The 230,686-nt window shown below is 40.6% G+C and carries 209 protein-coding genes, 4 tRNA genes and 1 pseudogene (2 of these 214 running past the window's edge); 153 read left to right on the top strand and 61 right to left on the bottom strand.

The features are described from left to right. Together dnaX and QQK06_RS03520 are read left to right on the top strand one after the other, a co-directional pair. Window positions 1–567: the end of a DNA polymerase III subunit gamma/tau gene (dnaX, locus tag QQK06_RS03525; protein WP_284243222.1), read on the top strand. 1,707 nt of this gene lie to the left of the window's left edge; 567 of the gene's 2,274 nt are visible here — the last part of the coding sequence; its start codon lies beyond the left edge, outside the window; it ends in the stop codon at window positions 565–567. 63 nt (window positions 568–630) lie between these two features. Next, window positions 631–960, top strand: coding sequence for a YbaB/EbfC family nucleoid-associated protein (locus QQK06_RS03520; protein ID WP_284246562.1), 330 nt, complete (start codon window positions 631–633; stop codon window positions 958–960). A 55-nt stretch (window positions 961–1,015) separates the two neighbouring features. Here QQK06_RS03520 and QQK06_RS03515 read toward each other — a convergent pair whose 3' ends face one another. The 6 genes from QQK06_RS03515 to QQK06_RS03490 are packed head-to-tail and all read right to left on the bottom strand — an operon-like array spanning window position 1,016 to window position 11,416. Next, entirely contained in the window at window positions 1,016–3,268 is a 2,253-nt protein-coding gene (locus QQK06_RS03515) for a GH92 family glycosyl hydrolase (RefSeq protein WP_284243221.1), read from the bottom strand. 2 nt (window positions 3,269–3,270) lie between these two features. Next, window positions 3,271–5,559: a GH92 family glycosyl hydrolase gene (locus tag QQK06_RS03510; RefSeq protein ID WP_284243220.1), complete on the bottom strand. Its 2,289-nt coding sequence runs from the start codon at window positions 5,557–5,559 to the stop codon at window positions 3,271–3,273. Window positions 5,560–5,574: 15 nt separating this feature from the next. Next, on the bottom strand, window positions 5,575–6,804 hold the full coding sequence (locus QQK06_RS03505) for an AGE family epimerase/isomerase (RefSeq protein ID WP_284243219.1): 1,230 nt from the start codon (window positions 6,802–6,804) through the stop codon (window positions 5,575–5,577). A gap of 15 nt (window positions 6,805–6,819) precedes the next feature. After that, window positions 6,820–7,797 carry a carbohydrate kinase family protein gene (locus tag QQK06_RS03500; protein WP_284243218.1) on the bottom strand — a complete coding sequence of 326 codons (978 nt, stop codon included), beginning with the start codon at window positions 7,795–7,797 and terminating at the stop codon, window positions 6,820–6,822. Then, complete coding sequence (locus QQK06_RS03495) at window positions 7,794–9,053, bottom strand: sugar MFS transporter (RefSeq protein ID WP_284243217.1); 1,260 nt, start codon at window positions 9,051–9,053, stop codon at window positions 7,794–7,796. Before QQK06_RS03495 ends, QQK06_RS03500 begins: the two co-directional genes overlap by 4 nt. 23 nt (window positions 9,054–9,076) lie before the next feature. After that, window positions 9,077–11,416 (bottom strand): GH92 family glycosyl hydrolase, encoded by a 2,340-nt coding sequence (locus QQK06_RS03490; protein WP_284243216.1) that lies wholly within the window; start codon window positions 11,414–11,416, stop codon window positions 9,077–9,079. 339 nt (window positions 11,417–11,755) lie between these two features. On the opposite strand from QQK06_RS03490, the gene QQK06_RS03485 reads away from it, so the two are divergent. From QQK06_RS03485 to pgi, 12 genes are all read left to right on the top strand, one after another. After that, a complete protein-coding gene (locus QQK06_RS03485; RefSeq protein WP_284243214.1) occupies window positions 11,756–12,766 on the top strand; it encodes a LacI family DNA-binding transcriptional regulator in 1,011 nt (336 codons plus the stop codon). A 468-nt stretch (window positions 12,767–13,234) separates the two neighbouring features. Next, the gene (locus tag QQK06_RS03480) at window positions 13,235–16,198 is read left to right on the top strand and encodes a TonB-dependent receptor (protein WP_284243213.1); all 2,964 of its coding nucleotides are present in this window, start codon (window positions 13,235–13,237) and stop codon (window positions 16,196–16,198) included. 80 nt (window positions 16,199–16,278) lie between these two features. After that, window positions 16,279–19,173, top strand: coding sequence for a discoidin domain-containing protein (locus QQK06_RS03475; protein ID WP_284243212.1), 2,895 nt, complete (start codon window positions 16,279–16,281; stop codon window positions 19,171–19,173). 171 nt (window positions 19,174–19,344) lie between these two features. Then, window positions 19,345–21,099 carry an endo-beta-N-acetylglucosaminidase gene (locus QQK06_RS03470; protein WP_284243211.1) on the top strand — a complete coding sequence of 585 codons (1,755 nt, stop codon included), beginning with the start codon at window positions 19,345–19,347 and terminating at the stop codon, window positions 21,097–21,099. Further along, window positions 21,099–21,836, top strand: coding sequence for a copper homeostasis protein CutC (locus QQK06_RS03465; protein WP_284243210.1), 738 nt, complete (start codon window positions 21,099–21,101; stop codon window positions 21,834–21,836). The genes QQK06_RS03470 and QQK06_RS03465 overlap by 1 nt, the downstream gene beginning before the upstream one ends. Before the next feature lie 99 nt (window positions 21,837–21,935). After that, complete coding sequence (locus tag QQK06_RS03460; protein WP_284243209.1) at window positions 21,936–24,464, top strand: beta-mannosidase; 2,529 nt, start codon at window positions 21,936–21,938, stop codon at window positions 24,462–24,464. Between the two features lie 20 nt (window positions 24,465–24,484). Next, the gene (locus QQK06_RS03455; RefSeq protein ID WP_284243208.1) at window positions 24,485–26,275 is read left to right on the top strand and encodes a sodium:solute symporter family protein; all 1,791 of its coding nucleotides are present in this window, start codon (window positions 24,485–24,487) and stop codon (window positions 26,273–26,275) included. An 85-nt stretch (window positions 26,276–26,360) separates the two neighbouring features. Continuing rightward, the gene (locus QQK06_RS03450; protein ID WP_284243207.1) at window positions 26,361–28,592 is read left to right on the top strand and encodes a GH92 family glycosyl hydrolase; all 2,232 of its coding nucleotides are present in this window, start codon (window positions 26,361–26,363) and stop codon (window positions 28,590–28,592) included. Between the two features lie 26 nt (window positions 28,593–28,618). Further along, the gene (locus QQK06_RS03445) at window positions 28,619–29,521 is read left to right on the top strand and encodes a glucosamine kinase nucleotide-binding domain-containing protein (protein ID WP_284243206.1); all 903 of its coding nucleotides are present in this window, start codon (window positions 28,619–28,621) and stop codon (window positions 29,519–29,521) included. 9 nt (window positions 29,522–29,530) lie between these two features. Beyond that, window positions 29,531–30,514, top strand: coding sequence for an isoaspartyl peptidase/L-asparaginase family protein (locus tag QQK06_RS03440; protein ID WP_284243205.1), 984 nt, complete (start codon window positions 29,531–29,533; stop codon window positions 30,512–30,514). A gap of 51 nt (window positions 30,515–30,565) precedes the next feature. Then, complete coding sequence (locus tag QQK06_RS03435) at window positions 30,566–33,142, top strand: glycoside hydrolase family 97 N-terminal domain-containing protein (RefSeq protein ID WP_284243204.1); 2,577 nt, start codon at window positions 30,566–30,568, stop codon at window positions 33,140–33,142. Window positions 33,143–33,179: 37 nt separating this feature from the next. Next, window positions 33,180–34,826, top strand: a complete 1,647-nt coding sequence (pgi, locus tag QQK06_RS03430; protein ID WP_284243203.1) for a glucose-6-phosphate isomerase — start codon at window positions 33,180–33,182, stop codon at window positions 34,824–34,826. A 100-nt stretch (window positions 34,827–34,926) separates the two neighbouring features. On the opposite strand, the gene QQK06_RS03425 is transcribed toward pgi, so the two are convergent. After that, a complete protein-coding gene (locus tag QQK06_RS03425; RefSeq protein ID WP_284243202.1) occupies window positions 34,927–35,622 on the bottom strand; it encodes an ArsR/SmtB family transcription factor in 696 nt (231 codons plus the stop codon). Window positions 35,623–35,710: 88 nt separating this feature from the next. On the opposite strand from QQK06_RS03425, the gene QQK06_RS03420 reads away from it, so the two are divergent. From QQK06_RS03420 to QQK06_RS03395, 6 genes are all read left to right on the top strand, one after another. Next, entirely contained in the window at window positions 35,711–36,049 is a 339-nt protein-coding gene (locus tag QQK06_RS03420) for an NIPSNAP family protein (RefSeq protein ID WP_284243201.1), read from the top strand. After that, a complete protein-coding gene (locus tag QQK06_RS03415; RefSeq protein ID WP_284243200.1) occupies window positions 36,046–36,375 on the top strand; it encodes an antibiotic biosynthesis monooxygenase family protein in 330 nt (109 codons plus the stop codon). The genes QQK06_RS03420 and QQK06_RS03415 overlap by 4 nt, the downstream gene beginning before the upstream one ends. Window positions 36,376–36,625: 250 nt before the next feature. Beyond that, window positions 36,626–36,820 (top strand): DUF4177 domain-containing protein, encoded by a 195-nt coding sequence (locus QQK06_RS03410; RefSeq protein WP_206482924.1) that lies wholly within the window; start codon window positions 36,626–36,628, stop codon window positions 36,818–36,820. A 572-nt stretch (window positions 36,821–37,392) separates the two neighbouring features. After that, window positions 37,393–37,797, top strand: a complete 405-nt coding sequence (locus tag QQK06_RS03405; RefSeq protein ID WP_284243198.1) for a DUF4267 domain-containing protein — start codon at window positions 37,393–37,395, stop codon at window positions 37,795–37,797. An 85-nt stretch (window positions 37,798–37,882) separates the two neighbouring features. Beyond that, on the top strand, window positions 37,883–38,155 hold the full coding sequence (locus tag QQK06_RS03400; RefSeq protein ID WP_284243197.1) for a DUF4242 domain-containing protein: 273 nt from the start codon (window positions 37,883–37,885) through the stop codon (window positions 38,153–38,155). Window positions 38,156–38,431: 276 nt separating this feature from the next. Beyond that, on the top strand, window positions 38,432–39,592 hold the full coding sequence (locus QQK06_RS03395; RefSeq protein WP_284243196.1) for a DUF5700 domain-containing putative Zn-dependent protease: 1,161 nt from the start codon (window positions 38,432–38,434) through the stop codon (window positions 39,590–39,592). 112 nt (window positions 39,593–39,704) lie between these two features. Here the strand turns inward: QQK06_RS03395 and QQK06_RS03390 are convergent, their stop codons facing one another. Together QQK06_RS03390 and QQK06_RS03385 are read right to left on the bottom strand one after the other, a co-directional pair. After that, the gene (locus QQK06_RS03390) at window positions 39,705–39,866 is read right to left on the bottom strand and encodes a hypothetical protein (RefSeq protein ID WP_284243195.1); all 162 of its coding nucleotides are present in this window, start codon (window positions 39,864–39,866) and stop codon (window positions 39,705–39,707) included. Window positions 39,867–39,868: 2 nt separating this feature from the next. After that, window positions 39,869–40,018 carry a hypothetical protein gene (locus tag QQK06_RS03385; protein WP_284243194.1) on the bottom strand — a complete coding sequence of 50 codons (150 nt, stop codon included), beginning with the start codon at window positions 40,016–40,018 and terminating at the stop codon, window positions 39,869–39,871. 121 nt (window positions 40,019–40,139) lie between these two features. Here QQK06_RS03385 and QQK06_RS03380 point away from each other — a divergent pair, with 121 nt between their 5' ends. The 7 genes from QQK06_RS03380 to QQK06_RS03350 all read left to right on the top strand — a co-directional run bounded on the left by QQK06_RS03380 (window position 40,140) and on the right by QQK06_RS03350 (window position 45,580). Further along, a complete protein-coding gene (locus tag QQK06_RS03380) occupies window positions 40,140–40,784 on the top strand; it encodes a LysE family translocator (protein ID WP_284243193.1) in 645 nt (214 codons plus the stop codon). 114 nt (window positions 40,785–40,898) lie between these two features. Beyond that, window positions 40,899–41,615 carry a CPBP family intramembrane glutamic endopeptidase gene (locus QQK06_RS03375; RefSeq protein ID WP_284243192.1) on the top strand — a complete coding sequence of 239 codons (717 nt, stop codon included), beginning with the start codon at window positions 40,899–40,901 and terminating at the stop codon, window positions 41,613–41,615. A gap of 505 nt (window positions 41,616–42,120) precedes the next feature. Further along, window positions 42,121–42,972: a hypothetical protein gene (locus tag QQK06_RS03370; RefSeq protein ID WP_284243191.1), complete on the top strand. Its 852-nt coding sequence runs from the start codon at window positions 42,121–42,123 to the stop codon at window positions 42,970–42,972. Window positions 42,973–43,192: 220 nt separating this feature from the next. Then, a complete protein-coding gene (locus tag QQK06_RS03365) occupies window positions 43,193–43,573 on the top strand; it encodes an energy transducer TonB (protein WP_284243190.1) in 381 nt (126 codons plus the stop codon). Window positions 43,574–43,778: 205 nt separating this feature from the next. Beyond that, window positions 43,779–44,066: a hypothetical protein gene (locus QQK06_RS03360; RefSeq protein ID WP_284243188.1), complete on the top strand. Its 288-nt coding sequence runs from the start codon at window positions 43,779–43,781 to the stop codon at window positions 44,064–44,066. A 146-nt stretch (window positions 44,067–44,212) separates the two neighbouring features. Next, complete coding sequence (locus QQK06_RS03355) at window positions 44,213–44,680, top strand: GNAT family N-acetyltransferase (RefSeq protein WP_284243187.1); 468 nt, start codon at window positions 44,213–44,215, stop codon at window positions 44,678–44,680. A 48-nt stretch (window positions 44,681–44,728) separates the two neighbouring features. Continuing rightward, entirely contained in the window at window positions 44,729–45,580 is an 852-nt protein-coding gene (locus QQK06_RS03350) for a TIGR04219 family outer membrane beta-barrel protein (RefSeq protein WP_284243186.1), read from the top strand. A gap of 229 nt (window positions 45,581–45,809) precedes the next feature. Here the strand turns inward: QQK06_RS03350 and QQK06_RS03345 are convergent, their stop codons facing one another. Further along, window positions 45,810–46,049, bottom strand: coding sequence for an RNA recognition motif domain-containing protein (locus tag QQK06_RS03345; RefSeq protein ID WP_284243185.1), 240 nt, complete (start codon window positions 46,047–46,049; stop codon window positions 45,810–45,812). 260 nt (window positions 46,050–46,309) lie between these two features. Beyond that, a complete protein-coding gene (locus QQK06_RS03340) occupies window positions 46,310–46,801 on the bottom strand; it encodes a DUF2938 domain-containing protein (RefSeq protein ID WP_284243184.1) in 492 nt (163 codons plus the stop codon). 79 nt (window positions 46,802–46,880) lie between these two features. Between QQK06_RS03340 and QQK06_RS03335 the strand changes: the two genes are divergently transcribed. From QQK06_RS03335 to QQK06_RS03245, 19 genes are all read left to right on the top strand, one after another. After that, window positions 46,881–47,339 carry a helix-turn-helix domain-containing protein gene (locus QQK06_RS03335; protein WP_284243183.1) on the top strand — a complete coding sequence of 153 codons (459 nt, stop codon included), beginning with the start codon at window positions 46,881–46,883 and terminating at the stop codon, window positions 47,337–47,339. 22 nt (window positions 47,340–47,361) lie between these two features. Further along, window positions 47,362–47,652 carry a helix-hairpin-helix domain-containing protein gene (locus QQK06_RS03330; protein ID WP_284243182.1) on the top strand — a complete coding sequence of 97 codons (291 nt, stop codon included), beginning with the start codon at window positions 47,362–47,364 and terminating at the stop codon, window positions 47,650–47,652. Between the two features lie 189 nt (window positions 47,653–47,841). Beyond that, window positions 47,842–48,237 carry a GFA family protein gene (locus tag QQK06_RS03325; RefSeq protein WP_284243181.1) on the top strand — a complete coding sequence of 132 codons (396 nt, stop codon included), beginning with the start codon at window positions 47,842–47,844 and terminating at the stop codon, window positions 48,235–48,237. 247 nt (window positions 48,238–48,484) lie between these two features. Continuing rightward, on the top strand, window positions 48,485–49,039 hold the full coding sequence (locus QQK06_RS03320; protein WP_284243180.1) for a nucleoside/nucleotide kinase family protein: 555 nt from the start codon (window positions 48,485–48,487) through the stop codon (window positions 49,037–49,039). Between the two features lie 158 nt (window positions 49,040–49,197). Then, window positions 49,198–49,575, top strand: coding sequence for a hypothetical protein (locus QQK06_RS03315; RefSeq protein ID WP_284243179.1), 378 nt, complete (start codon window positions 49,198–49,200; stop codon window positions 49,573–49,575). Between the two features lie 35 nt (window positions 49,576–49,610). Beyond that, window positions 49,611–50,048, top strand: coding sequence for a hypothetical protein (locus tag QQK06_RS03310; RefSeq protein WP_284243178.1), 438 nt, complete (start codon window positions 49,611–49,613; stop codon window positions 50,046–50,048). 119 nt (window positions 50,049–50,167) lie between these two features. Then, the gene (locus QQK06_RS03305) at window positions 50,168–50,467 is read left to right on the top strand and encodes a DUF2834 domain-containing protein (protein WP_284243177.1); all 300 of its coding nucleotides are present in this window, start codon (window positions 50,168–50,170) and stop codon (window positions 50,465–50,467) included. An 81-nt stretch (window positions 50,468–50,548) separates the two neighbouring features. Beyond that, entirely contained in the window at window positions 50,549–50,884 is a 336-nt protein-coding gene (locus tag QQK06_RS03300; RefSeq protein ID WP_284243176.1) for a 5-carboxymethyl-2-hydroxymuconate Delta-isomerase, read from the top strand. Window positions 50,885–51,129: 245 nt separating this feature from the next. Continuing rightward, window positions 51,130–51,600, top strand: coding sequence for an Hsp20 family protein (locus tag QQK06_RS03295; RefSeq protein WP_284246561.1), 471 nt, complete (start codon window positions 51,130–51,132; stop codon window positions 51,598–51,600). A gap of 310 nt (window positions 51,601–51,910) precedes the next feature. After that, a complete protein-coding gene (locus QQK06_RS03290; protein WP_284243175.1) occupies window positions 51,911–52,876 on the top strand; it encodes an ABC transporter ATP-binding protein in 966 nt (321 codons plus the stop codon). Then, window positions 52,866–55,775 carry a Gldg family protein gene (locus QQK06_RS03285; protein WP_284243174.1) on the top strand — a complete coding sequence of 970 codons (2,910 nt, stop codon included), beginning with the start codon at window positions 52,866–52,868 and terminating at the stop codon, window positions 55,773–55,775. Before QQK06_RS03290 ends, QQK06_RS03285 begins: the two co-directional genes overlap by 11 nt. 10 nt (window positions 55,776–55,785) lie before the next feature. After that, on the top strand, window positions 55,786–56,715 hold the full coding sequence (locus QQK06_RS03280) for a DUF4340 domain-containing protein (protein WP_284243173.1): 930 nt from the start codon (window positions 55,786–55,788) through the stop codon (window positions 56,713–56,715). Between the two features lie 103 nt (window positions 56,716–56,818). Beyond that, window positions 56,819–57,103 carry a hypothetical protein gene (locus tag QQK06_RS03275; protein WP_284243172.1) on the top strand — a complete coding sequence of 95 codons (285 nt, stop codon included), beginning with the start codon at window positions 56,819–56,821 and terminating at the stop codon, window positions 57,101–57,103. Between the two features lie 243 nt (window positions 57,104–57,346). Then, window positions 57,347–58,462, top strand: coding sequence for a S1C family serine protease (locus QQK06_RS03270; RefSeq protein ID WP_284243171.1), 1,116 nt, complete (start codon window positions 57,347–57,349; stop codon window positions 58,460–58,462). Window positions 58,463–58,596: 134 nt separating this feature from the next. Further along, window positions 58,597–59,076 carry a YybH family protein gene (locus tag QQK06_RS03265; RefSeq protein WP_284243169.1) on the top strand — a complete coding sequence of 160 codons (480 nt, stop codon included), beginning with the start codon at window positions 58,597–58,599 and terminating at the stop codon, window positions 59,074–59,076. Window positions 59,077–59,135: 59 nt separating this feature from the next. Then, window positions 59,136–59,981 carry an RNA polymerase sigma factor gene (locus QQK06_RS03260; protein WP_284243168.1) on the top strand — a complete coding sequence of 282 codons (846 nt, stop codon included), beginning with the start codon at window positions 59,136–59,138 and terminating at the stop codon, window positions 59,979–59,981. A gap of 248 nt (window positions 59,982–60,229) precedes the next feature. Continuing rightward, window positions 60,230–60,640 carry a DoxX family protein gene (locus QQK06_RS03255; RefSeq protein WP_284243167.1) on the top strand — a complete coding sequence of 137 codons (411 nt, stop codon included), beginning with the start codon at window positions 60,230–60,232 and terminating at the stop codon, window positions 60,638–60,640. Window positions 60,641–60,681: 41 nt separating this feature from the next. Further along, window positions 60,682–61,200: a helix-turn-helix transcriptional regulator gene (locus QQK06_RS03250; RefSeq protein WP_284243166.1), complete on the top strand. Its 519-nt coding sequence runs from the start codon at window positions 60,682–60,684 to the stop codon at window positions 61,198–61,200. Between the two features lie 79 nt (window positions 61,201–61,279). After that, window positions 61,280–61,837 carry a YbhB/YbcL family Raf kinase inhibitor-like protein gene (locus QQK06_RS03245; RefSeq protein WP_284243165.1) on the top strand — a complete coding sequence of 186 codons (558 nt, stop codon included), beginning with the start codon at window positions 61,280–61,282 and terminating at the stop codon, window positions 61,835–61,837. Window positions 61,838–62,447: 610 nt separating this feature from the next. On the opposite strand, the gene QQK06_RS03240 is transcribed toward QQK06_RS03245, so the two are convergent. Beyond that, window positions 62,448–63,215, bottom strand: coding sequence for a hypothetical protein (locus tag QQK06_RS03240; protein WP_284243164.1), 768 nt, complete (start codon window positions 63,213–63,215; stop codon window positions 62,448–62,450). A 299-nt stretch (window positions 63,216–63,514) separates the two neighbouring features. Between QQK06_RS03240 and cysB the strand changes: the two genes are divergently transcribed. Next, window positions 63,515–64,489 (top strand): HTH-type transcriptional regulator CysB, encoded by a 975-nt coding sequence (cysB, locus tag QQK06_RS03235; protein WP_284243162.1) that lies wholly within the window; start codon window positions 63,515–63,517, stop codon window positions 64,487–64,489. A gap of 73 nt (window positions 64,490–64,562) precedes the next feature. Here the strand turns inward: cysB and QQK06_RS03230 are convergent, their stop codons facing one another. From QQK06_RS03230 to pabB, 3 genes are all read right to left on the bottom strand, one after another. Further along, on the bottom strand, window positions 64,563–65,939 hold the full coding sequence (locus QQK06_RS03230; protein WP_284243160.1) for an L-serine ammonia-lyase: 1,377 nt from the start codon (window positions 65,937–65,939) through the stop codon (window positions 64,563–64,565). Window positions 65,940–66,071: 132 nt separating this feature from the next. Further along, the gene (locus QQK06_RS03225; RefSeq protein WP_284243158.1) at window positions 66,072–66,653 is read right to left on the bottom strand and encodes a CoA pyrophosphatase; all 582 of its coding nucleotides are present in this window, start codon (window positions 66,651–66,653) and stop codon (window positions 66,072–66,074) included. Continuing rightward, a complete protein-coding gene (pabB, locus tag QQK06_RS03220; RefSeq protein WP_431313630.1) occupies window positions 66,654–68,075 on the bottom strand; it encodes an aminodeoxychorismate synthase component I in 1,422 nt (473 codons plus the stop codon). Between the two features lie 150 nt (window positions 68,076–68,225). On the opposite strand from pabB, the gene QQK06_RS03215 reads away from it, so the two are divergent. The 3 genes from QQK06_RS03215 to QQK06_RS03205 all read left to right on the top strand — a co-directional run bounded on the left by QQK06_RS03215 (window position 68,226) and on the right by QQK06_RS03205 (window position 71,744). After that, window positions 68,226–69,755, top strand: a complete 1,530-nt coding sequence (locus QQK06_RS03215) for a fumarate hydratase (RefSeq protein WP_284243157.1) — start codon at window positions 68,226–68,228, stop codon at window positions 69,753–69,755. Window positions 69,756–69,989: 234 nt separating this feature from the next. Further along, window positions 69,990–70,211 (top strand): TIGR02922 family protein, encoded by a 222-nt coding sequence (locus tag QQK06_RS03210; protein WP_284243156.1) that lies wholly within the window; start codon window positions 69,990–69,992, stop codon window positions 70,209–70,211. 102 nt (window positions 70,212–70,313) lie between these two features. Continuing rightward, window positions 70,314–71,744, top strand: coding sequence for a DNA recombination protein RmuC (locus QQK06_RS03205; RefSeq protein ID WP_284243154.1), 1,431 nt, complete (start codon window positions 70,314–70,316; stop codon window positions 71,742–71,744). 14 nt (window positions 71,745–71,758) lie between these two features. Here QQK06_RS03205 and QQK06_RS03200 read toward each other — a convergent pair whose 3' ends face one another. Then, the gene (locus QQK06_RS03200; RefSeq protein WP_348541179.1) at window positions 71,759–72,778 is read right to left on the bottom strand and encodes a GGDEF domain-containing protein; all 1,020 of its coding nucleotides are present in this window, start codon (window positions 72,776–72,778) and stop codon (window positions 71,759–71,761) included. Window positions 72,779–72,950: 172 nt separating this feature from the next. Here QQK06_RS03200 and QQK06_RS03195 point away from each other — a divergent pair, with 172 nt between their 5' ends. From QQK06_RS03195 to QQK06_RS03185, 3 genes are all read left to right on the top strand, one after another. Continuing rightward, complete coding sequence (locus QQK06_RS03195; RefSeq protein ID WP_284243151.1) at window positions 72,951–74,141, top strand: GGDEF domain-containing protein; 1,191 nt, start codon at window positions 72,951–72,953, stop codon at window positions 74,139–74,141. Window positions 74,142–74,201: 60 nt separating this feature from the next. After that, entirely contained in the window at window positions 74,202–74,708 is a 507-nt protein-coding gene (locus QQK06_RS03190) for a hypothetical protein (RefSeq protein ID WP_284243150.1), read from the top strand. A gap of 407 nt (window positions 74,709–75,115) precedes the next feature. After that, a complete protein-coding gene (locus QQK06_RS03185) occupies window positions 75,116–76,000 on the top strand; it encodes an SGNH/GDSL hydrolase family protein (protein WP_284243148.1) in 885 nt (294 codons plus the stop codon). Window positions 76,001–76,072: 72 nt separating this feature from the next. On the opposite strand, the gene QQK06_RS03180 is transcribed toward QQK06_RS03185, so the two are convergent. Further along, window positions 76,073–77,410 (bottom strand): sodium-dependent transporter, encoded by a 1,338-nt coding sequence (locus tag QQK06_RS03180; RefSeq protein ID WP_284243147.1) that lies wholly within the window; start codon window positions 77,408–77,410, stop codon window positions 76,073–76,075. 201 nt (window positions 77,411–77,611) lie between these two features. Here QQK06_RS03180 and QQK06_RS03175 point away from each other — a divergent pair, with 201 nt between their 5' ends. The 4 genes from QQK06_RS03175 to QQK06_RS03160 all read left to right on the top strand — a co-directional run bounded on the left by QQK06_RS03175 (window position 77,612) and on the right by QQK06_RS03160 (window position 80,998). After that, complete coding sequence (locus QQK06_RS03175) at window positions 77,612–78,250, top strand: MBL fold metallo-hydrolase (protein WP_284246559.1); 639 nt, start codon at window positions 77,612–77,614, stop codon at window positions 78,248–78,250. 159 nt (window positions 78,251–78,409) lie between these two features. After that, window positions 78,410–79,828 carry a sodium:proton antiporter NhaD gene (gene nhaD / locus QQK06_RS03170; protein ID WP_284243145.1) on the top strand — a complete coding sequence of 473 codons (1,419 nt, stop codon included), beginning with the start codon at window positions 78,410–78,412 and terminating at the stop codon, window positions 79,826–79,828. Between the two features lie 120 nt (window positions 79,829–79,948). Further along, window positions 79,949–80,245, top strand: a complete 297-nt coding sequence (locus tag QQK06_RS03165; RefSeq protein ID WP_284243144.1) for a hypothetical protein — start codon at window positions 79,949–79,951, stop codon at window positions 80,243–80,245. A 180-nt stretch (window positions 80,246–80,425) separates the two neighbouring features. Next, a complete protein-coding gene (locus QQK06_RS03160) occupies window positions 80,426–80,998 on the top strand; it encodes a CBS domain-containing protein (RefSeq protein WP_284243143.1) in 573 nt (190 codons plus the stop codon). A gap of 63 nt (window positions 80,999–81,061) precedes the next feature. Here QQK06_RS03160 and QQK06_RS03155 read toward each other — a convergent pair whose 3' ends face one another. Continuing rightward, window positions 81,062–81,853, bottom strand: coding sequence for an ion transporter (locus QQK06_RS03155; RefSeq protein WP_284243142.1), 792 nt, complete (start codon window positions 81,851–81,853; stop codon window positions 81,062–81,064). Between the two features lie 184 nt (window positions 81,854–82,037). Between QQK06_RS03155 and QQK06_RS03150 the strand changes: the two genes are divergently transcribed. Then, a complete protein-coding gene (locus QQK06_RS03150) occupies window positions 82,038–84,872 on the top strand; it encodes a tetratricopeptide repeat protein (protein WP_284243141.1) in 2,835 nt (944 codons plus the stop codon). A 96-nt stretch (window positions 84,873–84,968) separates the two neighbouring features. Here QQK06_RS03150 and QQK06_RS03145 read toward each other — a convergent pair whose 3' ends face one another. The 3 genes from QQK06_RS03145 to QQK06_RS03135 all read right to left on the bottom strand — a co-directional run bounded on the left by QQK06_RS03145 (window position 84,969) and on the right by QQK06_RS03135 (window position 86,501). Beyond that, the gene (locus QQK06_RS03145; protein ID WP_284243140.1) at window positions 84,969–85,157 is read right to left on the bottom strand and encodes a hypothetical protein; all 189 of its coding nucleotides are present in this window, start codon (window positions 85,155–85,157) and stop codon (window positions 84,969–84,971) included. Between the two features lie 395 nt (window positions 85,158–85,552). Beyond that, the gene (locus tag QQK06_RS03140; RefSeq protein WP_284243139.1) at window positions 85,553–85,858 is read right to left on the bottom strand and encodes an Mpo1-like protein; all 306 of its coding nucleotides are present in this window, start codon (window positions 85,856–85,858) and stop codon (window positions 85,553–85,555) included. Between the two features lie 16 nt (window positions 85,859–85,874). Further along, window positions 85,875–86,501, bottom strand: a complete 627-nt coding sequence (locus QQK06_RS03135) for a LysE family translocator (protein WP_284243138.1) — start codon at window positions 86,499–86,501, stop codon at window positions 85,875–85,877. A gap of 137 nt (window positions 86,502–86,638) precedes the next feature. Here QQK06_RS03135 and rsuA point away from each other — a divergent pair, with 137 nt between their 5' ends. Continuing rightward, entirely contained in the window at window positions 86,639–87,328 is a 690-nt protein-coding gene (rsuA, locus tag QQK06_RS03130; RefSeq protein ID WP_284243137.1) for a 16S rRNA pseudouridine(516) synthase RsuA, read from the top strand. A 125-nt stretch (window positions 87,329–87,453) separates the two neighbouring features. Further along, window positions 87,454–87,750 (top strand): hypothetical protein, encoded by a 297-nt coding sequence (locus QQK06_RS03125; RefSeq protein ID WP_284243136.1) that lies wholly within the window; start codon window positions 87,454–87,456, stop codon window positions 87,748–87,750. Between the two features lie 71 nt (window positions 87,751–87,821). Here the strand turns inward: QQK06_RS03125 and QQK06_RS03120 are convergent, their stop codons facing one another. From QQK06_RS03120 to mfd, 3 genes are all read right to left on the bottom strand, one after another. Beyond that, complete coding sequence (locus QQK06_RS03120; RefSeq protein WP_284243134.1) at window positions 87,822–88,109, bottom strand: DUF1244 domain-containing protein; 288 nt, start codon at window positions 88,107–88,109, stop codon at window positions 87,822–87,824. A gap of 26 nt (window positions 88,110–88,135) precedes the next feature. Then, window positions 88,136–89,698, bottom strand: coding sequence for a CsiV family protein (locus tag QQK06_RS03115; protein WP_284243133.1), 1,563 nt, complete (start codon window positions 89,696–89,698; stop codon window positions 88,136–88,138). Window positions 89,699–89,770: 72 nt separating this feature from the next. After that, on the bottom strand, window positions 89,771–93,295 hold the full coding sequence (gene mfd / locus QQK06_RS03110) for a transcription-repair coupling factor (RefSeq protein WP_284243132.1): 3,525 nt from the start codon (window positions 93,293–93,295) through the stop codon (window positions 89,771–89,773). A 235-nt stretch (window positions 93,296–93,530) separates the two neighbouring features. On the opposite strand from mfd, the gene QQK06_RS03105 reads away from it, so the two are divergent. The 10 genes from QQK06_RS03105 to QQK06_RS03060 all read left to right on the top strand — a co-directional run bounded on the left by QQK06_RS03105 (window position 93,531) and on the right by QQK06_RS03060 (window position 100,145). Beyond that, window positions 93,531–94,172, top strand: a complete 642-nt coding sequence (locus QQK06_RS03105) for a YehS family protein (RefSeq protein WP_348541173.1) — start codon at window positions 93,531–93,533, stop codon at window positions 94,170–94,172. Window positions 94,173–94,292: 120 nt separating this feature from the next. Further along, a complete protein-coding gene (locus QQK06_RS03100) occupies window positions 94,293–94,667 on the top strand; it encodes a putative zinc-binding protein (RefSeq protein ID WP_284243131.1) in 375 nt (124 codons plus the stop codon). 131 nt (window positions 94,668–94,798) lie between these two features. Then, window positions 94,799–95,398 carry a GNAT family N-acetyltransferase gene (locus QQK06_RS03095; protein WP_284243130.1) on the top strand — a complete coding sequence of 200 codons (600 nt, stop codon included), beginning with the start codon at window positions 94,799–94,801 and terminating at the stop codon, window positions 95,396–95,398. 15 nt (window positions 95,399–95,413) lie between these two features. After that, a complete protein-coding gene (locus QQK06_RS03090) occupies window positions 95,414–95,695 on the top strand; it encodes a DUF3465 domain-containing protein (protein ID WP_284243128.1) in 282 nt (93 codons plus the stop codon). Between the two features lie 97 nt (window positions 95,696–95,792). Then, window positions 95,793–96,206, top strand: a complete 414-nt coding sequence (locus QQK06_RS03085; protein WP_284243127.1) for an acyl-CoA thioesterase — start codon at window positions 95,793–95,795, stop codon at window positions 96,204–96,206. Between the two features lie 93 nt (window positions 96,207–96,299). After that, a complete protein-coding gene (locus QQK06_RS03080; RefSeq protein WP_284243126.1) occupies window positions 96,300–96,812 on the top strand; it encodes a phosphatase PAP2 family protein in 513 nt (170 codons plus the stop codon). After that, window positions 96,809–97,852 carry an MJ1255/VC2487 family glycosyltransferase gene (locus QQK06_RS03075; protein WP_284243125.1) on the top strand — a complete coding sequence of 348 codons (1,044 nt, stop codon included), beginning with the start codon at window positions 96,809–96,811 and terminating at the stop codon, window positions 97,850–97,852. The genes QQK06_RS03080 and QQK06_RS03075 overlap by 4 nt, the downstream gene beginning before the upstream one ends. 177 nt (window positions 97,853–98,029) lie before the next feature. Continuing rightward, entirely contained in the window at window positions 98,030–98,392 is a 363-nt protein-coding gene (locus tag QQK06_RS03070; RefSeq protein ID WP_284243124.1) for a GntR family transcriptional regulator, read from the top strand. Beyond that, on the top strand, window positions 98,392–99,249 hold the full coding sequence (locus QQK06_RS03065; protein WP_284243123.1) for an ABC transporter ATP-binding protein: 858 nt from the start codon (window positions 98,392–98,394) through the stop codon (window positions 99,247–99,249). Before QQK06_RS03070 ends, QQK06_RS03065 begins: the two co-directional genes overlap by 1 nt. Further along, a complete protein-coding gene (locus tag QQK06_RS03060; protein WP_284243122.1) occupies window positions 99,249–100,145 on the top strand; it encodes a hypothetical protein in 897 nt (298 codons plus the stop codon). Before QQK06_RS03065 ends, QQK06_RS03060 begins: the two co-directional genes overlap by 1 nt. Before the next feature lie 124 nt (window positions 100,146–100,269). Here QQK06_RS03060 and QQK06_RS03055 read toward each other — a convergent pair whose 3' ends face one another. From QQK06_RS03055 to QQK06_RS03040, 4 genes are all read right to left on the bottom strand, one after another. Continuing rightward, the gene (locus QQK06_RS03055) at window positions 100,270–100,863 is read right to left on the bottom strand and encodes a hypothetical protein (protein WP_284243121.1); all 594 of its coding nucleotides are present in this window, start codon (window positions 100,861–100,863) and stop codon (window positions 100,270–100,272) included. A 150-nt stretch (window positions 100,864–101,013) separates the two neighbouring features. Further along, entirely contained in the window at window positions 101,014–101,205 is a 192-nt protein-coding gene (locus QQK06_RS03050) for a hypothetical protein (protein ID WP_284243120.1), read from the bottom strand. A gap of 37 nt (window positions 101,206–101,242) precedes the next feature. After that, the gene (locus tag QQK06_RS03045; protein WP_284243119.1) at window positions 101,243–101,485 is read right to left on the bottom strand and encodes a hypothetical protein; all 243 of its coding nucleotides are present in this window, start codon (window positions 101,483–101,485) and stop codon (window positions 101,243–101,245) included. 9 nt (window positions 101,486–101,494) lie between these two features. Beyond that, window positions 101,495–102,469 (bottom strand): hypothetical protein, encoded by a 975-nt coding sequence (locus QQK06_RS03040; protein WP_284243118.1) that lies wholly within the window; start codon window positions 102,467–102,469, stop codon window positions 101,495–101,497. A gap of 172 nt (window positions 102,470–102,641) precedes the next feature. Here QQK06_RS03040 and QQK06_RS03035 point away from each other — a divergent pair, with 172 nt between their 5' ends. Then, complete coding sequence (locus QQK06_RS03035) at window positions 102,642–103,022, top strand: hypothetical protein (RefSeq protein ID WP_284243117.1); 381 nt, start codon at window positions 102,642–102,644, stop codon at window positions 103,020–103,022. Window positions 103,023–103,078: 56 nt separating this feature from the next. Next, window positions 103,079–103,324 (top strand): hypothetical protein, encoded by a 246-nt coding sequence (locus QQK06_RS03030; RefSeq protein WP_284243116.1) that lies wholly within the window; start codon window positions 103,079–103,081, stop codon window positions 103,322–103,324. Here QQK06_RS03030 and QQK06_RS03025 read toward each other — a convergent pair. Then, entirely contained in the window at window positions 103,321–104,268 is a 948-nt protein-coding gene (locus QQK06_RS03025) for a tRNA-dihydrouridine synthase (protein WP_284243115.1), read from the bottom strand. The genes QQK06_RS03030 and QQK06_RS03025 overlap by 4 nt on opposite strands. Window positions 104,269–104,473: 205 nt before the next feature. On the opposite strand from QQK06_RS03025, the gene QQK06_RS03020 reads away from it, so the two are divergent. Further along, window positions 104,474–104,884 carry an HvfA family oxazolone/thioamide-modified RiPP metallophore gene (locus QQK06_RS03020; RefSeq protein ID WP_284243114.1) on the top strand — a complete coding sequence of 137 codons (411 nt, stop codon included), beginning with the start codon at window positions 104,474–104,476 and terminating at the stop codon, window positions 104,882–104,884. A 126-nt stretch (window positions 104,885–105,010) separates the two neighbouring features. Then, window positions 105,011–106,003: a substrate-binding periplasmic protein gene (locus tag QQK06_RS03015; RefSeq protein ID WP_284243113.1), complete on the top strand. Its 993-nt coding sequence runs from the start codon at window positions 105,011–105,013 to the stop codon at window positions 106,001–106,003. A 20-nt stretch (window positions 106,004–106,023) separates the two neighbouring features. Here the strand turns inward: QQK06_RS03015 and QQK06_RS03010 are convergent, their stop codons facing one another. Then, window positions 106,024–106,593 (bottom strand): GNAT family N-acetyltransferase, encoded by a 570-nt coding sequence (locus QQK06_RS03010; RefSeq protein WP_284243112.1) that lies wholly within the window; start codon window positions 106,591–106,593, stop codon window positions 106,024–106,026. A gap of 83 nt (window positions 106,594–106,676) precedes the next feature. Between QQK06_RS03010 and QQK06_RS03005 the strand changes: the two genes are divergently transcribed. Beyond that, the gene (locus QQK06_RS03005) at window positions 106,677–107,342 is read left to right on the top strand and encodes an SDR family oxidoreductase (RefSeq protein ID WP_284243111.1); all 666 of its coding nucleotides are present in this window, start codon (window positions 106,677–106,679) and stop codon (window positions 107,340–107,342) included. 2 nt (window positions 107,343–107,344) lie between these two features. Next, a complete protein-coding gene (locus tag QQK06_RS03000) occupies window positions 107,345–107,710 on the top strand; it encodes an MGMT family protein (RefSeq protein ID WP_284243110.1) in 366 nt (121 codons plus the stop codon). Between the two features lie 8 nt (window positions 107,711–107,718). Here QQK06_RS03000 and QQK06_RS02995 read toward each other — a convergent pair whose 3' ends face one another. Next, window positions 107,719–108,507, bottom strand: a complete 789-nt coding sequence (locus tag QQK06_RS02995) for an SDR family oxidoreductase (protein WP_284243109.1) — start codon at window positions 108,505–108,507, stop codon at window positions 107,719–107,721. 162 nt (window positions 108,508–108,669) lie between these two features. Between QQK06_RS02995 and QQK06_RS02990 the strand changes: the two genes are divergently transcribed. Further along, window positions 108,670–109,434, top strand: a complete 765-nt coding sequence (locus QQK06_RS02990) for an alpha/beta fold hydrolase (RefSeq protein WP_284243108.1) — start codon at window positions 108,670–108,672, stop codon at window positions 109,432–109,434. A gap of 135 nt (window positions 109,435–109,569) precedes the next feature. On the opposite strand, the gene QQK06_RS02985 is transcribed toward QQK06_RS02990, so the two are convergent. Continuing rightward, window positions 109,570–110,025: an Hsp20 family protein gene (locus QQK06_RS02985; RefSeq protein WP_284243107.1), complete on the bottom strand. Its 456-nt coding sequence runs from the start codon at window positions 110,023–110,025 to the stop codon at window positions 109,570–109,572. 267 nt (window positions 110,026–110,292) lie between these two features. Continuing rightward, the gene (gene tpx / locus QQK06_RS02980) at window positions 110,293–110,925 is read right to left on the bottom strand and encodes a thiol peroxidase (RefSeq protein WP_284246558.1); all 633 of its coding nucleotides are present in this window, start codon (window positions 110,923–110,925) and stop codon (window positions 110,293–110,295) included. 223 nt (window positions 110,926–111,148) lie between these two features. Between tpx and QQK06_RS02975 the strand changes: the two genes are divergently transcribed. Beyond that, complete coding sequence (locus QQK06_RS02975; RefSeq protein WP_284243106.1) at window positions 111,149–112,237, top strand: response regulator; 1,089 nt, start codon at window positions 111,149–111,151, stop codon at window positions 112,235–112,237. A 2-nt stretch (window positions 112,238–112,239) separates the two neighbouring features. Further along, a complete protein-coding gene (locus tag QQK06_RS02970) occupies window positions 112,240–113,199 on the top strand; it encodes a sensor domain-containing diguanylate cyclase (RefSeq protein ID WP_284243105.1) in 960 nt (319 codons plus the stop codon). 52 nt (window positions 113,200–113,251) lie between these two features. On the opposite strand, the gene QQK06_RS02965 is transcribed toward QQK06_RS02970, so the two are convergent. Next, complete coding sequence (locus tag QQK06_RS02965) at window positions 113,252–115,384, bottom strand: TonB-dependent receptor (protein WP_284243104.1); 2,133 nt, start codon at window positions 115,382–115,384, stop codon at window positions 113,252–113,254. 169 nt (window positions 115,385–115,553) lie between these two features. Between QQK06_RS02965 and psrA the strand changes: the two genes are divergently transcribed. The 6 genes from psrA to QQK06_RS02935 all read left to right on the top strand — a co-directional run bounded on the left by psrA (window position 115,554) and on the right by QQK06_RS02935 (window position 122,862). Then, complete coding sequence (gene psrA, locus QQK06_RS02960) at window positions 115,554–116,180, top strand: TetR family transcriptional repressor PsrA (RefSeq protein ID WP_284243103.1); 627 nt, start codon at window positions 115,554–115,556, stop codon at window positions 116,178–116,180. Between the two features lie 86 nt (window positions 116,181–116,266). Then, window positions 116,267–117,283: a beta-N-acetylhexosaminidase gene (gene nagZ / locus QQK06_RS02955; protein ID WP_431313629.1), complete on the top strand. Its 1,017-nt coding sequence runs from the start codon at window positions 116,267–116,269 to the stop codon at window positions 117,281–117,283. Between the two features lie 27 nt (window positions 117,284–117,310). Further along, complete coding sequence (locus tag QQK06_RS02950; RefSeq protein ID WP_284243101.1) at window positions 117,311–118,687, top strand: SLC13 family permease; 1,377 nt, start codon at window positions 117,311–117,313, stop codon at window positions 118,685–118,687. Window positions 118,688–118,828: 141 nt separating this feature from the next. Continuing rightward, a complete protein-coding gene (locus QQK06_RS02945) occupies window positions 118,829–120,697 on the top strand; it encodes a serine/threonine protein kinase (RefSeq protein ID WP_284243100.1) in 1,869 nt (622 codons plus the stop codon). Between the two features lie 288 nt (window positions 120,698–120,985). Further along, window positions 120,986–121,771: a PhzF family phenazine biosynthesis protein gene (locus QQK06_RS02940; RefSeq protein WP_284243099.1), complete on the top strand. Its 786-nt coding sequence runs from the start codon at window positions 120,986–120,988 to the stop codon at window positions 121,769–121,771. Between the two features lie 38 nt (window positions 121,772–121,809). Then, complete coding sequence (locus tag QQK06_RS02935) at window positions 121,810–122,862, top strand: patatin-like phospholipase family protein (protein WP_284243098.1); 1,053 nt, start codon at window positions 121,810–121,812, stop codon at window positions 122,860–122,862. 24 nt (window positions 122,863–122,886) lie between these two features. Here the strand turns inward: QQK06_RS02935 and QQK06_RS02930 are convergent, their stop codons facing one another. Continuing rightward, on the bottom strand, window positions 122,887–124,233 hold the full coding sequence (locus tag QQK06_RS02930) for an anti-phage deoxyguanosine triphosphatase (RefSeq protein ID WP_284243097.1): 1,347 nt from the start codon (window positions 124,231–124,233) through the stop codon (window positions 122,887–122,889). A gap of 134 nt (window positions 124,234–124,367) precedes the next feature. On the opposite strand from QQK06_RS02930, the gene QQK06_RS02925 reads away from it, so the two are divergent. Further along, the gene (locus QQK06_RS02925; protein ID WP_284243096.1) at window positions 124,368–125,108 is read left to right on the top strand and encodes a substrate-binding periplasmic protein; all 741 of its coding nucleotides are present in this window, start codon (window positions 124,368–124,370) and stop codon (window positions 125,106–125,108) included. An 8-nt stretch (window positions 125,109–125,116) separates the two neighbouring features. Here QQK06_RS02925 and cmoB read toward each other — a convergent pair whose 3' ends face one another. After that, window positions 125,117–126,082 carry a tRNA 5-methoxyuridine(34)/uridine 5-oxyacetic acid(34) synthase CmoB gene (cmoB, locus tag QQK06_RS02920; RefSeq protein ID WP_431313653.1) on the bottom strand — a complete coding sequence of 322 codons (966 nt, stop codon included), beginning with the start codon at window positions 126,080–126,082 and terminating at the stop codon, window positions 125,117–125,119. After that, on the bottom strand, window positions 126,079–126,813 hold the full coding sequence (gene cmoA, locus QQK06_RS02915; protein WP_284243093.1) for a carboxy-S-adenosyl-L-methionine synthase CmoA: 735 nt from the start codon (window positions 126,811–126,813) through the stop codon (window positions 126,079–126,081). The genes cmoB and cmoA overlap by 4 nt, the downstream gene beginning before the upstream one ends. Window positions 126,814–126,956: 143 nt before the next feature. On the opposite strand from cmoA, the gene QQK06_RS02910 reads away from it, so the two are divergent. Together QQK06_RS02910 and aspS are read left to right on the top strand one after the other, a co-directional pair. Continuing rightward, on the top strand, window positions 126,957–129,791 hold the full coding sequence (locus QQK06_RS02910) for a transporter substrate-binding domain-containing protein (RefSeq protein WP_284243092.1): 2,835 nt from the start codon (window positions 126,957–126,959) through the stop codon (window positions 129,789–129,791). 114 nt (window positions 129,792–129,905) lie between these two features. Further along, the gene (aspS, locus tag QQK06_RS02905) at window positions 129,906–131,678 is read left to right on the top strand and encodes an aspartate--tRNA ligase (RefSeq protein ID WP_284243091.1); all 1,773 of its coding nucleotides are present in this window, start codon (window positions 129,906–129,908) and stop codon (window positions 131,676–131,678) included. A 438-nt stretch (window positions 131,679–132,116) separates the two neighbouring features. Here the strand turns inward: aspS and QQK06_RS02900 are convergent, their stop codons facing one another. Further along, entirely contained in the window at window positions 132,117–134,243 is a 2,127-nt protein-coding gene (locus QQK06_RS02900; protein WP_284243090.1) for a TonB-dependent receptor, read from the bottom strand. 254 nt (window positions 134,244–134,497) lie between these two features. Between QQK06_RS02900 and ruvC the strand changes: the two genes are divergently transcribed. The 18 genes from ruvC (at window position 134,498) to QQK06_RS02810 (ending at window position 149,063) form a co-directional block, all read left to right on the top strand. Further along, on the top strand, window positions 134,498–135,025 hold the full coding sequence (gene ruvC / locus QQK06_RS02895) for a crossover junction endodeoxyribonuclease RuvC (RefSeq protein WP_284243089.1): 528 nt from the start codon (window positions 134,498–134,500) through the stop codon (window positions 135,023–135,025). 82 nt (window positions 135,026–135,107) lie between these two features. Beyond that, window positions 135,108–135,725: a Holliday junction branch migration protein RuvA gene (gene ruvA / locus QQK06_RS02890; protein WP_284243088.1), complete on the top strand. Its 618-nt coding sequence runs from the start codon at window positions 135,108–135,110 to the stop codon at window positions 135,723–135,725. A 24-nt stretch (window positions 135,726–135,749) separates the two neighbouring features. Continuing rightward, the gene (ruvB, locus tag QQK06_RS02885; protein ID WP_284243087.1) at window positions 135,750–136,751 is read left to right on the top strand and encodes a Holliday junction branch migration DNA helicase RuvB; all 1,002 of its coding nucleotides are present in this window, start codon (window positions 135,750–135,752) and stop codon (window positions 136,749–136,751) included. Between the two features lie 512 nt (window positions 136,752–137,263). After that, complete coding sequence (ybgC, locus tag QQK06_RS02880; RefSeq protein ID WP_284243086.1) at window positions 137,264–137,674, top strand: tol-pal system-associated acyl-CoA thioesterase; 411 nt, start codon at window positions 137,264–137,266, stop codon at window positions 137,672–137,674. Next, window positions 137,664–138,347 (top strand): protein TolQ, encoded by a 684-nt coding sequence (gene tolQ / locus QQK06_RS02875; RefSeq protein ID WP_284243085.1) that lies wholly within the window; start codon window positions 137,664–137,666, stop codon window positions 138,345–138,347. Before ybgC ends, tolQ begins: the two co-directional genes overlap by 11 nt. An 8-nt stretch (window positions 138,348–138,355) precedes the next feature. Next, window positions 138,356–138,781, top strand: coding sequence for a protein TolR (gene tolR / locus QQK06_RS02870; RefSeq protein WP_284243084.1), 426 nt, complete (start codon window positions 138,356–138,358; stop codon window positions 138,779–138,781). A gap of 5 nt (window positions 138,782–138,786) precedes the next feature. Further along, complete coding sequence (gene tolA, locus QQK06_RS02865; RefSeq protein WP_284243083.1) at window positions 138,787–139,686, top strand: cell envelope integrity protein TolA; 900 nt, start codon at window positions 138,787–138,789, stop codon at window positions 139,684–139,686. A 35-nt stretch (window positions 139,687–139,721) separates the two neighbouring features. After that, window positions 139,722–141,068 (top strand): Tol-Pal system beta propeller repeat protein TolB, encoded by a 1,347-nt coding sequence (gene tolB, locus QQK06_RS02860; protein WP_284243082.1) that lies wholly within the window; start codon window positions 139,722–139,724, stop codon window positions 141,066–141,068. Window positions 141,069–141,112: 44 nt separating this feature from the next. Continuing rightward, a complete protein-coding gene (gene pal / locus QQK06_RS02855) occupies window positions 141,113–141,661 on the top strand; it encodes a peptidoglycan-associated lipoprotein Pal (protein ID WP_284243081.1) in 549 nt (182 codons plus the stop codon). A gap of 12 nt (window positions 141,662–141,673) precedes the next feature. After that, complete coding sequence (gene ybgF / locus QQK06_RS02850) at window positions 141,674–142,459, top strand: tol-pal system protein YbgF (protein ID WP_284243080.1); 786 nt, start codon at window positions 141,674–141,676, stop codon at window positions 142,457–142,459. 135 nt (window positions 142,460–142,594) lie between these two features. Then, window positions 142,595–142,670 (top strand) — tRNA-Lys (locus QQK06_RS02845). Between the two features lie 55 nt (window positions 142,671–142,725). After that, window positions 142,726–142,801: transfer RNA gene (locus QQK06_RS02840), tRNA-Lys, on the top strand. Window positions 142,802–142,882: 81 nt separating this feature from the next. Beyond that, a tRNA-Lys gene (locus QQK06_RS02835) sits at window positions 142,883–142,958 on the top strand. A 261-nt stretch (window positions 142,959–143,219) separates the two neighbouring features. Then, window positions 143,220–144,260, top strand: coding sequence for a quinolinate synthase NadA (nadA, locus tag QQK06_RS02830; protein ID WP_284243079.1), 1,041 nt, complete (start codon window positions 143,220–143,222; stop codon window positions 144,258–144,260). 371 nt (window positions 144,261–144,631) lie between these two features. Then, window positions 144,632–144,719 (top strand) — tRNA-Ser (locus QQK06_RS02825). 360 nt (window positions 144,720–145,079) lie between these two features. Continuing rightward, window positions 145,080–145,943, top strand: a complete 864-nt coding sequence (locus tag QQK06_RS02820) for a LytR/AlgR family response regulator transcription factor (protein WP_284243078.1) — start codon at window positions 145,080–145,082, stop codon at window positions 145,941–145,943. A 421-nt stretch (window positions 145,944–146,364) separates the two neighbouring features. Continuing rightward, a complete protein-coding gene (locus QQK06_RS02815; RefSeq protein WP_284243077.1) occupies window positions 146,365–146,850 on the top strand; it encodes a (2Fe-2S)-binding protein in 486 nt (161 codons plus the stop codon). 11 nt (window positions 146,851–146,861) lie between these two features. Then, window positions 146,862–149,063 (top strand): xanthine dehydrogenase family protein molybdopterin-binding subunit, encoded by a 2,202-nt coding sequence (locus QQK06_RS02810; RefSeq protein ID WP_284243076.1) that lies wholly within the window; start codon window positions 146,862–146,864, stop codon window positions 149,061–149,063. A 175-nt stretch (window positions 149,064–149,238) separates the two neighbouring features. On the opposite strand, the gene QQK06_RS02805 is transcribed toward QQK06_RS02810, so the two are convergent. Both QQK06_RS02805 and QQK06_RS02800 read right to left on the bottom strand, forming a co-directional pair. Further along, entirely contained in the window at window positions 149,239–149,658 is a 420-nt protein-coding gene (locus QQK06_RS02805; protein WP_284243075.1) for a hypothetical protein, read from the bottom strand. Between the two features lie 23 nt (window positions 149,659–149,681). Continuing rightward, on the bottom strand, window positions 149,682–150,230 hold the full coding sequence (locus QQK06_RS02800; RefSeq protein ID WP_284243074.1) for a zf-TFIIB domain-containing protein: 549 nt from the start codon (window positions 150,228–150,230) through the stop codon (window positions 149,682–149,684). Between the two features lie 259 nt (window positions 150,231–150,489). Between QQK06_RS02800 and QQK06_RS02795 the strand changes: the two genes are divergently transcribed. The 4 genes from QQK06_RS02795 (at window position 150,490) to QQK06_RS02780 (ending at window position 160,790) form a co-directional block, all read left to right on the top strand. After that, the gene (locus QQK06_RS02795; protein WP_284243073.1) at window positions 150,490–151,122 is read left to right on the top strand and encodes an OB-fold-containig protein; all 633 of its coding nucleotides are present in this window, start codon (window positions 150,490–150,492) and stop codon (window positions 151,120–151,122) included. Window positions 151,123–151,194: 72 nt separating this feature from the next. Beyond that, window positions 151,195–153,177, top strand: a complete 1,983-nt coding sequence (locus QQK06_RS02790) for a flotillin family protein (protein WP_284243072.1) — start codon at window positions 151,195–151,197, stop codon at window positions 153,175–153,177. 78 nt (window positions 153,178–153,255) lie between these two features. Continuing rightward, entirely contained in the window at window positions 153,256–158,475 is a 5,220-nt protein-coding gene (locus tag QQK06_RS02785; RefSeq protein WP_284243071.1) for a DNA repair ATPase, read from the top strand. Between the two features lie 287 nt (window positions 158,476–158,762). Further along, entirely contained in the window at window positions 158,763–160,790 is a 2,028-nt protein-coding gene (locus QQK06_RS02780; protein ID WP_284243070.1) for a fused MFS/spermidine synthase, read from the top strand. A 66-nt stretch (window positions 160,791–160,856) separates the two neighbouring features. On the opposite strand, the gene QQK06_RS02775 is transcribed toward QQK06_RS02780, so the two are convergent. The 5 genes from QQK06_RS02775 to QQK06_RS02755 all read right to left on the bottom strand — a co-directional run bounded on the left by QQK06_RS02775 (window position 160,857) and on the right by QQK06_RS02755 (window position 163,998). Further along, window positions 160,857–161,273, bottom strand: coding sequence for a VOC family protein (locus QQK06_RS02775; protein WP_284243069.1), 417 nt, complete (start codon window positions 161,271–161,273; stop codon window positions 160,857–160,859). A gap of 344 nt (window positions 161,274–161,617) precedes the next feature. After that, on the bottom strand, window positions 161,618–162,229 hold the full coding sequence (locus tag QQK06_RS02770; protein ID WP_284243068.1) for a hypothetical protein: 612 nt from the start codon (window positions 162,227–162,229) through the stop codon (window positions 161,618–161,620). Window positions 162,230–162,233: 4 nt separating this feature from the next. Next, a complete protein-coding gene (locus QQK06_RS02765) occupies window positions 162,234–162,899 on the bottom strand; it encodes a class I SAM-dependent methyltransferase (RefSeq protein ID WP_284243067.1) in 666 nt (221 codons plus the stop codon). Between the two features lie 58 nt (window positions 162,900–162,957). Then, the gene (locus QQK06_RS02760) at window positions 162,958–163,242 is read right to left on the bottom strand and encodes an ArsR/SmtB family transcription factor (protein ID WP_284243066.1); all 285 of its coding nucleotides are present in this window, start codon (window positions 163,240–163,242) and stop codon (window positions 162,958–162,960) included. A 192-nt stretch (window positions 163,243–163,434) separates the two neighbouring features. Beyond that, window positions 163,435–163,998 (bottom strand): dihydrofolate reductase family protein, encoded by a 564-nt coding sequence (locus QQK06_RS02755; protein ID WP_284243065.1) that lies wholly within the window; start codon window positions 163,996–163,998, stop codon window positions 163,435–163,437. Between the two features lie 211 nt (window positions 163,999–164,209). On the opposite strand from QQK06_RS02755, the gene QQK06_RS02750 reads away from it, so the two are divergent. Then, window positions 164,210–165,336, top strand: a protein-coding gene (locus tag QQK06_RS02750; RefSeq protein ID WP_284243064.1) for an IS3 family transposase whose coding sequence is annotated in 2 segments (ribosomal slippage) — window positions 164,210–164,435 and window positions 164,435–165,336 — 1,128 coding nt in all. Because the reading frame shifts where the segments join, the coding sequence is not laid out codon by codon here. Between the two features lie 211 nt (window positions 165,337–165,547). Here QQK06_RS02750 and QQK06_RS02745 read toward each other — a convergent pair. Continuing rightward, window positions 165,548–166,471, bottom strand: coding sequence for a LysR family transcriptional regulator (locus tag QQK06_RS02745; protein WP_284243063.1), 924 nt, complete (start codon window positions 166,469–166,471; stop codon window positions 165,548–165,550). Window positions 166,472–166,663: 192 nt separating this feature from the next. On the opposite strand from QQK06_RS02745, the gene QQK06_RS02740 reads away from it, so the two are divergent. Continuing rightward, window positions 166,664–166,963, top strand: a complete 300-nt coding sequence (locus tag QQK06_RS02740; RefSeq protein WP_284243062.1) for a DUF1330 domain-containing protein — start codon at window positions 166,664–166,666, stop codon at window positions 166,961–166,963. 230 nt (window positions 166,964–167,193) lie between these two features. Here QQK06_RS02740 and QQK06_RS02735 read toward each other — a convergent pair whose 3' ends face one another. Then, window positions 167,194–168,153: a S41 family peptidase gene (locus QQK06_RS02735; protein ID WP_284243061.1), complete on the bottom strand. Its 960-nt coding sequence runs from the start codon at window positions 168,151–168,153 to the stop codon at window positions 167,194–167,196. Further along, a complete protein-coding gene (locus tag QQK06_RS02730) occupies window positions 168,150–168,614 on the bottom strand; it encodes a hypothetical protein (protein ID WP_284243060.1) in 465 nt (154 codons plus the stop codon). The genes QQK06_RS02735 and QQK06_RS02730 overlap by 4 nt, the downstream gene beginning before the upstream one ends. Window positions 168,615–168,839: 225 nt before the next feature. Here QQK06_RS02730 and QQK06_RS02725 point away from each other — a divergent pair, with 225 nt between their 5' ends. Continuing rightward, complete coding sequence (locus QQK06_RS02725; protein WP_284243059.1) at window positions 168,840–170,000, top strand: IS30 family transposase; 1,161 nt, start codon at window positions 168,840–168,842, stop codon at window positions 169,998–170,000. Window positions 170,001–170,075: 75 nt separating this feature from the next. Here QQK06_RS02725 and nth read toward each other — a convergent pair whose 3' ends face one another. The 8 genes from nth to QQK06_RS02685 form a co-directional block, all read right to left on the bottom strand. Then, window positions 170,076–170,708, bottom strand: coding sequence for an endonuclease III (gene nth / locus QQK06_RS02720; protein WP_284243058.1), 633 nt, complete (start codon window positions 170,706–170,708; stop codon window positions 170,076–170,078). A 14-nt stretch (window positions 170,709–170,722) separates the two neighbouring features. After that, window positions 170,723–171,427, bottom strand: a complete 705-nt coding sequence (locus tag QQK06_RS02715; RefSeq protein WP_284243057.1) for an electron transport complex subunit E — start codon at window positions 171,425–171,427, stop codon at window positions 170,723–170,725. Further along, complete coding sequence (rsxG, locus tag QQK06_RS02710) at window positions 171,424–172,053, bottom strand: electron transport complex subunit RsxG (RefSeq protein ID WP_284243056.1); 630 nt, start codon at window positions 172,051–172,053, stop codon at window positions 171,424–171,426. Before rsxG ends, QQK06_RS02715 begins: the two co-directional genes overlap by 4 nt. Window positions 172,054–172,064: 11 nt before the next feature. Beyond that, a complete protein-coding gene (gene rsxD / locus QQK06_RS02705) occupies window positions 172,065–173,114 on the bottom strand; it encodes an electron transport complex subunit RsxD (protein ID WP_284243055.1) in 1,050 nt (349 codons plus the stop codon). A 3-nt stretch (window positions 173,115–173,117) separates the two neighbouring features. Further along, complete coding sequence (gene rsxC / locus QQK06_RS02700; RefSeq protein ID WP_284243054.1) at window positions 173,118–175,241, bottom strand: electron transport complex subunit RsxC; 2,124 nt, start codon at window positions 175,239–175,241, stop codon at window positions 173,118–173,120. A gap of 10 nt (window positions 175,242–175,251) precedes the next feature. Continuing rightward, entirely contained in the window at window positions 175,252–175,806 is a 555-nt protein-coding gene (rsxB, locus tag QQK06_RS02695) for an electron transport complex subunit RsxB (protein WP_284243053.1), read from the bottom strand. After that, the gene (gene rsxA, locus QQK06_RS02690; RefSeq protein ID WP_284243052.1) at window positions 175,806–176,387 is read right to left on the bottom strand and encodes an electron transport complex subunit RsxA; all 582 of its coding nucleotides are present in this window, start codon (window positions 176,385–176,387) and stop codon (window positions 175,806–175,808) included. The genes rsxB and rsxA overlap by 1 nt, the downstream gene beginning before the upstream one ends. 249 nt (window positions 176,388–176,636) lie before the next feature. Then, window positions 176,637–178,520, bottom strand: a complete 1,884-nt coding sequence (locus QQK06_RS02685; RefSeq protein WP_284243051.1) for a bifunctional diguanylate cyclase/phosphodiesterase — start codon at window positions 178,518–178,520, stop codon at window positions 176,637–176,639. 562 nt (window positions 178,521–179,082) lie between these two features. Between QQK06_RS02685 and rimP the strand changes: the two genes are divergently transcribed. The 6 genes from rimP to rpsO all read left to right on the top strand — a co-directional run bounded on the left by rimP (window position 179,083) and on the right by rpsO (window position 185,711). Then, complete coding sequence (gene rimP, locus QQK06_RS02680; RefSeq protein WP_284243050.1) at window positions 179,083–179,541, top strand: ribosome maturation factor RimP; 459 nt, start codon at window positions 179,083–179,085, stop codon at window positions 179,539–179,541. Between the two features lie 40 nt (window positions 179,542–179,581). Further along, window positions 179,582–181,078 carry a transcription termination factor NusA gene (nusA, locus tag QQK06_RS02675; protein ID WP_284243049.1) on the top strand — a complete coding sequence of 499 codons (1,497 nt, stop codon included), beginning with the start codon at window positions 179,582–179,584 and terminating at the stop codon, window positions 181,076–181,078. 23 nt (window positions 181,079–181,101) lie between these two features. Next, a complete protein-coding gene (infB, locus tag QQK06_RS02670) occupies window positions 181,102–183,774 on the top strand; it encodes a translation initiation factor IF-2 (RefSeq protein WP_284243048.1) in 2,673 nt (890 codons plus the stop codon). 170 nt (window positions 183,775–183,944) lie between these two features. Next, window positions 183,945–184,346, top strand: coding sequence for a 30S ribosome-binding factor RbfA (rbfA, locus tag QQK06_RS02665; RefSeq protein ID WP_284243047.1), 402 nt, complete (start codon window positions 183,945–183,947; stop codon window positions 184,344–184,346). An 8-nt stretch (window positions 184,347–184,354) separates the two neighbouring features. Beyond that, complete coding sequence (gene truB / locus QQK06_RS02660; RefSeq protein WP_284243045.1) at window positions 184,355–185,311, top strand: tRNA pseudouridine(55) synthase TruB; 957 nt, start codon at window positions 184,355–184,357, stop codon at window positions 185,309–185,311. Between the two features lie 130 nt (window positions 185,312–185,441). Then, the gene (rpsO, locus tag QQK06_RS02655; RefSeq protein WP_284243044.1) at window positions 185,442–185,711 is read left to right on the top strand and encodes a 30S ribosomal protein S15; all 270 of its coding nucleotides are present in this window, start codon (window positions 185,442–185,444) and stop codon (window positions 185,709–185,711) included. A gap of 511 nt (window positions 185,712–186,222) precedes the next feature. Here the strand turns inward: rpsO and QQK06_RS02650 are convergent. Next, entirely contained in the window at window positions 186,223–186,828 is a 606-nt protein-coding gene (locus QQK06_RS02650; RefSeq protein ID WP_284243043.1) for a hypothetical protein, read from the bottom strand. A 322-nt stretch (window positions 186,829–187,150) separates the two neighbouring features. Between QQK06_RS02650 and rpsB the strand changes: the two genes are divergently transcribed. From rpsB to QQK06_RS02550, 20 genes and pseudogenes are all read left to right on the top strand, one after another. After that, complete coding sequence (gene rpsB, locus QQK06_RS02645) at window positions 187,151–187,879, top strand: 30S ribosomal protein S2 (protein WP_284243042.1); 729 nt, start codon at window positions 187,151–187,153, stop codon at window positions 187,877–187,879. A gap of 90 nt (window positions 187,880–187,969) precedes the next feature. After that, the gene (gene tsf, locus QQK06_RS02640) at window positions 187,970–188,806 is read left to right on the top strand and encodes a translation elongation factor Ts (protein ID WP_284243041.1); all 837 of its coding nucleotides are present in this window, start codon (window positions 187,970–187,972) and stop codon (window positions 188,804–188,806) included. Between the two features lie 379 nt (window positions 188,807–189,185). After that, complete coding sequence (gene pyrH / locus QQK06_RS02635; RefSeq protein WP_284243040.1) at window positions 189,186–189,929, top strand: UMP kinase; 744 nt, start codon at window positions 189,186–189,188, stop codon at window positions 189,927–189,929. Between the two features lie 24 nt (window positions 189,930–189,953). Then, window positions 189,954–190,511 carry a ribosome recycling factor gene (frr, locus tag QQK06_RS02630; protein WP_284243039.1) on the top strand — a complete coding sequence of 186 codons (558 nt, stop codon included), beginning with the start codon at window positions 189,954–189,956 and terminating at the stop codon, window positions 190,509–190,511. Window positions 190,512–190,863: 352 nt separating this feature from the next. After that, window positions 190,864–191,625, top strand: a complete 762-nt coding sequence (gene uppS / locus QQK06_RS02625; RefSeq protein ID WP_284243038.1) for a polyprenyl diphosphate synthase — start codon at window positions 190,864–190,866, stop codon at window positions 191,623–191,625. A gap of 27 nt (window positions 191,626–191,652) precedes the next feature. Next, entirely contained in the window at window positions 191,653–192,522 is an 870-nt protein-coding gene (locus tag QQK06_RS02620) for a phosphatidate cytidylyltransferase (RefSeq protein ID WP_284243037.1), read from the top strand. Window positions 192,523–192,531: 9 nt separating this feature from the next. Continuing rightward, a complete protein-coding gene (ispC, locus tag QQK06_RS02615) occupies window positions 192,532–193,746 on the top strand; it encodes a 1-deoxy-D-xylulose-5-phosphate reductoisomerase (protein WP_284243036.1) in 1,215 nt (404 codons plus the stop codon). A 20-nt stretch (window positions 193,747–193,766) separates the two neighbouring features. After that, complete coding sequence (rseP, locus tag QQK06_RS02610) at window positions 193,767–195,122, top strand: sigma E protease regulator RseP (protein WP_284243035.1); 1,356 nt, start codon at window positions 193,767–193,769, stop codon at window positions 195,120–195,122. 28 nt (window positions 195,123–195,150) lie between these two features. Then, complete coding sequence (gene bamA, locus QQK06_RS02605) at window positions 195,151–197,619, top strand: outer membrane protein assembly factor BamA (protein WP_284243034.1); 2,469 nt, start codon at window positions 195,151–195,153, stop codon at window positions 197,617–197,619. A gap of 63 nt (window positions 197,620–197,682) precedes the next feature. After that, complete coding sequence (locus tag QQK06_RS02600) at window positions 197,683–198,201, top strand: OmpH/Skp family outer membrane protein (RefSeq protein ID WP_284243033.1); 519 nt, start codon at window positions 197,683–197,685, stop codon at window positions 198,199–198,201. 206 nt (window positions 198,202–198,407) lie between these two features. After that, a complete protein-coding gene (gene lpxD / locus QQK06_RS02595) occupies window positions 198,408–199,445 on the top strand; it encodes a UDP-3-O-(3-hydroxymyristoyl)glucosamine N-acyltransferase (protein WP_284243032.1) in 1,038 nt (345 codons plus the stop codon). Between the two features lie 30 nt (window positions 199,446–199,475). Then, the gene (gene fabZ / locus QQK06_RS02590) at window positions 199,476–199,928 is read left to right on the top strand and encodes a 3-hydroxyacyl-ACP dehydratase FabZ (RefSeq protein WP_284243031.1); all 453 of its coding nucleotides are present in this window, start codon (window positions 199,476–199,478) and stop codon (window positions 199,926–199,928) included. 21 nt (window positions 199,929–199,949) lie between these two features. Next, entirely contained in the window at window positions 199,950–200,720 is a 771-nt protein-coding gene (lpxA, locus tag QQK06_RS02585; protein ID WP_284243030.1) for an acyl-ACP--UDP-N-acetylglucosamine O-acyltransferase, read from the top strand. 9 nt (window positions 200,721–200,729) lie between these two features. Next, window positions 200,730–201,908, top strand: coding sequence for a lipid-A-disaccharide synthase (gene lpxB, locus QQK06_RS02580; RefSeq protein WP_284243029.1), 1,179 nt, complete (start codon window positions 200,730–200,732; stop codon window positions 201,906–201,908). A 2-nt stretch (window positions 201,909–201,910) separates the two neighbouring features. After that, window positions 201,911–202,543: a ribonuclease HII gene (rnhB, locus tag QQK06_RS02575; RefSeq protein ID WP_284243027.1), complete on the top strand. Its 633-nt coding sequence runs from the start codon at window positions 201,911–201,913 to the stop codon at window positions 202,541–202,543. Further along, window positions 202,540–206,115: a DNA polymerase III subunit alpha gene (dnaE, locus tag QQK06_RS02570; protein WP_284243025.1), complete on the top strand. Its 3,576-nt coding sequence runs from the start codon at window positions 202,540–202,542 to the stop codon at window positions 206,113–206,115. The genes rnhB and dnaE overlap by 4 nt, the downstream gene beginning before the upstream one ends. A gap of 63 nt (window positions 206,116–206,178) precedes the next feature. Continuing rightward, on the top strand, window positions 206,179–207,135 hold the full coding sequence (gene accA / locus QQK06_RS02565; protein WP_284243023.1) for an acetyl-CoA carboxylase carboxyl transferase subunit alpha: 957 nt from the start codon (window positions 206,179–206,181) through the stop codon (window positions 207,133–207,135). 46 nt (window positions 207,136–207,181) lie between these two features. Next, window positions 207,182–208,567 carry a tRNA lysidine(34) synthetase TilS gene (gene tilS, locus QQK06_RS02560; RefSeq protein WP_284243022.1) on the top strand — a complete coding sequence of 462 codons (1,386 nt, stop codon included), beginning with the start codon at window positions 207,182–207,184 and terminating at the stop codon, window positions 208,565–208,567. 91 nt (window positions 208,568–208,658) lie between these two features. After that, a complete protein-coding gene (gene sstT, locus QQK06_RS02555; protein ID WP_284243021.1) occupies window positions 208,659–209,879 on the top strand; it encodes a serine/threonine transporter SstT in 1,221 nt (406 codons plus the stop codon). A 308-nt stretch (window positions 209,880–210,187) separates the two neighbouring features. Then, a pseudogene (locus QQK06_RS02550) lies at window positions 210,188–210,310 on the top strand (PhnA domain-containing protein); the annotation flags it as partial. 90 nt (window positions 210,311–210,400) lie between these two features. On the opposite strand, the gene QQK06_RS02545 reads toward QQK06_RS02550, so the two are convergent. Together QQK06_RS02545 and lepB are read right to left on the bottom strand one after the other, a co-directional pair. After that, window positions 210,401–211,180, bottom strand: coding sequence for a peptidylprolyl isomerase (locus QQK06_RS02545; protein WP_284243020.1), 780 nt, complete (start codon window positions 211,178–211,180; stop codon window positions 210,401–210,403). 131 nt (window positions 211,181–211,311) lie between these two features. Continuing rightward, window positions 211,312–211,965 carry a signal peptidase I gene (gene lepB / locus QQK06_RS02540; protein ID WP_284243018.1) on the bottom strand — a complete coding sequence of 218 codons (654 nt, stop codon included), beginning with the start codon at window positions 211,963–211,965 and terminating at the stop codon, window positions 211,312–211,314. 223 nt (window positions 211,966–212,188) lie between these two features. Between lepB and QQK06_RS02535 the strand changes: the two genes are divergently transcribed. The 4 genes from QQK06_RS02535 to QQK06_RS02520 all read left to right on the top strand — a co-directional run bounded on the left by QQK06_RS02535 (window position 212,189) and on the right by QQK06_RS02520 (window position 215,036). Beyond that, a complete protein-coding gene (locus tag QQK06_RS02535) occupies window positions 212,189–212,710 on the top strand; it encodes an RNA methyltransferase (protein ID WP_284243017.1) in 522 nt (173 codons plus the stop codon). A gap of 196 nt (window positions 212,711–212,906) precedes the next feature. After that, window positions 212,907–213,116: a cold-shock protein gene (locus tag QQK06_RS02530; RefSeq protein ID WP_284243016.1), complete on the top strand. Its 210-nt coding sequence runs from the start codon at window positions 212,907–212,909 to the stop codon at window positions 213,114–213,116. A gap of 274 nt (window positions 213,117–213,390) precedes the next feature. Next, window positions 213,391–214,191, top strand: a complete 801-nt coding sequence (locus QQK06_RS02525) for a DUF2884 family protein (RefSeq protein WP_284243015.1) — start codon at window positions 213,391–213,393, stop codon at window positions 214,189–214,191. A gap of 110 nt (window positions 214,192–214,301) precedes the next feature. After that, the gene (locus QQK06_RS02520) at window positions 214,302–215,036 is read left to right on the top strand and encodes a tRNA-uridine aminocarboxypropyltransferase (protein WP_284243014.1); all 735 of its coding nucleotides are present in this window, start codon (window positions 214,302–214,304) and stop codon (window positions 215,034–215,036) included. A gap of 80 nt (window positions 215,037–215,116) precedes the next feature. On the opposite strand, the gene QQK06_RS02515 is transcribed toward QQK06_RS02520, so the two are convergent. Together QQK06_RS02515 and rpsT are read right to left on the bottom strand one after the other, a co-directional pair. After that, the gene (locus QQK06_RS02515; RefSeq protein WP_284243013.1) at window positions 215,117–216,772 is read right to left on the bottom strand and encodes a dipeptidyl-peptidase 3 family protein; all 1,656 of its coding nucleotides are present in this window, start codon (window positions 216,770–216,772) and stop codon (window positions 215,117–215,119) included. Between the two features lie 188 nt (window positions 216,773–216,960). Further along, a complete protein-coding gene (rpsT, locus tag QQK06_RS02510) occupies window positions 216,961–217,221 on the bottom strand; it encodes a 30S ribosomal protein S20 (protein ID WP_284243012.1) in 261 nt (86 codons plus the stop codon). 254 nt (window positions 217,222–217,475) lie between these two features. On the opposite strand from rpsT, the gene murJ reads away from it, so the two are divergent. The 10 genes from murJ to QQK06_RS02460 form a co-directional block, all read left to right on the top strand. Further along, a complete protein-coding gene (gene murJ / locus QQK06_RS02505; protein WP_284243010.1) occupies window positions 217,476–219,047 on the top strand; it encodes a murein biosynthesis integral membrane protein MurJ in 1,572 nt (523 codons plus the stop codon). A 128-nt stretch (window positions 219,048–219,175) separates the two neighbouring features. Next, on the top strand, window positions 219,176–220,126 hold the full coding sequence (gene ribF, locus QQK06_RS02500; RefSeq protein ID WP_284243009.1) for a bifunctional riboflavin kinase/FAD synthetase: 951 nt from the start codon (window positions 219,176–219,178) through the stop codon (window positions 220,124–220,126). Between the two features lie 55 nt (window positions 220,127–220,181). Beyond that, complete coding sequence (gene ileS, locus QQK06_RS02495) at window positions 220,182–223,019, top strand: isoleucine--tRNA ligase (protein ID WP_284243008.1); 2,838 nt, start codon at window positions 220,182–220,184, stop codon at window positions 223,017–223,019. Window positions 223,020–223,113: 94 nt separating this feature from the next. Beyond that, window positions 223,114–223,626, top strand: coding sequence for a signal peptidase II (lspA, locus tag QQK06_RS02490; RefSeq protein WP_284243006.1), 513 nt, complete (start codon window positions 223,114–223,116; stop codon window positions 223,624–223,626). Beyond that, window positions 223,626–224,063 carry an FKBP-type peptidyl-prolyl cis-trans isomerase gene (gene fkpB, locus QQK06_RS02485; protein WP_284246557.1) on the top strand — a complete coding sequence of 146 codons (438 nt, stop codon included), beginning with the start codon at window positions 223,626–223,628 and terminating at the stop codon, window positions 224,061–224,063. The genes lspA and fkpB overlap by 1 nt, the downstream gene beginning before the upstream one ends. A gap of 9 nt (window positions 224,064–224,072) precedes the next feature. Next, entirely contained in the window at window positions 224,073–225,002 is a 930-nt protein-coding gene (ispH, locus tag QQK06_RS02480) for a 4-hydroxy-3-methylbut-2-enyl diphosphate reductase (RefSeq protein WP_284243005.1), read from the top strand. A gap of 304 nt (window positions 225,003–225,306) precedes the next feature. Beyond that, on the top strand, window positions 225,307–225,861 hold the full coding sequence (pilV, locus tag QQK06_RS02475) for a type IV pilus modification protein PilV (protein ID WP_284243004.1): 555 nt from the start codon (window positions 225,307–225,309) through the stop codon (window positions 225,859–225,861). After that, on the top strand, window positions 225,861–226,883 hold the full coding sequence (locus tag QQK06_RS02470) for a PilW family protein (protein WP_284243003.1): 1,023 nt from the start codon (window positions 225,861–225,863) through the stop codon (window positions 226,881–226,883). The genes pilV and QQK06_RS02470 overlap by 1 nt, the downstream gene beginning before the upstream one ends. Continuing rightward, window positions 226,853–227,341, top strand: a complete 489-nt coding sequence (locus tag QQK06_RS02465) for a PilX N-terminal domain-containing pilus assembly protein (RefSeq protein WP_284243002.1) — start codon at window positions 226,853–226,855, stop codon at window positions 227,339–227,341. The genes QQK06_RS02470 and QQK06_RS02465 overlap by 31 nt, the downstream gene beginning before the upstream one ends. 24 nt (window positions 227,342–227,365) lie before the next feature. Next, window positions 227,366–230,686, top strand: partial view of a pilus assembly protein gene (locus tag QQK06_RS02460; RefSeq protein ID WP_284243001.1) — the 5' portion only. Its footprint extends 354 nt past the window's final position; only the first 3,321 of its 3,675 coding nucleotides appear in the window; its start codon is at window positions 227,366–227,368; its stop codon lies beyond the right edge, outside the window.

The raw sequence follows: 230,686 nt of genomic DNA, 5'->3' as shown, positions 1-230,686 counted from the left end.
ATGTTGCGTAGTCGAAAAAAAGCCTTGGAGCAAAGCGGAAAAAAGCCTAAAGACGCCGAAGCGCGTCAAGATAAGCAACAAACACCGTTAGTGAAAAAGCCAGCGCAAGATGTGCCGGATATCGAATTGGTACCAGATCAGTTTACGCCTGAGATTATTGATCCAAGTGTGATCAAAAAAGCGAATCAAGTGGATAAATGGGCCAACATGATAGATGCGATGGCGTTAAATGGTCGTTTAAGGCAATTGGCGCTGAATGCAACCATTGAAGGAGATCCCGAGTCTGATTCATTAGTGTTATTATTGAATCAATCAACAAAGCATTTAAAGTCAGATGCGGCACACCAGCAGTTACAACAGTTTGTTTCACAATATTTTGCCCGGCCGATGCAGGTGGAAATTAAAGTGGTCGAGCAAACCGTCGCTGATCCTGCGCAAATTCAAAGTCATATCAATGATAAGCGTTATGATTATGCGAAAGAATTACTATTAAATGATGAGTTTGTCATTGCTTTACAACAGCAATTTCAGGCGGAATTAGATGAGAAAACTATCGTTGCACGCTAACTGTTACTTGAAATTTAGCGCATTAGGCTCTATCTTTGGCGGCAACAACATTTTGGAGTATTTATTATGATGAAAGGTGGCATGGGCAACTTAATGAAACAAGCCCAGCAAATGCAAGCAAAAATGGCGAAAGCGCAAGAAGAAATCGCTAATATGGAAGTCACTGGTGAATCTGGTGCAGGCATGGTTAAAGTAACCATGACAGGTAGCCATAGTGTGCGCCGCGTCGAAATCGATGAAAGCTTGATGGAAGATGATAAAGAAATGGTGGAAGACTTAGTCGCAGCCGCTTTCAATGATGCGGTTCGACGTGTTGAAGAAGTCAATAAGGAAAAAATGGGGGCATTAACCGGTGGGATGCAAATGCCACCAGGAATGAAAATGCCGTTTTAGATTGTACTGTCTAATAGATAAAAAAGCTCAAGTTATTTCTTGAGCTTTTTTATTGTTATTTTTTTACTTTGCTCGTTAGCGTAAATATCAGCTCACCGCCGCTGACAAGCTGCTGGTGATTAATGAAATAATCGCTCAGTTCTCTCTTATTAAGATGCATTTTATCAATATAGGGCGCCTGTTGAGGTGGCTGCTGCGTTTTGAGGGTTAACGTTCGTCCAGCATAGTATGCTTGATTAAGTTGGATACTGATCTCATCAAATGAAGGCGTTACCAGAGCATAATTCATATCGCCGGGAGATACCGGGTAAAGCCCCATCATACTAAATACGAGCCAAGCAGAAAGAGTGCCGGCATCATCGTTGCCTGGAATTCCTTCAGGACTGTTGTGATAATGTGTACTGATCAACTGATTAATTTTTTGCTGACTGCGCCATTCCTCTCCTTTGACATAGTTAAATAGGAATGGATAGGTAATATCCGGCTCATTCGCCATATCAAAGTTATCTGTGGTAAAGGTTTGTGTTAACTGTTTGATAAAGTTTTGATCGCCTCCAAGCGAGTTGATCAAACCGGGTATATCATGAGGCACATAAAAGCGGTAATTCCAGGCATTGCCTTCAATATAACCAGGCGCTGGTTCAAAGTTACGACCCAGCTGTGGATCATAAGGGCTAAACCATTGACCATTGGCATATTTAGGTCTGAGCATGCCTGTTTTACTATCAAAGAGTTTTTGATAATTTTTAGCTCGTTGCAGAAACCTCTGATGATCTTGTGGGCGGTCAAGTGCTTTAGCCAATTGTGCCAAATTCCAGTCAGCAATGTAGTACTCTAAACTGGTTGAAACGCTGCCATCCCATTTGCCTTCATCATCTACAGGAACATAGCCGAGTTGGGTGTATTGCTTGTTTTCTGGTCGTAACGGATTGTTGTCTAGCGTTAATGCCGCTTTTTTTGCGTAATCATATGCGGCAATAACGTCAAAGTCTTGTATGCCTCTGAGGTAACTATCGGCGATAACAACTGTTGCGGGATCACCAACCATGACTTGTGTTTCCATCCCTAATAATTCCCATTTTGGTAACCAGCCACTTTCTTTGGCCATTGCCACCATGGAGTTAACCATTTCTGATTGTATTTCGGGATAAAGTAGGCTCAGTAGTGGATGCAAGTTCCTATTGGTGTCCCAGAGCGAGTAAACACTATAGCGTTTTTTTCCTTGAGTGTTGCCAATACCGGGTTGCCCCATCAGCGGATAATCGCCATTAATGTCCTGAATAATATTAGGGTGGATCAGGCTATGGTAGAGCGCGCTATAAAAAATAGTTTTCTTTGTTGGCTGACCTTTCACTTGAACTCGGCTTAATAGCTTTTGCCATTGTTGCTGTGCCTTATCTTTCGTTTGCTCAAAGGCGAAACCTGGTTGTTCGGCATTAAGGTTTTGTCGAGCATTTTTTATACTGACGTAAGAAATCCCTAATTTGACGGTAATAGTTTCTTGTTCATTGGTATCAAACTGGAAGTAGGCACCAATATCATCACCAGCAACCTCCTGACGATAATCTTTATATGGTTTATAGTTATCGTCATAACCGATCCATTCTGCTTCTACGCCTTGGTATTTAGGCATTTTTTTCCAGGCACCAGCGGTTTTTGCTGCTTTGCTTAACTTGGCAACAAAATATACTGGGCGAACATCTTCTGAGTGATAGCAAAAGGTGCCGAGCATCTTAAAGCCTTCCACTTCACTGTTTGAAACGACTTTTAGCATACCGCCAGTTTCATTGGTTAGGCCGAGTCCTAGGTTGAGTAGAATGTGTGATTGTCCTTTAGGAAAAGTATATCGGCTGATGCCAGTACGTAATGTACTACTGAGTTCGACATCAACCTGATATTTATCTAACGTAGTACGATAGTATCCAGGTGATGCTTGCTCGTTATGATAAGTGGAGCCATATTTTTTTGCGTCAAACTCTAATGCCCCTGTGGTTGGCATTAGTAAAATACTGCCGAGGTCAGGGCAACCAACGCCACTTAAATTGACATGACTAAAACCAGTTAAAAACTTATTTTCATGAATATAAACGCGCGAATTCCACGCTTGGTCTTTTTCAAATTTGTTTTCTTGTCCTGCGCGAAATGCAACATTAAATGGCGCTACTGACGCCATGCCATGAGGATATTGAGCGCCGGGGTGAGTCGCTCCAAAATTAGAAGTACCAATAAAAGGATTAACATATTGAGTGACATGCTCTGCCGCTAGTGACAACGAGCATAATAGTGGCACTATAAATAAAAAACGCATAATTAGTGAACTTCCGAGGTCATATTAAAAATAAGTGTGCCACCGGCCATAATATCTTGATGGCTTATGGTAATAGCAGAATAAGGTTGACCGTTTAAGGTTACTGATTTGACATAGATATTATCAGCTGACTGGTTGTTAGCAATAATGGTGAATGTTTTGTTGTCAGGTAGTTTGATTTGTGCGTGCGCAACTTCTGGGCTGCCAAGTACATATTCACCAGCAACAGGATTTACTGGGTAAAATCCTAATGCACTGAACATATACCATGCTGACATTTGTCCTGCATCTTCGTTACCTGCAAGACCATTTGGCGCTGTGTTATAAAGCTCTGCCATAATTTGGCGTACTCGCTGCTGGGTTTTATGACCTTGTCCAGTGTATTGATACAAATAGGGGACATGGTGTGCCGGCTCATTACCGTGGACATATTGTCCGATATAGCCTGAAATCCATTCTGGTAACTCACCTTTATCGTTTAATTGCTGCTTGGTGCTAAACATTTGATCTAGCTTGTTGGCAAATTTATTTCTTCCGCCATGTAACTGGATCAATCCTTTAATATCATGAGGAACAAAAAAGTTATATTGCCAGGCATTGGCCTCACAGTAGTCTTCAGGGTGATAGGCAAGCGGATCAAAGCCGCTCTTAAAAACACCAGCTTGGCTTTTAGCGCGCATAAAGCCGGTAGCTGGGTCAAAGTGCTGACGATAGTTTTGCCCGCGCTGAGTAAAGTATTTCGCGTCTTGGATTTTACCTAATGCTTGTGCCATTTGCGCAATACTCCAGTCATCAAAGGCATATTCTAGCGTTAGTGAGACGTTCCAGTTGCCGTGTTCAAATGGAACATAACCAAGTGCTTTATATGAATCGATACCAAAGTCATTTTGCATTGCACTTTTTTTCAGTGCGTTAAACAATTGTTCACTGTTGATATCCTGCTCGGAAATAATTCTCTTAAGGTAGGCATCTACCAGTACGGGCACCGCATGATAGCCCATCATCATATTGGTTTCGTTGCCCTGAAAATTCCACACAGGTAACAGACCGTATTCATGATAATGAGCAATCAGTGACATCATCATGGCTTTACTATGCTCGGTATCGGTTATGGTTTTCCATGGGTGTAGCGCACGAAAAGTATCCCATAATGAGAAAAAGGAGTAGCGAGGTGATCGAGTTGCTTGATGAATCTTGCCATCCGGACCTTTATATTGGCCATTACTGTCTGAAAATACTCGAGGTGCTAAATAAGAATGATAGAGTGCCGTGTAAAATTGCACCATATTGTCATGCTCGGCAGTCACTTTTACCTTAGCTAATGCTTGCTTCCATTGCTTTTCTGCTCGCTGGCGATAGTCAGTAAAACTGCTTTGTAGGCCATCGGTTAACAAGTTTTGCTTGGCATTTTCGATGCTCACTGAGCTAATAGCGGTTTTTACCAGCACTTGTTTTTGTTGCTTAAGGTTAAAGTCAAATAGTGCGCTTAGTCCTTGTTGACCGCTTGTTTGATAATGTTTGTCGCTGTTATTGCTGCTAGTGTTTTGGTTGTCAGCGTGGCTGACAGTATGCATGGTAAAGGGTTGAGAAAATACGCTGTAAAAATAGACTCGTTGATCTTTAGCCCAGCCGGTTGATTTACGATAACCTGCGATAGTGTGGTCATTGATGATTATTAACTCGGTCGCGATGGTTTTATCCCAGTTACGGGCATAATTAAGGTCCAATTTGACCTGGCCGGTTTGTGTGTGCTTGGCAAAAGTATATCTTTGCACCCCCGTTCTTAAGCCCGCGGTTAGCTCGACATTGATCTGGTAGTCGGTTAAAAAAACCTGATAATAGCCTGGGGTAGCCTGTTCGTTATCATGGGAAAAGCTCGAATAAATAACCGGCAGCGGATTTACCTGATCCAGCACTTTCTGCTTTGTTGGTCCGGCTAATGGCATAAAAGAAATATCATATAAATCACCAGCCCCTGTGCCTGACAGGTGGGTATGACTAAAACCTGCAATTACGTTATCTGGATAAAAATAGCCGGAGATCCAATCCCAGCCATTGCGACCATTATCTGGACTTAACTGCACCATACCGTAAGGTAGTGTCGCACCAGGGTAGGTTTTCCCTTTACCGGCAGTACCGATAAAAGGATCAACATAAGAGAGCAAAGAAGGCGTGCTTTTTGACATAGTCTTATGTTGCTGGCAAGTCGCTAGCAATGGCATTAATCCTGTGATGGTGAGCAATAATGTTGTTATGCCTTTGCTCAGTAGTTTTTTCTGCAGGTATTTCATCGATATTACTAACAGTTATTGATGTTTAAGGTTTAGCTGGCTATCACCTAGTACGCGTAGCACTTCAAAACAGGCGCCTAAGGTATGGTAATCACATTTAGCGCCAGCAGCACTTTTTTGCTCACTATATTTGCTGTTATTGCGTTTTAACACACGAAACCAAGCGCCATATTGATGGTCTACCATATGTTGCCAACAGTAGTGCCACAGTTCATTATATTTTGTTAAGTATTGTGGCTCATCCGTGACCTGATATAGCATAGCAGCCGCAGCGAAACTTTCTGCCTGCACCCAGAAGTATTTATCATCGTCACAGCATTGACCTTGTGGGTCAAAACCATAGATTAAGCCACCATATTTTTCGTCCCATGCGGTTTGATAAGCGCGATCAAACAATGATTTAGCACGTTCGACTAACCAAGGCTGTGGTTGATATCGATTTAACATTAACAGTAATTTAGTCCATTCTGTTTGATGTCCTGGTTGAAAGCCCCAGGGGCGATAAAGGTTTTTTGGATCGTCTTTATTATATTCCCAGTCAGGGAAAAACTCTGTGGTGTAATGCTCCCAAATTAAGCCATCGGTCAAATCTGCTTGGCGCACGGCAATATTTTGTGCAATTTCCATGGCGCGATTTAAAAATAATTGTTCACTTGTTGCTTCATAGGCAGCAATCATCGCTTCACATAAATGCATATTGGCATTTTGTCCACGATAGTCACTCAATGTACCGTCTGCGCTTATTTCATCGGCGTATAAACCATATTTATCTTGCCAGAAACGTTGCTCTAATAGCTGATAGGTGTGGAGTAATGCTTTATTTGACTGGATCAGTCCGGCCTTTTTCGCCGCCGCATAGGCTAATAAAACAAAGGCATAACCATAAGCCTGCTGAGTCATATCTGATGGCTGATGGTTGGTTAGCGTCCAGGCGTAATTGTTTTGTTGCCAGTGCACTTGCTCAACATAATCAAGGCCATGTTTTGCCATCGCTCGATAGTCTTCATTTTGATAAACCATGCTGGCTAAGGCATAGTTGACGATAATGCGGGTACTGCTGACTAACTGGCGAAATTCGGCATCAAAGTGCTGACCATCATCGAGAAAATTTTGATAATAGCCGCCACTGCTATCAATGACCCGGTTATGATAAAAATTAAGTATTGATTGGCCATGCTCAAGTAAAAATTCACGGCTATAAAACGGGGCATGCTCTTTAGGGGCGATATTGTTTGATATTTGCATCAGGTTCTCCAAAAACTAGCGTTGATAAAGCTCTGTTGGCCAATGGTTCTGTACATCGACAAATTTCGGTAATGCAGGAAATGCTCCCGGCAAGGTTACGGCATAGGCTCCACAATAAGAGGCAAACTGCACCAGCTTGGCTAGTACTGTCATTGAAGTTAATGCCAATTGAGGTTGAGCTAATTGACTCATTGCAAACAGCAGGGCACCACTAAAGGCATCGCCACCCGCTGTGGTGTCGACAACGTCGACGCTTGGTGCGGTAATTCTTTGCTGAACATCGGCGGTATAAATATCGATAGGATATTCGCCATCGGTTACTAGGATCACGGAGACGCCATGATCGAGACAAGATTGCAGGTAGCTATCTGTTTTTCCTTGTGCGAGGTAATCTAACTCTTCTTTAGAAAACTTAATGATATCTGAAATCGACACCAGTTCATTAACCCGCGTGATATCGGCGGCGCCTTTAGGCCATAAGTTATGACGCAGGTTGACATCAAAACTGACTATACACTGTTGTGCTTTAGCCTTCTTAATTGCCGTTTTAGTGGTAATGCAAATGTCATCATCAGTTAAGGTGTTGCTACAAAAATGAAATATCGGTTGCTCATTAAACCAGTGATCACTGATTTGTTCTGTTGAAAATAGTACATCGGCTGACTTATCGCGATAAAAGGCAAAACTTCTGTCACCTTGTTGATCAAGGGTGACAAAGGCCAACGCGGTTTTCGCACTTGAATGTTTTGCTAAAAAACGGGTATCTACCTGATAGGCTAGTAATGCTTGTTCGAGAAAATTGCCGAAACTGTCAGCACCTACCTGACCGGCAAAGTAGGCTTTACCACCTAGTTTAGCGACCGCAACGGCTGCATTGGCTGGTGCACCGCCAGGATATTGCCGGTAATTATTCAGGGTGAGTGGCCCGTCTTGCTGTTTATCGGTATTTAAAAAATCAATTAATGCTTCACCGAAACATAACACCGGTTTCATACGTTCACCTCTGCCACTTTTTGCTTATTTTCGTTATTCGCGCCTTTAAGGGCATACCAGGCGATATATAAATAGGCTAATGCCGGTACCATAAAGCTTGCCTGCACTGAGCTGGCATCTGCCGCCATTCCTTGAAACATCGGGATCACAGCACCGCCGACAATTGCCTGGCATAATAATCCTGAGCCTCGACCAGTAAGAGGTCCTAAGCCTTTTATTGCTAAGGTAAAAATAGTCGGAAACATAATCGAATTAAATAAACCGACAGTTAAAATTGACCACATGGCAACCGGTCCATCACTGTTAATAGTTAAGCTGATCAATAAAATAGCGATCACGGCGTTACTTGCTAGTAACAGTGCCGGCTTAATCACTCGCATTAACGCTGCGCCGATAAAGCGGCCTATCATGGCTGCACCCCAGTAATAAGACACCATTTTGCTCGCTTCATGCTCACTAAGGCCACCGATATGACTTTCTGCAAAAAAGTTTACTAAGAAGCTCCCGATAGACACTTCCGCACCCACGTATAGAAATATTGCTAAGGTGCCAAATACGAGTGGTGGATGTTTAAAAATTGAGTCATGGGTTTTCTCTGCCGCTTCTGGATTTTCCACGCTAGTGATCACTGGCAGCTTTATTTTATAGAATACAACCGCAGCAATTATCATGACACTTGCTAAAATCAAATATGGCAGCTGCACGGCGCTAGCTTCTATTGCTGTTGCAGCTGCGCCAAAAATTAATGCTGCGCCAAATATCGGCCCTAAAGTATGTCCTAATGAATTAATCGCTTGTGCCAGGTTTAAACGGCTGGCGGCGGTTTGTTCATCACCTAATACCGCCACATAAGGGTTAGCGGATACCTGTAAAATTGTGATACCACTGGCAAGGACAAATAACCCTAGTAAGAACACTAGATAAATTTCTACCTCTGCTGCCGGATAAAATAAGAGGCAGCCTGCCGCTATGGTTGATAAACCTATGATAATGCCTTTTTGATAACCTACTTTTTCGATCAGTTTCCCAGCAAATGGAGAGATAATAAAATAGGCACCAAAAAAGCAAAATTGCACTAACATGGCTTCGGTATAGTTGAGTTCAAATGCCGCTTTTAAATGCGGGATCAGAATATCGTTCAGTGCCGTGATGAAACCCCAAATAAAGAACAAGGTTGTCATTGCGATAAAAGCGAACTTAGTATTTGTTGCTTGTGATATTTTAAGGTTTTCCGCTGTCGGAATATTGCCTGCCATAGTCTTGCCTTAATAGTTATAAGTTATTGGTTATTTGTACTTGATAGTGAGTAGGGCACTGCATCGCTACTAGTCGCCCACTGCTTATTCGGCGTTGCTGACATGGTAAAATCTAGTGTACCGCCTGCTTGGATAGCGTGATGATCGAGCCAGGTGTTATTAAAACTTCTACCATTGAGTTTGCTTGACTGGATAAAGTGGTTTGTTGCACAGTTATTACTCGCTTTGATGACGAATTGTTTGCCATTTTCTAAGGTCATGGTGACTTTATCGAACAGCGGGCTACCAATGACATATTGAGTGGTACCGGGAGTTACCGGGTAAAAACCAAGTGAACTAAACACGTACCAGGCGGAGGTTTGACCGTTATCTTCATCGCCGGCATAACCGTCAGGTGTTGCTGCGTAAAGCTTATCCATCACTTCTCTGACCTTGGTTTGAGTCTTCCATGGCTGATTAGCATAGTTATATAAATACAACATATGCTGGATGGGTTGATTGCCGTGAGCATAATTGCCCATATTGACAATTTGCATTTCTCTTATTTCATGTATGGTAAAACCGTAATAAGAGTCATCAAATATTGGCGGCATCGCGAATACTTGGTCTAACTTATCGATAAAGCCCTGATCGCCTCCCATTAGCTGTTTTAATCCGGCAATGTCCTGAAATACCGACCAGGTATAATGCAGACTGTTGCCTTCGGTGAATGCATCTCCCCACTTTAACGGGTTGAAAGGGCTTTGAAAGCTGCCATCTTGATTTTTACCACGCATCCATTTGCTTTGTGGATCAAATAAGTGTTGGTAATTAAACGCTTTTTCACGATAGTGTTTAGCATCGTCCTCTTTTCCTAAGGCCTGTGCCAGCTGCGCGATATTAAAATCAGCAAAAGCGTATTCAAGCGTTCTGGCGGCATTCTCATGTATGCCGACATCGTAAGGTACATAACCGAGTTGGTTATAATAATTGACGCCTTCACGGCCAACAGAGCTGACCGGTCGACCCTGTTCGACAGTGGCATTTTTAATAATTGCCTGATATAAGGTGTCGATATCAAAATCACGAATCCCTTTAATATAGGCATCAGCAATATTGACTGCCGAATTTGACCCTATCATCACTCCTCGGTGACCTGGGCTGGCCCATTCCGGTAACCAGCCGGATTCTTTATAGGTATTGGCGAGCCCTTGCATGATTTGAGCGTCCATTGATGGATACATTAAGGTGAAAAATGGAAATACCGCGCGAAAAGTGTCCCAAAAGCCGTTATCAGTAAACATATAACCGGGTAAAACTTCACCGTTATAAGGGCTGTAATGGACGATTTGGTTACTCTGGTCATATTCATAAAACTTACGAGGGAATAACAGCACCCGATATAAGGTTGAATAGAAAGTACGTACTTCATCAATATTACTGTCTTCAATACGCAGGCGCGCCAATTCACTTTGCCAAGCCTGATGTGCTTTGTTTAAGGTCGTGGTAAAATTATCGCTGCCAATTTCTCGGTCAAGGTTGAGCTGCGCTTGTTCTAGACTAATAAAGGAAGAAGCAACTTTGACATGAACGGTTTCATCTTTATTGGTTTTAAAGCCAATAATTGCACCAACATGATCGCCCTGATTTTCCGTTGAGTTTTTTACCAATGTCCATTCGTCGCCCCAGGTATGAGTAAGCTCAAAGTCCTTATCAAACTCGGCGACAAAGTAGTTATGAAAATTATCAGGAACGCCGCCATGGTTATTGCGGGCATAGCCAATGATCTTTCGCTGCTCAGGAATAATTTTAACCATAGAGCCTTTATTAAAAGCATCTAAGGTTATAAAAGCTTGTTCGCTTTTTGGAAAAGTAAATTTGAAATGCGCCGCCCGCGTGGTGGGAGTAACTTCTGCGGTAACATCATAATCGGCTAAATAAACTTGATAATGATGAGGTTTAGCTTGTTCTGCTTTATGGGAAAACCAGGAAGCACGCTCATCTTCCTGATACTTGAGTTCTCCCGTGACTGCCATAAGTGAGAATGCGGCGTAATCGTTTAGCCAGGGACTAGGTTGGTGAGTTTGTTTTATACCCCGTATGGTATTGTCTGGGTATTTATAGGTCCAGCCATCTCCCATTTTTGCCGTCATCGGTGTCCAGAAATTCATGCCCCAAGGTGTCGCTATGGCGGGGTAAGTGTTACCGTTAGATAAACTGAACTTGGAATCAGTGCCCATTAATGGATTAACATATTGCACTAAATCATCGCCGACAATATTGATGTTTTGGCTGCTAAATGGCCGTCGCTCTGACTCATTAATATGATGACATGCGCCAAGCGCCAGAGAAAATATTGGAATTAAGTACGTAAACTTTTTCATTATAAAGTGTTCACCCGTTGATATATATCGTGTTACTAACAATTTTATTGTTGCTTAATCGCTGTAATGTTACACTAATTACTTGTATGTAATCGATTGCAGTTTTTACAGGTTATACTAAGGATCTGTTTTATTCAATAGCCATTTTGCTATCTAAATGATGAATTTCTTATATGCTTAGTGCTAATTCTTTTATATTGCTGATAATTTATTAAACATAGGCATAGAATTTATCACGAGTATATGTCAGATTATATGTTGATAATTTGATGGATATGTTATCGGTTACATTTTAATTCTAAAATTTGGTTATTAATTTTTTTGGGACAGTATTGGACAATGTCAACAATTAAGAAAGTCTGCCAACTTGCCGGTGTTTCTACGGCAACAGTTTCAAGGGCACTTAAAAACCCTGACATGGTGAATGTTAAAACCCGTGAACGTATTTTTAAAGCAATTGCCGAAGCTGGCTACCGACCGAACGTGCTTGCATCAAGCGTTAAAACTGGACGGTCAAACTCACTAGTTGTCTTAGTTCCTAATTTATCAAACCCATTTTTCTTAAAGATTATTCAGGGCATTGAGCAAGCAGCACAAGAAAGTGGTTACTCAGTATTGTTAGGAGATACTCAGGGGGATCCTGCTCGAGAACATGAGTATGCCGGCATGGTATTATCGAACCGTGCCGATGGCTTGATTCACTTAGATCATTCTTTTCCTTTTTCTAAAAACGACGAACGTTTAGCCGAAAACGTCGCTATGGTCAGTGTTTGTGAGCGTATTGTTGCTGATAAAAAATACCCCGTAGTTGAGTTGGATAACTACTCTGCTTGTCGGGCGCTCGCCAATCATTTAGTCAGCTATGGTCATCAGAACTTTGGCGTTATTTGTGGCCAAAAGGAAAGTCAAATCTATCGCGACCGACTTGGCGGTATTAAAAGTGTGTTAACAGAAGAAGCCATTGAGCTTGATGACAGCCTAGTCGTTGGTGGTGAATATAGTATTGAAGCGGGGGAAACTGGCGCGCGCGAACTGTTAGCCAACCCTAATCGTCCAACAGCAATTTTCTGTTTTAACGATGATATTGCCATCGGTGCGATCCATGAAATTAAAAAGCACGGGCTAAGGGTGCCGGATGATATTTCTGTGGTTGGCTTTGATAACATTAAAGTTTCTGGCTATATCGATCCGCCATTAACCACCATAGATCAACCAGCTTATGAAATGGGCCGTACAGCGGTTGAGGTGGTATTGCAGCAAATTAAAAATAAAACCTTACTTAGAGACAGAGAAATACTGCCGTTTCGCTTGTTAGAAAGAGCGAGTAGTGGTCAGGTGGCTACTCGTTAGTAACATCTAACCTAGCCTTTAAGGCTTTTCTCATTTTTAAATGCCTGAGATGGTTAGTGAGCGTAGGTTTGTCTAACTATCTGGTTATATTGGTTATTTTTTCTGTATTTTCCTATAATATCGCATATTCTTTCTATCTAGCTTTATCTTTGGTAAACAAAAAAAGCGTAATAAATAACCTGATTAGCTATTGACAGCCGAATAAATAGTCACTAGTATCAAAGTCACTGTAATCGATTGCAGTTGTGTATTTTAAGTGAATATATAGTGGAATAAGGCTATTTATGACAGTTATGGATAGCTTTTTTTATTATGGTTTGTTGCAATCGATTACAGTGTTTTGTTTAATAGTGTCTGCAGTGATGAATAATATTGGTAAGTCATTACACCAGGGCAATTTAGAGCAAACAATACTCCGGTAAAAATAATAATGTTAAAACGAAAACAAAGTATCTGGGAGAACATTACATGAAGGCGAGTAAAACTGGAAAACCAGTCCATATCCCTTTCTCTGCATCCTTTAGAAAATCTGTCATTTGCACTGCCGTTTTGTGCTCGATGGGGCTAGCGCATGCAGAAGAAGTAGAAGTTGATAAAAAGAAAGCTGATGAAAAAGAAGCAATCGAAGTAATTGAGGTGAGCGGTATTCTTGCAAGTTCCGCACGCAATTTATCAATTAAGCGTCTATCTAATGCGATGGTCGATGCGATCACCGCAGAAGATATAGGTAAATTCCCAGATAAGAACGTTGCAGATTCTTTGCAGCGGGTACCTGGGGTGGTGATTCAGCGTAGTGGGGGGGAAGGGTCAACCGTCAGCATACGCGGCTTGTCATCAGACTTAACTTTCACGCAACTTAACGGTAATTTTATTGCGTCATCGCCGGGGGAGCCATCACGATCATTTGATTATGCATTGTTGCCTTCGGCGATGATTCAGAAAGTCGAAGTATTTAAATCACCTGAGGCTCGATTAGATGAAGGTGGTGTCGGTGGTACCGTTTTGTTACATACCCGTAAGCCATTTGATATGGATGCGAATTCCGGTACTTTTGCTATTGAGTCTACTTATGCTGATGTGACTGATGACCATGAGCCGCAATTTACCGGGGTTTATTCCTGGAAAAATGATGCAGAAACCTTTGGGGTGTTAGCCGGCTATACCAAGCAAGAACGTACTAACCGTAGTCTTTCCGGTAGTGCCAATACCTGGCGTTGGACAGGACCGTCCAGTACATCAGCAGATGTAAATGGGCAGTTGGTTGAAAATACTTTAACTAATGCCTCAGTGGTAGATGCCAGAGGTCGTCAGTATGAAGGCGTTTGGGTACCACAATTTACCCGGGTTGGCGTGTTTGAAGAAACCCGTGATCGTGAAGGTTTTCAGTTTACCACTCAGTGGCGACCAACAGATAATCTAGAGCTAGCCTTTAACTATTTTGGGTTTAAGTTAGGACTTGATTCGACCTTATCAGCAATTGATATGCCTGAGTGGAGTTTGACTAATGGCACTGTCACAAATGTCAGCCTTGATGATTCAGAAACAATTATTACCGGCTTAGATTACAGCGTCGGTGCGACGGGTACTGAGGAAATGATGCATTTCCCTTGGGTGCGTGGTGTTTATAATCGTGAAGAGTCTACGTCGGATACTTTTGATTTTTCAGGGCTCTACACAGGGGATTATTTTCAGTTAAAATTTGTTGCCGGTCATACCGAAGCTGAAGGTGGACCAAAAGAGCGCTATGAAGCTGCTTATTATGCATCGAATAAAGATACCGGTGAAGCAGAGATCGAGAATGCCGCGCAATATTCGGGCTGGGCAATTAAAGATAACAAAATGACCATGTATATGGATCCGAATATTTTGACTAATCTGCAAGCGGGAATTGGCGGCGGTGTCGATCCAGGTTCATCTAATTCAAGTTTTGTTCGCAGCTCGCTTGAAGAAGATTATGCTCAACTCGATCTCGATTTCGATGTTGAATTGGGGATTTTCCACACCATTCGCGCCGGTGCTAAATATCGGAATGCTACCTTGCATCGGGAAACCCGTAATACTTTCTATTTGTCTCCTGATTTTGATATTGCCGCTGGTGAAGCTAGCGCTAACGGTATTACTCGGGCGGATAGTTATCAGTGGAATGATGGCATGCCGGATGCTGCCGCAATTATGAATTTTAACCCTATGGGGAATATTCCAGGTGGCTTTAATATCAACATTATGCCATCGATTAATTGGGATAGGTATGCCAGTTATTTAAGCGATAATTTTGTTAAATATACGCGTCGTGAGCCTAATTTTATTTATGATATTGAAGAGAAAATAACCTCGGCTTATTTGCAAGGTGATTTCCAGTCAGATCGCTATCGTGGCAACCTTGGAGTGCGTGTGGTGAAAACCGATACTACCGGGGCTTCGACTGACTTATTTACTTTCTTTAAAGATTATTGGGATGCTGATGGCAATCAGCTAAGTGGTGATGATTATTCTGAAGAAGAATATATTTTAGTCTCGCAAAATAATAGTGATACGCTGGTACTTCCTAGTTTTAATATTGCTTATGAAGCCTCTGATAAGCTAGTGATCCGTGGTGCGATTGCCAAAGTTATTTCTCGACCAGATTACAGCTCTTTAGGTAGTCAGGAGCGTTTAACTTGGATTTCCAATGAATTCGCATCTGATCGTGCTGAATTTAATACTATTCCTGGTTGGTCAGGATCTGGTGGTAATAAAAACTTAAAACCATTTGAAGCATTGCAAACAGATATCAGTTTTGAGTATTACTATGGTGAAGGCTCAGCGGTTGGTATTGCGTTTTTCAATAAAGACGTTGATAACTTTGTTGTCCCATTAACTATCGATACTACACGTGACATCCCTAGTCGCACTTTTGAGATTGCTGGACAAACCGTCACTGCTGGTGGTGATAATGTGCCACTTGAAAACTACAGTACTTCTGGTAACGGCTCAGATGCGACATCTCGTGGTGTGGAAGTTTTTATCCAACACGCGTTTGAAAACGGTTTCGGTTTCTATAGTAACTATACCCACAACAATACCAATAAAGCGGATGTTGATGTCGCCGGTAATAAAATCGGTGAATCAGGTTTAATTGGTAGCGCTGATTTTCAATTTAACTTTTCCGGTTATTTTGAAAATGAAGACTTTAGCGTGCGTGCATCTTATAACCTGCGAGGCGATACCTTACTGGGTATAGCTAATGGCATGAATGTTTATGCTGATCGTTATGATCAGATAGATATTAACGCTTCATACAATATTACCGACGATTTAGTGGCCACTGCATCTGTGATTAATTTGACTGAATCAGAGAGCTTTACTCACGTTGGTGACGATACCACAGCTAGGTATCGCAGTAATTCATATTCGGGCCGTCGTATTTATGCCGGTATTTCTTATAGCTTTTAGTCTCAATAGGGCGCAATAACAGTTGATAAAAAAACGCCCTTAACTAGAGCAATAAACACGAATTTAGAAGAGGAATAACAATGAAAAACGCGAAATTCTCATTAGTCGCGATCTCTACTGCACTAATGCTAGGAATGCTTAGTGGATGTGGCGGTAGCAATGATCCAAAGGCTGAAAGTATTCCGGTGACGATTAAAACTACCAGTGCGGGTATTACAGGTAATGCAATAAAAGGTACTTTGTCTTATGCCGACGTTAGCGTCACCGCATTAAACGGTTCACAGTTAACTATCATTGGTGGTGATGCACAGACCGATGCCCATGGCGAGAATTATCTTGAAGTTCAAGGCGAACCTGGTTTTGGTATTAGCAGCATAGTGAAAGTGACTATCACTGCCGATAACGATTCGATGATGGTCTGTGACTCTGACAATTGTGGTAATACTGCCACTGGCGGTACGATTTCTGGAGCGGCAATAGCCGGCACTAAATTAAGTACTTTAGCTTACTTATCTGTACCTTATGCCAGCAGAGCTAACGGTGAAGCTGCCGCTAATTATCACGCGAATGTCTTAACCACTTTTGCGACAAAACTTATTGAGCGTGATATTGCTGAAGGTCGTAATGTTTCGACTTTGCAATTGTTGGAATTGGCGCAGGCAGAATATTCAGCAATTGTACTGAAAGCATTAGGTATTAATGCTAATAATATTAACGTGTTCAATGAACAATTAGTCAGTGCAGAAGATTTTAATAATTTTATTACTGATAATGTCTGTGAGGACGTGGCAATTGTCGATGAAAACGATGAACCGGTATTAGATGATGATGGTAATGCAACCTATGAAGAGCAATGTCATGATGTTTATGTGTCAGATAATACGGCATTCTTATCATTCATCAATGGGGCATTTTCAAGCTTTGCAGAAGGCTATAATCAGAATGCTTCACTATTTGCGGCCTATGCTAATCTTGAGGCAGCATTAGCTGGAAATCCGGATGCCTTAGTGGCGTTACGCCAACCTTTATATAATGCATTAAACGCTAGTCCAATAGTACAAGGTTTTGGATTAACCGCTGACGATATAATGGATATCGAATTAGCCTTGTTTGATGAACAAAGCTCTTCAGGCCCGATGCAGGAAGTGACCACCAGTGAGAACATGGCAGGTGCCATTATTACTGCGCGTAATCGTATTAGTGATGGTGAATCTGAAATGATGGCGTTTGATGGTGATGTCAATACTAAGTGGCTGGATCATAATGATTGGGGCGGAGCACCAAGTGAAGAAAACCCGTCATGGCTTCAAGTGCAGTTTGCTGAACCGCATGCCGTCAGTAGCTTGTTTATTACCAGTGCCAATGATGCTGACAACAGGGATCCGGAAAACTTTAATATTGTTGCCTCTAATGATGGTGAGCATTGGGTTAAGTTAGCCGAGTTTATCGGCGAGTCATTCGACGAGCGTTTTGAGCGTAAAGAGTTTCGTTTCTCTAACGGTTTGGAATATAGCTATTACCGATTAAACATTACGAAAAACAAAGGTGATGATACCTTAATGCAGCTGGCGGAAATTGCCTTTGTTGGTCCTATCTATGCGAGTGCTGATCATACTGATGCTGCGGGGATCACAGTGACTGCGCGTAACCGTATCGGTGATGCAGAATCTGAAATGATGGCGTTTGATAATAACGCCGAAACCAAATGGCTCGATCACAACGACTGGGCGGGTGCGCCGACAGAAGAAGATCCATCTTGGGTACAGGTTGATTTTGCAGAAGCGGTGGCAGTGAACGTCTTAGGATTAACCAGTGCCAATGATGCTGATAATCGCGATCCAGAGAATTTTAACCTTCAAGGTTCAAACGATGGTGGTCAAACCTGGACGTCATTAGCGAGCTGGTTAGGCGAGTCATTCGACGAGCGTTTTGAACGCAAGTTGTTTAACTTTGGCAATAGCTTGGCTTATAGCTCTTATCGTTTGAATATCACCAAAAATAAAGGCGATGATACCTTAATGCAGGTCGGTGAAATTGAACTGATTGGTCCTAAATTGCCTGATATTAACCATGGAATGGTCGCTGGTGTTACCGTGACGGCCCGTAACCGTATTGGTGACGGTGAAGCAGAAACTAAAGCCTTTGACGGTGATATAAATACTAAATGGTTAGATCACAACGATTGGGCGGGTGCGCCAACGGAAGAAGACCCTTCTTGGGTACAAGTACAGCTACCACAAGCGGCTACAGTCAATAAGTTAGCCTTAACCAGCGCTAATGATGCTGATAATCGCGATCCGGAAAACTTCAATATTGAAGCATCACATGATGGTGAAACCTGGATGCCATTAGCCAGCTGGTTAGGTGAAAGCTTTGATGCGCGTTTTGAACGTAAAGAGTTTAGCTTTAGCAACGATCTCGCGTTCAATTATTATCGGGTTAACATCACGAAGAATAAAGGCGATGATACCTTAATGCAGGTGGCTGAAATTGAACTAATCGGCCCGCAATATTCATCGATTGACCATTCAAGCGTGCCGGGAGTGGCTATTACTGCCCGTAATCGTATCGGTGACGCGGAATCGGAAGAGAAGGTGTTTGATGATGACGTTAATACCAAATGGTTAGATCACAACGACTGGGCCGGTGCACCGACAGAAGAAAATCCAGCTTGGGTACAAGTTGACTTACCAGCAGCGAAAATTGTCAGCAGTATCGCTATCACCAGTGCCAATGATGCTGATAACCGCGATCCGGAAAACTTTAATATTCAAGGGTCAAACGATGGCGGCGCTACCTGGACGACATTAAGTTCTTGGGTAGGTGAGTCTTGGGATAATCGCTTTGAGCGTAAATTATTTGAAATGGGCAATGGTTTTGCGTTTACCAGCTATCGTATCAATATCACCAAAAATAAAGGTGATGATACCTTGATGCAAATTGCTGAAATTGAGCTGATAGGCCCAGATTTATAATGAAATGTTAGTTTGTTAAGAAATAGTGTGTGTGTATTTAGATTGTCTCCCTTACACACCAATCCTACGCTGCATGCACACTATTTCTTACTTTTTTCATGGTATTCGTTTGTTGTTTGGCAGTGCTCAGAAGACAAACGAATAAAATTGATAAGAGAATAATAGTTACCGATGAAGTTACCACAGATTTACTGCATTATTTTGGTTTGGTTAGTGCTCTCAAAAGTGGGCCGGGCCGAGATTAATCAGAATCGTCCGCCATTTTCGTTAACCATGGCGCAGGTTGAGACTTGGACGCCAGAGTCTAAATGGGCAGATAGCAACAATGTTTCCCATGTGAGTTTGCAACCGCGCTTTGTTGCTCAGCTAAGCCTTAGTGAATCTAAGCTTGATAGCAAGGTGAAAGTGCTGATCGCACCTGATGGCATGAATAACTTGGCAAATTATATCGGCGAACAGCAAAAGTTTAATCTTTATAACTTCACCCATTGGTCTCACATCGATGTGTTGAACTGGTTTGCTGGTACGGCTAATGAAACCGTAAGTTTGCCGGCAAGGCCTTGGGTGGAAACGGCTCATCGTAATGGCGTTAAAGTTATCGGCACGGTTTATTTATCAGTCGCACAATATGGCGGTGACGTGGCGACGGTTGAGCGGTTATTACAACAAGATGCCGAGGGCAATTTCATTATCGCGGATAAACTGGTCGCTATCGCACAATATTATGGTTTTGATGGCTGGTTAATTAACCCTGAAACTGATTTAACTCGGGTAAAAAATGCTAAAGGTGAGGTATTAACGGAGCAGTTTGAATATCAAAATGCTGCAATGCTTGGAAAAAAAATGCAGCATTTTATGGAATATTTAACCCAAAAAGCACCAAACGGCATGGAAATTCACTGGTATGATTCAATGTTACTCAATGGCTCAGTGCGCTGGCAAAATGAACTGAATGCTAAAAACAGCCCATTCTTTCAGGAAAAACATCGCCGTATGAGTGATGCGATGTTTATTAATTACTGGTGGGATCAGCAGATGGTGAATGATTCTCACCAGCAGGCAAAAGCGCTTAATCGCTCCCCTTATCAGTTATACTTCGGCGCTGATTTATCGCCGGCTCGCAATGCTCAACGGATATTTGAACGTAGTGACTGGCTAACCGCCTTATTTCCTGAAAATGGAGAAAAAGGGCTAAGCTCCATCGCGTTATTTGCCAGTGCAGTTAACTATAATTTTTCGGGTAACTCAAATACTCCAGCATTGAGTAACTTTAAAACCAATAAGCAGGATTATCGCCGTTTTTATCGTGCAGAAACTCAATTGTTTGCTGGCTTAGATGGTAATTTGGCGCAGCAAGATCTCGATGACCAATGGCCGGGAATTGGTCAGTATGTGCCAGCGAAATCGCCATTAACGAGTTTGCCATTTGCCACCAGTTTTAATACCGGACATGGCTTATTTAAGGCCTCAGCTGGCGTGAAAACCCAAGGAGAGTGGCATGATGTCAGTCAGCAAGATATCTTGCCCACCTGGCAATTTGCCATTGATGGCAGTGATGCGGTATCAGTGTTTTATGATTTTACTCAGGCATTTTCTGGCGGTAATTCACTCGCATTGCGTGCTAACTCTAATGTTGAATATGCCTCAATTCCTTTGTATCAAACTGCTTTTACCCTTAGACATGAACATCAGTTATCCGTAAGTTTCAAACATAATGTTGCTACCCCGGCACTTTGGCTGTGGTTGGAAATATCAGAACACGGCAAGATCAAATTTCCGCTAAGCAGCGAAGATAATAACTGGCATACCACTAACATTGATTTGTCTGCTTATCAGGGCAAGGTCATTGAAAAAGTTGGGTTGCTTATTCACGGTCATAACAGTGGTGAGTTTTCAGCTAATCTTGGCGAGATGGCAATTGACTAATGAATATTGTTGAGATTTGCTTAGCCAGTGATAACCAGGAGCGGCTGTTTCACAATGTTACTAATGTTATCCGTGGTGGCGGACAACGGATTGAACTTTGTAGTGAGATGGCGCAACAAGGCTTAACACCGAGTATTGACGCGATAATGACAGCGCGAAAAGCCATGGGACAATGCACAGGTCTGATGGTGATGATCCGGCCGCGGGCAGGTGATTTTTGCTATAACGCGCAGGAAATCAGCTTAATGACAAAACAGATTAACCAAGCGGCTCAGGCTGGTGCCGACGGGGTGGTTTTTGGTGTGCTAAGTGAAAATGGCCGCGAACTCAATATCAGCGCGATAAAACATTTAGTGGAAGTAGCGAAAAGCTTAACGTTGCAAGTAGGGATCCACCGCGCGTTTGATGCGCTAGCGGAGCAAAAAACTGCATTGTTGCAATTGATTACCCTTGGTGTTGATCGCGTGTTAACCAGTGGTACGGCTTGGGGCAGTCAATTGGGGGCATTAGCTGGTATGAGTCGGTTGCAGTCTCTGGTGAACTTAGCACAGCAGCATATGGAAATAGTCATTGCCGGCGGGGTAGCGCCAGAAAACGCCGGTGATATTTTAGCGCACTTAGCAAGTGATAAGGCAAAGCTGTCATTGCATGCCTATTCGAGTGTATTAATCAATGAACGTGTTGAATCATTAAGAGTCCGTGCGTTAGTCAACGCGGACGTTAGTCAAAACAGTTAGTTCAAGCAAGGTTAGCTATTGCACGATTCGTTTGTTTTGTAATCGATTGCAGTTGCTGGCGATGAACGAGCAAAAATATAACAGTGAAGTAATTTATCTATGCCAAATAATGAAGTTTCAAAAATGTCGAATACGTTATGCCTCAATGGATCGTGGCAGTTTCGACAAGCTGGTGATGAAAATTGGTTACCTGCAAATGTGCCAGGGTGTAATTTTACCGATTTACTGAAAAACGGTGTTATTAGCGATCCTTTTTATCGCGATCAGGAAGCGCAGTTACAATGGATTGAACATCAGGACTGGCATTACCGTAAGCAGTTTAATGTTACACAGGCCTTACTGGCTTTAGATGAAGTTGAGTTGGTGATCGATGGCCTTGATACTTATTGTCAGGTTTATCTTAATAATCACTTGATTCATCGTAATGATAATATGTTTGTCGGTTATCGAATCGGGTGTAAGCAATGGTTAGAGCCTGGTGAAAATGAACTAAGGCTAGAATTTCGCTCACCCATTAATGAAGTGATGCCGACGTTTAACCGTAATGGTTTTACCTATCCGGCAGAGAACGATAAATCACAGGAACGGCTAAGCGTTTTCACCCGTAAAGCACCGTATCATTATGGCTGGGACTGGGGCCCGCGCTTTGTGACTTCTGGCATCTGGCGCAAGATAAAATTACAGGGCATAGAGAAAGCACGGATAGAAAACGTTAATGTTAAGCAAATACAAGTATCTGAAGAAGTTGCTAAGCTGAGCTTTGATATTAGTTTACAAAATTATCAGGCATTTAGCGGGCAGCTTACCGTCAGTTGTTTGAATATTGATGGTATCACTGCGCAAATTTCACTAGTTAGTGCAGAGCAACAAACCTTTCAACTGTCGCTTAACATAGAGCATCCTAAGCTGTGGTGGCCAAATGGCCTCGGCGAGCCATTTTTATATCAGTTTGAAGTTGAGCTTGCTGATAATGGACAGGTTATTGATAGCCAGTTATTGGATATCGGTGTTAGAACCATAGAAGTGGTGAATCAACCAGATCAACATGGTGAGTCGTTTTATCTTAAGGTTAACGGCGTACCCACCTTTATGAAAGGGGCGAACTATATTCCGTCTGATAGTTTTTTGCCGCGAGTTAATGAGCAAAAATATCAGCAAATTTTCACAGACGCCGTTGCAGCAAATATGAATATGCTCCGAGTTTGGGGCGGCGGCATCTATGAAAATGATGAATTTTATCGCTTAGCGGATCAGCACGGCATTTTGATCTGGCAGGACTTTATGTTTGCCTGCAGTTTATATCCGGGCGACAGTGACTTCATCGAAAATGTTAAACAGGAAGTCACTTACAATATGAAACGCTTACGAAATCATGCTTGCTTAGCGCTATGGTGCGGTAATAATGAAACGGAAATGGGCATCGAATTTTGGCAATGGCCAGAAACCTTTAATTACTCTGATGAACTATATCAACGCTTAAAACAAGACTATGACTTGTTGTTTAAATCTGTTTTGCCTGAGTTGGTGGCTGATCTGGATGAGCAACGTTTTTATTTTTCATCATCACCGATAGGTTTTTGGGAAAACAAAGCCGATGACAACCGGGGAGATAATCATTACTGGGGCGTCTGGCATGGCGAAGAACCTTTTAGCGAGTTTAAAAACCGTGTGCCTCGTTTTATGAGTGAATTTGGTTTTCAGTCGTTTCCCTTGCTCGCCTCGGTCAAAAATTACAGCAGTGAACAAGACTGGCAGTTAGACTCCAAGGTGATGAAAACCCATCAAAAGCATCCTCGTGGTAACAGCTTAATCAAGCAATATATGCAACAAGAGTATCGTGAGCCAAAAGACTTTGAATATTTTCTATATTTAAGCCAGGTGCAACAGGGATTGGGAATGAAAGTTGCGTTTGAGGCACACCGCTCTGCTATGCCATTTTGTATGGGAAGTCTGTACTGGCAATTTAATGATTGCTGGCCGGTGGCTTCCTGGTCAGGCATTGATTATTACGGCCGCTGGAAAGCCTTGCATTATCAAGCGAAACGTAGCTTTGCGCCAATCACGGTATTTATTGATCAGCAAGACGGGCAGTTATTGACGAATATTGTGTCCGACGCGTTAACGGCAACAAAATGTCAGTTGACGGAGCGAGTATTAACCTTGGACGGAGAGGTTTTATATTCCCGCAGTGAGCAGGTAGTTGTGCCTCAATTAGCGGTTAGCCAAGTGAACTCACAGTCTGTTGCGGCTTTAGTCGCCGGTCAGGATATAACTAACCTTGTCTTTGTTGCTGAGCTTAGTTTGGTTGATACATTTAACCAACCGATAAGTGAAGCATTTCACTATTTTGCTTGTACCAAAGACTTGGCGTTGAAATTGCCGGAATTTCACTGTCACTGTCGTTATCATCAGGGAGAGTTACAGCTAACTGTTCGTGCGAATAGCTTAGCGCGTCAGGTTTATGTTTCGCTTGAGGGCTATAGCGGAAATTGGTCGGATAACTTCTTTGATTTATTACCAGGGCGTGAAAAGCAAGTTAGTCTCGCTGTTGGTGAGTTAAGTGAAGCAGAAGTTTCTTTATTGCCAGAAAAGATTAAGCTAATGTCGATTGCACAGAGCTATCAATAACAATAATTATAAGGTTCTTTATGTCGTTACATCCCATTGATCTGCTTATTATTGCGCTGTATTTACTGATCACGGTCGGGATTGGTTTTTATATCTCAAAAAAAGCAGCCTCTAACTTAGATGCCTACTTTTTAGGAGGCAACAAAATCCCTTGGTGGGCGTTAGGCGTGTCGAATGCTTCGGGGATGTTTGATATCGCAGGTACCATGTGGCTGGTGTCTATGTGCTTTGTTTATGGCTTAAAAAGTGCGTGGTTGCCTTGGATTTGGCCGATTTTCAATCAAGTGTTTTTGATGGTCTATTTATCTGCCTGGTTACGTCGTTCTAATGTTATGACAGGCGCTGAATGGTTAAAAACGCGATTTGGCACCGGCCGGGGCGCTGAGCTTTGTCATCTTGCGGTGGTGATTTTTGCAGTTGTTAGTGCTATTGGCTTTATCTCATATGCATTTAAAGGCATAGGAAAATTTGCGGTGATCTTTTTCCCCTGGCAGTTATCACCTGACACTTACGCATTAATTATTTTTGCTGTCACGACTTTATATGTGGTCAAAGGTGGCATGTATAGCGTGGTTTTTACCGAAATATTGCAGTTTATTATTATGACCATAGCAGCAATAGCCGTTGGTGTAATTGCGATGGATATGGTGAGTGCAGAGGCGTTAGCCGAGGCGACTCCTGAGGGATGGAAAGACTTGTTTTTTGGCTGGCAGCTTGATTTAAACTGGAGTGGAGTAATAGATTCGGTTAATCAGAAAATTCAGGATGATGGCTTTAGCCTGTTTGGTTTCTTTTTTATGATGATGCTGTTTAAAGGCGTTTTATCGAGCTTGGCGGGGCCTGTACCTAATTACGATATGCAGCGTATTTTAGCGGCAAAATCAGCAAAAGACGCGGCAAAAATGAGTGGAATTGTCTCGTTAGTGATGTTTTTTCCTCGTTATATGATGGTGGCGGGCTTAACTGTACTGGCGCTGGTTTATATCGGGCCTGAGCTCCAATCTAGCAATAAGATCTTTGATTTTGAACAAATTTTGCCTTATGCCATTAGTCATTTTATCCCGGTTGGCTTAAGCGGCTTACTAATTGCCGGTTTACTGGCGGCCTTTATGTCAACTTATGCTGCATCGGTTAACGCGGCTCCTGCGTATTTGGTTAACGATGTCTATAAACGCTACTTCAAGCCTGATGGCAGCGAGCGCGAATATGTACTGATGAGTTATCTGGTATCGACTTTGTTAGTGGTTGTTGGTGTTGGTGTCGGTTTTTTAATCACTAGCATTAACGACATTATGCAATGGATTTTTGGGGCGCTGTTCGGTGGCTATGCTGCGGCGAATTTACTGAAATGGCATTGGTGGCGTTTTAATGCTTATGGTTATTTTTGGGGCATGATCTCAGGGCTTGCTGCGTCATTAGCACTACCTTTATTGTTTCCGCAGCTACAACCTTTATATGCATTTCCGTTTTTATTGCTCGCTGGATTGATGGGTTCGATTGTTGGTACCTTTATGACACCGCCGGAAGATGATGAAGTGCTCATGGCATTTTATCAAAATGTCCGGCCTTGGGGCTTTTGGCAGCCTATTCATGACAAGGTAGTGGCGAAAAATCCTGACTTTAAAGGTAACCGTCATTTTTATCGTGATCTGTTTAACATTGTGGTTGGCATGACCTGGCAAATATCTTTGGTGGTATTGCCTATTTACCTAGTGATCAAAGAGCATTTTTCTATGGCAATAGCCTTGGTGGTGATGTTAGTGACTTCTTTTATTTTAAAGAAAAATTGGTACGACAAATTAGAGGATTAACCGCTTTTAGAGAGCGTCAATACGCGAGAAAGTTGTTGTTAAAATGACTAAATATTAAGTAATGAATTATAAGAATTAAGTAACTATGATGAAAAAATCGATGGCATGTTTAGGCGCAGTATTCGTATTGTTATTCGCCTGTAATAAAGAGCAAGTAGCTACAGAAAACACATCGCAACTACAAACCGAAAATGTGGCGAAGCAAGATGTACTTTCCTATGTTGATCCGTTTATTGGCACTGGTGGCCACGGTCATACTTTTCCTGGCGCTACTGTCCCCTTTGGTATGGTGCAGTTAAGCCCGGATAACTTAACGAAAGAACGATGGGACTGGACCTCAGGTTATCATTATTCCGACAGTACTTTATTGGGATTTAGTCATACCCATTTATCTGGCACTGGCGTTGGTGATTTACTGGATATTCTGGTGATGCCGTTTGTCTCAAGCTATCCGCAAAATACAGACAACGAAATGAAGCACCTTTACGCTACTTATCAAAAAGAAGATGAGCAAGCGTCAGCGGGTTATTATTCGGTGTATCTTAGTGAACCTGATATTAAAGCTGAACTTACCGCCAGTGCGCGCGTTGGCGTGCATCGATACACCTTTGGCAACAAAGGAACGCCGCAATTGTTAGTGGACTTGGGCTATGCACAAAACTATGACAAAGCGGTGGACACTTATTTTAAGGTAGAAAGTGATACTAAACTTGTTGGCTATCGTAAATCGTCCGGCTGGGCCAAGTTCCAACCGGTATATTTCACTATGGAATTCAGTCAACCGTTTAACTATCAGTTATATCAAGATAAAACTACGGTTAGTGGAGACACAGTGCAGGCTGAGAAAACGGAAGCAGTATTGAGTTTTCCGCAATCAGCAGGGAACAGTATCACGGTAAAAGTCGGCATTTCTTATGCGAGTATCGACGGTGCCGGCAAAAATATAGCGTTGGAAGCGCCGGAATTTGATTTTGAAAAAACAAAGTTGGCGGCTGAAAATTTATGGCGTAATCAACTCAATAAAATTGAGGTTAAAGATAGCGATAAGCTTTCAAAAACTAAGTTCTATACTGCGCTTTATCATGCCTTTATTGCGCCCCATCTCTTTAGTGACGCCAACGGTGAATATTATGGCGCTGATGGTAAAACTCATAAAGCAGATGGCTATAATCGATATACCCTGTTTTCATTGTGGGATACCTTTCGTGCTTTGCATCCGCTATTAACTATTACTAACCCAGAACTCGTCGATGATTTAGTCAAATCCATGGTCGCATTTTACGATGAAGCCGGCGTGTTGCCGACCTGGGATCTGATGTCGAACGAAACCGATGTCATGATCGGCTACCATGCGGTGCCAGTGCTGGTTGACGCCTACTTAAAAGGATTGACAACTGTCAGTGGCGAAAAACTGTTAGAAGCGAGTAAAACCTCGGCAATGCAAAATCGTTTTGGTATCGATTTGTTCCGTAAATACGGCTATATCCCGTCAGAGCTCGAAGTTGAAGCGGTGTCAAAAACGCTGGAGTATGCCTATGACGATTGGGCGATTGCGCAATTAGCTAAGTCTCTGGATAAAGAGAAAGATTATCAGTATTTTAGCAAGCGAGCACAGGCTTATAACCAGTTGTTTGATGCCAATGTTGGATTTATGCGCGGTAAAGATCAACATGGGCGATGGGTGAAAAACTTTAGCCCGACGCATGTTGATCATCGCACCACCGATTATACCGAAGCAAATGCTTGGCAATATACTTGGTTTGTCCCGCATGACGTTATCGGTTTAAAGGCTTTGTTTGGTGGTGAGCAGGCGTTTATCAATAAACTTGATCAACTATTTACCGTCAGTTCTGAGATGGAAGGCGATGTTTCTCCCGATATTTCTGGGCTTATCGGTCAATATGCTCATGGCAATGAACCTTGTCATCATATTCCGTATTTATATGCATTTACTCAGCAAAAATGGAAAGGTGAAGCGCGGATCAAAGAGATCAGGGAACGTATGTATCGCGCTGAACCCGATGGTTTAGCTGGTAATGATGATGTTGGACAAATGTCGTCATGGTATGTGTTAAGTGCACTGGGCTTTTATCCGGTTAACCCAGCTGATGGACGTTTTGTTTTTGGCACACCATTATTTGAGCAGGTTACGATCAAGCTGGCGGACAATAAAGAATTTGTTATTGGTGAGCAAGGTAACACAGGCGATAATTTTGTCGATGCGATTAAGCTTAACGGGCAAAGCTTAAAACGTCATTATCTGACATATGATGAAGTTATGGCAGGTGGTTCATTAAGCTTTTTATTTCAGCAGTGATAACGACAGGTTTAATGGCAAACACAATGAATACAACACACAGTGATATTTTATATGTAGGTATTGACGGTGGAGGCACTAATTGCCGGGTTCGCATTGTCGGTCCATCCGGGGAATTATTAGGTCAGGGGTTAGGCGGCACCGCCAATCCGTCTCATGGCCTGTCGACGGTGATCCAGTCAATGACTAATGCAATCAATATGGCGTTATGTCAGGCGGGTTTATCAGAACAGCATCTTAAGCGACTTGTGGTTGGTGCAGGGCTCGCTGGGCTGCATTTACCTCGTTATCGGACAATGATGGAGCAGTGGCAGCATCCGTTTCATGCGATTTATTATACCGATGATCTCCATGCTGCCACTCTTGGCGCTCATGATGGTAAAGATGGTGCGGTGGTGATTGTCGGTACCGGTTTTAGTGCCTTGTCTATGGTGAACGGGCAAAAAACAGCAATTGGTGGTTATGGCTTTTTGCAAGCGGATCATTGTAGTGGTTCCTGGCTCGGTTATCAGGCGGTTCAGGCAGCATTACTGGCTCATGATCATTTAGCACCACAAACCTTGCTCAGTGAATTGTTATTTGAGCAGCTTGAAGCTCGAGGTTATCTGTTAGCAGACAAACTGGCCGATGCGAAAGCAAGAGAATATGGCACTTTAGCGCCGTTAGTCTTTCGAGCGGCAGAGCAGGGAGATACTGTTGCTCGTCACATTATTGCTGATAGCAGCGAATTTTTAACCCGGATTATCAAACAGCTGGCACAAACCAACCCGCCGCGTATTTCGCTCATTGGCGGCGTTGCACAGCAGTTAGTGCATTATTTAGATAGCGACATAGTGACGCAATTATCAGCACCAATTCACAGTGCAGAATACGGCGCTATTTGTTTTGCCAAACAGCAACATCAGTTAATTAGCACATCATTATCATAAGGCGGGATCATGACCAGTAAACGCGCATTTTTAAAGTACTCTTTGGCTGGAGCGTCAACGCTTGGCGCCGGAATATTGTCTCGAGTAATCGCAAAGGAAAAAAAGGCCGTGCCATCACACGCTACTAAACCGATAGTGATCTCAACTTGGGAGCATGGGGTAGCGGCCAATCAGGCGGCCTGGCAAGTGTTACAACATGGCGGTAAAGCGATAGATGCGGTAGAGCAAGGTGTGCGCGTACCGGAAGCTGATCCGAATGTTCGTACGGTTGGCTTGGGCGGATATCCTGACCGGGAAGGTAACGTTACCTTAGATGCCTGTATTATGGATGAACAGCAAAACGCCGGTTCAGTCGCCTGCCTGCAACATATCAAACATCCTATTTCTGTTGCTCGTTTGGTGATGGAGAAAACCCCACATGTGATGTTAGTGGGAGAGGGCGCGTTGCAATTTGCCAAAGCGCAAGGCTTTAAGGAAGAAAACTTGCTTACTCAGCAGGCGGAAGCTGACTGGCGAGAATGGCTCAAACAATCAAAATATCAGCCGGTGATCAATATTGAAAATCACGATACCATCGGCATGTTGGCATTAGATAATAATGGCGATTTATCAGGTGCCTGCACGACCAGCGGTGCTGCCTATAAAATGGCAGGGCGAGTGGGGGATTCACCGATTATTGGCGCTGGGCTGTATGTTGATAATGAAGTGGGGGCGGCAACAGCTACTGGCATGGGCGAGTTAATGATCAAAACCGTTGGTTGTCATTTAGTGGTTGAGATGATGCGTCAAGGCATGAGTCCTACTGAGGCTTGTATGGCGGCGGTTGAACGTATCGCCGATAAACTTGGTGACTACCAAAAGTTTCAGGTTGGCTTTTTGGCATTAAGTAAATCAGGTGAGTATGGCTCTTATTGTATTCAACCGGGCTTTAATTATGCTGTAACGGCTAAATCTGGCACTGAACTTATTGATGCTAAAAGTATTTTATCTTGAGTCGGCAAATCGCTGACTCGTTCAATTCTCATTATTTTAAAAAACATACGCATGTTAAAACTTCCTGTGTTACTGACCTTGCTGATGCTAATGCTTTGCAATATGGCGATTGGCTATGGTGGAGAAAGCAAACTTATTCGCTCGCCGGATAATCATTTACAACTTGAGTTTCTAATCGATAACGGTGTCGCCAAGTATCGGGTTTTTAGCCATAAGAATGAAATTATTGCGCCGTCGAAACTTGGCTTTGAATTTTCTCAACAACCTGCGTTAACTGAAAATTTTGTCTTAGTTTCTGCGGCTGAGCGTGAGGTTAATGAAAGCTGGAAAAAATTGTGGGGACAGTCAAAACAGGCGGTAAATCATTATCGGGAATTAACGGTTAAGTTAATCGAAACTACGAAATTATCGCGTCAGTTAGAGATAGTGTTTCGCGTTTATAATGATGGTGTCGCATTTCGTTATCAATTGCCTTTGCAGCCTAACATCACAGCTTTTGCTATGACTTCAGAACAAACGGAATTTACCTTTACTGAAGATCTACAAAGTTGGTGGACGCCGGCGGATTATGATAGTTACGAAGCGCTGTATCAGCAAACGCCGTTAACAAAAGTGCAGGCGGTCAATACACCTATCACTTTTAAAAGTGCAACGGGTCAATATTTTAGTATTCATGAAGCGGCACTGACTAATTATGCCGGTATGACGTTAGTAAAAAGTAAGGGGCATCCTTATCGTTTAGTGAGTGATTTAGTTCCTTGGCCGGACGGTATTAAAGTCAAAGGTCAAACGCCGTTTAACAGCCCGTGGCGTACGATACAGGTGGCGGATAATGTTGCGAAGCTAATTGAATCCGATCTGATCGTTAACCTTAATGAACCGAGTGTGGTTGCGGATACCTCCTGGATCAAACCGATGAAATACTTAGGGATCTGGTGGGGCATGCATATGCGAAAGTATACTTGGCAGGCAGGGCCTAAACACGGCGCTACTACGGAAAATACCAAGGCCTATATGGATTTTGCCGCCCAGCACAATATTGGCGGCGTACTGGTTGAAGGCTGGAATCAAGGCTGGGAAAGCTGGCACAGCGCTTTGAATGTTCAGGATTTTACCAAGGCCTATAGAGATTTTGATCTAAAAGAAATTGTGGATTATGGCAAGCAGCGCGGCGTTGCGTTAATTGGCCATCATGAAACCGGCGGTAATATCCCGATGTATGAAAAACAGATGGATAAAGCTTTTAAGCTTTACCAAGAGGCCGGTGTCCACGCGATAAAAACTGGCTATGCCGGCCATATGGTGCCCGAAGGCATGTATCATCATGGACAGCAAATGGTCAGTCATTACCGTAAGGTGTTGGAAATGGCAGCGAAGCATCAAATTATGGTCAATGCCCATGAACCGATTAAGCCAACCGGACTGCGCCGCACCTACCCGAACATGATGACCCGTGAAGGCGCGCGCGGTATGGAATGGAATGGCTGGAGCGCTGGTAATCCACCAGAACATACAGTGACTTTACCTTTTACCCGGTTATTAGCTGGGCCATTGGATTATACGCCGGGGATTTTTAATATTTTATTTGATCCGCAGCAGCAATACCGCATTCATTCAACGTTGGCTCGGCAGTTAGCAATGTATGTCGTGCTTTATAGTCCATTGCAGATGGCGGCGGATATGATCGAAAATTATCACCAGCAACCGGCGTTTGAATTTATCGAAAAAGTGCCAACCACCTGGGATGAAACTAGAGTCTTAACGGGTGAGATTGGTGATTACATTATCACTGCCCGGCGTGCTGAACAGCAGTGGTTTATTGGCAGTATGACCGATGAGCAGCCGCGCTTACTAACTTTCTCGCTGGATTTTTTGGCTCCTGAGACGACTTATCTCGCGCGGATATTTGCCGATGCAAATAATACCAGTTATCAAGCAAATCCAACTGCTATTAACATTCAGTCATATAGAGTAAAAAAAGGTGATAAGTTAAGCGTTGCACTTGCCGGCAGTGGCGGTCATGCTATGTATCTTACGCCAGTCACGGCAAAGCCGACTGATGAGCCATTGATTGCACGGCATAATCAGCAAGCACGTGATAATTTTGAACGGTTTAAACAGGCAAAACGTTACGGTGAGATTGAAACTGTTGATCATTTGGCGGTTAATAAGCCGATAAAAATATTAAGCCAATATGATGAAAGTTATAGTGCTGGCGGTGATAATGCGTTAGTTGACGGTATTATCGGCGGAGCCGATTATCAAACGCTATGGCAAGGCTATCGTGAGAAAGATTTAGATGTGGTAATCGATCTTGGCGCGCAACAACAAATTTCATCGATTGAAATTGAATTTTTGCAAAGTGTTTTGCATTCTATTTTATTGCCAAGTCAGGTACGCTTTGCTTTATCGAGTGATGGCGAGCGCTTCAGTGGTGTTGGTGAACTGTCATATCAATCACAAGAAAATATGCCTGATTATCAGCAAAAACGTTTTTCTGTCACATTTAATCGCCAAGCTGCGCGTTATATTCGAGTGCAAGCGAAAAATCTAGCAAAATTGCCAAGTTGGCATATACGCGCTGGGCAAGAATGTTTTATCTTTGCCGATGAAATTATTGCTCATTAATACCAGGTGAAATAAATAGTTATTTTTAAGGGAAATCATGACATCTAGAACATCACTTAATAGCTGGAAAAAACTGGTCAGCCATGCTGAAGACATGAAGAGTCAACATATGAATGAGCTATTTGCTCAAGATAGCGAGCGCTTTAACAAATATTCTCTTCAATTACCCAGTATGTTGCTTGATTACTCTAAGAATTTGGTAACGAAAGACACCATGGACAAGCTGATGGCGCTTGCCCGTGAGTGTGACGTTGAGTCTTGGCGGGAAAAAATGTTCAGCGGTGAACGTATCAACCGTACGGAAGAGCGCGCGGTATTACATACTGCGTTGCGTAATCGGGCGAAAACCCCTTTATTGCTCGACGGTGAAAATGTTACTGAATGTGTGGAGTCTGCGTTAGCTAAAATGAAACAATTTAGTGACACTGTGCGTCAAGGCCATTGGCGTGGCTATTCAGGTAAACGCATTACCGATGTCGTTAATATTGGCGTCGGTGGCTCTAATCTAGGTCCGCAAATGGTCACAGAAGCATTAAAACAATACAGTGATGACAGTATTAATGTTCACTATGTCTCGAACGTCGACGGCACCCAAATTGCGAATGTACTCAGGCCGCTTAATCCTGAAAAGGTGCTGTTTATTGTGTCCAGTAAAACCTTTACTACCACAGAAACTATGACTAACGCTCGTACGGCAATGAAATGGCTGACGTCTGCTTCTTTTGATGATAAAGCCATTGCTAAGCATTTTGTCGCGGTAACGGCTAATAAAGCGAATGCCATGAGTTTTGGTATTCGTGAAGAAAATATTTTTGATATGTGGGATTGGGTTGGCGGGCGATTTTCACTGTGGTCGGCGATTGGTTTACCAATTGCGCTGGATCTAGGCTTTGATAAGTTTATTGAATTACTGGAAGGAGCGCATGCCATAGATACGCATTTTTGCCAACAACCGCTAGAGCAAAATGCACCGGTGATCATGGCACTGTTAAGTGTGTGGAACTGTACCTTTTTAGGCGCGCAGTCGCAGGCGATACTACCTTATGATCAATCACTGCATATGTTGAGTGCTTATATGCAACAGGCTGAAATGGAAAGTAATGGTAAATCGGTAACCTGGGATGGTGACAGTATTGATTATTCGACTGTACCGTCAATTTGGGGCGAGCTTGGCATTAATGGTCAGCACGCGTTTTATCAGTATTTGCATCAAAGTAATAATATAGTCCCGGCTGACTTTATTGGCTCGGTGGAAAGTGTCACTCCAGTACAAGGTCATCATGAAACGTTAATGGCGAACTTTTTTGCGCAAACTGAAGCGTTGATGTCTGGTGTGAATGAGCAGCAGGTGCGGGCTGATTTACGCGCCAGTGGACGAAATGAAGCCTATATCGATAAAGTTGCTCCACATAAAGTGCACAAAGGTAATCGTCCTACTAATACCATTTTAATGGAGCGTATTTCGCCGTATTCTTTAGGCTGTTTAATTGCACTTTATGAGCACAAAATTTTTGTTCAGGGCATTATTTTACAGATCTGTTCGTTCGATCAATGGGGCGTTGAATTGGGTAAAGGTCTAGCGAATAATATTCAGAAAGAGCTAGAGCAGGGCAGCGTTAATATGCAGCATGACAGTTCAACCAGTGGTTTAATGCAGTTCTATTTGGGCGTATTAAAGAAATAATTAACGCGAAGGCGTTTTAATAACCAGCAATACAAAAACTGTCACCCGTAGCGCGCTTAAGTTAGTTACGGGGAGACGGTTCAATGACAATGGTAAACGACTAAGCGCTTAATAACCTGCTAGAGAGTTGATAGTGTTTAATAAAAAACACCATACCTTGTTTGCTAAAAGTTATCGCTCTTGAATCTAAGTCTTTCTCTGCCCACTTTCTTGCCAATATATCATTAATTATCCATTGTCCCAGGCTGCCGGCGAGATGGTCACGGCGTTCACTCCAATCCAGACAAGCCTTACAAAGCGGGCGTTTGTTTTTATTAAGTGCATTAAAGTCTGCCCCCAGATTTGTGAAAAAGGTTTGTCCTTGCGCTGTTAATAAGGTGTCACTTGCTTGCGCAATAATATATCCGTTGTCACTTAAGGCATCATATAAGGCAACACCAGCCTCGCCTGCAAGATGATCATAACAGATCCTTGCTTTTCTCAGGCGTTGATCGCTTGGGCCTGTCGAGATTGTTGAAGTTGGAAAATTAGCGCTTATCGTTAGCAGTTGCTCCAGTAATTGTGCAATATGCTGACCTGAGAGCTGAAAATATTTGTGACGGCCTTGCTTGCGCATCCGCAGTATGTCTCCTGCTACCAGTTTGGCTAAGTGACTGCTGGCAGTTTGGGACGTGATCTCAGCTTCTAATGCTAACTCTGTTGCTGTAAGTGCTTTTCCCCCCATTAACGCAGTTAACATTCGGGCGCGGGCGTGATCACCAATCAGGCGGGCGATAAAAGCAATATCTGGTTCCAAAAATAAAATCTCTATAGTTCGATCGCTATCGAAGCATGGTTAATTAAAAGCATTAGACTGCCTTAAAAAACCATAGGAGACAATAGTAATGAAGATCACATGTTTTATTGAATATCAAATCGACCCATTTAAAGTGGAAGAGTTTCAGCAATATGCGAAAAACTGGGGAGAGATTATTCCTAGATGTGGTGGTGAGTTAGTCGGCTACTTTTTGCCTTATGAGGGTACCAATGACACCGCATATGGTTTGATCAGTTTTAATACGCTTGCTGATTATGAAGCGTATCGTGCACGATTAACTGCCGATAGTTATGGTAAGCAAAACTTTAATTTTGCCCAAAGTGCTAAGTTTATTCGCTCGGAAAAACGGACCTTTTTGCAAGTAGTGCCATCAACTTATCAGCAAGCAGCTAAGGAGTATAAATGATTGCCGTAATTTTTGAAGTAGAAATCAAAAACCAAGAAAATAAGGCACAGTATTTTGAGCGTGCCGCGGAGTTAAAAGATATTTTGCTGAAGATGCCGGGCTTTATTTCGATAGAACGTTTTCAAAGTGTCGCTAGTGCCAATCGATACTTGTCGTTATCTTTCTGGCAAGATGAAGCATCGGTGAAAGGCTGGCGTCAGCAAATGATTCATCGTGCAGCACAGCAGCAAGGAAGGGAACAACTGTTTGAGGATTATCGTATCCGCGTGGCAAATGTGATGCGTGATTATGGTATGACAGCACGAGAACAGGCGCCGGATACTTAATTTTGTTTAAGTGCTATATGAATATACAGCTTTGGTGTGTTCTCGTTTTTATCAAAAAAGCGAGAACCATTCTCCTTTCTCCGTTAAAAACGAGAATGAGCTTTAGTATCTAATTGATATGCTTGATAAGAACTGGTACTTTGGGCGAGTTAAAACAAAAAAGAAATTTATTCTCTACCGTAACTTATGAGAAGGATTCCTTCTCATAAGCGGTTAGGCATACATCATTCAATGAGGTTATGGAGAACGAATGAAAAAGTACGAATATAAAATTATTGATACTCGAGATGTCGAATCGGCGGGGCTATTCAAAGGAAGAAAACGTGAAGATGTAGAAGCCTACCTAAACTCTCTTGGAACTAAGGGGTGGGAACTTGTTAATGTCGATTTCCGTGAGCTCGAAGGTGGATTGGAATTTGCTGGCGTCATGAAAAAAGAAGTTTAGTTACCTATAGACTTTAAATGCCTAACAAGGCACGAAAGCCGGACAAAAAATACCGTTGGTTTTTACTCCTGCGTCGCCAATTTTAACCAACTATTTGTTGCCTCTTATTGAGGCGTTATTTTTCTCTGGTGGCATTTGGATAAGCATCGCAAAATACTTAGTACATTATTTTTTATCTTAGGTGGTTGCATGCTACTCTTTGTGAGTGCAATGCTTATATATAATTTTTGCTTAGGCTACCTAGAAAATGTTATGTGGAATGCTATTTTAGTTCCATTCTCAATTACGCTATTATTCTCAGGATACTGCCTAAATAGAAACAAAGAAGAGGCATATCCATATACCATCTGGGTAGCTGTTGTTAACTTGATAGTTGTACCAATAGGTACACTAGCATCAATTTACTATATTTGGTTTCACTTTAAATTTATTAAAAACAAAATATAACAAAAATTTAAAGCGGGGCTGCTAACAGTTTGCTCGGTTCCGCTACGCTTCACATTTTAGCAAACAATTATGTGCCGCTTAACGCGGCGTTAGGCTTTTCTATAATTCAGGTGAATATGGGTATTATGACAAATAAAAGTACTAAATTGGAAAAAGTAGGGTTTGTATTAGTTGCACTCATAGTTTTGTTACAGGGTTTCTATGGTACTTTTGCTTTCATTGACCCAGCTATGTTTTCTTTCGTCAGAGGCACTGAACTTTTTTCGGGTATGGATGCTGATTGGGTGAAAATATATGGTTCGCGTACAATCTTCATTACCTTAATTTTTGGTTATCTTTTATATACTCGAAATTATATTGTTTTAATGTGGGGGGCATTATTTGCAGTTGTTATGCCAATTACTGATGGGTTACTTGCATATGAAGCTCAAGCACCATTTAAGGTTGTTGCTAAGCATGTTGCGACTATTGTGTACTTATTAATTATCTTCTTCGTATTAAAAAAGGTTATTACCCAAAAAAGTCTATAAAAATAGGACATCGTGAGGCGTTATTTTACTTAGTTGTTGCTAGCTCGACTATACTTTTAACTCCCGAATAAATTGGAGAGTTAAAATGCCTAAATATGTGATTGAACGAGAACTCGATGGAGCGGGAAAACTATCTAGTAATGATTTACAAGGTATATCCCAGAAGTCCTGTGATGTATTAGAAGAGTTAGGACCTAAAATCCAATGGGTCGAAAGTTACATTACTGATAATAAAATATATTGTGTTTACATCGCTCCGGATGAAAATATGATTCGAAAGCACGCTGAAAAGGGAGAATTTCCTATTACAGCAGTAAATGAAGTTAAAAGTGTTATCGATCCAACCACAGCGGAATAAAGTAAACTAACAAGCTGTTAAAGCGGACAAAGTAAAGCTGGCTTTGTTCGCTTTGATCTTGCACCACTTTGGTGGACAGTAATTTAGCCAGCTTTATTTTGCTCATTAACAGGGCGTTAATTTTAAGTGGAATTTTGAGCCGAATTCGAAAACTAAGGATAAATAGGAATATAAACATCAATATTACATTGGTATTTGTAGGCTCTTTTGTGTTGGCGTTAATTATTGGCCGGGATGCATGCATCATTCCCCGTCATCATAATTTTGGGAGTTAACATGAACTTCTTCATAAGAAAACGTTGCCTATGCGCAATCATTACTCTAACGGTTTTTTCTGCCACTGCTGCATCCTCAACTGCGTCTGGTGATGCAAAGCCCACTGACTGTAACGCACTGACGAAAGAACAACTTGCTAGCGCCCTTGCTTTTGAATTTGGGGACATGGATAAGCTTTGGAAGATCATTGACCAGTTAAAGTCTGGTTCGGACCCTTTGCCAGAACAATGGAATTCACTTGCATCTGGTCCCGGGTATGAGAGCTTGATTAAAGAGGAGATCCCAAAGGATGTCCTACTGGAAGCTATACGCACCGCATTTTTGCCTTCTAAACAGACCCAACAAAAGCAATGGAGGGAACAGGGCAAAGCTGCGTTGCGTCTTGTTGAGCACTTTATCGAACTGGACTTGAAGCGTAGGGAAGTCACGAACCTCTTGCTTCAGCTCAAGCAGGAACAAGGTACACTGTCGCAGCACGCCACTGAACTTGCGTGTGGCTATTTTTCACATCCGGCAGGCGAAAGATGGCCCCGGTTTTCCGTCGCCTTTGCCGCCTTCCAGAAAGATGCCCGAGGGTATAGCAGCTCGATCGTGATGGATCCCCTTTTTGCACTTGAAGCGGGCGATAATCTCGTCTATTGGTTAGCCCACGAAACACATCATATATTGCGCCACACAGTAACCGTGTCGACCACACGAAATGCCATGTCTGCCACAAATGAATCACTTGTATGGGTGTTGCATCAACTGCAATCTGAAGGCATTGGTGATCAAATCGATAAACGGCATACATTCTTCAATGATGGATATCTAGCTCACTCAAAATTTGCCAAGTTTTTTCGTGACGAGGTAACCAACGCCCCAGCACGCATTGCGGAGTTAGATGTTCTAATACGTGACCTTCAGGAATGCCAGCAAGACTGCGATACCATCGATGAACGAATCCGCGAAACTGCCGTGATGGCAGGTCATCCTTTAGGTTTTTTTATGGCTGAAACAATTGACAGGACGCTAGGTCGAGAAGCGTTGCTCGCTGACATCGGTAACCCTGCGCAGTTTCTGGTGAGCTACAATCGTGCAGCCCTGAAGAGTTCAAAGGATCTTCCTTTGTTTTCAGACAGCAGCCTTGAGTATGTGTTGCGCTTATTCACTGATCTTTAAAACGGGAACTCAAGTTAAGTGGCTAATATTAGTTGACCACTACTGCATAGCGTCATTGTCTTGTTTTAAGTCACGACTTTGTAATCTTCCTGTTTAATCATCAGTGTCCAAATCAGTCGTGCATTGCTGCTTCACAAATCGCCTCGGCATCGTTATTATCTTTTTTACCGCCAGTGCGAAAAGGTTCAATGAACTTGGCGGCAATAATAGCAACTTGGTGTCCTATGGACTTAAATTCACGCGCCCATAAGTGTGCGCCACTACAAGCCCCCATAGCTATAAGGCAGGGATTAAGCTGAGTAATATAGGGAAGTTATTTTTACGAGACAGTCTCTTACGCATTACTACTTTCCCATGCTTATTCATGCCAACAAGGCTAAACAAATTTTTGGCTAAATCGATACCAAGTGTTTTAATGTTATTCATGATGGGCTCCTTTTTTTAAGTTTCGCACCTTAAGTTTGGCAAATATGCCAGAGTCAAGGGGAGTCCATCTCAGTCGTTAGTTTTTAGTGAATTTTAACATCTGCTAAAGAGGAATAAATAAGTGATAGACCTATTTTCTTTATTAAGTATTGGCCTTGCATTTTTTGTCATAGCCGTTTCACCTGGACCAGCAAATATTTCTAATGCGACCATAGCAATGAGTAAAGGTAGAAGAACTAGTTTAATTTATGGTGCTGGGCTTTCTACTGGTTTAGTGTTTTGGGGGATTATTGCTGCAAGTGGCATGGGGACTATTCTTCAAAGCTCTGTTTATTTACTAATGGCACTTAAGATTTTCGGTGGAATATATCTATTAAGACTGGCCTATCTTTCCGGTAAAGAAACTATGAAACCTAACTCAGTTAGTATTGAAATGATTGATGATAAGGTTTCAGGTAAAAGTTGGTTTTTTCGTGGTGTTATTATGAATATTTCTAACCCTAAAACGGTAATCGCTTGGATGGCTGCACTTTCTGTTGGCTTGGAGGCAAATGATGGAACTCTTTCTCTTATTGCTGGTTTGGTAATTTGTATGGTCGTCGGGTTTGCTACAAATGCTATGTATTCAATTTGCTTCTCATATTGCGGTGTTATGAACTGGTATCAACGCGCAAGTCGATGGATAAATGGTGCAACTTCATTCTTATTTTCTATTGCAGGCATCGGACTACTTCGCTCAGCCTTTAATCGTAGTTCTGTATCGTAATACAAACTAACCAGTTTCTTAAACGGAAAAATAACAGTTGACCATCGCTTCGCTATTATAGCCAACCTTTATTTTCCGCTTAGCAAAGCGTTAACTGTCTAAAGGAGTATGCAGATGAATTTAAGTGTGAAGACTATAACAACAGAAGAGAATCTGCATAAGTCACGTCCTTTGGCTTTTCTTTTAGACTTGATTATTTATATTTCGATAATGTTTTTAATAAGGGAAGTATACTTTTCACAATTCAACTTTATTACCAATGGCCTATTTTGGTCATTTTCCACATTACTTACAGCAACGATTTTAATGCGACTTAGGAAAACTACTTGGAAAGAAATAGGCTTATTTAAGCCAAAAAACTATAAGAAATCTTTGTTAGCTACTGTTTTTATTTTTGCATTCACAATTATCTCGATCTTTATTTTTCAAACGTTAAAAGATCAATTAGGCCTGCAAGTTGCCCCCGATATGTCAGGTGAAAAAGCCGTCTCTAAATTTGGGGAGCTTTCTGGTAACTGGACGCTATTTTTTACGATAATTCCATTTATATGGCTGCAATCCACATTGGAGGAAGTGCTAGACCGAGGGTTTCTTATCAATTGGATCGAAAAAACTTTATCTAGTACTTGGTTTGCAACAGCCGTTGCTGTTTTGGCTCAGGCTCTGATCTTTGGTTTTAGACACTCTTACGATATATCTGAACGTTCAATAACTGTTGCTTTAATTGGTCTTGCTATGGGGATTGGTTATGTAGCATTTGGCAGAAACTTATGGCCGCTAATTTTTGCACATTGCCTACTTAATACGATGTCTATGTTAGAAAGAGTTTAAAACTGACGTTTACAAGCCACTCAATCAGACAATTTACAGCTGGCTCAGTTCCGCTTCGCTACACAATTTTATCAAGCTATTATCAGCCTCTGAATGGGGCGTTAGTAGTCTTTATCTTTTGGAGTAAAAAACAGGAATTGCTTTTAAACAGATAAAATGGCTTTTCAGTTTAAGTCATCCACCATTTCAATGCTGTTTTTCACCTTCATCTAAAGCATCGCTGTTCTTGGCGTTATTTTTAAAGTAAGGTAAAGTCATTAAATTAATCAGCAGTTTATATGTGGTTAAAGTGGTAAACCGCGTTCATCCATTTGTAAACTGCTAATAAGTAAAATCTGGCGGACACACAACGCTTGCTCGCGCTTCGCGCAGTGTAGCAAACGTTGCTTAGCCGCTGTTTTAAGCGTTAGCTTTTCTGAGTAGATCAACTTGCAACGTAAGTGAAAATCAAAAAAGGTAACTCTGTACTAAGGGGTTATGTTTTGCATTGCATAAAGAGGGATGTATGGTTCTGGTTAAGATTATTCGAGTCGCATTTTTAGTTGTTATTTCATTGAATTTAGCAATAGCAGATGAAATTGATTTAAATCTGTTTGATCTAAAACGGTTAAACGACAATGTTTACGTGGTCAGCCAGGATTATGGGCATTCAAATATTAACTTTGCCTTTGTAATAGGGGAGCATGATGTTGCATTAATTACATCGATGATGAAAGATTACTCAAGACATGTGCAGTCATTAGTGCAAGGCATTACAGAGAAAAAAATCGAATACGTCTTTGCCTTGGACGGCGACTACTATCAGTACAATGGCAGCAGGCTTTTTGTAGAAAATGGCGCGACTTTTGTAGCAAGAGAAAACTTGATCCCCGATGCTTTTGCAAACAGGATTTTAGTCGCTTCGAAGCGTATTTTCGATCTAAAATATGAAGTGATCGAAGCAACTCCCACAAAGGCCCACACCGATGATCACATGATGCTCAAGCTGAAGAAAAGCAACATTATATTTGCAGGTGATGCAGTAGGTTTTGATTGGATTGTCTATTCGGGTAAAAATGGCCCACTGGCTCATCTTGATGCACTGAAAAGCATCCTTAGAGATGTTGATGACGAAACTAAAATATTTCCTGGAAACTGGTCCGCAAAACAATATGGGAATAAAGTCGATCTTGAAAATTTAATTGGGGTATATGAGGAGTTTGTCAATCAGGTTTTTTTGCTATCAAAACGAAATATGAAACCTGAGGACATTGCTGCTGATGAATCGATACATAGTTTGCTACGCCACCTAAACTCTTACGACTTTCAAAAAGATTATCTGGTTCATTATGTTAAAGACGTGTTAAGTGAAAAGTAAAACAAGGATACCGGAATCAAGTCTAGCAATCCTACATTCGCGGTGTTACTCATCTCTGGCGCTAGATATATCGAGAGTCTGAGTAAGGTTAAAAAAACAGCCATATAAGCCACTCAATACGGGACTGCTAACAGCTTGGCTCAGTTCCGCTTCGCTACACAATTTTGTCAAGCTATTATCAGCCCCTTATGGCGGCGTTATATTTTTAAAGGGTATCCAGATGCAACGGTTAAGCTTTTTGTTATTTATATCTTTAATTACTGTCGGCTGCAGTTCTAACAATAAGGAATTACTTAGTGAAATCGCAATAAATGTAAAAATGCATGAACTGCACAAATATTGGGTACCTAAAAAAAGTAGTATTTCATTCAACAATAATTGGGTGCCTCCACAAGAATCAGGGTTTGTTAACGTTAAAATTTTAATTGGCTCTAATGGCGAAGTTTCTAATCCAGTTATAATTGAGTCAAAAGGTGGTTGGGATAAATTTGCATTGCGTGCGGTACAGGAAAAACATTACGTCAACACTGATTTTAACCATAAAAAAACGCCTGTTTACGTAATATTAGAATTTCGATTCTCTGCTCCATCAATATTATAACAAAGCGTCTAAAAAGTCGGGCACATAAAAGCTTGCTGTGCTCCTTAGTCGCCAATTTTAGCAAGCTTTTATTAAGCCGTTTAACGCGGCGTTATATGCCAAGGAAGAATTCAAGTTGAGTATTAGCCCATGGACGAGTGAAGTTGAAGTTCAAAGTCCTAACGAAAAACATTTAGCATCTGTTTAAAATGCCTTTGAAATAGCAATGGGAGCACCCACATCAGGAGTTCTTTCAATTGACGGAAAAATTATTTCTACACGATGTAATCCCTCAATTATTTGGTCAAATGATTCAATGCATTTAGCTTTTCCTGAATGGACAAGATCGAACAGTCAGAAATTAATGGTTTATTCTGTTAAATCTAAAGAATTGAAGGTATTACCAAAAATTTATAGAATATTGGAGCTTAAAAATTTTGATGGGTTATGTATTGAAGGTGTAGATTCCCCAATTTATAAACCCAAAGATATTAATATCGAAATAGATTTTTAGTATTGATATATAACAAGCCATTGCGGTGCGGGACTTTTGCAAGTTGGTTTTCCTCGCTGCGTTCGTTATTTTAGTCCACAATTATTTGCCTGTTAACGAGGCGTAATAAGTTATTCAGGCTTGAGAGGTGAAACCTAAAATTTAATATGAAAAATAACGTAGTAATAAGAGAATCAAACGAGAATGATCGCGCGTTTATTTTTGAGCTTTCACCTTATCTAGCTGAGGTAGCAAAACTAGATTGGCATACTGAAGATGCGGTTCAAGAAATGCAGGACAATTATATTTCAGAAATGCTTGCTAACACCTCAACGCCAAGTACAACGTTGATAGCTGAAATTGAAAATTCTCCTCTAGGGTTCATTCACGTTCGTACACACAAAGATGGTATTTCGGGTGAAATTTGCGGAACAGTTCCTCTGTTAGCTGTATCACCTAAATCACAAGGTTTAGGTGTAGGTAAGCTGTTAATGGAGTCTGCTGAACAGTGGGCTAAAAATTTGGACTGTCGCTTGTTACACCTTGAAGTATTTGCAAATAATTCAAAGGCTAACAGTTTTTATAAAAAACTTGGTTTTAAGTCTGAAACTTTGCATATGGTTAAAACTATTTAGCGTAACCCGCATGAAACACGGCTATTTGTAAACAAGGAAAGTCACTAGATGAAAAAAAAGGCTTTTGCAGCAACTTTTGCTGTACTTTTTACTACTAACGTACCAGCAGATACGATTGGTTTATACCTCGGTGGCCAAATTTGGCAAAGTGAAGCAAGTGGTCTTTTGGCTGAACAAAATACAATAGGTGACTTTACTTTAAAAAAAGGGCAGCAAAATAGCTATTTTATTGCCGTTGAACACCCGATTGCTATTCTTCCTAATGTACGCATTTCAAGTGCTACGCTTGACACTACATCAGGTACAACTCATTTAACGCAAGAATATAATGCCGATAACGAAACCGCGCATGTTGATGTTCATGCTGATATTGATATTGATACCAATTTTAACGTAAGTTACGTTGATTACACCTTATATTACGAATTATTTGATAACGGCTCCTTTTCATTCGACTTGGGATTAACTGCTAGAGATTTTGGTGGTGCAGTTATTGTAACGGAGGACGCAAATATTGTGACTACAAGTCGGGATCGTATTTGGGATGGAGAAGATCACGATGATCATGATTATCATAATGTTACAGAAACAACAGAGACTGTTACTACCGATAAAATAAAGACAAACGAGGTAGAGCCTATGTTGTATGTTGCCTCTAATATTAGCTTGCCATTAAGCGGCTTAAGTTTATTTATCCAAGGTGATTTTTCATTAAAAGATGACCAAACACATTCTGATTATCAAGTTGGCTTAAGTTACGAATTAGTCGATAACAGAATGATGGATTTCTATTTGACCTTAGGCTATCGAGCCGAGAAAATGGAATTTGAAAAGTTAAATGATTTATATACCGATCTTGAGTTTAAGGGGACTTTTGTCGGCGTGACTGTACACTTTTAAAAACGCTATGATGTGTGGTGTTAATAAATAAGAAACATAACAAGTAAATTAACGTCAATAAAAAGTCGTTAGTTATTACTTTTTTCGGCTAATTTTAGCGAAAAATTTATGCGCTATATCGTTGAGTATTAGCATTGGGCACTATACTGATCCAAAGTTACCGTACAAGAAAACAGAGCCAGAAATAAGCAGCACTCTTACGGTATGCTGCTTAGTTTCTGAGCTTGAGCTATTTTTGAGCAATTTTCACTCGAATTCTATTTTTGGCAACTCTTGTTTCATGCAAAGCAGAAAGCGCTGATTGAGCTTCATTTTCATCAGGCATTTCTACAAAAGCAAAGCCTTTTGATTTAGCTGTCTCTTGGTCTAAAACTAAATTACAATCAGTGACAGTGCCATGAGTAGAAAATAAAATACGAATTTCTTGCTCTGTTGTTGAGCGTGAAAGGTTACGAACTAAAAGTTTCATAATGAGCCATGTAGTATAAAGTGCAACGCCATTGTCTCACAGTTTTTGATTAGCAGTGCATTGTTTCTTTAAGTGGGCCAGAAATAATAGCAATTGAAATAATCAGTTATTTTAATTGCTATAAATTTCTTGTGAGATGAGAGAGTTTAAGCGAGCGCGCTACAGGCCATGACGGTCAAGCGTAGCGCGCTACATATGGTTGGGAAAACGAGTGGCATTGCGCCTTTTATTTTCCCGTTTACGATTTATTAGCTTGAATTTCAAACTGAGTAGAAAAGTTGTACTACCGAGCCAGATAAATATAAACCGAGCCCAAAAACTGTGTGAGTTACTAGGCTTTGCAATCGAGCTGAAGTTGGTTTTGCTGTTCGGGCGGCAGCTAGTCCTGCCCCCATCCCTGGCTGCATTAACAAAAATGGTGCTGCAATGGTAGCAATGCCAACGGTAAGTGCAGGGCCAAGCGTTGGATTATAGAGCCACGGAACCCCCCATATGCTGATCAATAATGCAGCGAAAGCTATGCCTACCAGATAGTGAAACGTCCATCCTATAAGGTGTTCTCCACACATGGCTGGGGATGTGGCAATAGCGTTATGGCGAAACTTCCCGTAAGCCATGTAGGCTATCCAGCGTCCCACCATTTTGTAATTGGGGGCCGTACTACCGAATAGTCGCTTGCGGACAATACCCCATAAGTCCATGACGACTGTGGCTCCTATACCTATTAATACTATGGATAATAAAATGTTCATTACACACTCCGTGACTTGTATCGATTTGAAACGGGTGATAGCGTACAACTTAAAGTCGACTTGAGGTCAAGCAAAAATTATGGATATCTCCGAAGTAGCAAAACGTTCTGGTGTACCCGCCTCGACATTGCGGTTCTATGAAGAGAAAGGATTAATTAACTCTGTTGGCAGGCAAGGGTTACGTCGGGTTTTTAGCGCTAATATATTGGAGCGATTGGCCTTGATTGCCTTAGGTCGTGTGGCAGGGTTTTCGCTGGATGAAATTGCCCAAATGTTAGGTGCAAAAGGGCAACCCAATATTGACAGAGAATTACTGCTGAGTAAGGCAGATGAACTGGATATCATTATTCAAAAGCAGATAGCAATGCGAGATGGACTTCGGCATGCAGCTGTTTGTTCTGCTCCCAGTCATATGGAGTGCCCTAAGTTTAGGCATTTACTCGGATTGGCTGCTTCTGGAGCAATTAAAGGCGAAGGTACAAGGAAGCTATCGCAAAAGCGGCGCTCTAGTAAAGTGGTGAATTGGGTAAGTCAGTGATGAGCGGAGCGCTAGATAAATTATGAATCCGAATAAAGTTGTACGTGAAGCAGTTAGTAAGCTTACAGACCTGCCAAATATAGGTAAGGCAAGTGCCGCAGACCTTAAGTTGCTTGGTATCGAGAAACCGGACGATCTTGTCGGGCAAGATCCGTATGATATGTATGAGAGGCTCTGCGCGATAACCAGTACCAGACACGACCCATGTGTGATTGATGTTTTTATTTCCGTTACATCTTTTATCCAAGGTGACGAGCCAAAGAATTGGTGGGCTTACACGGCCGAGCGGAAGAGAATGCAGAGTGGGAAGTAAGATCTGTACAGCGCAGAGTAAGGGTATTATGCAATGAAAAAATAGATTAGTTTACGGTTTTCCCGTTCTCAACATTTTAGCAATCTCTTTGTAACCTATTATTAGCACTTTTATATTTATACTGTTTTTATATACAGTTTATTGTGTTACTCTTTGAAAAACTCACTGTTTATGATTTAAAGGTGTTACATGATTAAAGGAAGTTGTTGTTGCGAAACCGTTCAATTTGAACTGACCGAAAAGCCTAGCATGATGGGGATGTGCCATTGCAGTCGTTGTCGAAAAGTTGGAGCAAGTGCTTTGATGTTTGTAAAATCTAACAATTTTAAAATTACCACTGGCCGCGAGAAAATAGTGACCTACAAAGCTGAACCACCTTATAAGTACGATCGCTGTTTTTGTTCTGTCTGTGGTACGGCTCTTGGAGAGGTTCTTTCTGAAATGGAGTCTTTTCCAATAAATGCAAACTGCATAGATAGTGAAATTGAAATTGAAAATGCATTTCACGAATTTGTTGCGGAGAAACCGAGTTGGTTGAAAATAGCCGACAACGCAAAACAGTTCGATGAACATCCACATGAGTAATAGTGATTAGTTTATGTGAATAGCCGATCTTCATCCTTTTGATCAAATGAAAGATATGAAGATCACAGGAGCTATTTACTTAAACGACCGGTATCAAATAAAGTTTATTGGAATGATGATAGTATTGCATAAATTTTAATATAACAATGAGTTAAATCAGCTGCTAATAGCTTGCTCGATTTCAGCAAGTTGTTGTGAGTTACGGATTAAGACGTGAGATGACACTGATATTGGCCTTTAAAACTATATGAATAAAGCAAAAGTAGTCGCAATAAGTGGTGTTTCGGGGAGCGGAAAAACCTCGGTAATTAGATCGTTGTCGAAAAAGTTTTCTTGTCCTTTTTTATTGTTTGATGATCATACCGATGAAAACACTTACCCTAAGGATATGAAACGCTGGCATCATAATGGGGCGGACGCATCAAATATAAAAACGCCTAAACTTATAGATGCACTTCATCAATTGATTTCTGACAGTAATAGCGATTATGTTTTTATTGAAGAGCCATTTGGTAGAAGCAGAGATTCAATTTCTTCGTTAATCGATTACGTAATTTTACTCGATATGCCAATGGAGATCTGTTTATCCCGGGTAATTATGAGAAATATCAATCATCCCAACAGTGATTCGTTAAATGCTATTGCTCAATATTTATCCATGTATGAAGATCATTTTCGAGAAATTTATATTGAGTCAACTCATCAGATCAGAGAAGATTGTGACCTTATCATTCAGCAAGTAGATTCAGTTGAATCTATAACCTGTTTAATTGGTCATTGGCTAAAAAATACTGCTAATTAATGTAGCAATATAGAGATAGTTTTTATACGTTGTCCGTTTACCGGGTGTTACTCAACTTTTCCGGTTGGGTTAGTGAAAGGGCTAATGTTGAGTTATCCAAATATCTAGTTGATGTCATGCAGAGAATAAAAGTATTAGGTAAATAGGGAAAGATACTGATGAATTTATGGGTTCTAAGTGCGGGTATTATTGGGCTGTGTACGGCTTTAATACATATATTGGCTGGGCAAATTGACCCCGTTCGACCATTTCTAAGAACTAATTTACCCGATGTTCAAAAGGCGACTTTATTGGCATCTTGGCATATGGTATCTGTAATTCTTTGTATTTTGGCAACATTCTTAGTCTATGTCGGTTGGGTTGATCAGCAGGGATTATATCAAGTCGTTGCCGGTATTTCGTTAATATTTGTTACATTCTCTCTGGTGTTTATTCTTGTTGGCTGGTTCTTTTTTGGCTATCGTTCGTTCATTAATTTACCACAGTGGAGTTTATTGTTGCCAATTGGCACTCTTGGGTTAATTGGTGTGATTTAATCCTTGTTAACAGTAATAGAGCGATGTGTTTTTTTATGAATAAAAAGATTGGATTATGGTTACTTATGCTCGTTGCATTAATCGCGGTAGGTACCGCCATTGCCCATATGTCCTGCATTTTTCTTGGGCCGCAGTGTTATGCTGCTCAGATGGCACCGCCAGAAATTGTACAGTCAGCAGAAAATGGCACCTTATTAGCGCCTTTGAGTACAGCTTTTATATCTTTGCTATTTATTATTGTTGGACTTTACTCACTCTCAAGTGCAAGGGTTATTAGGCGTTTACCATTACTCTCTTTAGCTGTTTATGTGATTTCAACGCTTTGCATCGTCCGAGGATTAGCAACTATCCCATCGTCTTTTATTTATCCGGAATTAGTCAGCATATTTAGCACAATTGCTGGTGCTATTTGGTTTTTAACCGGAGTTATGTTTATTCTCGGACATAATTTTATCAGGCAAGCAAACAGGTAGTTATCGTAATCAATCGGGTTTTCGGGCCGCGCCAATTGATTGAGTTTCGTGAATACACAGGCATTACCTTAAACCTGTCACTGTTAGTGTTGTTTATTGTATTTATAGATGGAGTTTTAATGAAAAATATTTACTTACTGTTAGCTATTATTGGGGCTGTGATCCCTTATCTTTTTTATATTCAATTTATGCAAGTAGAAGGGCTGAATTTTTCCTTATTTATCACACAAATATTTGCGAATAAGGCGGCGAGTGGCTTTACCGCGGATGTGTTATTAGCAACAGTTGTTTTTTGGTGTTTTATTTTTCAGCGTGCGAAAAGCTCATCAGCTCCTAAGCCTTTAGTTTTCTTTGTATTAAGTTGTACGGTAGGTTTGTCATGTGCATTACCTGCTTATTTATATGCAAACGAAAACTAACTCTGGCCCGCTCAATCATGCGCTCTAATCAAGCTTTAACGCACTTAATAGTTTGTAGCGCACCTATACAAGGAGATTTTAATGCCACATTGTGTAATCGAGCATTCAGCCAATATTGATGGAGAAACGTTAGTTCCTTTGGTCTATAAAGGAGCGTTAGCTTCCAATTTATTTGACCCTGAAGGCAGTGATATCAAGGTAAGAGCTTTACCCTATGCTAATTATCAAACGGGTAAGCTAAACCTTAGTTTTATACACGTTACGTTAAATATACTGTCAGGGCGCAATAGTGAACAAAAATCAGCATTAACTCAATTAGTTTTAGGACAATTAAAAACATTAACTATGACTAACTGCTCTATTTCCGTAGAGGTTGCTGATATCGATCGTGCCAGCTATGCCAAGGTTATAGTGTAGACATTACTAAAGACTGTGGCGTCAATTAAACGCCTGGGCTACGCTGAATAATTTTTAGCTATGCTGAACTCAATATTTTATTTGTGAATTAGAACCTGTATTTATATTTGAAAATACTATAAATAAAAATATTGATTTTCACCGTTCAAACCCTAAATAGATCTATGTGGTTAGGTTGTCTAAATTGGAAGCTTAGCCACACTTAATTGTTTTTATTTTATGTTGCTTCTATTGGAGGATATATGATGAACTCAGTTGATTTAACCCCACTATACCGCAGCAGTATTGGCTTTGATGGTTTAGCGTCTTTATTAGACAGTGCGTTAGCATCAGAAACAACCGCCAGCGGTTACCCACCATATAATATCGAAGCTATTGAAGAAAACCACTATGCCATTACGTTGGCTGTCGCTGGCTTTGCTCAAGAGCAACTCGATATACAAGTAGAGAAAGGCGTACTCACGGTACGAGGCGAAAAGAACGCAAAAGACGAGCGTAATTATTTGTACCACGGAATTGCCACTCGCACTTTTGAGCGCAAATTCAACTTGGCCGATTACGTTGAAGTCACTAACGCCGCTCTTGCTAATGGCTTGTTAACTATTGAGCTGGTAAAAGAAATTCCAGAGGCGATGAAGCCTAAGTCAATAGCCATTAATCAAAAGACTAGTGCTATTGAGCATAAGGCTCAGCAGAAAGAAACTAAAGCTGCGTAAAAATGTAGAGGGTGTCATTGTACACCCTCTGTTTAAATAGCAGACTTATCGTAGTGATTTTTAACGAATAACTAGCTGAAAATAATCAGTTAAAAATTTTTAGTTGTTGAAACTTGAACTTTTAATTTTTGCCCATATCAAAAAAATTGACTCGTTATGTACTTTGTTTTTGGGAATGTTCCCAGTAAATATGGAGACTTTAACAATGTATTTTTCGACCCATTCAACCGTCATCCGTACGGTAGAAATAGCTGATCAGTTAGCACTAACAACTAAAACGACAATTTTCCAGTAACTTTCGGAGACTATCATGCTGAACGTGAGTCAATTAACTCGCAGTTATGGTAATTTTATTGCCGTTAATAATGTGAGTTTCTCAATTAAAAAAGGTGAAATCATCGGTTTGCTCGGCCACAATGGCGCGGGTAAAACGACGATAATGAAGATTATCAGTGGCTATTTAGAAGCTGATAAAGGGGAGGTGTCATTAGATGGTATTTCACTTAATGATAATCCTAAATTATTACAACAACACTTAGGTTATTTACCTGAAAATCTGCCGGTTTACCCTGAAATGACGGTTGCAGAGTACTTAGATTATGCCGCTGACTTAAAGGGCTTAAAAGCGGATAAAAAAGTGGCTGAAATTAAACGTGTCATTAAAGCAACGGATTTATCAAGCAAGTTATTAGCACCGATACAAACACTTTCTCGTGGTTATAAACAGCGAGTTGGCGTGGCCCAAGCGATTTTAGCAAACCCTAAATTGCTGATACTTGATGAGCCAACCAATGGCTTAGATCCTGAACAAACTCAGCATATGCGACAGTTAATTAAAGAAATAGCTCAAGATGCTACGGTCATTTTGTCAACTCATATCATGCAGGAAGTCAATGCATTGTGTGACCGGGCTCTTATTCTTAAAGCCGGACAACTAGTGCTTGACGAAAAATTGGATGCGCTGCAACACAGTCAGCAGCTTATTGTGGAAACTGATTGTCAGGACTTGGCAATTATTAAGCAAATCTCTGGTGTCAAAGCGCTCGAGCGAATCAGTGAACACCAACTGATGGTTGAAATCTCTAAGCCGGAATTTTCACGGACAATTTGCACTGAACTAAGTAAAGCCATAGTGAACTCTGATGCTAATCTATTTGCCTTGTACCGGAAAAAACGTGATTTAGAAACGGTATTTAATCAAATCAATAACGAACAATACTCAAGTATAGAAAATTCATCGCATGAACAGGGGAAGGGGGTGTCTAATGCTGCCTGAGCAATCTGCTAAATTTAATTGTTTTCGCATTGCGCAAAAAGAACTGGCCTTGTTTTTTTCATCGCCTATTGCTTATTTGTTTATTGGTGCGTTTGTTGCGGTAACGCTGTTTATCTTTTTCTGGGGAGAAGCATTCTTTTCGCGCAATATTACCGATGTTCGGCCTATGTTTGAATGGATGCCGGTGCTACTTATTTTCTTATGTTCAACATTAACCATGCGGTTATGGAGTGAAGAACGACGCAGTGGCACCATTGAATACGTCCACACCTTAGCCGTACCACTATGGCATTTTGTTGTTGGTAAGTTCTTAAGTTGTCTGGTGCTTTTAGGTCTTGCACTGCTTATTACTATTCCGTTGCCTATTACTGTCAGCTTGCTCGGTGAACTGGATTGGGGTCCAGTGATCTCTGGTTATCTCGCAGTGATGTTACTTGGAAGCGCTTATCTTGCTATCGGGCTTGCGGTTTCTGCCAGAAGTGACAACCAAATTGTAAGCTTAATTACTGCCTGTGTGATCAGCGGCTTATTTTATTTTATCGGCACTGCGGCAATTACTGACTTTTTCGGTCACCAAGGTGCGGAGTTTTTAAGGCAATTAGGTACGGGGTCGCGTTTTAACGATATTACACGGGGGGTGATTGATATTCGCGACTTGTATTATTACCTGTCACTGACGCTAGTGTTTTTAGCACTTAATACGTACTATTTGGAGCAGGAGCGTTGGGTTAGCCATGATAAAACAGCGCATCATATACACTGGCAGTTGCTAACGGCTTTACTTGTGGTTAATTTGCTGAGCGCTAATTTATGGTTAAGCCAGTTACCACAACTGCGTTGGGATACTACAGCAGGTAAGCAATATTCCATTTCTCAAGCGACCAAGCACTATTTGACCCAGTTGCAAGAACCATTGTTGATCCGTGGTTACTTTAGTGAAAAAACACACCCACTGCTGGCGCCATTAGTGCCACAAATAAAAGATTTACTCGAAGAATATCAAGTCATTGCAGATGGCAGGGTGAGAGTTGAATTTGTAGATCCTCAGCAGCAACCGGAACTTGAGCAAGAAGCCAATACGGCATTTGGTATTAAGCCGATGCCATTTCAAGTTGCCGATCGTTATCAAGCGTCTATTGTCAGCTCATATTTTAATGTCTTAGTGCAGTATGGCGATGAACATGAAGTGCTTGGTTTTAGAGATTTAATTGAAGTTAATGCGCGGGCAGAGTCGGATGTGGAAGTGCTATTGCGTAATCCTGAGCATGATATTACCCGGGCAATTAAAAATGTTTTACAGAACTATCAAAGTGCCGGAAATTTGTTTGATACCGTCAAACAGGGATTAACATTTACCGGTTATATTTCTGCAAACGATAAACTGCCTGAGCAATTGGTCATATTTAAACAAACAATCACTGAGCAGCTTGATAAAGTACAGGAAAAATCAGGCAATAAATTAGCGATAAATTTTGTTGAGCCGGAAGAAAATGGCGGAAAAGTGGCACAGCAAATTGCAGATGACTATGGTTTTCAGCCAATGGCAACCAGCGTCTTTTCAGATCAAGCTTTCTATTTTTACCTCACTCTTACAGGGGGGGAACAAGTTGTCCAGATCCCTCTGGATGATTTTAGTCAAGCCAGCTTTGAACGTAATTTGGATGCGGCAATTAAACGTTTTGCCACCGGCTTTACTAAAAATGTAGCCTTAGTGACGCCATCGGCGGCACCTTACGGGTATGGCGCAGCAAGTGCCAGTTTCAGCCAGTTAGAGCGTATGCTAGGTGCAGAGCTTAACGTGTTAAAAGAAGATTTATCTGACGGCTCAGTTTCCGGTCAAGCAGACATCCTGATGTTAATGGCACCAAAGTCGCTTGATGAAAAACAGCTGTTTGCCGTTGATCAGTTTTTGATGAAAGGGGGCACGGTCATTGCCGCGACTTCACCTTATAGTGTTAATTTCACTGGCAGAAGCTTGTCGATGTCGCCGGTTGACAGTGGACTCTCAAATTGGTTGTCACATCATGGTTTGACGATAGAAAATAGTTTAGTGATGGATGCGAGCAATGCAGCTTTTCCTATTCCAGTGACGCGTAATGTTGGTGGTTTTCAACTGCAAGAAATGCGGATGTTAGACTATCCGTATTTTGCAGATGTTCGGCAAGGGTTGAATAAAGACAATTTAATCACCTCTGAATTACCCCAGTTAACCATGGCGTGGTCGTCACCTATTACTCTTGATGATAATAAAGCGAACGTCAGTTATACGCCGTTGATTTCAAGTTCGGCCGGCGCCTGGACATCGACGTCGTTAGATATTATGCCGACGGTGAATCAGCTAGGTGAAACTAGCTATAACGCGCAAGGTGATACTGGGAAGCAACTGATGGGGGTGATAGCACAAGGGCAGTTCTCCTCGTATTTTGCTGATAAAGAATCCCCGTTGTTAGCGGCTAAAACTGAGCAAGCCACAGGCACAAAAACTGTTACTGATAACGAAAGTGATAGCGCTGAGACATCAGAGTCGACTCAATTGGATGTCAGCAGTGTCATTAAGCATGCGCCTGATAGTGCTCGTATTATTTTGTTTAGCTCAAATGATTTTGTACAAGATCAAGTATTGCAACTAACCGGTGGCGTCTCGCAAACCGACTACTTAAATAGTCTGCAGCTGTTAGTGAATACCGTAGATTGGTCATTAGAAGATCGTGCGCTAATGAGTATACGTTCTCGCGGCAATTTCAATCGTACTTTGCCACCGATGGAGCATAATGAACAACTGATTTGGGAATACGGCAATTATATTTTAGCGTTTGCTATGTTAGCTGTAATTGCGCTGTGGGATCGTCAGCGTAGAAAACGTAAACAACGTCAATATTTAGCTTGGTTAGCGCAATAGGAGGAATAAGATGAATAAGCATATCACCCTATTATCGGCTTTGTTTTTATTACAGCTGGTGGTCACGGGCCTATTGTTTTCTGCCGATAGTGCCATGGAAAACACTAACGTATCTCAAGCCCTTGTTAGCATGAAACAAGATGAATTGAATAAAGTACAAATCATAGCGGAAAACACTGAACTAACCTTGATTAAACGTAATGACCGTTGGCGGCTAGAAGGTTATCCAAAATTACCCTTAGCAGAGAGTAAAGTCGCTGCGGTAACGGATAAGCTTATCCGCAGCCAGGTGACTTGGCCGGTGACGAATACTCAAAGCAGTCATGAACGCTTCAAAGTGGCGAATGATAGCTTTGAAAAGCACATCATATATACCGACAGTAGCGGTGAACGCCAAGCACTACTGTTAGGAAAATCGCCGAGTTTTAAACAGCTTTATGTGCGAAATAGTGAACAAGATGAAGTGTTTTCAATCGAGTTTAGTGCTTATCAGTTAAGCACTGAAATTGATGACTGGTTAGATAAGACTTTACTGTCGGTTGATGGTATCAGTCAAATTAGTCATGCAGCGATTAGTTTAGCTAAGCGTGATGAAAAATGGCAGTTGGTACCACCATCAACTCTGGGTGAACAGCAGACACTGGATAGCGAAAATATTCAGGAATTAGTCAATCAACTAACCAGTTTGTCGGTGTCAGGGCTTGCGAATAATACACCTAAGCCAGTGGATAAGCTGATTGTTCATGATGATCAAGGGCAGGAATATATTTATTCCTTTGCATCAAATGAGGATAGTTACTTTGTTAAGCGAGAAGACATTAATCAATGGTTCACTTTATCTAAGCGGAAGTTTGACAAGTTAGCTAATTTATCGTTAGACAAGTTTATTTCTAAAGTAGGTATTCAAGAGGAGAACTCAGAAGAAAAAGTGTCAGAGTAAGCGAAAATTAAGATAGGTGGGGCTTATTTTAGCCCCGCTTAATCTGATCACTTAATAGGTTATAACTAATTGAACTTGTTTTATATTGCTTAAATGAGGATATATGATGATTTCAGCCAATAAAGCATTTATTAAAGTATTTATCGTATTACTGACGGTTATTGTCGGGATCTGTATTTCGGCCTTTGTTACTGTAAAACAAAGTCAAGCCAGTGAGAGGGGAAGTAAACAACAGGCTATCGTACAAGCAGAGCATGATACTGTTATCAAATCTCGTTTGGCACGAAATCTACAATACGGTGTGAATATGCTGACTCCGGGAAATAAGCAGTTTAATCCACGTTTTCTAAAAAAGGTGTTAACTAAAGCAAAACATCGGAGTCAATAAGTCAAACGTAGAAACAGGGCTATTTTTATTGATTGACTATCACCAGTAAAGGGATGATGCTCGATAGTTGTACGCGTAGAATATTTTACCTCAACAGCCTTGAATCGCGTTAGAGCTGCCATAAATACACTCAATAAACGCAATTACATATTGTTGAAAACAAATAGTTATTTATTAAAGTGGCTTGTGCGTTAAATTACTCGTTGAGTAAAGTAACTGGAGCTAGTTAATTGAGGTATCCGTATGGACAATAGGTTAAATTTGTTAAAGCTACTCAGGCTGTTGATCTGGTTAATTGTTGGCTTATACCTGATCAGTATTTTACTTCCAGTTGCAGAAAAATATTTCATTTATCAATCGGCTAAGCCGAGAATTGTTTCAGCAAGAGGAGATTTAGCAGCCACAGAGAAAGCGACAATTGATATTTTCAATCATGCTAGCCCATCCGTCGTTTTTATCTCAACCAATAAAATTGTTCGCAGCTTTTGGACCCGAGATGTACGTAAGGTACCCAAAGGTAGCGGGTCAGGTTTTATTTGGGATGAGTTTGGTCATGTAGTGACAAACTATCATGTGATTGAAGGAGCATCTGAGGCCAATATTCGATTAAATGATGGGAGAACGTATCAGGCGAGTTTAGTCGGAGTGAGCCCTACTCACGATTTGGCCGTATTAAAAATAAATGTTGCATTTGATCTACCACCGGCTGTGGCAATTGGCACCAGCGATGACTTGCAAGTAGGGCAGTCTGTGTTTGCTATCGGCAACCCGTTTGGCCTGGACCATACCTTAACTAGCGGTATTGTCTCGGCGCTTAATCGGTCATTATCTGCCGACTCAGATCTGAGTATTAATAATCTTATTCAAACGGATGCTGCTATTAATCCGGGGAATTCAGGTGGACCACTGTTAGATAGTGCAGGACGTTTAATTGGCATTAATACCGCTATTTATAGCCCTTCGGGGGCTTATGCCGGCATCGGCTTTGCGGTACCCGTTGATACCGTTAATCGAGTGGTTCCTCAGCTGATTGCACAAGGTAAATATATTCGTCCATCACTAGGCATTTCAGTCGATAGTGACATCAATACACAAATTACCCAACAGTTGGGGATTGAAGGTGTGGTGATATTAGATGTGAACCCTCACTCATCTGCCGACAAAGCATCGCTGCGCGGCGCGAAAGTGTCACGGTATGGCATTACGATTGGAGATGTCATTCAGTCAATCAATAATGAAAAAATCACTCATGTTAAGTCACTTTATACGGTGTTAGATAGTTATAGCGTTGGCGATACTGTATCCGTTGGCGTATTAAGAGATAATCAACGCTTAACCGTAACCGTTATCTTAGAATAGCTGGTAAACAACATAAGTTATTTTTTAATTAAAATTGAATAATTGTTGTCACACATCCTTTATCCCTTATGTCTAATGTAATGTACGTTGGAATAACCTGACGTACCTTACATATAGTATAAGGAAGAAAAGCGATGCAAAAGTATGGTGCATTCATTCTTCTTACATCCAGTTTACTAAGTACGTTAGTAACAGCGAGCGAAGAGGAAAAGTTAATGAATAATGACAATACAGAAGTTTTAACAACTATTATGACAATGACTTCGGCGTTTAATAATAAAAACATAGACGGTGTGCTATCGAATTATGAAGATGGAGCATCTGTTATGTTTGAAGCCGGGGAAAAAATTTCCGATGCTGCGGTACTTCGTGAAATGTTTGAAGGTGCATTTCAGGTAAATCCCCAATTTGAATATCCTAATGGTCATGAAGTATATATTGCGAATAATGTAGCGTTGCATCTGGCTCCCTGGAGAATGGTTGGTCAAGCACCTGACGGCACTACTTTTGAACAGAGTGGTTTATCGGTCGCAGTACTTCGTAAGCAAGAAAATGGCAAGTGGTTGTTGCTCATCGATAACCCACACGGTCAATCATTAATGGAAAATAATTAAATTCCTGAATTTTTGGATTATGTCGCACTGATTGTTATGGTGCGACGTTAAGGACTCGTATGGAAATTGAAAAATTAGTCGCTCAAGCAACACGTGGCGATAAAAAGGCATTAGAGCGGATAACTGAAGCCATTCAAAATAACGTTTACTCGTTAGCTTTGAGAATGTTAGTCAACCCGGAAGATGCTAAAGATGCGACACAAGAAATATTAATTAAGATAATTACCAATTTATCGTCATTTCGATTTAAAAGTCAGTTCACTACTTGGGTGTATAGCGTGGCCGCTAACTACCTTATTTCAGAAAAGAAGCTGTTAAGTAAAGAGCTCGGGTTAACTTTTGATAGATTTAAAGAGGATTTGGAAAACGGATTACATGAACCAACGTTATTACAGGATGATCCCAGTTATCAGACGTTGCTAAATGAATTGCGTATATCTTGTACCATGGCAATGTTACTGTGTTTAAAGCCCGATCATCGGATGGCTTATATTCTTGGCGATATATATGAAATGGAGCACATTGAAGCGAGTGAAATATTACAAATATCGAAAGACAATTTTCGTCAACAGCTTTCGCGTGCAAGAGCGAAAGTGATCGGATTTACTTCGAAAAACTGTGGCTTGGTGAACAGTTGTGCAAAATGCAGTTGTGAAAGAAAAATAACCGATGTGCATAATAAGCAGTGTATTACAGTTAACAATATATATTTTACCTCAGACAAACAATATTCATATAAAGATGTAAAGGCCTCTTTATTGCTGACTCAGCAAAGCTTAAAAAGTTTGGCGTTACAACAATCAATAAATCACCACGAATGTCCCGTTGACCTTAGCGCGATGATAACCTCGCTGGTGACAGATGCGCTTAAATCGAACAAAGCATTGCAACATGTGTGTCAGTAAGTTTGGTTTAGGTCTATAGCATTTTATTTTTCTATCTACGGTTGGTATATGAATAATACAGCTTAATTGGAGTTATGGTTAGCGTAAATAAAGCTGCTGCCTAATAACGTGATAATAACTGAGGTGACGCATTGGCGTGCAATAGCTTCTTTTTGCTGTGTGGTTTGCCTGGTAAGGTTAAATACGGCATGCTAGCGTTTTGATTTTATTATTATTCTAATAACTACAAAAATGATTAAGGGTTTAATATGTGGTCGGAAAAGTCTAATCAGGGATACGCTTTTATCATCTTACGCTTCATTGTCGCGATCATTATTGCCAGTCATGGTTGGCATCGATTGCTTAGCGGCGGCTATGAACCTTTTGGTCAATGGCTAACCGGTCGGGGCTTTCCTTTTGGCCTCGCGCTGGCATGGGGAGTGACGTTAGTTGAGGTGCTTGGTTCGCCAATATTAGCTTGGGGTAAAAAATTACCTTATTTATGCAATATGTATATTGGGATATATTTCACGGGGTTAGTGCTGGTGCATTGGCAGCACGGCTGGTTTGTTGTTGGTTCTGGGAGTAATGGTATTGAATATAGCGTGCTGCTGATTGCCGCGCTTATTTGCATTGGCTATCCGCAAATAGGTAAACCAGCAAATCAGTTGAATTCCTAACGTTACTGATTGAGTTTGAGTCACAGGACTTTGCTGAGTTCGTGCGACCAAAAGCGCGTAGTAAGCATTTTTGTTTAGGTACGGTAAGCGCTGAATTAAGCCTGCGTTTACAACCATTTGTTGAATGGTCATTGTATGCGCCGCAGACATTATGGTCATTACGGCGAAACAAATTACTTCAATTGCTTTGCTATTTAGGCTATCAGGATATTCTAACGATGGCTGGCACGCATAAAGTAGGGCAGACACTTTATCCTTTATTTAATCAATCTGCTGCGAAAGAGCTATCGATAACAGATATTTGTCAGCAACTGGCAATGAGTGAATCAAGTTTACGACGAAAGTTAGCGGCAGAAGCAAGTTCAGTGCAAGATATTAAAGATCAAGTGCGGTTAGGGCATGGTTTGCATTTACTGCAAACAACTGAACATGCTGTTAGTTATATTGCTGAACAATGCGGTTATCAGTCACAATCACGGTTTGCCAGTCGTTTTAAAACGCGTTTTGGCCTAACACCATTGGCATTGAAAAAACTAAACTGGCGGTTTAGGGCGAAATAATGACAGATTAAGGGCTATCACTTAGCCGTTAATTCGTTATCATAGTTATTATTCTCAGTTAAATTAATAAGGAATTTTTATGCTCAAGCAATTGTCACTCGCTTCTCTTATTTCATTATCATTGGCAGGCTCAGCATTGGCTGATTCTTTTCAACTCAGTAGTCAGGATATTGCTCAAGGGAAATTTATGGCCAAAGCGCAGGAATTTAATGGCTTTGGTTGCACCGGGGATGATTTATCGCCTCAGTTGAAATGGAGCGGCGCACCTGAGGGGACGAAAAGCTTTGCTGTTACGGCATATGATCCTGATGCGCCAACGGGCAGTGGCTGGTGGCACTGGCAAATTATTAATATTCCAGTTGATGTCACCGAACTTGCCGCAGGTGCAGGCAAAGGGGATAATACCTTGGCACCAAAAGGCAGTATGCAAATGCGCAATGATTATGGCAGCAATGCCTTTGGCGGGGCTTGTCCACCGCAAGGTCATGGTGTACATCATTATCGCTTTACGGTTTATGCGTTAAAAGTAGAGCAGTTGGAACTGCCAGTAGATGCGTCGGCGGCTCTTACTGGCTATATGCTTAATGCCAATGCACTTGCCACTAGCACTATTGAAGCGTTGTATCAAAGAGATTAATTAGAAAATTGATTAGGCTAACCAGACTGTGGTTAGCCTATGAATAATGCTTTAAGCCTAAAATCTTAAGGGCTATTTTTTTATTCTGTTGTTAATAAAATCTTTGATTTGCTGAACTTCTGTTTGGCATGCTTTATCACAATGCCCTTTGGCTTTTTCTTGATAATCATCAATCACTAGATTGATATTAGTGAGTAAATGGGCAACTGCTAAATTGCTGTTGACTGGTGGGCTGCTTGTGGTGCAGGCTGTTAGCAGTCATCCTGTTATTAATAATATAGTCTTACGTTTAAATTCCATTTCATCTACCTCTGTCTTGTTTGTTATTAAAATAACTCTAATTTATTATAAGATGTTGCTTTTAAATGAACTAATCGGTTGGATAAGCAGATCCACAGAGCGCTTAACGATGCCTAACAACCCGTGGTAAAATTCAAACGATAGTTCTAACCGTTGGCTATAATGAAGTGATGGTGATTTTTTAGCATAGGCTATCCCTAATCATTATATTTTTATCGTTGAATTCTATGATCGATTTAACAGCTGAATAGTCAATTGACAATAAAAAAGCCCAAGCATTGCTTGGGCTTTTTTTGATAACGTGACTTTATTACCATTTCTTTTTCGGTTGAAATAGTAAATCCAAGTCATCCTCTTCCGCTTTTGCTTTTTTCGCGGCGTCTTTGGCATTGGAGCTTTTCAGCGCAGTCGTGATTTCTTCTAATTGATTTTCAACTTCTTCTTGCTTACGAGTGGTGTACTCGGTTTGTAAGGGGTGTTCAACTAAGGTTTGTAATGCTTTTTCAAAATATTGTCGCGCAGAACCCAGCATTTCTTTATTGTATGCCTGCATGCCTCTTTTAAATAAACTTTCTACACTAATACGCAGTTGCATAACATCGAACTTTTGATCTTCATGCATAAACGTTTGTGCATCTAAGGCGCCTTTTGCTTGCTCTGATTTTAGCATGAGTCTTAGCTTTTTGATGGTTTGTAAAATAACCACCAGTTGCTGTTCATTATCCGGTAAAATGAATTTTTCATCGCTACCTGTGGCTGAAGCTGCTAAGTCTTCCGACGCTGATAATCTTGCTTCCATTTCCTGAATACGATTTTTAATACCTTTAACTTCAGGCATAATTTGACTCATTGCTTTACATGCACTCAAACTTCGGCGGTTAAGAATTTCAACAACTTTAGGGTTTGATGGCAGATGAGTCAGGTTTAAAATAAGTTCTTCAGTTTCATCGATAATAGCTTTTTGCTTGGCAGCTTTTGCACGTCTTTCTTGCTCTTGTTTTTCTTTATGCTGTTGAATGGCATTGACAACAACAACAACAACTATCAAAGCTACTACTAAGCCTATTATTATACCCATACTAATACTCATACCAAAGACGCAATTAATTTCTGTCTATCAGTCTACAAAAAATGTGCTGCTTAGCATAGAGTTAACTACTGCTTTTACATCAAATGTTTTATTTGGTGAAAATTAATTAGATTTTAATCAGATTGTTTGATATTTACGCTTAAATATGGTTTTATGTTGTAAATTTCCTACATTTTTTGTTTTGTAAGCGTTTTTCTGAAAATTCTCTTTCAAAAGCTATAAATTTCTATGGAATAAATCTTTATTTAAGTATATATTTTTTGCATAAGCCACACTGACGAATCATTATGAAGCTGCAACAACTACGTTACATTGTCGAAGTACAAAACAATAATTTGAATGTTTCTGCTACGGCAGAAAGCTTATTTACTTCCCAACCGGGTATTAGCAAACAGGTACGTATGCTAGAAGATGAATTAGGGATTCAAATTTTTGGTCGTAGTGGTAAGCACCTCACTCATGTTACCTCCGCGGGTAAAGAAGTGATCAATATAGCCACTGAAATTCTCTCTAAAGTCGAAGCGATTAAAGCGGTGGCTCGTGAGCATACTCAGCCTGATGAGGGCAAGCTGCGAATTGCTACGACTCATACTCAGGCTCGTTATGCCTTGCCTGATGTCATTCAGGGCTTTATGAAAAAGTATTCGAAAGTGTCTTTGCATATGTATCAGGGAACACCGGCACAAATTAGCGATGCGGCAACTAAAGGGGATGCAGACTTTGCTATCGCAACGGAATCTTTTCATTTATACAATGATTTGATCATGTTGCCATGCTATCACTGGAATCGCAGTATTATTGTCAGATCTGATCATCCTTTGGCGAATAAAACTAATATTACCATTGAGGACATTGCGAAATATTCATTAGTGACATATGTTTTTGGTTTTACTGGTCGCTCAGAATTAGATGATGCATTTAATAAGGCTGGGGTTGAACCTAAAATTGCCTTTACTGCCACAGATGCAGATGTTATTAAAACTTACGTTCGTATGGGGGTAGGGATTGGCGTGATTGCAACTATGGCGATGGATCCTAAACTAGACAGTGATTTAGTCACTATTGATGCCAGTCATTTATTTAGGGCCAGTACTACTAAGATTGGTTTTAGACGTGGTACGTTTTTACGGGGTTATATGTTTGACTTTATTGAACGCTTTGCCCCACATTTAAATCGTGATCTAGTCACTCGTGCGGTGTTATTGAAAAATAATGCGGAAGTCGAAGAAATGTTTGCTGATATTGAGTTACCGATCAAATAACTCAGTGGTAAATCTGTAAAAAAGCCGTTACTGCTAGCAGTAACGGCTTTTTTAATTAGCTAACGTATCTAGATTAACACTCGATAATATTAACGGCTAAACCACCACGGGAAGTTTCTTTATATTTAGTTTTCATATCATTGCCGGTTTCCCACATGGTTTTAATCACTTTATCCAGTGATACCTTGTTAGTGCCGCTACCTCTTAGCGCTAATCGAGAAGCATTAATGGCCTTTACCGCTCCCATGGCGTTACGCTCGATGCAAGGCACTTGTACTAGACCACCAACCGGATCACAAGTGAGACCTAAGTTATGTTCCATACCAATTTCTGCGGCATTTTCTACTTGCTTAGGTGAACCGCCCATTATTTCCGTTAATGCTCCTGCTGCCATCGAACAAGCGACGCCTACTTCCGCCTGACAACCACCTTCTGCGCCTGAAATAGTTGCATTGGTTTTATAGAGTATGCCAATCGCAGCGGCGGTTAACAGGTAGCGAATACAGTCTTCGTCTTCCACTGGTTTGATAAACTTATCGTAATAACAAAGCACCGCTGGAATGATGCCGGCTGCACCGTTTGTTGGGGCGGTGACAACCCGGCTACCTGCGGCATTTTCTTCGTTAACAGATAAGGCAAAAAGATTGACCCAGTCCATGGCGCTTAATGGATCATTATTATTTTCTACTGATAAAGAGCGATAAAGCGCTGGTGCTCTTCGGTTAACCTTTAAACCTCCGGGAAGAATGCCTTCGGTTCGCATACCGCGCTTAACACTTGCATGCATGGCCTGCCAAATTTCTACTAGCCCTTGGTTAATTATTGCTTCATCGTTTAAGCATTTTTCATTGTCCATCATGATGGTGCTGATGCTTAAACCTTTTTCGGTTGCCAGACCGATTAATTCATCCGCGGAAGTAAACTTATGCGGACGATCAATATTAGCGTGTAATGACAACGCTTTGTTTTTTTCTTTTTCAAAGTCACAATCTTGAACGATAAATCCGCCGCCAATGGAATAATAGGTTTCTTCAAATATCACTTCACCTTTATGGTAGGCAAATAAAGTCATGGCGTTGGCATGAGCAGGCAGTGTTTTTCTGCGATGATATATGATGGCGTCTTTTTTTGGAAAGTTGATGATATGACCTGGTGTCAGCTCGATTTGTTCGCTGGAATTTACCTGGTTTAATATTTTATCTATGCTTTCTACCGCAATTTTTTCTGGTGTTTCACCGGATAAACCTAAGATCACTGCTTTACCGGTACCATGGCCAATACCCGTTTGGCCTAATGAGCCAAATAATTCTGTTTTTACACAATCTATCTGTGGCAGTAATTGTTGCTCAATTAAATGATCAACAAAAAGTTTGGCTGCTTTCATTGGGCCAACCGTATGAGAACTGGAAGGGCCAATTCCAATGGAGAACATATCAAATACACTGATCATGGATAAAACCTGAATTAATTATTGCATTATATGCAAATTGTAAAATTATCTTCGGTAATGATAACTGAAAGTTATCACAGTGATAAACAGTTTTCTTGCATATTATAGATGTAAAATGCTGTGAATGTGGTGTTATGGGGTAATTAGCTGGATTAAGTCTTTGAGGATAGCGGCAGTTGCGCCCCAGATGTTGTAATGCTGGTAAGGCATAAAGTGCACTTGATGATTGCCACTTTGATGTTGAACATCAATACTAAAGTGACCGTTAGCATTGAGAAAATGCCGTAATGGTACCTGAAAGACTTCCGCCACTTCATTGTTATCTATTTGATAATCAACCGCTTGCTCTAATATTGCTACCACAGGTGTGATACTAAAACCGCTAATGGTTTGATAAGGATGGAGTTGACCAATAACCGACACTTTATCTGGGCTTAAGCCTATTTCTTCTTGTGCTTCTCTTAGCGCGGTATCAATAAAGCTGTTATCGCTTTGCTCGACCTTACCGCCGGGAAAGCAAATTTGCCCGCTGTGATGTTTGAGGTGATTGGCTCTTTTGGTCAGTAATACTTGTAACAACCCGTCTTGCTCGATTAATACTATTAGTACCGCGGATTGTCGTAAATGTTTGGGTTGAGCGAGTAATAGCTTTTGCTGGTCATTGACTAACAAAGGACTTAGCTGAAATTTATGTAAAAACTCATCTTTTGTCATTTATCTCGACTCATTAAGCTCTGCCAGTATGGGTAAAATCTTATTGACCTTATCCAGACTCTCTTGATATTCCGCATCAACATTTGAATCTGCGACTATACCGCCGCCAGCCCAGCAGTGAATGCGTTGATTTTCACATACCAGAGTGCGTATGGTAATACTGGTATCCATATTGCCACAGGCGGAAAGGTAACCGATAGAACCACAATAAATGCTGCGACGATGAGGTTCAAGCTCATCAATAATTTCCATTGCTCTTATTTTGGGAGCTCCTGTGATCGAACCACCGGGAAAAGCGCCTCGCAGCAAATCACAAGCAGTAAAATTATCAGCTAACTTTCCTTCAACCGTACTGACTAAATGATGGACTGCGGGAAAACTTTCAATATCAAATAATTTCGGGACTTTTACTGAGCCAGGTAAACATACTTTACTGATATCGTTACGTAATAAGTCAACGATCATCAGATTCTCAGCTTTATCTTTGCTTGAATGACTGAGAATATTGGCATTTTCCCGATCCTGAGCCGGATCTGAACTTCTGACCATAGTGCCTTTAATTGGCTTACTTTGGACCGTATTTTTCGATAACGATAGAAAGCGCTCTGGAGATATACTTAAAATTGCTTGCTCAGGTAAGTGAATAAAGGCAGAGAACGGCGCCTGATTTTTCTCTCTTAGTGTTAAGTATGCCTGATACTCATCTCCTTTATAATGACTGCTAAAACGCTGGGTTAAATTGATTTGATAACAATCACCTGAGCGTAAATACGCCTGAATTTGTTCAAACTTTTTCTGGTAGCTGGCTTTGGTTAAGTTAGCTTGCCAAGGTGAAGTTAATTGAAACTGCGCGTCACTCATTACTTTCTGTGTCAGTGTTTTAATAAGAATGTCTTCTATTGCTGTGCGCTGATGTTCAGGGCAAACCAGAAAATATCGCTGATGGTGGTTATCAAAAATAAGCGCGTGATGATAAATCGCCATTGCCATTTCCGGCATATCTATATCACGTTTAGCATTAACAGGCAGTTGCTCAAATCGTCTGCCTAAATCATAACTAAAATATCCAACAGCGCCAGTGTTAAAAGGCAGCTCAGTGTCAGCGATTTCTATATCAGCAAAACTTTGTGCCTGGGTTTGTTGCAATAAAGCTAGAGGATCTTGGTTACTTGTTAGGGTGTTAACCAGTTTTTTATGCTCGTCATAATAATGTATTTCTGTGGTTTCCCCTTGCGTGGTTAGGGTGATTCTAGGCTGCCACACGATAATGTCATAACGGCTGTCGATATGTTGACTTTGACAAGAGTCTAGCCACATAGACCAGGGCTGAGCAGCCAAGTGAGCAAACAACTTACTTGGAGAAATAGTTTGACTAAAGTTTAAGGGAGCAGCCTTAATTATTACGTTAGAATGTTGCAGCAAGTTTGTTACCTAATCGTTGTACGGAGTTAGCTTTATAGTGGCGAGCCGTTGTTAAGCAGGGTATCATATCGGCAAAAATATAACTTTCAACATTTTCGCGTAAACGGTGGTAAATGTTATTAGCTACAACTAAAAAAGTGAAGGGCAATCATGGCTATCATTAAACAGCAAGACTTAATCGACAGTATTGCAGATGCATTGCAATATATTTCTTACTATCATCCACTGGACTTTATTCAGGCGCTGGAAAAAGCGTATCACAAGGAAGAAAGTCAGGCAGCGAAAGATGCTATCGCACAAATTTTGATTAACTCTCGGATGTCGGCGCATGGTAAACGTCCTATTTGTCAGGATACCGGCATTGTCACTTGTTTCGTTAAAGTGGGAATGGACGTGAAATGGGACAAAACCGATATGACAGTACAGCAAATGGTGGATGAAGGTACTCGTCGCGCTTATATGAATCCGGATAACCCGTTACGTGCATCTATTGTTGAAGACCCAACAGGCGCACGTAAAAACACTAAAGACAATACCCCGGCTGTTGTTCACCTTGATATGGTTGCCGGCAATGAAGTGGAAGTGATGATTGCCGCAAAAGGTGGCGGTAGTGAAAACAAAACCAAGATGGTGATGCTTAATCCTAGTGATTCGATTGCTGATTGGGTAGTGAAAACCCTACCAACGATGGGAGCGGGCTGGTGTCCTCCAGGTATGTTGGGTATCGGTGTAGGCGGTACTGCTGAAAAAGCCGCGGTATTGGCCAAAGAAAGTTTAATGGATCCTGTTGATATTCAGGAATTATTAGATCGCGGCCCACAAAATGCGGAAGAAGAGTTACGCTTAGAAATTTATGAGCGTGTCAATAAATTAGGTATAGGTGCCCAAGGTTTAGGTGGCTTAACCACAGTTGTTGATGTGAAAATTAATTCTGCGCCAACTCACGCTGCATCTAAGCCTGTGGTGATGATCCCTAATTGTGCCGCTACCCGTCATGTGCACTTTCATTTAGATGGCTCAGGTCCGGCAGATTTAACACCACCTAAGTTAGAAGAGTGGCCAGAAATTACCTGGGAAGTGGGTGAGAATGTTCGTCGGGTTAATGTTGACGGTTTAACTAAGGCAGATATTGCCGAGTGGAAAACCGGTGAAACGGTATTGTTGTCGGGTAAAATTTTAACGGGTCGTGATGCCGCTCATAAGAAAATCCAGGAGTTGTTGGCGTCAGGCCAGGGCTTACCTGAGGGCGTTGATTTTACTAATAAGTTTATTTATTACGTAGGTCCGGTGGATGCGATTAACGATGAAGCGGTTGGTCCTGCTGGCCCAACAACGGCGACTCGTATGGATAAATTTACTGAAATGATGTTATCGGATACCGGTTTACTGGGCACTATTGGTAAAGCCGAACGTGGTCCGGCAACGGTTGAAAGTATTAAAAACCATCAGTCCGTTTATTTAATGGCCGTTGGTGGTGCTGCTTATCTAGTGTCTAAGGCTATAAAAAAATCTCGAGTTGTTGCATTTGAAGAGCTTGGTATGGAAGCAATTTACGAGTTTGAAGTGGAAGATATGCCAGTCACGGTAGCGGTTGACAGCTCTGGTGAATCAGCTCATGTCACAGGTCCTGCAATTTGGCAGGCTAAAATCGAAGAATTAGACAGTCAATTATCAAAATAATTTTTCTGTACTAGTTATTGATTACGATGAAAAAACGCCTTAATGAGGCGTTTTTTTATTGCTTGCTGATTAGAAATTAATCATTTGTTTTTCTCATAATTAGCGATTCATGACTACACTTTAATTAGGTCATGTTGAACCTTGCGGTATAAATTTTATTCCATTTAAAAGTTCGACTTGCCTAAAGGAGCGCGCAACAGGTTGCGCTGATCAATAATAAAAGGGTGTGGTAATATGGAGACTAAGCTAAGAACAGTGACCATCATTTACTATAATGATATTTCCTTAGAATTGATGCATGAAGTGAAATGTTGTCGGCAAAATGAAAATGGCCGGGTGGTTATTCCTGAAGAGTATAAAGTGGGCAAGTCTATTATTGCGGTTTGCAATGGTGAAGTTGAAATATTGAACAAAATCGGTGATCGAGTACAAATGGATGATGCGGCAGAAAACTAAGTGCTGGCTAACTGGATCATTATTAAGATAAAAACATTAACCTGATTAAAAAAATATGCTCTAATAACTGGTAATAAATACAGTGTTTGTTGGAGTGTCTCCTTGAAATCTTTGATTGAATCCCTGCTTGTTTCTTTTGATTTATCTCCATTAGAGTTAGTGCTGTGCATAACTATGCTGCTCACTATTTTGCTATCTATTGGTTTTGGTATCTTGTTTTTTCAGTTAAAGCGAATCAATAACAACACTAATGCTGGTGATAATCACGCGCTTCAGTTAATCAATAAACTTGAACTGATGCAGGCGCTGTTAAGTAAAGAGCATCAGCAGCTACAACACAGTATTACGCAAAATCATCAGCAAAGTTCGCTCGCTGCTAATGAGTTAAAGCATGGTATCGATCAGCAGTTAGCCGACAGTAAAATAAAGTTACTACGTCAGCAAAGTGAATTGGCGGAAAAGCAGTTAACGGTGCAACATCAACACCAGCAGCAGTTTAATCAGACTCAATCAAAAGCGGTTGATCAGTTGGTTGAGCATTTAAATAAAGCCAGTGCGATGAATCGTGATGAACAGCGAAAATCCTTGCAAGCGTCGAGTGAACAAATTGCCGAGAAAATGAAAGAGCTAACAGCTGCCACTGACAATAAACTCAAAGAAATCAGTGAGCAGGTTGAAAAGCGTTTAGCGGATGGCTTTGATAAAACTACTAAAACCTTTAATGATATTTTAAAACGTTTAGCGTTAATTGATGATGCGCAAAAGAAGATCACAGAGTTATCAACCAATGTCGTCAGCTTGCAGGAGGTCTTGGCAGATAAGCGTTCGCGTGGTGCATTTGGCGAAGTACAGTTAAATTCACTGATCCGCAACGTCTTACCTGAGCAGCATTTTTCGTTGCAACATACCTTATCAAACGGAAAAATCGCCGACTGTGTGCTGTTTTTACCTGAGCCAACTGGTACCGTGGTGATAGATGCTAAATTTCCTTTAGAAAGTTATCGTAAAATGACGGATATCAATGTGGTGGAACTCGAACGTAAAGCGGCCGAGCGTCAATTTAAGGCAGATATTAAAAAACATATTAAAGATATCAGTGAAAAATACTTAATCGAGAAAGAAACCGCAGATGGTGCGATTATGTTTTTACCAGCAGAAGCGATATTTGCTGAAATACATGGTCATTACCCTGAGTTAGTGGAGTTTGCCAATAAGCAAAGAGTGTGGCTAACATCACCGACAACCTTGATGGCTATTTTGACAACGGCACGCGCAGTGATTAAAGATGAAGCAACCCGTGAACAAGTCCATATTATTCAAGCGCATTTAGCTGAGTTATCTGCTGATTTTGGCCGCTTTCGTACTCGCTTTAATAATCTGGCAAAACATATCGACCAAGCGGCTGGTGATGTTAAGCAAATTCATACGTCGGCAGATAAAATTGCTACCCGTTTCAGTAAAATAGAGCAGGTGGAATTACATAAAGCCGAGGTTGAAGAAATAGAAAATGCAAGTTTGAGTGTTACTAAGTAATGCCATAGCACTCTTTAATTGGCATTAGCACTTAGTACCCGGTTTCTGCCTTGGTCTTTTGCCTGGTATAGCGCTTTATCAGCCTGGTTAAGCAGGGTATCTAAATTATCGTTGTCCTTAGTTAAGCTAGCAACTCCGATGCTGACAGTACAATTAATTTGAGTATCTTCATCAATTAATATTGGATAGTTTGCGATCAGTTGGCAAAGTTTTTCAGCTAATAGAATTGCCTCTAAATTATTGGTATCAACTAGGGATAAGACAAATTCTTCTCCACCCAAACGAGCAAATAAATCTTGCTGGCGGATATAGTCTTTGATCAGCGAGCAAACTTGTTTTAAACAAGCATCGCCGGAAAAGTGCCCGTAGTTGTCATTAATTTGTTTAAATAAATCAAAATCTATGATCAGCACAGAAAATGAGCGTTGCTGTAATTTAGCCTGAGCCAGAGCTTGTTCGGTTTGTTGAAAAAAATAACGGCGATTTGCGATCCCTGTCAGAGCATCAGTGGTCGCCTGTGTTCTTAGTTGCTGTTCATTGTTTTCGATTTGTTTGACAAATAAGGTCAGCACTATGACTACTTCTATCATATTCACTAAAACAACAGATTGATAAATTAAATGGTTCATCTGTTCACTTAATTGCAGCAGCGGTGTGTTATTAGGGGTATTTTCGCAATATAAGTACAGCAGGCTAGCGAGCACGCTTAGGGCGATTTTTTCTGTTTTATCTTCAAGGTTGAATAACAAAAACGCGCCGGTTGGGACGAGAAAATAATAAAGGTGGAAGCCGGATAGATTACTGACATACAAATTAGTACAAATAGCGATATGCACCATTAACAGTATAAAAAGCCACGTTTTAGCGAGTTTGGCCTGGTGTTTAGCATTAAGATATAACGGCACCAGATATAAAAGGGTAAAGCCAAGATTAATCATGGCTACGGTAGTATGCTGTAGAACTAACAAATAATTGAGGGTATAAATCCCAGAGATCACTGTGGTTATCAGTGCAACAATATTGGTTAATTTTATTTTGTTTGCCTGAACAAAAGGAACATTGTTACAACCAAGCTGGGTGAGATCACTAATATTTATTACTCATTCTTATTACCAGTTCAGGCTCAATTATAGATGGTAAAACACTTTATCGATAGCTAAGATAGTAAGGTTTTAAGCCATATAGCAAATAAATGAGGGGTATCATTTGCTACAAAAATTAGAAGGGTTAAAAACCACCTTATGGACCGGTTTAGCGGTTTCGCTTACTTTTGCATTCGCGTTTTATTTACAAAATAAATGGCAAGTTAAACTCGCACTAATCGAACAAGTACTTTATGGCATTTTAGCGGTAGGCATTTTATTTTCTGCCCAATTTAGTCGTACTCGTATAACCTTATTACTAATAGCGCTCAGTCTATTCTATCTGGTTAAACAAGGAGTAATAGCTGGTAACAGCTGGCTTAATGCAAATCAACAATGGTTGTTTGTTGCGGTAATATTTGCTTTGGCCTATCTCATTTTAATTAAAGATCGCGGATTATTATCGATCCACGGTGTTATGCGTTTAATCGGTTTAACGTTATGTCTGGGCTTGGCTAAAGGCTGGCTATACGCCGTAGATTGGCTGGTACAATATAATCAGCAGCAACCGTTTATTGCTTTTGATATCGGCGCTATGGTGGTGTTATTGCCACTTTATGCGGTGGCGTTATTTATTTTATATCAGAGTTTACGTAAGCCAGCACTGTTTGCATCATCGGTATTAACTAGCTTAGTTATTACGAATTTATTTTATCAGCAGCAACTCACTATGCCGTTGTCAGTGTTGCTGAGCTTAATCGCTATCCAATATATTCTGGTGGTAGTGATTGATTCTTATTATCTCGCGTATCGCGATGAGTTGACTAGTTTGCCATCGCGCAGAGCGCTCAATCAATATGCGTTATCCTTAGGGCGAAAATATTGCGTTGCCATGATAGATATCGATCACTTTAAGAAATTTAATGATACTTATGGTCATGATATTGGCGATCAGGTATTAAAGCTGGTAGCGTCGAAATTAGCAACAATTCGCGCTGGCGGTCGGGTGTTTCGCTATGGCGGTGAAGAATTTACCGCGATATTTCCACGTAAAACTGCGCAAGACGTGATAGCAGAGCTTGAACGTTTACGACAGGATATAGCTGATTATAAAATTGTCATACGTCAGCCACTGCGTAAAACTAAAAAAGCAAGGCAGGGTAAGACATCGAACGAATTGAAGACCGTCAGTGTGACTATTTCAATCGGGGTATCGACCCGCAGTGTTAAAGAAAGCTTTGAACAAACAGTCAAACAAGCGGATTTAGCCCTGTATCGTGCTAAGAAAAAAGGACGGAATAACGTCAGTGATTAATCCACATGAGATGTGATGATGTCGGCTTTTAAATACACGGTTTAACAACGAAGGAAAGTTATGAAAAATGTTAAAAACTGCATTATGTGCTTTTGTGAAATTGATGAGCGTGCCAAAAAATGCCCGCAATGTCGTTCATTACAGGCCAAATTTTCAAATTTAGAAAATAACCCTATTTTAATTACCTTACTTAGTTTTCTTATTCTTGGAATATTTGGCTTTATTTTTTACGAAAATTTTTATTTACGTGATTTAAAAGACCAAGCGGCCGACAATTTAGTGGCTAAGGTAGACAGTATTTCGATTAAGCTCGAAGGTGATACTCAATATGTTGCCTGTTTAGGCGAGGTAAAGAATGTCAGTGGTTACCAATTTAAAGGCATTCAATACCAAGTTGAATTTTTTGATGACAACAATCAACTAATCGACTCTTTTGCCGTATCAGACGATGATATCGTGTTAAAACCAGATTCAAACACTACATTTAGAGTACGTGGTGTCGCTCATCAACAGCTTTCTGCATATACAGTTTGTCAAGTAACAATATCAGAGGCATGGGGAAACTAATGTGGCTGATAAAAAGTACTGTCGGAATGAATTGAAAACCGTCAGGGAACTATTTCAATCGGTGCTGCTACTCATGTACTCATGGCGTAAAAGAAAGCTTTGAACAAACGGTTAAGCAGGCTGATTTAGTTTTGTGTCGTGGAAGAAAAAAGCCGTAATAATGTTAGTGATTAATATTTTAATAATTCTTATAAAGAGTAAACATTAGATAGGAGTTTATTAATTGGCAGGAAGCAATATAAAGAAAACACCTCGGTTATTATTAAATTCGTGTTAAGACTTACTTTGTAAACTTAAGTGGGAATACAAACAACTGGAAAAAGATTGGTCTAATGCTTATATAGCCTTTAATTTTGCTATTACTGCTCATCATTTATATGTTGAATGGATTAATTAAGTCGGGAATAGTGCATAAAGTTTGGCGTGATATAGCAAATACAAGTAAGCATTACCAGCTAGATGAAAAGCATAAAAAGACACAAGTTATCAATGAAGTATTTGCACCAATGACTTGTGATTGGCGTGCATATTTAATTTCAGGACCAGTCATTTATATTTTTATAGGTGAAGTGAGGGGAAGTATGCTTTATCACATCGCACTAATCTTACTTGGCCCTGTTTTGTATGTTCAGGGTAAAATTGTTCGGAAGAAAACACCGCTATTGCCTGAGCCTCAAGGAGAAAGAGGGGGAGAGTCAGGTAATGGCGATAAACTTTCTTTGTTGATTGTGGGAGACTCAGCTGCTGCTGGAGTTGGTGTTGACCACCAGCAAGATGCACTTTGTGGGCGTCTGCTTGATGCATTAGTGAGTAGTTGCTCCGTTTCCTGGCAATTATTGGCTAATTCCGGTGATTCATCGGCGCAATTATTGAGTAAACTAGCTAAGGTGCCGGCAATCCCTGTTGATGTTGTAGTTATTTCTATCGGGGTTAATGATGTGACCAAGCTGGTAAGTGCTCGTCTTTGGACGAAAAATTTAACTGTAATCGCTGAGCTGCTGCGAACTAAGTTTTCAGCAAAGCATATTTATTATTCCAGTGTGCCGCCGATGCATTTATTTCCGGCATTGCCACAACCGCTACGCTGGTGGTTAGGGCTTAGGGCGCGTCAGTTTAACCAGATAATGCGGGCGGTGGCATTAACAGAAATCGGGTGCACGTTCGTGCAAACCCCCGTAATTATAGATAAACGCTTTATTGCAGCTGATGGTTTTCATCCGGGGCAGCAAGCTTATAAAGTTTGGGCAGAGCATGTTGCACAAGTGATACAAAGTAAGGAAAGTGCTGGTTAGCATGACTTAAGCTTAAAGATAAAAGCTCAGGCAAATGATTTTACCTGAGCCTAAATGAATAAATGCTATTAGCTAGTTTAAAATGGCTACGTTAACAAAGACCACGGTTAACAATACCGGGCAAACAAAGCGTAAATAGTTGCCCCACATCACCAAATATTTTCTGCCGTGTTGTAATGACTTATCACGTAGTTTATTACCTCGGTGCCATAACCAACCGACAACAATAAAGTAAAATAAGCAGCTAAGTGGCTGTAAAATAGTGGTAAGTACTCGGATAAAGGCGCCAAAAAGCACGTCGAAAAAGGCAATTAAGAGCATAGAAAAGAATAATACTACTGCGGATACTAACCAAGTAGCTTTGCGCCTAGAGACGTTTTTATCTTCCACTAAATAGGCGACAGGTACTTCCGTTGAAGAAATAGTTGAAGTTAACGCAGCAATTGATAACAGTAAGAAAAAGCCTGTGGCAACGACTAACCCAATCGAACCCATTGAAGCAAATAACTCAGGTAAAATATGAAAAATTAATTGTCCTTCACCAACTAATTGATTGTCTTGAAATACCTGCTGTCCGGCATGCTGTGCAACAAATAGTGCTGGTATAATTAATAGCCCTGCTAAGAAGGCGATGCCGGTATCTAATGCGGTGATCGATAGCACTAGTTTGCCAAGATCCTTATCTTTTTGCATGTAAGAGCCATACACCATCATACCGCCAACCCCTATAGACAATGAGAAAAATGCTTGTCCCATGGCTGAAATGACTAACTCTGGATTCGTTATCTGAGTGAAATCTGGGATCAAATACACTTTCAGGCCTTCTATGGCTCCTGGTTGTTGTAAAATATAAATGATCAGACCAAACAACATCAGTAGTAAGATGGGCATTAAGCGGGTGGACCATTTTTCAATGCCTTTATTGACCCCTTGATGAATAATCGCGGCTCCTAATAGGATGAAAATAGGGGTGAAAATCAAATTTCTTTCGGTACTTGATGTTGCTAGCCAAGTTGATAAATCGGTTAAGCCGATTAATTGGCTAATCGCAGACAAAGCATGTGACAGCATCCAACCGGCAACTATGGTATAGAAACTCAACATCATTATCGCACCACATAAGCCAATAACGCCGCCATAACGTCCTAATCGTTCTGAGAAATTTTTGCATGCATCGCCAAGTGCTGATACCGGGTTTTTTTGTGCTTGGTTCCCTATGTAAACCTCGGCGTATAATGCAGGAAGTGCCAGTAATAAGGTCACAACTAAGTAGACAAATAAAAACGCGCCACCACCGTTATTTGCCGCGTTAGTTGGGAATCCCCAAATATTACCTAATCCTATGGCTGAGCCAGCGGCCGCTAAGACAAAGCCAATACGGGAGTGAAAAGAATCTCTGGTTTGAGTCATAAAACAATTATTTATATTTTTTATTTGTGCTCGAGCTTACCGAGTTACTGTTCGATAGTGAAGTGATTTTAGCGTTTTCGTTAATTTGACTTTTTATCGAACAGAGAAGAATGTAAAATTTTGCAGACATGGCTAAAGAGTAGCAATACGATTGACTGCCATAAGACAAATTCTTTCATTAAGTAATAAAGGTAGATTATGCTGCAGTTTCAAATTATTCCGGTAACACCATTCCAACAAAATTGTACTTTATTCTGGTGTGACGAAACCATGAAAGCTGCGGTAGTTGATCCAGGTGGCGATATCGAACTGATTATTAATGCCATTGAGCAGCAGGGAGTGACGTTAGAAAAAGTGTTACTCACCCATGCACATATAGATCATGCTGGTGCGACAAAAGCATTATCATCTCATTATCAGGTGCCGATTGAAGGACCCCATAAAGAAGATCAATTCTGGATAGACCTTATTCCTGAACAAAAACAGCGCTTTGGCTTTGCCCATGCCGAACATTTCACTACGGACCGCTGGTTAGTACAAGGAGATACTGTTACATTCGGTAATATTGAATTAGAAGTGTATTTCTGTCCGGGGCACACGCCAGGTCATGTGGTATTTTTCCATCGACAATCGAAATTAGCACAAGTTGGAGATGTGTTATTTCGTGGTTCTATCGGCCGTACTGACTTTCCGCGTGGCGATCACGCAACATTAATAAAATCGATTCGGGAAAACTTATTCCCACTTGGTAATGATGTTCGCTTTATTCCGGGTCATGGTCCTATGAGTACCTTTGGCGAAGAGCGACAAAGTAATCCGTTTGTAGGTGACATGGCCTAAAAGCGAATATTGTGGTGATATTTCACTATCGTATTTATCTATAAGGGAAAATTATAATCAAAATCAATAAATGAGCTGATTGTTTGTTCTTTTTATCTTAAATAGGACGTAAAATAGCGCCCTATTTTTTGCTCTTATTTTCATATTAGAGATACCGTCTTGAACAAGTTCATTAGCGCATTTTTGCTCATTTTTATTTCGTGCCCAGTTTGGGCATCTTCTGCTGGTCATATTGATTTAACTAGCTCAGTCGCAGGCTTTGTTGCCATCACATTGTTTTCTATTGCTTATTTGTTAGTGATAGGTGAAGAATTTATCCATCTTCGCAAATCTAAACCTGTATTGGTCGCTGCAGGTGTTATCTGGTTTATCATTGGCTGGGTTTATACCCAGCATGGTATACCGGCACAAGCTGAGCATGCGTTTAATCATAACCTGTTGGAATATGCCCAGTTGTTACTATTTTTGCTAGTTGCCATGACGTACATCAATGCGTTGGAAGAGCGAGGTGTCTTTGATGGCCTACGTATCTGGATGATAGCGAAGGGCTTAAGTTTACGTAGCTTGTTCTGGCTTACCGGGTTACTGGCGTTTGCGATTTCATCATTTGCCAACAATCTGACTACCGCAATGTTAATGTGTGCGATTGTGTTAAAAGTGGCGCCTAAGGATATCAAGTTTATCAATATTGCCTGTATTAACATTGTCGTCGCGTCAAATGCTGGTGGGGTATTTAGCCCGTTTGGTGATATCACCACATTGATGATATGGCAGGCGGGGTTAGTAAAATTTCAGCAATTTTTTGTGCTGTTTGTCCCATCGTTTGTTAACTTTTTTGTTCCAGCCTTGATTATGAGTTTATTTATCTCTAATGAACAATCGACGCCGATCATCGATAATGAATTTACCCTTAAGCGTGGTGCAAAGCGTATTGTTTTCTTGTTTGTATTGACGATAGCAACAGCGGTAATTTGTCATAGCGTTGTCAACATGCCGCCAGTACTTGGCATGATGATGGGACTTGGCTACCTGAAATTTTTAGGCTTTTATTTACGAAAAAGTTTACCTCGCTCGCTCGATAAAAAACGTACTCAGGCGCAATTGCGTAAAGATGAAAAAGCATTGAAGCGTTTGGGTAACATAGTGCCATTTGATATCTTTGATAAAATTGCTCGCGCGGAATGGGATACCTTGCTGTTTTTCTATGGCGTGGTGATGTGCGTTGGTGGTTTGGGCTTTATGGGCTACTTAAGTTTAGTTTCTGAGGTTCTATATAGTCATTGGAGCCCGACCTATGCCAACATTTTTGTTGGTGTGCTGTCAGCAATTGTCGATAATATCCCCGTCGTATTTGCCGTGCTTAAGATGAATCCTGCGATGGACTTGCAGCAGTGGTTACTGGTAACTATGACCGCAGGCGTCGGTGGTAGTTTATTGTCAGTCGGCTCTGCTGCCGGGGTTGCGTTAATGGGACAAACGAAAGGTAAGTACTCCTTTCTAGGCCATTTAAAGTGGAGCTGGGCGATAATTTTGGGTTATGTTGCCAGTATATCTCTGCATTTTTTAATCAATGGCTAAACAATGACTGAAAAGAGTTAGTCAAAACTAGCTCTTTTCAGCAATTAATAAAAAATACTTGAAACTATTCGCTTTATACACCATCTCTATTAATAGAGTCTGCTAAATTTAAGTTGTGCAGTGTTCAGAGTATTTTTTGTTGTCTCATTATTTTTTTCTATCTGTTCTCTATTGGAGCAGAGTTATGATTTTGTTGAAAATGACGACCTAAATACGGTTAAGCAACTCATTCTAGATACGCCGCAAGAGCTAGATACTGATTTTGATTTGCCGGTTGCTGTAAGTTATGCCAATCACTCTGTATCATTATTGACTTGCTCTCTTGGTCTGATAAATAAACCATCTTTTATTGCCTTAAGCTCACCCTATCAATTAATTAATCCTCGCGCTCCACCTAACATTGCTGTTTTTAGTTAACAGCTATCATCTTTTCTTCTTTTTGTGTGAGTGCTGGTGGTTGATCTCCTGTTAAGCCGGATTTCGGTTAATAGAATGATTTGACACTCTTAATAGCCTGTTAACTAAAAACTTTTGCTATCGACCTTAGCGTTATTGTCGCTCAGGGTTTTCCAATTTTATTTTAGTTTTGAGGTGGTTATGAAAAATTTACACTTATTTAATTTAGAGCAGATTGATCAAGTGGTCTCTCCCGAATACTTTGAACAAACCACACTTGCTTCACCAGCGGATAAGATTTTTACTGATTTTAAGGCTCATCAGCCGTTAGTGATTGACGGTGACACATTAGCGCAAGACGCGTTAACTATGATGAGAAAAAGTCACGTGCAAATGAAAATTGTGGTGTCACATGATAATGATTTTTTAGGTATTATCAGTACGAATGAGTTATCAGAACAGTCATTGTTAGCAGAAATGTCAAAGGGGGTTAACCGTGAGGATATTTTGGTGACGGATATGATGTTAGCTAAACAGGCGTTACATGCTTTTGATTATTCTGAATTACAACGTTCCAGTGTCAATGATGTGGTGACGACACTTAAAAGTTACGGCTTACGTCATTGTCTGGTGGTGGATCGTCAGCATCATCATATCCGTGGGGTGATATCAACCAGTGATATTGCTCGTAAGCTTCATTTGCCGATTGATATCAATATTAAAACTTCATTTAGTGAATTGTTCGAAGTGATCCACGGCAAAGCCGTTTGCTAATTGCTGACTCGCTTTTTAGCAAAAGCCCTAGTGTAACAACGACACTAGGGCATTTATATTAAATTATTGTTGGCTGGATTGCTGTTTGATCAGTGCCTTTATTTCTGCCAGCTCTTGTTGTAATTCTGTTAGCGAAGGCTCTTTCGACTTTCTCATGCTAGCGTGTTCCTCTTCCATGACATTAACCACTATCCCTATCACCATATTTAAGAAGGCAAACGCGGTAAAAAAGATAAACGTCAGATAGAACACCCAGCTCCATGGATAGACTTCCATCGTTTCATATTGAATATCAGTCCAGTCTTCAAAGGTCATAATGCGAAATAGTGTCAGCATGGAAATCGCAATGTCTCCCCATAGTTTTGGATTGATATCTTTAAAAACGAAGCTGCCGATAGCGGCATAGATATAAAAGATGATAAACATTAGTAAAATAACATAGCCAAGCTGAGGCATGGCTTTAAGCAGAGAATTGATCAGTACTCTAAGCTCAGGTACAACTGAAACCATACGGAGCACGCGAAAAACCCTGACCAGCCGTGCTAATAGCGCCATTTCGCTGTTATCAATTGGAATGAGGCTGACCAACACCACTAAGGTATCAAAGACATTCCAGCCTTTTTTAAAAAAGTGACGTTTATTGTTATCGGCAATAAAGCGAATACAGATCTCGACTAGAAAAAATAAGGTGATAAATGCATCGAGTATCGAGGTGAACGAATAGGCTTGATCTGATAACTCAAAAGTTTTTGCGCCAATTTCTAGCGCCGAAATGATGATCACTGTGACTACAGAGAGCTCAAACAGCTTATTCTCTTTTAAACGATAGAGGTTTTCTTTGATTGATTGATACATGATTAATTTAGGGTATAGCAAATGACAAAATTGTCAGGATTATACCGAGTAATATGTCCACTGTGGATGAAAATCAACACTTAGTACTTTTCATCGCGCTAACCTACTGAGGCGATATATGATTTAATCAATAAAAATGTTATAAAAGAGCCATAATATAGCGCTAATAAAAAATGGAGTGTTAATGCTAGGTGGTGGTCGCCTTTTAGTATTAGCTGTGTCATTTGTGCTCGTTACTGGGATAAGTTTCAGTAGTTGCGCATTTGACAATGTAGTTAAGGACAAACTGGCTGAAATACAACAATTACAAGATACTCAGCAGGCATTGCAGGCCGTCGATGGTTTGCTGCGCAGTGGTTCCTATTCGCTCGCCGAAAAGGTGGAAATTCTTAATATTCAGGCCAAGTTATATTTTCGGCAACGAAACTTTGACCAGGCGCTTGATACTGTATCCTCAGTATTGATGATTGCCGAGGAAAAATCTTGGCCTGACGTGGCGGCTGTAGCCTATAAGATGCAAGGGATTTTTCATTATTATCAGGGAAATTTTCCCAAAGCATTAACTTCTTACCAACAAGCATTACAGCGCTATCAGCCGTTAGAAAAAAAGGTTGAACAGGCGAATTTATACAATAATATCGGTCTAGTTTATGCGGCGATGGGACAAACGTTAAAAGCCTTAGACAGTTACCAGTTAGCAGAAGTTATATACAAGCAACATGGTACTGACGTTGATTTGGTGGACATCCGTTATAATATTGCCGGTCTGTATTTGCGGCTTAGGCGCTATGATCTGGCGATTGAAATGTTTAATCAGGTACAGGCTAAACGTAAGCTTTTTAATGATCAGGAAGGCTTAGCGAGCGTGCGTTCTGATCTTGGTGTGACTTATAAGCATAGCGGTGATTTTCCTCGGGCGATAGAGCACTTGTTACTGGCGTTGAACTATTATCGACAAACGCAAGATAACTATCATTTAGCGTCGAGCTATCACAATTTGGCGGAAGTTTATAATGAGCTTCATCAAGTTGATGAAGCGCAGCATTATGCGCAATTGGCACTTAACATCAGTGAACAATATAAGTTTAATGCTATTACCGCAGGTAGTTTACAGAGTTTAGCACAGGCATTGTTTGTTCAGGGGCAAACGGAAAAACCATTAGCGTTATTACACCGTTCCAGTGAAATCGCACAAGCTTTAGATTACCAACAACAATTAAGGGCTAATTTATCCTTGCTTCCTATGGTTTATAGTGCAACAGGAAACAGAGTCGCAGCGTTAAAAAGCTATCAGGAATTTATTGCGCTTAACCATAAACTCTCTAATGATCAACTCAATGAATATTTAGCAAAATTTGAATCTGCAGAATTAAAGCAACAAGTTGCTCAATTGCAGCAAAGCAAAAAGCTCAAGCAGCTAGAAATCGCGCAGGCGAATCAAAAGCAAAACCTAGCGATAGGGGCGGTAATACTAGTGCTGTTAATTTTGTTTTTGAATTACCGCAGACAGGTTGATCGACGATTAAAGTCTGAACTGGCGGTACAGGTAAAACAAAGAACGATAGAATTAGAAAAGCTTACTGAGCAGCTTAAACAGGCGAACAGCATAAAAAGTCAGTTTTTGGCAAATATGAGCCATGAAATACGTACGCCACTCACCGCTATTATTGGTCAGGCCGAGGCCATTATCAGTGGTGATGTCGATCAGCAATACCTTGAGAAAGAAGTAGAGATTATTCACGGGAATAGTTTGTATCTGCTTGAGCTAATTAATAATATTTTAGACTTAAGTAAGATTGAAGCTAATAAACTTGAGCTCGAGTTACAGATGGAGGATTTGCATCAGATCCTGACTGAATTGGCTAATATGTTTACTGAACAGGCGTATAGTAAAGGACTTGAATTTAAGATCACCCATCATTTGAGCTCGCCTTTTATCGTCGAAATTGATGGCCTCAGAGTAAAACAGGTACTGATAAACCTATGTTCGAATGCGATTAAATTTACGCCGCGCGGTAGTGTAAATATCAACGTCTCTGTGCAGAAAAATGAACTGATATTTAAAGTGACTGACACAGGTATCGGTTTAAGTTATACCCAAATCCAGCAAGTTTTTGAAAGTTTTACTCAAGGGGATAGTAGTATTAGTCGGCGCTTTGGTGGCTCCGGGCTTGGTCTATGCCTGTCTGAACAATTAGCGCGTTTAATGAATGGCCGTATTGAAATAGACAGTCAGCTTAATCAAGGCAGTACCTTTTCACTGATCATTCCATTTGAGCATTCGCTGGAGCAAGGGCAAGTAGCCAAAGCGCAAACCGTGTTATCAAAAGTTGAACGACCCGCTGAGCAAACTTATTTCAATGGTACTGTGCTATTAGCCGATGATCATGATGATAATCGTCGTTTGATCGCACGTTTTTTAAAAACGCTAGGCTTAGACGTGATTGGTGCCTGTAACGGTCAAGAAGTGATAGATTTATACGCTGATCATAAACCTCAGCTTATTTTACTAGATATTCAAATGCCGGAAATGGATGGCATTGAAGCCTTTACTATTTTAAGACAGCAGGGCTGTAGCGTTCCAATTATAGCCCTTACCGCGAATGCGATGTCACATGAAGTGGCTCATTATATTGAATTAGGCTTTACCGCTCATTTGAAAAAACCGATTGAGCGTAAAGCTTTTATTAATACTATTGCTCAGTATCTTCATTGTGATGTCTCGGTAGAAGATGCTAATCAATCGCTTGAACAAGTGGATATGTCTGATCTGGTGCAGCAATTTAAATCTAATCTGGCATTAGAACAGCAAGATATTGTTGCTCATCTTAATGCTGATAATTATGATTTACTGAAAGAGCTGGTGCATCGTATCGCCGGTGCGGCACAAATGTTTGGCTTTAGTATGTTGTCTAGAAGGGCGCTCGATTTGGAAATAGCCGTAAAATCAGAGCGCTATTCAGATGTTAATGATTTAACACAATTATTATTAAACGAAATAGATCAAGTACTGTGGTAGCGGCTAACTGCTCGCTGCCAAGGCTACGTTAATGTCATCTACTTTACTTGAAATTATTGCGGTTCCTGATATTGAAAAACTTCCGCTAGAGAAGTGCTAAATACTTCGGCCATCATAGTGCTCTTTGCGATAATAGACTAACTGTGCGCCGTATTTACAAATTTCTGACAGCAGAAAACCAATAAGCAAGGTGTTGCAAATATTATATTGTGGTGCTAATTCACTGAAGGCAAAATGTGTTGCCAATTGCTCGTCCATTACTGAAGAAAGATATACCTGACCCAAAACGCCGATCACCGTTAGTGACAGTATAAAGTAGCCAAAACGGTCACTTTTATAGCCAAAAAGTTTATCTCATTCGTCTCCACCTTTACTGGTTTCTTTGACATATAAAATACAAAGCACAATTTGAATATATTATTTAGCAAAATACTCCAGAGCATAGCTTCAATAAATAAGCCAATGCTCATGGGCTCCGTTAATGCGGTTTGATTTAAGCCAAGTAGGTAATTGCTGAGAATGTAGATGGAAACCAGTAGCGATGCCTAGGTAGCTTTTTCATTTAATGACATTGATGTCTCCATAATTCTACAGGGTGTTAAAAATATTTGATTTTTAACATCGCCGATTGAAGCAATAGTGTCGTTTGATATTTTAAGCGTTACAGAAGGAGATAATGATCAGAGCTTGACCTTACCGAGGAGAATGTCTTTAAACATCACCCAGTCACCGATTAAGCTGTAAATTGGATAGGTGAAGGTGGCAGGCTGGTTCTTTTCAAAGAAAAAGTGGCCAACCCAGGCAAAGCCATAACCTATCAATGGCAGTAGTAATAGTAGTTTATATTGTGCCTGTATCAGGTAAAAAGCAATTATCACCAGCACCAGTAATGAGCCAGTAAAGTGCAGACGTCGGCATATTCGATTTTGATGCTGGCTTAAATAAAACGGATAAAATTCTGCGAAACTTTGGTATTGTTTTGCCATCGTGCGTTAGTATTCGTCAGAGCTTTGAACTTAATACCTTGATGCCAAGAGCAATCATTGCCACTCCCAACACACGATCAAGCCAATGGCCCATTTTTTGAAAACTTCGATTGATTTTTGGGCGAGATAATAGAAATACCACTGTAGCGAACCAGGTAAATTGTAAAATCATCATCCAAATACCGTATATAACCAGGTGCTGTAATGGAAGATCCGGTGAAATAACAAGGGTAAACAAGGCAACAAAATAAATTGGCGCTTTCGGGTTTAGAGCATTGCATAAAAAACCAAGGCCAATAGTTTTCATATTAGAGCGCTTATTTGCTGGCAATACCTTAAGCTCACTGCCTTGTGTCGCTTTAGATTTAAGCCCTTGATAACCGAGATAAATAAGATAACCGCCGCCAAGTAGTTTTATCAGCCATAGTAAAGACGCCGAGTTGGCAATGACCGCCGCTAAGCCTAATGCGGAATAAATGATGTGAATTGCTAAGCCAAGTGCTATGCCTAAACTGCACAGTAGCCCGGCTTTTTTACCATTGGATAAGGTTTGCTGTGATACTAACACGAAGTCAGGCCCCGGGGCAGCGGCCGCTAATAGGTGAATAGAGGTCAACATTAATAACCCTGACAATAAATCCATAACACCAGCTCCTAAATTCGCGCAAAATTCAACCCTATCACTGCTAGTATGTTAGCGCAATTCTTAGCTTGCGAAATATCTTAGGTGTTGGATAATGGCGCGATTATTTGATGTGAAGAGCTAACTAAGAGCTACCTATGCGGCTGGATAAATTTATATGTAAAAGCACTGAACTGACCCGTACTGAAGCGAAAAAGTTATTAAAAACCGGGGAAGTAAAAGTTAATGGTGAAGTCGTTAAAAATGGTGCCACTCAGGTACATGAAAATAACACTATTACGATTGACGATCAGGTGTTAACGCCACGCAGCTCTCGCTATATCATGTTGCATAAACCTGCGGATACCATTTGTTCTAATGTTGATGAAATATACCCGTCAGTCTTACATTATATTGATGTTGATAAAGCCTTTGATTTACATATTGCAGGACGGTTAGATGCCGATACCACTGGCCTAGTGTTGATCACCGATGATGGTCGCTGGTCACACAATGTTATTTCACCGAAAAAAGAATGCGAGAAAGTCTACCGGGTATGGCTAAGAGACATATTAAAAGCTGATACCGCAGAAAAATTTGCCGTGGGTGTTCAGTTACAAGGGGAAAAATCACTCACGAAGCCTGCAAAGTTGCAAGTTATTGCCGAGCAAGAGATATTGTTGACCATTACAGAAGGTCGCTACCATCAGGTAAAGCGTATGTTTGCTGCGGTAGGCAATAAAGTCGTGGGATTGCATCGTGAGCAGATAGGTCAAGTTAAACTTGCGAACTTAGCCGTTGGCGAGTGGCGCTACTTAACTGAGCAAGAAATCGCTTGTTTTAGTTAACAAATAGCGATGAACTCAGAGTGATAGTTGTCAAAAACGTTCAAATATTATTAAAGTTCTGTTAATTATTGCCGATATTTTATTCAGTAACAGTTAAAAAGAGTATTTAAAATATAGGTTAATTTATGGACGTGTTAGCTGAGTTATTACCACCATCTTATTTGGTAAAGTCTGAAAATACAGCGAAAGATAAAAAACAAAGAAGCAGACATTATCGAAAAAATGCCAGTCAGTATTCACAAAATGATCAGGAGTTGGCTGTAAAAAGTTCTCATGCTGAGCAGAACACTAACTGGGACCAAGTCGATCGCCGTTCGGGTAAAGATCGTCGTCATAATAATAAATGCCGTGGCCGCTGGTTAGAATCGCGTGCTGAAAAAGATCGCAGACAACAATCAAAAGCGATTGAAATCAAAATATAAAACTAGTTTAGCTGACATAGCGGTCGGCCTGAACCGACCCGATGGTTGATATTAATACTAGGCTAGTGATTTTACTTTTTATTTAGTTCGTTAAATGTTGCTAACTGTTCCTCAGTTGCCGGCTGTTGGTATTGTTCTTTCCATTGCTCGTAAGGCATACCGTAGACTTGCTCGCGTGCCTGTTCAATGTCGATATCTACTCCTAACTTTTCTGCTTCGGCAACTGTCCATTTAGCAAAACAATTACGGCAGAACCCCGCTAGGTTCATGAGCTCAATATTTTGTACGTCTTTGCGGCTGTCTAAATGGCGTAATAGGCGGCGAAATACCGCTGCCTGAATTTCTATGTCTTTTTCCATAATATCCTCGATTATCTGATAGCTATTTATCTTGCTATTTGGTCTTCAGCCTCAATTTGCTCTGGCGGCTCAGGTCGGTCATGACGACGAATTTGCACTATTAATCCCATATAGGGATGATCAAAATAATGCACTTCTTGGCTGATCATCCGTCGTTGCTGTTGAAAGCGAATGGCCTTGGTTTCAACTTCTGTATTAGGGCGCAGCGCTAAACTGCTTTGTTGTGCTAAGGTTAAATTTAAAATATTAAAATCAGCAGCGACATTAAGATAAACCCCTTTTAAAAAGACATTGATAAAGCCAGTTAAATACCAAGGTTGAATGGGTAATTTTGGCCCTTCAGTTAACACTGATTGCTCTGCTAGCCGTTCGCTAAATGATAAGGCAGGTTGATCGAGTTGCGCTAGTACGCTTTCGCTGTCGTTAATGTCAGAGATTTGGTTAAATATGGTTTGCAATTGTTGCTGCTTTGCTTGCTCAAGCAGCTGTTTACGCGACAGGGCTGTGTTGATTGCTGCAGAATCCTGGTTAGCAAAAATGGCACTGAGCTGAGCTTCTTGTTCTGCATCTAGCCGTTGCTGCTCAAGGAACTTTGCCTGCTCTTTAGCATAATGGGCGTTAAAGTTATCGCCGGCAAAGAGCTTTACTGGTGTGGCATCAGGTAAATCAAATACCGGCTGGCGCCATGCCATATGCAGTAATGGACGAAAGTTTTTACTGCGACGCAGTTGTTTAACAATATCGTTAAGCTGTAATGACTGTTTCGCCACCAGATAGGGCTGTTCACTATATAAATCTTCGGTGCCATCCACAGTTAGCGGCATTTTGTTGACGAGAAAGCCGTTATAGCTATAGAGATTAGTATCAGGGTTTAACTGGTTAAATTCTGCTTCGCTAATTTTGCACAAGGTATCTGGTGTTTGCTCTGTTAACTTGTTGTAGTTAAACGGCATTGTGCTAAAGGCTAACTCAGCTTCAGCAACGAATGCTTTTTGTTGCTTAGTAATGCCAGCTGGTGCAGCACTTGTTTCATTATTAGCTGGCGCAGTTAAACTATCACTTTGTTTGTTATTCTCAGCCCTAGCAGTGTCTGCTTTTTCATATGCAGGTCTGACCCGATCAAAAAAATCATCTTCATTTTGTGCTGTTGTTAAGTTTGGCTGTACTGCCTGATTTTCTTGCTGCCTTTGGGCTTGGCTATCAACAGAAGCTTGTTCTTGCTTGAGAGTTTCTTGCTGTAGCGGTAGCTGGTGAATTTCTGCTAACGTTAACAGCGGATGTAACTCAGGTAAATGGCTAGCTTGCTCCAGCAAACTTGACGGATATTTAGGGGAGTCACAATCAGGCAATTGCTGCTTGAGTGCCTTAATATCGGGCAATAGATACGGCGTTAATAAATCCAGAGACTGATGATATTGAGGTAATGGGCTGTATTCAGAGAACACTTCAGCTTGTTTGCTTTTATCGTGCAATTGACTTATTAAAATGATCTCTATTTCAAACCATTCACCGCTCCATTTACTCGCTGCAAAGGTGCCGACAGAAAACGTCAGGCTTAATAGCAAAACAGCAGCTTGTTTTATATTCATTGATTTTTTAACCTTGCGTGTTGGCGAAGATTGATAATGAAAATATCATCATACCTGTTATTGATAGTTCTGTTAATTAAGTTTTTTACTTAAGTCATTGATAATAGAAGTGACCATAGTAAAGCGTGATTTTGCATCTTCGGTGGCTCGATTGAACTTTAATTTATTGGCGCCATCCATTTTAAAGACACTTGGTTGTTGTTGGATCAGGCTGATAATAAATACCGGATCTACTTTCGTATCATCACTAAATTCAATCGAACCGCCATTAGGGCCTGCTTCAATGCGGGCGATACCGATTTTTTGTGCTTTTAATTTTAATTTAGCGATATGGATCAGGTTTTTCGCAGGTTGAGGCAGTAAGCCAAAACGGTCAATGAGTTCTACCTGAATATCATCTAACTCTGTTTTACTGTCGCAGCTGGCGATACGTTTATAAATACTCAGGCGTAGGCTGACATCGAATATATAATCGTCAGGCAATAACGCCGGTACCCGCAGATCAATTTCTGTTTGCTTAGACAATACTTGATCTAATGATGGCTGTTTACCTTCTTTTAATGCCGCGACCGCTTGATCGAGCATTTCCATATAAAGGCTAAAACCGACCTGACTCATTGAGCCACTTTGCTCTTCACCTAACAATTCACCAGCGCCGCGAATTTCGAGGTCATGTGTTGCTAGGGTAAAGCCTGCGCCTAAGTCTTCTAACGATGCGATAGCCTCTAAACGTTTTTTGGCGTCTTTGGTCATGCGTTTTTCGTGCGGCGTTAATAAATAGGCATATGCCTGATGATGGGAGCGACCGACACGGCCCCGTAATTGATGCAGTTGTGCTAAGCCCAAATGATCGGCCCGGTCCATAATGATGGTATTAGCGCTCGGAATATCGATACCGGTTTCGATAATGGTGGTACAGACCAGCACGTTATAGCGCTGGTGATAAAAATCACTCATTACACGCTCCAGATCCCGTTCTCGCATCTGGCCGTGGGCAGTAATAACTTTTGCTTCCGGTAGTAGCTCCTCAATATCGGCGGCCGTTTTTTCAATGGTATCGACATTATTATGTAAGAAATAAACCTGACCACCACGGAGAATTTCCCGCAAAATTGACTCACGGATCAAAGCGTTGTCTCTTTGTCTGACAAAGGTTTTTACCGCTAAGCGTTTAGCAGGAGGGGTGGCGATAATGGATAAGTCGCGCATCCCGCCCATCGCCATATTTAGCGTTCTCGGGATCGGAGTTGCGGTGAGCGTTAAAATATCAACATTGGCGCGTAACTGTTTAATTTTTTCTTTTTGCTTAACGCCGAATCTATGTTCTTCATCAACGATTAGTAAACCAAGTTCATGATAGTTAATGCTATTTTGTAAAAGTTTATGGGTGCCTATCAAAATATCGACATGACCTGACTCTACTTTCGCAATCACTTCATTTTGTTGTTTAGTGGTTTTAAAGCGCGACAATACTTCAATGTTAACCGGCCAGTTAGCGAACCTGTCTTTAAAGTTTTCATAATGTTGTTGTGCCAGTAAGGTGGTAGGGACCAACATTGCTACTTGTTTGCCATCGTTGACTGCGACAAATGCGGCACGCATGGCCACTTCGGTTTTACCAAAGCCGACATCACCACAGACGAGTCGGTCCATGGTTTTATTTGACAGCATATCGCTGATCACTGCATTGATCGCTTGTTCTTGATCTAAGGTTTCTTCAAAACCAAAACTGTCGGCAAAAGCGCGATAATCGTCTTTGTTACGATTAAACTGATAGCCAGTGTTACTGGCGCGTTTGGCATAAATATCCAAAAGCTCTGCTGCGACATCTTTGACTTTTTCTGCCGCTTTTTTCTTTGCTTTACTCCAGGCATCATTACCTAATTTATGTAATGGCGCATGTTCAGCATTAGTACCTGAGTAGCGGCTGATCAAATGTAGTGACGCTACCGGCACATAAAGCTTGGCATCGTTGGCATAACTTAAGGTTAAAAATTCGGTGCTAATACCGCCGGTTTCCAGCGTTTGTAATCCAAGGTAACGACCAATACCATGCTCGATATGCACCACAGGCTGACCAATTGACAACTCAGCTAGGTTTTTAAATATCGCGTCAGCTTGTATATCTTGCTGTTTTTTACGACGTCGTGCCTGACGAACGCGATCGCCTAATAGTTCCGCTTCGGTGACTAATGCGATACAGTGCTTAAGTGATTGACCTTTATGTTGAAAGACAAAGCCCTGACTTAAGGCATTAACTGTGATCCCAATTGCTTCGCCTGAATCAATAAAATCCTCAATAGTAGGAAATAACGGCGGTGTTATTTGGTTGCGTTTAAGCAGCTCTAACACGCTTTCTCTGCGGCCCTGACTTTCGGCAACAAAGAGAATTTTTGCTGGTGTTTTTGGATCACTAATAAATTGATTTAATAGCTCAAACGGCTGTTTTAACTGATGATTAACGGTTAAGTCTGGTAATGGGGTTACATCATAACTGATGAGTCCTTTACTGCTTTTATTGTCAGTTAGACTTTCATCGCTTATCGCATGAGTGTTAATGGTTATACGTTCAAACGGCTTTATTGCAGAGTAAAGTTCATCGGTGTTTAAAAACAGGATGCTAGGCGTTAGTAAAGGCCGAGTCGGGTCGTAACGTCGGTCTTCATAACGGTATTCTACGTCAACCCAGTATTGCTCAATTGCTTTGTCGATATTACCTGAAACTATCACTAAGGTGTTTTGTGCTAGGTAATGACATAAATGACTGGTTTGCTCAAAAAATAGCGGTAAATAATATTCGATGCCCGCTGGCATAATACCGTTACTGACTTGATGATAAATGGACTCTTTATCTATGGTGCCGGTAAATAATTCGCGATATTGGCGACGAAACAGATTAATGCCGTCTTGATCGCTAGGAAATTCATGTGCTGGTAGTAATTCTATCGTTTCGACTTTATCTCGAGATCTCTGGTTATCTGGATCGAATAAGCGAATTTCTTCAATTTCATCATCAAAGAAGTCTAGTCGAAATGGTGTGTTGCTGCCCATAGGAAACAGATCAAGAATGGCTCCTCGGGCGGAAAACTCACCGTGTTCCATCACTTGATCAACACAACGATAACCACTGGCTTCGAGCTCCTGACGCAATTGGTGGAGATCTTTTTTATCGCCTTTGTTAATTAACAGACTGTTGCTATCTAAATATTGCTTTGGTGGCAACCGTTGGATCAAGGTCGTTACCGGTACAATGACAATACCTCGTTGCATCCGTGATAACTGGTATAAGGTTGCCAAACGCTGCGAGATAATGTCCTGATGCGGCGAAAAGGTATCGTAGGGTAAGGTTTCCCAGTCAGGAAACAGACAAACAGAGAGCGTTGAATCTTGTTGTAAACTCAGTAATTCTTGCTCAAGCCGCAATGCCGATGGGGTATCATGAGTGATCAGTAATATCGGACGTTCTGCCTGTTGAGCTGCCTGATAAATAGCGAGTGTCGCACTGGAGCCGGGCAGATTTAACCAGGATTTTTTATCGGTTGTTTTTCCAGTACTTTTTGTTAAAACAGGGGAAAGTAGAAAGTGTTGTTTACTCATGAAATATAGTTTTACTGTCTGTTGTTTTTATTAGGACGTGTTAAAAGTTTGTGCTTAATGATATCACGAGTGAAATTGCAAAAGGGCAATTTGCTGGGAAATTTTTAATTATTTCACTTTAAGTGTCAGTAATGAGTGAGGGAAGCGTTAAATCACAAGCGCATAGTAAAATAAACGCGTATAATTGCCACTTAGTTAGTAATGATATTTTTTCCCGAAAGTTTTGGAGCACTAAGTGACGAATAATGATGTGTTACGCCGTTTACGCTATACCTTTAATTTAAATGATAACAAGGTGGTGAATATTTTTAAGCTCGCAGCATGTAACGTCACCACGGAGCAAGTGAAACATTGGTTAGCTAAAGACGACGATCCGACGATAGTGCCTTTAACGGATGTTGAATTAGCGAGCTTTCTCAATGGTTTTATTATTGAAAAGCGTGGCAAAAAAGACGGCGAGCAGCCAGTTAATGAGAAAGAGCTAACGAAGAACCTGATATTGCTGAAATTGAAAATTGCGTTGAAGCTGCAAAATGATGACATTATCAGTTTATTGGCAACAGCTGGCTTTAATGTTGGCAAAGCGGAGTTAACGGCGTTTTTTAGGAAACCGGATCATAAAAATTATCGTCACTGTAAATGGCAGTTTTTAAGAAATTTTCTACAAGGGCTACAAGACAAATACCGTGTTGCTTCACCTGTCGTTAAGTCGCAAAACAACGGGAAAAACAAGCCTCATTATGCGGATAAAAAGTCAGTCAGTACGGGACAAAGTAAAAAAACTCACTATGTGAATCCGAACGCCAAGCCCGCAGAAAAGTCTTCTACCCGAAAAGTATTAAAGCTTAAGCCTGAACAGATATATAAGAATAGTTAATTTCGGAGCGCTAGTACCCACATAAAATATAAGGACTCTTAACCAGTTTTGATCTAAATCAATACAGCAATTAACACTAGGGTTAAAATTATTAGCAATGTTAATTGTTAGAAATGGATTATGACTGAAAAGCCCGTTGTATATGCTTGCTCTGGTTGCTCAAATGTAGCCCGTATTGCTCATGATATCTCGTTGAATTTAGACAGTGATGGTATTGCTGAAATGTCTTGTGTTTCTGGCGTAGTCAGTGACGTTGAGCCTGTTAAAGCGATTGCCACGTCTGGTAGAAAGATTATTGCCATTGACGGTTGCCAGTTACAATGCACTAAAGCCTGTCTTGATATGGCACAAGTGGACACCGCTCACTATTTTGTGATTACTGATTTAGGTATTGAAAAGCGGGATAAGTGGCAAGACTCGCTGATCGAAAACAGCAAAGCGTTAAACCATGTTTATCAGCAGTTGGCAGAGCAGGGTATTAGTTTTCCTGAATAGTCTGACAGTCTCTTTCTGTTATTCTTATTCTGCTGTTTTATACGCGGACGAGCTTAGCGTTATTATTCGATTTATTTATCTGTGAAAATCAGTAATATAGTGTGACTTAGTTCTTTTCCCTGAGGCATCAGATGAGTCTGCTAACTGATCATTATTATGCACTTAACGGTGATACCGTCACCCTAATTCCTTTATCTCAAACGCATGCGCAAGAGCTGGTCTATGCCGCCAATGATGGCGAATTATATAACCTTTGGTTTACCAGTGTGCCTAATGACGTCACCATCAATAATTATTTAGATAAAGCTATGACTCAGTTGTCAGCTGGCACCGCATTGCCCTATGTGGTTATGGAAAATGTCAGTGGTAAAGTGATCGGCACGACACGTTTATGTAACGCTGATAGTGATCATCGACGAATAGAAATTGGTTACACCTGGTATAGTAAAAGTTATCAGCGCACAGCGGTTAATACTGAAGCTAAGTTATTATTACTTACTCACGCTTTCGAACGACTGAAAGTGATTGCGGTCGAGTTTCGTACTCACTGGCATAATCTGGCATCGCGGGCGGCAATTGCTCGTTTAGGTGCTAAACAGGACGGGGTGTTACGCAATCATCGTATTCATTCGAATGGCGAATATCGCGATACAGTGGTTTTTTCTATTATTGAGCATGAATGGCCGATGGTGAAAAAATCGTTGCAATTTAAAACACAGCAATATCGTTAGTTGTCAGGCTAAGAGATGAAAGCGACAGGGAGAGTGATAAAAGTATTTCCGGATGACATCAAAGGTGCGAAGCACCAAAAGTTCACCGTGAAATTGAAAAATAATAAAACTGTACTGGTCGTGCATAATATCAGTATTGCGCCGAAGGTCTATGGCTTAAAAGTGGGTGATAAGGTGGAATTTCTTGGCCAATACCAATGGAACAGTCAAGGAGGCATGGTCCACTGGACCCATCATGATCCGCACGGCGAACATCCGGTTGGTTGGATCAAGCATAATGGTAAGCTTTACAGTTAAGCACCTATTTTCAGTCACTATTTTGAATGCTCGCTATACTCATTGGTAAGGCGAGTGTTAGTACTTATTAAGTTATATCGTATCTAAGAGAGGAATTATGAGATTTTTATCTCGACGTTTGGTGATGCCAAATGATTTAAATTACGCTTATTCATTATTTGGTGGCCGAGCATTACAGTGGATTGATGAAGAAGCAGCGATTTACGCGATTTGTCAGTTAGAGAGCAATTGCCTGGTGACTAAGCATATAGGTGAAATAAGTTTTGAAGCGCCGGCAATGCAAGGGGATGTCGTTGAGTTTGGCCTGGAAACTAAAGAAGTAGGGCGAACATCAATTACTGTCTCTTGTTTAGTGCGCAATAAAGTAACGAAGAAAACCATTTGTTTTGCTGACGATATTGTATTTGTTAAGGTAGATCCAAAAAGTCGAAAAGCTGTAGCGCATGGTAAAACCAAAGAAATGCTGGTCAAGCAGACTATCGATGAAGTTAAATCTTTAAATCTTAGCTGATCGCTATTTCAACTTAGCGTCTTATTGTCATTTAAATACTAAAAAGTTGTCACTTTATTGTCATAAATAGCGGCTAATTTGGTCACTATGACGATGTTTGAAAGTATTTATCAAGCTGATTTGCGGTTGCTAATGTGGTGTCAGAAATCACGTTTTTATCCGCAATTCATCGCATTTATTCGCGCTATCTCTCGAACCGGTGATGGCTATCTACAAGTACTGTTTCCGCTACTCTATTTACTGGTCAACCCTATTCAAGGGGCCGCATTTTTTCAGCTTGCCATAACCGCCTATGCACTAGAACGACCACTTTATTTTGTCTTGAAAAATATTTTAAAACGGCGCCGTCCACCAGACGTTGTACCTGCATTTACCAGTATTATTCATGCCTCAGATAAATTTAGTTTTCCTTCAGGTCATACGATGGCGGCATTTTTATTGGCTGGACTGGCGGTAGCAACTATAGGACTTGCTGCTTGCGGGCTTTATCTTTGGGCGATAGCGGTGGCAATTTCACGCGTTATTTTAGGGGTTCATTTCCCGACTGACATAATAGCCGGTGCTACCTTAGGTAGCCTGGTAGCTTATTTGATGGTGGTAGTATGAAAATTTTATATGGTGTTCAGGGCACAGGTAATGGTCATATTTCGCGCTCTCGGGTGATGGCAAAATATCTAACACAGCATGATGTTGAGGTGACTTATTTGCTCTCTGGTCGGGAAAAATCACAATTGTTTGATATGGACATTTTTGGCGATTATCTGCACTTTCCCGGACTGACCTTTAAAACCAATCAAGGTAAAATTGACTATACTGGGTCGCTATTTGTCAATAACATGTTTAAGTTTTTCCGGGATGTTGCAGCACTGGATGTTGAACCTTATGATTTAGTGATCACAGATTTTGAACCGATCACCGCCTGGGCGGCAAAAAGGGCGAATAAAGCTTTGCTTGCTATTGGCCATCAATATGCCTTTGGTGCCAATACCCCGGTTGCAGGGAAAAGTGTGATAGCGGCTAAAATTTTGCAGCATTTTGCTCCGGCAGAGCAATCGTTAGGTTTGCATTGGAGTCATTATGACAATAATGTGTTGCCGCCAATTATCGATGTCAATTTAAAGCGGCAAAGCGAACAAGGACCGATCGTAGTTTATCTGCCGTTTGAAGATCAAGCGCAGGTCGTTCAGCTGTTACAGCAATTTCCTCAGCAAAATTTTATTCAGTATAGCGCTGAACTAAGCGCTAAAACGTTGGCTAATGTTGAGCAGAAGAAAACTTGTTATCAAGGGTTCAAGCAAGATCTAGTGCAGGCAAAAGCGGTGATTTGCAATAGCGGCTTTGAACTTAATAGCGAATGTATTCATTTAGGCATTCCCATTTTAACAAAACCTATTCAGGGACAAATGGAGCAGCAGTCTAATGCACTGGCGCTCGCGCAATTAGGCTATGGTAAGGTGATGCAAGAGTTAAGCTTTTCATCGATTGACAATTGGCTGGTGAACTTATCATCGCAAACTATTTGTCGATACCCGGATGTTGCTAAGGAAATTGTCAATTGGCTGCTTAGTGGTCGGCAGCAAGCTATCAGTGAGTTATCGGCTCAGTTATGGCATCAGGTACCTAATTCAGTGGAAGTGGTCAGTTAACTTGTTATTGAAAGAGCTGCGCTAGCTTTTCTTTTTTGTCATAAATTCTACATGGCTGATTCTGCTCAGCCTTTTAGTTCAGTATACTTTGTTACATTTTAGTGGCATGCTACATTTGTTTTTGGTGTGTTGGTGGTGTATAACACCAATATGTTGGGGTCATCTTAGGAAAGGGTAATGACAATACAATGGGATGCAGATAAACCGATTTATTTGCAGTTATATCAGCTAGTTATCTCAAGGATATTAGATGGTTATATTAAAGAAGGGGAAGCCCTGCCATCTGTGCGTAAACTCGCAGCACAATATCAACTGAATCCATTGACGATTTCAAAGGCCTATCAAATGTTACAGGAAGAGCAAATTGTTGAAAAACAAAGAGGTAAGGGATTGTTTGTTAAACAGGGAGTACATGATGCCATGCTTGAGCGCGAGCGCGAGTTATTTTTAACCCAGCAATGGCCACAAATTCTTAAACAAATTAGCCGGTTGAAGTTATCTGCTCAACAGTTGCTATCGATAGATGTGGAGGAGCGGTAATGTCTGCGTTAATTTCAATAAAAAAACTAACTAAGCGTTATAGTGGTAATGCTGTCGTCTCAGAGGTTAACTTGAAGGTGAATCCAGGACAAATTTTAGGTTTAGTCGGTCCAAACGGCGCAGGAAAAACCACCTGTTTAAAAGCATTGTTAGGCTTGACGGATTTTGAAGGAGATATTGATGTTTTAGGCTTTAACCCCAGAGCGCAACGAGCTCAGATGTTGAGTGATGTCGCTTATATTGCTGATGTTGCTGTTCTGCCTAAATGGCTTTCTGTCAAACAGGCATTAAGCTATATGGCGGGTGTTCACCCTAAATTTGATATTGAAAAAGCACGTTCATTTCTGGCAAAGACAAAAATAAAAGCTCATGCCAAAGTAAAAACCTTGTCTAAAGGCATGGTGGCACAATTGCATTTAGCGTTGATTTTAGCACTCGACGTTAAGGTTTTAGTGCTCGATGAACCAACCTTAGGATTAGACATCTTAACGCGTCGTGAATTTTATAATCAGTTGTTGCAAGAGTTCTATAGCGAAGATAAATGCATCATAGTGACTACCCATCAAATTGAAGAAATTGAGCATATATTAACGGATGTCGCTTTTATTCAGAACGGTAAGCTCGTGCTGGCAGAAAGTACAGACAGTATTCGCGAGCGTTTTAAGTTAGTGACGGTTGATGAGGCACACCTTGAACAGGCGAGTGCGTTAAAGCCATTATCTGCCAATCGCTTAATGGGCTTAACCACGATGTTATTTGATAATGTATCAGTGGCAGAGCTGAACACTTTTGGTGAAGTCAAAACGCCCAGTTTGGCTGATGTATTTGTCGGCGTGATGGCGAAGGAGGCATGCTAATGAATCGTTTATTATTAACGACCAGTATTAAAAAAGAACTGTGGGAATACAAGAAAATGCTGCTGTGGCTGCCGCTTATTATTATCAGTTTAGATATAGCAGCTCCCGTTATTAATTATTTACTCTCGGATGCGAGTGTAAATTATTGGATGATGAGGTTTGAGCGTTTAGCCTTGCAGAGTGAAAACCCTGAGTTTGCCACTGTTTTTTTTCATGGCACTTTTATGCTTTATATGCCATTTATCGTTATTGCAACAATCGTGCAGCTCTATTATTTTATCGCCTGTTTATATGATGAACGACGTGATATGTCGATTTTATTTTGGCGTTCACTGCCGGTGCCGGACTCGTTAACTATTGCGGTAAAGCTTGTGGTTGGTGCGCTAGTGATCCCTGCAATCTTTACGCTGGCGGCAACCGTTACCTTAGTAATCTTTTTACTGGCGTTTTTCGTGCTGTGTATCGTGCTGTTCAGTAGCTACGATTTATCTTTATGGGGGCTTTGGGTAAACAGTGATATATTGACCAATATTTTCAGTATTTGGATCAGCATTTTACCCTATGCGTTGTGGATGCTCCCTGTCTATGCCTGGTTAATGCTGGTGTCGATGTTCGCCAATAAAGCGCCATTTCTCTGGGCTGTATTGCCTGTGGTGATCATCCTCTTGCTAGAAGCATTTTTAGTGAACTATTTTAATTTATCTCATTATTATGTTGTTGACTTACTACGGAATTACTTTTCGCTAGCGCTAGTATCATTTAGTTTACATGGCAATAATATTCAGCAGTTACCTTTTACATTATTTGCCGATAATGTCAGTGTTGTTGGGGTAATTATCAGTGCTGGTTTGCTTTATCTGACATACTGGCTAAGAGTCAATCGCAGTCACGATTAGCGCTTTAAGGCTGAAAACAAAAAGTGAATGACAGCTAATCTTTGCTCACTAAGCTGAACGTAAATGACAAACCTCAGTTTTTCATACGATAAGAACGCACCATGCGCTCTTATCGTATGTTTACTTAAATTTCTTTGGCTATGGTGATCAATACTTGTTCCAGCGCATTGGCGTGGCGCTCAATATCATCAACTAATGACCAATCTACAGCGTCTAATTGTTGCTCTAAAACTGCCATTTCTTTTTGTTTTTGTTGCATAAGCTCGTCGTCAAGATTAGCAAGCGATGTTAATTGTTGAGCAATAGTGGATAAATCCTGCAAGCTTATCTTGCTTTTGCCATAAGGAATACTGGCTTGTTCTAGTTTGCGGACTTCTTTTTCGATAACGTGTGCTTTTTGTTCTAGTTGAGCTGAAATCTTATCGATCTTATCTTGATATCGGTCAAATTCTTGTTCAACCGCGGTGAGCTTATCTTGAATGACTTTTATTTCGGCTTGTTGCGCCGGGCTTAGCTCACTAAAGTGGAAGCTTTTACCATTGACAATATAAAGCGGATCTTTGTTGTTAGCTGCCGAATGAATGATGACCTGATCGTTATCTGCGTGATGGTGAACGATGTCGGCTTGAACATTTGGCGAGCTAATTGCTAATAAAGCAATAAAAGTAAGCGAACTGACCGCAGATAGTGTTATTTTGCTTAGTGATAAAGTGTGCATAACTGACTCCACAATAATTAATAAATAGTTGGGTTATTAATTAGGTAGCGCCAGCAAAGAAAATAGTTTATTTATTTTTGATATTTTTAAATAAAATAAATTGTTAATGGTAAATATTGTTATTAATCAATACTTTATTTTAACTGACCGTTAATTGTAATGTTCGGAAAGGTATTGCTGATAATTTTTGACGCCAAAGTAGCGAATGGATTTTTTTAGTTTGGTTTTTTTGGCAATAAGCAATTCACCGCAATAAATTTTTACGACTTGCTTATCGCCATTGCTATCTGTTTGATATTGGTGATTTGGATTCAATCGTAAATCATCAAATTCGGTTTTCATGATCAACTTCACAACAGCCCGACCTTTAACAGTACTTTTATAAGTTATTAATTTCTTGTTGCACCTGATAGCCCTGATCTGTGACTATTTTTTCTAATACTTGCACACGCTCTTCTAAATTTGCCACCTGTTTTTTTAACGCGATATTTTGTTCAGTAGTTTTACTGTTTTGCTCCATGGTTTTGCTTTTAAATTCCAAATGTTTTTTATACATGTCGTATAACACGCCGAAACCGACAGAAATTAATACGATTAACACCACCATAGTTGTACCTGTCATATTGAGCTCCTATTTAATTAGTGTCATTAGTTCTTTTTGAGCAAGATACTTATCCATCGTTGAGCGTAATAGTTTATAGAGTAAAATGGAACCATCAATTTCTTCTTTACGATTGGTTAAGCTTTCTATGTTTAACCCTAATGGTAAATCATAAGGTAATATCGCATCGAGTATCTGTCGCAAACTGTTAGCGCAAATTCTTATTGATTCGTATAGCGGCTGTTCAGCATTGAGGATACGTAAACTGGTTGCTTCTGGCACGCTAACGCCTAGCCACTCGATAAATTCCAGAGTTTTTTCACTGCCGCAAGGGGAAAAGGTCAAAATAAAGCGCTGTGGTTTGATGTTTTGCTTTTTACATTCAATGGCATAACGGGTCAACATATCAATTGTTGCCTGTGGATCATAAATCGCTTGCGAGATAAAAAAGTTACAGCCTTGCTGATATTTCTCGATTAATCTTTGATGTTCGTTGCCTTTAGCTGCATGGCGTTCAGCGATGGTGACACCGCCGATAAAAAAATCATGCTGATTATTAACCAGTGCTTGGTAGGCGTCTGCTAATGGCAGTGATATTTGATTATTTTTCGACGGACTGCCGACTAATACAAGATCTCTTACGCCGTATTCGCTCCAGGCTTCATTGGCCCATTGTTCAAATGCTGCGGTGTCTGACTGCACTACGCTTTTATAGGTGATCACCGGACGTGATGACTTTTGATTTAATAACGCGGAGTAATGACGCGGATCATGAGTGGATTTAAACGGAAAAGGACGCGGCTTGCTGGTACGGGAGTCTTCGTCCTGAATATCGTAGACAATTAAACCGTCAAAATCGATATCGCTGACACGGTCAAGTAATTTACCTGCGATATTTTCTACCTGTTCAAAAGGGGTATCACTTTTAGGTGGAGTCGTGCCAATAAAATACACCCCACGATTAATATCATTGTACCTTGCTCTTAACTCAGATCCGTTTTCCACTGTATTGCATTCTATTGTTGATTAAAGTGAGGGTTATCATAACCGTTTTTATGGTAAAAATCTTTGTTAACACTATGACAAAAAGTGATTAATTATCCCTTTTGTTGAAATACTCGCGTTTAATCCCCACTTGTTTTATTAACGAATAACTACAGATGCAACGGCGCTAAAAATGCACAATTTAATCTTTAGATGTTTATGCTTTTTTAGCTGTATATTTTATTTAACGTCAGCTGTTGCTCAGCCGTTAGCCAAGGTGATTAACAGCGACTATGTTATTCACTCTAGTGCATTAGCAAAAGTTGATGCAGCATCAGCCTTGGTAAATTTAGGTAATGTTGAAGCTAATGATAAGGTAGTTGCTCATACCTGGAGTTCGTCAGTTTTTATTGACTATGTTTGGCATTATTTCAAGATAATCGCTAGCGGTGTTCACCTGATAGTTGTGCTTGTTCTTTATTCTTTTACTTTACTTGCCCGTCAGTTACGTTTTTTCTGGCTTAGGCATTTAACCTATTATTCGGCTGATATTTCACAAAGGGCTGCTTGTTAATAATTGTTTTTAACTATTTGAATGATTAAATCTTTACAATTATTACAGGAAGCAAAATGGAATATTATCACCAGGTACTACTGGCTTTTCTGCCATGGTGCGTTTTTATTATCCTTGCGTTAATCGCAAAAAAGTTGCTGCATTTGGCTAAAAAGCGAAGGGGCTTAGCGATGGCATTTGGCGTTTTAGTTCAAATGTTATTACCTGATCCACAGGTGCAAAAAACCATTGAAACTGTCGTGGTACAAAAGCGAAAAGTCGATGGCTCTGAACAGGAGGATCAGGGAAATGATAAGGATTAATGAAGTTTATCGATAGCTGATAAAATATCTTTTTTGTCTTTTAGTAATTTTATTTCGCTAAATAACTCTTCGGCTTGTGGATACTGTAATTTTAAATAACGTATCCACTGCTTTAAGCGGCTGGAAAAATAAAAACTTTTATCGCCGTCAAGCTCTAGTTGTGCGTAGCGCTTCAGCTGCTGACAAAGCATTGGCCAAGACATTTTTTCTTCTAAGCCTTTAACAACATTTGCTAAATTGGGTGTCGCAAGCGCACCTCTACCTAACATCAGGTTTGATGTTTTCGCTTCTTTGATACAGCGTTGAGCGTCGTTATAGCTCCAGATTTCACCATTGGCACATAACTCAATTGGGTAATGTTCACTGATTTGACCTATATGGTGCCAATAGGCCGGAGGATTATAACCGTCACGTTTGGTACGCGCATGGATTGTGAGAAAGTTTGCTTTTGCACTGACGATGGCGCTTACTACTTCATTTAGCAATGAGGTATCGTCAAAACCTAAACGAATTTTAACTGAAAGTGTTTGCTCGGCGGAGATTGATTCTCTGACATTGGTTACGATTTGATGGATAGTTTCCGGCGACTTTAGTAATACCGCTCCGCCTTTGCTTTTATTGACGGTTTTTGCCGGACAGCCAAAGTTAAGATCTATGCCATGAGAGCCTAATTCCAATGCTCTGACGGCATTTTCTGCCATCCATTGTGGATCTTGCCCCAATAACTGTACCCGGACAGGTGTCTGATTTTTAGTCATGCCATTATTGAGCAGTTCTGGGCAAATTTTATGGAACACTTTCTTCGGTACTAGGGTATCTACCACCCGAACAAATTCTGTAATGCATAAATCATAGTGATTTAATGACGTCAGCATTTCTCGCATTAATACGTCGGCAACTCCCTCCATTGGTGCAAGAATGACTTGTTTAACGTGATTTTTCATGCAATTACCGAACTATTATTATTAGACATTTAGTGTAAGTTAACCTAGAGTTTTATTTTGAGAAAAAAATAACTTGGCTGAAATTTATTTTTAAATATCAGGTCTTGTTAAATTAGTAGTACTTAATCGATGTTATATCGCAATTATGTTGGCTATACCAATGGCAAGATATAGTGTCTAAGTTTTAAAAATAAAGGAAAACAAGATGAATATAATTAAAAAGTCTACATTGGCATTATTATTGGGGACATTTACATTGGCTTCTTTAGCGAGTTTACCAGCGAAAGCTGAATCAAATCCGTTTGAAGCACAAGGCATTGTCAGCATTGCGAGCGATGATGATAAAGATGCAAAATGCGGTGAAGGTAAAGAAGGCAAGAAAGCCAAGAAAGGTAAGTGCGGCGAAGGAAAATGCGGTGAAAATCGTAAGGCACACAAAGGTAAGTGTGGCGAAGGTAAAGGCGAGCACAAAGGTAAATGCGGCGAAGGCAAGCACAAAGGAAAATGTGGCGAAGGTAAAGGTGAGCAAAAAGGAAAATGCGGCGAAGGTAAAAAAGCCATGAAAGGTAAGTGCGGCGAAGGTAAAAAAGAAAAAAGTAAAAAATGCGGCGGCTAGTCATGCTTAAATGCTAGTTCTTTGAACGAGCTGTTAATAAATATTAAAAGCCACTAACCTATGTTAGTGGCTTTTTTATGTACAAGATGTACGGTATGTCGAAATTGCAGGAGCATAATTTCGTGTATGTACTCGACTGCATGGATGCAGGAGCTAGGACGAGGCAGGATGCCAGAGTCGATGATGTACGGTATGTCGCAATCATTTTATATGCTAAGTAGAAAATATAGCGCGGTTTACGCTATCGTTGATATTTATTCTCTTAAATGTAAGTCTATAGTTTATAATAACTTTTATCTTCAATTAGCAAAAGTAGTCAGTATGTTGGTATTTGCTATTTCACTATTTCACCGTCGATGCGTCGCATTTTGTTGTCTTTTGTTTTTGTTAACGTTACAAATTCAGGCACAGGAAATTAATAGGCCTGTTATCTTAACTTACGATATAGGTAGTACTTCAGCCTGGGTGCCTTTTGGTTATTCTGGTAACCAAGTTGATCCAGGCATACTGGTTGAGCTAGTTAGGCTTATTATGCAGGAAGCACAAATTGAATTGCATGCGAATTCTTTACCACCGAAAAGGGCTGTTCGAGCACTTGAAACAGGGGAGCTGGATTTTGATATCGTCAGTCCTAACTGGTTTAAAGATGGAAATATAGGTGATAACTACGTGAGCTCTGACGTTATTATCAACGTCACGGAGTATTTTATTACCTTGCCTGAAAATGCCAATAAATATCAAACATTAAAGCAAATTTATGGTGGAGTGATAGGTACTGTTGCTGGTTATTCATATGTTGATGACAACAAATTTACCCGAGCCGATTTTCGCTCCGAAAGTGAGCTTATGTTAGGGTTAAAAAAGCATCGTTATGACGTTGCTATTATGGAAAAGTTAGCTGCGCTATATTGGGCTCAGCACCACAACGTTGCGTTATCTTTTGCTGCTATACACACTACAGGGGGAGTAGTATTTCGTCTTAGGAAAGAGCATCAATCTCTTGTGCCGAGAATTAATAAAGTGATCAAAAAGTTTCAGCAAAATGGTCAAATAAATCAGGTAGTGAATAAATATCAGTCCGCTAAGTTATTAAATCGCATTTATACCAATAGAGATTGAGTGTTCATTAACGAGTGTGATTATTGACTATGCTCAACCAGTCGAGGTGCAAGTAAGCCATAGGCCAGATCATCATGGCGTTGTTGATTTAGTACGGAATGCGATTTAAAAAAACCTTCCCGCTCCATGCCAAGCTTTTCCATAACCTTCCAACTCGCATTATTGTCAGCACAACAGTGAGCTTCTATTTTTGCTACTTCTAACTGATTAAACAGGAAAGCTACTAAGGCGCGAGTGGCTTCTGTCATATAACCATGCCCTTGATATTGTTGAAGTAGCAAATAACCGATTTCTGCTCGCTCGGCTTCGATGTCCGCGATACGAAAACCGACACTGCCAATAAATTCATTGGTGTTTTTCGTTATTATCTTTAAGGTTAGCCAATGGTCTTGCTCGCCATCCCATGGGCGAATGCGGGTATTAAATTTTGCTTTAAGCTCCTCTGGTGACAGGATTGGCCCGATATATTGCATTAACGCTTTATCGCTTTGCAATCGGTTAAACAGTGGAAAATCATCTTGCTGCATTAATCTAATTTGTAAACGCTCTGTCGTGAATGACAGCTGGGTAGTGAGTAAACTAAGTTTCATAGATCTCCTTGAAATTATGGTGCTTTATTCTTATATCTTAACCTGTAACTAATTCACTTGTTAACAAAATTTGGACAACTATTATGAGTAAAACTGTGGTAATTACCGGTGCTAACAGAGGTATCGGACTGGCATTGACAAAAGTCTTTGCTTCGCAAGGAGAACAGGTGATCGCCTTGTGTCGTCAATCATCTCCAGCACTTGAACAATTAGGTGTCAAAATAGTCACTGATGTTGATGTTGCCACTGATACGGGGATAAGTCATATGGTTGATGCCTTAAAAGAGACGACAATTGATACGTTGATTTGTAATGCAGGTATTTTACGGGATGAACAATTAGGTCAATTAAATCTTAAGACTATACGAGAGCAGTTTGAAGTTAATGCGCTTGCGCCATTACGAGTGGTCGACAGCTTGTTAGCGCAATTAGCCAGTGGGGCAAAAGTTGCGATGATCACCTCTCGCATGGGCTCTATTGCTGATAATGGCTCAGGCGGGCGCTACGGCTATCGAATGTCAAAAGCGGCGCTTAATGCGGCGGCAATGTCGTTAGCAAAAGATCTTGCTGCGCGTGATATTGCAGTTGGTATTTATCATCCAGGGTATGTACAGACTGATATGGTTAATTTTGGCGGTGATATTTCATCTGATGAAGCGGCAAATAAAATTGCCGGATTAATTAACCAGTTATCGATGGCTGATTCTGGTGTTTTCAAGCATTCTAACGGACAAGTACTGCCTTGGTAGCTGTGCACGATTGCAGTTATTCTGTAAGTCATATTCGTATCTGGCAAACGGTGCAAAAAATTCCTGCTGGAAAAGTAGCTACTTATGGACAAATTGCCGACTTAGCGGGCTTACCTGGGCGTGCTAGGCTTGTAGGGAAAGCATTAGGCAAAGTCCCTGACGGAGGTTGGCAAGGGCAGATGGTACCTTGGTTTCGAGTGATTAATTCACAAGGCAAGATTTCTTTAGCTGTTGGTAGTGATGCTTTTGAGCGGCAAAAACAATTATTGCAGGATGAACAAGTTGTGGTGATAGGAGCAAGGATCCGGTTAGCTGAATTTCAATGGCAACCAGATCTCGCCGAACTATTATTTCACCTCGATTATTAAAAGACTTGCTATAACGATGAAGTGCGTCCACCATCAACCGGCAGGTTAATACCTGTGATATAGCCAGCGGCAGGTGATGCTAAAAATGCCGCCGCTGCAGCGAACTCTTCCGGCTGAGCAAAGCGTCGCATTGGAATGGTATTTTTTTCATTCTCAGTTGCCTGCTCAATCGAGATATTTTGTTTTTTTGCTTTGCCAGCAATAATGGCATCTAAACGGGCCGTTGCTGTTGCGCCAGGTAAAACATTGTTGACGGTAATACCAAACTCACCTAACTCATTTGCCAAGGTTTTTGCCCAGCTGGCTACTGCGCCACGAATAGTATTTGATACCCCTAGATTAGGCAATGGCTGTTTTACTGATGTCGAAATAACATTAATGATACGGCCATATCCCTGCGATTTCATATAAGGCAATAATGCTTGAACCAGATGATGATTGGAAACCAGGTGTAAATTAAAAGCATCAATAAAGCTTTGGCTATCAGCCTGATTTGCCGGACCAGGTGCTGGGCCACCAGTATTATTGATCAATATTTCATAGCCACTGGTTTCGCTTACCGCATTATTAATCACTTGTTTGACTTGTTCCGGCTGGCTAAAGTCGGCAACTAATAGCTGATGTTGCTGACCTTTACTGGTATCGAGTGCTGTTAATACTTCAGCCAGTGCTACTTGATTTCGAGAAAATAAAGTGACATTGGCACCAAGTGAGGCCAGTTCAATGGCGCAGGCTTTGCCTATCCCCTGACTACTGCCACAAACTAGGGCATTTTTGTTAGTTAAATCTATATTCATTAGCATCTTTCTTGTTATTGTTTGAATTTAGTTGTTGAAATTTAATCACATTCGCCCAACAAAAATAAGTAGTAACTGAGGTTAATTTAATAAAATTAATTTTGACGCGTGTCAGATTGAGTTGTTAAGCTTTAGTCGTTAATTGGCTTTTAGGAAAATTTTATGGGTGGCGTAACTATTCAAGGGCAAGGGCCAGCAGTTGTGTTATTACACAGCTCGTTAAGTAGTTCAAAGCAATGGCAAAGCTTAGTTGAAAAGCTGGCTGTGAATTTTACTTGTATTAATATTGATTTATTAGGCTATGGCAGAGCGCCTACAGTATCTGAAAGTTCAGAATATAATTTTTCTACTGAAGTCATACGTATTAAGCAAATTTTAGCTAAAGAGAATATTTCTGCCCCTTATCACCTGATCGGGCATTCTTGTGGCGGTGCCATTGCGCTAAAAATGGCGCAGGAAAACAGCGATGACTTGTTCAGTTTAACCTTGTATGAACCAGTAGCATTTCATCTACTTGAACAGCAGCATCAGCATGCAGTTAAATTTTTTGCTGACAGTATTAAGCAAGAAAATAATATCGATGCGGCTAAACATTTTGTTAATTATTGGAATGGCAATGGTTACTTCGACAACTTGCCCGCTAGCGTACAACAGCAAATGGCCAAGGGGATGGATAAAGTTAATCTAGACTTTAATGGTATTTTTGCTGAAAGCTATACCTTGGCTGATTTAGCCGACATCAGTTGTCCGTCGTTATTAATGCTGGGTCAGTATACTACTGCAGATAGTAAGCAGTTGAGTGAAGCTATTGCGAAAGCCATAGCTCAGTGTCAGTTAACCCAGATTGCCGCTGGGCATATGGGCCCGTTAAGTCACCCGCAATTAGTGGAACCTGTGATAGTGGATTTTCTTGCTAAGCAAAGTTAAATAACCAAGGTAAATTATTTTTGGTGCTGCGCTGCTGTTCGTCTTGAAGCTGCGCTTTACCATGCTTTCTGTAAATAAAAAGCCCAGCGATTAGCTGGGCAAAAAACATCAGGGAGAAATATCTTGAGTAAGCGGTTATTTTTCCTTGTCGTCTAATAAACTCTTACCATTAATCGCAATTTTTCTTGGTTTTAATGCTTCTGGTATTTCTCTTTCTAAATCAACATGTAGTAAACCATTTTCCATAAAGGCGCCGATAACTTTAACATGATCGCCTAATTGAAATTTGCGTTCAAAGTTTCGTTCGGCAATGCCTTGATGGAGAAATTTTCGGTTAGCTTTATCATCGGCAGCGGTTTTAGTACCAGTGATAATTAAATTACTTTGCTTGGATTCGATTTCAAGTTCAGACTCAGCAAAACCGGCAACTGCCATGGTAATGCGATATTGGTCTTCCGCCAATAATTCAATGTTGTAAGGAGGGTAAGACGACTGTTTGTCTGCACGAGCAGCTTTGTCGATTAATCCTGCTAAGTGATCGAAACCAATAAATGAACGATAAAGTGGGCTAAAATCTGTCGTTGTACGCATAATTCATATCCTATCTAGTTAGCAATATGCTGTTAATTTGTTTTTACCTGAGTGTGAGTGTCCAGACGATGCTGCGACGGTTAACTCGTTGCGTAGTAAAAACAATCAAATATGCCTTTCATAAAGAACAGGCGGTTTAATAATGTAATCCCATCAGGCGACTACAGTTTAATAGATAGGGCTGCGATTTTTCTTTTCAAGCATTTAAATAAAAAAAATTGATAAAAATATTTAAATGCTTGAAATTAAAAATTTAATTTTATTAGTTTATTTTTCTGTTGTGGTTGCAGTAGCGTCTTTTTTACTAAATTGTTCATTCAATTTTGCTAATGCCTGCTGGTAATCAGGATGGTTGGAAATATTAGCAACCAGTTCTTTATAAGCAACTTTTCCCTGCTTATCGATTATAAATATTGCCCGGGTTAATAACCCCATATCTTTGATTAACAGACCGTAGTTAGCTCCGAAGTCGCGCCAAACGCTATCAGATAACACTTGAATCTTATCGACTTTTTCAGCATCACAAAAACGTTTTTGCGCAAAAGGCAAGTCGTTACTGATAGTCAGCATCACGAGATCTTCAGGGAAATTTGCAACTTCTTCATTGAAGCGTTTGGTTTGTAGTGAGCACACGCCGGTATCTAGGCTTGGAACCACCGAAATCAAGATGGTTTTATCGCTAAAATCTTGCAGGGTAACGGGAGCAAAACTGTTATCGACCACCTTAAAATTTGGTGCTGAATCACCGACAGCGACTTGCTCACCGAGTAAAACGACAAACTTATCACCAGCTTTTACTAAGTCACCATGCTCTGAAAGTTTATCGGTGATGGTATCGTTGGCAAGTACATTTGCCGATGCGATCAAGCTAAATGCGAGCGGTAAAACAAATTTTTTCATATTCATGGGATATAACTTGGTTGAAATGACTTTGGTGAAAGCTTAACGCTGGCAAAAAAAAATAGCCAACAAATAGTGTTTTTTTTGATCTTTATCTATTGTTAGGGTAAGGAAAACTTTATTATATATCACATTATTAGCTGCACTTTGCCTCAAGTAAGTATTAACGGGCAAGTTCAATTGTCGCTAATGTTAATTTCATAAAAGAGATAGAAGAGAAGATATGTCAACAGCCTTATTAATTTGTGATGATTCCAATATGGCGCGCAAACAAGTGGCTAAGTCATTACCCGAAGGGTGGGACGTTGATATTAGTTTCGCTACTAATGGTGTTGAAGCGATAGAATTGATAAAGGCGGGCAAAGGCGATGTATTACTACTTGATTTAAATATGCCGGAAATGGATGGCTATCAAGTACTGGAAGAAATAGTTAAACAAGATTTACCGACTATGGTGATCGTCATCTCTGGCGATATTCAGCCTGAAGCTCATCAGCGTGTTACTGGCATGGGGGCGCTCGATTTTATTAAAAAGCCTGTAAATAAGGACAAGTTAACAGAGATATTGCGTATTTACGGTATTTTTGCCCCGGAAGACGAAGTGATAATGCCGGTGTTTAATACCGCGATCGAAGAAAAAATTGCCTTAGAGCCACTGACTGCTCCGATAGCGCCGGCAGAAGAGGTTAACCAAAACAAGAGTGAAGTACCCGAGCTATTAGCGCCTGATTTACGTGATTGTTATCAGGAAATAGCCAATGTTGCCATGGGGCAGGCAGGGGATTTGCTGGCACGGTTATTAAATGTTTTCGTCGTGCTACCTATTCCGAATGTCAACTTAATTGAAGTCAGTGAGCTGAGCATGGCGTTATCTGATGTTGAAGAGCATGAAAGTACGTCCGGGATATGTCAGGGCTTTATTGGCGCTGGTATCTCTGGAGAAGCATTACTGATATTAAATGACTCTAGTTTTAATGATATTGCCAATTTAATGAATTATCAGCTTGAGGTGGATGAACGGGCAGAACTAGAATTATTGATGGATATGGCGAATGTACTTATTGGCGCTTGCTTAAAGGGCGTATCTGAACAGTTGGACATGACTTTTAGTCAGGGACATCCTGTGGTGCTCGGTCAGCACAGAAAAATATCAGAATTAATTGCGTCTAATTCGAAAAAATGGAAGCGCACCCTTGCGATAGAGATCAGTTACAGTATTGAAAATTACCCAATTAAATGTGATTTATTACTACTATTTACCGAAGACTCGATGAAGACGTTAAATAACAAAATTGCTTATTTGCTGGATTAATTATGTCATTAGAAACAGAGCAAATTAATGAATTACACTGGCTGATGGAAATGCTCCATACCATAGATGTTGGTCTAGTCGTACTCGATCGTCAATACCATATCCAGATTTGGAATGGTTTTATGGAAAACCACAGTGGATTGTTGCCAAGAGAAGTTAAGGGGAAATTGATTTTTGATTTATTTGATGAAATTCCCAGAGAGTGGTTTATTCGAAAATCAGAATCGGTGTTTATGTTGAAAAACAAGGCATTTACTATCTGGGAACAGCGATCCTATCTGTTTAAATTTCTTAATTATCGCCCGATCACTGGTACCGCAGATTATATGTATCAAAATACCACCTTTATCCCGCTAATTTCAGCGACCGGTCAAGTGACACATTTATGTTTGATTGTCTATGATGTCACCGATAATGCTATTCATAAAAAGAATCTGGAACAGGCTAATCAGGAATTATCGATTTTAAGTCAAACTGATGGTTTAACTAAATTATTTAATCGTTCCCATTGGGAGCGCTGTTTGGCGGCAGAATATAAACGTTGGGCCCGTAGTCAAAATGTCAGCTGTTTGGTGATGATAGATATAGATCACTTTAAAAAAGTCAATGATAGTTATGGTCACCTTGTTGGAGATGAAGTGATCCGCCATCTTGCACAGTTGATCCAACACCATGTCAGGGAAACTGATGTTTCTGGCCGCTATGGTGGTGAAGAATTTGCTATTTTTCTTGCTGATACTACCTGCGATAACGCGATGATTTTTGCTGAGCGATTACGTAAAGAAGTGGCTGGGGGCGTGGTGAAACATAATGATATTGATATTAAGTTTACCATTAGTCTAGGAGTTGCTGAAATTAACGCTGGCATCGAAAATCATGAAGCCTGGATCGAGTGCGCCGATGCGGCGCTATATCGTTCAAAAGAAAACGGTCGTAATCAGGTAACCGCTCATCTCAGTTAAGTTAAATAATTTCAGCTTACTGACGTAAATAACGAAATGAGTGAGCGAGCAGTTAAAACAGATAACTCATTTCTACTAACCATTGTCTACCCGGATAAGGAAAATCATCAGCAATTGAGCCATTGCTGGGATATTTTGCTGACTCTTCGTTAGTTAAATTATTCGCAATTAAGGCAACGGATAAAGGTGAGTCGTTTAACTGGTAATGAATTCGACTACTGAACCAGTAATAGCTTGGTAGTGCATTGCGATTATCACTGAAGTGACGTTGTTGCTTGCCATGATACTGAGCAAAGATATTGGCCGATAATTGCTGATTAAACTGATAATTAACAGTCAGTGATGCCATTTTTTCGGAATAATCAGGCAAGGCAATATCATTGTTATCTTTACTGCTTAGCCTGCTATAGTTCGCATTAATATCCAGTCCGGGAGTCGGGCGCCAGCGTAACAGCCATTCGCCGCCGTGGCCTGTTAATTTTCCGACATTATTTGCCGTTAATCCAACCACGTCGACCATCGGAATATAGCTGACTAATTTATCTGCTCGGTAATTGAATAATACTAAACTGGTATGGAGATTCTCGCTCAATTGCAAATCAAAACTTAGCTCATGACTGGTGATTTCTTCTGGCTCTAGCTTACTATTGCCTAAACCAACGGGATTATTTTTTGAATACAAACCAATAAAACTCGGTGCCCTGAATGCAGAACCGCTAAACAAGCGAATATCGAGCCAATCGTTAATATCCCAAGTGAGGCCTAATCTCGGATTTAAGGTATCACCAACATCGGAATAATCATCGTATCGTGCCCCTAAATGCAACGTCAGTTCAGGTAAAAGCTGCCAGGCATCCTGAACAGAAAAAAACTGAAAGTTACGGGTTGAATAAGGTAAAAATACATGCGGCGTATGAGTAACATCGGTCAGAGTGCCGTCTACTTCAGTCTCGGTGCCGTTTAAAATTCCGGGACCAAAATTTTTCGCTTCATAAGGGTGATGGTTTTGCTTTTCATATCCGAGTTCCCAACGAATATTGTGCGTGTCATCTAATGTCAGGTGTTGGGATAAACTGATGTTAAAAAGCTCTGACTCATTGCCCGGATGGCCGATAAAACCTTCGCTAAATAAGGTGACGCCTGTTGGTGTGGAAAAATTTAAATTACCATCACTGCCAATCGGTAATACGCTGCCTGCGGGAAAAATAGTGAAAGGGTAATAGGATTGTTTTTTTTGATACCAGGCATTAAGTGTTAAATGTTTAAAATTTAACTTGGATAAATCATAACTTGCGCTGATAAGCTGGCTGCGATGATCATTTCGTCCATCCGGATCTAGTGCTTGGGCGATGCCGACGCCCGGACCAAAATCCCCATCTAAGATAAAATAATGCAAACTTAGCTGCTGCCAGTTTAATTTGGCATTAAAAGATATCGTTTTTTGCCCTAAATCTATCACTCCAGGCGCCTGACTAGCGTTGGTAGCAAAGATTTGATCAAATGTTGATTGTAGGTCTGAAGGGATTTGGCGCTCATTATCGTCGCCGTAATGGTAATAATTTAATGCCCAGTTTACTTTGATATCCTGCCATTGATGTTCGCTAAATAGGCCTAATCGGTAGGTATCAAAAGCGCCGGCGACCATTGAAAGCTCACTTTGCTGATCATCATTGAGTTCTTTTGATACCAGGTTGATGATGCCACCAAAGGCATCGGCACCATAAACGACAGAGCCTGAGTTTCTGAGCACTTCGATACGTGTAAAACCAAATAGTGGAATTTCCAGTCCTGGTCGGGCGCCGTTATGGATACGGTTAAAGGCAATGCCATCAATTAGCACTTTTACCTGTTGACCATAATTACCTTGTAGTCCTCTGACACTGATAGAAGACTCTGCGTTACCGCTATTTAATAGCCCTGTTTGGACACCTGCAATGCCTTGTAATGCTTGTGCTAAAGTTAATGCGCCTTTGGCTTGCCACTCAGCTTCTTCAATTACGGTAACCGTAGCAGGGGCTTTATCGAGTTTGCGGGTATAACCAGTTGCAGCGGTAACTACCTGGATCTGACTAAGCTCATGTAGTGATAATGAGTAGAGTTGTTCAACGGAATCAAACTGGTCTGCCAACACTGATGGTGTTAGCGAGCAGCAAAGAGCAAAAGAAATTTGATTAAATTTGTTCATACAGTGCTGACTAAACAGCCGACATTCTATTAATTAATAGCGGAATTATAACCTAATATCAGCCTATTAGGCTATTTCGTTTTTTTCTTAACGTATGGTCAGTTGCGTTATTTCAAACGCTTGTTTAAACTGTTTGTGTTAATTAGCGGCTTTCTATGGTTGTATAGCAATGAGCACAAAAAATAAAATACTTGATGCAGCGGAAAATTTATTTGCCGATAAAGGCTTTAATGGTACCTCATTACGTGAGATCACCAGCTTAGCTGATGTTAATTTAGCTGCCGTTAATTACCATTTTGGTTCTAAAAAAGAACTGATCAAAGCGGTGATGTCTCGTTATATGAATGAGCTTTCTCCGCGTTTAGAAGCCTCTTTATCTGTTATATGTCAGCAAACGACGCCACCAGATCTGGTTGAGGTCTTTTCAGCTTTTGTTGAACCTTTATTATCGCTCAATGTTTTTAAAGAAAACGGCACCAGTAATTTTTTGCAGTTATTAGGGCGAGGTTATACCGACAGTCAGGGGTTTTTACGCTGGTTTTTAACCACTCAATATCCAGGGGTTATCGAAAACTTTGTTACTGCAGTGCAGCGTGCTTATCCTGAATTAACCGCAGAAGATATTTTTTGGCGTTTGCATTTTACTATGGGGACTGTGGTGTTCACTATGTCTTCAAGTGATGCATTAATGGATATTGCGCAAAATGATTTTGCTCAGGACGTAGCGATTGAAGATGTCATTCAAAAGGTGATCCCTTTTGTTGCTGCTGGTGTTGGTGCTCCGTTAGCAAAGTAATTCCATTACTAATATAGAGAATCTTGCTTTGTAATTTGGCGTTTATTCGTTACAGTAGTGCCAAATAATATAACAATGCGCGAGTTATGGGTCCTATCATGATGGACGTGCTTGACACGTCACTGTCCGAAGAAGATAAAGAGATTCTTCAACACCCTCTAGTTGGGGGATTAATTTTATTTTCACGTAATTTTCACTCTCCGACACAAATAGCTCAGTTAGTGAGCAGTATTCGTCAAGCGGCAAATAAGCCGTTACTGATCGCAGTTGACCATGAAGGTGGCCGAGTACAACGTTTTCGTCAGGGGTTTAGTCAGATCCCGGCAATGGGAGAGTTATTTCCGGCAGCTCAAAATAATATTGAAAAGGCTAGCCAGTTAGCGTATCAGTGTGGTGCCTTGATGGCACTTGAAGTGCAGGCGGTGGACATAGATATTAGTTTCGCCCCGGTATTGGACATTAATGGCATTAGTGAAGTGATAGGTTTACGCAGTTTTCATGCTGATCCTCAATTAGTGATCTCGCTAGCGCAAGCGTTTATTAATGGCATGCACTCGGTTGGCATGAAAGCAACGGGTAAGCATTTCCCCGGTCATGGTAGTGTTAAAGCGGACTCTCATATTGATTTACCTATAGATAATCGTGATTTTTCTGCTATCACCGAGCTGGATTTATTGCCATTTCAGGCAATGATTGCCAGTGGCCATGTGGATGCTTTAATGCCAGCTCATGTGATTTATCCTGATGTCGATGATAAATCTGTCGGTTTTTCCACTATCTGGTTACAAGAGATACTGCGTAAGCAGCTTAACTTTAACGGTGTGATTTTTAGTGATGATTTATCGATGGAAGCGGCATCGTCCATTGGCGGCTATATTGAACGTAGCGAAGCGGCGCAGCAGGCAGGCTGCGATATGTTATTGTTGTGCAATAACCGTCAGGCTTGTATTGAAGTATTAGATTCAGCCAACTTAGTTATAGATAACAGCAGTAGTGAGCGGATAACACAGATGCTCAAAGGTCAAACTATGTCCTGGTTGCAGATGCAGCAAAGTGAGTTATGGCAACAATTATCATCAAGTCTTGCCCAACAGTTGTCATAGTTACTTATCAAATTAAAGCGTATAAAAATGAAGCATAAATCCTTAATTATTATTGCCGCGCCAGTTATTGCCTGGCTTAGTTATTTAGCCTTAAGTTTAGCTGGGTTAGCTGATAAACCTGCGATTGCCGCGGCGATTACCTTGCTAACGGTGATCTGGTGGGTGACTGAAGCTATTCCTATTCCAGCGACATCGTTAGTCCCATTCGTGTTACTGCCATTTTTTGGTGTTGTCGATCATAAAACGGTCGCATCATCGCTTGGCAGTCACGTTATCTTATTATTAATGGGGGCTTTTATGCTCTCCAAAGCAATAGAAAAAAGCGGTACTCACGAACGACTTGCCGTTTACATGGTGAGAATTATCGGGGTCAGTAGTGCGCGGCGGTTAGTATTAGGTTTTATGTTGGCGGCTGGTATTCTAAGTATGTGGATTTCTAATACCGCCACTACCTTGATCATGTTACCGATTGCCTTAGCCGTGTTGGCACATGTTGATAATCCCAGGTTAGCGACGGCGCTGATTTTAGGTATTGCCTATGCAGCCAGTGTCGGCGGTATTGGTACGCCGATAGGCACACCTCCTAATGTTATTTTTATGGGGATTTATGAAGAGCATACAGGTAAAGAATTTGGTTTTTTATCCTGGATGAAAATTGGTGTGCCTGTGGTGATAATCGCATTGCCAATCATGGCGTTATGGCTAACTCGTAATATTAAACTGCAACAGCAAATTGTTTTACCTGAACTCGGTCAGTGGCGTGAAGAAGAAAAACGCACTTTATGGGTGTTCGGCTTAACTGCATTGTTGTGGATCACCCGCAAAGAACCTTTTGGTGGCTGGAGTGAGCTGCTTGATATGCCGTTAGCGGGGGATAGCACAGTGGCGTTATTTGCTGTGGTTTTGATGTTTATCATTCCTAACGGTAAAGGTAGTCGATTACTGAATTGGGACAGTGCGAAAGAAATTCCTTGGGGGATGCTATTGCTGTTTGCAGGTGGTATCGCCATTGCCAAAGGTTTCGTCGCATCGGGGCTCAGTGATATTTTAGGCAACTGGTTAACGTCATTGGCAAGCCTGCCAGCAATATTGATGATTTTAGCTATCTGTTTATTTGTCACTTATTTAACCGAAATCACTAGTAACACCGCGACTGCGACTTTATTGATGCCAATATTAGCGGTGGCGGCAATTTCCTCGGGGTATGAGCCGATGGTGTTTATGATCCCTGCGGCGATGTGCGCTAGCTGTGCCTTTATGTTGCCGGTGGCGACTGCACCGAATGCCATTGCGTTTGGTACCGGTAAGATCACTATTGCGCAAATGGTAAAAGAAGGGGCTATTTTGAGCTTTAGCGTTTCGCTCTTGATTGGCTGTATTGTTTATTGGTTACTGATAGCTTAAAAAAACGCCTTAGCAAAAGCTAAGGCGAAAAAAGTTTAGAGCATGCTCTAATATCATCTAGAGATCACTAAATTAATAAATCGGCAAATAGCGAGCAATTAATTAAGTAGGGTTAGCATAAGCGAAGTACATGACAGTTTTATGACCAAGCAAACAAAAAAACACTTAGCGAGTAAGAAAAAATTACAGCACTTTTATATTGCAGAAGAACAGTCGATTTATCTGCTCAGTCATAAAGATGCCACTAAATTAAAACAGTGGGTTGAACTATGTAAACAGCAACTGACTTTGCTAGGCTATCAAAATATTGTCTTGATCGGTAAAGGAGCGTTTGGTTTTGTCTTTGCTGGTGATGATGAGCACGGACAAGATCATGTCTTTAAGTTTTCCCGTATTAACTTACCCCAACATGTTCAGGATCGCTTAGCGGATGAAGCGGAAATTCAGGCGCAGCTTAACCATAGTCGTATCCCTAAAATTTTTGAATATTATAAGATCAAACGTCAATCGATAGTGCATATGCAGCGGGCACCAGGGATAGATTTAGAGCGTTATTCTCACTTACATGGTCCTTTGCCACCTGAGCTGGTGATGAACATTACCTTGCAGCTGGCAGATATTTTACGTTATTTACGTAATGTGACGTTGCATGCTAAGGGCAAGCCTTATGTCCATGGTGATATTAAACCGTCGAATGTGATTTACCATGAGCCAAGCGGCAAGGTCTATTTGGTAGATTGGGGCTCAGCGGTCACGGCGCAGTTAGATATTTATGGCCAAACTACGGCGAATAATATTATGGATTTGATGAGTAGCGATCTGCAAAATTCTAATGCCAGGTTAGGCGATGTCTACTTTATTGGGCCGGAACAAATTAGCGGGGAGATGTCATCTCCCCGATTTGACGAGCAGGGGCTGGCAGCTACTATTTATGCGCTGGCTTCCGGCCAGTCTTGTCGTTATGGCCATCAGGTGATCACCCCTAACTCATTAGGCTTGCCGAAAACCTTAGCAAAAATTATTACCGCGATGCTAAGTGACAGCAAAATAACGCGTGAACAAGCGGGTGATTATTTATTTGCTCACCTTGGTTTATTAAAAAATACTGTGCTTGCGGCTCAGCCGACCTTACCTAAAATAGAACCTTTGATCCCGGTTTGGTGTAAACCCAGTGATCAGGAAGTCGATACTGTGGTTTATGGTTCACGTAAATCGTTTTTGCGAGAAGAAAGCGATCAAGATGACTTATCGGATATCGATGATGCACAACTAGAAAAGTATTATAAAAACTATCTGATGGGAATGGGGGATACTGAAAAAGCCTTTATTGCTGCCGTCAGCCGCTTAGGTAATTTCCCTGTGGTTGGTGGGTTAGCGATCCGCTGGGAAAAAGACGGGGTCTATATTGACTCGAATTTAACCTTATTTGACAGTGCGTTAAAAACCTCATTTCAGAGTGCCGTGAATAATATGATCCGCTTGGCGCAAGGAATTTTTCGTGTCGGTGTTTTTAAAAGTTGTCTGTTTAATGCCCGAAATACCTTACATATTGAGCGGGAAAATAGTAAACAGCCGTTTGCTGCTAGTGCTGAACAGTTTATTCCGTTTGAAGTCAGTGATGTGCCAGATGTTGAAGATGTTACTCGGCTGCATTCTTATTTTGAAGATGGTAAAGATCCCGATGAGTATTTGTATTTGCCGGATGAAATAATGGCGGTGCTGGCGCAATTAAACCTTATTCATCATACCGGCTGTATTATTTTTGAAGTATTGCCAACCCATTTGAAAATTCATAGCTATTTAATGTTGCTTAATCACGATAAAGAGCGAGAATTTAGTCAGTGTCTGGAACAGTTATTACAGTTGCTGCCAACCATTACTGGACAGGGAATTTCTGGTTTTATGAAGCTGCCTTATAAAGATACCCGCTTTTTTGAGCATATTAGCTGTTTGCCTGAAAAATACTATCCGGCAAACCCAAAGCGGGGCAGAAGCGAATTAACGGAATAATGAAAGGAGCAGAAAATGAGCGAGCAATTGCAAGAAATGGCCTGGTTAGATTTATCCGTCTCAAATGCAGAGCTGGCTAAAGGTTTTTATCAGCAGGTGATTGCTTGGTAAGCACAGCCGGTATCGATGGGAGAGTACGATGATGTTACCATGTTATCGTCATCCTTAGGCTAGGCTGTTGCGGGAACTAGTCATTGAGATTAAAACCATGGGCCAGGATAAGTACGTAGTGATCAAAGATCTTGCCGGTGCAGCCTGTGCTCTATATCAAAAAGCTAAGGAGTATTAATGTCAACAAGTTTACCTATTTATCAAATTGATGCCTTTGCTAAACAAAGGTTTCAGGGCAATCCCGCTGCAGTTGTACCTTTAACTCATTGGCTCAGCGATGAGTTGTTGCAGGCAATTGCCCAGGAAAATAATTTATCGGAAACTGCGTTTTACCTGCGAAACGGTGAGCAATACCAGCTCCGTTGGTTTACCCCTGCAGCAGAAGTCGATTTATGTGGTCATGCGACATTAGCAGCGGCCGAAGTGATATTTAACTATAGCGATCATACTGAGGATTCAATTACCTTTTCCAGTCGCAGTGGTCCGTTAACCGTGACTAAAACAGCGCAGGGGATGTTGATGGATTTTCCTGCGACACAGCCTGAGGAGATTAAAGCACCTGCGCATTTATTAGCGCCAGATGTTCAAGGTGTCGTCGAGGTTGTTGCTGGGTTTGATTATATCATTGTTATGGAAAATGAGCAGCAGGTAGTTGATTTTCAGCCTGATTTTCTTGCTTGGCGCCAGTTAGATTTACGCGGTGTAGTGATCACAGCGCCTGGCGAGCAGAATGATTTTGTATCTCGCTGTTTCTTTCCTAAACTCGACGTTAATGAAGATCCAGTTACTGGTTCGGCGCATTGCCAGCTAGCGCCTTACTGGGCGAAAAAATTAGCTAAAACTCACCTAAATGCCAAGCAATTATCTGAACGTAGTGGTGAAGTGATTTGTCAGATTAAGGAACAACGGGTTGAACTGATCGGTCAGTGTGTGGCTTATCTTAAAGGTGAAATCAGCATTTAGCTTTTGTTTGTCTAATTATCTTAGGGATTTAGCTATCTATGATAGAAATTTTTGCTGGCAAAACTGCGCTTAACACGATTAAAGAACAAGGTTTTAAGCAAGAGCTGTTTTCCACTTTTCTTGGTGCCAGTGGTGGGCCTAAATGGTTTATCTTGTATCAGCTTGACCGCTATTTGTTTGGCGAGTTTTTTCATGGTCGGACTCAAACGCTCAATATCCTAGGCTCAAGTGCTGGCGCATTTCGTGCCGCTTGTTTTGCACAAGAGGATCCGGTCGCGGCGATTGAACGTTTAGCGACTCACTATTCGCAAACCGTTTATTCTGCTAAGGCAAATGCCGCTGAAATCACGACAAAAGCGAAAGAGTTATTGGCGTTGATGCTGGGTGAGCATGGTGAGCAGGAAATCATTAATAACCCAATATTTAAAGCACACTTTATTGTTGCTAAAAGTAATGGTTTTACTGCCAGTGAAAATAAGTGGTTGCAGGGGGCGGGTTTGTTTGCCAGTTATGGCCTCAATCGGCTTAATCGTAAGTTGTTGCGCACTCAGTATCAACGTTTTGTTTTTCAGCCACAAAGCAGTAATTTAAGCTTTTCAGATCCAAGCGCTTTTACCACTAAACAGCTTGCCTTAACTGGTGAAAACCTTCAGCTGGCGTTATTGGCTTCAGGCTCCATTCCGCTGGTGATGCAAGGAGTTAAAGACATTCCAGGCTCGCCTCCAGGCATGTATCGTGATGGCGGCATTATTGATTATCACTTTGATATTAAAATTGATAATCCTGGGTTAGTGTTATATCCGCATTTTAATGCCCAGCCTAAGGCGGGTTGGTTTGATAAAAACCTGAAACGACAAGTCACGCCGAAAAACTATGACAATGTGGTATTGGTTTGTCCGTCGAAGAAATTTATTGCCTCACTGCCTTATGGAAAAATTCCTGATCGTAATGATTTTACTGAAATGCAAGCAACAACGCGGATTAAATACTGGCAAACGGTGTTGGCGCAAACGGAGCAAATGGCGCAGCAGCTAGCAGCTGTTATTGAGACGCAGGCGTTAGATTGCATTCAGCCATTTGTTTGTGACTGAATGCCTTGTCTCGATTAATTCAGCTTAACCGTGTAAGTCATGGCGGCTAAGTGTATTACTTGGGATAAACAGGCTTTGATAGAGATGGGTGGCAAAGTCATCTGTCATGCCGGCAACATAGTCGGCGATCACCCTGTAGCTGTTTAAGCCATTGGTCTCGGCCTGCTTGTAAGCATGTAAGGCGTTTTTAGGTAGCAATCTTTGTGGGTCAGAGGCGAGCGCTTCAAATAATTCCATCACGATTTGCTGACCTCGGTATTCGTGATGTTGGATTTCCGTGCGTTTGATAACAAAATCAAAGACAAAGCGTTTGAATATTTGCAATACTTTGCATGCATTTGGTGGATGCTTGGCATTGTATCTTAATAATGGCTCGTTAAAAGTTAACTGCAGCTTTTTATTTAAATCGACCAGTACAATAGCGGTGATCAGGTAATTCACTAAGCCGCCAATTGCTTCTTTTTGCTGATAAGTTTTTTGGCTAAATAATTGTGCCGATAGCTCCTGAGTGAGTTGCTGTAGCCAAGAGTCATCAAGTTCTGTTAGTGGTGCAATAACATATTGTTCAAAATCGGCTTGCTGTACCACGCCAGTAACAATGGCATCTTCTAAATCATGAATGCCATAAGCAATATCATCTGCCAACTCCATAATTGAACAATCTAACGATTTATATAAGGTTTTGCTATGAGCATTTTCTTGTTGCTGGCTTTGCTGAAAGAGCTGCCGATCTGCGTCTGATAATGGAGCTAACAGCCAGTTTAAGGTATTAATATCGTCTTGAAACAGGCCTTTTGCTGGATGCCAGTCAGCGGCTTTCAGCTGGCGAAAGTTATCAGGAATAGTGGGGCTTTTATTATTACTGAGTTGATCTAAAGTTTGTGGGTATTTGACTAATCCCAATAAAGTTCGGCGCGCCAAATTCATGCCGTGATGTTCGCTAAAGGGTTCAAGGTAGGAAACAATACGAAATGTTTGGCCGTTACCTTCAAAGCCACCGTGATTTCTCATCATAAAGTTCAGTGCTACTTCACCACCGTGACCAAAAGGGGGGTGACCGATATCATGGGCAAGGCATAAAGATTCAATTAGGGTGTCGTCATTAGGAAAAAGTGCCGCACTGAGCTCAGGGTATTTATTTCTTAACTGAGCGCTGATGCCAGAGCCAATTTGCGCTGCTTCCAGTGAATGGGTCAGTCGAGTACGATAGAAATCACTTTGACCACTGCCCATAACCTGAGTTTTTGATTGGAGTCGCCTAAATGCTGCAGAGTGCAGTATTCTAGCCCGGTCACGTTGAAAAGGGCTGCGGTGATCGTCTTTACGCTGGACCAGTTTGGTTAATTGCCGTTCAGACCAAATGTCGTTCATAAACTCCCCAATTATTATTTTAGCATTTATTTTTATCGTGCTAAGATGCAAGCCAGCTATCGCTATTAGCTGATACCTTACCCAATTTATTTGTTGCTGTACAAGCTTTTATCTGTCTTACTAAGGCTCTTGAAATGCAAATTCAATCACTCTTCTGCCTGTTTCTTTTGTTAGTACTACCTTTGTTTAGCGAGGCAAAGCAAACCGAAGAAACAATTGAAATGGTGGCGGGATTAGCAAAGGCACCTTTTATTACCGATGAGCAAGGTCATGGCATGCAGCTCGATATTCTCAAGGCGGCACTGGCATTTGATGAGCTGGATGTTAAGTTTTTACAAATGCCGCTTGGTCGTAATATTACAGGTTTTCAACGTTTAAATGCGGATGGCGTCACCACTTTGCCACAAGATTACCAGCATCCTGCCTTACATTTATCTACCCCTTATATTAGTTATCAGAATGTGGCCGTCAGTTTAGCCGAAAGTCAGCTGTCGATTGAGAAAATAGCCGATCTTTCGGGTAAGCATGTGGTCGCTTTTCAAAATGCGCGAAAATTCTTAGGGGATAAGTACAGTGAAACGGTCGCGTATTTGCTGGATTACCGAGAAATAGGTGATCAAAAGCAGCAAATTGAAATGTTATTTCTCCGTCGTGCTGAAGTGATTATTCTGGATACTAATATTTTAAAATATTTTATTAAACACCATCACCAAGCTATCTATGATAAGCCGATCACCGTGCATTATATTTTTAATCAACGTAATTATGTCGCCGGTTTCCGTTCACCAGCAATTCGCGATAAATTTAATCGTGGCATTAAACGGCTAAAAGAAAATGGTAGCTATCAGGATATGTTAAATAACTACCTTAATTAGTTTTAACGTTACTTGTTGGCAATAAAAATGGCACGTTTCGGTGCTGGATAACCTTCAATAGTTTTGCTTGGATCAGCAGGGTCAAGAAAGTCCTGTAGCGATTCTGTGTCTATCCAGTCAGTCTTTCGCTGCTCTTCAAATGAGGTGATATCAGTATCCACTACCCGAATATTACTAAAGCCACAACGTGTGAGCCAGCCAGACATTGCCTCACAGCTAGGTAAAAACCAGACATTTCGCATTTTAGCGTAACGTTCCCCTGGTACTAATACCGTATTAGCATCACCATCAACCACTAAAGTTTCGAGTACCAGTTCACCACCTTTAACCAGTTGTGCTTTCAACTGATAGAGAAAATCGATTGGTGAACGTCTGTGGTACAAAACTCCCATTGCAAACACGCTATCAAATGCTTCGAGCTCCGGTAAATCTTCGACTCCTAAGGGTAATAGGTTTACCGCCGGGTCATTAATAAAATGCTGAATGGCATTAAATTGAGTATAAAATAGCTGGGTCGGATCGATGCCGACAACAAATTTAGCGCCGTTGCCGCGCATCCGCCATAGGTGATAGCCACTGCCGCAACCTATGTCCAGCACATACTTATCCTGAAGTGAGCTAATATGTGGTGCTAAACGATCCCATTTAAAATCGGAACGCCATTCTGTATCTATATGCAGGCCATGAATATGGTAGGGGCCTTTGCGCCAAGGTTTGAATTTTCTCAGCAGGTTCTCTATGCGTTTATATTCACCCGGGGTAATATCATTGCTGTCACCGACAATTACACCGTTAGTTAAGTCAACGTTTGACGGTGTCGTGTTGGGAAGTGCATCTAAGGTTTTTTGCCATTGGGCAAATTCACCATGTAACTGGTCCTTTTGCCATTGTGTTAGTTGTGCCGGTAAAGTGTTAAGCCAACCGGCTAATCGGTTTTGGGCGATTTGCTGATAAAAGGTATTAAAATTCATTATTTGATAGCGATCAGTGAGAAAAAGTTAAAACATTGAAACCAAGGAGTGACATGGCGAAAACCCGCTTGCTTCAGGCGCTTAGTATGAGTGGCTAAATCATCGGTCCGCATCACATTTTCTAGCGCGGTACGTTTTTGGGCTATTTCCAATTCGCTATAGCCATTTGCCCGTTTAAAATCGTGATGTAAATCCACTAATAGTTCATCGCAGGTTCGGTCCTCTGCGCGAATTTTTTCTGATAATACTAATATGCCTCCCGGCAGCAACCCTTGGGCAATATTATTTAGCATGCTTTGGCGTTGTTCAGGTTCGACAAACTGTAAGGTAAAGTTTAATACGGCCATTGAGGCATTAGTGATCTCAGTATTAAGGATGTTATCTTCGATGATTTCTACCGGCGTTTCACCTTTAAAGGCATTGATGTGCATTTTACAACGCTCCACCATGGCAGCAGAATTATCGATACCAATGATTTTACAGTGTTTGGCGGTGATTGCTTTACGCATTGCTAACGTTGCTGCGCCAAGAGAACAGCCTAAGTCATACACATTACTATTATTGGTGACATATTGCTGACTTAACCGACCGATAGTCTCAATGATAGTGGCATACCCGGGAACTGAGCGTGAGATCATATCGGGGAATACTTCAACTACTTGAGCATCAAAGGCAAAATCCTTAATTTTACTTTGTTTATTAGAAAAAATAAGATCGGTTTCAGAGCGCGGCATAGATAAATTTGTCAGACTATAGCTTTAAGTATTGGTATTTTAACTGAAAAGTTGTAGGTTATAAAATGTATTGCAAATAAAGTTAAATGTTAATGATAAAAGTTGTCTGTTCATTGGATCATAACGCTTAAATAGGGATAGAAATGCTGCTAACTCGCTTACAATCAATATTAGTATCTAACTTGGTACTTATTGGTTTACTGATCAGTAGTGAGCTTTTCGCGCAAACGACTATTGATAGCAGTCGCCCTCTGAGCGTCGCCGTTAATCAAACATCCTATCCCTACCATTTTCAAGATAGTCAAGGACTAGCCGCCGGCATTATGGTGGATTTGTGGAAGTTATGGGCGAAGAAGCAACAAGTTGAACTTGAGTTTGTTATTTCACCCTGGCAGCAAACAATAGATAAGGTCAAATCAGGTACTATTGATATTCATGCGGGGATGGAGCAAACGCCAAAACGTAATGAGTTTTTTAGCTTTAGTGCACCATTTTTTGAATTAAATAATTATATTAGGGTGCAGCGGGATCTTGTGAATCTGACCTCCGTTGAACAATTATTACCTTTTACTATCGGCGTGGTTGCCGGTTCCAGTCATGTTGAACAGCTCGCGTTATTGCATCCAAAATTAAAGTTACGCCAATATAAAAGTCGTTTTGCGCTATATAGTGCCGCGCTGGCAGGTGAGGTGGCTGCATTTTCTAATTTAGATAAGTTGTCGGAAAATTATCCTCGCTATAACGATCTACAATTGCAATTTCCTGCTTATAAACGAGTATTATTTGCTCAGGGGAAATATGTTGCCGCTGTTGAGAAAGGTAATCAGGCATTAATTGAATTTATTGAACAAGGTTTTAATCGTATAAGCCCGCAAGAAAAAGTGGCGATTGAAAAAAAATGGCTTGGAGTGGCGAAAAAAAATGACGTATTAACGTTAGTTTTTACTCCGGAACTACCGCCTTATATGGCGATTTCTCCCTCAGGAAAACCTCAAGGTTTATTTATTGATATCTGGCGCTTTTGGGCAGAGCTCATGGGAGTTGAAATAGAATTCGTTCCTCAATCAATGACAGATGCCATTGAGGTGATCACGCAAGGGGGGGCGGATATTCATATCGCCTATCCGGAAAATGATCTGGCAAATGCAAACTTATCAGCGGCACAGCAAATTTATGCGGTTGCTTCTAATGTTTATTTGCCGAATCACATGACAAAGCTCAATCGCTTGTCGCAGCTTGCGGGTCAGAAACTTGGGGTCTTAAAAGCGGCTCCCTATTTGCAAGGTCTTAAAAAGAACTATCCTCAGATTCAATTGATGACCTATCGACATTACCAAGACATGATACGGGCGGCAGAAGTTGGTGCGATAGATGCTATGTTGGGGTCGGTTGAGAATATGCAAATGGAACTCAGTTTGGCGAATTTAAGCGAGCAGTATTACAGCTTTGAACGTAGTCCATTCATCTCACCAATATATGCATTGACGCAAAAAGATAACAGTCGACTAGCTGAAATAGTCAGAGACGGCTTTAACCTGATGCCTGTGGAAAAACTAATCGAGATTGAAAAACGCTGGTTGTCACAACCTGGTGATGGCTATTATCAAATGAATGCCAATCAGGTGACGCTAACCAATAAAGAATATGACTTTATTGCCCAGCACCCAGTGATCAATATGGGCATTAATCGTGATTGGCGTCCAGTTGAATTTGTCGATCAAAATGGAGTGGTTCAAGGGATTAATATTGATGTTAACCGCCTGATAGAACAGCGAACAGGCGTTAATTTTACCTATACCTTATTTGATAGTTGGAATGAAATGTTAAGTGCGCTGCAGGCGAAAAAAGTGGATGTGTTAGGTAGTGCGACGCCGACAGAAGAACGTAAAAAATCTTTACTCTTTAGCGACACATACTGGGATATGCCTTGGGTGGTGATCCATCAGCGACAAGAAGGAAAACTCTCCAGTATTAAAGATTTTTATGGTAAAGAACTGGCGATTATTAGAGGTTATCATCTGATCAATAAGATACGTCAACATCATCCTAACGTTAATTTACGTCTGGTTGATAATGACGAAGAAGGTTTGCTTGCGGTGAAGCGCGGGGTCGTACAGGGCTTGATTGAAAATATCGCGACAGCATCTGAGCTTATTGGCAGGGAAAGCTTAGTGACCTTGGATATGTCTGTGGTAGATGAGTTTAACGTTGACCAAAATAGTTTTGCTATTCGTAACGATTGGCCCGAATTAAAATCAATTTTGGATAAAGCGTTGTTATCGATCACCAGCAACGAACAACAACAGATATATGAAAAATGGTTTGCCATTAATCTAGCCACAGGGTTGGACAAAGATACCGTGTTGAAGTTATCCGCTCAGATAGGCATCATCATTTTAGTGATCATCATCGTCATAGTTATCTGGAATCGCAGGTTATATCAGGAGATAAAAGCAAGAAAGTCACTCGAAGCTAAAATGAAACATATGGCGACTCATGACGAATTAACCGGGCTGGCAAACCGGGTATTATTAAAAGATAGAATGATGGCGGCGATCAGCTTTCATAAGCGGCAATCATTAATGCTCTCGGTATTGTTTATTGATTTAGATGGTTTTAAAAATATTAATGACACATATGGTCATGACGTTGGCGATGAACTGTTAGTGGAAGTTGCAAAACGGCTAAAAGGCTGTGTCAGGCAGTCAGATACCATAGTACGTTTTGGTGGCGATGAATTTGTTTTATTGTTAACCGGGTTACATCGTCGGGAAGAAGCAGGATTTATCGCAGATAAAGTGCTGAAATTGGTACAGCAACCGTTTGAATTATCAAAAGTTGAGGCAAGAATTGGTTGTAGTATTGGTATTGCTATATATCCTGAAGATGGCACCTCGGAATCAGATCTACTCAAAGAAGCTGACTCCCTGATGTATAAAGTGAAAATGTCAGGGAAAAATCACTACGTATTTAATTAGGCCCCCTAGGTGACATTCCTATCTATTGCTTTATAATGGCGGCAAATTTTTATCCTAAAAGAAAATAGCGAATAATTCGTCGCTAATATTTCGAGTAATCAAGGCAAAATGAGTATGCGCAGTCTTTATTGTGGTGAGGTCAATGAATCTCATATTGGTCAGGAAGTTACCCTTTGTGGTTGGGTGAATCGTCGTCGTGATTTAGGGGCGGTGATCTTTTTAGATCTTCGAGACCGTGAAGGTTTAGTACAGGTGGTTTATGATCCTGATTTACCTGAAGTATTAGACGTTGCTAACACTTTACGCAATGAATTTTGTGTTCAGGTTAAAGGTAAAGTACGTGCCCGCCCTGAAGGACAAGTGAATAAAGACATGGCAACTGGTGCTATTGAAGTATTAGGTTTAGAGCTTAATATTTTAAATAAGTCTGCGCCATTACCATTGGACTCCAATCAACATAACTCGGAAGAGCAGCGATTAAAATATCGTTATTTAGATTTACGTCGCACCGAGATGACAGAACGTTTACGTTTTCGTGCGAAAGTAACGTCAGCGGTACGTGAATCATTAGAAAATCAAGGCTTTTTAGATATTGAAACGCCAATTTTAACCGCAGCGACGCCAGAAGGTGCGCGTGATTATTTAGTGCCGAGTCGTACGCATAAAGGACAATTCTTTGCGTTACCGCAATCTCCACAATTATTTAAACAATTGTTGATGATGTCAGGTATGGAGCGTTACTACCAAATCGTTAAATGTTTCCGTGATGAAGATTTACGTGCCGATCGTCAGCCTGAATTTACTCAAATCGATATTGAAACGTCGTTTATGAGTGCTGACCAGGTAATGGCAGTAACGGAAACTATGATCCGTGAACTGTTCCAAAAGCTACTTAACGTAGATTTAGGTGATTTCCCGCGCATGCCATACAGTGAAGCGATGCGCCGTTTTGGTTCAGATAAACCTGATTTACGTAACCCGCTAGAAATTGTTGATGTTGCCGATATTTTAAAAGACGTTGAATTTAAAGTGTTCTCAGGCCCAGCTAATGATGAAAAAGGCCGTGTTGCCGTGATTAATGTGCCACAAGGCGCAAGTCAATTTTCTCGTAAGAATATCGATGATTTAACTAAATTTGTTGGTATTTATGGCGCAAAAGGTATGCCATGGATGAAAGTTAATGATCGTGATGCAGGCCTTGAAGGCTTGCAGTCGCCAATTTTAAAATTCTTGGATGAAACGTCAGTAAATGCGTTATTAGATCGCACTAATGCACAGACCGGGGATATTATTTTCTTTGGCGCCGATAACTATACTGTAGTGAGTGAAGCAATAGGTGCCTTACGTTTAAAACTAGGTGAAGACTTAGGATTAGTGAGCGATGAATGGAAACCACTTTGGGTTGTTGATTTCCCAATGTTTGAAGAAATTGATGGTCATATGCATGCATTGCATCACCCGTTTACTGCACCAACTAATTTAACGCCAGAGCAGTTAGCAGCAAACCCAGTTGGCGCGTTATCTAATGCTTATGACATGGTATTAAACGGTTGCGAATTAGGTGGTGGCTCAGTGCGTATTCACGACCAAGCGATGCAGTCAACGGTATTTAGAATACTTGGTATTAGTGATGAAGAAGCGCAGGAAAAATTTGGCTTCTTACTTGAAGCACTGCAATATGGTGCGCCACCACATGCTGGTTTAGCTTTTGGCTTGGATCGCTTGGTAATGTTAATGACAGGAGCGACATCAATTCGCGATGTTATGGCTTTCCCGAAAACCACGACAGCAGCCTGCCCGTTAACTAATGCACCGGGGCAAGCAAACCCTGCACAGTTGCAAGAATTAGGCATCCAGACGATTGTTAAGGAAAAAGAATCCGAATAATCAGCCGGGACAATATAGTGCACAATCAATGCAGTTAAAGTGAAAACTTTAACTGCATTTTTATATACAGGGACGTATGGTACAGTGAAATTGCAGGAGCATAATTTCGTGTATATACAGGGACGTATGGTACGGTGAAATTGCAGGAGCATAATTTCGTGTATATACAGGGACGTATGGTACAGTGAAATTGCAGGAGCATAATTTCGTGTATATACAGGGACGTATGGTACGGTGAAATTGCAGGAGCATAATTTCGCATATATAAAGGAAACTATGATGAAGCACCGGAAATGCTTAAATTTAATATAAATATGCCTACTGCTATGGCAAAAAAGTGGATGTGTCTAAGTCAGGTTTTTATCATAAGCAATTAACTTTTTGCGATGTGATGAAGTCAAATCGGCAATAGCGAGTTGACTTCATCTGGGAGCGGGGCTAGAACTGGTAATTAACACCTAAGTTCATCGTGGTGCCCAGCCCTTTGACGTTGTATCCGTTGTAGGTATAGGCTTGTGATTTTGCCGGGTAGTAATTCTGGTTAAACAAATTTTCTACGCCAAAATAGGCAGACCATTCATCACTGAAATGATAGTTTCCACTCAGGTTTATCAGATGATAGCTGCTGATCGGCCCTTGATCGCCGACATAACTACCGTCGACCTTGGTAAATTTTTTCCGGTCACCGACATAAAGGTAAGTGATAGCAATATTTGCCTGATCTGTTGGCTGCCAGTTGATATTAATGCTGCCTTTTGGCGCACTGATTTGTTTGGCCCCTAAGTAAACATCAGCTGCCGTATTCTTACCTTCTACCCAGGAATAACTGGCCGTTACATTAAATTCATCGGAGAAAGGATAGTGTGCTAGCGCTTCATAACCATAGATTTCCTGAGGGGCTCTTACCGGCAAATAGACACCGGTTGCTTCATCGTACTTATTAGTGGTACCAAGTTCAGAGGTGCTGCGATATGCGGAAAATTCTAGGTGTAAATTGTCAATATCAGAGATAAAACCAAGTTCATAATTATCTATGATTGACGCCTGGGTGTGGATCAAACCAATATCGGTAACTGTTGCGGTGCGCAGCAGTCGGCCAATATCTGAAATGTCCGCGCCTTGAGAGTAGTTGGCAAATGGTTGAAATGATGACATTAGATTATAACGGACACCAAAATTGTAAGTGGTGGCGCGATAATTTAGGGTGTCGCCTGTTACGTCAACGGGAATGGAGCAGGTGTCTGCGGTGCGGCATAATTTTAATGTGCTGTAGTCATCAACCCCGAGATCTATTTCTTCACGCCTGATGCCGGCTTTAATAATCAAATCATCGTTATACAGCCATTTCGTTTGTAAAAAGGCGGCCAGATTTTCCATATCCATTTCCGGCACCCATTTACGACCATCGACCAAGGGCTGCGAGGTAACATCTTGTAATGCGTCTACGCCATAAATCAGGGTTGCTTCTAGGTTATCCCACTCCAGCTGGCTGTTCAGAGTTAATCTTAAGCCTTTTTTATCGGATTTTATCAGTGACTGACCGCCGTTATAACCTTCACTCGGGTTAGATAAAACCGGCGAGTAAAAGAAGATATTTTCAATTTTTTGTGCATAGGCATCGACCTCCAGCTGGGTATGTTCAAACAGTGCTTCATCAGTATATTTGAGCATCAGGTTATCGTTATTTGGTCCTTGTGGTACACCTGGCTTTTCTGTACCTGCCGGGGCGGTGATTGCATAGCTTTTTGTGCCAGAATTGACACTGCCGGTAACATCAATTAAGTCACTTTTTTGCTCGGAGCGATAATGATTAAAGGTCAGTTGCAGCGATTTATCTTCACTAAACTGATAGGTAAACTTACTGAAGTAGTTTTTCATTTTGGCATCAGATAAACCGTAAATCAGCCCCAGCACATCACCTTGGGCATCGCGTTGCACGCCATTTTCTTCATGGGTGGCATTTAACACATAGCTAAAGTTATCAATACTACCGTTAATTGCCGCAGTCAGGCGGTGCCCAGCACTGTCTTCGAATTTTACCGTACTGAAGCGACTGGAGAGGCTGACATTGCCATTGAGCTGGTCATTTTCATCGGCCTTCTTGGTGATGTAGTTGATAATACCGCCCGCCGCACCATTACCATAAATTGAGGTGGCTCCTTTGATGACTTCAATGCGTTCAATTACGTTGGGATCTAAGGTTCTGATGCCTAAAGCACCATTTCTAAGCGGTGTAGATTGTGGCACTCCATCAATCATTACCAGTGGTGAACGACCCCTTAAGGTTTGGCTTGAGTTACTTGATGAACCTGTGCTGGGCGCTAATCCTGGCACTAATGTGGCGAGTAGCGACTGTAATTCAGAGGATATTTTTAATTGAGCTTCAATTTGCTGACGATTAATAATGGTAATGGTTGCCGGTACTTCGTCGATACTTTCAACGATGCGACTGCCAGTAACGACTAGGCGTTCTATGTTTTCGGTTTGAGTGTCAGGCGTGGCAGTTTCCGCATTAACATTGTGGGCAATGAGTAAGGCTAGCAAGCTTAATTTTGTTTTCGGCATTTTAGTAATATCTATTCATTAATTTAAAAACGCGGATCTTAATGATAATGATTGTTAATTGCAATAATGATTCGAGACAAATTGATTTAAATCATAATTTTTAATACTTGTTGTTTTTGGACATTTCATCCTGAATATCTTTAACCGACAGAGTTATTAATGGTGAATTATTAAGGTTTGTTATTGCATAACTAGAGACTGATCTTTATGCTGCGAAGATATTTTCATGGCAGTAACATTACATAGAGTACACGTTGAATATTATTCTCGGTATTGACCCTGGATCACGATTAACCGGTTATGGCGTGATCAAGCAGGAAGGGCGAAAGCTCAGTTATCTGGGCAGTGGCTGCATTAAAGCGCTTGCCGCAGGTGATGACTTAGGTGAACGTTTACAGATTATCTTTGCCGGAGTTTCTGAGTTAATTTTACAGTTTCAGCCCAATATGTTTGCTATTGAGCAAGTGTTTATGGGGGTGAACCCCGGTGGCGCGCTTAAACTTGGCCAGGCGCGCGGAGCGGCAATTGTTGCAGCTACCAGTAACAACCTGACAATTGCCGAATATTCGGCGCGGCAAATCAAGCAGTCGGTGGTTGGCACCGGTGCGGCAGATAAGACGCAAGTTCAGCATATGGTAAAATCTATTTTAAAATTACCAGCAACTCCGCAAGCGGATGCTGCTGACGCATTAGCCGTCGCTTTATGTCATGCCCATAGCCACGACTCATTAGCTAAGATGTCAGGTCAGGCAACTAAAATAGTGCGGCGCCGGCTGAGGTAGCAGTCTCGATTAATTTACACTTTACTGTATAAATGTATAGTGTTATTGTTGCGCCATAGTAATAATAATCTTGGATTTTGTTTTGATCGGTCGACTACGCGGAACATTAGTAGAAAAACTTCCTCCGGAAATATTAATTGAATGTGCAGGTATTGGTTATGAAGTCACTATGCCAATGACCAGTATTTATGCCTTGCCCGAGTTAGAACAGCAAGCCACCGTTTATACTCACTTTGTTGTCCGTGAAGATGCGCAATTACTCTATGGCTTTGCTAATAAAGTAGAGCGTAAGCTGTTTCGGTTATTAATCAAGGTTAACGGTGTTGGTCCTAAATTAGCGTTGGCGATATTGTCCGGAATGTCAGCGGATCAATTTGTCAGTTGTGTGATGCATGATGACTTGTCTACCATAGTGAAAATACCGGGAGTAGGTAAGAAAACCGCAGAGCGCTTATTAATTGAAATGCGTGATCGACTAAAAGACTGGCATAGCGATGCAGGGACCGCTGTTACTGATACTATTCAACTTACCCCTGTTAATGGCACTAGCTTTGTCAATAATGCTAAAGGTGATGCCGTCAATGCTTTAGTGTCGCTTGGTTACACTCAGGGGCAGGCAGACAAAGCAATTAAGGCGGTGTTTACGGCTGGGATGAACAGCGAAGATTTGATCCGCGATGCTTTAAAAGCCATGTTATAACTTCGTATAAGATTGAGAAAATAAATGATAGAAGCTGACCGTTTGATCCAACCTGCAGAACTGATTGAAGATGAAGGGGTAGATCGCGCTATTCGCCCTAAAATGCTGGCGGATTATACCGGGCAAGACCATGTTAAAATCCAGATGGAAATTTTTATCGAGGCGGCAAAAAAACGGGCGGAACCGCTCGATCATTTATTAATTTTTGGTCCGCCGGGCTTAGGTAAGACCACCTTAGCAAATATTGTTGCCAATGAAATGGGCGTAAACATTCGTACTACCTCAGGTCCTGTTTTAGAAAAAGCTGGAGACTTAGCCGCGTTATTAACTAACCTTGAAGAAAATGATGTCTTATTTATTGATGAGATTCATCGCTTAAGCCCTATGGTGGAAGAAGTGTTGTATCCGGCAATGGAAGATTATCAATTAGATATTATGATAGGTGAAGGACCGGCCGCCCGTTCAATTAAATTAGATTTACCACCATTTACCTTAATCGGGGCGACCACCAGAGCAGGGGCGTTAACATCACCACTACGAGACAGATTTGGTATCGTACAGCGGCTGGAGTTTTACAATACTAAAGATCTGACCGATATCGTCAGTCGTTCGGCACACTATCTTAATTTAGCTATTTCAGAAGATGGCGCCTTTGAGGTAGCGAAACGATCACGGGGAACCCCTAGAATAGCTAATCGTTTATTGCGTCGAGTGCGTGATTATGCCGATGTTAAGACTGAAGGTAATGTTTGCCAGCAAACCGCAGCTGATGCGCTCGATATGCTGGAAGTGGATAAGGAAGGCTTTGATATTATGGACAGAAAGCTGCTTAAAGCAATTATTGAAAAGTTTATCGGCGGTCCAGTGGGATTAGATAATTTAGCGGCTGCAATAGGGGAAGAGCGTGAGACGATAGAAGATGTGCTTGAACCATTTTTAATTCAACAAGGTTTTTTACAACGCACACCTCGTGGCCGAATAGCTACCGAGCGCGCCTATCAACATTTTGGTTTAACTAAGTCTTAACGAACTAATTATAACCTTAAGCTGCTTTAACCCTAAGTAGTGAATCTGGCTATGGTTATCCCCTTATCAAAATCATATTAAATTTCAGATAAAAAAAAGCCCGCTAAATAGCGGGCCAACTTAAATTTCAAGTTGCTAGAAGGAATTTGTATTCCAGGAAGTATGTCAGAGAGAAGAAATAGTGACTATCTCTTCACTTAAATATCTGGCTAAAATAAAACATCAGGGGTTTAGTTGTTTTATTTGTGCGCTAGCTCAGAAAACAAGTGTATTTTAAGTGAATACTCTAATTTTTGACAAACTAAAAAAATTACCATTTTCGCATTAGAAAAACTAATGTATTGATGTTAATCGTAAGTTAATAAGTTGTCAGATAAACTTTTGAGATAATTATTTCTTGATATTTCAGGTGAAAATACGGACAAACTGCGTGATTAAGGCTTGTGAGACCCCTGGTTAATCTATTACTATATCTTGCAAAAATAACGATGTAAAAAGCCATACTTATAGTAATGTCTCTACCAAAACAAGAATATCATTTACGTGTCTATTATGAAGACACCGATGCCGGTGGTAATGTTTATCATGCCAATTATTTAAATTTTTGTGAACGCGCGCGTACTGAATGGTTAAGAGAACTCGGCATTGAACAGTCATTTTTTTTAGAACAAAATTGTGGTTTTGTGGTCAGAAAGCTTGAAATGGATAATATGGCCGCCGCAAAGCTGGATGATTTACTTACCGTGACTTCTGTCATTAGTGAATTAAAACGTGCAAGTGTTAAATTTTCTCAACACATTACCAATCAACAAGGGATGATTTTGTGTCACATTGAAGTACTTGTTGCGTATATTGATCTGCAACGTGCTAAGCCATGCGCTATCCCAAACACTATATTAGGAGCATTAAAAGGTGTCAGCTGAACTTTCGTTTTTTGATTTATTTTTACAAGCCAGCTTATTAGTTAAGGCGGTAATGTTAACTTTATTGGGCTTTTCAATTGCTTGCTGGACTATGATTTTTCAGCGCAGAAAGGTGCTACGAGAAGCGCGTCAGCAGTTACAGAATTTTGAAGATAAGTTTTGGAGTGGTGCTGACTTAAGTAAGCTTTATAGTGAAATTTCAGCCCGGGCACATATTTTTGGTATTGAGAGTTTATTTGTTGCCGGTTTTAAAGAGTTTGCTCGCTTAAGAAAAAGTAATGTTTACTCGCCCCAAGCAGTTGTTGATGGTACCCATAGGGCAATGCGTGTAGCGTTGTCTCGAGAAGTGGACGAGTTAGAAACTCATTTACCTTTTATGGCAACTGTCGGTTCTATCAGCCCATACATTGGATTATTTGGCACGGTTTGGGGGATCATGAACTCCTTTATTGCATTAGGCGCACAAGAACAGGCAACTTTAGCACAGGTTGCGCCAGGCATTGCTGAAGCTCTGATAGCAACAGCTATGGGGTTATTTGCGGCCATTCCAGCGGTAATGGCGTATAACCGTTTTACTCATCATGTTGAAAAGCTTGAAAATAGTTATGGCAACTTTATGGAAGAGTTTTCCAGTATCTTGCATCGTCAAACGGCGGGTGAAAACCAGGGGTAGGTGGCGTTATGTATAATCGAGTCAGACGTCGTAAAGTCGCTGAAATTAATGTAGTGCCTTATATTGATGTGATGTTAGTACTGCTGATCATCTTTATGGTAACCGCGCCTTTGATCACCCAAGGGGTCAAAGTTGACTTGCCAAAAGCAGATGCTGAACCGTTAAGTAAAGATAGTAAGCCACCATTAGTCGCTTCAGTTGATGCTGAGGGCAATTATTATCTGGCTGTTGGTACGAGTAAAAATGAACCAATGTCGGCGGAAGAACTTGCTACTTTAGTGGCGGCACATTTGAAAGTGGAACCTGATACGCCAGTTGTTGTCAATGGTGATGGCGCTGTACCTTATGACGCGGTTATCCAATTGATGGTATTATTGCAACGTGATGCCGGCGTGCCTTCTGTTGGCTTAATGACCGATTCTCCGGAGAAATAAACCACGTGGGTTCAACGTTTAGTAAAGCGCTTACATATAGTGTGACATTGCATGTCACACTATTGTTGATCTTGTTGTTTGGTGATTTTTCGGCGGCCCCGCCGAAACCTACACCAAGTGCGACGCAAGTTAAGCCTATTCAAGCTGTGGTTGTCGACAGGAAAAAAATTGATGATCAAGTGAACAAGCTGAAAAAGCAAAAAGCTGATGAAGCAAAGCGTCTGAAAGCCATTGAAGAACAAGCGGCAGCGGCTAAACGTCGTCGGGCAAAAGAAGAACAGCGATTAAAAACACTTGAACAACAGCGTAAGAAAAAAGAACGTGAGCGAAAAGCAGCGGACGCGGCAGCGGCAAAAGCACGCGCGAAAGCTGTGGCGGCAGAAAAATTAAGAAAACAAAAAGAGCGGGAGAAACAAGCCGCAGAAAAGGCTGCTGCGGAGGCTAAAGCTAAACGCTTAAAAGAACAAAAAGCAGCAGAAAAAGCCGAAAAACTGCGTAAAAAGAAAGCAGCAGAGAAAAAACGCAAAGAGCGTGAAGCGCGTGAGCGAGCAGAACAGCAGCGCTTATTAGAGCAACAGCTGGCGGAAGAAATGGCGTCGCGTCAGCAAGCGCGTAACCAGCAAATCACGTCAGAAATTGGCAAATATACCGCACTGATCACCCGAGTGATTCAAAGTAAGCTGTTAACGGATAAAGCGACAATGGAAGGTAAGTCGTGTAACTTAACCATTAAGTTGGCTCCGTCTGGCTTCGTTATCAGTGTACAAGCAGGTAAAGGCGATAGAGTGGTATGTGATGCGGCGCGTAACGCAGTTAACAAAGCTGGCACGTTGCCTGTCTCAAAAGATCCGGAAGTGTTTGAAAAAATGCGCACAATAAGTTTAACTGTTGTGCCTGAGTTTTAACGATTAATAATAATTTAAGTGTTTTTTTATAAGATATGATAAAAATCAAAGCAATTTTACTAACTTGTTTATTTATTTTCACCAGTCAAGTTAACGCCACCTTAGAAATAGTGATCACTGAAGGTATTGATGGCGCCCGCCCAATAGCTATTTTGCCGTTTAAATGGGAAGGAAATGATCCGTTAGCGGAAGATATCGCTAAAGTCGTGAGTGATGATTTACTGCGCAGTGGTAAATTTAGCCCGATTAACGAACTGCGTTTTCCGCAAATGCCGTCGAAAGACAGTGAAATTGATTATGCCGCCTGGGCAGCTGAAGGGGTTGAAAATATCGTCGTTGGTCAGGTTCGCGAAACTTCTATTGGTCATTATCAAGTGAGCTATCAGTTAGTTGATGTTATCCGCGGACAAATTACCGGTGGCCAGACGCAAATGTTAAGTAATGGCGAGCTGGTGCAAACTTCAGATCATATTCTGGATGAAAGTACCGTTGATATTACTAGTAGTCAGTTTCGTCGCTATGCTCATCGCATTAGTGACGAAGTGTATGAAAAACTAACTGGCAGCCGCGGTGCATTTTTAACCAAAATTGCTTATGTTATTGTACGTGATCAAGGGGAGTACCCTTATCAATTAGTGATTGCTGATTATGACGGCTATAACGAACATGTGTTACTTAGCTCAAAAGAGCCATTAATGTCACCTGACTGGTCACCGGACGGTAATAAGTTAGCTTATGTCACTTTTGAAAATCGTCAGGCACAAATTTATGTGATTGATATTTATACCGGTAAGCGTAAATTAATCAGTTCATATAATGGAATAAATAGTGCGCCACGCTGGTCTCCTGACGGTAAGAGCTTGGCGATGGTCCTCTCAAAAGATGGTAACCCTGAGCTTTATGTGATGAATATCAATACGAAAAAATTGCGTCGTATTACCAGACATCGTGCTATCGATACTGAGCCAAGTTGGTTACCTGATGGTAAATCACTGATATTTAGTTCAGAACGGGGTGGAAAACCTCAGCTATATCGCGTAAATTTAATGGATGGTCGAGTTAGACGCCTGACGTTTGATGGTGAAATGAACTTAGGTGGTTCAATTACACCGGACGGCCGGGAACTGGTAATGGTTAATAGAACACGTGGTAAGTATCATTTAGCGAAGCAAGAGTTAAGCTCTGGAATTTTTCAGGTGTTAACAAAAACTCGTTTAGATGAGTCGCCAAGTATTGCACCTAATGGTGGCATGATAATTTACAGTACACTACATAATCGCCGTCAGGTGTTGAGTTTAGTGTCAGTGGATGGTCGATTTAAGGCAAGGTTACCTGCACTTAACGGTCAGGTTAAATCTCCTGCTTGGTCGCCATTTTTATAATAAGATTAAAAATTAATAATATTGAAACAATAAGGAAAATCAAAATGCGCTTGAATAAAACTGTTAAAGCTCTTGCTGTTGCATTACCTATGATGGCATTGGCTGCGTGTAGCTCGAATTCTGAAGTTGAAGAGCAAAGTCAGGTTGATACGAATGCTCAGACTCAAGCAGCGGCACAAGCAGCAGAACAAGAAAGAATCCGTGCTAATGCAATGCAAAGAGAAGAAGAAATCAAAGAACAGCAACGTCAGGAAATGGAACGTTTACGTGCCGAGCACATTGTTTATTTTGACTTTGATAAATCAACGGTTGATGCTGAGTTCTCTGCAATTTTAGATGCACACGCTAAATTCTTAAATGAAAACTCAAGTGTTAGCGTATTAATTGAAGGGCATGCCGATGAGCGTGGTACACCTGAATATAACATAGCGTTAGGTGAGCGTCGTGCTAAAGCGGTAATGACATACTTAGAGAACATGGGCGTATCAGCTTCACAATTATCAGTTGTGAGCTATGGTGAAGAAAAGCCTATGGTTAATGACCGTACAGAGAGTGCCTTTGCGAAAAACCGTCGCGCTGTTTTGGTCTACTAATCAGGTAATTTAATGAAACTGAATAAAGTTTTATTGAGCTTAACGCTTGCTGCTATTGCACCTGGTGTATTAGCAGCTGAGCCTGCTCCTGTCATTGATATTTCTCAAAGCAGTAGTGGTGGTAATAAGTCTTTTTCATTGCAACAACGAGTAGAGAATTTAGAACGGCAAGTTGAGGCGAGAAATCGTGCTCAGGTTAAAGTTCAACGTCAACTTGATGAATTGCAAAATGAAGTCGATGAATTACGTGGCGTAACTGAGCTCCATACCCATCAATTAAGCCAGATTCTTGAACGTCAACGAGAGTTGTATCAAGAACTTGATCGAAGAGTCTCTCAGGCGTTAAAACCTGCTAATAATGTGCCTACATCAATAGAAGCGCCAGCTACAACCGCGAGTACTAGTAGTTACAGCAGTAATTTAACTGAGAATGAAGCTTATGATCGTGCGGTTAATCTGGTCTTAAAAGAAAAACGTTACGATCAAGCGATTCCTGCTTTTCGGACTTTTAATCAAAATTATCCTAATTCCACTTATGCGGCGAATGCTCATTATTGGTTAGGGCAATTATTGTTTAATAAAAATGAATTAACGCAGGCGAAAGCTGAATTTGAACGGGTAGTTGCTAATTACTCTCAGTCAACTAAGCGTAGCGATGCCATGTTTAAACTTGCCCTCGTTGAGCAGAAGCAAGGCAACAGTGCAAAAGCTCGTAGCTTGTATCAACAGGTAATAAAGGAGTATCCCAACTCCAGCGCAGCTAAGTTAGCTGAGCCAAGATTAGCCAGTTTGCTGTAGATAACTTGCCCATAATGTTGCCTTTTTGAGCATTTAGTCAAATATCAGTAAAAAACTTAATTTTGTTGTTGCAACGGGCAAAATTATCAGTATCATATGCGGCGCGTTGACCGAGACGGTCTTCGCACTAAATGTCGGTCGTTAGCTCAGTTGGTAGAGCAGTTGGCTTTTAACCAATTTGTCGAAGGTTCAAATCCTTCACGACCGACCACTTTCTCTCTGAGTATTGGAAGTGGAGCTGAGTCTCATTTGTTAATAAATTTAATCGGTCGTTAGCTCAGTTGGTAGAGCAGTTGGCTTTTAACCAATTTGTCGAAGGTTCAAATCCTTCACGACCGACCACCTTATTTCCCCGTTTGGGATTGTCGGTGCAGTTAGACACAGCTCTTGTGCTAATATTAAATTTATCGTAATTCTTTCTATCGGTCGTTAGCTCAGTTGGTAGAGCAGTTGGCTTTTAACCAATTTGTCGAAGGTTCAAATCCTTCACGACCGACCACCTTTCTTAGAAATCATTTGCTTTTTATTCATTTGAAAGATTTTATTTAATAAACTCCTCACTATCGCACTCTCTTAAACAGTACATCTATCAGCAGTTACTTCTATAAAAACTAAGCTTTTTAATCGCTTATCAAGTTATGGCTATGAATCTGTATTTTCTAACATAATCGCATGACAGATTGATGACGCTAAAGTACACATTTCTGATGGTTTAACGTATAATTCCTGCCGATTTTTTAATGCTAGTTAGAGATGAATAATGGCGCAAAGTAATTTAGCGGTAGATTTTGATTTTACCTTTCCAGCCAAACCTGCAAAATTGACTGCTGCAGAAAAGGCGCAGTATAAAGAACGGATCAAAGCGTTATTAGTTGAAAAAAATGCTGTGCTTATTGCACATTATTACACCGATCCTGAAATTCAGGCATTAGCAGAAGAAACCGGTGGCTGTGTAGCCGATTCCTTGGAAATGGCGCGCTTTGGTAATCAGCATCCGGCACAAACATTAATTATCGCGGGTGTTAAATTTATGGGGGAAACCGCTAAAGTCTTAACACCAGAGAAAACAGTGGTAATGCCAACGTTAGAAGCAACCTGTTCGTTAGATTTAGGTTGTCCAATTAAAGAATTTAGTGAGTTTTGTGATCAGCATCCAGAACGAACTGTCGTGGTTTATGCCAATACCTCTACAGCGGTTAAAGCGCGTGCCGATTGGATAGTGACTTCATCTTGTGCATTAGAAATTGTCGAACATTTGGATGAGCAGGGTGAAAAGATCATCTGGGGGCCAGATCGTCATTTAGGAAGCTATATTCAAAAGCAAACCGGTGCCGATATGATCATGTGGCAGGGCGCCTGCATCGTTCATGATGAATTTAAAACCAAAGCGCTGATAGATATGAAGGCCTTGCATCCAGACGCAGCAGTATTAGTGCATCCTGAGTCACCAGCAGAAGTAATTGAATTAGCTGACGCTGTCGGTTCTACTAGCCAGTTAATAAAAGCGGCGCAAGAATTACCCAATCAAAAATTTATTGTGGCTACCGATCGCGGTATTTTTTATAAAATGCAGCAACTATGCCCGGAAAAAGAGTTCTTTGAAGCGCCAACCGCAGGAGAAGGCGCCACTTGCAGAAGCTGTGCACATTGCCCGTGGATGGCAATGAATGGCTTACAGGCGATTGAACAGGCGCTTATTGACCCTAGTGGCAAAGAAGTATTTGTTGATATGAATCTACGAGAAGGGGCACTACGCTCAACAAATCGTATGCTCGAGTTTTCTGCGAGCTTGAAACGTTAATCGCTAGACTTGCATAACTTTTAAGCAAGCGGTGAGTTTTATTGGCTAATATATAAATAAAGCCTTGCGCAAGCAGGGCTTTTTTTCTACCATAGCGCAGCTTTTTAAAAGCAAGTTTTAAGGTGATGTGTTCGAGTTGCTGCCAAGTGGAAATACCACGCTAAGGCGCGCTCAGCCAGTTCACTATTAGTGAGAAGAACACTAGAAAATAAAATCTTCAACACAATCTAAATGAGGTGACGTATCCGCGTGGAGCGTTACCGCCAGGAAAAAGCACTGCTTTTTCAGGTAAGGTCAGACATTCATGGATGAAAGGCTTGGGTGCCGATCATCATGGATGTGTTAATGCCAAGCAATAAAATTTCAAATAAGGTGACGTGTCCGAGTGGCTGAAGGAGCACGCCTGGAAAGTGTGTAAAGGGCAACCTTTCGAGAGTTCGAATCTCTCCGTCACCGCCATCTTCTCTTCCAATGTAATTTTAAAATATACGACATTGCTTATAAATTAATTAGGTTTCTTTGTATGGTTCTGATGTCACGTTCTGTATTGAAAGCATCATAAAAACGGCCCGTGTCGTTTACTCTCAGATAAATATAATGTACCCAAATAGGGCTGTTTGGACAGTAGAACGCAGCTACTATCGACTAGGAGAATTTACCTCGGGTTTAACTGTATTAGCTGATTTAAGCTCGAGATAGACAAGAAAGGTAACCGCTATTTATCTCATGGTTAAAAGTAATTATCGTATTGATGTCGACTTGTTATTTACAGAAAGTTAAACTTTTGCTTGGTTATTGAATATTTTGATAGGTATCAACTTGGCTTGGTTGAGAAATTTTACGCTTGAGAAAGAGCGTATTCGTATCAATTGGTACGGTTGGCGGACATTACTTTGTTTTTGGTGCACCATAACGGTATTTGCTGCGGCAAATTGTTATTTATATGCGCTGTTTACAGAAAAGCACTCTGTTGATTTTGCTGACTCGCTACTTTGGGCTAGCTTAAGGTGGCCGCTTTGGCTTTTTGTCTCGCCCTTGATCATCAAATGTTGGTTATTGTACTCACATCAAAAGCTGAACGTTACTATGTTGTTGCAACGATTGTTGGTTATCAGTCTTTACTTGGCAGTAGCAGCCAGCTTGTTAACATCAATGGTTAAGTATCTTAGTCCACTGCATCCTGATGATTTCGCTCAATTGTGGTATCTCTCAATAATCAATGAAGTGCCGCTTAGCATTTCGGCGATGACCGGATTAGCATTATTTATTAACTATACTTTCTCACAAGAAGCAACTGAATCCCCTTCAACGAGTAACGCCAGCGTTGCCAATTGTTTTCGTGTGATTACTGCAAGCGGTTCACGCAAAGTTGAATATCAAGATGTGTCATTTATTAAAGCTGCCGGTAATTTTATGGAGTTACATTTACGAACTGGCGAGGAATTACTTCATCGTTCAACTATGAAAAAACTGACAGAACTATTAGATGAGGATGAGTTTTATCGTGTTCATCGCTCCTACTTAGTCAATATCGCAGATATACTAGAGGTGACGAGCAATGAAAATAATGAACCTTGCTTATTGATGCGTAATAAGGTTTGTATTTCGGTAAGTCGACAGTACGCCAAAAAACTCAGGGAACGATTTAATACCAAAACGCTTAAACAAGCGCTTTTACACTAGCGCTTGTCTGGTTTCATTATTGCGTTATCACCAAACGTATTTGGCACAATCAAGCTACACTTGTTCTTTCTTGTGCTCAAACCGCAGAAGCTGCTAAACAAGAAATATACTTAAGTTCAATACGTCCTAGTACTTTTTTGTTATATGACTTATCGGCTACCAAGTTCGATAGTACACTTTTCGTGTGATACTTAGTATCTCGCCATTTTTATCTATAGAACTTTCTTCAAGGTTAGCCCTATGTTCTTGTTGTAATTCACTCAGCAGAACCTTGCTATTTGTCACATTTCTTCGTGCAGTCGTCATTTAATAGTCGATTCTAATGGTGTTCACCTTATTATCGAGTGATATCTAAAAGTTAAAGGTGCATTTGGCACTACTTAATAAATGCATTATATAACGCGCTAGGAGTACTGACGTTATGAGTCATTCTGAAAAAACGTTCCGGTTTAACGTTAATGGTCGGGTAGTTGAAATTAACAGTGAGCCTGCACAACCACTTTTGTGGGTTATACGTGAACAGTTGAAACTAAAAGGGACACGTTATGGCTGCGGTGTCTCTAGTTGTGGTGTTTGTACGGTACATGTCAATGGCCAAGCAGTCAGATCTTGTGTCTACCCCATTTCTCAATGTCAGGGCAGTGACATTACTACGATCGAAGGTCTGTCAGAAAGCGCCAATCATCCAGTACAAAATGCTTGGATAGAAGCTAATGTGCCGCAATGTGGTTACTGTCAATCTGGGCAGATTATGCAAGCGGCTGCCTTGTTTGAAGGCAATCCAACACCCAATGATGAGCAAATTGCTAAATCGATGTCACGAGTTATATGTCGTTGTGGCACATACCCGAGAATAAAAAAGGCAATGCAGATAGTTGTTAAACAACTAGATACAGCTAAAAGTTAAGGGAGGTAACCATGCAAAACACCATGAGCAGACGTCAGTTTATCAAAATTTCATTGGCGACAACCACGGTTACTACGCTGAACTTTAGTGCGCTTTCTTTCGCATCATCAGGAAACGATTCGGTATTATCACCATTTCCATTTTTATCCATTAATGCCGATGGACAAGTGATCTATTACACACCTCGCGCAGATATGGGGCAAGGCAGTGCCACCGGATTAAGACTGATTGTTGCTGACGAACTTGGTATTAATGCCGATAAGCTTATCATCAAGCGCAAAAACCCGCAGGAAGGTCATTGGGTTGGTACAGGCGGCAGCTCAGGTACTTATTCAGTTTACCGGTGGCATCGTCAGCGAATTGCAACGGTTAGGCAATTGCTTATTAATGCGGCGGCAAAGGTATGGTCTGTTTCGGCTAAAGATTGTCGTGTAGAAGATGGTACTGTGATTCATTCCGCTAGCCAGCAAAGAACCTCTTTTGGCGACTTAGTCGCCTTGGCTAAGACGCTTGAGCTACCAGAAAAAGAAGTTCAAGTGATGGACGTGAAAGACTTTAAATGGATTGGACAGTCACGCCAGCTCGAGCATATTGAAGATATCGTCTCAGGACGCGCAACATACAGTATCGATGTTGAATTAAAAGACATGGTATATGCTTCGATCGAGCGTTGTCCATTTGCTCACGGTGAACTTATCTCTTATGACGAGCAGCAGGTAAAAGCTATGGCAGGTGTGGTAGCGGTCATAGCTCTTCAAGGAAGTGGCTGGCAGGGGAGTGCTCAGTATCGACCTTGTGGTGTTGCGGTAATAGCTAATAGTCATTGGGCAGCGCAACAAGCTCGCGCAAAGCTCAATGTGAAATGGAGCGAACCTGCTACCGACATCTTTGACGATAAAGATATTGAACGCTATTTGGCAGAAAAAGCGGAGAAAAATGGCGTTTTGGCTAAAGCGAGTGGTGATGTAGCCTTGCCTTTAAATAAAGCTGATAAACAGCTACAAGCCCACTATAAAGTTCCATTTTGGACACATGCGCCAATGGAACCGATGAATGCTACCGCAGATGTAGTTGACGGGCATTGTGAAGTTTGGTCTGGTTGTCATTTACAGACGATATTACAAAATGAATTAGCTGAACTTATAGGTTTGCCTAACCAACAAATTAGAATTCATACACCACTTATTGGTGGAAGCTTTGGCAGACGACTTTATCGTGACTATGCAATAGAGGCGGTATTGTTGTCAAAACAATTAAAACGTCCCGTTCAGGTACTTTTTGATCGTGCTGATGATATGAGGTTCGGCCACTTTATGCCTGCCGGACACTTTAAGGTTCGCTCTGCGATACAAGGACACGATATAACATCGCTTGAATTGCGTGCGGTTCAGCAAAGTAATGAAACTCAACGAGTGCCTGACAAGCTTAAAGACGGTAAGGATGAACTACTAGTTAAAGACCCACAGCGTTACCCATATGAAATACCCAATATACGTTACGAGCAGCATTATACTCCTGAGTTGTCGATCCCCACCGGCTATTGGCGTGGTACTTATAGTAATTCATACGCATTTGTATTTGAAAGTTGGATTGATGAGCTTGCTTTTGCGCTTAAAAAAGATCCGCTAAAGCTGCGTTTATCGTTATTGTCTGATTCTCAGCTTTATCCCAAAATTGGTAATGATGTCGAGCAACTAGATAAAGCGCTCGCGAGAAGAGTATTAACAAGAGTCGCCGACATAGGGCAATGGAGTTCAGACAAAGACCCTGGACAAGGGCGTGGTATTGCATGGTGTTTTAGTTTTTTTTACTCGTATGCGGCAGCAGTTGTTGATTTAAACGTGTCCGAAAAAAATAACATTTCAATAGAGAAAGTCTCTGTCACGGTTGATTGTGGTGTAGCAATCAATCCAAATATGATCAAAGCACAAATTGAAGGTGGTGTTGTCTGGGCATTGTCTGCATTAAAGTCATCGATTCATTTTAAAGAAGGAAGAGTGACCAATACTAACTTTCATGACTATCCCGTGTTAACTTACCAAGAATGTCCAGCCATCGTTGTTGAAATAATGGAGTCTGACAGGCCATCAGCAGGCGTAGGTGAACTTGGTAATATGCCTATCTTTGCAGCTGTATGCAATGCCATCTTTGATGCGACAGGAGAACGGATCAGAGAACTTCCACTTACCAATTATTTTATGCAAAGTACCTAATAACGTTGAAGCTAATAAGTGATATTGGCAAGGATAGATTTTGCGCTAGGAACATTTCAAATTAGCTCTCTTCGAGTGATTGTGAAATTTAAGCAATTGAATCAAGGTGGTACGGGAAGGTTATCGATGAAATTCGAATTATTCTGTTACCACCCTTGTGCTATTGGAGCTTATCCTAATCAGGTATTCTTTCATCTAGTGATTTTAATGACCTTAAAAACAATCCTAATCCTCCAATAGCTAAAATTAGAATTACCATAAGGTCAAATGATGTCATTGTTTTAAAAGTAAAACGAATTGAGGAAATAACACCAAAAATCAAACCAGTAACTGAACCTATAGCTAGAATCCAGCCGAGTATGTTTCGACTATTATAAAAAATTAGCCCGACACCCAATATAAAAGGGAGCATAATCATGCCACTGGTTATATTATAATTTCCTCCTAATGCAGAAAAACCATATAAGCGCATGCCCATACCAAAACTAGAGGTAACTGTGATGGCATTTAACAACATGTAAAAACCGCCACACATCATCACTAGACCAATGAAAAAATGTCCTAATCCACCTGAAGTACCACCCGCGCCTCTCATAATAGTTCCTCTTATATTTATTGTTATTTTTCTGCTGAATATGGGTCATCAGCTAAAATATAGGCTCTTAAATCAGCTTTATTGGGGTGCTGATATAGCCATTCCCTTAGCTCTTTTACTTTTTTATAAGTATCTTGTCCAAATTTGTCTTTGTATATCTCTGCAAAGTTATCTTTAGTGCTATTGATTCGAATATTTCTTTGCCAATGGGCTGTTAGTACTGCATTGAGCGAACCTGCTAAACCTTCTTTTTTGAGTAATTCCCACTCTCCTTTATCTAACCATACTCCACCTACACTGGCACTATAATCAATACGATGCTCTGTTCTGGTAGAAAGGCGGAGTTTGCGCATAATCGTACCAGATACGGGGCAAAGGATTGCTTGGTTTGTTTCGTCAATATCACATTGAATACTTTCATCGAAGGAAAATTGCGGGTTACGATCTTTCCATGCGACATAGTCTTCTATTAAAATCCAATGACCTTCACAGCTAGTACAAGTATGTGCTCTAAATTGTCCGTCAATAAAGCAGGGAATTAATTCGCCTTGTTTACAACTGGTACATTTCATATTCCTATTTCCTTATCCATTTCCATTTTTTGTAATAAACTGTTCTATCTTATTCATGTTTATAGAGATATGTCACTAAAATAAGTTTAAATTCAGGTTGTTTGTCAATAATTTATTAGATGATTTATAACATTAACTATGGTAATTTGCATGTTAAAAACATGTAAATTATAAATTGACATAATATGTCTTAAGGTTATAGTGAGTTTACATTGGGATCAGATTAGCCTGAATTGCTGATTTATTTAAAGGATTAACTATGGAACAACTGCTTGTAGTCGCTTCTCAATTTCCTACCGTCATTTATTCCGTTCTTCTTGGTATTGTCATTGTCTATTGGATTGTTGGTTTATTAGGCTTTATCGATTTAGATTTTTCTGGCGACATTGAATTGGATATCGACAGTGATGTTGATGTATCGGTTGGGGGGCTAACTGGGCTTTTGCTAACGTTTGGCTTAACTGGCGTACCTTTTACTTTAGTGATCAGCATTATTATTCTTATTTGTTGGTTAATAAGTTTTTATCTTCAATTTTACTTACTTACATGGCTACCTGATGGTTGGTTATATTATTTTATTGGAACAGTGAGTGATTTTCTTATTTTTGTATTATCACTGCCAATTACAGCTATTGCCATTCGTCCGTTAAAAGGTATGTTTAACAGTGTAGAAACAGTAACTAGTCGTCATTTAGTCGGTAAAGAAGCAATTATCGCGACTGGTTCAGTTAATGAGATTTTTGGTCAGGCGCGCTTGTTCAATGAGGGGGCGGAGATCTTAGTTGATGTTAGATGCGATCCTCAACATGTCCTTAAGCTGGGAGATAAAGTATTGGTTGTTGAATATTTAGAGGAAAATCATGCTTATATTGTTGCACCTTATGTACAGTAACTCATCAAATTTAATTTTCAAAATTCATTTGGTCACTATAGGTGGCTATGCTTTAAATAAGAGGAAAAACACATGGTAATGGAACCACTTTATTTAGCTATTGGAATTGGCGTACTTTTCGTCTTTTCTCTTTTAATCATGGTGGCTAAATTTTATAACAAAGTCGAACAAGGCCAAGCGCTGATTATTAATAAATTGCGAGCAGAACCTGAAATCAGTACCACAGGTGGTATGGTTATTCCTGTGATCCATAAAAAAGAGATTATGGATATTTCGACCAAACGCATGATGCTTGAGCGCAAGGGACGTTCAGGTTTGATTTGTCAAGATAATATTCGGGCCGATATTATCATTACCTTTTATATCCGGGTAAACGAAACCAAAGAAGATATTCTTCGAGTTGCAAAACAGGTTGGTTGTGACCGTTCTTCTTATCCTGAAACTTTGCAAGAGTTGTTTGAAGCTAAGTTTTCAGAAGCGCTTAAAACTGTAGGTAAACAATTAAATTTTACCGAGTTATTTACTCAGCGCGATATGTTTAGAGATAAGATCAAAGAAGTCATCGGTCAGGATCTTTCGGGTTACGTATTGGAAGATGTTGCGATTGATTTTCTTGAACAAACATCAATTAATGATTTAGATCCTAATAATATTATGGACGCCGAAGGTATCAGGCGCATTACCGAGCTGACAGCTTTACAAAGTGTTGAAACCAATGACTTGAAGCGTCAGGAAGAAATTCGAATTAAGCGCCAGAATATAGATGCCGAAGAAAAACGTCTGGAATTAGAACGACAATTGGCGGATGCGGAAGCTAAACAGGCAAGGGAAATTGCTACAGTAAAAGCACGTGAAGAAGCAGAAACAGCAAGAATTGTAGAAGAAGAACGTGCCAAAGCTGAACAGGCTCGCATCGCAACCGAGCAAACGGTCGCTGTAGCGGAAGAGAATAAGCAGCGAGAGGCTGATATTGCAGAGCAGAATCGATTAAGAGCTGTTGCGATTGAAGAAGAAAAAGTGACACGAGCACGGCAAATTGAAGAGATTGATCGTCAAAAAGAAGTAGAAACACTGCGTATCGATAAAGAAAAAGCGTTGGAAATTGAACGTAAAAATATTGCTGAAGTTCAAAGAGAGCGAATTTCTGTTGAGAAAAATGTTGCAGAGGAAGAAGAGCGAATTAAAGATTTACGCGTTGTTTCGGAAGCTAACCGTAAGAAAAACGAGCAAGTAATACAAGCGCAGGCAGAAGCTGAAGAAGCGTTAGTAAAAGACATTGAGTCTGCTAAGGCACAAGAGCAAGCGGCAGAGCATACTGCAAGGAAGATGCAAACAATAGCCGAAGCTGAATTGAAAGCTGCGAGCAAACAGGCAGAATCTAAGAAAATATTAGCAGAGGGTGAACAAGCTGAAGTTGCATCAAAAGGATTAGCTGAGGCGCAAGTTACTTTAGCGCAAGCTGATGCAAATGAAAGACAAGGTGAAGCTGAAGCTAAATCACTTGAGCTTAAGTTGACGGCTGAAGCTAAAGGCATTGAAGAAAAAGCGTTAGCGGAAGCGAAAGGTTTGCGTGAAAAACAAGAAGTACTAAATGCCATGTCAGAGCAAGCTAGAGAGTTTGAAACCTTTGGTTTACGCTTAAATCAGGAGCGGGAATTAACGCTTGCTAAGTTGGATAACAGTGTTGATCTTGCAGAAAAACAAGCAGATGTACTCGCCACAGCATTAAGTGAAGCTAATATCAATATCATGGGAGGCGACGGAGAATTTTTACGTCAATTTATGAAATCAATTACGGTCGGAAAATCTATTGATGGATTAGTGAATGAAAGTGATACGGTTAAAAACTTATTTAAAGAACATTTAAACGGTGACCGTAATATTATGGATGACCTTGGTGGCGTTCTTTCGGGCGCGGCACAATCGAGTGAAACACTTAAAAATTTCAACATGGCAAAGTTACTTTCGACATTAAATAATGCTGATGAATCGCAAAAAGGTGTACTTGCTAGTCTGTTGAATTTGGATGGTAAGTCAGCATCTGAAGTAAAGTAGCAAATTTGCAATAGTACTAGTAGGTAAAAACGACGGGCTTACCTGGCCCGTTGTATCAAGATGTTCATGGAGTCATAGATGACAGATAAGGAAAGTGTCACCAATCAAGCGGTTGCTGAAGGTGGTTCATATGAGCTTATTCAGCGTCGATTATCGGCCTTAGGTAGTGATCTTAATAAACAGATAAAACAGTTAAATGACGAACGTATTGCAACGTTTGGTTCTACTGACATGACTGTTGACGCACGGATCAGGGTACGAACTGAACATAACTGTATAGCAAGAGATATTGCTGCTATAGGCGACATTTTGCTTTTTGGTTATAACGTTTTTTTAGGGTTAAAACGTAATATCACTGTTGCTGATGTATTCAGTCTACATCAACTTAAAGACAATGATGGCGAAGTTGAAATTGTTGATATTCCGATAAATGGCAGTTTTCTTGATGATGCTGAATTTGTTCGAGATTTCGATGAATTGTACACCTATTATAAGAAAACATTTCTTGCTCACGTTTATCGCCAGGGAAGTAAAGTATTTGCCGTTTTTCGTATTGGAGACCGCCTTGATGATATTCGGGTTTTCCGCTGGGGAATAGATGCGCAGCAGCAAGTGACTTATATCGATAATCGTGGCGAACGTGACATTAAACAACCTGATAACTTTGACTTTGAATGGCATAAAGTATCACGGGAGCAACAAGAACAAGGTAAGCATCCTCATTACAATTTATTTGATACGCTTTTTGTTGAATCAATTGGTGGCTCGATCACCTTAAAAATTGAAAATAATACTGAAGAAGGTGAAGGAATTTATTCAGAGCCTGTTGATGATGACCATCAGTCACTTGATGACGCGGATATTCAATACGCTAAAGTCGGGGAACTGATACTCTTAAAGATAAAGCCTTATAGGGAAGAAGTAACGCGTCATCTAATTTTCAACTGTAAAACTCATCAGGTACTTAGACAGGACGCTATCGCTCATACTTGTATTCAATTACCAGAAGATCATGGCATTATTTTTCCGGGCGGGTATTACCTGCAAAATGGTGAAAATAAAAGCTTTGAAGACAGCGCTGAAGATCTTCAATTGCATCGAGTGGTTAAATCGCCTAATGGTGAAGACTTTCTTTATATTTTTTATGAACCAAATGAAGGCCAGTATGCGTTGTTTGGTTACAACTTGATCACGCGAACCTTGCAAAACCCGATTTATGGCCATGGGCAAAGTTTGTATAACAACGGTAGAGTGGTTGTTTTCAATGCTGAATCTGAACCATCAAGGGTGCATGCTATGCAGATTTGGCAAACACCTTTTTGCAGTGAAGAGTATGCGAGTGATCAGCCTGCAGATAATAGCTTTTTTGGTAAAATAGGAAATCCTGAACTTGTCCGTGGGGTCTCTGACTTATACGGTGTGGTTAAGCTTATTTCTGTGCAAGAGCCGAGTGCTTATCATTTTAATGATTTAGTTAAAGAGTCAAAGTTACTTTTTGATAAATATCATTGGCTTAGTGATATCAAATTACAGACACTCAATGAGTTACTTAAGCAGGTAGTGACGACGTCAGAATTGGTACTTGATGAATTTGAAAAAGTCTCCAGTATCAAAGAAAACTCAGATGCCATAATGGCTGAAGCACGAGAAAAACTTGAGACACTAACCAAAGATATTAAAAATTCGAATTTTGATAGCGCCAAAAAGTTTGTGGAAAGCTTGGCTGAACTTACGCAATTTAAAGGTGAACTCATCACGCACAAAGAGTTGCGATATATCGATGTTGGTGAAATAGAGGCAATGGAAGTTAACCTCGATCAGTTAACCAAAGATCTCAGCCAGGCTACGGCCGATTTTCTGCAGAAAGATCAAGCGTTAAAGCCTTATCAAGACACTATTTGTGAACTTGAAAAAGCAGTGGAGATTAATGAATCAGTCACGGAATTGAAACCAATTCAAGCGGCTATTGATGAACTTACACAAGGACTAGAATTATTAAATCGCACGATGCTGTCGTTAGAAATAGAAGATAGCAGGCAACGAACTCGAATTTTAGAAGATATTTCAACAGTTTTTAGCCAAATAAATAAAGTTAAAGCCAGCGCTGAACTTGCTGTGAAAAGTGTTGGCAGTGAAGAAGCTAGAGCTGAATTTGGTGCTCGCTTTAAATTACTGAGTCAAAGTGTAACCAGTGGATTAAATGCTAGCGATAGCCCTCAGAATTGTGATCAACAACTATCCCAAATACTTGTCCAATTAGAAGAACTGGAAAGTCAATTTAGTGATTACGATGAATTTTACAATGAAATTTTAGCTAAACGAGACGAAATTTACGATAATTTTGAACAGCATAAGCAACAGCTGATGGATACTCAGCAGCGACGTTGTTTAAACTTAATGACGGCAGCTGAGCGTATTCTTGAAGGGGTTAATCGTCGTAGTCAAACGTTCAACGAGCAAGATAAATTAAATAGTTATTTTGCTGGTGATCCTATGATTGCTAAGCTTCGACAGCTTGTCAAACAACTACGAGAGCTTGATGATAATGTTAGGGCTGATGATGTTGAAGCTCAATTAAAAAATGCTCAAGAGCAAGGAATTAGAGCGCTCCGTGATAAAAGTGAGATCTATTCTGCTGATGGTAGTCTAGTTCAAATAGGGGAACATCAATTTTCGGTAAATCGACAGAAGTTAGAACTCACCTTGCTTCCTCGCGACGATGCTATGGTGCTCCATATTAGTGGTAGTGAGTATTTTGAACCACTCGACCCAAAAATTTTTGCCGGAACAAAGTACCTTTGGCAGCAAGAACTTATTTCTGAAAGTGATGCTGTTTATCGAGGGGAATATTTAGCGGCTACGATTTTATTTGAGGCTGAATCGAAAGGTATTATTGCTGTAGAGCGTTTACAAGAAGCAGATAAAAACGGTGAGCTTGTTAACCTTATTAGAAAATCGGCTGAGCCTAGATATCAAGAAGGTTATGATAAAGGCGTTCATGATGCCGATGCCGCCTTAATTTTATCTCAACTATTAGCGTTAAAAGAATCTATCGGGCTATTGGCTTTTTCAGCGCAAGAAAGGCGATTAGGTATATGTTTCTTTAATTTAGAGTTAAGTTTAACTGAACAAGAAGACTTAAGGCGTCGTTGTCAAAATTTGAACTTAATGGAAGAGACATTTGGTAGTGGAGAGTTACGCCAACAGCTTGTTGAAGAAATTGCCTCGGCATTGGGGAAGTACATCGAAAAACAGGAATGGTTGTGGGGTGATACTTCTCTAGCTGCGTCTTATCTAATTCAAGAGTTAGCATCTATAGAGTTGAGCTTTATCATAAAAGAAGCCAGCTTAACGTTAGTGGAACAATTGAAAGCTCAGTTAAAGCATAAAGTTTTAGAAAATAAAATTAATGGAGCGTTATCTGGTTGTTCAACTATTTCTCAGAAATATCAGCTTCATTTTGCTTGGTTACAATCATTTGTACGTCATCAAGAAATAACTGTTACTCACGATGTACTCATTGAGGCATCTATGCTCCTGATGATGGAGGGGCAATGTCAGTTTTATAGCTCGGGTGCTAATACTGACGTAGTAGTCGATGGTTTACTTGGCCAGCATTTATTAATTGTGGATAGAAAAATTCAAATTAACTATCAAGAGTTTATTACTAAGATCCGCCAGTTTTGTCATGAGCATGTACCTGCATTTAGAGCGTTTCACCAAAACAAGCAAAGAGTGTTAGAACAGCAACGCAAACGTTTAAGGTTAGAGGAGTTCAAACCAAGTGCGCTGTCGTCTTTTGTTCGAAATAAACTAATAAATGATGTTTATTTTCCAATTATAGGTACTAATTTAGCTAAACAAATTGGTGCCGCTGGTAACAATAAACGCACGGATCTAATGGGGCTGTTATTACTTATTTCACCCCCAGGTTATGGTAAAACCACGTTAATTGAATACGTCGCTAGTAAGCTGGGAATGACGTTTGTCAAAATTAATTGTCCATCGATTGGTCATGAGCAGCTGTCACTCGACCCTGCTCAGGCAAATAATTCTACTGCAAAAAATGAAGTAGAAAAAATCAACTTGGCTTTCGAAATGGGTAACAATGTTTTGCTTTACCTTGATGATATTCAACACACAAATCCGGAGTTTTTGCAGAAGTTCATTTCTCTATGTGATGGATCTAGGAGAGTGGATGGAGTATGGAATGGTGAAAGTAAAACCTATGACATGCGAGGTAAAAAGTTTGCAATCGTTATGGCGGGTAACCCATACACCGAATCTGGAGAAGCATTTACTATTCCTGATATGTTAGCTAATCGTGCTGATATCTATAACCTAGGGGATACTTTGAGTGGTCGTGAGCAAGAGTTTTCTTTAAGTTTTATCGAGAATAGTTTAACCAGTAATTCATACCTTGCGCCATTGGCGACTCGCGAGATGGATGATTTATATAAATTAGTTAAAATTGCAGATGGCGAGCCAATTGCTTCTACTGAATTAAAGTATGGTTATTCTCAAGCTGAAATTAATGAAATTGTTGCTGTCATTCAACGCATTCGAAAAATTCAAGAAACAGTACTAAAAGCGAATGAACAATATATAGCATCTGCAGCACAAGACGATAAATATCGAACGGAACCACCATTTAAATTGCAAGGAAGTTATCGCAATATGAATAAAATGGCTGAAAAAGTCGTTCCAGTGATGACTGATGAAGAGGTCGAGCAATTAATCACCGATCATTATCGTGGAGAAGCTCAAACTCTTACTGTTGGTGCAGAAGAAAATTTATTGAAGTTAGCTGAACTTCGCGGCGCACAAAGCGGTGATCAAGTTGCTCGGTGGAAGCAAATCAAAGAAGACTTTGTCCGTCATCAAAACCTTGGCGATAATGATAATCCAATAGCCACTATTGCAAGTCAGATTTCATTATTACAAAAAGGCCTAAACCAAATAGGGCAAGTTTTGCAACAACCACAATCAGGGGGATTGGAGACATTAAATGAAACCGTTGCTAACCTTAAGCTACAAGTGAATGTGGAAAAACCTGACTATTCGGAATTAGAGCATACACTTTCACTTTTTACTCAAAATATGGAATTGTTTTTAACGCCTTTGGTGTCGGCTCTTGAAAGTAACAAAAATGTCGATTTGGAAATGATTGAAACCTTAAAAACACTAAACTTTACTAGTGAGATTTCAGCGAGCAGCTCGGAAACACATATGCAAAAAATAAGTAGAGAAATAGCAAAGGATAGAAAAAGTAGTTCAGATGAGATGATTATTGATTGAGATAGCGCCTTTGTATCATAGTGTCTTTAGAGCCAAAATCATTATTAATACCTGAAACTGATGCTTATTCTCTTGCAAGTTTTGATAGTGAACAACTTTTCTCTGATTATCAGTATATTAAAAGTTATTACCAGAATTTAACCAGCGCTCAATAAGAGCCGTTAGTGATTAAAGGTGAAGACTTCAACATTTAGTCAATTGCCTTTGTTTTCTTTATTATTTTTAATTCTTTGATTTATCAGTAACAATGCTTTTAAATAGCGCCTGATCTTCTATAAAGGTGTTCTATGCTGTTTGTTATTGCTATTTTTATCGGTGCGTTTTTACTGTTTCAGGTGCAACCCTTAGTTGCCAAAATTATCTTACCGATATTTGGTGGTGGGGCGGCGATTTGGACTGCATGTTTGCTGTTTTTTCAGGGTTTTTTGTTACTGGGTTATTTATACGCTCACTTGCTTGGCAAAATAAAATCACTAAAAATGCAATTGAAACTGCATAGTGGATTACTGTTCGTTAGCTTGATATCACTGCCATTAACGCCAATTGAGAGCCGTATAGAATCTACTGAGCTCCCGCTATTTAATATCTTGTCTTTGCTAACTTTTTCGATTGGTTTACCGTATTTATTATTAGCGTCAACCGGACCATTAGTGCAAAAATGGTTTAGCGTGGTAAAACACGATAAATTGCCATATCAGCTTTACTCTCTATCAAATGCAGCATCGTTGATAGCGCTACTTAGTTTTCCTTTTTTGATTGAACCTCTACTTGCTGGCAGTGCGCAAAGAAATCTTTGGTCTGTTGGTTATGGCAGCTATTGTTTGGTGTTACTCGCCCTGATGTACCACATTGCTAAACAGCAAAGGATTAAGCAGACGATAAGTCAATCGGTGGTCAATAAATCTCCGTTGAGCCATGTGATGTTGTGGTTTGGCTTATCTATTACTGGGGTGGTGCTCTTGGTGGCAACCACTAATGCGATGACGCAAAATATTCCACCAGTGCCATTTTTATGGATTTTACCTTTATGTTTATATTTGCTTAGTTTTATTATTAGCTTCCACAGCCCTAAGTGGTATGTCCGCTGGTACTGGTTTTTACTCTTTATTCCTACCGCGATTATTGCGATTTTGATGTTTTTTATTGGTTCTCAATTTTCAATAGTCACTCAGGTGGTGCTTTATTCTAGTATCTTGTTTGCTGCCTGTATGATTTGCCATGGTGAGCTGGCACGTTTAAAGCCCTGTGTTAGCCAGTTAACTTGGTATTATTTAGTGATAGCAACTGGTGGCTTTATTGGTAGCGCTCTAGTGGCATTTGTCGCCCAAGCGGTGTTCGTTCAGTTTTTAGAATTCCCTTTAGCGATTCTTGCGGTTTTTGTTTTGTTCTCTCTAGCGGTTTATCAAGCGGTTAAACAGGTTAATAAACTGATGATATTGAGTCTTTCCTTAGCGATTATATGTGCTGGTGTTTTATGGCAGCTCAACGAGCAATATTTGCAAAGTGATGTGTTTAATCAACGTAATTTTTATGGTGTATTGAGTGTTAAAGATATTCAAACTGAAACCCTTAATGAGCGTCGTTTAATTGATGGGACTACGTCTCATGGTACGCAGTCATTAGACATAGAAAAGCAAGGTATTCCGCTAAGTTATTATCGTAAGTATACAGGTGTAGCGCTAGCATTGGAGCAATTTGCTGAGCTTAATCAGCTAGAGCGAGGGGTAAATGTTGGGTTAATTGGCTTAGGTGCAGGTACGTTAGCTGCCTATGGTCAACAAGATGATAACTACCGATTTTATGAATTAAACCCCGGGGTTATTAACGCAGCGCAGCGTTATTTTAGTTATCTTGAAAATTCTCGTGCGGATATTGCGATTATTTCTGGTGATGCCCGTGTGTCGTTAACGCGAGAATTGTCACAACAGCAGCCACAAAATTTTGATGTTTTGGTGATAGATGCTTTTTCAGGTGATAGCATTCCGCAGCACTTATTGACGGTTGAAGCGATGGCGTTGTATTGGCAGCACTTGGCGGAAGATGGTGTGATAGCAATTCATATTTCTAACAGTCATTTAAACTTATTGCCGTTAATGCAAGGCTTGGCGCAGCAAACCAATATACAGTTAGTGTATTTTAAAACACAAGCTGAACAACAGCATGGCCATGATACTGAATGGGTATGGCTAACTAACAACCAAGCGTTATTAAGCAGTGGAATTGCTAAACTTTATCAAACGAAGGTGCCAGAAAAAACACAATCGGCCGTTGTTTGGACGGATGATTTTAGTAATTTATTTACGTTATTAAAATAACAAGTTATGGGATTCAACTGGTGGTTGTGTTGTAGTCATACCTTACCTGTTGAATAAATAGCTTATTTACCAAGTGCCCGTGTTTTCCATGCTTACCCAAGGCTCTTGAGGAGGTAAGTGTCCATCTTGTAGTATTTCAATCGAAATGCCATCTGGTGAACGAACAAATGCCATGTGCCCGCAGCGCGGTGGGCGGTTAATTGTTACGCCTGCATCCATTAATTTTTGGCAAGTATCGTAGATGTTTTCTACTCGCAGGGCGATATGACCAAAATTTCGACCATCGGAATATGGCTCAGATTGCTCCCAGTTATAGGTTAATTCAATTTCATGCTCACTGTCTTGAGCGGCTAAAAAAATCAAGGTAAATTTGCCCGCCGGCACTTCTTTGCGTCTGACTTCTTTAAGACCAAGTAAGTCACAATAAAATGTTAAAGAGGCATCTAGATCGCTCACTCGCACCATAGTGTGTAATAATTTCATTTGTTTACCTTTTGTTGGTTTTTACTAACTTTTTCATAGGTTTACTATTATAACATCATTTAAATTCAAGTTGTCTCAGGGGTAAAGCTTAAGCATCGTAATAATATAGAAAACTTTATATCAACAAGTAGCCAAAGAGTGTATTAGTTCACCTTTCTTTTATGAACAATTTAATCACAAGCGCACTATTGAACACAGATCTCAAAATGAGGTTACAAAATGCTTTTCAATATAACTTCGTGGGACCTGAACAGCCAGCTAAAAGCACTCACTGTTTTGGGGGTAGCAGCCACTTGTAATGCGAGTATTTAATTTCATCAGATTATGATCTATGCGTTGATTGATTAAAAAAGACGAGAGTAACGAATAAAGACTCCTTCTGCATCATACGATGGATTTTCTGGTCGAACCCCCGTTCCGTTTGAAGCATGTGACCAATGATACCCGACCCCTACTTTACTTGAGTTATCAAGTTTATAATAGACAGACGGGCCAATCCGCCACATAAAGTTATAATATTTGCCACCGGCAGGAAATTTATCATTATAGATAAATAAATTACCAATGCCTTCGAGGTGAAAAGACAGTTGCTCATCTTTGAAAACCCTCCAGTCCAGCTGCACCCCTGGGCCTAAGGCAAACGCAGAGTTTTTATAATTTACGTCATGCATTGTGCCTTCAGAATATTCTCCTTCGATCTGAGTAATATCACCAGTAGCGTAAGCGAATGAAGCTAATGCGCTAATTCTGAGGTTTATCGGACTGATCTCTGCTACTGGATAAAACACATCCAATATGTAGGTGTCAATATTTCTATCGCGGTCTATTGGAGATAGATATTCGAACCCCAATAAGACAGCGATTTTATTTTTTGTATTATCCTGTGCATAGGCGTTATTTGAAACGAAAAACACATGGAATAAAACTAGAGTCAAAAGAAAATATTTACGTAGCATAACCTTATCCTTTATTCGCGATAATAATTTCAGTAGGGTGTTTTCCATGGTGATATTCCCTCGTTATATTGACAAAACCGGCTCTCGAAACTGGCTCTTCCATTAAAACAGGGCGACAATTTCCCATGATGTAGAGAACTAACAGTTTCGGTAGAAATTGATATAAGCGCTCAAGAAAGGAATGGTTGCTTCCTTTGTTTTTACTCATGTTTACCATAATGAGCTTTCCTCCCGGTTTTAGCACTCGGTACATCTCTTTCAAAATATCCTGCATATCATCAGTCGGAATTAAATCCATCATGTAGCCGTTGTATAGAATATCAAAGCTGTTATCCGGCCATGGCAGATGTCTGCAATCTCCTTGTTTGAGTACAATATTCTCATACCCATTTTTCACCATTCTTTTTTCTGCCAAATCCAACATTTTCTTTGACAGTTCAATGCCGTAGATAGGTACTGCGTTTCCAGTTCTTTTTGCTATTTCAAGCAATACGCGACCAGGTCCTGTTGCAACTTCTAGTACCTTCAGGTGCGAATGCCACTGAATTTTATCGAGTGCTTTTTTATGGTATTTAAGCTCGCTGATAGCGACGGTCTTATCATATATGCCGCTTCTAACGTCATACGCATTTCTCAGGCTTTCTATACTGACATTATTAGTATCAATCATTATATTACTCCTATAATTAGTGAATTAACGAAGTGTTGAGCGTTAAACTGATTTACAATCAGCAACAACTAAATTTTTCTGCAAGCGCTTGAAAAACATTTGCCAAGTATTTCTTGTTTCCTTGGTACAACACATCTTTTCCTATTTTTTCTGAAACCAGAATTTTTTCTCGCTTCAAGATAGTTAAATGAGTTGATGCTGTGGAAAGTGCGATATTTGCTCTTTCTGCAACTTCAGAAACAGAATGCGATTTACCATCAAGAAATATTTGGATCAATATCTCCTGCCGTTTTTCACTAGCTAACGCCTTGAAAAAGCTAATTAGTTGCTGATTTTCGAGCATGAAACTTCCTATTTAAATGTTTTATACTTCGCTAAGTAACGAAGTATAGGTTATTTTACGTACAGTGATTTGTCAAGGAGTTTAATTTTATCTTCGCATAATGTCCCAATTGGGAACTTTTAATAAGCGAGCTAAAACTACGAACGCAGTGAGGGGAGTCAACTGTTCAAAGTCCTACGCTGCAATGGCCTGTTATAAGTAATTGACACCATACTTAACTTGAATAAAGTCATTAGGGAATGCATCCGCGATTGCATCTACAAGTTTGATAGTATTATTGATTTTACCAAAAAGAGGAATTCCCTCTCCCAAAATAACAGGTGCTTTCGTGATTATCATTTCATTAATTAGTTGAAGGTTAATAAAAGAGGTAATAGTTGCACCGCCGTCAATATAGGCATGTTTAAAACCGTTACCTTCAAGAGTATTCATTAGTTTTGTGATATCACCTGAATACATTTCGACTTTGCCACGTAGGTTTTCAGGAGGCTCTTTCATTGAATTACTTAACACGTAGATCTTTATATCGCCATAAGGCCACTGATCTGGAGTTAAATTAAAGCTGGAAATTACTTCCATGCATTTACGCCCCATAATCATGCAATCAACTGAAGCTATAAAATCATTGAATCCCATATCAGGATTTTTACTCATATCAGCATTTGTATTTCCTGCTGTATGTAGCCAGTCAACGTCACCATCTAATGTTGCAATATAACCATCGGCACTTGTTGCAATATAAACAGAACATTTCATAGTTGATAGAGACTCCAAATGTGAGATTATTTATAACAATTTATTAAGTAGACATTCTCAGTAATGTCAACTTACGAATTTCTCTTTAAAATACCAGAAAACCTTAATAATTCAATTGATTATATTCAGAATTAATGGTTTTAATTATTTGATCTTCCCCTAACACTGTAGACATCTTTTATTTAGAAAATGAAGTATGATGAGAGATGTTATGAGTAATAATAAATATCCCCAAGAATTTAAAGACGAAGCTGTTCGTCAAGTGGTTGATAAAGGCTATTCTGTGCCCGATGTTGCCAAGCGATTAGGCATTTCCGATAAGTCCCTGTATTACTGGGTCAAGAAAACTAAAGTACCAGCCAAGAAGTCAGCAGAGCAGGAAGAAATCCGCAAGCTAAAAGCTGAGTTAAAACGCGTGACTGAAGAGCGGAATATATTAAAGGAAGCCGCCGCGTTCTTTGCAAGCGAGTCAAGGAAAGATACGCGTTCATAAAATCACGACTCGAAGTCTACCGCGTCAAAGCAATGTGTCAGGCATTAAATGTTCACCGTAGTGGCTTCTATGCTTGGCTCAAACAACCACTATCTAAACGTGAGCAAGAGAACCAGAGGCTGCTTGAGCGCATCAAGGCAAGCTATGTTGAGAGTGGTGGTGTTTATGGCAGTCCACGTATTACGCATGAATTACGCCGTAAGGGAGAAACGTGCGGTGAAAACCGTGTAGCTCGTCTAATGAAGCAAGCCAAGCTAAAAGCTAATATTGGATATAAAAGGCGATACTTCAAGTCAACTGTGCCCGCATTAATAGCAGACAATCACCTTCAACAACAGTTTGTTGTTAGTGAGCCAGATACGGCTTGGGTAGCCGATATTACCTATATCAAAACCTATGAAGGCTGGCTGTACCTTGCTGTAGTACTTGATTTATTCTCGCGAAAAATCATTGGTTGGTCGATGCAACCGAACATGAGTAAAGATATAGTGATCAAAGCACTATTAATGGCTGTTTGGCGCAGGAACCCAAAACATGAAGTAATAGTTCACAGCGACCAAGGCAGCCAATACGCGAGCTGTGATTACCGTGAATTCTTAACGGCAAACAACCTAGTACCGAGTATGAGTCGCCGAGGACATTGCTTAGATAATGCGGTAGCAGAAAGCTTTTTTCACTCACTTAAAACTGAGCGTGTTAAACGAAAAGTGTACGAGACTCGTAATGATGCTAGAGCAGATTTGTTTGATTACATTGAAATGTTCTACAATCGTAAGCGATTACATAGCCACCTTGGCCATGTGTCTCCCGAAGAGTATGAAAAACAGTATTTAACTGGAAGCTAGAAGTCTACAAAATTGGGGGAAGATCAAGGGGGTTTTGTTTCTTTTATGGGAAAAAGGGGGCGGAGTAGATTAATTCTTCGGTAATCTGGACATCAAATTTTCAAGATTATTCTACACTGTTTTTGCTTTCATCCATTGAGCTTTATTTGAACCTTAATGAGATGAATCATAAAGAAATCCCCTGACAGTGGTTAATTGATTAACTCGCCTGTTAGTTGTTCAATTCCGAACAACTGTGATTGGAAAAATTTTGCACTGCTAATCGTTCGGTGATCTTATCAATAAGTCGTTGGGCTAAAATTGACATAGGCCTTCCTTTCGAACTAACCACGTACACCTCTCGTCTAAACCAGGAGCAATGGCTTAAAACCGATTCAAGCTGTCCACTTTGCAGAGCTGGAGCCAACATAAAATCAGGTTCTAGACAGATTCCCAAGCCAGCAATAGCAGCCTGAATCAAACACTTTCCACTATTAGATAAAATTCGAGGCTTTAATCTTACGAAGTGACTTTGAGCTTGATGCTCATAAAACAACTTACCCTGCATCATCGCCGCTCTATAGGCTAATAACGGCATCCCTTCTAGATCCATAGGTGTCTCTGGATGACCATACTGCTCCCAAAAACCAGGGCTAGCCGCAACTGAGTAGCTTATTTCACCGACTTTCACGGTATTTAAATTTGTATCCTGCGGCGCTCCAATTCGAATGGCAAAGTCATAACTTTCCGTGACCAGATCAACCTCTCGGTCACTTAACATAATATCCAACACAGAATCTGGGTGTGATTTTGCGAACTCAATAACGATAGGCACTACAAATTCTTTACCTAGCTCTTGTGGAATTGAGAACCGTGTTTTGCCATGTAATTTATCGACATTATTACCGATTAATGAATCTGCGTTTTCCAACTCTGACAATATATAAACGCACCGTTCATAATAAGCTTGCCCTAAAGGGGTCGGCGACAAGCCACGAGTGGATCGATTTGCCAAACGAACACCAAGGCGCTCCTCTAGCTCCTTTATACGACGACTGACTGCCGAGACTGCAACACCCAATTGATCTGCGGCCGCAGAAAGTGATCCAGACTCAATAACATTGACAAACGTTTTCATCTCTGCGAAGCGATTCATACCTTATCTTTCTAATTTTTAGAAAAAAGAATTCATAATCTTATATATTTTTTTCTATATTAGAAAGCGATATATTGTTAATACTCAACAAACAGGCGCAGCCTTAACCAGCAAAACCTGTTTTATTAGTGGGCGTGTACCTTTAACCATGCATGCCCGAGTTAATCAATTTGCAATTTAAAGGTGAAAAATATGTCCGCTTACTGTTTATTCCAGAATATTAATATTACAGACCCAGGCAAGATGGCCGAGTATGTAGAGAAAGTTCAACCCATTACCCAATCATTTGGTGGAGAGTACGTTGTGATGGGTGGCAATAGCCAAATAAAAGAGGGAAGCTGGTCGCCAGTCATGCCTGTTATCATTAAATTTCCAACAATGGAAGCAGCCAACGCTTGGTACGACTCCGAAGAATACGCCCCGCTAAAGGCGTTAAGAATGTCCGCAGGTGAATTCAGCGCAGTCTTTATCGGTGCGCAGGAGAACCCTTAAGTCATTTAGTCAGTCAGCTTCTCTACTCACCACAGAATCAAAAAGCGCCCATCGGCGCCTTTTTTGTTTACTCTTTAACCTGAGATCGGTTTAAGCCACGACCATCGCATTGATTTCAGCTGTAGTGGTATAACGAATTTGGCCACCTAATTAGAGGCTGATATGATTGATCTGCTTTGTTGCCAAAAGCGGATGATAGAGCAATTGCAATACTCACTTCAGTAAAAGCTTTACTTAAGAATTTTCATTGCTTCAATGAGCGCACTATCTTTCTTGCCCTTTAAATCTGATGCGTTTAAATATTCAAAGTTCTTCTCTACTGGGTAACCACGATATTCATAATTTTCGCCATTTGAGTCAAAATAACGCTCATTAGATAACGTAAACGACCAGCCATTTGGGAGTTGCTTAGGAAGTGAATCACTAAAACCGCCATTAGATGGCTCTCCAATGATGGTAACTTGTTCTCTGGCAGCAAGACCAAGTAAGAATGATTCAGCAGCACTCATGGTTATACCACTGGTAAGCACTACAATAGACCCTAAGTAACGGTCAAATGTTGCGGGATGAACAATAATACTTTCGGGTTTGCTAAAGCCATTTTCAGTTCGGTACGATTTACTGCCAACCAGCAATGGTTTATCAATAAAATAGGATAACAATCTTAGTGAAACAATGTCGTATCCTCCACTATTCCAGCGTAAATCGATTACTAGGCCTTTGGCATTCGTGAGCATAGGCATAATATACTGTATCGCTCTGTCTACTTCTTTTATATCCGCTTGAATAGTCTCTTCAGCAGTATATTCACTCATATCATCAATACTTAAGTAGTTTATTTCATGGGGAAGTGAAGCCCATAGTAAGCTGCGGTTTAATTTCAGCGGCGGGTGCTTTTTGTCTAAATAGCTTGAAATTATTTTGTTGCGTTTTTTGTTAAGTGCTTGAAAAAAATCATGAAAGGATAAAAACTCAGTCTGTTGTGAAAACCCTTCCTTAATCATCCTACTCTTGAACTGTTCCCATTTAATGTTGTTCATAGCAAAGAAGCTGTCATCATCTGATTCTACATATGCATGAGCGTCACCTAGTTCATCTATGAGTTCCTTAATTACCTCAGCCAATGCTGATTCGCTCATACTATCTGAAATTTTATTTCGCCAAGTTTTATAGTTGGTATGCCGTTTCAATTAAGCTCTTCGTTAAAAGCAAAGTTTTCTGCAAAGGTAAACCACAAAATATCAAACACTTCTGGGGCGGAGAACTTTATATTTTGAGTATCTGCATTAGGCTGTAGGCTCTGCTTACATAATGGAGGTAAACGGCTCAACCTTTTTAGTTTTACAGGATGTATCGTATACCAATCTAATTCAGCAAAGTCACCCTCTACAATCAAGTTACGACTAGGATATTCACCTGTTTCGACAGTATTGAGTATGCAATGGTGCTTTGTAATATCGTAAAAACGTATATCTTCGCCGATGACTTCTAATATGTATCCATAACCTTGAGTTTGCCAGACTGAATGATTAGGTGCTGCATTCTTGGCTTTACTCGTTAAAGGCTCAAAATCTGAATAGAAAGCAGAAACATTTACAGATAGTAAAAATAGACCTATCAGCAAGAAAATTGAAGGTGTTGTTTTGTCCATAAAGCTAGGTATTTCCCTAAATAGTATTTTTGCTTTGCAAATCAGACAATAAATTAAAAATAACATAAATACAAAGCCCCGTTTGGAAGTTATTACATATGAGGCTTTTATTTGGAAAATTTGGATGTTTGGAACAAGCAATTGAATGGTAATGCCAAGGTCTGCTTTTCGCTGTGAGATCAATTGGTCGATGCAACGCTATCCTTAAACAAGGGGTACGTTGCTATGAAACAAAGAAAACGAATTTACTATTCACCTCAACAAAAAGCATTAATATGGGATCGTTACAAACAAGGTGATTCTCTTCATGATATTGCCCGCATGTTTGATCGTTATCACTCTTCAATCATGCCTACGATATACAATACAGGAGGGTTTAGACCTCCTGAACGGAAAAGACATCCCACCTCATTATCATTGAGCGAACGAGAAGAAATATCTAGAGGGCTAGCTGCTAATTTATCTTTAAGAGAAATAAGTCGAAAACTTTCTAGAGCACCTCCCACTATTAGTCGCGAAGTTAAAAGAAGTGGTGGCTTAGAGCACTATAGGGCAAATAAAGCTGATGCAGCAGCATGGGAGAATACCAAAAGGCCAAAGGAGTGTATGCTTAAAGGTAATCCTGACTTGTGTTATGTCATCGCTCAAAAATTAAAACGTGCATGGTCTCCACAGCAAATATCAGGTTGGCTAAAACGAACCTATGCAAACAATCAGGAAATGCAGGTGTCGCACGAAACGATTTATAAAACGTTATATATTCAAACGAGAGGTGCTTTGAAAAAGGAGCTTCAAAAGTGCTTGAGAACTAAACGTGTTGTTAGAAAATCGAGAACAACCTCATTAAAAGGTAAAGGGATAGGAAGGATCAATGATGCTGTTTCAATTAGTGAGCGCCCAGCAGAAGTAGAAGATAGAGCAATACCTGGTCATTGGGAAGGCGATTTAATACAAGGCTGTAATAATACGTTTATTGCGGCGCTCGTGGAGCGTCATTCACGTTATGTGATGTTGGCAAAAGTATATGACAATAAAACGGCTACAGTTATTTCCGCACTGATTAAACAAGCACATAAGTTACCTGCTGAGCTATATAAAACACTCACTTGGGATAGAGGCTCAGAAATGACCAATCATAAAGACTTCACGCTAGCCACAGATATACAAATTTACTTATGTGATCCTAAATCACCTTGGCAGCGTGGCTCTAATGAAAATACCAATAGGTTACTTAGACAATACTTCCCAAAGGGTAGTGACTTGAGTGTGCATAACCAACAAAAATTGAGTCAGGTAGCTAGACAGTTAAACGAAAGGCCGAGAAAGACGCTAAACTATGAATCACCAGCAGAAAGATTTAATCAATGTGTTGCGTCCATCAGTTGACCTCACAGCTCATTACTGCCGGATACATAATTAAATTGAGAGAGGTACTTCCGTTAAGTTCAAAACAGCCTTTGGCTACTCTGTTTTCTCTTTAAACTCACACAGATCTTCAATTAAACAAGCACCACACTTTGGTTTACGGGCAACACAAACGTAACGGCCATGAAGAATCAGCCAGTGATGGACATCGACTTTAAATTCTTTTGGTACCACTTTAAGTAGCTTTTGTTCCACTTCTTTGACGTTTTTGCCGGGGGCGAATTTAGTGCGGTTGGAGACCCGGTCGATATGCGTATCAACGGCTATGGTCGGCCAGCCAAAGGCAGTATTTAAAACAACGTTGGCTGTTTTACGACCAACACCAGGCAAGGCCTCTAATGCGGCTCTGTCTTCCGGTACTTCGCCGCCGTGTAAATCCACCAGCATCTGACAGGTCTTGATGGTGTTTTCTGCCTTGGTATTAAATAGGCCGATGGTTTTAATGTAGTCTTTTAACTTGTCCACGCCTAAATCGAGTATTGCCTGTGGGGTATTGGCTACGGCAAATAGTGGTCCGGTTGCTTTATTAACGCTAACGTCGGTCGCCTGTGCCGAAAGCAATACTGCAATCAATAACTCAAATGGCGAATTAAAGTTAAGCTCTGTCGTTGGGTGTGGGTTGTCATCTCTTAATCGCGTAAGAATTTCTATTCGTTTTTCTTTATTCATAAATTTTTAGCTAATTAACTGTCAAAGTTGACTCTGACCCGTTCTATTTGGCTCTCAGGTTCTTTTGGTTGATGCTCTGCCAGTTTGGCGTCGATTTTATTTTTTGCCGCAATCAAAAAGCCCATGGCGATAAAGGCACCAGGCGGCAGTATCGCTAATAAAAACTGATTATCGAGCTGCATTACTTCAATACGCATACCAGCTGCCCAGTCACCTAATAACAGTTGAGCTCCGTCAAATAGGGTGCCTTGTCCCAGCACTTCGCGGATTGCGCCTAAGGTTAATAATACGAATAAAAAACCTAACCCCATCATAAAACCATCAAAACTTGCTTGTTTGACTGGATTTTTTGACGCATAGGCTTCAGCGCGGCCGATAATGGCACAGTTAGTGACAATTAGCGGCAAGAATATCCCTAAGGATTCATATAAGCCATAGGTAAAGGCATTCATTAATAATTGCACGCAGGTAACAAAGGCAGCAATGATCAAAACGAATATCGGAATGCGGATTTCTTTCGGCACCCATTGCTGAATGGCTGACACAGTGGCGTTTGAGCAAATCAAAACAAACATGGTTGCTAAGCCTAGCCCTAAGGCGTTAACTACCGTTGAGGTCACCGCCAATAACGGACATAAACCAAGAAGCTGTACCAGGCCAGGATTATTTTTCCATAATCCTTGCCAAGTTAATTCTTTGTATTCATTTGGGATCTTCATTTAGCCCCCTGACAATTGGCATCGTGCTGAAATAATTCATCTTTATGGAGATTAAAGTAATCTACCGTACTTTTTACTGCTTTGACTACGGCACGTGGGGTAATGGTAGCGCCAGTAAATTGATCGAACATACCACCATCTTTGGCAACAGCCCAGCGATTATCTTGCTCGCCGCGAATTTTCTTGCCGGTAAAACTTAAAATCCAGTGACTTTTTCTTAATTCTATTTTATCACCCAAGCCAGGGGTTTCTTGATGTTTTAATGTTCTGACACCGCTGACACTGCCATCGAGTTTAACCGCCACCAGTAATTCGATATTGCCGTTATAACCATCCGGCGCAGTGGCGGTGATTGCCGCGGCGACAGGTTGTTCATTCTCTGTCGCTAAATAGACTTTTTGTTGATAGCCTCCCAGCAACTCATCTTGCACGATAAAGCAGGACTGGCTGATTTCATTATTATGACTTTCTGGTGGGATCAAGCTGTTTAAGGTATTAATTAATTGCTGTTGTTGCTGCGCGACAATTCTGTCTTTAGTTAACATGTGCACTAGGCCAACTACCGCAGTACAGGCAATAGCAAACAACGCGAGTAATTTGGCATTTTTTTCAATCGCTTCACGCATAACGTAATTCCTTAAGAGTGACCATAGGTGCGGGGGCGGGTGTATTGGTCAATCAGTGGTGCTGCCATATTACAGAGCAATACTGAAAAGGCTACTGCGTCAGGATAACCACCGAATTTGCGAATAATAAATACTAAAAAACCAGCCAGCGCACCAAATATTATTCGTCCTTTGACGCTGGTTGCTCCGGATACAGGGTCGGTTATGATGAAAAAGGCTCCGAGCATACAGGCGCCATTAAACCAGTGAAATAATGTCGAGGCATTAGTGTCAGGGCTGATAGAGTAGGCAATAAATGAGCAGATAAATAAGCTAAATAAAAAGCTAAATGGGGTTACTGCCGGGATAGCTTTTTTGCCGATTAAAAATAATCCGCCGAGTAAAAAGGCTAGGTTTATCCATTGCCAGCCTTCACCTACGTAGTGACCGATAACCGGGTTATTCATACTTTCAGCAATGGTTAATCCTAAGGTCAGGTTAGTTTTGACTGTATCTAACGGTGTTGCCATAGTAAAACCATCAACATGCGTTCTGAGTTGTTCAATTGAATAACCGTCAAAGGTAAACTGGGTAAAAATTACTGACAGCGTATTGGCAAAATCAAGTGGTAATGCCATTAATTCCAGCGGTGGTTGCCATGAGGTCATTTGTACCGGGAACGAAATTAGCAACATTACATAGGCTGCCATTGCCGGGTTAAACGGGTTATGACCAAGGCCACCGTATAATTGTTTCACTATGACGATAGCGAACAGAGTACCGAGCACAGAAATCCACCAGGGTGCTAAGGCCGGTAAACTAACACCGAGTAAAACTGCGGTTAATAACGCACTACCATCAAATAGCTGTTCCGAGACCTTTTTTTCTCGCAGCGATAATACGGTAAATTCCGCAATAATTGCGGTGATTATCGCCAAACTAATATGAATGAGATTACCCCAGCCGAAAAAATACCATTGGGTAAGAATGCCGGGAATTGCCGCATAAATGACTAAACGCATTAACGCTGAGGTTTTAGTCTGCTGGTGATCATGAGGTGAACTTGCTATCCAGTATGCCATGATTTATTTTGACTCTGCTTGTTGTTTTTTCGCTTTCGCTTTTGCCACAGCGGCGGCAATGCGTGCTTTTTTATCCATTGGCTGCTCACTTGGTGCTACTTGTGTCATAGGCTCAGCTCGTTGACTGTTATCGTCATCCGATGGTGGATTATCGGATGTGTCACTATTAGCATTTGTGCTTGCTTGTTTTGCTGCCTGTTTTTTTGCCTTTGCTTTGGCTACAGCCGCAGCGATACGATCTTTTTTCTCATTTACTTCAGGCTTAATGTCAGGTTCTTGTTGGTCTTCCTGAACTTCTGGGGCGGATGATGCTTTTTTGGCTTTCGCTTTCGCTACTGCCGCGGCGATTTTTGCCTTTTTATCATCCTGTGCGGTGATGTTAGCTGGTGTTGTATCTACAGCGGTGTCATTGTTTAGATGATCGTCTGCTGCTTGGTTAGTGACTGATTTTGCATTAGCTGCGGCGAGCTTTTTCGCTTTTGCTCTGGCAACTGCTGCCGCTACCTGCGACTTTTTATCATTGACTTGCTCATTGCTCTGCTCGTTATTTTGCGAGGCGGAGGCTTGCCCTGACTGAGCTTGGGCTTTTTTCGCTTTGACTCTTGCAAGCGCTGCCGCGACAGCAGATTTTTCATTATTCGCATCTTCAGTGCCGGCATTCATTTTTGCTTTACGAGCTTCTGCTGCTTTACGGTGTTTTTCTTCTCGTGCTAGTTTATCGCGTTCTAACCGAACTTTGCGCGCTTCAAAGCGTTGTTTAGCTTTTTCTGCTTTTAGATCGAGTAATTTTTGCTGGCGAATCTCTGCTTTTGCTACCCGATAATAATGCACTAGAGGTATATGGCTCGGGCAAACATAGGCACAGGCACCACATTCGATACAATCAAATAAGTTTAATGCTTCTAACTCTTGTTGATCTTTTGCTTTGGCGCTCCACTGTAACTCTTGTGGCAATAGCTGACTTGGGCAGACTTCAGCACATTGTCCACAACGAATACATTCTACTTCCTTATTATTATCGGGAATTTCTTGTTCGCTAGGAGCTAACACGCAGTTAGTGGTTTTCACTACTGGTACCTGAGTGCTGGGTAAACTAAAGCCCATCATAGGGCCACCCATGATAATGTGCTTTTTCGCTAGTTCTGGATAACCGCATTGTTGCAGTAAAAATTCTACAGGAGTACCGAGCAATGCCCAGACGTTTTGTGGTTTTGCCAGTGCGCGCCCTGACAATGTTACTACTCGTTTAATCAGTGGTGTGTCGTGGATCACCGCATCGGCAATGGCATAGCAAGTCGCTATGTTTTGCATGACAATTCCCAGACTGCTGGGTAATACGCCGGATGGAACTTCTTGACCCGTTAGTGCCATGATCAGCTGTTTTTCGCCACCCGTTGGGTACTTAGTTGGTAAGACACAAATTTTGATTTTATCGTTTGCCGCAGTGGCTTTCTTTAACGCCTGAATCGCTTCGGGTTTATTATCTTCTATACCGATCAGGATAAATGCTGGTTCAAGTAAGTGATCGAGAATATTGATGCCATCTACTATGGTGGAGTTATGCTCCCTGATTAATAAATCATCGGCGCTAATATAAGGCTCACATTCGGCCGCATTGATGATCAAGTAATTGATTTGGGCTTGAGTATTGACTTTAATATGGGTTGGAAAGCCTGCGCCACCCATGCCGGAAATACCTGCCTGGGCAATTTTTTCAATGATCTGGTGTTTGGTTAATGTTTGATAATCGGGCGTTAATTGACGTTGACACCAGCTGTCTTCACCATCTGGGAGCAGCTTAATACATAATTCTTCTAAACCGGAAGGGTGAGCGATCACCGAATTTTCTATTGCACTAATAGTACCACTAGTAGGGGCATGGACAGGTACCGATAACGGCATCGAACTTTTAGTCAGTGGCTGGCCTTTTTTAACTTGTTCACCGACAGATACGATTAGCTGACCAGCTTCCCCGATATGTTGCTGAACAGGAATGATTAATTCAGGTGGCATTGCCAATGGACGAATAGGTTTATCTGAGGTGAGAAATTTCATTTCCGGTGGGTGGATCCCTCCGTGAAACTTCCAAAAATGACCTTTTTCTATGCGTTCGATAACTGATTCCACTTCTACCTCTTTAATCTACTTGCACGACAGAGATGCTATCGAGATCCCATTGCCAGTTTTTAGGTGTTTGTTTAATTGGACGCATTTCAATACAGTCTACCGGGCAGGGCGCCACACATAAGTCGCAGCCAGTGCACTCTTCAGCAATAATGGTATGCATTTGTTTCGTTGCCCCGATAATGGCATCAACCGGGCAGGCCTGAATACATTTAGTACAACCGATACAGTCTTCTTCAATAATAAAGGCGACTTTGGGGGTGTTATCGGTTTCATGGGCTGCATCTAACGGTTGCACTTCAACGCCCATTAGATCGGCGATTTTTTTAATGGTTTCTTCACCGCCGGGGGCGCATTTATTAATGGCTTCACCATTTGCGACTGCTTCAGCATAAGGTTTACAACCAGGGTAACCGCATTGGCCGCATTGGGTTTGAGGTAACAAGGCATCGAGCTGTTCTGCTAGAGGGTCGCCTTCGACTTTAAAATGAATGGAAGCAAAACCGAGCAGTGCGCCAAAGGCTACGCCGATCAAGCCTATAACTACAATGGCAATAAGTATGGTCATTAGAATTTCACCAAGCCAGTAAATCCCATAAAGGCGAGTGACATTAAACCTGCGGTGATCATTGCGATCGCGGAGCCTTTAAATGGCGTTGGCACGTCAGCATTCGCTAATTTTTCACGCATTGCGGAAAACATAATTAATACTAATGAAAAGCCTAATGCAGCGCTAAAGCCGTATATGATTGACTCCAAAAAATTATGTTGTTCATAGATGTTGAGCAGGGCGACACCTAATACTGCACAGTTAGTAGTGATCAAAGGTAAGAAAATACCCAGAGAACGATATAAATTAGCACTGGTTTTATGTACCACCATTTCAGTAAACTGGACCACTACGGCAATCACTAGGATAAACGTCATGGTGGTTAAAAATTCTAACCCTAACGGCGCCAGTAAATAAGTTTGTACTAGGTAACTAAGCAGTGAAGCCAGCGTCATCACAAAGGTGGTCGCATAGGACATGCCAATAGCAGTTTCTACTTTTGACGATACCCCCATAAAAGGGCATAAACCAAGAAACTTTACTAAAACAAAGTTGTTTACTAATACTGTTCCCACTAATAATAATAGGTAGTCAGTCATGCTAAATTAATGATATTGAATAAATTCCCTATATTATCCGACTTTCTGGCTCAGATAACAACAGCTCAAATTAATAAATGTTGATGCATATGCAATAACTTTTGTGGTGTACATGGGAAAATGTCTGCAATATTTTACATATAAGTTGTAGGGATTTAATGAAGCTTGTGCTCTGCCGTCTAAATTTTACTCTAAATTAGGGGCTCCCATTTATTCATTTTTTAAAGAATAAATGGGACAGTTAGTGGATTAAATCGCTTCCGGCTTACCCAGATAAAAACCTTGGCAGCCATCAACGAATAGCTTTTCTAACATGAATTTTTCTTCCTGACTTTCAACGCTTTCTGCCAGTACTGTTATACTCAGGCGATGCGCGAGATCAACCATTAGTCGCAGGAAGTATTGATTGTTTTTATCTTCATCTATGTCTCGGGTATAGATGCTGTCCATTTTGATAAAGTCAGGCTTAAGGTCGCGAAAGAACTTAAAGGAAGTCAGGCCGACACCGAAGCGTTCTACTGTGATCCTGGCTCCCACTCTATGGATCATGTCAATAAAGCGTTTACTGGTTTTAATATTTTGTTGTAGACCAAATTCACTAATTTCAAAGACTAAATTTTTTGCTATGCGAGCTTCTTTTAATAAGCGACGCTCGAGCCAAATCATAAATTGTTCGTCGTGGATAGTGCGGGCACTGATATTAATGCCAAAATGTTGTTCGGTTAAGTTTTTGCGACTAATTTCAGTGATGGCAGTTTCAATGATCAATTTATCAATAGCGACTATTTTATCGAGTTTTTCAGCCATCGCGATAAAAGAGGCGGTCGGCAGCATTTCCTCATTGGAATTAAGGAAACGAGCTAAAATTTCGTTATAAACACGGGCGCTACGTGTGGTTGGTTTGATTTGTTGTACAAGTAGTTTAACCCTGTGGTTATCAATAACGTTATCAATTTCCTGACGCCAGTTTTGATTACCATAACTAGCACTAGAGCTTGCTAAAATATCGGTATCGGTTTGTGCATACCAGGCATTGATTTGTTTGGTTTGGGCAACACTGATACCGGTATCTGCCAGCGCCAATAGCTCGCCTAAGGAATTACTCTTATCAAAATACACTAAACCGGTATAACCGACGGAATCAAGGTCAGAAGCTTGCTGGTACTCATTAAAATAATTACTGATATCTTCTGCATAGTTTTCCGCGTCTTTTAACGTGGTATTGGGTAATATAGTGGCAAAATCTGAGCTGTTAAGGCGAAATATTTTCGCGAATTGGTATTTACTGCAAGCTTTTTTCAAAATATCTGCGACTTTGCAAATGTAATTATCACCTTCGGTATAGCCGTGAATTTGGTTGACGGTTTGTAATTCTGAACACCGGGTGATAGTTAATACGCCAAAATCTACCGTTTCATTTTTACTTTCAAAATATTGAACAAAGCGAGTGCGATTTTCAAACTGGGTTAACGGTTCGATATAGGCTTCTTTTTTTAACACCCCTTTATCAGAGATAAGCTCATTCACCATTTCATTGATTTCATTGATACCGTTATTTAGTTCAGGTAAATCAAATAGCGTTGTTTGCTTGTTATCAGCTCCTTGCTCGGCGTGCAAAATGCCTGTTAACGCATTTTTAATCTGCAGATTGATACTTTTGATAATATTTTTATAACGTTGAATACTAAACTGGCCACCAATTAATACAATCGCAAATGACAGAAACATCATGGTAAGTGAAAGGTAAATAAATAACGTGGCGCTATCATTGGTATTAATTTGCAATTTAAATTGCAGTTGTTGCTTGGCGAGTTTAAAGATTGCAGGCTCAGGAGCGATAAGTTGTGCCACAGCTGATTGTTCATTGTTGACTCTGTAACTTTGCTGAGCGTTTGCTGAGTTAATTTCAAGCTGGGCAAAATGATATTGAGTTAATGGCTGGGCAATAGCTTTAATTTTATTAGCGTTATATTCAACAGATTGTGAATATAACTGAGCTAACATTTGCTGTTGGAGCTTTTGTTGATGTTCTGCATTACCTGACAACAACTTAAAAGTGACGCCGGAAAAAAGCACACTACAGACGGCAGCAATAAGCATATTTTTGGCAATCATCTGCGAATATGTATACATAAAAACCTTCAACCAGTTAGTTCAATCGATAGCGAAGCGATCTAGTTATTTATTAGTGTGCAACTTTCAGTATAGTGGATAAATAAATATCGTCGTGATTATCGATACATTTTAATAAGTTACACATATATTTTTTACTATCATTCGCTGTTATAGCATGAAAAAATAGTGAAAGCGAACCAAGCAAGTGAAAGCGTAAGGGATTATTGGAAAATAAATGTTTTAGCTGTGAGAAATTCATCGCCCCTTTGATGAAATGTACTTGCGGTCTGGTCGTTATCACTATATAATTTCGCGCATCTCATCTGGGGCAATAAGTCACTGGAAGGCTAGTCGAGTTATCTTATAGTTCGGTTTACCTTATTATTGCTTTGGTTACTAAGTTGTTTTGATAAGCTCATTTAACTTAGCGAACATCGTGGGTTCAGTGAAAATAGGCCCCGACTTTGGGGTTTTTTTGTATCTTATCGATCTGAGATCGCAAGGTGCATGACAGCAAGTATTATCGCTGGGCTTTACGCCCTTTTTTTGTTTCTGAATGTTGGAAAAACGGAGAAATTGATTGGCTAAATTTGAACATAAATTAACGGAAATGTTACGACCGGCAGTTGAAGAAGTTGGTAAAGAATTATTAGGTATTGAGTTTATTAGTGCAGGCAAACATTCTGTATTAAGACTTTTTATTGATCATGAAAACGGCATTGACGTTGATGATTGTGCAGAAGTGAGTCGTCAAGTAGGGGCTATTCTCGATGTAGAAGACCCGATCAGCACAGAATACAACTTGGAAGTTTCATCACCAGGCTTAGACCGCCCTTTGTTTAGCTTAGCGCATTATCAGGCTGTTATTGGTGAAACGGTAAATATCAGATTATCGCTACCGTTAAATGGTCGCCGCAAATTTAAAGGCTTACTCGCGGCGATTGAAAATGACACGCTTGTGGTAACGGTAGATGGTGAAGATTACGAACTTGTCTTTAGTAATATCGACAAGGGCAATCTAGTACCAAAATTTGACTAATAGATTATTGAATTATAACGATTAATAAAGGCTAAGTAGCATGAGTAAGGAAATTTTACTGGTTGTAGATGCCGTATCTAATGAAAAAGCATTGCCACGCGAAAGTATTTTTGAAGCAATGGAAACCGCATTAGAAACCGCCACCAAGAAGAAATATGAAGGTGATATTGCCGTTCGTGTTTGTATCGATCGTAAAACAGGTGAGTTTGATACCTTTAGACGTTGGTTAGTAGTTGAAGACACTGAAGAGGTTATAGAAAACCCTTATGCTGAAATTGGATTAGCAGCGGCGCAATATGACGATGACAGTGTTCAGGTAGGCGACTATGTTGAAGAGCAAATTGAATCAGTAAAGTTTGACCGTATTACTACGCAAACTGCGAAGCAAGTAATCGTACAAAAAGTACGTGAAGCTGAGCGTGCTATTGTGATTGATGCTTATCAGGATCAAGTGGGTGAACTAATCACAGGTGTGGTGAAAAAAGCCAGCCGTGATAGCGTGATTTTGGATTTAGGTAATAACGCTGAAGCGATTATTTATCGTGATGACCTGTTACCTCGTGAAGTGTTCCGTCCGGGTGACCGTGTGCGTGGATTACTTTATGCCATTAAACCGGAAGCTCGCGGTGCGCAATTATTTGTTTCTCGTACAAAACCTGAAATGTTGATTGAATTGTTTCGCGTTGAAGTGCCGGAAATTGGTGAAGAAATGCTGGAAATTAAAGGTGCAGCGCGCGATCCAGGTTCACGAGCAAAAATTGCGGTTAAGTCAAATGACAAGCGTATTGACCCTGTTGGTGCTTGTGTTGGTATGCGAGGCTCTCGTGTACAGGCCGTTTCAGGCGAGCTTGGCGGTGAGCGTGTTGATATCGTGTTATATGACGATAATCCTGCTCAGTTTGTCATTAATGCAATGGCGCCTGCTGAAGTCGCTTCAATCATTGTTGATGAAGACAAGCGCACTATGGATATTGCGGTTGAAGAAGGCAACTTAGCGATGGCAATCGGTCGTAGCGGCCAAAACGTTCGTCTGGCCAGTAATTTAACTGGTTGGGAACTGAATGTAATGACGGTTGATGCCATGAACGAAAAACATCAGGCGGAAAATGACAAAGTCTTAACTTTATTTACTGAACAATTAGATATTGACGAAGATTTTGCTACTTTGCTTGCTGAAGAAGGTTTTACTTCATTAGAAGAGATTGCCTATGTGCCGACGGCTGAATTACTTGAAATTGATGGCATGGATGAAGACATCGTTGAAGAATTACGTGAACGAGCAAAAGCGGCATTAACAACACAGGCACTTGCTAGTGAAGAATCATTAGAAAATGCCGAGCCAGCTGAAGATTTATTAGCATTAGAAGGGTTAGAACGCCACTTAGCCTTTGTCCTCGCAAGTCGCGGTGTACGCACGCTAGAAGATTTAGCGGAGCAAGGTGTTGATGAACTTGCTGACATTGAGGAATTAGATGAAACCAGAGCGGGTGAGTTAATTATGGCCGCGCGTAATATTTGCTGGTTTAACGAAGAATAAAAATCCCTGGGGGAATTAAATAGATGGCATCTGTAACAGTAGAAGAACTTGCCAAAGAAATAGGCACACCAATCGATAAATTGGTTGGCCAATTGGCAAGCATTGGTGTTAACAAACAAGCGGCAGACACTATATCTCAAGATGAGAAAGAGTCGCTTTTAGAGCATCTGAAAAAACAACATGGCGATGATTCTGCGGCAAAACCTAGCAAAATGACGTTAAGCCGTAAAAAGAAATCAACACTCGTTATGGGGAGTGGTAGCAAAGCTAAATCGGTACAAGTGGAAGTGCGTAAGAAACGTACTTATGTTAAACGTAGCGAGTTAGAAGAGCAGCAAATTGCCGAAGCGGAAGCTAAGGCACAAGAAGAAGCCGAAGCGTTAGCGAAAGCCGAGGCCGAAGCAGCAGCGAAAGCTAAAGCCGAAGCGGAAGCTAAGGCTAAATCGGAAGCCGAAGCCAAAGCGGCAGCAGAAGCTGAACGTAAGGCGAGAGCAAAAGCAGAGGCTGAAGCAAAAGCCAAAGCGGCTAAAGCGAAAGCTGGTGATAGCGAAAAAGAGCCAGAACCAGAGCCGGTTGAAAGTGAAGAAGCTAAGAAGCTTCGTCTACAAGCTGAAAAAGAGGCTGAAGAAAAAGCCGAAGCAGAAGCGAAAGCGGCAGCTGAAGCAGCTAAAAAACTAGCGGAAGAAAATGAAGCCCGCTGGAAAGCAGAAGAAGCTGAGCGTAAAGAGAAAGAAAAAGAGGTCGTACATTTAACGTCTTCTAAATATGCGCAAGAAGCAGAAGATAAGATTGATTCTGAAGAAGATGGTGGACGCCGTCGTCGTAAGAAAAAGAGCAATCAACAAGACAAACAAGCAAAAGGCCGAGGCAAAGGCAAAGGTAAGCAAACTTTATCTGCACCGCAAAGCTTAAAGCATGGCTTCCAAAAGCCAGTTGAAACTAAACTGCAAGAAGTGCGTATTGGTGAAACAATTTCTGTTGCTGAATTGGCTAATAAAATGTCAGTTAAAGGCGCTGAAGTGGTTAAAGCGATGTTTAAAATGGGGGCAATGGCAACCATTAACCAAGTGATCGACCAAGAAACAGCAGCCCTAGTTGCTGAAGAAATGGGTCGTGAAGTGGTTCTTGTGAAAGAAAATGCTTTAGAAGAAGCCGTATTATCCGACCGTGGTGATGCCGGTGAGTCTATAACTCGTGCGCCAGTAGTGACTATTATGGGTCACGTTGACCATGGTAAAACGTCATTACTTGACCATATTCGTCAAGCAAAAGTGGCAGATGGTGAAGCGGGGGGTATTACCCAGCATATCGGTGCTTATCACGTAGAAACTGGTCATGGCATGATCACTTTCTTAGATACTCCAGGTCACGCTGCGTTTACTGCAATGCGCTCTCGTGGTGCTAAAGCAACGGATATCGTTATTATCGTAGTAGCTGCTGATGATGGTGTGATGCCACAAACGATTGAAGCGATTCAACATGCCAAAGCATCTGAAGCGCCAATTATTATCGCAGTGAATAAGATGGATAAAGAAACTGCCGATCCAGATCGTGTTAAGACTGAGCTATCACAACACGATGTTATTCCTGAAGATTGGGGCGGTGATGTCCAGTTTGTTCACGTTTCAGCGAAAACTGGATTAGGTATCGACGAGTTACTGGATTCTATTTTATTACAAGCAGAAGTCTTAGAGCTAACGGCTGTTGTTGATAAAATGGCAAATGGTGTCGTGGTTGAGTCGAAGCTTGATAAAGGTCGCGGACCTGTTGCCACAGTACTTGTGCAAGAGGGTACCTTGAATCAAGGTGATATCGTCTTATGTGGTCTTGAATATGGCCGTGTTCGTGCGATGCGTGATGAAAATGGTAAAGAGATTAAATCTGCAGGGCCTTCGATTCCAGTTGAAATCTTGGGCTTAAGCGGTGTGCCTCAATCAGGTGATGAAGCAACCGTGGTTAAAGATGAGAAAAAAGCGCGTGAAGTGGCGTTATATCGTCAAGGTAAGTTCCGTGATGTTAAATTAGCACGTCAGCAAAAATCGAAACTGGAAAACATGTTCTCTAACATGGAAGAAGGGGATGTTTCAGAGGTTAATGTTGTACTGAAATCAGACGTTCAGGGGTCACTTGAAGCGATTTCCGATTCATTAACGAAATTGTCTACTGACGAAGTGAAAGTGAAGATCATCGGTTCAGGTGTTGGTGGTATCACTGAAACTGACGCGACCTTAGCTGCGGCTTCTAACGCAATTATTATTGGCTTTAACGTTCGTGCCGATGCGGCAGCGCGTAAAGTGATTGAATCTGAAGGTGTTGATTTACGTTATTACAGCGTAATTTATGCATTGATTGATGAAGTGAAACAGGCGATGAGCGGTATGCTTGCACCTGAATTCAAACAAGAAATTATCGGTCTTGCAGAAGTACGTGATGTCTTTAAATCGCCAAAAATTGGTGCTATTGCTGGTTGTATGGTAACTGAAGGTACCATTAAACGTAGTGCGCCAATTCGTGTCTTACGTGAAAACGTCGTAATTTATGAAGGTGAATTAGAATCTTTACGTCGCTTTAAAGATGATGTCCAGGAAGTACGTAATGGTACGGAATGTGGTATTGGCGTTAAGAACTATAATGACGTTAAAGTTGGCGATCAAATCGAAGTGTTTGAAACAGTGGAAGTTAAACGTTCGTTATAGCTAATTGCTTGATTCTTTTGTCTATAACTGCATTGGATATGCTCTCGTACCCTTGTACGCTGCGCGTATCAGCTTTGCTCTAGACAAAATTATCGGCGCTCTTAGGCTATAGCTCGTATTAATATTAGAAAATGGAGGCTTGGCCTCCGTTTTTGTTAGGGGTTAGATATATGGCAAGAGAATTTGCTCGTACCGACAGAGTCGGACAAGAGATTCAAAAAGAAGTGGCTATGATCATTCAGCGTGAAGTGAAAGATCCGCGTTTAGGTATGGTGACAGTCTCAGCGGTTGAAGTGACACGCGACTTGGCTTATGCCAAGGTATTTGTCACTTTCTTTACCTTAGAAGGTCAGAATGTTGATAAGTCGGTTGAAATACTAAATGAAGCAGCGAGCTTTATTCGAACCTTATTAGCCAAACGTATTAAAGCACGCATTATGCCTGAGTTACGCTTTGTCTATGACAAATCGATGGTAGAAGGTGTTCGTATGACTAACTTAGTCAATAAAGCGATTGCTGAAGACGAAAGCAAGCATACAAAAACCGATGATGATGAGTCTAAAGGCGAGTAACAATTTCAATGGCAAAAAGAAGAAAAGGCCGTGCGGTTAACGGGGTATTATTGCTTGATAAGCCACTGGAAATGTCGTCAAATAATGCCTTACAAAAGGTCAAACGCATTTATTTTGCGCAAAAAGCTGGGCATACCGGGGCATTGGATCCATTAGCAACAGGCATGCTGCCTATTTGTTTAGGAGAAGGCACTAAATTTTCCCAGTTTTTACTTGATACTGATAAAACTTATCAGGTGACTGCTAAGTTAGGTATTCGAACCACCACTAGTGATGCTGACGGTGAAGTAGTAGCGGAAAAGCCAGTGAATGTTTCCAAGATCGAATTAGACAAGGCGCTGGAAAGTTTTCGTGGCGACAGTAAACAAGTACCGTCGATGTATTCTGCCTTGAAATATCAGGGGCAGCCGCTGTATAAATATGCTCGAGAAGGCATTGAAGTGCCGCGTCAAGCGCGTGATATTACAGTGTATCGCCTAGATGTGCTGCGTTTTGAACACGATGAAGTGGAAATGGAAATTCATGTTTCTAAAGGCACTTATATTCGTACTATTGTTGATGATTTAGGTGAGCTGCTTGGCTGTGGTGCTTATGTTGCTAAACTTAGACGCGTTGCTGTTGGTGGTTATCCGCGTGATAAAATGGTCACGATAGAGCAGCTTGAACAATTATTAGCGCAGGCGAGCGAACATGAAATACAGCCATCTGAATTATTAGATCCATTATTATTGCCGATGAACACTGCCTGTGGTGACATGCCTAAAGTGTTTGTTGACGCGATGTCTGCAAATTACTTGCGCCATGGTAATCCTGTGCAGACTGCTAATGCGCCGCTATCAGGACTAGTACAGGTCTATATTGATAATGATGATGGGCAAACTGCGGAGTTTATCGGCGTTGGTACGATTGATGATAATGGTTTAGTCGCACCAAAACGTATTACCGTAGTGGAAGCATTATCCTAATGAGCGCGAACGCCTCAGTTAATGGTTGCATAAGCTGAATTTACTGGTAGAATACGCGCTCTTTTGTACGTCTCGCTGAATTAGTGTTTGGCTTGACGGTAATTTTAAAACACTAACTAAGGTATATATTATGTCTTTATCTGCTGAGCAAAAAGCTGCAATCGTTGCAGAATATGCACAAAAAGAAGGTGATACAGGTTCACCAGAAGTTCAGGTTGCTTTGTTAACTACACAAATTAACCACTTACAAGGTCACTTCAAAGAGCACATCCATGATCACCACTCACGTCGTGGTTTATTACGCATGGTAAGCCAACGTCGTAAGTTACTTGATTACTTAAAAGGTAAAAACAGTGATCGTTATACAGCATTAATCGGCAAATTAGGTTTACGTCGTTAATTAAACGCTGTTTACAATGTTTTAGTAAAAGGAGCCAATTGGCTCCTTTTTTATTTTCAGTATTAAACCACCTACTTCAGTCGGTGGTTATCATCAAAAGGGCTTTGCCTTTCACCCCCGAATATAATAGTCCATGTGCCACTTCACTAACATCCATGATAGCAGCGCAGCTTTAATTTATTCCGCATTTGCAATGCAGAAAAATGCTTCGTTCTGGTTTGGTGAGTACTTTCGATGTATTTGTTTATTGTTTGTCACTGCGGGTAAGCTAAGCTGAGTTGTGCGCTGAGGGAGATTAAAGAGGGAAATAAGCGTTACCCCCTCTTTAGTGCTGCGGCAATATGAATAACATGGACCATTAGATCAGAAGGTATTTTACTGCATAATAACATCGTTGATCATGAACAATTTTTTTATTACAGCATTAGCTATAGGTACCGATGTCAAACTTGTTGCGATAAAAAGCATGAACAGATGCGATTACCACACGTTAAGGCGACCTACAAAATAATTATTTTGCTAACTCTAGTTTGACTGCTTCAACGATTTTTTCTGGCTGCGCTAAGTATAAATTATGATTGAGTAAGACAAGGTTTTCATTTTGAGCTAATAATAATGCGGGAATAGCATTAGTACCGATAATTTTTTGTAACTCTTCAACGTCACCTAACGCAAATTCTGCATCTTTAGTCAATTTCTCTGCCTGTAATGTTTTAGCTGGCGGTGACAGTTTTAATTCATCAATAAGTGGTGATATCTGTTCTTTAGTGGTTAGTGGATTTGCCTGCTCAAAATGTGCTTGTTGAATGCTGTTAAGTAGCGCCAGACTGTTTTGAGGGGATTTCCTTTGTACCCAGGTCAAAACATTCGCGGCCAAGGTTGAGTCTTTGTTTGTTTCCAGATGAGTTAAATAGTCCGGACTAAATTTTACCTTACTAGCTTCTTTGACGGCATTAATCGTGGCTTTTGATACCTTGTTATCCCCATCAAAATAAGCGCAATGCATTAAGTTTACGGGCATTTTAGGAAATGCGTCACTGATGCGGTTAACCAGTTGAGTGGCAGCATAGCTCCACGGACAATGGCTATCATAAATAAAAAATAGTTCTGCAGACATAAACAATCATAATTTTGCAATAAATGGATGGCAGGATTTTACCATTGCTAGGGGAGATAAACCTAGTGCTTTTGCTTATTTAGGGTAAATTTTTGTGGTTAATTGTTGCGCTTTATGGTATAAAGTGCGCCGCTGAATTTAGGTGAGTGATGTCTTATGTGTTGCTGCTTAAGTTGAGCATTTAACCGCATCTTGAAAGGTGCATATTATAAACTCACATACATCTAGCAAAGATATATCGGGGTGCTCCAAGCGCGAATTTCGTGCTGTTATGAGTCGAATATATTGGATGTATGAACGCTTAACCCCAAAGGAAAAAATTATGCCAAACGTATCAATGCGCGACATGCTTAAGGCCGGCGTTCACTTCGGTCACAAAACTCGTTACTGGAACCCAAAAATGAAGCCATTCATTTTCGGTGCTCGTGACAAAGTTCATATCATCAACTTAGAACAAACTGTTCCAATGTTTAACGATGCATTGGCTTTCTTATCAGGTGTTTCATCTAAGAAAGGTAAAGTGTTATTTGTTGGTACTAAGCGTGCTGCAAGCGATGCAATTAAAGAAGCTGCTATCAAATGTGATCAATTTTATGTTAATCACCGTTGGTTAGGCGGCATGTTGACTAACTGGAAAACAGTTCGTCAATCAATCAAACGTTTAAAAGACTTAGAAGCGCAAACGACTGACGGTACTTTCGAAGCGTTAACTAAGAAAGAAGCGTTAATGCGTACTCGTGAAATGGAAAAGCTTGAAAAAAGCTTAGGTGGTATTAAAAACATGGGTGGTTTACCTGATGCTTTATTTATCATTGATGCTGATCACGAGCATATCGCTGTTAAAGAAGCAAACAATCTAGGTATCCCTGTAATTTCAGTTGTTGATACTAACTCAAATCCAGATGGTGTTGATTACATCGTACCTGGTAACGATGATGCGATTCGTGCTGTGACTTTATACACAGAATCAGCTGCTAATGCAGTGATCGAAGGTCGTGAAAAAGACATCGTTGTTCAAGCTGAAAAAGACGGTTTTGTTGAAGCTGAATAAGCTCGGTTAACTGATACTTTTATGGTTGCCATAGCTCTTGATAGTTATGGCAACTTTTTAACACTTATTTGAATTTTGAGGAATTAACTCATGGCAATTACTGCTGCACAAGTTAAAGAATTACGTGAACGCACTGGCGCGGGCATGATGGATTGTAAAAAAGCGCTTCAAGAAGTTGATGGCGATATGGAACTTGCCATTGAAAACATGCGTAAGTCTGGCCAAGCGAAAGCGGCTAAAAAAGCGGGTAACATCGCTGCTGAAGGTCAAATCATCATTAAAGATGGCGTGTTAGTTGAAGTTAACTGTCAAACTGACTTTGTTGCTAAAGATGAAAACTTCTTAGCATTTGCAAACGAAGTTGCTGACGCAGCTGCTAGTACTAAACTTTCTATCGAAGAGCTACAAGCACAATTTGAAGAAAAGCGTGTTACTTTAGTTGCTAAAATCGGTGAAAACATCAATGTTCGTCGTGTTGAATATGTTGAAGGTGATTCATTATCTTCTTACAAGCACGGTGCAAAAATCGGTGTTGTTGTTGCAGGTTCAGGTGATGCTGAAATCTTAAAGCAAGTTGCTATGCATGTTGCTGCTAGTAAGCCAGAATACCTTAGCCCTGAAGATGTTCCAGCGGATGTCGTTGAGAAAGAAAAATCCATTCAAATCGAAATCGCGATGAATGAAGGCAAGCCTGCTGAAATCGCTGAGAAAATGGTGACTGGTCGTATGAAGAAATTCACTGGTGAAATTTCTTTAATGGGTCAAGCTTTTATCATCGAACCAAAGCGTACTGTTGGTGAAGTATTGAAAGAAAAAGGCGTCACTATTTCTAACTTCGTTCGTTTAGAAGTTGGTGAAGGTATTGAGAAGAAAGAAGAAGATTTTGCTGCTGAAGTTGAAGCACAAATCGCTGCCGCTAAGTCTTAATTTTAGCTGTTTTTCTTTGAAAAAGTCCTGACAAATGTCAGGACTTTTTTTATGCGCGTATTTTAATATTATTGTAGTAATACTCTAACTGCTTGCATGAAGACAGTGTCAAATTTGTGCATGATAATTTGCAGAAGGTGAGCAATGTTAATAGCTGTTTAAGCGGTTAACGGCGAAATTTTTGTTTTTTTACCTTTCGATAGCGAGCTAAACGTATTAAAATAGCCGCGGCTAATTTTGGCTGCGTTTTTTTATATATTATTTATAATAAAGACGTGGTTTTATAACAATTTAACTGTTTGAGACGATGCCAATGAGCGGTAATTTGTTTTAAACAGGATCTTAAGAACTATTAAACACCTATAGGAATGTTTATTTTATGAGCGTTAATCCAAAACCTACTTATCGTCGAATTCTTTTAAAACTTAGTGGTGAAGCCCTAATGGGAGATGAAGGCTTTGGTATTGATCCAAAGGTACTTGATCGGATGGCGCAAGAGATCAAAGAATTGATTGAAATGGGTGTGCAAGTCGGTTTAGTTATTGGTGGTGGTAACTTATTTCGCGGCGCAGGATTAGCTGAAGCCGGAATGAACCGTGTGGTTGGTGATCAAATGGGGATGCTGGCAACAGTCATGAATGGTTTAGCGATGCGTGATGCATTGCATCGTGCCTTTGTTAATGCCCGTTTAATGTCGGCCATCGATTTAGCAGGGGTATGTGATACCTATAACTGGGCTGAAGCTATCAGCTTACTCAAATCAGGGCGTGTAGTTATCTTCAGTGCCGGCACGGGTAATCCATTTTTCACTACAGATTCTGCTGCCTGTCTACGTGGTATTGAAATTGAGGCTGATGCGGTATTAAAAGCGACAAAAGTTGATGGTATTTATTCTGCAGATCCGGTAAAAGATCCTAATGCTGAGCTATATCAGCATTTAACTTATCAGGAAGTTTTAGAAAAAGAATTAAAAGTGATGGATTTGGCGGCGTTTACCTTAGCGCGTGATCATAATATGCCGATTCGGGTGTTTAATATGAATAAGTCAGGTGCATTAAAAGCGGTGATCATGGGAGAGGTTGAAGGTACAACGATTGATCACGCTGAAAATTTAAATAAATAATCAACGTTTTAAAGGGTTATTAAAGTGATAAATGAAATAAAACAAGACGCTCAGCAAAGAATGGGCAAGAGTATTGAGTCGTTAAAATCTAACTTGAATAAAGTCCGAACAGGTCGTGCTCATGCGTCTTTATTAGATAATATTACCATTGAATATTATGGCTCAGATACGCCATTGAATCAGGTTGGTAATATTTCGGTGCCAGATGCAAGAACGTTGGCCGTGACTGTATTTGATAAAACCATGATTGGCGCGGTAGAAAAAGCGATTATGTCGTCTGATCTTGGTTTAAACCCGTCATCACAAGGCACCTTGATCCGTATTCCGTTACCACCGTTAACAGAAGAGCGCCGTAAAGACTTAGTTAAAGTGGTTAAAAATGAAGGTGAAAACAGTAAAATAGCTATTCGTAATATCCGCCGTGATGCTAACTCAGATATAAAAGCATTAAATAAAGATAAAGAGATCAGTGACGATGAAATGCATCAGGCAGAAGATGAAATTCAGAAAATCACTGACACTTTTGTCAAACAAGTGGATGCTATTTTAGCAGACAAAGAAGCTGAATTAATGGAAATTTAATTTCCATAACAAAATAGATAACGTCGTAGTTTTGATTTTGCTTTAACTACGACGTTTTTTTATGAACAATACCAAATCGGCTAGTGATTTAGTTAACTCAGAGCTATGTAAGCGGTGTGAGAACAAATAGAATTTGCACAGATATAGTTATTCTACATCAAGTAAATTTTCTGCAGTTATCGTGCTGCTAACAAGCTCCCAAAGGGCGAGTTTAAACGGTTTATATGCAGTGTTGTTGATTTTAACAAGGGAATAGCCATTCTTTACAATCAACGCCTTACCTCTAAGCCTTTTAATTCTCGCTGAGTGAGAAAATCATTAATCAAGTTAGTATAACAAAAATGGAGTTTGTGTGACCGAGCAAACATTACAACAAGATGACTATCAACATATACCTGCACATGTTGCAATTATTATGGATGGTAACGGACGCTGGGCACAGCAGCGCGGTAAAACTCGGGTTGTTGGTCATAAAAATGGCGTCGAATCGGTCAGGGCTGTGGTTTCTACCGCTCGTAAATTAGGGGTAAAAGCACTGACTTTATTTGCCTTTAGCAGTGAAAACTGGCAACGGCCTGAGCAGGAAGTGAGTGTATTAATGGATCTCTTTATGTTTGTGTTAACAAGAGAGGTTAAAAAGCTTGATAAAAATAATATTCGCTTTCAGGTGGTAGGTGATGTTTCCCGTTTTTCTGATAAGCTGATTAACAAAATCAGAGCCGCAGAAAAATTAACAGCAAACAACGATGCTATGGTACTGTCTATTGCTGCAAATTATGGTGGCCGTTGGGACATCACAGATGCAGCAAAAAAAATTGCAGAAAAAGTGCAAAGTGGTGAACTTGCTGTCGATGAAATTACTGAAAGCAGTTTTAACCAGCATACTAGTTTAGCTGGGGTGCCAGAGCTAGATTTATTGATCCGTACCGGTGGAGATTTCCGAATCAGCAATTTTTTATTGTGGCAAGCGGCTTACGCTGAGTTTTATTTCACTGAGCAACTATGGCCTGATTTTAAAGAGCAGGCATTTGAACAAGCTATCGCAAGTTTTGCTAATAGGGAAAGACGTTTTGGTAAAACTGGTGAACAGATAAAAGCAACAACTGATAAATAAAAACTAAAATTTATAAAGGGTTATCGTTTGTTATTACAACGTATTATTACAGCATTATTATTAGCACCATTAGCTATTGCCGCGATATTTTATATGTCGCTCGACAGTTTTTCCGTCTTTGTCATGGTGATCATGGCTATAGGGGCATGGGAGTGGGGGCCGCTAATGGGCTTTGACAATAAACGCCGTCGCTTAGCATTTGTCCTGGCAACCGGAGGGTTGATCGCGTGTCTTTGGTATTTAGTGCCGTTAGAGAACCTATGGGCAAGTAAGGAACAGTTGCAAGATACTGTTTATTATATTTTATGGCTTGCCGTGATTTGGTGGCTGATTTCCGCAACATTAACGTTTTTGTATCCGAGATACAGTAGCTTTTGGTCTCGTCATCGCTCAATTCGCGGTGTGTTTGGCTGGCTAACTTTAATACCAACCTGGCTTGCATTTATGGTGTTACGAACTAGCGATTATAATGTTGACCCTTATCATGGCGCACAACTGATTATGTTTTTGTTTTTAATGGTCTGGAGTGCTGATGTTGGTGCTTATTTTGTTGGCAAATCGATAGGTAAACATAAGTTACTCCCTAATGTCAGCCCGGGAAAAACAATGGAAGGCTTTATCGGCGGTGTCGTTTTTGCTTGCTTGTTAGTGACTATCGCGGGATATTTGCTGCAATGGCAGCAATATCAATATCTACTGGTGCTGGCAGTAACTATGTTGATCACTACCATTTCCGTATTAGGTGATTTAAACGAAAGTATGTTTAAGCGTCAGGCAGGAATTAAAGATAGTGGTTCTATCTTACCAGGACACGGTGGTGTATTGGATCGCATTGATAGCTTAACGGCAACAACTCCGATTTTTGCCCTATGTTATGCCTGTTTTGGTTGGCATTAGGAGCAAAGCATGCAAACACGTCATCTATGTATTTTAGGCTCTACCGGCTCTATCGGGGAAAGCACGCTTGATGTGGTGCGCAGACACCCAGATAAGTTTATTATTCATGCCCTGTCTGCCAATGCCAGTGTTGATAAGTTATATTTGCAGTGTCAGGAGTTTTCTCCACGCGTTGTGGTACTTGTCAATGAGCAAGCCGCTGAACAGTTAAAACAGAAACTTAAAGCTAATGGACAAACAGATATCACAGTGCTGTCAGGTAGCTCGGCATTAGTTGACATTGCGCAAAGTGAGCAAAGTGATACTGTGATGGCGGCAATTGTTGGCGCATCAGGATTATTACCGACCTTGGCGGCAGTTGAACAAGGCAAGCGGGTTTTACTCGCAAATAAAGAAGCATTAGTGACTTCCGGACAAATTTTTATCGATGCTGTTAAACGCTGTGGTGCAGAATTGCTACCAATAGACAGTGAACATAACGCAATTTTTCAATGCTTACCTTTATCGAGTCAAGAGCAAATTGGGGCATGTCATCTGGCGGATAATGGCGTCAGTAAAGTGTTATTGACTGGCTCTGGTGGACCTTTTCGCTCAACGCCACTTGATGAATTAAATGACGTGACGCCTGAACAGGCATGTGCTCATCCTAATTGGGATATGGGGCAAAAAATTTCGGTCGACTCAGCCACTATGATGAATAAAGGCTTAGAATTTATAGAAGCCAAATGGTTGTTTGATGTCAGTGCTGATGACATTCAGGTAGTATTACACCCACAAAGTACGATACATTCTATGGTGCAATACAAGGACGGCTCGGTATTAGCGCAAATGGGCAACCCTGATATGCGAACACCGATTGCTCATGCTCTGGCATTTCCGCATCGTATAGATGCTGGAGTAGAGCCGCTTGATTTTTTCAATACACCATCGTTTGAATTTCAGCAGCCCGATTATCATCGTTATCCAAATTTGCGATTAGCTATTAATGCCTGTCAGCAAGGACAAGCTGCCTGTACAGCGTTAAATGCCGCTAATGAAGTTGCGGTTGATGGCTTTTTGCACAAAGGTATTAAATTTAACGATATTTTTAAAATAAATGAAACTTCTGTGAAAAAATTTGTCTCAGAAAGGGTAACAAGTATTAGTGATGTCTTGTCGTTAGATAAAACGGTAAGAGAATATGCTAAGTCGTTAGTCGATAACTTAGTTAGTATTAAAAATTAAAGTGAAGGTAATTTAATCGCGTGTTGGAATTTTTTTGGAATTTATCTTCATTTGTTGTTGCGTTAGGTATTTTAATTACCGTGCATGAGTACGGTCATTTCTGGGTAGCGCGGAAAAACAAAGTTAAGGTAGAAAGGTTTTCTATTGGTTTTGGTAAACCAATATGGCGTAAAGTTGATAAGCAGGGGACTGAATTTGTTGTCGCTCTGATCCCATTAGGTGGTTACGTCAAAATGCTGGATGAGCGTGTTGATGATGTAGCGTCAGAAGATGCAGATAAAACCTTTAACAGCAAAACTGTTTATCAGCGTATCGCTATCATTGCCGCCGGGCCTGGCGCTAATTTTATTTTTGCTATATTTGCCTTTTATTTAATGTTTTTACTTGGTGTGCCGAGCGTTAAACCTATCGTTGGTGACGTGGTGCCACAGTCAATAGCAGCAAGTGCAGGTATTCAAGCAAACAGTGAAATAGTCTCGGTGGCGGGTCACAGAACCCGGGATTGGCAGGACGTTAATTTAGCTCTGGTGGCTCAGATGGGAGAAGCAGGAATAACATTAGCAACTCGCCAGTCAGATAGTGTGTCAGAACAAAATTATCAATTAGATACCACTAATTGGCACTTTTCGCCTGATAACAGTTCAGCAATAGAGAGTTTGGGATTAACACCATTTCGTCCTGATGTTTATAACGAAGTGGCGGTTGTGGCTAAAGGTAGTCCGGCAGAAAAAGCAGGTATAAAGGTTGGGGATGTGCCATTAACGGTCAATGAGCAGCAAGTTGGCGAGCAGTGGCAAAACTTTACTCAATTAGTTAAACAATACCCCGGACAAGCAATAGCCGTTGATGTGCAAAGAAGTGGAGACGTTGTCAGTTTAACTGTGACACCTGATAGTGTTGAACGTAATGGTAAGCAAGTCGGTTACCTTGGTGTTGCAGCAAAAACAGCCCCTTATCCGCAGAGTTACAGAATAGAATTGTCTTATGGCGTTGTTGATGCCTTTGGTCAAAGTATTGAGCGTACCTGGCAGTTAGTTAGTCTTAGTTTTAATATGATTGGCAAATTAATTACCGGTGACGTTTCAGTGAAAAACTTAAGCGGGCCCATTGCAATTGCCCAGGGAGCAGGTGCTCATGCAGGTTATGGTTTTGTTTATTTTTTGGGTTTTTTAGCCTTAATTAGCATTAATTTAGGCATTATTAACATTTTACCTGTGCCGGTACTTGATGGCGGGCATTTAGTTTATTACCTTATAGAGCTTTTTACCGGTCGACCTGTTCCTGAAAAAATACAAGAAATTGGTTTTAAATTTGGTACACTAGCGCTCTTAGGCTTGATGGGTATCGCATTATTTAACGATTTGTCGCGATTATAAATAGAAGAAGTAGTTAAGTTAAATTTTTATGATGATTAAAAAAATTGCCCTAGCGGTATTAATGGGTGCTTTAGGCACAACTGCTCAGGCGGCAGAAGAATTCCAAGTTGAAGATATTCAAGTTAAAGGTTTACAACGTGTTGCGTTGGGGGCTGCGTTAACTCATATTCCGTTTAACGTTGGAGATACCCTCAACGACTTTCGCATTTCGCAATCGATAAAGGCCTTATATAAATCAGGTCATTTTAATGATATTGCAGTCTATCGAGACGGAAATCGTATTATCTTTAAAGTTCGTGAGCGTGAAACTATCAGTGAGATCACCTTTGATGGCAATAAAGACCTCAAAGAAGAGCAACTGATTGAAAGCTTAGACGGCAGTGATATTCGGGTTGGAGAAACCTTAGATAAAACGGTGATTTCCGGATTAGAAGTCGGTTTGGAAGATTTTTACCACAGTGTTGGTAAATATAATGCTGATGTTAAAGCAGAAATTACTCATTTGCCAAGAAACCGGGTCAATTTGAAATTTGTCTTTTCCGAAGGAGACGCGGCAGCGATTCAACAAATTAATATTGTTGGTAATGAAATATTTTCTGATGAAGAGTTATTGGAAAATGCCGAATTAACTTTTGATTCTCCCTGGTGGGATTTTATGGCGCAAGATCGCTATCAAAAACAAACCTTACAAGGGGATATGGAGAAAGTTGAAAGCTATTACTTAGATCGTGGTTATTTGCAATATAAAGTGAATTCTACGCAGGTGTCGATGACGCCGGATAAAAAAGCGGTATATATTACTTTAAATGTTACTGAAGGCGAGCAATACACCGTCAGTGATGTGGAATTTGTCGGGGATATGGCTGGCTTTGAAAAAACCATCCGCGCGATTAATCCTTTGCGCGGTGGCAAGCTCTATAATGGTGCGGAAGTTACATATACTGAAGAAACTATTAGCAAATTTTTAGGCCGATTTGGCTATGCCTATCCAAAAGTAACCACAATTCCTGAAATTAATGAAGAAGATAAAACGGTTAAATTAACTATTTCAGTTGATCCTGGCAAACGAGTATATGTTAATCGCATTAACTTTAAAGGTAACCATGTCACCGCAGATAGAGTATTGCGCCGAGAAATGCGTCAGATGGAAGGTGCCTGGCTGTCAAATAGTTTAGTGGAAGGTTCAAAAGCTTGGTTACAACGCTTGCCTTATATGGAAGATATTGAGTTTGAAACTAAACAGCTACCGGAAGAAGAAGATTTAGTAGATCTTGAGTTTACCGTCAAAGAACAACCATCTGGTTCATTCACCGCGGGTATCGGTTATGGCTCTGCAACAAAACTGAGTTTAAATGCTGGTATTCAACAAAATAACTTTTTAGGTACAGGTAACCGTTTAGGTTTTAGCGTTAATACGGTCAGTTATTCCCGTAGTGTCAGTATGTCATATACAGACCCGTATTTTACTGTAGATGCGATATCCCTAGGCGGCACTATTTTCTATAATGAGTTTGATGCTGGTCGTGCTAACTTAGTGCAATATAACAATAAAACATATGGCGTTAATGTTAACTTTGGTTTTCCTATTAACGAATATGTGCGTTTGAACTTTGGTTTGGGCTACAAGCATAATGGTATTACTCGTTTGCAAACTTACGAACAGATACAAAAATTCTATGAGCTTTATTCAGATCCAAATGATCCTGATGCAGGTTTAGAATTTGAAAACTTTGATGTAAGTGCGGCGATATCACGCTCAACACTAAACCGTGGTACGTTTCCAACCGCCGGTTCTTCACAGAGATTGTCATATAAGATGACAACACCCAATTCAGATACTAACTACTTTACCCTTAATTTAGATACTAAGTGGTATTTCCCTATAGCTAGAGGCTGGAGCTTTAAAACAAGCTTGAAACTTGGCTATGGTAACGGCTATGGTGATATAAATGGTAATGAGCAAATCTTACCGTTTTGGGAAAATTTTAGAGCGGGTGGTGGTTCAGATACCTTACGTGGTTTTGAAACTAACATTGTCGGCCCTAGAGCTATTTTTAGATATCCTACCGGTATTCCAGGAACGCCAGATCCATTAGGCGGAAGTGGTTGTTGTCTAGGGCCAGATCACGATGTTGTCAGTGGTTCACGTCGCTCAGTTGGTGGTAATGCCATGGCAGTTGCCGGGATTGAATTAATCGTACCGACTCCGTTGATAGATGAAGGATATGCTAACAGTGTCCGGACCAGTTTCTTTATTGATGCAGGTAATGTCTGGGATACTGAGTTTAGTATGAGTGACTATCAAGATTTAGCACCGAAAGAATTTGCCAAAATTGACGATTATTCGGATGTTGGTCGTTATCGCGTATCCGGTGGTTTATCTATTCAGTGGTTATCACCAATGGGACCTATGATTTTTAGTTTTGCTAAAGCAATTAAGGAAGAGGAAGGGGATGATACTAAGTTCTTCAACTTTAATATCGGTAAGACCTTTTAATTACTTAACAGATCCCAATATAAATGAAATAATGAACGAATATCTATAAGTTAGGAGAAGAAATTGAAAAAATTATTTAAATCAATCGCGCTAGCAACGGTTGCTTCAGGAGCATTATTGTCAAGTGCTGCAATGGCAGCAGATCAAAAAGTAGCTGTGGTTAACTTTCAGGAAGTGATGGGTAAAATTCCTCAAACTGCGGCAATTATGCAAGCATTAGAAGCTGAATTTAAAGACGCTAAAGCAGAATTAGCCCAGCTAGAAAAAGATATTAAATATTATCAAGAAAAGAAAAAGCGTGATTCTTCGTTAATGAGTGAAAAAGAAATCGAAGAATTAGATAAAAAAATGGCGGATCTTTATCAAGATTACCAAACTAAAGGTAAAGCACTTCAGCAACAAGCTGGTGCGCGTCAAAATGAAGAAACTAATAAAATTGTTGCGTTAGTGCGTCAGGCTATTGATGGTATTGCGGCGAAAGAAAAAGTTGATTTAGTGATAGAACAAAAAGCGATAGTTTTTTCAAAGCCAGATCTTAGCATTACCGATAAAGTAGTTGAGCAAGTAAGTAAGCTTAACTAATTTTTACGATTAAGGTTAGTATCCATACCTCTGTGTCGTACTAACATAAAAACTAAGTGTGCTAATTATTTCAGGGCGTATTGATCTTTATTGGTTAATACGCCCTGATAACCCCAGATAACATGCTTTTTATTTTGGTTTACTCTATTCATAGCCTAAACTATCGATAAGTTAACTATTGTTTGTCCCTACGTAAGTAATCATTAATGAGTTATACACTTTTAGAAATTGCGGAACAAATTGGCGCCACAGTTAAAGGGGACGCTAATGTTTCAGTGAATAGTCTGGCAACGTTAAGCCGAGCTTCTTCTGGGCAAATTGCTTTTTTATCTAACGCAAAATATCGTCAGCAACTTGGAGCAACAAATGCCAGTGCAGTGATTTTATCACCTGATTGTCTTGATGATTGTCCAACTAATGCGCTTGTTATGGAAAACCCTTATATGGGCTATGCCTTGGTTGCTCAGTTGCTTGATACTACGCCAAGACCATCAGCTGGTATCCATCCGTCTGCAGTCATCGAACCATCGGCTATTATTGGTCAGAACGTTACCATAGGTGCAAATGCAGTGATCGAAGCCGGTGCAGAGTTAGCCGATGGCGTCGCAATTGGACCAGGATGTTTTATTGGGCAGCACGCAAGAATTGGTTCTAATACTAAATTATGGGCTAACGTCAGTGTTTATCATCAAGTGGTGATTGGCTGTGATTGTCTAATTCAGGCGAATACTGTGATCGGCTCTGATGGTTTTGGCTATGCCAACCAAGGAGGGCAATGGCTTAAGATCCCACAGTTGGGTGCTGTTGTTATCGGTGATCGGGTTGAAATTGGAGCCAGTACAACGATAGATCGCGGCGCTTTAGATGATACTGTGATTAAGGATGGGGTAATTTTGGATAATCAAATTCAAATTGCACACAATGTCGTTATCGGCGAAAATACCGCGATGGCAGCTTGCAGCGTGATAGCGGGTAGTACAGAAATTGGTAAAAATTGTACTATTGCTGGCATGGTTGGCATCAATGGTCATATTAAAGTAACAGATAACTGTGTTTTTACCGGTTTTGCCATGGTGACCAAAAATATTAACGAAAGCGGTGTTTATTCTTCTGGTTTACCCGTTCAGTCAAATAAAGAATGGCAGAAAGCGAATGCCAGAATTAGAAAACTAGACAGTACTAATAAAAAAATTAAAGCGTTAGAGCAAGAAATTTTAGCGCTAAAAACTAACGCCAATAACTAGTTGTTATTCAATCAATAAAAGGACAGTGATTTGGAATCGCAAAATAACATTATTGATGTACAAGAAATACAAAAATTAATTCCACATCGTTACCCGATGCTATTAGTGGATCGTGTTTTAGATTATCAAGCAGGCAAGTGGTTGCACGCCATTAAGAATGTAACATTTAACGAACCGGTATTTACCGGACATTTTCCTGATTTGGCGATATTTCCTGGCGTCATGATCTTAGAAGCTTTAGCACAAGCTACCGGTATTTTAGGTTTTAAATCAGCGGAAAGTCGTGCGGAAGATGAAATGTACCTATTTGCTTCTATTGATAATGCCAAATTTAAACAGCCAGTGGTCCCCGGTGATACTATGCACTTGCATGTTGAATTTATTAAAGAACGCCGCGGTATGTGGAAGTTCTACGGTGAAGCAAAAGTTGATGGCAAAGTGGTTTGCTCTGCCGATTTAATGTGTGCACGACGTAAGTTATAAACCTGTTAGGAGCAAAATCCATTGATTCATCCACAAGCAATAGTCGAAGCTGGTGCGCAAATTGGTCAGAATGTTACTATCGGTCCTTGGACTTATATTAGCAAAAATGTCGTTATCGGAGATGATTGTGTTATTGGTCCTAATGTGGTGATCAATGGACCAACTCGGATAGGTAAAGGTAACCGAATTTTTCAATTTGCCTCAATTGGTGAAGATTGTCAGGATTTGAAATACGCCGGTGAACCGACAGAATTAGTGATTGGCGAGAATAATGTTTTTCGTGAATCTTGTACCGTACATCGAGGTACAATCCAAGATCAGGGGATTACCCAAATCGGTAGCAACAATCTGTTTATGGCGTATACCCATGTTGCCCATGACTGTGTGGTTGGTAATCATTGCATTCTTGCTAATAATGCTTCTATTGCAGGTCATGTTCATGTAGGGGATTATGCCATTTTAGGTGGCATGAGTGGTGTTCATCAATTTTGTCATATCGGGGCTCACAGCTTTGTAGCTGCAACGTCATTAGTACTAAAAGATATTCCACCCTATGTCATGGCATCTGGCAATGGCGCGAAACCTTTTGGCTTAAATAGTGAAGGATTGAAACGCCGTGGTTTTAGTGCTGAATCCGTGCGTGCAATTAAGCAAGCATACCGTAAAGTCTATCGTCAGGGCTTAACCGTTGAGCAAGCACTAGAAGAAATTGCTGAATCGATTGCTGCCAGTGATGAAATTTCACTCTTTACTCAATTTATTGCCTCATCTAAACGCGGCATTATTCGTTAACCTGTTCCTATGGAAGTTACTCATAGCTCTTCAGCGCTTTCTGATATTGCGCCGGTTTTTGCCATAGTTGTCGGTGAACATTCCGGTGACACTTTAGGTGCCGGTTTGATGGAATCATTAATGACACGCTTTCCTAATGCCCGTTTTGTCGGTATTGGTGGGCCTAAGATGCTGGCGCTTGGTTTTGATAGTCTGTTTGATATGGAAGAATTGTCTGTTATGGGCATTTTTGAAGTATTAGGCCGCTTAAGACGCTTGTTTCAGGTTAAAGACTCTTTGGTTGATTATTTCTCTCAACAAAAGCCCGATGTTTTTATTGGTATTGATGCCCCTGATTTTAATTTACGTTTAGAAGCAAGTTTAAAAGCGCAAGGTATAACTACAGTACATTATGTTAGCCCGAGTGTTTGGGCGTGGCGACAAAAGCGTATTTTTAAAATCGCCAAAGCAACGAATTTAATGTTGTCCTTACTGCCATTTGAGAAAGCCTTTTATGATCAACATCAGGTACCGTGTCAATTTGTTGGTCATTCACTGGCGGATGATATTCCTTTAGTTTCCGATAAAGCACAGGCACGGGCATCCTTGCATTTACCACTGGATAAAAAAATATTGGCCCTAATGCCGGGGAGCCGTGGTGGCGAATTAGCTCGGTTAGTTGAACCTTTTTTACTGACTGCTCGGCAATTAATGCAACAAGATGGTGAGTTAGTGCTTGTTGCTCCTATGATCAGCGAAAAGCGAGCTCGGCAGTTTGAAGAATTACATCAGCGTATCGCGCCTGAGTTAGCGGTTAAGGTCATTGTTGGCCAAACTCAACAGGTTATGGCTGCCAGTGATTGTCTATTAACCGCCTCTGGTACAGTAACCTTAGAAGCGGCATTAATTAAACGTCCTATGGTGATTTGTTATAAATTCAATCCTCTGACCTATCATTTATTCAAAGGCTTTGTGAAATTAAAATGGTTTTCTTTGCCGAACTTGTTGGCGAATAAAGCTTTAGTACCTGAATTACTGCAATCACAGGTAACAGCTAATAATATAGTGCCACTGATTAAAGAACGACTTTATCAGGATCAGTCGCAGCTGGATCAGGCTTTTACTGACATTCATCAAAGTTTAAAACAAAATGCCAGTGAGCAGGCCGCCAATGCGGTTAGTCAATTATACTTATCAAACAAAAAGTGATTATGGCGAAAGTAACGTTACCTCCATTTGAATATCCTGTTGCCTATTGTATTGCTGGTGTCGATGAAGTTGGCCGAGGTCCTCTGGTAGGAGATGTGGTCACTGCGGCAGTTATTCTTGACCCCGATAATCCGATTGATGGTTTAGCAGACTCCAAAAAACTATCTGAGAAAAAGCGCCAACTGTTAGCCGAAGAAATTAAAGCTAAAGCAATTGCTTGGTGTATTGGTCGAGCAACGCCAGAGGAAATAGATACCTTAAATATTTTACATGCTACTATGCTAGCGATGCAAAGGGCAGTGCAGGGCTTATCGGTTGAGCCTGATCATGTACTGGTGGATGGTAACCGCACTCCAAGTTTTTATGGTGAATCTGGAAAGATTGCCAGCCAGCCGGTCGTTAAAGGTGATGCCCGGGTGACAGAAATTAGCGCTGCATCCATTATTGCGAAAGTGGCCCGAGATGATGAAATGATTGCACTGGATAAGTGTTACCCACAATATGGTTTTGCCAGTCATAAAGGTTACCCAACTAAACTTCATTTGGAAAAAATTGTCGAACACGGCGTATTAGACTGTTATCGTAAGAGTTTTAAACCGGTTGCCGCGGTATTAAATAATGAAGGAAATTCATGAGCCAAGACATTGATACACAGCAGCTAGTGGAGGGGGGCGATTCGGAAGCAGAACAAATTGCACCAGCTCCTCAGTTTGTCCACTTGCGCGTTCATAGTGACTTTTCAATGTCGGATGGCCTTAATAAGGTCAAGCCTATTATTAGCAAAGCCGCAGATTTGCAGATGCCGGCAATCGCGCTTACCGATCAAACCAATCTTTGTGGCTTAGTTAAATATTATCATGCCGCTCATGGCGCAGGGATCAAACCGATAATCGGTTCTGATTTTTGGGTGCAAAGTGAAGAACTAGGTGATGCACTGTTTCGCTTAGTGGTATTAGCCACAGATAATACCGGTTATAAAAATCTAACTGAGCTTATTTCTAAGGCATATTTGCGCGGTCATGTGCAAAACAAAGCTGTGATTGATAAAGAATGGCTGATTGAATATGCGCCTGGGCTTATTATACTTTCGGGCGGCCGTGAAGGTGATGTTGGTCAAGCGCTGTTAAAAGGCAATCATACGCAAGTAGAACAAATGGTGGCGTTTTATCAGCAGTATTTCCCTGAACGTTATTATTTGGAATTGATCCGTACTGGTCGGGAAAATGAAGAAAACTATCTGCATTTAGCCGTAGCACTTGCAGAGCAACAGCACTTACCTGTTGTTGCTACTAATGAAGTGGTGTTTTTAACGGAAGACCTGTTTGAAGCGCATGAAATTCGTGTTGCAATTCATGATGGTTTTACTTTAGACGATAAACGCCGACCGAAAAAATATAGTCCGCAGCAGTACTTACGCAGTGAAGCGGAAATGCTCGAGCTGTTTGCTGATATTCCTGAAGCGTTGGAAAACACCGTTGAAATTGCTAAACGTTGTAATGTTACCGTACGCCTAGGCGAGTACTTTTTGCCTGACTTTCCAACCGATGGTATGACAATAGAGGACTATCTCGTCAAAGTATCGGAAGAAGGTCTTCAAGAGCGGCTTGAGTTTCTTTTTGATAAAGACGCCCCTGATTTTGCCGAAAAGCGTAAGCCTTACGATGAACGTTTAGCGATTGAGCTGGAAGTAATCAATAACATGGGTTTTCCTGGTTACTTTCTGATCGTGATGGAGTTCATTCAGTGGAGTAAAGATAATAACATTCCCGTTGGGCCAGGGCGTGGCTCCGGTGCGGGGTCATTAGTGGCGTATGCGCAAAAAATTACCGATTTAGACCCACTGGAATTTGATTTACTTTTCGAACGTTTTCTTAATCCCGAACGGGTATCTATGCCAGATTTCGATATCGATTTTTGTATGGATCGACGGGATGAAGTTATCGATCATGTTGCTGAACTTTATGGTCGAGATGCGGTATCACAAATTATTACGTTCGGTACTATGGCTGCCAAAGCGGTTATTCGCGATGTTGGTCGGGTGCTTGGTCACCCTTATGGCTTTGTTGACCGGATTTCTAAGTTAGTGCCTGGCGATCCAGGCATGACGCTGGCGAAAGCGTTTGATGCTGAACCTAAGCTGCCGGAAGTCTACGCACAAGACAGTGAAGTTAAAGATTTAATTGATATGTGCCGTATCTTAGAAGGCACAACCCGTAATGCCGGAAAACATGCCGGTGGCGTGGTAATTTCACCGACAACTATTACCGATTTTGCTCCGTTATATTGTGATGATGAAGGTAAAAACCCGGTTACTCAATTTGATAAAAACGATGTTGAAGATGCTGGGCTGGTTAAGTTTGACTTCTTAGGGTTAAGAACCTTAACCATATTGCAATGGGCAATAGAAATGGCAGACGAGAAGCTGCTAAAAGCTGGTAAAGAACCGATTGATATCGCAGCGATTCCCTTAGAAGATAAAAAATCGTTTAAGTTATTGTTGTCGTCACAAACTACCGCGGTATTCCAGCTGGAATCCAGCGGTATGAAAGCCTTGATCGATAAGCTTAAACCCGATTGTTTTGAAGATATTATCGCCTTGGTAGCTCTTTTCCGTCCTGGTCCATTGCAGTCAGGTATGGTTGATAATTTTATTGAGCGTAAGCATGGCCGAGAAGAAATTTCTTATCCAGACTCTACTTGGCAGCATGAAGACCTTAAGCCTATTCTAGAACCAACCTACGGTATCATTTTATATCAAGAGCAGGTCATGCAGATTGCTCAGGTGTTGGCGGGATACACTCTTGGTGGTGCCGACATGTTGCGTCGCGCCATGGGTAAGAAAAAACCGGAGGAAATGGCGAAGCAGCGCGCTGGTTTTGAGCAAGGTGCAATTAATCGTGGGGTAGATGGCGAGTTGGCGATGAAAATCTTTGACCTGGTGGAAAAATTCGCCGGTTATGGATTTAATAAATCGCATTCAGCTGCTTATGCTTTAGTTTCTTATCAGACTTTATGGATGAAAGCCCATTATCCTGCGCCATTTATGGCGGCGGTAATGTCGGCGGATATGGATAATACCGATAAAATAGTTACCCTTGTTGACGAATGTAAAAATATGGGGCTGGACTTATTACCGCCAGATGTTAACAGTGGTCAATATAAGTTTACCGTCAATGATGATAATCAAATCGTTTATGGTATTGGTGCTGTCAAAGGGGTTGGAGAAGGCCCGATTGAAGCCATTATTGCTGCTCGGGAAAGTGGCGGTCCTTTTGCCGATTTATTCGATTTTTGTGCTCGAGTTGATTTAAAGAAAACCAATAAAAGGGTATTAGAGCGTCTAGTGAAATCAGGCGCTATGGATAATCTTGGGCCTAAGTTGCAAATTAAAGATAAAGAAGCGCCTCATCGCGCCGCTTTATTTGAATCTTTGCCTGAGGCGATTAAAGCAGCAGAGCAGCATGCAAAGGCACAAGCCATCGGGCAGGATGACCTTTTTGGTTTGATTAATGAACAGCCGGAAGATACCCGCCAAGCTTTTAAAGAAGTTGCTCCTTGGCCTGAAGAAGTATGGCTTGACGGTGAAAAAGAAACCTTAGGACTGTATTTAACTGGGCATCCGATTAATCGCTATCTAAAAGAAATTAAAAAATATTCATCTGGTCGCCTGGTGAGTATGCAGCCGACAGGAAAAGATAAGTCGGTGACTGCCGTCGGTTTAGTGATCGGTGTGCGGGTGATGGTCAATAAACGCGGTCGTCGTTGGGCTTTAGTCACTTTAGATGATAAAAGTGCCCGTATGGATGTTCGACTGTTCCCTGATGACTATGATAGATTTGCTGAACTATTGGAAAGTGACGCAATTTTAGTTTGCAGTGGACAGGTCAGCTTTGATGATTACTCCGGTGGTATTACAATGACCGGTCGCGATATAATGACCATTGCCGATGCGAGGGAAAATTATGTGTCGTCTTTAGATGTCAGTATCGACAAAAATGAGGTTTCATCGGGTTTTGTTGAACAATTTTCCGAATTATTGTCGGAATATAAAGATGGTACTTGCCCGGTTCGGGTGTTTTATCAAAGAGATGAAGCACAAGCTATGCTAGAATTAGGCGTGCAATGGCGCGTAACACCTCAGGATGCCTTATTAAACCAGTTAAAAGGCTTACTGGGAGAAGAGAAAGTCGCATTAGAATTTAAATGATAGTGTCAGCAAGACATTATTAACACCGTATAAAAGTAAAGATAACTTAGGTACTTTAAGCATATGTCATTAAATTTTTTAGACTTTGAGCAACCGATTGCGGAACTTGAAGCAAAAATTGAAGAGTTACAGTTAGTGAATAACGGGCAGGAATTAGATCTTGACCTAGAAGAGCAAATTTCACAATTACGTGAGAAAAATAAGGAACAAACTCGGAAGATCTTTGCTAGTTTAGATCCTTGGCAAACCGCACGGGTAGCACGTCATCCACAACGTCCTTATACCAAAGATTATTTATCACGTATTTTTACTGACTTTGATGAACTAGCCGGTGATCGTGCTTATGCCGATGATAAAGCAATTGTTGGTGGTACGGCTCGAATTGATGGCAAAGCGGTGATGATCATAGGTCATCAAAAAGGGCGTTCAACATCGGAAAAAGTTAAACGTAATTTTGGTATGCCGCGTCCGGAAGGGTACCGTAAAGCTTTGCGTTTAATGGAACTGGCTGAACGTTTTAATATGCCAATTGTCACCTTTATTGACACCCCAGGGGCTTACCCTGGTATTGGTGCAGAAGAGCGTGGTCAAAGTGAAGCAATAGCTAAAAACTTAAAAGTGATGGCGCGATTAAATGTGCCGATTGTTTGTACGGTCATTGGTGAAGGTGGTTCAGGCGGTGCATTAGCGATTGGTGTTGGTGATCGCGTTAATATGCTGCAGTATTCAACTTATTCTGTTATTTCACCGGAAGGCTGTGCGTCAATTCTATGGAAAACGGCAGAAAAAGCCTCTACAGCTGCAGAAGCTATGGGGATAACAGCAAATCGTATTAAAGAATTAGGGTTAATTGATAAGGTTGTCGAAGAACCTATGGGCGGTGCACATCGTGATATGGATGAAATGGCAGCGTTGTTAAAGCAAGCGATTAAATCTGATTTAGCTGAGTTAGAAGGGTTATCGAAAGAAGAATTGATCGAGCAGCGTTATCAGCGTTTGATGTCCTACGGTTATTGTTAATTCTATATGCGGCTTATCCAATGTTTGAATAGGCCGCACCTTTCCCATGTCATTATTTAGTTCACTATTACTTGAGCATCTTGGTCAATATTCTGATCAATCCTTGATTTTGGCCTGTAGTGGTGGCGTTGATTCTATTGTACTGTTGCACGAAGTATCAAATTTAGTCAAAAGAAATGCATTAAGCTCACCGGTTAGCGTTTGCTATGTCAATCACGGACTAAGTGAGCAGGCTGATAGCTGGCAGGATTTTGTTCGCCAGCAATGTTTGCGCTTGTCTCTGCCGTTTAATGCTAAACAGCTTAAGTTAAAAAATAATTCACAACGAAGTTTGGAAGAACAAGCGAGAACAGCCCGTTATCAAGTCTTAAAAGAGCTTGCAGGTGAGAATGGCGTAGTAGTGACAGGCCATCATTTGGATGATCAGAGTGAAACCTTTTTATTAGCACTAAAAAGAGGCGCTGGACTCAAAGGATTGTCGGCAATGACCTCTGACGGTGAGTTATTTACTGAAAAAGGTACGCTTCAACTGTGCCGACCATTCTTAACGCTTAGCCGAGCACAGATTGTTGCTAGAGCACAAGAGTGGGGTTTAACCTGGGTTGAGGATGAATCTAATCAAGATTGTCAATTTGACCGTAATTTTATTCGCCAAAAGGTGATGCCAGCTCTTAGACTACGCTGGCCGAGTATTGCTACCACCATAGCACGTAGTGCACAACATTGTCAGGATGCTCAGCAGTTGATAGATGAAATTGCTCAGCAGGATCTGGCTCAGTGTACATTACAGACAAAGGTGTTATCTGTTTCTAAGCTCTTATTATTGTCACCTAGCCGCTTTAATTATTTAATGCGCTATTTTCTTGCTCAGCATCAGCAATTAATGCCAAGTACTGCTCAGTTAGCTCAGATAAGACAACAGTTAAATGCACCACAAGATAAAGCGCCGGCGGTAAAATTAGGGGCTGTGTGGTTACGTCGTTTTCAAGATACCTTGCACCTTACGCCTGAATTCGCTGATCTTAGCCATTGGCAGCAACAGCTTAAATTAGCTGATTTAAATGGCAGCGTTGTTGATTTGCCTGATAATTTAGGGAAACTACAGTTAACGCCTCAAAATAAGTTAACTGCCAACCTAGGTGATGTTAACGCGATGGCATTCTCCTTGCCCAAAGGTGTCACTGAACTACGATTGAGTTTTAGTCATCAAAACCCTAAGTGCCAACCGGATTATCGCCAACATAGCCGATCGCTGAAAAAAATTTGGCAGGAGTTAGCGGTGCCAACTTGGCAACGTAACCGTATTCCGCTGGTTTTTTCTGGCGAACAACTCGTGATGGCAATTGGTTATTTTGTCTGTAAAGAGTTCATGGTTGAGCGCCATTTAGATAAATTCAGTGTCAGTCAGATCGACAACAGTGAAATCGCTTAGCTTGATACTGTTAATATCGAATTAACAGTAGACAAAGGCGTGATGTCAGTGGTAAAAAGCCCTCTTAATAACAATAAAAAGTTGAGTCAATATGAGTCTTGCATCATCCTCAGTCTATAGAAAAGTACAATCTATTAGTCTTGTTAATCAAATTATTATTGCCATTTTATTCGGTGTTGCGCTAGCGGTTGCTGCTCCTGAACTTGCTAAATCATTATCTATATTAGGAAGCTTGTTCGTTAACGGCTTAAAAGCGGTAGCGCCGATTTTAGTATTAGTGCTAGTGGCTTCATCTATCGCTAATCAAAAGGCTAATAGTGATGCAAATTTAAAACCTATTGTTGGTTTATATTTAGTAGGAACATTAAGCGCGGCTTTTATTGCCGTATTGATTAGCTTTTCATTTCCTGTACATTTGACCCTTGATTTGGCCGGGGCGACAGCAAACCCTCCTCAAGGCTTAACCGAAGTATTAACTACATTAGCTTTTAAGGTGGTAGATAATCCGATTAATGCGGTAGCCACCGGAAATTTTATCGGTATTTTAGCCTGGGGTTTAGGTTTAGGTTTTGCCTTAAAAAAAGCAAATGCCAGCAGTAAAGCTATGGTGCATGATTTAGCCGATGCAATATCTAGCATTGTAAAAATAGTGATACGTTTTGCGCCATTAGGGATTTTAGGATTAGTCGCTAATACAGTTGCGACGACGGGCTTTTCAACTTTAGGGGAGTTTAGCCAGCTAGTGATAGTATTATTGAGTGCTATGTTGATCATTGCTTTGGTTGTTAACCCGTTGATCGTCTTTTTAATTATGAAGAGAAATCCATACCCATTGGTGCTGACTTGTTTAAAAAATTCAGGTATTACGGCATTTTTCACCCGCAGTTCTGCCGCTAATATTCCGGTTAATATGGAACTTTGTCGTAAACTGGATTTACATGAAGATACGTATTCGGTCTCTATTCCATTAGGAGCCACAGTGAATATGGCGGGAGCAGCAATCACCATTACTGTACTAACATTAGCTGCGGCAAATACTCTAGGGATTAATGTTGACTTTGGTACCGCTATTTTATTGAGTGTTATCGCATCTATCTCGGCCTGTGGAGCTTCTGGTGTTGCTGGTGGTTCATTGTTACTGATCCCTCTTGCCTGTAGCTTGTTTGGTATTAGTAATGATATTGCTATGCAAGTAGTGGCGATTGGTTTTATTATTGGCGTGATCCAGGACTCGGCAGAAACTGCATTAAATAGTTCAACTGATGTGGTGTTTACTGCAGCAGCCTCACACCATATTACTAAAAATCTGTAAGTTGCTACTGATATTTAATTTGATATAACGTAAGGCTGGTTAATTTTTTTGAAATTAACCAGCCTTACATTTAACTAACAGTCACATTTTCCATTCTTTCGGCCTAATCCCCCTATTTTTTATTAGCCTAAATTGTTTATCAAGTTCATACGATATTTATGAAGAAGATAAACGGTTAAATTTTACAGGAAAATAAACTATAGCGACTGAATAAGCGCTACGGCAACGCAGTGGTAATAAGTGTGAACCTTGTGCAGCGAAGATACATTAAGTGTTTATCAGGTGCCGCCGACCCGTAACGGTAGTGCACAGCTAAGCAAGGCACAATGGTAAGGGGAATTTCTTTAACCGATAACTCTGAGCATATTGAAGGTAAAGTTAATAGTGCTCGCATTGTATTAGTCGCTGCTTATGTAAAGAAAGCCAAATAAGGCTATTCTTAACTTACCGCAAAAGAGCACCATAATTGATGCTCTTTTTGTTTACCTACTCGTATTTGCAGAAAGTGTGACGGCTGCGTTTTATTTTTTTCTACAAAACGGTAATGCCAGTAATATTAATGCTAGCCAAGTAATAGAACCGCCGCTACTACTGTTGTTGTCAGCTTTATCGACACTAGTCTTATATAACGTGTTTTTTATTGATGATAAATTATCATCGGTTTTTGTTGTATTGTCATAGATCACCACTTGGTAAATAGTGACAAAATTTTCTTGCCCAGGTACAGCACTCGCATCACCACATTGATCTTGATAATCTGGCATAGGTAGTTCTTTAAACCCGTCGTAACCTGTATTACAACGTGGTATTTCGGCAATAGCATTAACGACATCCATGCCGTCTTCTATCACTTCACCAAATACGGCATATGCGCCACCACCATAAGGATCAACCGGGTCTAGTACTGAGGCATTATTTTTAGTGTTAATAAACCATTGACTGGTCGCACTATTAATTTTTCCGCTCTGCTTAGCCATGGAAATAGTAGCAGCGACATTTGAGTACACTGGTTCATTATCAATCGGGTTCTCTGTTTCAAGCCAGGTTGGAGGAAGAGTACCTTCAAACTTGGCTCCGCCACCTTGAATTACAAAGTCATCGACTGTGCGATGAATGATGCTATTGTTGTATTTACCCGCATTGAGATAGTTTAAAAAATTATTGACGGTTTTTGGCGTAGTCTCATCATGTAAATTGACTTTAAAGTTACCGTGAGAAGTCTGAAATTCAACAATAGTGGCCAAGGCATTAGTACTATTAAACGCAGCAGCGAGTAGTAAAGGTGATAAGAGCTTTTTCATAAGTTTTATTTTAGGTTATTTGTTTGTTCCTTGGCGTTGAATAATAGGTATAGGCAAGTGAAACAACAAGTGATTTATTGTTATCTAATGTAATCACTTGTTGTTTGGTTGTGTTGTTACTGCAAGGACAGTTATAGCGTTCGGAAAAATCGTTCACTGCGCGGTAACAGGTAGTTATCATAGTTAAGAGAAAAGACCACATTTTGTGAGCGGCCGATGATTTCTTCGCGCGGAACAAAGCCAATAACTCGTGAGTCTGCACTATTATTTCGGTTATCTCCTAATACAAGGTAGTGATCTTGTGGCACTTTAACTGGAGCGAAGTTGCGTAAGTCTGATTCTTGCTGCGTTAATTGAATTTTATGTGTTTGACCATTAATCGATTCAAGATAGATTGTTTGATTATTTTGTTTATTGACTACCTGATAAGTAACGGCATTACCATTTATTATGAGCTGATTATTGTTCATGGCAACAATATCTCCTGGCTCCCCGATAACGCGTTTAACTAAGCGTTTTTCGGCTACTTTTGATTCAAATATAACAATATCATTTACTTTTGGATCATCCAGTGCAATTAGAGATTGGTTAATAAATGGGACTTTGATGTCGTATGCCAGTTTATTGATAAAAATTCTGTCTCCCTCAACAATCGTTGGTTTCATGGAGCCGGTAGGAACATCGTTCCAATCCGCAATGGCGCTCCTAAAAACAGACATCAACACAATAAAAATAATCAAGGATTTATTTGCTTGCCAAGTTTGGTGTAGGTAATTTTTCTTCATTATTGCTCCGTTAACTTTGTCCGTAATTTAATGATGATAGCGAGTAGGGTAAATAGATGTTATTTGATTGATAAGGAAAGCAAAAGTTCACTATGGAGTAAACTTGTTATTTGATCGCTTTGTAACAATGTATAATCGATATTAATTTTATCAATGGCGCTCTTTTGTATAAGTTAAATGTTATTATTGCCAATTATTCATTGCTTAGTGGTAGTCAAAATAAGTGAAACAGCAGATAATTAAAGGGCAAGTTATTATTGGATTAACTAATCCGAAAAGTCCGAGTAATGTTGGAGCGGTAATGCGAGCGGCAGGCTGCTATCAGGCGAATAAAGTCTTATATACAGGGCAACGTTATGCTAATGCTGCTAAGTTTGCTACAGACACTAAAAACATCAGTGCTAAAATTCCACTAGTTGCTACAGATGATTTCTTAGCTAGCGTACCAGAAAACATGTCTATCGTATGTGTTGAATTAGTCGAAGGCGCTACGCCGTTACCGCAATTTACTCACCCTGACAATGCCTGCTATATTTTCGGTCCGGAAGATGGCACCTTAAGTCAAGAGTTGATAGATGACGCACATCATGTGGTCTATGTGCCAACAATAGGGTGTATGAATTTAGCGGCAAGTGTTAATGTACTGCTTTATGATCGCCTTGCTAAGTCTGCCGGGGTCATAGCAAGTGATGAATTGATCAGGCAAAGCCGAGATACCAATAATAAAGTGAAAATATCTCAGTAAATATTGATTATAAAGACGAAATTGCTTGACTCTTGGCGGCAAACAGATAGAATCCCACTTAGCTAGAAAGTAAGACCACTATTTATGTACATCGTTTCGAAGTTAGTATTAGCTCGTCCTGTTTAATAAGTAATAGTTAGACTCTCTGCAACACCGCCTTAGGGCAAAAAATTACTCAATTAAATAGGATATTATTATGTCTGATACAACTACTGGTACAGTAAAATGGTTTAACGAATCTAAAGGCTTTGGCTTTATCGAGCAAGAGTCTGGTCCTGACGTTTTTGCACACTTTAGTGCAATTTCTGGCGACGGTTTCAAAACCTTAGCTGAAGGCCAAAAAGTTCAGTTCACTGTAACTCAAGGTCAAAAAGGCCCACAAGCGGAAAACATCGTCGCTTTATAATTTTTTCTTTATAAGAGAAAAAATGACTAAAAAGGTAAGCTAAGTGCTTACCTTTTTTTGTGCCTGAAATTTACTCTTGCTTTTATTGAGTGAAATTATTGCTATTAGTTAAATTGACTAAATAATCGTTCATTTCACTGTTTATCCTTACTTACCTTAGCATGCCAATAAGTGTTAATAATTAAATTCTTTATAAATCAATCAATTAAAGTTTGGCATTGGTTTTGAATAGTACTAGATCAATTACAGCAAATAAATTGTAAAGGGTCTTTCAATGAAATTATTATTAGCTAGCGCCATTTTATTAACAACCACTTCAGCTTTCGCACATGATCGCCATATTTCATCTGATGGGTGTGATGTCGATTTAGATGCTGGTTTGAGAATTAATAAAAACCTAATCGAGTTTATTCAAAAAAAGCAGCCTATTTACCAAATCATTAACAATGAAACTTTAATAGTTAACGGTCAGGAAGTCGACTTAGATAGCCACCAGCAATCAATAGTGAGTGAGTATTCGACCCAGATCCGTGCCGTTGTACCAGAAGTTAAAGTTTTAGCATTAGATGCAATTAATTTAGCCACTGAAGGGGTTAACCTAGCATTTGATGAGTTACTTGGCGAGGGCAATGATATAGGCGCTGAGTTAACGATGCAGTTACATGCTGTGCGAGATGAAGTCGAGCAACGGTTTGCCAGTGATAAAGAGTTTTACATTGACGAGCAAGGCGAGTTTGCGGATGAATTTTTTGGTGAAGAGTTTGAACAGCGGATTGAAGATGTTGTCGAACAGACGATTCAAAACTCAATGGGAAGTTTGTTAATTGCGGTCGGTCAAGAAATGTTGTTTGCTGGCGGTGATATGGAAGCTTTTGAAACCAGAATGGAAAATTTTGGTGAACAAATTGAGCATGAAATGGAATCAAGAGCTTCCGAAATAGAGCAGCGCGGCGAAGCACTATGTTTTTCCGTTTATAAAATTGATCAGTTAGAACAGCAGTTGCAATCACAAATTAGTGAAATGAGTGAATTTGACGTGATTTCTGCTGATATTACGCATAACGATAAAATTTAGTTTTCAATCAATTTAATTTCTCTGGGTTGATTGGGGGTACCATTTTGGTACCCTTTTTTATCTGGTTACAATAATTTATACTGCGTTCTCATTCACTAAATGGCCATGCTATGCACGCCGTTCATCAGCTATACCAATATCGTAAAAGCTTATCGACAACTACCTATAAATCGCGAGGTCATAAGGTTGATCGTTGCGACTATTGCCGGTTGGCCAAGGAAAACTGTCTTTGCCAGCAAAGAGTTTCATTAACGAGTAAAGCAGCATTTCTGTTGTTGATGTATGACACAGAAGTGTTAAAACCGAGTAATACAGGTAAGTTAATTGCGGACCTTATTCCTCAGACCTATGCGTTTTTATGGTCAAGAACTGAGGTTGATCATGCATTGCTCGATCTTATTAAAAATGAAAAATATCAGCCTTTTATTATTTTTCCTTCCGAATATGCGACAGAAGAGCAACAGGTATTTCATCAATCTGTGGTTTTGAATAATAAAAAGCAGCCATTATTTATTTTGCTTGACGGTAGCTGGCGGGAAGCAAAAAAAATGTTTCGTAAAAGCCCTTATTTGCAAGGGATACCTATATTATCTATCGACCCGCAACAACTTTTAGCGAAAGACTATTTACCTAAATATCACATCAGAACATCAGCCAAAGGGCACCAATTGGCTACTGCTGAAGTGGCGGCGTTAGTACTAGCTGTGATAGGGGAACATAATAATGCTGCAATATTAGATAGTTGGTTTGATTATTATAACTATCAGTATCAACGCAGTGTTTGTCAGTCCAATAAAGGAGACGCAGAAGCCGAGCAAAGGTACAAAAGGTTGATAGCAAAGTAGTTATTATCGCTGTAAGAAGTATTTAGCGATTGAAACGTAAAAAGCGACATTTAATGTCGCTTTTTACTGGGGGGGCGGAATTACAGTCCTAAGATTTTTTTCCCTTGGTTAAAGGTGATATCAACCGGGATGCCAGCGTTTTCTAAACGGGCTAAATCACTGGCTAATTCCTGAGGAATGATGCCACTTTTTTTGACTAATTTATCAACACCTTGATAGTCACCATTTCCCTGGAACTCCAAAATTAGTTTTGATAAGCCATCGATAGCGTTTGTCATTTTTTCCATATTGACACTGTATTGGCCTTGCTCGTTACGAGTAAACGCTCCTTGTTCGGCAAAGTAGTTAAAGCGAACCATATTAGCCTTGCCGTGGGCAGAGCTGGCACCAAAACGCACAGAGCGGAAAATACCAGCTAAAAAGGTAGTGTAGTAATCTTCCAATTGTCCTTCAGTGATCACGCCTTTTTTAAGTAACTGACGAATCATGTATAAACCGAGGATATCTGCTTTACCTTCTTCTAATGCTGAAGCGTGTTCTTTCAATGCCTGACGGACGGTGCCATTATTATTAATGGTATTTTTGATCCCTAAACCATGCGCGACTTCATGAAACATAGTATTGGCAAAGAAAGCGGTAAAGCTGACATGTTTTCGTTGCTCAGGGACGATTAGCTGCTTAGCGATAGGTACTAAGATGCTATCAAACTTTGCCTGCATAGCATTTTTAAGTTGTAGGCGGCGTGTACCTTTTTTTAGCTGTACTTCTTCATCATTAGGTAAGTTAATGGCGATAGTTTTGCTGCCCGCATTGGAATGGCCTGCGTAATAAATGACATCATATGCGTTAAGATCGGCATCTGAGCCTGGTATTTCTTGTTTGTATTTTTTACTGACCGGTAAGCCTTTTTGCAACTCTGGTAAATAAGCCGCATACTTGGCGAGCTTTTCACTCCATGCCATGTCTTTTATTAATACATAAGATTCAAAAGCCGCACGATAGCCATATAATTGATCTTCATACGTTTCAATTGGCCCAATGACGACATCAATCGGATTGTTTTTCATCTCCATCCAGGCAAAATCTGATGGCTGATAATTATCTGTGCGTAGGGCTTCTGCGCGCATGGTTAGATAATTGGCGAATTCTTTATCTGCTGCAAACGTGGCGGCTTTTTCTAATATCACGGCAATGCGATTTAATTGTTCACTGTAAGCTTCAGAGTAAGCAATCGTGGTTAATTGGCCATTTTTATCTCTTCTAACTAAAGAATATAAGCCTTTTTTATCAGGGAAATCAGCAGTTTCAAACTCTTCTTTGGTCATATCATGCGGATAAAACTCAGCGCCTAATGGTTTCTCTTCAACTGTTGTAAAAAAGGCTTTATCGCCTGCTAGTCGATCCCAAGGGCCATAATTAATGTCAGCAAATTTTCTGACTTTTTCATCGCTAATAGCGGATAGAAATGCTTTTTTATCTGGGCCAAATGCTTGTTGCCAAAATAAATCATCGATAATATCTGACGCTTCAATTAACAGCGCGATCATTTTCTTCTGATTGTCAGATAAATGAGAAAGATCTGTTGTTAACGTCACCGGAGTATAAATATCTAAACGACTTTGGTAGCTGTCGAGTAGCTGAGGTGATTGTGGGTTAACGGAGACTGTTTTCTCGTTACAGCCACTAAGAGTTGAAGTTGCCAATAAAATAATGCTGGCAAGATGTGAAATTTTCATGAGAATTTTAGCCTTGTTGTAATTATTCGTTAGGTCAATACGCCCTAGAGACTAGAAAAAAAACGTAGGCTTGGCAATATCTGTTAAAAAATAAATAGTATTGGTTTGATTGAATCGTGGTAGTTAGGGGAAACAGATATAAAAAAACCGGCATTTGCCGGTTTTTACTACAATTGATTCAACAAAAATTAAAGCGCTTTAATCGCTGCATTTAAACGGCTTTTACTACGAGCCGCTTTATTTTTGTGAATAAGACCTTTACTTGCGTAACGATCAAGAATTGGTGTTACTGCTGCAAACTCAGTAGTTGCAGTTTCTTTATCACCGGCTTCAATTGCAGCGGATACTTTCTTTAATAAAGTGCGCATCATTGAACGACGACTTGCATTGTGTTGACGGCGCTTTTCTGATTGTAGTGCGCGCTTCTTAGCTTGCTTTGAGTTAGCCAAGGTGAACTCCTAAAATGAATTATATAGCTTAAATTTAAGGCGACGAAATATGCCTTTTTTTATCTGAATTGTCAAATATTTTCGCCGTTTTATTTCAATTTGTCTAAGCTGTTGCGTAATTTTACCACAGTTGCCAGTAATTAGGGGAGACAATTACCGGATATGTCGATTATTCCCTTGTTAAATAACATTAGTTCGCCGCATAATGAGCGGCTAAGTAACTTGTTGTTCAGCTAGTATTTAAAGGAAATCTCTTGAGCAAAAAACTGGTAAAGTCTGGCATTGTGGTCAGTGCTATGACCTTAGTGTCCCGAATATTAGGTTTAGTAAGAGATGTGGTGATCGCGAATATGATGGGCGCAGGAGCATCGGCTGATGCGTTTTTCTTTGCTAATAAAATCCCTAATTTTTTACGACGATTGTTTGCTGAAGGTGCTTTTGCTCAGTCATTTGTTCCTGTGTTAAGTGAGTACCACCAAAAAGACATTGATCAAGATACTCAAAAGACGCGAGAGCTGATCGCACAAGTATCAGGGACGCTGGGGGTAATTGTTACCTTAGTGACTTTAGTGGGCATGCTGGCATCACCAATTATAGTGATGATTTTTGGTCCTGGCTTTTTTTTAGATGCTTTGGATCAACAAGGTGTAACAAAATTTGATTTAGCGGCCAGCCTATTAAAAATAACTTTTCCCTATCTATGGTTTATCAGTTTCACGGCATTAGCCGGAGCTATTTTAAATACCTATGGTCGCTTTGCCGTTGCGTCATTTACTCCGGTATTACTCAATGTTGCTATTATTTCGATGGCGATATGGGGACGCACCTGGTTTGATAACCCTGAATACGCTCTGGCCTGGGGGGTATTTTTAGGAGGGTTGATACAGTTTCTTTTTCAATTGCCATTCTTATATAAAGCTGGTGCATTAGTTAGACCTCGTTGGGCATGGCATGCAAAGGGAGTAACAAAGATCAGAAAGTTGATGGCCCCTGCGTTATTTGGTGTTTCAGTGACACAAATTAACTTGTTACTGGATACTCAAATAGCCACCTTTCTCGTAACCGGCTCTGTGAGCTGGCTTTATTACGCAGATCGTTTGTTGGAGTTTCCATTAGGTTTGTTTGGTATCGGCATAGCGACAGTTATTTTACCTAGTTTGGCAAGGTTACATACTAAAAATAATCCGCAAGAGTTCAGCCAAACTCTGGATTGGGGGATTAAAATTATTAGCTTGTTTGGTTGGCCGGCACTGGCTGGCTTAATGGTATTAGCTCAGCCTATTATTATGGTGCTGTTTATGCGTGGAGAGTTTAGCCAGTTTCACGTCATACAAGTGTCTTTTGCGTTATTTGCTTATTTGGCAGGATTGATGAGCTTTATGTTTATTAAAGTGATGGCACCTGGTTATTATGCGCGTCAAGATACTAAAACGCCGGTAAGAATAGGGATTAAGGCTATGGTAGCAAATATGGCGTTTAATCTAATGCTAGCACCATTTTTTGGCTATGTAGGTTTAGCCATAGCGACAACATTGTCGGCGACATTAAATGCGTATTGGCTTTATAAGGGGTTAAAAACCTTGGGGGTTTATCAGTTATCATCTGTTTGTTATCGCTTTATTATCAAAGTGGTTGGGGCAGCATTAATGATGGCGGCTGTGGTTTATAGGTTATCACCTGAATTTGATATTTGGTTAACGATGGATTTTAGCCAACAAATTATTCAACTAGTGTTAACTATCTTATCCGGGGCTATTGCTTATTTTGCCAGTCTTTTTATTTTGGGTGTAAGGCCTAGTGATTTCACGATAAAAAATCCAAGTTAAAAAAAAGTACAACTAATTGTGGTCAAGTGCTGATTCTTACTACTGACTAAGCTATAATTCGTCGGTTTTTATTTTATGTGGTAGTGATTACCCAGCTAACAACAAGCAATTTAAGGTCTATCAGCTAAATGCAGTTAATTCGTGGTATCCACAATATTCAGTCAAATCAAGCTTTGAATGATGGACGCGGTTGTGTGCTAACCATAGGTAATTTTGATGGCGTTCATTTAGGACATCAACGAGTAATTAAAGCATTAGTGAAAAAAGCGCAGGAGCTAAATAGTGTCGCTACTGTAATGGTGTTTGAACCTCAGCCTAGGGAACTATTCACACCACAAACGGCACCAGCTCGATTAACACGCTTAAGAGATAAATATGTGTTATTAAAGCAGTTAGGTGTTGAGCGGTTAATTTGTGTGAACTTTAATCGTAAATTTGCCAATATTTGCGCGAACGAATTTGTTGAACATTTATTAGTGCAAAGTTTAAAGATCAAATATTTGATCATAGGCGATGATTTTCACTTTGGTAAAAATCGTCAGGGCAACTTTTCGACCTTACAAGCGGCAAGTAAGCAATTTAATTTTGGCATTTCAGATACCGCCAGTTGTAAGCTGGATAATTGCCGGATCAGCAGTACAGCTATTAGAACTGCACTAGCTCATAATATGCTGGATGATGCCACACAGATGTTAGGTCGACCGTACTCTATTATCGGCCGGGTATTTCACGGTGATAAACGAGGACGCCAGCTAGGTTTTCCTACGGCGAATGTGCTGTTAAAACGACGAGTGTCTCCTGTCTCAGGAGTTTACGTGGTTGAAGTGAAAACTGGTAATGGCAATTTTTATGGCGTCACTAATATTGGCTCAAGACCGACATTTTTTGGTGTGCGTCAGCAGTTAGAAGTGCATCTATTTAATTTTGATTGTGATATATATGGACAACTAATCGAAGTGATTTTATTAAAGAAACTTCGAGAAGAACAAAAGTTTGCTTCGTTAGCTGAGCTAACCGAGCAAATAAAAGCAGATAGTGAACAGGCCCAGCAATATCTTAGGGCATTAGCAAGTAATTAACAGTGAATCCGAGTTAGCTTTGGTCTAACGTCGACAATAATGGATAGTAATGTAAATGAGTGACTATAAACATACCCTGAATTTGCCAGCGACTTCTTTTCCAATGAAAGGAAATATGGCAAATCGTGAACCGCAAATGCTAAAAGATTGGGCTGGTAAAGATCTTTACGGCAAAATTCGCGCCGCTAAGAAGGGTAAAAAATCGTTTATTCTCCATGACGGTCCTCCCTATGCGAATGGCAATATTCACTTAGGTCATGCTGTAAATAAAATTTTAAAAGATATTATTGTTAAGGCTAAAACCTTATCTGATTTTGATTCTCCTTATGTACCTGGTTGGGACTGTCATGGCCTACCGATTGAACTAATGGTAGAAAAGAAAGTTGGTAAACCAGGCCATAAAGTGACGGCGGCAGAATTTCGTCAAAAGTGTCGTGACTATGCGATTAAGCAAGTAGATGGGCAACGAGAGGATTTTAAACGTCTTGGAGTTTTTGGTGATTGGGAAAAACCTTATTTAACCATGAACTTTGATACCGAAGCGAACATTATCCGCGCATTAGGTAAAATCGCTGGAAATGGTCATTTGCAGCAAGGCTTTAAGCCTGTTCACTGGTGTACGGATTGTGGCAGTGCATTAGCCGAAGCTGAGGTAGAATACAAAGATAAACAATCACCAGCAATTGACGTGAAATTTACTGTATCGGATAACAGCATAGCTGATAAGTTTTCTCATCCTGAAAACCACAGTGGTGAAGGGGAAATCTCTGCTGTGATCTGGACTACAACGCCATGGACTTTGCCTGCTAATCGCGCTATTGCTGTTCACCCTGCGGTTGAATATACCTTAGTACAATGTGAAAAAGAGAATGAAAAATTCCGTTTGATTTTAGCGTCTGAGTTAGTGAAGTCTTGCATGGATCGTTTTGGTATTGATAAATATCATGCCTTAGGTTTCTGTAAAGGAGCTGATTTAGATAAAGTTGAAGTTAATCATCCGTTTTATGATTTTACTGTACCAATTATCTGTGGTGATCATGTAACGACAGACTCGGGTACTGGGTGTGTGCATACTGCTGGTGGTCACGGTGTTGATGATTTTTCTGTCAGTAAAAAATATGACTTGGAAATTTTTAATCCGGTTGGAGCAAATGGTGTTTTTCTTGATGATTTACCTTTATTTGCCGGGCAACACGTTTTTAAAGCGAATGCGTCAATTGTTGATGTGTTAAACGAAAAAGGTGCATTGCTGCACCATCATGCTTATGAGCATTCTTATCCTCATTGCTGGCGTCATAAAACCCCGATTATTTTCCGTGCGACACCGCAATGGTTTATTAGTATGGATAAACAAGGGCTGCGTCAAGCATCATTAGAAGAAATTAAAAAGACAAAATGGATCCCTGATTGGGGCCAAAGCAGAATTGAATCTATGGTAGAAGGCCGCCCTGACTGGTGTATTTCACGTCAGCGTACTTGGGGGGTTCCGATTGCGTTATTTATTCATAAAGACACAGGTGCATTGCATCCACGTAGTTTGGAATTAATAGAACAAGTAGCGCAGCGTGTTGAAAAGTCAGGGATTCAAGCCTGGTTTGATCTTGAAGCAGAAGAGTTGATTGGTGAAGACGCTAATGACTTTGTCAAAGTAGCTGATACTTTAGACGTATGGTTTGATTCTGGTGTTACCCATTACTCTGTCGTTGACGCACGAGTTGAGTTTGATAAAAAAGCTGATTTATATTTGGAAGGTTCAGATCAGCACCGTGGCTGGTTTATGTCTTCTATGATGTCATCAGTGGCGATGAATGGCGAAGCGCCTTATTCACAAGTATTAACTCATGGCTTTACCGTTGATGTTAACGGCCATAAGATGTCTAAATCTTTAGGTAATGTTATTACGCCTGCGCAAATTACTAATAAGCTTGGTGCTGATATTTTGCGACTATGGGTTGCATCGGTGAATTATACTCAGGAAATTACTGTTTCTGATGAGATTTTTAATCGTCAGGCAGATGCTTATCGTCGAATTCGTAATACTTCGCGCTTTTTATTAGCGAACATTAATGGTTTTGAACCTTCGCAGCATTCAGTTGCCGTTAGTGATATGGTTGAACTTGATCGTTGGGTATTAGGCCGCGCTGCACAGTTGCAAGATGAAATTGTTCAAGCTTATGATAACTATGAGTTTCATAATGTCGTACATAAATTAATGAACTTCTGTACTACGGAATTGGGCGGTTTTTATCTTGATATTATCAAAGACCGTCAATATACCGCGAAAGACAGCAGTGTTGCTCGCCGTTCATGTCAAACCACAATGTATTTAATTGCTGAAGCAATGACTCGTTGGATGGCACCGATTTTATCTTTTACCGCTCAAGAAATCTGGCAGGCATTACCGTCAGTTGATGGCGAGGAAAGAGGGGAGTTTGTCTTTACTGATGTTTGGTTTGATGGCTTAGTGCATTTAACCGATGATAGCCAATTCAATAATGAATATTGGAACAGCATTTTACAGGTAAGGACTGAAGTCAATAAGGCGTTAGAAAATGCTCGTAAGGAAAAAATAGTAGGTAAAGCACTTGAGGCAAGTGTGACATTATATTCTGTACCTACGCTAGCCAATAAGTTAACGGCGTTGGCGGACGAATTACGATTTGTTTTGATCACTTCTGATGCGACAGTTACGACGGTAGAACAAGCACCAGAGGGAGCTATAGCTACCGAAATTGATGGTTTGTGGTTAACGGTGACGGCTTCTTCCGGAACTAAGTGTGAACGTTGTTGGCATCACACAGAAGATGTTGGCCAGTCTGAAAGTCATCCAACACTTTGTGGCCGTTGTGTGACTAATGTTGATGGTGAAGGTGAACAGCGTAAATTTGCGTAAGTCCATATGGCTAGTTTAATTAGTTAAATTATTATATATGCTCAGAGCTCCTATTTTGGTGTGCTGAGCATTTTTATTTACTCAGAGAATATATATGAGTCAAGTTACAAATAAATCCGGCTTATCCTGGTTGTGGATCACTCTAGTGTGTTTATTGATTGATCAAATAACTAAGCATTGGGTTGCTGGTTCGATGGAGCTACATCAGTCTTTTGAAGTTTTGTCGTTTTTTAATATTACTTACGCGCAAAACCCTGGAGCTGCATTTAGCTTTTTGGCTGATCAGCCAGGTTGGCAGCGCTGGTTTTTTACTTTGATCGCTGTTGCTGCCAGCATCGTTTTTTTAGTTTGGCTTAAACGCACACCTAAAGATCACACTGTCTTAGCGATTGCATTAGCCTGCATGTTAAGTGGGGCATTAGGTAATTTAATCGATCGCGTGCTTTTTGGTTATGTCATCGATTTTTTGGATTTTTATATCGGCAGTTATCATTGGCCAACCTTTAATATTGCTGATTCGGTCATATTTATTGGTGCCGTATTGATGATTATTGATTCGTTTAAACAAAGTAACTCTGAAAATACGCACGCAGTTAAAGAGAAATAATTATGGCTAAGATGATTGAAAACGACTCACAGGTTATTGTTCATATCACGATGAAGTTAGCAGATGGTTCTGCGGCGGATAGTACTAAAGTTAATAATAAGCCTGCTAAAATTATTATGGGAGATGAAAGTATTTCCCCGGCATTTGAACAGCAATTGCTAGGCTTAACTATTGGTAGTAATAAAGAATTTACTTTAGCGGCAAAAGATGCGTTTGGTGAACCGAACCCAGATAACATTCATTATGTTGATGCCAGTAAATTTTCAGTAGACGCCCCAGCGAAAGTGGGAAATATTATTACTTTTACTCAGCCTGGCGGGGTGGAGCTGCCGGGGATGATCACTGAAGTGTCTGGTGACTCTGTAACGGTTGATTTTAACCATCCGCTGGCAGGTCAAGCGGTGACCTTTAATATTGACGTTATTGATATATTGTAAGGTGAGACTATGAATATTATTTTAGCTAATCCTCGCGGCTTTTGTGCCGGGGTAGATCGCGCTATTAGCATTGTCGATCGTGCACTTGATCTGTTTGAATCACCAATTTATGTTCGCCATGAAGTGGTGCATAACAAGTTTGTCGTTAACGGTTTGAAAGAACGCGGAGCGGTATTTGTTGATGAACTAAATGAAGTGCCGGATGACAGTACGGTTATTTTTAGCGCTCACGGAGTATCAAAAGCGGTACGAAATGAAGCTAAAAGTAGAGGCTTAAAAGTCTTTGATGCTACTTGTCCACTAGTGACTAAAGTGCATATGGAAGTTTCACGCGCTAGTCGTAAAGGTATTGAATGTATTCTCATTGGCCATGCTGGGCACCCGGAAGTTGAAGGCACTATGGGGCAATATGAAAACGATGATGGCGGTATTTATTTGGTTGAGTCTGCAGAGGACGTCGCTAAACTTAGCGTAAAAAATTCTGAAGCATTATATTATTGCAGCCAGACGACATTATCGGTTGATGATACTAGTGATGTTATCGATGCGCTTCGGGAAAAATTTCCATCTATTGAAGGCCCACGCAAAGATGATATTTGCTATGCGACACAAAATCGTCAGGATGCGGTGCGGGCAATTGCTAGTGAAGTGGATTTGTTGTTGGTTGTTGGTGCAAAAAACAGTTCTAATTCCAATCGATTAAGGGAACTTGCAGAAAAAATTGGTACTAAAGCGTATCTAATTGATACAGCTGATAATATTGAGCTTGAATGGTTAACAAACGTTAATTCGATTGGAGTAACTGCTGGGGCTTCTGCACCAGCAATACTGGTACAGCAGGTCATAGATATGTTGAAAAACCATGGCGGACAAGAGGTTACTGAATTTCCTGGCCGTAAAGAGGATACGGTATTTGCGGTGCCGCTAGAATTGCGCTAGTCTTAATGAAAGGCTAAAAGTTAAGCAAGTATTTTCACAGTGAGCTTAGGCCTAACTTTAATTAAGCGTTATTAAATGAATAGTGACTGTGCATTGTGAGGATGGCTATTCATTATACGGATGTAAGGTATGGGTTAATGCGGTTCACATTAGTGATTTTTAACACATATGTTCAATTATCTTCGATATTTTATGAAAATAAAATGTCGCTTTCCTGTGTTTATCCATTAAAGTCTATTATATTTTCTTTTATCGGCAGGTATTTTCTTGTCCGTGTTTCTGTAAAGCAAAATGAGTAATGGCTATGAAGCGTTGTAGTAATAAAGGCATGACCTTTATTGAAGTATTAATCGGTTTATTTATTTTAGTAACAGGAGTATTAGGGGCAGTTGCTATGCAAGCGTCAGCGAAAAAAGGCAGCTTTGATGCAATGCAACGTTCTCTAGCTTCTGCGTTAGCACAAGATATTATCGATAGAATGCGCAGTAATGATCCAACTCAGTTAGCAAGTTATGTTGGTAGTGACTATGGCGTTACACTCAATGCTGAACCATCGAAGCGGTGTAATAGTACGGCGTCTTTATGTTTACCAGCGGAAATGGTCACTAATGATCTTTATGAATGGGAGCTGGCATTAACGGGAGCCGATGTTAAAAATGGCACTAGTAATGCGGGTGGATTAGTTGGTGCAACAGGGTGTATTGGGGTGAGTGACAATGCTATTACTGTCGTTATTACTTGGGAAGGACGGACAAAAATTCAAGACGGTCAAAAAGATGGCAGCAACGTCAGTGATTGCGGTGGTAGTACGGCAAATAAGAAACGTCGACAAGTACTCGTGGAGGCGTTTGTTAGCTGATGAATCGTATTAAAGGATTTACTGTTGTAGAGCTACTGATCTCTTTAGCGGTTGGTTTAGGTTTACTTGCAGGTGTATTAAGCGTTTTTGTTGGTATGAAAACCACGACATCCGAAACTTCTAGCTTTGGTGAATTACAAGAAAATGGACGTTTTGCCCTGAACCTATTGACTCATGATTTGTTAAGGCAGGACTTCTGGGGGGATTACACCGGCACATTTGATTTATCAAGCCTTAATGGCGTTGTGCAAGCAGCGCCGACTAATGATTGCGTTGGTCAAGGCATTAATAATGCGACCTTTCCTGTTGCCGCAGGTCATTTTAGAACCTTATGGGGAATAACGGTTGATAGCTCAAATACTAACCCTCTTGGTTGCTTTGCTAATGCTAATCCAGCAAAAGAAGATTCTGACATAGTTCAAATTAAGCGGGTGTTAGGTGACCCGGTGTTGTTAGCAGATGTTGATGATGAACGTTATTATTTAATGACAAATATTGGTCATGGTGAGATTTTCGATGGAGGGGGTGCTACACCTCCTACAATTGATAATAGCCAAATCTGGGAATATCAGCACCATATTTATTATGTTACTGAACAATCTCAGGGCAGCGATAAAGTTCCTGTGTTAATGCAGGGGCGATTGACAGACAGTATGGTATTTTCTCCTGTTGTCGATGGTATCGAAATGATCCGTTTTATGTATGGTGTAGATACTTCTGGTAATGGTATGGTAAATAGTTATATCTCGGCAGATGAGATGAATAATAACCCAGATTATTGGGATAATGCTGCTACTTCAGCAACAGCGTCAGTGACGTCATCAATTATTGCGGTTAAGATTTATGTCTTAGCTCGTAGCGTATTGCCTGATAACAAATACTCTAATACTAATACTTATCACTTGGGTAATCTAGAATATACGGTTGACGATAATTATCGTCGTTTACTGTTTAGTGCGACAGTAACATTGTTTAATGCGAGGATAGACTCATGGCCACCACAAAACTTACCGGCAATTTAACTAAGCAACGTGGTGTTGTTCTAGTTGTCTCGTTAGTATTTTTAATTGCATTGACCGCGGTTGCAGCTGCTTTGATGCAAAATACCACTACTGACATGAAAATGTCGGGTGCTACTGAAGAAGAAGTGGTGGCGACGCAAGAAGCGTTAAGCGCTGCTGACGAGGTGATTTATAATCAGGTAGAGGGTGATACTAACAATTTCGCTCAAAGTTTAGTTAACTTTCCTATTTGCGATGGATTGCTAACTGGCACTAAAACGAGTGCCACAGGTTGCATAGATATTAGAAATAATGATTTTGAACTGGAAGCAGATTGCCCCCACTCTCGTTCTGCTTCTTCCGCTCAGGTATTTACTTGTAATGTTTTAAGATTACAAGTAAATCGAACATATGGTCGAACTGATAGCAGTAATGTTGAGGTAAATTCAGGCATCGCTCAGCAATTATTGCGTAATTAAAGGTTTGTACTCATTGGGGATTTTATGATGAAAAAAACGTTACTCATGGGCATGTTAGCATGCTTGTCAACTATGGTCTCTTCGGAAGATATAGAACTTTATATTAGTGATGTGGTAAAGCAGTCTGCTGCTAAATCTAAAGTGTTAATTATTTTTGATAATTCAGGCAGTATGACGACGGTTGAAGAAGTTAATGATGATTTCGACCCTAATGAAGAATATGCGGCAGAAGCTGCTAGTCATGCTTTTAATGATGGTGCTATTTATTTTAATAAAGGGGGGGCCGATGGTGTCTCAAGTATTCCAACCAGCCCCAGTGATGCCAGACGTTTCAATATAGATATTAATAGTTGCCAAACTGCAAAAGACATACTAGCAAGAAGAGGTACTTATACTGGCCGCATTCGGGAATATAGGTTAAAAGGTAATACCGGTACTTGGGAGGAAATACCTGATAATAACGGACTTAATATCGAAGTACTAGATTGCGAAGATGATGTCATTTTAGAGCGAACGGATGCTGATGGTAATTTGATCTTAGATGGTGACGGTAACGCAATAATCGGTAATCCGAAAAATGCTGATGCTTTAGCTGAAGGTTATCCGGCTGATGGCTTAGGTAATAAAAACAATCCTGAGTATCATGACACGGATATTAACAGCGCAGCAGTGAAAAAGGTTGACTGGTCCGGCCCATTAGTCACTTTGTATACAGCAAAATATTTACGTTGGTTCTATGGGCAAAGTGTCAATAAGGTAACTAAAACCAGACTAAAAATAGCACAGGATAGTATTACTGATGTTATTGAAAGTACCCCTAGTATTGAGTTCGGTTTAGAGGTCTTTAATTATAATCAAGGCGATCTGGCAACCGATGGTAATGGTGGACGTGTTGTAATGGGCATTCGTCAAATGACTTCCACCAATAAAGCAACTCTGATCGATATTATCGATAATGTGATTACGGCAAAAACTTGGACACCGTTATGCGAATCGGTTTATGAAGCTTCACGTTATTTTGCCGGTGCTGCCGTTGATTTTGGTGATGATGATATTAGTCCTGGAGCAGGATATACCAAAAATAAACCGCCGGCAGATTCGACAATAATTGACGGCTCTAAAAATTATAAAGCGCCATTTGATGAATGTACCAGTAAAGCCTTTATTATTTTAGTGACCGACGGTGAACCAACAAAAGATTACGGCGCTGACAGTAGAATAGAAGCATTAACGTCTTTAATGCCGACGGATAGTGTCGATAGTGAAGGCGACCAGGTATTTGAATTGAAAAAATTTACTGAAGAAAGCTTAACAATTGGCAGTAAATATTCTGATGATTATGTTAGTAACAACTATTTACCGGCCCTTGCTGGTTGGATGGAAAATTATGACATTAACCCAGATCTTGATGGTGTGCAGACAGTGTCAACTCATACCATCGGCTTTAGTAGTGGTGCGGATAATGCTAAAGGGTTATTAACTGAAACGGCTAAACGTGGTGGTGGTTCCTATTTTCAAGCTAAGACAGGATTACAATTAACTCAAGCGTTACTTGGTACTTTGCGTAATTTGGAGCCTTCAAACGATAGTTTGACGTCCGCGTCGGTTGCAGCAAATAATTTTGATCGAACCGAAACCTTAAACTCCGTCTATTATGCGATGTTTGATCCGCAGATAGGTCCAAGATGGCAAGGTAATTTGAAAAAGTACAAAGTTACCAATGGTGTACAATTGGGTGTTAATAGTGTTGCCGCCATAGATGAAGACTCTGGCCATTTTTCTGAATTTGTTCAAAGCTACTGGTCATCGGTAACTGATGGCAATAAGGTAGCTGAAGGTGGGGTCGCAGAGTGGTTCGGCACGTTAACCGATACTAATCAACGAACTTTGTATACAGATACCAGTGGTACTGGCTCATTAGCTACTTTTAATTATAGTACTCTTGAAACAGCCTTTACTGATGCTGCGGGGTTGGCGACAGAGCTTAATGTCCCGCAAGATGAAGTGGCTGATTATATTGCTTGGGCTATGGGGAAAAATGTTGATGATGTTAAAGTTGATAATTCAGTGCCAAATATGCGGCCTGATATATTCGGCGATCCGCTTCACTCTAAACCTCTTGTCGTGAATTATGGTGATTTAGGTGAGGGTAAAAGTGCAATACGAATTGTTATCGGTACTAATGCAGGAGCACTGCATATGTTTGAAGATGGTGGCAACTCGGTTAAAGAAAACTGGGCATTTATGCCGACAGAGTTTTTAAAGAATATAAAACCACTGAGAGACAATTATGCTTCTGCCGATAAGGTCTACGGCATAGATGGTCAAATTACCTCCTATTTTGACGACATTGATGGTAATGGTAAAGTCAATGGCAGCGATAAAATGTATATTATTTTTGGTTTACGCCGTGGTGGTAGTTCTTATTATGCATTAGACATTACTAATCCGGATTCTGCCCCTATTTTAAAATGGCATATTACCAATAGTGGTGATTTTAGTGAATTAGGCCAAACCTGGTCAAAACCTAAAGTCGCCTTTTCAAAACTCAATGCTTCAGGTAGTGGCGATAGCGCAGTAGCAAAACCCGTTGTTATTTTAGGCGGCGGTTATGATACGAATAAAGATACTAGTGGACCTGAGTCAGGTGATAGTAAAGGCCGCGCTATTTACATGGTGGATTTAGTCAGTGGTAGTTTATTATGGAGTATGGCCCCATCAGGGGCGACTACAACATTTCCTGGAAATGACAGTATACCTTCGAGTATTGCCACGTTAGACAGTGATGGCGATGGTTTCACCGATAGATTATACACTGGTGATACAGGTGGCAATGTTTGGCGCGTAGATATGCCGGGTGATGATAAGTCCAAATGGACGGTATTTAAATTAGCTAGTTTAGGTAGTGATACTGCTGGAGATGATACCAATGACCTCAGGTTTTTTAATGAGCCATCTATTGTTAGAACTTTTATTTCTGAAACGCTAAAAACAGACATTACTGATGAAGAAGGGGTAACTACACAAATAGTGTCTCATCAGGAAATACCTTATGATGCTGTGTTAATTGGCAGCGGTGATCGCTCGAATCCTCTTGGAACGGATACCGATGACACCTTTTTTATGATCAAAGATAAAAATATTAAGACTCAAGCATTTACAGCTGATTCTACGCCTAAAATTCCGACAGTGATAACTAAGCCAGATTTGTATAATTATACTGATAACCCTTTTGGTGAAACTATGACTAGCCAAGCGAGGGAAACACTTGAATTGGCTGTTAGTGCTAAAGATGGTTGGTATGTTAATTTTACTCAGGATGGTGAAAAAAGCTCGGCTTCAGCA

Origin of the sequence: Thalassotalea insulae (assembly GCF_030161395.1) — a bacterium.
GTDB lineage: Bacteria > Pseudomonadota > Gammaproteobacteria > Enterobacterales > Alteromonadaceae > Thalassotalea_E > Thalassotalea_E insulae.
Note: the sequence above shows the minus strand (reverse complement) of the source record. Positions and strands in the feature narration are given on the sequence as shown.

What these genes read in the sequence shown, in the direction of transcription:
- QQK06_RS03515 (WP_284243221.1), bottom strand. Translation starts at nt 3,268, where the DNA reads ATGCGTTTTTTATTTATAGTGCCACTATTATGCTCGTTGTCACTAGCG.
- QQK06_RS03510 (WP_284243220.1), bottom strand. Translation starts at nt 5,559, where the DNA reads ATGAAATACCTGCAGAAAAAACTACTGAGCAAAGGCATAACAACATTA.
- QQK06_RS03505 (WP_284243219.1), bottom strand. Translation starts at nt 6,804, where the DNA reads ATGCAAATATCAAACAATATCGCCCCTAAAGAGCATGCCCCGTTTTAT.
- QQK06_RS03500 (WP_284243218.1), bottom strand. Translation starts at nt 7,797, where the DNA reads ATGAAACCGGTGTTATGTTTCGGTGAAGCATTAATTGATTTTTTAAAT.
- QQK06_RS03495 (WP_284243217.1), bottom strand. Translation starts at nt 9,053, where the DNA reads ATGGCAGGCAATATTCCGACAGCGGAAAACCTTAAAATATCACAAGCA.
- QQK06_RS03490 (WP_284243216.1), bottom strand. Translation starts at nt 11,416, where the DNA reads ATGAAAAAGTTTACGTACTTAATTCCAATATTTTCTCTGGCGCTTGGC.
- QQK06_RS03485 (WP_284243214.1), top strand. Translation starts at nt 11,756, where the DNA reads ATGTCAACAATTAAGAAAGTCTGCCAACTTGCCGGTGTTTCTACGGCA.
- QQK06_RS03480 (WP_284243213.1), top strand. Translation starts at nt 13,235, where the DNA reads ATGAAGGCGAGTAAAACTGGAAAACCAGTCCATATCCCTTTCTCTGCA.
- QQK06_RS03475 (WP_284243212.1), top strand. Translation starts at nt 16,279, where the DNA reads ATGAAAAACGCGAAATTCTCATTAGTCGCGATCTCTACTGCACTAATG.
- QQK06_RS03470 (WP_284243211.1), top strand. Translation starts at nt 19,345, where the DNA reads ATGAAGTTACCACAGATTTACTGCATTATTTTGGTTTGGTTAGTGCTC.
- QQK06_RS03465 (WP_284243210.1), top strand. Translation starts at nt 21,099, where the DNA reads ATGAATATTGTTGAGATTTGCTTAGCCAGTGATAACCAGGAGCGGCTG.
- QQK06_RS03460 (WP_284243209.1), top strand. Translation starts at nt 21,936, where the DNA reads ATGCCAAATAATGAAGTTTCAAAAATGTCGAATACGTTATGCCTCAAT.
- QQK06_RS03455 (WP_284243208.1), top strand. Translation starts at nt 24,485, where the DNA reads ATGTCGTTACATCCCATTGATCTGCTTATTATTGCGCTGTATTTACTG.
- QQK06_RS03450 (WP_284243207.1), top strand. Translation starts at nt 26,361, where the DNA reads ATGATGAAAAAATCGATGGCATGTTTAGGCGCAGTATTCGTATTGTTA.
- QQK06_RS03445 (WP_284243206.1), top strand. Translation starts at nt 28,619, where the DNA reads ATGAATACAACACACAGTGATATTTTATATGTAGGTATTGACGGTGGA.
- QQK06_RS03440 (WP_284243205.1), top strand. Translation starts at nt 29,531, where the DNA reads ATGACCAGTAAACGCGCATTTTTAAAGTACTCTTTGGCTGGAGCGTCA.
- QQK06_RS03435 (WP_284243204.1), top strand. Translation starts at nt 30,566, where the DNA reads ATGTTAAAACTTCCTGTGTTACTGACCTTGCTGATGCTAATGCTTTGC.
- pgi (WP_284243203.1), top strand. Translation starts at nt 33,180, where the DNA reads ATGACATCTAGAACATCACTTAATAGCTGGAAAAAACTGGTCAGCCAT.
- QQK06_RS03420 (WP_284243201.1), top strand. Translation starts at nt 35,711, where the DNA reads ATGAAGATCACATGTTTTATTGAATATCAAATCGACCCATTTAAAGTG.
- QQK06_RS03415 (WP_284243200.1), top strand. Translation starts at nt 36,046, where the DNA reads ATGATTGCCGTAATTTTTGAAGTAGAAATCAAAAACCAAGAAAATAAG.
- QQK06_RS03410 (WP_206482924.1), top strand. Translation starts at nt 36,626, where the DNA reads ATGAAAAAGTACGAATATAAAATTATTGATACTCGAGATGTCGAATCG.
- QQK06_RS03405 (WP_284243198.1), top strand. Translation starts at nt 37,393, where the DNA reads ATGACAAATAAAAGTACTAAATTGGAAAAAGTAGGGTTTGTATTAGTT.
- QQK06_RS03400 (WP_284243197.1), top strand. Translation starts at nt 37,883, where the DNA reads ATGCCTAAATATGTGATTGAACGAGAACTCGATGGAGCGGGAAAACTA.
- QQK06_RS03395 (WP_284243196.1), top strand. Translation starts at nt 38,432, where the DNA reads ATGAACTTCTTCATAAGAAAACGTTGCCTATGCGCAATCATTACTCTA.
- QQK06_RS03390 (WP_284243195.1), bottom strand. Translation starts at nt 39,866, where the DNA reads ATGGGGGCTTGTAGTGGCGCACACTTATGGGCGCGTGAATTTAAGTCC.
- QQK06_RS03385 (WP_284243194.1), bottom strand. Translation starts at nt 40,018, where the DNA reads ATGAATAACATTAAAACACTTGGTATCGATTTAGCCAAAAATTTGTTT.
- QQK06_RS03375 (WP_284243192.1), top strand. Translation starts at nt 40,899, where the DNA reads ATGAATTTAAGTGTGAAGACTATAACAACAGAAGAGAATCTGCATAAG.
- QQK06_RS03370 (WP_284243191.1), top strand. Translation starts at nt 42,121, where the DNA reads ATGGTTCTGGTTAAGATTATTCGAGTCGCATTTTTAGTTGTTATTTCA.
- QQK06_RS03365 (WP_284243190.1), top strand. Translation starts at nt 43,193, where the DNA reads ATGCAACGGTTAAGCTTTTTGTTATTTATATCTTTAATTACTGTCGGC.
- QQK06_RS03360 (WP_284243188.1), top strand. Translation starts at nt 43,779, where the DNA reads ATGGGAGCACCCACATCAGGAGTTCTTTCAATTGACGGAAAAATTATT.
- QQK06_RS03355 (WP_284243187.1), top strand. Translation starts at nt 44,213, where the DNA reads ATGAAAAATAACGTAGTAATAAGAGAATCAAACGAGAATGATCGCGCG.
- QQK06_RS03350 (WP_284243186.1), top strand. Translation starts at nt 44,729, where the DNA reads ATGAAAAAAAAGGCTTTTGCAGCAACTTTTGCTGTACTTTTTACTACT.
- QQK06_RS03345 (WP_284243185.1), bottom strand. Translation starts at nt 46,049, where the DNA reads ATGAAACTTTTAGTTCGTAACCTTTCACGCTCAACAACAGAGCAAGAA.
- QQK06_RS03340 (WP_284243184.1), bottom strand. Translation starts at nt 46,801, where the DNA reads ATGAACATTTTATTATCCATAGTATTAATAGGTATAGGAGCCACAGTC.
- QQK06_RS03335 (WP_284243183.1), top strand. Translation starts at nt 46,881, where the DNA reads ATGGATATCTCCGAAGTAGCAAAACGTTCTGGTGTACCCGCCTCGACA.
- QQK06_RS03330 (WP_284243182.1), top strand. Translation starts at nt 47,362, where the DNA reads ATGAATCCGAATAAAGTTGTACGTGAAGCAGTTAGTAAGCTTACAGAC.
- QQK06_RS03325 (WP_284243181.1), top strand. Translation starts at nt 47,842, where the DNA reads ATGATTAAAGGAAGTTGTTGTTGCGAAACCGTTCAATTTGAACTGACC.
- QQK06_RS03320 (WP_284243180.1), top strand. Translation starts at nt 48,485, where the DNA reads ATGAATAAAGCAAAAGTAGTCGCAATAAGTGGTGTTTCGGGGAGCGGA.
- QQK06_RS03315 (WP_284243179.1), top strand. Translation starts at nt 49,198, where the DNA reads ATGAATTTATGGGTTCTAAGTGCGGGTATTATTGGGCTGTGTACGGCT.
- QQK06_RS03310 (WP_284243178.1), top strand. Translation starts at nt 49,611, where the DNA reads ATGAATAAAAAGATTGGATTATGGTTACTTATGCTCGTTGCATTAATC.
- QQK06_RS03305 (WP_284243177.1), top strand. Translation starts at nt 50,168, where the DNA reads ATGAAAAATATTTACTTACTGTTAGCTATTATTGGGGCTGTGATCCCT.
- QQK06_RS03300 (WP_284243176.1), top strand. Translation starts at nt 50,549, where the DNA reads ATGCCACATTGTGTAATCGAGCATTCAGCCAATATTGATGGAGAAACG.
- QQK06_RS03295 (WP_284246561.1), top strand. Translation starts at nt 51,130, where the DNA reads ATGAACTCAGTTGATTTAACCCCACTATACCGCAGCAGTATTGGCTTT.
- QQK06_RS03290 (WP_284243175.1), top strand. Translation starts at nt 51,911, where the DNA reads ATGCTGAACGTGAGTCAATTAACTCGCAGTTATGGTAATTTTATTGCC.
- QQK06_RS03285 (WP_284243174.1), top strand. Translation starts at nt 52,866, where the DNA reads ATGCTGCCTGAGCAATCTGCTAAATTTAATTGTTTTCGCATTGCGCAA.
- QQK06_RS03280 (WP_284243173.1), top strand. Translation starts at nt 55,786, where the DNA reads ATGAATAAGCATATCACCCTATTATCGGCTTTGTTTTTATTACAGCTG.
- QQK06_RS03275 (WP_284243172.1), top strand. Translation starts at nt 56,819, where the DNA reads ATGATGATTTCAGCCAATAAAGCATTTATTAAAGTATTTATCGTATTA.
- QQK06_RS03270 (WP_284243171.1), top strand. Translation starts at nt 57,347, where the DNA reads ATGGACAATAGGTTAAATTTGTTAAAGCTACTCAGGCTGTTGATCTGG.
- QQK06_RS03265 (WP_284243169.1), top strand. Translation starts at nt 58,597, where the DNA reads ATGCAAAAGTATGGTGCATTCATTCTTCTTACATCCAGTTTACTAAGT.
- QQK06_RS03260 (WP_284243168.1), top strand. Translation starts at nt 59,136, where the DNA reads ATGGAAATTGAAAAATTAGTCGCTCAAGCAACACGTGGCGATAAAAAG.
- QQK06_RS03255 (WP_284243167.1), top strand. Translation starts at nt 60,230, where the DNA reads ATGTGGTCGGAAAAGTCTAATCAGGGATACGCTTTTATCATCTTACGC.
- QQK06_RS03245 (WP_284243165.1), top strand. Translation starts at nt 61,280, where the DNA reads ATGCTCAAGCAATTGTCACTCGCTTCTCTTATTTCATTATCATTGGCA.
- QQK06_RS03240 (WP_284243164.1), bottom strand. Translation starts at nt 63,215, where the DNA reads ATGGGTATAATAATAGGCTTAGTAGTAGCTTTGATAGTTGTTGTTGTT.
- cysB (WP_284243162.1), top strand. Translation starts at nt 63,515, where the DNA reads ATGAAGCTGCAACAACTACGTTACATTGTCGAAGTACAAAACAATAAT.
- QQK06_RS03230 (WP_284243160.1), bottom strand. Translation starts at nt 65,939, where the DNA reads ATGATCAGTGTATTTGATATGTTCTCCATTGGAATTGGCCCTTCCAGT.
- QQK06_RS03225 (WP_284243158.1), bottom strand. Translation starts at nt 66,653, where the DNA reads ATGACAAAAGATGAGTTTTTACATAAATTTCAGCTAAGTCCTTTGTTA.
- QQK06_RS03215 (WP_284243157.1), top strand. Translation starts at nt 68,226, where the DNA reads ATGGCTATCATTAAACAGCAAGACTTAATCGACAGTATTGCAGATGCA.
- QQK06_RS03210 (WP_284243156.1), top strand. Translation starts at nt 69,990, where the DNA reads ATGGAGACTAAGCTAAGAACAGTGACCATCATTTACTATAATGATATT.
- QQK06_RS03190 (WP_284243150.1), top strand. Translation starts at nt 74,202, where the DNA reads ATGAAAAATGTTAAAAACTGCATTATGTGCTTTTGTGAAATTGATGAG.
- QQK06_RS03180 (WP_284243147.1), bottom strand. Translation starts at nt 77,410, where the DNA reads ATGACTCAAACCAGAGATTCTTTTCACTCCCGTATTGGCTTTGTCTTA.
- QQK06_RS03160 (WP_284243143.1), top strand. Translation starts at nt 80,426, where the DNA reads ATGAAAAATTTACACTTATTTAATTTAGAGCAGATTGATCAAGTGGTC.
- QQK06_RS03155 (WP_284243142.1), bottom strand. Translation starts at nt 81,853, where the DNA reads ATGTATCAATCAATCAAAGAAAACCTCTATCGTTTAAAAGAGAATAAG.
- QQK06_RS03150 (WP_284243141.1), top strand. Translation starts at nt 82,038, where the DNA reads ATGCTAGGTGGTGGTCGCCTTTTAGTATTAGCTGTGTCATTTGTGCTC.
- QQK06_RS03140 (WP_284243139.1), bottom strand. Translation starts at nt 85,858, where the DNA reads ATGGCAAAACAATACCAAAGTTTCGCAGAATTTTATCCGTTTTATTTA.
- QQK06_RS03135 (WP_284243138.1), bottom strand. Translation starts at nt 86,501, where the DNA reads ATGGATTTATTGTCAGGGTTATTAATGTTGACCTCTATTCACCTATTA.
- rsuA (WP_284243137.1), top strand. Translation starts at nt 86,639, where the DNA reads ATGCGGCTGGATAAATTTATATGTAAAAGCACTGAACTGACCCGTACT.
- QQK06_RS03125 (WP_284243136.1), top strand. Translation starts at nt 87,454, where the DNA reads ATGGACGTGTTAGCTGAGTTATTACCACCATCTTATTTGGTAAAGTCT.
- QQK06_RS03120 (WP_284243134.1), bottom strand. Translation starts at nt 88,109, where the DNA reads ATGGAAAAAGACATAGAAATTCAGGCAGCGGTATTTCGCCGCCTATTA.
- QQK06_RS03115 (WP_284243133.1), bottom strand. Translation starts at nt 89,698, where the DNA reads ATGAATATAAAACAAGCTGCTGTTTTGCTATTAAGCCTGACGTTTTCT.
- mfd (WP_284243132.1), bottom strand. Translation starts at nt 93,295, where the DNA reads ATGAGTAAACAACACTTTCTACTTTCCCCTGTTTTAACAAAAAGTACT.
- QQK06_RS03100 (WP_284243131.1), top strand. Translation starts at nt 94,293, where the DNA reads ATGACTGAAAAGCCCGTTGTATATGCTTGCTCTGGTTGCTCAAATGTA.
- QQK06_RS03095 (WP_284243130.1), top strand. Translation starts at nt 94,799, where the DNA reads ATGAGTCTGCTAACTGATCATTATTATGCACTTAACGGTGATACCGTC.
- QQK06_RS03090 (WP_284243128.1), top strand. Translation starts at nt 95,414, where the DNA reads ATGAAAGCGACAGGGAGAGTGATAAAAGTATTTCCGGATGACATCAAA.
- QQK06_RS03085 (WP_284243127.1), top strand. Translation starts at nt 95,793, where the DNA reads ATGAGATTTTTATCTCGACGTTTGGTGATGCCAAATGATTTAAATTAC.
- QQK06_RS03080 (WP_284243126.1), top strand. Translation starts at nt 96,300, where the DNA reads ATGTTTGAAAGTATTTATCAAGCTGATTTGCGGTTGCTAATGTGGTGT.
- QQK06_RS03075 (WP_284243125.1), top strand. Translation starts at nt 96,809, where the DNA reads ATGAAAATTTTATATGGTGTTCAGGGCACAGGTAATGGTCATATTTCG.
- QQK06_RS03070 (WP_284243124.1), top strand. Translation starts at nt 98,030, where the DNA reads ATGACAATACAATGGGATGCAGATAAACCGATTTATTTGCAGTTATAT.
- QQK06_RS03065 (WP_284243123.1), top strand. Translation starts at nt 98,392, where the DNA reads ATGTCTGCGTTAATTTCAATAAAAAAACTAACTAAGCGTTATAGTGGT.
- QQK06_RS03060 (WP_284243122.1), top strand. Translation starts at nt 99,249, where the DNA reads ATGAATCGTTTATTATTAACGACCAGTATTAAAAAAGAACTGTGGGAA.
- QQK06_RS03055 (WP_284243121.1), bottom strand. Translation starts at nt 100,863, where the DNA reads ATGCACACTTTATCACTAAGCAAAATAACACTATCTGCGGTCAGTTCG.
- QQK06_RS03050 (WP_284243120.1), bottom strand. Translation starts at nt 101,205, where the DNA reads ATGAAAACCGAATTTGATGATTTACGATTGAATCCAAATCACCAATAT.
- QQK06_RS03045 (WP_284243119.1), bottom strand. Translation starts at nt 101,485, where the DNA reads ATGACAGGTACAACTATGGTGGTGTTAATCGTATTAATTTCTGTCGGT.
- QQK06_RS03035 (WP_284243117.1), top strand. Translation starts at nt 102,642, where the DNA reads ATGCACAATTTAATCTTTAGATGTTTATGCTTTTTTAGCTGTATATTT.
- QQK06_RS03030 (WP_284243116.1), top strand. Translation starts at nt 103,079, where the DNA reads ATGGAATATTATCACCAGGTACTACTGGCTTTTCTGCCATGGTGCGTT.
- QQK06_RS03025 (WP_284243115.1), bottom strand. Translation starts at nt 104,268, where the DNA reads ATGAAAAATCACGTTAAACAAGTCATTCTTGCACCAATGGAGGGAGTT.
- QQK06_RS03020 (WP_284243114.1), top strand. Translation starts at nt 104,474, where the DNA reads ATGAATATAATTAAAAAGTCTACATTGGCATTATTATTGGGGACATTT.
- QQK06_RS03015 (WP_284243113.1), top strand. Translation starts at nt 105,011, where the DNA reads ATGTACTCGACTGCATGGATGCAGGAGCTAGGACGAGGCAGGATGCCA.
- QQK06_RS03010 (WP_284243112.1), bottom strand. Translation starts at nt 106,593, where the DNA reads ATGAAACTTAGTTTACTCACTACCCAGCTGTCATTCACGACAGAGCGT.
- QQK06_RS03005 (WP_284243111.1), top strand. Translation starts at nt 106,677, where the DNA reads ATGAGTAAAACTGTGGTAATTACCGGTGCTAACAGAGGTATCGGACTG.
- QQK06_RS02995 (WP_284243109.1), bottom strand. Translation starts at nt 108,507, where the DNA reads ATGAATATAGATTTAACTAACAAAAATGCCCTAGTTTGTGGCAGTAGT.
- QQK06_RS02990 (WP_284243108.1), top strand. Translation starts at nt 108,670, where the DNA reads ATGGGTGGCGTAACTATTCAAGGGCAAGGGCCAGCAGTTGTGTTATTA.
- QQK06_RS02985 (WP_284243107.1), bottom strand. Translation starts at nt 110,025, where the DNA reads ATGCGTACAACGACAGATTTTAGCCCACTTTATCGTTCATTTATTGGT.
- tpx (WP_284246558.1), bottom strand. Translation starts at nt 110,925, where the DNA reads ATGAAAAAATTTGTTTTACCGCTCGCATTTAGCTTGATCGCATCGGCA.
- QQK06_RS02975 (WP_284243106.1), top strand. Translation starts at nt 111,149, where the DNA reads ATGTCAACAGCCTTATTAATTTGTGATGATTCCAATATGGCGCGCAAA.
- QQK06_RS02970 (WP_284243105.1), top strand. Translation starts at nt 112,240, where the DNA reads ATGTCATTAGAAACAGAGCAAATTAATGAATTACACTGGCTGATGGAA.
- QQK06_RS02965 (WP_284243104.1), bottom strand. Translation starts at nt 115,384, where the DNA reads ATGAACAAATTTAATCAAATTTCTTTTGCTCTTTGCTGCTCGCTAACA.
- psrA (WP_284243103.1), top strand. Translation starts at nt 115,554, where the DNA reads ATGAGCACAAAAAATAAAATACTTGATGCAGCGGAAAATTTATTTGCC.
- nagZ (WP_431313629.1), top strand. Translation starts at nt 116,267, where the DNA reads ATGGGTCCTATCATGATGGACGTGCTTGACACGTCACTGTCCGAAGAA.
- QQK06_RS02950 (WP_284243101.1), top strand. Translation starts at nt 117,311, where the DNA reads ATGAAGCATAAATCCTTAATTATTATTGCCGCGCCAGTTATTGCCTGG.
- QQK06_RS02945 (WP_284243100.1), top strand. Translation starts at nt 118,829, where the DNA reads ATGACCAAGCAAACAAAAAAACACTTAGCGAGTAAGAAAAAATTACAG.
- QQK06_RS02940 (WP_284243099.1), top strand. Translation starts at nt 120,986, where the DNA reads ATGTCAACAAGTTTACCTATTTATCAAATTGATGCCTTTGCTAAACAA.
- QQK06_RS02935 (WP_284243098.1), top strand. Translation starts at nt 121,810, where the DNA reads ATGATAGAAATTTTTGCTGGCAAAACTGCGCTTAACACGATTAAAGAA.
- QQK06_RS02930 (WP_284243097.1), bottom strand. Translation starts at nt 124,233, where the DNA reads ATGAACGACATTTGGTCTGAACGGCAATTAACCAAACTGGTCCAGCGT.
- QQK06_RS02925 (WP_284243096.1), top strand. Translation starts at nt 124,368, where the DNA reads ATGCAAATTCAATCACTCTTCTGCCTGTTTCTTTTGTTAGTACTACCT.
- cmoA (WP_284243093.1), bottom strand. Translation starts at nt 126,813, where the DNA reads ATGCCGCGCTCTGAAACCGATCTTATTTTTTCTAATAAACAAAGTAAA.
- QQK06_RS02910 (WP_284243092.1), top strand. Translation starts at nt 126,957, where the DNA reads ATGCTGCTAACTCGCTTACAATCAATATTAGTATCTAACTTGGTACTT.
- aspS (WP_284243091.1), top strand. Translation starts at nt 129,906, where the DNA reads ATGCGCAGTCTTTATTGTGGTGAGGTCAATGAATCTCATATTGGTCAG.
- QQK06_RS02900 (WP_284243090.1), bottom strand. Translation starts at nt 134,243, where the DNA reads ATGCCGAAAACAAAATTAAGCTTGCTAGCCTTACTCATTGCCCACAAT.
- ruvB (WP_284243087.1), top strand. Translation starts at nt 135,750, where the DNA reads ATGATAGAAGCTGACCGTTTGATCCAACCTGCAGAACTGATTGAAGAT.
- ybgC (WP_284243086.1), top strand. Translation starts at nt 137,264, where the DNA reads ATGTCTCTACCAAAACAAGAATATCATTTACGTGTCTATTATGAAGAC.
- tolR (WP_284243084.1), top strand. Translation starts at nt 138,356, where the DNA reads ATGTATAATCGAGTCAGACGTCGTAAAGTCGCTGAAATTAATGTAGTG.
- tolB (WP_284243082.1), top strand. Translation starts at nt 139,722, where the DNA reads ATGATAAAAATCAAAGCAATTTTACTAACTTGTTTATTTATTTTCACC.
- pal (WP_284243081.1), top strand. Translation starts at nt 141,113, where the DNA reads ATGCGCTTGAATAAAACTGTTAAAGCTCTTGCTGTTGCATTACCTATG.
- ybgF (WP_284243080.1), top strand. Translation starts at nt 141,674, where the DNA reads ATGAAACTGAATAAAGTTTTATTGAGCTTAACGCTTGCTGCTATTGCA.
- nadA (WP_284243079.1), top strand. Translation starts at nt 143,220, where the DNA reads ATGGCGCAAAGTAATTTAGCGGTAGATTTTGATTTTACCTTTCCAGCC.
- QQK06_RS02815 (WP_284243077.1), top strand. Translation starts at nt 146,365, where the DNA reads ATGAGTCATTCTGAAAAAACGTTCCGGTTTAACGTTAATGGTCGGGTA.
- QQK06_RS02810 (WP_284243076.1), top strand. Translation starts at nt 146,862, where the DNA reads ATGCAAAACACCATGAGCAGACGTCAGTTTATCAAAATTTCATTGGCG.
- QQK06_RS02805 (WP_284243075.1), bottom strand. Translation starts at nt 149,658, where the DNA reads ATGAGAGGCGCGGGTGGTACTTCAGGTGGATTAGGACATTTTTTCATT.
- QQK06_RS02800 (WP_284243074.1), bottom strand. Translation starts at nt 150,230, where the DNA reads ATGAAATGTACCAGTTGTAAACAAGGCGAATTAATTCCCTGCTTTATT.
- QQK06_RS02795 (WP_284243073.1), top strand. Translation starts at nt 150,490, where the DNA reads ATGGAACAACTGCTTGTAGTCGCTTCTCAATTTCCTACCGTCATTTAT.
- QQK06_RS02790 (WP_284243072.1), top strand. Translation starts at nt 151,195, where the DNA reads ATGGTAATGGAACCACTTTATTTAGCTATTGGAATTGGCGTACTTTTC.
- QQK06_RS02785 (WP_284243071.1), top strand. Translation starts at nt 153,256, where the DNA reads ATGACAGATAAGGAAAGTGTCACCAATCAAGCGGTTGCTGAAGGTGGT.
- QQK06_RS02780 (WP_284243070.1), top strand. Translation starts at nt 158,763, where the DNA reads ATGCTGTTTGTTATTGCTATTTTTATCGGTGCGTTTTTACTGTTTCAG.
- QQK06_RS02775 (WP_284243069.1), bottom strand. Translation starts at nt 161,273, where the DNA reads ATGAAATTATTACACACTATGGTGCGAGTGAGCGATCTAGATGCCTCT.
- QQK06_RS02770 (WP_284243068.1), bottom strand. Translation starts at nt 162,229, where the DNA reads ATGCTACGTAAATATTTTCTTTTGACTCTAGTTTTATTCCATGTGTTT.
- QQK06_RS02765 (WP_284243067.1), bottom strand. Translation starts at nt 162,899, where the DNA reads ATGATTGATACTAATAATGTCAGTATAGAAAGCCTGAGAAATGCGTAT.
- QQK06_RS02760 (WP_284243066.1), bottom strand. Translation starts at nt 163,242, where the DNA reads ATGCTCGAAAATCAGCAACTAATTAGCTTTTTCAAGGCGTTAGCTAGT.
- QQK06_RS02755 (WP_284243065.1), bottom strand. Translation starts at nt 163,998, where the DNA reads ATGAAATGTTCTGTTTATATTGCAACAAGTGCCGATGGTTATATTGCA.
- QQK06_RS02745 (WP_284243063.1), bottom strand. Translation starts at nt 166,471, where the DNA reads ATGAATCGCTTCGCAGAGATGAAAACGTTTGTCAATGTTATTGAGTCT.
- QQK06_RS02740 (WP_284243062.1), top strand. Translation starts at nt 166,664, where the DNA reads ATGTCCGCTTACTGTTTATTCCAGAATATTAATATTACAGACCCAGGC.
- QQK06_RS02730 (WP_284243060.1), bottom strand. Translation starts at nt 168,614, where the DNA reads ATGGACAAAACAACACCTTCAATTTTCTTGCTGATAGGTCTATTTTTA.
- QQK06_RS02725 (WP_284243059.1), top strand. Translation starts at nt 168,840, where the DNA reads ATGAAACAAAGAAAACGAATTTACTATTCACCTCAACAAAAAGCATTA.
- nth (WP_284243058.1), bottom strand. Translation starts at nt 170,708, where the DNA reads ATGAATAAAGAAAAACGAATAGAAATTCTTACGCGATTAAGAGATGAC.
- QQK06_RS02715 (WP_284243057.1), bottom strand. Translation starts at nt 171,427, where the DNA reads ATGAAGATCCCAAATGAATACAAAGAATTAACTTGGCAAGGATTATGG.
- rsxG (WP_284243056.1), bottom strand. Translation starts at nt 172,053, where the DNA reads ATGCGTGAAGCGATTGAAAAAAATGCCAAATTACTCGCGTTGTTTGCT.
- rsxD (WP_284243055.1), bottom strand. Translation starts at nt 173,114, where the DNA reads ATGGCATACTGGATAGCAAGTTCACCTCATGATCACCAGCAGACTAAA.
- rsxB (WP_284243053.1), bottom strand. Translation starts at nt 175,806, where the DNA reads ATGACCATACTTATTGCCATTGTAGTTATAGGCTTGATCGGCGTAGCC.
- rsxA (WP_284243052.1), bottom strand. Translation starts at nt 176,387, where the DNA reads ATGACTGACTACCTATTATTATTAGTGGGAACAGTATTAGTAAACAAC.
- QQK06_RS02685 (WP_284243051.1), bottom strand. Translation starts at nt 178,520, where the DNA reads ATGTATACATATTCGCAGATGATTGCCAAAAATATGCTTATTGCTGCC.
- nusA (WP_284243049.1), top strand. Translation starts at nt 179,582, where the DNA reads ATGAGTAAGGAAATTTTACTGGTTGTAGATGCCGTATCTAATGAAAAA.
- infB (WP_284243048.1), top strand. Translation starts at nt 181,102, where the DNA reads ATGGCATCTGTAACAGTAGAAGAACTTGCCAAAGAAATAGGCACACCA.
- rbfA (WP_284243047.1), top strand. Translation starts at nt 183,945, where the DNA reads ATGGCAAGAGAATTTGCTCGTACCGACAGAGTCGGACAAGAGATTCAA.
- truB (WP_284243045.1), top strand. Translation starts at nt 184,355, where the DNA reads ATGGCAAAAAGAAGAAAAGGCCGTGCGGTTAACGGGGTATTATTGCTT.
- rpsO (WP_284243044.1), top strand. Translation starts at nt 185,442, where the DNA reads ATGTCTTTATCTGCTGAGCAAAAAGCTGCAATCGTTGCAGAATATGCA.
- QQK06_RS02650 (WP_284243043.1), bottom strand. Translation starts at nt 186,828, where the DNA reads ATGTCTGCAGAACTATTTTTTATTTATGATAGCCATTGTCCGTGGAGC.
- rpsB (WP_284243042.1), top strand. Translation starts at nt 187,151, where the DNA reads ATGCCAAACGTATCAATGCGCGACATGCTTAAGGCCGGCGTTCACTTC.
- tsf (WP_284243041.1), top strand. Translation starts at nt 187,970, where the DNA reads ATGGCAATTACTGCTGCACAAGTTAAAGAATTACGTGAACGCACTGGC.
- pyrH (WP_284243040.1), top strand. Translation starts at nt 189,186, where the DNA reads ATGAGCGTTAATCCAAAACCTACTTATCGTCGAATTCTTTTAAAACTT.
- ispC (WP_284243036.1), top strand. Translation starts at nt 192,532, where the DNA reads ATGCAAACACGTCATCTATGTATTTTAGGCTCTACCGGCTCTATCGGG.
- bamA (WP_284243034.1), top strand. Translation starts at nt 195,151, where the DNA reads ATGATGATTAAAAAAATTGCCCTAGCGGTATTAATGGGTGCTTTAGGC.
- lpxD (WP_284243032.1), top strand. Translation starts at nt 198,408, where the DNA reads ATGAGTTATACACTTTTAGAAATTGCGGAACAAATTGGCGCCACAGTT.
- lpxB (WP_284243029.1), top strand. Translation starts at nt 200,730, where the DNA reads ATGGAAGTTACTCATAGCTCTTCAGCGCTTTCTGATATTGCGCCGGTT.
- rnhB (WP_284243027.1), top strand. Translation starts at nt 201,911, where the DNA reads ATGGCGAAAGTAACGTTACCTCCATTTGAATATCCTGTTGCCTATTGT.
- dnaE (WP_284243025.1), top strand. Translation starts at nt 202,540, where the DNA reads ATGAGCCAAGACATTGATACACAGCAGCTAGTGGAGGGGGGCGATTCG.
- accA (WP_284243023.1), top strand. Translation starts at nt 206,179, where the DNA reads ATGTCATTAAATTTTTTAGACTTTGAGCAACCGATTGCGGAACTTGAA.
- tilS (WP_284243022.1), top strand. Translation starts at nt 207,182, where the DNA reads ATGTCATTATTTAGTTCACTATTACTTGAGCATCTTGGTCAATATTCT.
- sstT (WP_284243021.1), top strand. Translation starts at nt 208,659, where the DNA reads ATGAGTCTTGCATCATCCTCAGTCTATAGAAAAGTACAATCTATTAGT.
- QQK06_RS02545 (WP_284243020.1), bottom strand. Translation starts at nt 211,180, where the DNA reads ATGAAAAAGCTCTTATCACCTTTACTACTCGCTGCTGCGTTTAATAGT.
- lepB (WP_284243018.1), bottom strand. Translation starts at nt 211,965, where the DNA reads ATGAAGAAAAATTACCTACACCAAACTTGGCAAGCAAATAAATCCTTG.
- QQK06_RS02530 (WP_284243016.1), top strand. Translation starts at nt 212,907, where the DNA reads ATGTCTGATACAACTACTGGTACAGTAAAATGGTTTAACGAATCTAAA.
- QQK06_RS02525 (WP_284243015.1), top strand. Translation starts at nt 213,391, where the DNA reads ATGAAATTATTATTAGCTAGCGCCATTTTATTAACAACCACTTCAGCT.
- QQK06_RS02520 (WP_284243014.1), top strand. Translation starts at nt 214,302, where the DNA reads ATGCACGCCGTTCATCAGCTATACCAATATCGTAAAAGCTTATCGACA.
- QQK06_RS02515 (WP_284243013.1), bottom strand. Translation starts at nt 216,772, where the DNA reads ATGAAAATTTCACATCTTGCCAGCATTATTTTATTGGCAACTTCAACT.
- ribF (WP_284243009.1), top strand. Translation starts at nt 219,176, where the DNA reads ATGCAGTTAATTCGTGGTATCCACAATATTCAGTCAAATCAAGCTTTG.
- ileS (WP_284243008.1), top strand. Translation starts at nt 220,182, where the DNA reads ATGAGTGACTATAAACATACCCTGAATTTGCCAGCGACTTCTTTTCCA.
- lspA (WP_284243006.1), top strand. Translation starts at nt 223,114, where the DNA reads ATGAGTCAAGTTACAAATAAATCCGGCTTATCCTGGTTGTGGATCACT.
- ispH (WP_284243005.1), top strand. Translation starts at nt 224,073, where the DNA reads ATGAATATTATTTTAGCTAATCCTCGCGGCTTTTGTGCCGGGGTAGAT.
- pilV (WP_284243004.1), top strand. Translation starts at nt 225,307, where the DNA reads ATGAAGCGTTGTAGTAATAAAGGCATGACCTTTATTGAAGTATTAATC.
- QQK06_RS02470 (WP_284243003.1), top strand. Translation starts at nt 225,861, where the DNA reads ATGAATCGTATTAAAGGATTTACTGTTGTAGAGCTACTGATCTCTTTA.
- QQK06_RS02465 (WP_284243002.1), top strand. Translation starts at nt 226,853, where the DNA reads ATGGCCACCACAAAACTTACCGGCAATTTAACTAAGCAACGTGGTGTT.